This is a genomic window from Nicoliella sp. ESL1106 (genome assembly GCF_058509965.1).
Genome location: NZ_CP196341.1, coordinates 1 through 230,686, shown reverse-complemented (window position 1 = coordinate 230,686; position 230,686 = coordinate 1). Strand labels below are relative to the sequence as shown.

Sequence of the window (230,686 nt, the reverse complement as noted above, 5' to 3'; positions counted from 1 at the left end):
ATTATTTTTCCTACTTTCTATTAATTAAATATAATTAAATAGTAATAAGTGAGCCTATGTCAAGGGCTCGAACAAAACAATTTTAACTAAATTGTATCTGTGCTATCTCGTAATAGCTAATTCGTTCGTGATTGAATCTTTCAGTATATCTACTAATTGATAATTTTACATACGCGAACGAACTAAATTTTTGGTTAAATCCCCATTTTCGTTTCAGAATTCAATGAAAATTTTCAATCAATGCATTGTCATAAAGACGGCTCTTTAAAGATTACGTGGATTTAGTCCAAGTTATTGACATAGGAGTATTATTCTGTTGACAATTGAATGCTTTTTTGATATAATTTTTGTAAATAATGATAATTAAAAAGCCAATAAATGCGAGATTTAAAAGTCGGTGCTTCACGACCGTAAACTGTGAGATTTAAAAGTCGGTACTTCACGACCGTAAACTGTGAGACTTAAAAGTCGGTGCTTCGCTACCGTTATATTGGTTGATTTGAAAAACGCTTTGGTGGGGTTTACCAAGGTGTTTTTTTTATTATAAAAGGGAGAAATTGATAATGGACTTAGATTTGTATTATGTTGATGCTAAATATATAAAAAATTTACATAAAATTGATTCAAGAGTTGAATATCACCACGGTGCTCATGATAAACCATATCTTGGTGTTATTTTAAATATTAAAAAGGTTAATTATTTCGTTCCATTATCATCACCAAAGCCAAAGCACAATCGAATGCGCGAAAATATCAGTTTTATTAAATTAATGCGAAAAAATAAATTATTGGCTGTTTTAAATTTAAATAACATGGTACCAGTGCCTTTGAAATTTTGTAAGTCATTAATAATTAAAGATGTTTTAGACTTAAAATATCAAGAATTATTGAATAATGAATATTTTTCGTGTTTAACTCGTAAGAAAGACATTGTTAAGTCCGCCAAATTGTTACATCGTTTTGTTTGTGATCAACCGAACTCACATCAAGCCATGTTGAAATACTGTTGTGACTTTGATAAGTTGGAAACGTACTATCATTCTTTTGATTAATCATAATTGGTAAAGCTTGGGGCTGCTTTAACGGTTAACGCTTTCCAAGTAACATCGCAGCTCGTTTTAAAATTTCTAATTCCTCCTGAACTTGAGCTAATTCCTTTTCCATTTGAACTTATTTTTCATAGGAAATTTGCTTGCCATCAACATTAATAGTGGAACTCTGTTTCAACCAACGACTGATCGTGTTAGCTGAAACATCGTATTCTTTAGCTAATGATTTAATACTATGGCCTTGCTTTGATAGTGAAATAATTGAATCTCTGAATTCTTTTTAATATGATTTTGGCATAATAAAAAGCTCCTTTTAATAATAATTAAGCTCAAAAGGGAACACCATAAAAATGGTCTATATTATTATCATAGGATCAGTCCCCACTAAAGCTGACTTGCAAAAATAAGCCAACAACGCTTAGTCCCATCCCAAGCACAACAAGAAAAAAACCGTTAAACAAATCCAAATGGCGTTAAAAAAAATCGATATTCAATTTAAATCGAGGGTCTGTGACATAAGTCCTAACAAATAAACAGGGGGGTATATCACAGCCCCGTTTATAAAAATCTTGTTGGAAACGATAAGTATCGTAGGACTTAAGGTACTTTTAGATAGCACAGTCAAACATCTAGTCGCTTTATTAGATAGGTTAGATAAGTCCGAGTTACTCCTCGAAAAACTACAAGCATGATTTTATGATAATAAATTTTAATTATATTAAGTCACTGTTAAATCCGTAAGATTGAAATAGGAAATAATGGATTTAAATATAAATAAAATTAGTCCAGATAATTATATGAATTAGTTAATTTGGCAAATTGAAGAAATTCACCTTAATTGATTAAAATATAATCACGATCATCCTTATTAATTGATTTAACCTTCCAACCAACTTTATTTTGGATAAATTGATAAACCAAACTCAAAGCTTCAGCACTCTCAAATTGATAGCTTCCGTGAGTGGCTCCCTTGATTAAGTTCAGTGAAAAACTTTCCTCTCCTACTTTACAATCTAACTCAGCTGCAAAATTGATTGACTGAAGATATGGAACGTTTACATCGGAGTCCCCAGCAATAATGAAGTACTTAGTAGAATCATTCGCTTTTAAATAGCTAACTGGGTTTGACTGCTTAACTAACGAAGACTCACCATTTATTGGAGCTCCTAGGTAAAGACTTTCAAATGAATTTTCATCTTCAATATTCATCATTGGCGTTATCCCTAGTGATTTAAACTCACTAGATATATTACCGAAGTCAATTGGTCCGTAATAATCAATTACTGCACTAACCTTATCCGAGATGTCTAGATAACCTAGTTCTGAATCATACAGTTGATCACTACCACCTGTAGCGCCAGCTAAAGCTGCTAAATTAGCACCGGAGGAATCTCCCCATAAAATAAATCGGTTAGGGTCCAGTCCATACTTAGCAGCATCTTTTCTAACTAAACGAATGGCCGCTTTAACATCATTAATAGCTGATGGAAAAGTCGCTTCACCAGAAAGTCGATAGTTAACTGTAACAACTACAAATCCGTAATTTAAGGCACTCATTTGTGATTTTAAGTCACTTGCAGTATTATTACCGAATTTAAAACCACCACCGTGAATTGCGAATATTACTGGATATTGATTAGAAGTAGTATTTGGAAGGTAAATATTTAAAGTTTCTGATTGTGATTTATTACCATAGGAAATATTTAAAAACTTACGGTGAATGTTTTGTAAATCAAAATCACCCATTCCAAGGCCACCACCAACTCCTGCTGATTGCTTAGGCAAAAGGTCGGTAATGTAATTAGCTAAAACTGAGGTATCTCCAACATTAAATTCTTTTTTCAAAATAATTTAAACCTCCACTGAAATTAAGCATCTAAATAATGAACGACTACTAGATAACATTATTCACTAATGATAATTTACAAAGAGGCGAAAGGTGGGAATTAAAGTTAAAATTTATAAATAATGTAATGATTATTAATCTGATTTCGAAAATAAATCGTGTTCGAATTTTTATTTTTAATAACATTATTAACTAGTGAAACAATGACCATATTTATTAGAAGGTTGACAGATGGGTGTCCCATAACATAATTTTATAACTTTATGGTATTAATGAATTTAAGAGTATAACATTTACTTAATCAACATCTTACTCTTAACATACAGTTGGTAATAGATTTTATGATTTTTTTATACTATAATTATATTAGTATAAATTTTGACATAACAAATTCGGCTATCAAAATGAAAATGGATATGCCTAAGTTCAAATAATATCACTAGTAAAACAAATACTATTTGTTTAAATTAAGGGGGTCATAATATCATGAATAAAAAATTAATTGCCAAATTAGCACTACCACTTACCTTATTCTCAGCATTATATTTAGGAGAAGGCCATCACATCAATGTGGCTGCATCAAAAAAAGCTAACCTTGAATATATTTCTACTTATCCTAAATCAATCCGCGGCACTTGGTATACATATTATCCTTCCCAACCATCTTATGAAAAGATAGTTATAACTAAGGATAAAATATATGATTATTTAAATACAAAAGGCTTTTCAGAAAACAAAAAACCATATGTTACCCAGCTTCATAAATTTTATAAACACACTGATAAATCCTCATACCATCCAAACTGGGTATATTCTCATGGCTGGTACAATATGCCATCTGATAAACTAAGAAAAAGATGGCTTTATACTTACGGTTGGAATCAAAGCGCTGGAACTGGAACATTCTACAATATTTCAAAAATTCAGGGAAATTGGATTTTATCAAGGGCTGGCGGTGCTGGTTTCGCTTCGTCGCATGCATATAGATCTGAGAATCTAGCTAAAAAGTTAGCTAATAAAAAGTACTCAGGATTTATTTATGATTAACTATAAATATATTAATAAATTATTTTCCTCGTAATATTTTAATTGAAAACACAAAAAAACGCCTCCAAATTCGCAACTAAAAGTTGCTATTACAGAGACGTTTTTATTTAAATCCTATAAGAACTGAATTCCACCATCGACAATAATTGCTTGTCCGGTAATGTAATCTGCCTTATCACTGGCCAAGAATGATACCAAGTTAGATACATCAACTGGTTCTTCACCGCGACCAAGGGCAATTCCATTGATTGCATCCTTAAGGGCAGCTCCCTTTGGCCGTCCATCTAAGTCAGTCATCTTAGCATCGATTTCATCCCACATTGGCGTTAATACGATTCCTGGACAATAAGCATTAACGGTGATTTTGTCCTTAGCAAGTTCCTTAGCAGCCGCTTGGGTCAACCCCCGCACTGCAAACTTAGTTGCTGAGTAGCCACCGAGCATTGGGAAGCCTTCGTGACCTGCAATTGAGGAGGCGTTAATAATCTTACCTGGAGTCCCCTGCTTCTTGAATTGATCAGCAGCAGCTTGAATCCCAAATAATGCCCCCATTACGTTAATGTCTAACAACCGACGCATTTCTGATTCGGTAGTTTCTTCTACTGAGTCAACAGAAGCAATCCCTGCATTATTTACGTATACATTTAATTGGCCTAGTTGATCGACCGTTTCTTGCACCGCTTTTTCAACTTCTTCTTTTGATTGTACATCTGATTTAATGGCGATTGCTTGGCCACCATCAGCGTTAATTTCATCAGCAACTGCTTGCACCTTATCCAAATGCCGACCAGTCAGCGAAACGGCAAATCCGTCCTTACTTAGTTGAACGGCAATTGCCTTTCCAATTCCTTGACCCGCACCTGTTACTAAAGCAACTTGTTTATCCATGAATGTCAGTCCTCCGTTAGTTAAATTGTTAATTATTTCACAATAATTTTATAACTAGGTCAACTGATTTTCAAACATTATGGACTGATGTTAAGTAATCCTTAAAGTCCTTATTATATGATGATTTAGATTTAAATATTATCTTACAAAATTATTTAAATATATCCAAAAGATATAAAATTTGCTTTTATTTTAGTATATAATGTAAAATCATATTTGAGGTGATAATATGAAAAAATCTAATATCAAAATTTTGTTAACTTCAGCTATTTTAGCTAGCGGTACTTTATTCGGATTTACATATACAAACAATACAAGTGTTTCTGCAGCAAAGCATGTTGAACATGTGGAAAAAGACTACTCAGAACTTTTGAAACAGATGGTTGTGAATGATGCCAACCAAATTAAGTACCTGAAATTCCCTAAGCAACACCAAATGACATATGATAAAACATTGAGCAAAGAAGCCCAAACACAGGCCAATAAGATGCAAAAATATATTTTTGCCGGTAAAAACAGACATCTTGATGATAAAGCCTTAACCAAAATTTTGGGAAAAGATTTTGCTAAGAAATTCGGTAAAAGCATTTTCATTGCTAGAACTTGGAGTACTAAGCGTTTAAATGCTAATAAGACTGTTGGATATTTGCAAGACTATTTATTCTATAAAAAGAACAGCAAAAAATATAACAATTTTATTACTAAGAACTTTAAAAAAGCTGGGGTTGGATTTGCTTATGGATATAACTCTAACAACAGTAAGTATCCACATGAAAGTATTGTCTATGTAATAGCTAAATAAAACAAAACAAGTGGAGTTAGGGACCTTCCCTAACTCCACTTGTTTTGTCTCCTAATATCAAAATAAAAGTTATAATCTGATCTTAGTGTGAATAAATTGGACTGGCTCCGATACTCAATCGGAGGACAGTCCTTTTCTTTTAAACAAAAAAGTTGAATTTGATTTTTATTAGCGATATAATTAAATTGTATTTGCTTAAAAATAAAAATTAACGTTGTTGAAACTATCCAGTAACCAGATACTCTAAATTGATTATCTGGTTTTTTACATCTCATTAGCTAATTCTGGTGGAATAAAAAGCGTTCGATTCGCTTATTAGCAATTGCAACACAAATTAATAATTGAAGGGAAGTAAAGGAATGGAAAAATTATACGCAGCTAAGTTGCAGAGAAACATCTTTAAGATGAACGCTACTCTAGAGGATAAGTTAAGTTTTCTAAAGGCCCTTGCTTTAATTGATAAGAATGCTAAGAAAAATCCTGATGCAAAGGTTTTTTATTCTGACATTTCCGATGACTATACTATAAATGACAATCATTTAGATAATAATAAAATCTGGAACTATGTTTTAGAGCAGATCAGCGTTATTCCAGGACTAAGAGCTGGTAAGAGTGATGCAGTTTCGGCAACCTCAGTCTTTGCATACCACCAAAAGGTTACTACGCATAAAGACTTAAGTATCACTATCAAGTCAATGGAAGAATCCCCCAACTACGGTTATGATCAAAGAATTAATGATTATAAACGATACGACAATAATCCTGAAATCTTAAAGATAAACAATGCAATAAAGTCCATTAAAGCAATATTATATGTTAAAAAATCCAACCTCCTTTACGATAAGAAACAAATCATCAGTATGGACTTCAATAAGAACCCAGATCCAATCACCTATCAGGAAATAATCAAACGTTTAAACCAATCCTTCAGTTAATTTTAATTTGTAGTCTCGATTACACTAATCAGCTAATCGTTAAATCAACTATAAAAAAACGGCCCCTGTTTAGCAATTTTACCATTGCCAAATATGGAGCCGTTTTTATTTTAATCCTGCCAAATTTTTTTCGCGGTATCAACAACTAACTTGATCTTATTCCATTGATCCTGTTCAGTTAACCGATTCCCCTCTTCAGTTGAAGCGAATCCACATTGAGCCGATAAGCAGAGGTCATCGAATGGATAATATTGACTAGCATCATGTACCCGTTCATCAAGGGTGTCAAACGATTCTAGTTCTGGCCGTTTACTAGTAACCAGTCCTAAGACCACCCGTTGATCACGACCATTTTCAGCAATCGGTTTGAGCGGCTTGAACCCACCAGAGCGTTCATCATCATATTCCAAGAAATAACCATCAATGTGTAATTGTGCTAGATAATCAGCAACTGGATCATAAGCTCCAGCACCAGCCCAGTGTGAATCATAGTTTCCCCGACAGACGTGCATCGTTAATACTAAGTCATCAGGCTTACTATCAGCAATCGCATTGATTGCCTTGACCGCTGCTTCACAAAGCGGCTTTAATTCTGGTAAGATCGTATCCTTTGAAAAGCTAGCCCACATCCCCCAAGAAGTATCATCAATTTGAAGGTAGCGGCAGCCAAGGTCATAAAACTTTTGGACGGTTTGCTTGTATGCTTCAATCTCATCAGCTAGAAATGCATCCAAGTTACCGTCGTAATATTCATCATCGATCCCAGCTTCCTTGTTAGGGAAGAAAACCGATGGACTGGGAATCGTTTGTTTAGCGGTGATGCCATCTGGAACGATTGAGTTCAAAAATTCGAAGCCCGCAAAGAAGGGATGGTTAGGGTTGTATGTGATCTTATCGCTGATCTTAATTCCGCCCTTACGCGTTTCTTCACCATTGAACCGATAGCCATGTTCTGGAGTATAAAAATGACTTCCATTTAAGCCATCAAAGAAATCCAAATGCCACCAACTTCTTCTAAACTCACCATCGGTAACATCCTTTAGACCCGCATTAATTTCTTTTTGAACCAAATCCTTGATTTCACGGTTTTCGACCGCTGTTAATTCATCATGACTGATTTCTCGATTACTAAATTGTGCACGAGCCTTCTTTAAAGCTTCAGGTCTTAGAAAACTACCAACGATATCGTAACGATTTGGAAACTTAACTGCCTTTGTCATTATTATCCACTCCTTATTTTTAAACAAAAAAATCCTTGAAATATTAAATTAATATCCCAAGGACGATTTATCGCGGTGCCACCTTTGTTCATGCATGGCTCACACCATACACCTCTGAAGTACGCAGGCCTACAGACCAGCTATACTTGGACTAGGTTAATGGAGTCCATCCCAATTTGATTTAACATTACGCTCAACCAAATTCCGCTCTAAGACCATTTTCAAACTAAATTAGCCACTAGCTCACACCATAACGCTAGCTCTCTTAAGACCACTTTCGTTTTACTTATCTTTTCATTGCTTCGTTCATATTTAAGTTTGGCATCATCTTAACACCTTCAATAAATAGTGTCAATTAATTAGCAAAAACGATTAAGTATAAATCGCGGACAAAATAGCTATTACGATCAGCACCGATAATAGTTGAGATGATACACCAAAGAAAAATCCATCTGCAGCATTTAATTTTTAATTGATTGAACTAAAAATAAAATCTTAAATCTTTAAATTTAATGTGAAACAATAGTCTTTTTTATTTATCGGTGTTAAAATAAAGATTGTGAAAAAATTATCAATGCTTTTAAAATCAACGTTAGTCATGGAGGTCTATTATGAATAATGAGTCATCAGTTTCAAAAGATAAAAATAGTATCAAAGAATTTATTTTTAAAGTCTTAAATGGTTCCGCACAGGGGATTTTGATCGGGGTATTGCCATCAGCAATCGTTAAGTACATCTTATCTCCGTTAGTCCAAAATCACATCACCTGGGCGATCCAGTTAAATTCGCTCTTGGTCCTTTTTGGTTCATTTATTCCATTGTTGATTGGAATGTCAATTGCCAGTCAGTTTAAAATGAAACCTCTCGATATCGGAACGACCATGATTGCTACGGGGGTTGCTTCTGGTTCGATCAAATGGGCGGTGGCCAATCCAGGGTTTGTTAATCCAATCACTAATGTTAAAAATCCAATCGCAAGTACCGTATACATCGCCAGTGGGGCTGGAGATGTGATCAATGCCATCATCGTAGCTTCATTAGCTGTAATCGTAATTCAATTGGTAGCTAAATACCTGAATGGATTTGGAGCAGTAGCGATTATCTTTAATCCCCTGCTTATCGGTGGGCTGGTTGGTTTGATTGGATTAAATATCGCCCCGTTTGTTGCAACGATCACAAATGCCCTCGGTGAGATGGTCGAAACCTTCACTACCCTGCAACCATTATTGATGAGCATTTTAATCGCAATGGCTTATTCATTCATTATCATTACTCCAGTTTCAACGGTTGGGATTTCACTGGCTATCACGTTGTCTGGCCTTGGCGCTGGAGCCGCCGGTGTCGGTGTAGTTGCAACGACCGTCATCCTATTGGTAAACTCAGTGGTCGTGAACAAGAAGGGAACGTCCTTAGCGATCTTGCTTGGTGCCATGAAGGGAATGATGCCATCGATTTTCAAAAAGCCCGTCATGATTTTAGCATTTATGGTCTCTGCGGCCATTTCAGCTATCCCAGTCGCCATGTTCAACGTACAAGGGACCCCCACTTCCGCTGGATTTGGTTGGATTGGATTAGTCTCACCGATCCAGTCAATGCTCGTTAGCGCAAGCGAAAGTAAATTCGTTCATCATACCGTTGGCATCGTTCCATCGTTGATTACGTGGTTGATTGTGCCAATCATTGCTGGAATCATCGTTAACTTCCTTTTTACCAAGGTCTTGAAACTATACTCAGCTACAGATCTACAACAAGAAATTAAATAATAAAGTAATAATCCCCAGTGGGCCTTATACCTACTGGGGATTATTATTTAGATTCTATTCATTTCTTTGGTCCATTAAAGTATAATAAATTCCACGATTGTCTTGGCGACGACTTCTATAGTAAGCGAATTGATGTCCATTTTCTTTAACCATTTTATTTATATTTTGAATATTTCCGTAAACATAAGATAAAACAGTTTCAGTGGCACTACCACCCATTTTAAGCATCTCAATGTTTTTAGCGCTTAAGGGTAAATGACCATTAATTTGGCCACTTTTAATATCATCAATTAATTTAGAATATACTTTTAGTTGTTCGGTACTGGTTAAAATGCCCTTGTTCTTAATAAAGTCATATTCTTGTTGGTTTCCATCAATAATCCAGTTCGCATTAAAATCACTACTGGGAGCACTTTGAACTGCACTCTTGATGCCATTCCAAATTTCCAGTTTACTCCGATCCTTCACTGGAACCTCCGATGATGTTGCCAAGAATAAATTGACGTATTGATTTAAAAGCGGTCCCTCATTAGCAAATTCATTCTGATTTAAGATTAAATTGGGTTTATTATGAATTAAAAATCCTATAAATTCATCTTTTCCGCCATTAAAGATCTCCCTTTGTTGATAAAAATAAATATCCATTTTTAACGGAGCACCAATGTGAAAATCATTACGATCATTAATAGCGAATTGGCGTTCTCCTTTAAGCAATCGCGCTTTAAAAGACACTTTTTCGCCTGGTTTTAAAACCCCCTTACCAATGGCGATCTTACCATACGCAGCCATATCACGGTTACCAAATAAATATGATTCTTGGCCAATTGTAATCACAATGTTGCTTAATAACATATTAACATTCAAAAATTTTACACCTGATTTTGAAGTTTGCGTAAAAATATAAAATCCTTCGTATTGACCAGAAAATAAATATTGTTGACTTGAATTTTGTTGATGCAATTGTTCTAGTTGTTCAGTAGTGATGAAATCCATAATAATTCCTCCCTAACATTTGCTAATTAAAAGATTTTTTCACAAATTATAAATTATTTATTATTTATTTTATAATTACCAACGTATCATAATACTCTGGCAACCATGATTGAAAATGACGCTCAAGCTCAATAAATATGTAACTCAATTCTAAAATTTCCATGAGCCTATTTATTTATCACCACCTTATTTTAATTTTTATACTAAGCTAAATATAAATGCACTGTCAAATAATCTTATTGAAAAAATCACATTATTAAAAAAAGCTTCGCTAGTAATTAATCACCAGCGAAGCTTTTAAGTTACAAGTCAATATCTAAGTACTTAATGTCTGGGCGTTCCTTAAAACCGAAATGTTTCCAAAACGATTGGCCTGCTAAATTATCGATCACCGTAAATAGCCCTATCGTCTTGATGCCAATCGATTGGAATTGTTTGAATACCCGTGAAATCAGTTCCGAACTAATGTGTTGGCCGCGGTATTTTTCATCAACGGCAACGTGGTACAGAAATCCCTTCCGCCCATCAGTTGCCCCTAGTAAGGTTGCCACGATCTCACCATCTACTTCAGCAACAAAACACAGGTCGGGATTGCGATCAATGATTCGCTTAATGCCAGCATAGGAATTATCCAGCGATTGTAAATTCATCCCTGCGGTCCGTTCCCATAACGCATACGCTTGATCATAATCAGTGCTCTTCATTGCGCGATAAACTACCATTTTACTTGCCCTCCTTAAATGCTACTTCACGTGGACTGTGCCCACCGTTTAAAATTGTCAAGGCATCATCCAAAGCCTGGGTGACCATTTTGGCAACTGCAATGTCGGTATAAAAGCCAACGTGGGGCGTCAAGATCACATTCGGAATTTGCTTTAGGCGGTTGTAATGGGCAACTGGGGTCTCACCAGAAAAGCGTAAATTAAAAATTTTCGTTTCCGCTTCGACCACGTCCAATGCCGCCCCCGCAATTTGGTGCTGCTCTAAGGCATCGATCAAATCAGCAGTATTTACCACGGGTCCCCTCGAGTCATTGATAAAAAACGCGGTCGGCTTCATCTGCGCAAATGCTTCTTTATCAATCAGATGAACGTTATCTGGGCTTAAATAAACGTGGGACGTCACAATATCAGCATTTTGGTACACTTCTGCCTTAGTCCGATACTCTAAAATCCCCTCACGTTTTAACGCCTCGTTCTCCACTAAGTCATTGCCGATCACCTTCGCACCGAGGGCGTGAAAGATTCTTGCAACGGTGCTGCCAATCCGCCCCACACCAATGATTCCAATCACGTATTCAGAAAGTTCACGGGAACGCAATCCATCGACAACGTAATCATTGTTGGCCAAGCGCGCTTGGAATTCTGGATAGTGCCGAATTAGCTGCATCGCCTGCATTAGTACTAATTCTGCCACCGCGTGCGGTGAATAGGACGGCACGTTAGTAATCCGAATGTCGTTTTGAGCCGCTGCATTGAAATCGATCGTATCAATTCCAGCCGAGCGACAGGCTAGTTGCTTAATGCCATAGTCATGCAGCGTTTTATAAATGGAGCCGTCATCGTCTAAGCGGCTGCGTTGCTTATAGATAATGCCATCAAAGCCCTCGACATCACTTACGGTGTCTGGATGCAATTCGTATGGGACACTTTTTACAGGGATGCCATGGGCCTTGCTCCATGCATCGATAAATGGTTGTTCGTCCTTGCGAACGTGGTATGCGATCAACTTCGTCATTTAAATCAACCCCCAGATTATTTTTCATTCAAGTCCTTGAGAATCCCAAGGGCCCCGTCAACAAAGTATTCAACCCCTGTTTTGATCGTTGCGTCTAACCCCACAAATTGTGGTTCGTGCCAATCCGCCGCATTTGGTTGTCCGTTCGAACCAATGAACGCAAATACCCCCGGAATCGTTTCTTGGTAGGTGGCAAAGTCTTCGCCCGCCATTGAGAGAACTGGCTTTTCAACCTTTTCGGCTAAATTGTTAATGACGGCGTTCGTCAATTCGGGATTGTTATCGATTGGTAATGCCCGTTCGCTCCAATCAATATCAAAGTCCTGGTTGAAAGCAGCAGTAAAGCCCTTCACAATTTCAGTCATCCGTTTTTGAACTAAATCATCGTTTGACAGCTTGAAGACCCTGACAGTCCCCTCAAGAAACGCTGTGTCTGGGATCACGTTCCAGGCCTCACCGCCGCCAACGTGGGTAATGCTGACCACGACGGCATCTTGGGGGTTCACATTGCGACTGGTAATCGTCTGTAAGTTCTCGATCAACGCACCCAGCGTCACGATCGGGTCATGGCTATTTTCAGGCTTGGCACCGTGGGAACCCTGCCCCTTGATCGTAATTTTGAACTTAGAACACCCCGCCATCATCGGCCCGCTTTGTAGTGCAACCGTCCCAGTGGGTAAATTGGGGTTATTATGAAACCCAAGCACCGCTTGAATCCCACTTAATACGTGCTTTGCCACCACTTGGTTCGCACCCCCACCAGCTTCTTCGGCGGGTTGGAACAACAAATATATGTTTCCGTTGATCAAATCGCGGTGACCACTGAAAAACTTAGCGGCCCCTAATAAGCTAGTGATGTGGAGATCATGGCCACAGGCATGCATCACCCCTGGGTTCGTGGACTTGAATGCTAAATCAGTATCTTCGGTCACTGGCAACGCGTCTAAGTCGGCCCGCAGTGCGATCGAAGCGCCCGGCTGCTTTCCAGCGATCTTAGCCAACAGCCCCGTATTTAGCTTGGTCGGCACGATTTCAATCCCCCACTGCGTTAACAGCTCCTTCACTTTTTCGGTAGTATGCACTTCTTGATTCGATAATTCGGGATGGGCATGAAAGTAGTGCCTTAGTTCAACTAACTCGTTCCAATCATCATCAGTTATTAATTCCGTCATTTTAAGATTCCTCCTTGAACGCCTTGTTAATTGCTTGGTCTAAATCATTAATCAAATCATCCGCACTTTCCAACCCGATCGACAGTCTGATTAATGAATCGGTAATGTGTTGCTTCTCCTTATCGGCTTTAGGAACTTCTCGGTGGGTCGTCCGCACTGGGTTGACGATCAACGAACGATTATCACCCACGTTGGGCAGATAGGTAAAGACGTGGACGTTATTCAACAATTTAACAACGTTATCGAAATCACCGTCTAATTCAAATGCAAAGGTTGTCCCAATTCCCTTAGGATAGTACTTTTCAACGAGGTCCCGTTGATCAGTATCCAATAAGCCATTATTGAAGACCCTTTTCACATGCGGGTTCCCCTCTAAGAATTGGCCGATTTTAAGGGCGGACTGCACTTCCTTACTGATCCGCTCTGAAATTGTTTCTAGCCCCATCAATGCTAAGTATGCGGAAAATGGACTAAGTACCGCCCCCATTAATCGTAAGTATTTAATCCGCAGCCGATGAATAAATGCAGATTTACCAAACGCATGGGCAAAAGTATCCGATTCACCATTGGGTTTAACTAGCGTAATTTCTGGTTCATAGAATTGCGGGAAGCGTTGTTCGTTCCAATCAAAGTGGCCCCCATCAACCACGATTCCAGAGACCACGTTGCCATGACCGCTGATCCCCTTGGTTGATGAATAAACAACGACATCGGCACCGTGTTCAATTGGGTTAAATAGGTATGGGGTTGGGAAGGTATTATCAATAATGAGTGGAATCTGATGGGCGTGGGCTAATTTCGCGACGGCTTCCACATCGGTAACGTCAGTCGTTGGGTTCGAAACGCTTTCTGCGTAAATCGCCTTGGTATCGGGTCTGATCAATGATTCTAACTTATCCAAATCGTTAATGTCATCAACAAAATCGGTCTCGATGTTGAACTTGGGCAACAGGGTGTTCAATTCATCTAGCGTCGCACCGTAGATATCACGCGGAGCAATGATCCGCCCGCCACCTTCAGCGACGTTCAAAATCGTATAGGTGATCGCAGCCATCCCCGAAGATAGGGCGACGGCTCCCACACCACCATCCAAGTCATTGATTCGTTTTTCAAAGACATCGACAGTCGGATTGGCGACTCTGGAATACATAAATGCATTATTCAATTCACCATTCATGACCTGATCGGCTCGTTCAACGCTTCCAAAGTCAAATGCGACGTTCTGAAAGATGGGAACGTTGGCCGCATAGTTAAAGTCTTTTGGATCATAGCCACTATGAATCTTTCTCGTATCAAATTTTTCACTCATCTCTACCACTCTCCCTACTTAGTTGCGTTCAATGCAGATTCCAGATCAGCAATTAAATCATGAACATCCTCAATTCCAACTGATAATCTGACCAATTGGGGTGAAATTCCCGTCTTGGCCTGCTCTGCTGCCGATAATTCAGCATGGGTCATCTTGTATGGTAGTTCGATCAAACTTTCGACCGAACCCAAACTAACTGCAAGTGAAATGAGTTTTAGGTGTTCAACGAATGCAGCGGCATCAATTGAATCGGCCAATTCAAACGACAACACCCCACCGTAGCCATTCGTTTCCTCCTTAGCAATCTCATAGTCCTTGGTCCCCTTAATTCCAGGATAATGGATCCGAGTAACTTCATCACGTTGCGCTAAGAAATCAACGATCTTAGAAGCATTTGCTTCGTGTCGATCGATGCGTACTGCAAGCGTCTTGATTCCGCGGCTGATCAAGTTCGCCGATTCTGGTGAAAGGACTGCACCAATCCCATTTTGGTTGAAGTAAACCGCATCCGAGAGTTGCGGCGTCTTCGTTACCACCGCACCAGCCACCACGTCAGAATGGCCCCCTAGATACTTAGTGGCGGAATGAATCACGATATCTGCCCCCAAGTCGAGTGGTTGTTGTAAGTACGGGGTTAAAAAGGTGTTGTCCACAATCGTTAACAACCCATGTTGCTTGGCCAGTTTAGCAATCGCTTTCACACTAGTGACTTCTAACAATGGATTTGAAAAGGTCTCAAAATAGATCGCTTTCGTGTTATCCTTGATCGCCGCACTAACCGCATCCAAATCCTGGGTATCAACGACCGTAAATGATAGCTGCCAGCGCTTGAAGAATTGGTTGATCAACCTGAAGGTCCCACCATAAACCGCCTTGCCGACAATAATGTGGTCACCCGGTTTAAAAAGTGCGAAGACTGCATGGACTGCAGCTAACCCAGACGAAAAGGCAAAGCCGCGGTCGCCATTTTCTAATTCTGCTAATTGATCTTCCAAATAATCCCTAGTTGGATTGCCGGATCGTTCATAGTCCCACCGAAGCTTGGCATCAACCTTTGGGAAAACGAACGTTGATGAATTATAGATTGGCACGTTGACCGCTCCTGTATCATTATCATTTTGTGACTTGCCATGAACTAACTTAGTATTAAACTTGGTCATTTTGATTCCCTCTTTCTATTTTTTTCAAAAATAAAAGCCCCCTATTGACCAATTTATGATCAATAAGGGGCGATTGATTCGCGGTGCCACCCTTGCGTTTAACTCAATGGATATCCATCTGGATGATAACGGGTCGGACCGGTCAATTGGCTTGCACCAATTCACTCCATTCTTAAGCTCATCTTCACGAAATTCATCAGCATCTGGTCTCACCACCCCAGACTCTCTGTAATTGATTCCAATCGTTACTCTTCTTAATCGTCGGATTTTATTTATGTAATTCATTTAACAGCCGTCTTGCAACGGTATCAAAATAATGAACGCCAACGGCAATTACGCCGTCATCAGCAATATAGCCTGGGTTATGATTCTTCACCTGCCCATTGTTGCCCAGGTTAACGTATACGCCAGGCACATGTTCTTGATAACATGCAAAGTCATCAGATCCTAACTCCAGTTCCTTTTCATAAACCGTTGCAAACCGTTTACACTCATCAGCAACGATGGCGGTTAAATGTGGATCGTTATTTACAGATGGATCGCCGTCATACCAATCAATTGTAGCCGTTGCACCATACGCTTCCGCCGTGGTCTGCACTAAATTTAAGAAGCGCTGTTTGATCAATGCTCTGGTATGCTTACTTGCAGTTCGGACCGTGCCCTCAAAGAACACCGTTTCTGGAATCACGTTCCAAGTCGTCCCCGCAGTAATGTGTGTGATGCTGATCACACCAGCACTAATCGGTGAAACGTTACGGCTAACGATGCTTTGAATCGCATTGATTTCCGCTCCTAACACCACGACTGGATCAACTCCATTTTGGGGCGCCGATGCATGCGTGCCCTGCCCCGTCAGTGTGACCTTGAACTTATCGATTGCCCCACTGCTGATTCCCGCTCGAATCCCGATGCTGCCAACGGGATGAAATGGTGCGTTATGAAAGCCGATGATTGCATCGACTCCCGTTAGTTGACCGTCGTTAATCACCTGTAGAGCGCCTTCGTGATCTTCTTCTGATAGCTGAAATATCAACCTGACCTTACCAGGCAGCTCGTTTTCAGAACGCTTCAATAGATAAGCAGCCCCTAATAGCGCTGCAATGTGGGTATCATGGCCGCAGGCATGCATTTGCCCTGGGACTTGTGAACTGTAAGCAAGCCCCGTAGCCTCTGCGACTGGCAATGCGTCAATATCAGCTCGTAAAGCGATGGTGGGGCCATTGTTGTTACCAATATCTGCGAACACCCCCGTTTTTAAATTCGTTGGCCTGGGCTTGATCCCATATTCAGCTAAAATAGCCGTAATTTTTTTAGTGGTTCTAAATTCATGGTCAGCCAGTTCTGGATGGGCGTGAAAATCATGCCGATATTGAATTAACTTCCGCTCAAGTTCTGGATCGATCAATTGCGTCAATGAAGGCACCTCCTTAATGCAAAATAAAAAAGATCAACTAGCACGAATCTAGTTGATCTTTGGGTTTGATAAGGAAAATTGATTCAAAAATGATATCCACCCTAACTAGATTCGGTTTAACTTCACCTAGTTAGGAAATCGTAAGCGGTCCGCGCTAGATGCAAATGTCAGTAACGTTTGCATCCCAAATGGATCCAAACGCTACTAGCACATGCACATGTAGCCAGTTAGGACATAACAATTATTTAATTGAACATTATTATTTTTAATCATTATAATTTCCCCTTAATTTAATTCATTTATCATTTATTTTTAATTATTAAACCATAAAAATATTTGAATGTCAAATCAAATTGAAATTACTTTTAGAAAGATGTAATCTAATCTCATGAATGCTAAGCATTAATACTAAAAATCTAATTAATAGGAATGGATATTATGAAAATAAAATTATTATCATTTGCGGGGGCCCTTTTAGCTGTTTTGGCAGCTTTAATTATTAAAATTAATAATAATCATTCAGTTAACGCTAATCAGAATGGTGGTGGAATTTCAAAAAAGGTATCATCATTTCCAAAATCAATGCGGGGAACATGGTACGCCTATGATTCGGATGCATCCAAGAAAAGCCCGCAATTTGTTATTACTAAAATAACTAAAAATAAAATTGCTAATAAACAACCAGAATTAAAGGGCGTCTACGTCAGTTATCTACATAAATTCTATAAACATAGTGGGTCAGCTCACTCTAATTGGATCTATACGATTGGTGGCATATGGACAAAATTTGATAATCGCAGATACGATTTTATCCATACTTATGAATGGAATCAAAATAACGGCGATGGTGACTACTGGAACGTTTCAACACAAAACGGCCATCGCGTTTTAACCCTTGTAGGTGGGGCTGGTCTCCAAGTTTCTGACCATTCTTATCGGTCTAAAACTTTGGCAAAATCGTTAGCCAAGGAAAGGTATCAGGGCTTTTTATACTCGAATTAACTAAAGCCACTCTTACTCATTATTGCCATTAGAAGAGGCTTTAACTAGCCTTTAATGTGCTAAATTATCATAATATTTAGCCAATTTAGTTACTACTAAAAATGAAGCTTTGTATATCGATCTGTAATTTTTATTATCAGCAGCAGATTTAGTGTAATCATAGTTTTTAAGCTTAGATAAGTAATTTTCCGGCAGCTTAATCCCCCACTTTATTAAATCATCATCTTGAGATAAAATTTTCGAAATTTCATAATTTGTTGGTTTTGGCATCTTAAGTAATGCTAACGCTTTGTCAGTTACTTCCATTTTTACACCTCTTTGTATTTACTACAATAAATCAAATAATATCTTTACTATTAGTATTATTATATTGTAATAAGATACGCTAATCAATTTTTATATTTAAAATAGTTTAAAATAAAAATGTTGTTATATCAACGTCTGTTATGATTTTCAGAAACCCAAACATGCATAATATTTTATGATCAGGGAATTAGGATTAAACCATCAATATTTAAAACATCCCCAAAACATTGCCGATCTTAATCAATTGCTTTTTGGCAATTTAGAATTAAAATAAAGTTGATTCAAAATAATTAAGGGATGATTTACTATGGAAACTAACAATAAAATGTTTGCAAGCCCATCAACATATGTTCAGGGTAAGGATATTTTATTTAACAGTGCTGATTACATTAAAAAACTTGGTGATACCGTCTTATTACTAGCCGGTAAGCAAATCATGGACATTGTAGGAAATGACTTTTCTAAGTATCTGCAAGAAAACGACTTAGCAGTTACTGAAGTTAATTTTAACGGTGAATCTTCAATGTCAGAAGTTAACCGTGTGGCTAAGATTGGAACGGATAACCAAGTTAAAGTAATCATTGGCCTCGGTGGTGGTAAAACATTGGATGCTGCCAAGGCAATCGCTGATAAAATGAAAATTAAAGCTGCCATCTTGCCAAGTTTGGCATCAACGGACGCACCATGTTCTAGGTTATCAGTGATTTACAATGATGACGGCTCATTTTCTAACTACCTCTTCTATAATAACAATCCTGAATTAGTCCTTGTTGACACGCGGGTCATTGCCAACGCACCCGCACGATTCTTAGTAGCTGGAATTGGTGATGCCCTAGCCACCAACGTTGAAGCTCAAGCAGTTGCCCGCGGTAATGGCAACACGATGCTAGGTAACAAACAGACGTTAGTTGGCAACGCAATTGCCGAAAAATGTCAAGAAACGTTATTCAACTATGGAGTCGAGGCCGTCCGTTCGGTTGAAAACCATAATGATACCAAAGCACTAGAAAAGGTAACTGAAGCCAACATCTTAATGAGTGGGGTTGGCTTTGAAAGTGGTGGCTTAGCCGCTGCCCACGCAATCTACAATGGAACAACTGCAATCGGAGATAAGATCCATAAGATGCACGGTGAAATCGTTGCCTTTGGCTTGCTCGCCCAATTGTTTCTCGAGGGTGCCGATAGAGATCGCTATAATAAATATCTAGATTTTGAATTAGCAGTCGGTTTACCAACCACGTTTGCGGACTTAGGAATTGCTGATATTAGCGATAGTGATTTGTTAAAGATTGCCCACTCCGCCAATAGCGATAACGATACGATGAAGGAAATGCCATTCTTGGTCGAAGATGACGATATTGTCCAAGCCATGAAGGGTGCCAATGCCTATAATTTAGCATACAAATCTAATCATAAATAAGTTAGCTAATAAAAAAATGAGTTCGCTGATCAAACAGCGAACTCATTTTAATTTTAAAGTAATTCCGTCATTACTATCTTCTAAATTTTGTTTTAGCAAAAATAACCAAGCCGACAATAAGTAACACTAGCATATCGATCCAGATATGGGTCGCAACGAAATTAATGGAAGCACTCCACACCCACTTAATTAGATCCCAAAAACTACTTAAAATGAATCCAATCGCCCATTTAGCTAAATTAAAGATTAATCCCGCTAGGAAAAATATTATCGCCTTACCAGCGTAAAAAATAAAGCTAAACACTGAATGAATATGATTTTGAGCAATAAAATCCATAATCGTTTGTTTAATTGTTAATATAATTGCGCCACCGATAGTAAATACTAAAACGAAAATAGCAACAAATTCAGGAAACTTATCTGCATAAATCGAGTGACTTCTTGTTGTTACCGTCGAAGATCCGCCACGAATATTACGATTTTTTTCCTGCATTTCCAAATCCTTCTGTTTGTTTGCAAGATCAGTTACACGAAGGTAATTCTCGGAGTTCCCTTCTTTTTCAAATAACCAATCAGCTTTTTTGTTTAAATCTTTATAACTTGCCACAAAATCACCCTTAAATTAAAATTATTTTGTATCTCTTAATTATAACACCTCAAAAATCAATCATAATAATAATTTATAATTTATAATTAATAATTAAAAATAAAATGGTTTCAATAAGCCTTTATTTTCAACTAGCTTGTTCTTGAACCGCCTTAATATATTTTTTATTCCTTGGAAAGATATATTTTAATGATTTAGCATTCTTGAAGCCCATATGATTATAAAGTTTATCGCCATTCTCGCTAACCGGACGTGCTAACGCCACGATATCTGCAATAATATCATCCCAGACATACTTTGGATCAATCTCATCAACCATATATTTAACACAAAGCGTAATCAGAGAAAGGCCACTGTTCATGAGCTTTACCTGCTTACTAGCTCTCTTAACACTAGCATATTCATACATAATATCATTTGGGTTTTTGAACAACTTCTTAATATTCGGTTGATTTTTAACCTTAATATCAACTAAGTTCTGATTATGACAACAAACATTCCGAGCCTTATGGACTAATTCAATTACCGCCACCAATGTTTTATAGTCTAGGTGGTATTCTCGGGCTAATTTCAGTGCGTTTTTTCTGGCCATATTTTCAATAATGAATTCTAAATCACCAAAGGTCAGCATGCTGATGCCGAACCAAGCTGCTGGCAATCCTTCTTTATTGAGCATTGCTTGGTCTCGATATTCGGGATTGCTAGTGCGCTTCATTGCGTGGTGCAACTTCTTTTTAAACGCCATTTCTTGTTTCTTAATTGCACCCTTCCCACTATCCTTATTGAACCAGTTATTAAAATCCAAATAGCCAAATTCTTGGTACTCATTGGTGAAGAAATACGATAATTTAACTTTCAATGATAATTCAATTTTTTCAATCGCCTGCAAAAAATGCATCCGTAAATTTTTATCGAGGTAGAAACGATCAGCAATGCTTTTCAACCGCACTCCATCATACTTACCATGGTGCAAAAACGGCAGTGAAAACTCCTTAATTTTATAGTAACCAATTATCTCTAGATTCGTTGGCCGCTTTATTTCCTTAGAATTAATGATCATCCCAAGGTGTTCTAGTTGTTTCATCTGTTGTTTATAGGTCATGTTATGAGGGGTTGTCACAAAGCTCATCCTCCTAAATAAAAACCTCAGCATTAAGGGCAGATACATCTGCAATTAATACTGAGGCGACGTTTGCGTCTAGTTATATTCAGCTGCATCAAATGTAAACATTGTTATTCAAATGATTTAATCAAAATACAACTTAATTATATCGTGTTAAGTTTCAAAGTGCTATTCATAACTAGTTTAAAATGTCATTCTGAATATAAAAATATAAAGAGATCGATGTTAATTCCCATCTTCGTTAATAATTTGGTTACTCAAACAAGTCCGCTTAGTCCTTGCTAAACCGATCGCTAAGTCATTTCCATTGTAGGCGAATGCGGCCTTCAACTTATCATCACTATTCGGAATTGTCCTAACAAATAAACTCACAAAAAAGACCTGATCCACAATCATCACATCGAGGACATAATGATTATTCATAATTTCAAATGACCTTATATTTTTATTAGAATTAGGCCGCAATAAACTATCATCAAACATTTTATGAACCAATTCGTCAATAAACTCAGGATTGCTATTTAAAGAATGCTCCATTACCATTCCCCCCTGTTCAAATATTATGTAAATTTATAATTGATTTTAGCATCATTTAGGTTTATATTCATATTATAAATTATTATACTACATATTTGATTGGAGGCATGCTTATGGCTGAAGATGTATTATTTAATCCTGGTAACGCAATCGCTTCAAACGTTGATCCCAGCGAATTAATTCGGACTGCTCAATTGACTTCTGACAAACGGACTACTAACGAAAAAGTAGTCATGGTCAAGGACGAAAACGGTAAGCATTTGTTATTCGAAATTGGTGACAAGGAAAGTGACCCTGCTAAGGGAAAGAAATATAAAATTGAACAAGAGTTCTAATAAAAAAGGCTAGTAATCTTAATTACTGGCCTTTTGTGTTTCCAATGATGGTCCTAACTACTTTTTCAATCGATGGAATAATGGGGGAATCCGATTCGATGCCAGTTTGCGCAAAACGTTCAGCCCACCAATTCCGTCTAATATTTTGCACTTGACTTAATAGTTGTTTTCCAGAAGTGGTTAAACTTACTTCAAGGGCCTTTCCTGGTCGGGGTTGCTTTGTGACCCAACCATTTTGATCCAACTTTTTGATTTGCCGAGCCACCATCCCCTTATCCAATACTAATTCACGGGCAATCTGGCTTTGATTAATATGTTGATGATCATTAATCGTAAGTAAAATACATGCAGCCGTAGGGTTTAAATCCAATTTTTCAAATTGATACCCAGTATCTTTGTAGTACTGACGATGTAAAATGGAAATATCTTGTGCTAAATATCCTAAGTCTTTCATAAGAAATCGGTTCCTTCCGTAAAAAGTGGCTAATTGCGTTGACAATGCAACACCCAGCTGCCTATAATAATATCAAATTAGCGGGTGTTGATAATGCAACACCCTATTCTTTCAAGATAAAGTATACCATATGTAAATGAAATTTAAACTGGAGGAATTACTATGACAAAGGACATGACAGGCTCGACAGCATTAATTCAAAGTATGATCAATCAGGGAATTAAGTATGTTTTTGGTATTCCTGGTGCTAAAGTCGACCAATTATTTGAAGACTTGCAACATAATGATAATCCTAACGCACCCCAATTAATCGTTACTAGGCATGAACAAAATGCAGCCTTTATTGCTGCTGGAATTGGCCGCTTAACTGGCAATCCTGGCGTGGTTGCCGTTACTTCAGGCCCTGGGGTCTCGAACCTAACAACCGCTTTGATCACCGCCACTGCTGAGGGAGACCCAGTCATCGCATTGGGTGGTCAAGTTAAAAGAGATGACCTTTTGCGTGCGACCCACCAAAGTATTGACAGCGCTCCCCTATTAGAACAAGCAACCAAGAGTAGCCAGGAAGTGGCAGATCCAAACAATCTTTCGGAGGCCTTTGCGAATGCGTTCATGACGACCAAATCGCCTAAAAATGGAGCTGCTTTTCTATCACTACCCCAAGATATTCTGGGGGCAAAAGTAGACCGCCCCGTAATTCAAAAACTACCCGAAATCACCAACGGGAGTGCCGATCGGACTCGAATCAAACAAATCGCAGAAATGTTGATGACCGCTGAAAATCCAGTAATTCTTGCCGGAATGCGCGCCTCAACTGAGGAAGTAAGCGATGCCATTCACAAATTATTGAACCGCTTTTCCATCCCAGTTGTCGAAACCTTCCAGGGTTCAGGCGTCATCTCGCGTGACCTTGAAAATAACTACTTTGGTCGCGTTGGACTATTCGATAATCAAATTGGTGATACGGTTCTTAAAAAGAGCGATCTCGTCCTTGCCATTGGTTATGATCCAATTGAATATGAAGCTCGCAACTGGCATAACGAAGGGACTAGAATTATTAACGTCGATACCATCACCCCCGAAATTACGACTGATTATCAACCAGAGGTGATCGTAAATGCGGACGTTGCCCAAACGCTGTACGAACTCGCAGCGTTCATTCCAGAAGATACGATCCTGCCAAAAGACACCCAGGCCAAGTTAGCCCAACTCAAGGAACACTTCGACCAGTCTAATGAAGTTCCAGAACAAAAGGAGGGCGAAGAACTCCACCCATTGGCCATCATCAACGTCTTACAGGAATCAGTCAATGACGATACCACCATTACCGTCGATATCGGTAGCCACTACATCTGGATGGCCCGCTTTTTCCGAGTTTACAAACCCCGCCACTTGCTATTTAGCAACGGGATGCAAACGCTCGGGGTCGCTTTACCGTGGGCAATTGCCGCTGCATTAACGCGGCCTGAACAACACGTTATTTCAATCTCAGGTGACGGTGGTTTCTTATTCTCAGGACAAGAGTTTGAAACTGCGGTCCGATTGAACCTACCCATCATCCAAATCATTTGGGTCGACGGTTACTACGACATGGTCAAGTTCCAAGAAGTCGCTAAGTATGGCCGTGATGCCGGAGTCAAGTTCGGCTACGTTGATAACGTTAAATACGCCGAAAGTTTTGGTGCTAAGGGCTTTCGGGTCAAGACGGCTGAAGAATTCCGCCAGGCCCTCCATAAAGCAAAGCAACTAGCTGGCCCTTCAATCATCGAAGTTCCAGTTAACTACAAGGACAACATCAAGTTAAAGACCCAGTTGATTCCAAACGAATTGAACTAGGATAAAAAACACCGCTAATCATGTTTAAAGATTAGCGGTGTTTTTGTGTCAATTGTTCAATTTAATAAGCCAACTTATGATTTGATCTTAAAATCATCCGTGGGATTAAAATTATGAATCAAGCTGGGCCAAATCCACCGATCGGCATATTTAACGACGATCCCGTTGGTAAAGAAAAAGTAGATCGTGGCAAAATTAACCGCATAGAGTTGCCCAGTCAATAGGCTGGTGATAATGATCACAACGGCAGGTAACGACAGGTCCAAGAACTGTGCCCTGATCGCACTACCGTTAAAAAATTTAAATCGCAAAATATTACTGGTGTCATCATTCGGGTGCATAAAGATGTTGGCCCGTTGATACATCGAAATCGAGATTCCAATCATCGTCACACCGACTATTGAAATCAATGAACGAACCAAAAAGCCGTGGTTCCCAACCCCCAAAAATTCGAACATTTGAATAAAAATCTGAATTCCGTAGCTAAAAAACACCACATAGGCAAGTTCTTCTACGAACCGAACTATGTCTAGTTTCATCAATAATAACTGGTTCAATATCGCACTGAACACCCCGAAGGCAAAGATAAAAATGGTCGATGCAACGTGAAACTGGTTACCCAAATTTACCGCTGCAGCAGTAAACAGCGCCGAACCAGTATTAGATGTAATCGTCAACCCGTTGCCCAGGGCGTTGATGATCAGCCCTAAAATTAATGCCGTTATCCTAACCCGCATCGAATTAGTCGGTCTTTTTGTGTCCAATTAGCTCCTCCTCAATTTAATAACTAGTATTTGTCTCCATTATATATAATTCAAAGCTAAAACAAAAGTTAAATGGTTAATGCTTGAAAATGCTATAATCAAGGCAGATTATCTAATTAAGGAGGGATTTTCATCACAGTTGGAACGATTGCATTTTTAATTTTAGTCGGGATCATCTCGGGAATCATCAACAGTATCATTGGGATGGCGTCGTTAATTTCATACCCCGCCCTGGTTTCCGTGGGAATTCCACCAGTATTAGCGAACGCTTCTAACACCGTTGCGCTAATCTGTAGTGGGGTCAGTTCAATCTTAGCTTCATTAAAGGAGCTAAGGGGGCACTTAAAAGCGGTCCTGCCGATCACCGCTTTGACAGCAGGTGGGGGCTTGATTGGGTCACTTTTACTACTAAATAGTTCTAATGAGGCCTTTTCCAAAATCGTGCCGTTTTTGATTTTCTTTGCAGCTTGCTCGATCCTAGTACCTAAGCGCTCACATGCAAATGGACAAAAAACTGGTTCGAAAAACGTTTTATTTTGGGAGTACTTAATTTTAGGGCTTGTCGGAATCTACGTGGGCTACTTTGGTGCTGGTGCTGGCGTGATTATGATTGCCGTGTTATCTAAGATTACTGACAGCCCCTACCACGTTTATAATGCAACGCGTAACGCTGCCACTTTAGCAGCAAACCTCGTTGCTTCGATTATCTTCATTTTCGTTGCCCACGTCTATTGGAGTGCCATCATCCCGTTAGGCATCGGACTATTTATCGGTGGCTTCATTGGTCCTTCGATCGTGCGCTTCATTCCCACTAACGTTATGCGGATTGGCGTTGGCATCTTTGCATTTCTGCTATCAATCTACCTATTTATTAAGGCCTTCTTTTAATTTCAGAAAAAATCATTTTGCTTTATTTTTAAATGTTGTAAAATAATAGATATTAATTCTTTAAAGGAAGTGATTCGATTGGCGGATTCATTTTTACGAATCGTATTTAACTTTGTTAACATTCAAGGACTATTGTTACTAATCTTCCTATTTATTAACATTGGTTTTCAAGCTAAAAACAAACATGCAGAGGTTCAATCCGATGGGCTTAGTAATTTTATTTTAATTTTGGCACTTTGCGAAAGTTTAAACTTCTTGGGAAATGCTATTTTAAGGGATTTTCGCATCGGTAGTAAAGATCTAACCCTCATTATTGGGATTGCGGTCATTGCACTGTCATGGATCACGGCAATTGCGTTTACTGTTTGGAATTTCTTATACTTACGTAAATTAAGCAAAAAAGTAAGTGAATAAAAAATAGTCGATCATGGCTTGCTATCATATTTTTCAGATAAATTGAACCACAAAAAAACTCCTAAGTTGTAAATCAACTTGGGAGTTTTTTTATTACTATTATTTAGTTGCTTCAAGAGCTTCCTTTAAGGCAGTTCCTAAACGCTTCATCCCGACCTTAATGGTTTCGTCATCAACGTTTGAGAAGTTCAATCTGAAAGTCCCCATCTTTGGTTTGTTAGGGTAGAATGAATCTCCTGGCACGAACGCAACGTTATGTTCCACACAGGTGTTAAATAATTGCATGGTATCAACTTCACCAGGTAATTCAATCCAAATGAACATCCCACCTTCAGGATGACTGTGCTTAGCATCAGCTGGGAATTCTTCCTTGATGGCACTTAACATTAATTCAAAACGATGGTGGTATAAATCACTAATCTTTTTAATATGTTCATAAATGTCATTTTGTTCAAGGAATCTAGCAATAATATGTTGACTTAAGTTATCTGAGTGTAAGTCAGCACTTTGCTTCATTACGACGAAGTTTGATAATACGTCGGTGTTACAGACAATCCATCCTAAACGCATCCCTGGTGCTAAGATCTTAGAGAAAGTACTCATGTAAACAACCCGATCTTGAGTATCAAAGTGCTTTAATGGAGGTAAAGTTTCGCCTTCGTATCTAATTGCTCCGTAAGGATCATCTTCCATTACTAATAAATCGTACTTGTTAGCTAATTCCACGAATTGCTTCCGACGATCAACTGACATTGTTCGACCAGTTGGGTTTTGGAAAGTAGGAATCGTGTAAACTAACTTAGCTTCTGGATGAGCCTTCAAAGCTTCTTCGAACTTGTCCATTCTCATTCCATTTTCATCCATTTCAACCCCGACGATGTTAGCTCCGTAGCTACGGAACACATCTAAAGTACACAGATATGTAGGTTCTTCAACGATAACGGTATCACCAGGGTTAATGAACATTTTTGCTAATAAATCAATTGATTGCTCTGAACCAGTAGTGACCCCCACGTGTTCAACAGAAGTGGACACACTACGATCAGCCATTAATTTCACAATTTGTTCACGTAATACCGTTTCGCCAATGGCGTTACTATATTGTAAGGCGGTCTGACCTTCATTTTCGAAGACGGTGTCAGCCGCCTTCTGCATTTCTGCAACTGGAAATAGTTCAGGTGCTGGTAGTCCACCGGCAAATGAAATAACTGCTGGATTAGCAGCGGCTTCCAAAATTTCTCCAACCACGTCGTTGTCGGTTTTTGGTACTCGTCTTGAATATTCAAATGTCATAAAAATCAACTCCTCAAATAAATTTAAAATATGGTATAGGTGTATTATAACAACGAACTAATCAAATTGCCATAGTTTTTTAATTATTTCATGGAATTCTTTTCTTTTAAATTAATTGTGATTTGAGTAGAATGTATTTAACACATTAATTAATTTTCTGCTAAAGGAGGATAGTTATTATGAATAGTAAAGTATTTAAAACGGCACTAGCAACCATATTAGGTGGAATATCGTATAAGGTTGCTAAATCAAGCATTCAGATCATGCGTGGCAATGGTGAACTATACGCCCCTTCCAAAAACTTTTATAACCCGAACAGCCGCTTAAACGATAAAAAAATTGTATTTATCGGTTCTTCAATTACCTCTGGAGTTACTGCCAAAGGCGATTCTTTCGTTGATTATTTAGAAGTCGAACATGGGGTAATCGCTCAAAAAGAAGCGGTGAGCGGGACTACCCTTGCCGGTAATGAACCCGATTCATATATTGAAAGACTAATAAATAACGTTGCCACTAACCAAGATCTCGATGCACTGGTATGCCAGCTATCAATGAATGACCAGAAGCGCAAAAAGCCACTAGGCACAATTAGTAATTCATTTAATATTGATGATTTTGATACCTTGACCACCACTGGTTCAATCGAATACATCGTCTCATATGCTAACGAACACTGGCACTGCCCCGTTATCTTTTTTACCTGCTTGAAAAAAGAATCCCCAGAATATGAACTACTTCGCAATCAGTTATTTAGATTACAAAGAAAATGGAATTTTGAAATCATTGACCTCTGGAACAATCAATATATTCATAGACTAAATCAAAAACACCCTGAATACATGGCTGATGATAGCCATCCTACTAGGGCTGGGTATCGTTATTGTTGGACTCCGATATTTGTTCGCGAACTGGATCAAATTATTGGTTAAAAGGCTAATCACTAAAATAGTGATTAGCCTTTTAAGTTTAAAATAAATAATAAATAATAAAAAATAAATTTTTTATTATTCTTTCCATCTTTTATGCAGCTTGTTCTCACTATAATCTAATAAACTGCTTGGTTCGATGTCGTACTTACTACATAAAATTAATAATTGATCTAATACATCAGCTAACTCTTCGTGAAGATTATCATCCATTTGTGCTTTGGTCTTTGGAGCCTCACCAGGATGTTCACGACCAATTTCCATTGTCCTAATTGCCCGTGATAGTTCTCCTGATTCTTCAGTTAAAAAATTCATTCTAATCTCTGGTGATAAATCATACCATTTATGTTTTTTATAGAAATTCACTAACCATTTTGCATGTTGATCTAAATCCAATTTTAAGCCCCCCTGATAAATTTACATTTATCATATCATAAGCAGAGCGCTATTTTTAAATTGATTAACTAAATGTCCATTAAAGGGAGTTAATCGATTTCATGCAAAAACAGCTCAATTCAATTTTGGGATGAACCGAGCTGTCTTGATTGTTCTATTTGATAATAAAAAATATATTTTTTATTATTTATTTTTTATTACTTATCTTCAGTATTAAATTTTCCTGAATCAATTGCGTATTTTAGCATATCATCAATTACATCAACCATCTTTTTATCATTCAAAAACGCAATCTTTTTAATTTCGCGATAATAACTTTCACGAACTTGAATTGGTTTACTGGTTTGTTTTTGTCTTGCAAATGGACTTGTATGTTGTTCATTATCATCTAATTGTGAATTAGCCTGATTAGCTAAATTATTCAAAAAATCATTACTCATTTTCACTCGCTCCTATTCTACTTAACTCTTCATCCAAGGTCGTCTGATACATCTTAAGGGCTCGCTTATCCCAATAATCATTGTTACGAATTCCCTCGTCTCCAAACACCTTAATTCTTTCTTGTTGGTAAACGTAATTTTTGAAAACGGCATCCCCAAATGAATCCTTAGCACTATTGGATATTTCTGTATCAGTTTTAGCATTATTTTTCACAAGGTACAACACAACCCCTAAAACATTATAATCTGCCTGATAATCTTCACGTAGTTGATACATGTACTTAGCAGTTTTTAAAATCGATGTATATGCTTGGCGTTGGGTTTGAAGTACCAAGGTAATATAATCGCTAGCTAAGATTGCGTTGTTAGTAAAAGTTGAGAGGGTTGGTGGTACATCGAATAATATAAAATCATATTTAGCTCGAAATGGTTCGATCAGATTCTTTAATATCAAAGCCCGATCATGACGATTGTATTTTTCAACTTTCCCTGGCCAAGAACTTAATGCCCAGTCAGATGGAATCATGTCTAAATTATCAGTCACTTTAACGATGCTATTTGATAAGTCGAATTTCATTAGTCCATCATAAAATGAAGTCTTAGGGTGTTCCTTATTATTGAAAGTTGTATTTATAATTTCAGTTGCGTTTGCTTGTGGATCCATATCAATTAATAACACTTTTTTACCCATTTGATTTAAAAGGTAAGTATCTAAAACCGTCATAGTGGTCTTACCGACCCCACCTTTAAAATTAAAATGAAGCAATACTTTTGCCATCATCATCCCTCCAATTTAAAATTAATTATAAATTATTTATTTTAAATTGTAAATATTTTATTTTTCATAATAAGTTATTATAAACAAAAATGCTGGTGGTTATTGGATACTAAAAAATCAACTTAATTTGCGTTAAGCTGATTTTATTTATCATAGATTAAAAATTAAAATTGAATCAACCAATTGATTCATCCATTTGATAATCGATTAAAAGATTTAACTCGACAGCATATTCCATTGGCAGTTGCTTAGCAAACGGTTCAATAAAACCCATAATGATCATTTTAGTGGCTGCTTGTTCACTCAATCCTCTGCTCATCAAATAATAAAGCGACTCTGCAGAAATCTTGGACACCTTAGCCTCATGTTCAATGGTCGCATCCCCATTATTAATAATATTTTGTGGAATCGTATCGCTCTTTGATTCATCATCCATGATGATCGTATCACACTCAATATGTGACTTGGCACCATTACTATGCTCTGAGATACGTACCTTCCCGCGATAATTACAAGTTCCACCGGTCTTACAAATCGACTTTGAAACAATGTTTGAAGAAGTGAGCGGGGCGTTATGACGCATAATTGATCCGTTATCTTGATAAACGTGATGACTAGCAAAAGCAATTGACAGCATCGTTCCCGTTGCATGAGGACCATTTAAATCAATACTTGGATACTTCATCGTCACTTTAGACCCTAAGTTCCCATCGATCCATTCCATAGTTGCATTTTCAGCAGCAGCCGCCCGCTTGGTCTCTAGGCTATAGACGTTATCAGACCAATTTTGGATCGTCGTATACCTAGCAAAGCCGTCACGCTTCACAAATACTTCAACAACTGCCGCATGTAGGCTATCTTCAGAATAATTAGGCGCTGTACAGCCTTCAACGTAATTAACACTTGCCCCCTCATCGACAATAATTAATGTTCGTTCAAATTGACCAGTGTTGCCATTATTAATCCGAAAGAAACTCTGAATTGGAACTTGACAGTGGACCCCTTTGGGAACATACAAAAACACTCCTCCTGACCAAACAGCGGTGTTCAAGGCGGCGAATTTGTTGTTTTCAGGGCCAACTAGTTGACCAAAATATTCCTTGATTACTTCTGGGTATTCCTTCAAAGCAGTATCGGTATCGGTAAAAATTATCCCCATTTGAGCAAATTCTTGCTTTAAGTTCGCATAAACGGCTTCTGATTCGTATTGGGCCTCAGCACCTGCCAAATACTTGCGTTCCGCCTCAGGAACCCCAATTTTTTCGAACGTTTTCTTCATCCTTGAAGGGACATCATCCCAATCACGTGAAACGTGATCAGCAGCGCGTTGAAAATAATTAATTTGGTTTAAATCTAATTCAGATAGGTCTGGGCCAAAATTAGGCATTGGTAATTGATTGTAAATTTTAAGGGCCTTTAATCTAAGGTCTAACATCCATTCTGGTTCGTTTTTTTGAGCTGAAATTTGCCTAACGACTGCTTCGTTCAATCCCGCTCCAGTTGTATAAATTGGCTCATATTTATCTTTAAAGCCATATTGATATTCATCGTTTAATTTTCTAATTGATTCATCCATCGTCAACATCTCCATTAATCGCTTGTAAAAGGGCCTTCCACGGCAGCATGGCACATTTGATTCGCATCGGCAGTTTAACAATTGCATGCATTATCTGTGCATCTCCAAGTGATGCCTCAGTTGCTTTCGATAACGCTGCTCCCATCATTAGGCGTGAAAAACGGTCAATCAATTCATTAGCCTCTGGTAATGTTTTGCCAATCATCAGTTGTGATAACATTGCTAGCGAGGCTTTAAAAATAATACACCCGCTTGCTCGATAGTTGACTGAATCAATTACACTATTCTTTAGTTCAAGATTGAGCTGAATCCGATCACCACAAGTAGGGTTGCTAAGATTGACCATAAAGGTCGTCTTATTTAATGGGCATGGATGCAATTGATTTGCGTAGTCCATAATGACTCGTTGATAAATTTCATTGATTTGCATGGTCAACAAAGAACTCCTTAGCCTCTCGAATTGTATTTACAAGCCGATCAATTTCTCGTTGTGAATTATAGATATAAGCACTGGCTCGCACTGCACCGTTCGTCCCCAATGCATGCATTAAAGGCTCTGCACAATGATACCCAGCTCGTACTGCAATATTTGCCATGTCAAGAATCGTGGCCACATCGTGGGGGTGTACACCATCGACGTTAAAAGAAACAATCCCCGTTTTCCGCTGCTTGGGACCGTATAGACTCACGCCGCTAATTTTAGCCAACTCATCATATAATGATTGACCTAAATTTTGACAACGCACTTGAATGTTGTTCATCCCCAGATGATTTAAATAGTCAATTGCAGCTCCCAAGCCTAAAACACCAATTATATTTGGCGTCCCCGCTTCCAGGCGCCATGGAATCGGCTGGACGGTAAATTGATCACGCATCACCATCTCGACCATCTCACCGCCTAATTGAATCGGCAACATTTTTGATAGATTTTCAATCCGCCCGTATAATACGCCGATTCCCGTTGGTCCCAACATTTTATGCCCAGAAAAAGCAATCCAATCGGCATTCCATTCGTTAACATCAACTGGTATTTCGGCAATTGCTTGTGCAGCATCTACGACCATTTGAGCTCCATGGGCATGTGCAATGGCTCCAATTGCTTTAACTGGATTGAGCGTTCCTAAAACGTTGGACACTGCCCCCACCGCAACGACACTTGTCCGATCATTGATAATCCTTTGCGCCTGTTCAATATCTAATCGACCACTAGCATCTATTTCAAGATACCTTAACCGTGCCCCATTGATATTCGCTAATTGCATCCAGGGCAGTAGGTTACTATGGTGTTCACTAATCGCCACAACAATTTCGTCCCCACGTTTGATCCGTGTCTTAAAATAACCATTCACGATCAGATTGAGCCCATCGGTTGTCCCACGGGTAAATATGATTGACCTTTCATTCGGGGCGTTAATAAATTTTGCAACCTTTTTTCTCACAGCCTCGTACTTGTCAGTAGTAGCTTGGGCAGCCGTGTATCCACTTCGATGGACATTATAACTGTCGTTAATATAGGCATCTTGAATAATTTTTAATACATTAGCTGGCTTTTGAGTAGTTGCTGCGTTATCAAAGTATGCCAGTGATTGATCATTATTGGTAAAAAACGGAAAGTGATTGCGCACTGATTCATCCAACATTAAAGCGATCCTCCAGTCTATTCATTAATTTATTTCTAATTGCACGTTCAGGAAATTGATCAACCAGCGGTAACAAAAAGCCCCTGGTCAACATTCGTTTGGCTGTAATCAAATCGATGCCACGGCTGTTTAGATAGTATAATTGATCAGAATCAACCTTCCCAACACTGGCAGCGTGTCCAGCAATAACATCATAATTATCAATCAATAACACGGGATTGACTTTCCCATGACTTGTTTCATCAAGCGTTAACAGCCGACTCACTTGATTAGAATAAGCGGATGAGCCGTTTGCATGAATAATTCCGTTGGTAAAAAAATGTGTTTTGGCATTATCAGCAACAACGCCGCGTTCGTTTATTTCACCATGGGTGTGAGGACCTTCATTAACAATTGATGTAATAATCGATTGCACCTGACTGCTCTCACCGAGGTTAACAATGTTAATCTGCCCAACACTATTTTGACCATCAAGATTAAGATTGCTTTCATAACGAGTATCATGATGATTGAATAGCCCAACAAAGGTTTGCAGGGATGCATTTTGTGCAAGGTATGCATTCAAAATGCGATGATTGCGGTAACTATTAGAATTAGCAGCATCGTAATATTTAACATGTGCATTATCACCTAGTAATCCTTCAACCACTAGACAATCATCACCTATTTCAGTTCGTTTATCTTCAAACATGACGGCTAGCTTTGAATTTGCGCCTGCAATGATTAAAACGTGTTTTTCTTGGGCCGAATGATCGAGCAGTTGACTAATGTTCAACGGTTTTCGAACAACTAGGTTCGGTGGTAAGTAAATGAATACTCCCGATTGAAGATAGGCCAGGTGCCTTGCATTTAATGCATTACTACGCCATTCCACCGCCTTTTCCATCAGATTTTCTTGAATCAAATTTGGATATTGACGAGCTGCACCCAATAGATCCATCAATACCATGCCCTGCTTTCTTAAATCATTTGGAGCATGGTTAGTTAAGTCAATTGGTTTTGCTATCAATGGTGGGATTTCAAATTGATATTTAGCTTGCTGACTGTCTAATGGTAATTTATTAATCATTGCACTCACTAATTGGCGTTTTATCGTAAGCCATTTTGGTTCTTGGTTGTGTTTAGAAAAGGATTCAAGCGTCATGTTAGTCATCATTCATCCACCAGCTTAACGTCTAATCCAAGTTCATTTCGTAAGTTAGCATAACCACCATTTTCCAGTTTTTCAGCTAATTCTAACCCCCCGCTAGTAACGATCTTTCCGCCCATCATAACGTGGACCACATCGGGCTTTACATATCTTAAAATTCGATCGTAGTGGGTAATGATCAAGCAACTAAAATGACTTGATCGCATTGCATTGATTCCATTTGAGACCACCTTTAAGGCATCAATATCCAATCCCGAATCAATCTCATCTAAAATCGATATTTTGGGATCGATCATCATCATTTGCAAAATTTCGTTGCGTTTTTTTTCACCGCCAGAAAAACCTTGGTTCAAGTAACGATCAGTATATTCTTCTGGAATGGATAGTAACTTCATTTTCGCCGCTAGTTGGTTCATAAACTCAAATACGCTTAATCGCTGTGACTTGGGACGCATTGCATCTACTGCAGCACGAATAAAATCAACATTCTTAATCCCAGTAATCTCAGTCGGATATTGCATCGCTAAGAATATCCCTAACCGCGCTCTTTGATCAGTTGATAATTCATTTAGTCGAATCCCGTCTAATGTAATCGAACCGCTATTAATCGAATAACGACTGGATCCCATAATGGTTTGTGAGAGCGTTGACTTTCCCGTCCCGTTAGGCCCCATAATGACATGGATTTCCCCATCTGGAATCGTTAAATTCAATCCGTGCAATATCTCAGTACCCGTTTCGTTAATTTGAACATGTAGATCTTCTATTTTTAACACGTTATCCCTCCTATTAATGAATCAAACGATCCCACAAGACGACTTGATTTTTTGATAATGACTCTGGAACCTTGATAATTCTTTGATTCGCGCTTCCTCTAAATTGAAGCGTCAAATCTTTTTGTGATTCTAAAAACCGCCCATCAACTAAAATATCAATCAACGAAAGTAATTTTAGCTTGTCATAAGACTCCTGCATTAACTCATCCCAGGTATAGCCAGTCCAAGACCAAATATCTTTTGTATGCCCAAATTCCTTCCGAACTCGTTGGCAAAGTTTTAAACATACCTGTGTATTCAAAAAGGGTTCTCCACCCAGTAAAGTTAAGCCCTGAACATATGGCTTTTGCATGTCGTTTATGATCTGATCCTCTAGTTGTTGACTATAAGGTTGACCGTAGTGAAAATTTTGTGCTGCTACATTGTAACAACCAGGACAATGAAATAAACATCCACTAACGTATAAGCTACACCGAATGCCCTCACCATCTACAAAGTTGAACGGCTTATAATCTGCAACGTATTGCAGACTCAATTCATTAGCGCGCCATTCTTTGGGTGTCGGATTGTTTGGCCCTTTCATGTTCTGCGGCATTTTTGATTATTCCTCCTGTCATATGTTTTACACGCGCTGAGATTTCTACATGTCTCCCGTGAACCATTGGCCGCGCTTGTGGATTACCTAAATAACCACAAGTTCGCTTAACGACGTCACAATACCTGGGATCATGATTGCCACATTGCGGACAAACAAATCCCTTCGCAGTTGCATTAAAATCACCCTTAAAGCCACACTTAAAGCATTGATCAATTGAAGTATTGGTTCCTAGATAACCAACGTGATCGTATGCCCAATCCCAAACAGCCTCCAGTGCCTTAGGATTTTGCTTTAAATTTGGATATTCACAATAATGAATAAATCCCGCTGAAGCATAATGTGGATATGCTTCTTCAAAGGTTAATTTTTCAAATGGGTTCGGATTTTTGCGTACGTCATAATGAAAGCTATTTGTGTAGTATTCCTTATCAGTAATTGAATCGATTTTGCCAAATTTATCGATATCATCTTGACAAAACGTATCGGTTAAGGATTCAGCTGGCGTAGAGTACAAACTATAGTGATAGCCACTTTGCTGCGACCATTTTTGGCATAGTAGGTTCAGTTGCTTAACGATTTCTAAAGTGAATTCATGGGCAGTTTCGTTACGTTCCCAATTCGGACCAAAAAAGCTCGTTCCAACTTCATATAGGCCAATGTAACCTACTGACACAGTTGCTCGCTCATGGTTAAACAATTCATCCACACTATCATCATCACGCAACCGTTTGCCAAATGCACCGTACTTATAAAGCAGTGGGGCATTATAAGGTTTTGCCTCAGTACAGCGCTTGATACGATAGGCTAATGCTTCATGTACAATTCGCATTTTATCCCTAAAAATATTCCAAAATGCTGATTTACTTCCATTCGCATAAAGTGCGATTCGCGGCAAATTGACCGTAACTACCCCTAAATTCATCCGACCAGCATTGATTTCATGTCCATCTTCATCTACCCACTTAGGCAGAAATGATCGACATCCCATTGGCGCCTTAAAATTACCAGTAATGTCGGATAAAGTATCGTAATTCAATATATCTGGATACATCCGTTTTGTGGCACATTCCACTGCCAGTTGCTTAACATCATAATTCGGATCGATCGGATTTAGGTTTAATCCTCTTTTCAAAGTAAAGGTCAGTTTGGGGAAGATTGCAGTGCGTTGCTCGACACCAAGCCCCTTGATTCTAATTTTGAAAATATCCTTTTGAATTTCTTTTTCAAACCAATTCGTTCCTAAACCAAAACTAACCGTTGTAAAAGGAGTTTGGCCCTGAGAAGAATAGAGCGTGTTAATTTCATATTCAAGAGCTTGCATCGCATCGTAAATATCTTTTTGAGTGCGTTGACGCGCATATTCTTCCTGTCTATCTTTAACAACCCACTTTTTAGCTTCCAGAATATGTTTTTGATAGTTTAACTTTGCAAACGGAGCGAGTACTTCATCAGCTCGATCAAATGAAATTCCACCATATTGCAGTGAAGCGACGTTAGCAATAATTTGGGCAACTTGAGCGGTGGCAGTCTGAATCGACTTTGGGGAAGCAACCTTTGCGTTTCCAATCTTAAACCCATTGTTCAACATGTTCGCAAAATCAACTAAACAACAATTAGTTTCAGGGGTTGCTGGTGAATAATCTAGATCATGCCAATGAATATCACCACGTAAATGGGCCTTCGCAACTAATGGTGGTAACATTTTTAATCCAATCGCCTTGCTTGCCCGTCCCGCTTGTAGGTCACGCTGAGTATTGAATACGTTACTATCCTTATTCGCATTTTCATGAACAACTCTAGCGTTCTTATCAAACAACTGCTTGAGGTTCTGATCAATATCAGTTGCTTCCTGCCATCTTTTTTGATCTTGTTCATAATAATTTTGATACTTTTGTAATTTATCATATAATTTATTATTAGACAATAAATTGTTAAAACATTCACGAATTATGTTAGTTTTTAATTCATTATTACTTACAGCCGTTAATAATGAATTATAAAATTGGCTTTTTAGATCTTCACTAATAGCTAATTGATTAAATAAATAATCTAATTTATAACTAAAAAATGGTGTTTTTTCGCCACTTTGTTTAATGACTATCACTTGGTTGATTTTTTCAGATCGCATTTTCAATCATGACCCTTCTTGAATTTGATATTCTATATATAGTGCTACATATAAAGATAAAGCACATATATAGTGTTATCAAGTCCAAGCCCATTCAAAACCAAAAGTTAGTCTACAATCTAATGTGGCTTGGAATTGGTATAATAATATTTGGGTCACTGCAATATTTTTTGAAAATTTTTTTTAGTTGTAAGCGATATTTAAACCCCTTGCATTAATCAATCGTCTAATATTGATTATAATTTCACAAATTAACAGAATGTGTTTCATTTCTATGTAAAAAAACCAGCCACAATTAAGTGACTGGCTTTTAAGTTATTAATTAATTTGTTTATTTTTCGTACTCATCCAACTTAGGGACCTTAATATGCCGTTTGTTAGCTTCTTGCTTCAATGCATCTAAACGTGCTTGAAGATTACGCTGTAATTTAACGGATCTTTCAATTGATCTCTGAGTGTTGTGAGTCAATTCGATCAATTCTTCATCGGAGTATCCTGCTAAGTGTTGTTCAACAAATGATGTCTGTTGATAAGCATGGATAAACATACTATAACCCATTTTACCGACCCCAGCAATTCCTGAACTCGCATTCTTAATGGTTGGTTCAGTACTAAAGTGATCGATATGGTAAACCAATTGTTGACTAAAGTGTTGGTTCCAATAGTTGATCAGTGGTCCAGCAAAGAAGGCAACCACTAATGTTAAAACCCCAACGGCTCCATGGGCAACAAATGCAAGGACCATGAAGAAAACATCTTGAATATTTCTAACTAATTGATATTTAATGTGCAACCGACTAGAAAAAATCGGTGCGATCGCATCATACGGAGAAGCTCCTAAAGAGGGCGACATATATATTGATGTTCCTAATGTAAATAAAATCAATCCAGCAATAACATCAACAATAACGACATAGATTCCACCACCATGAGGAAAAATAATTCCATATAATGATGAGAACCACTGAATTTCATAACCTACTAACACCATGTTCAAAATCGTTCCAATCCCAATTTGCTTGCGATCGAATATCAGCACTAAAATAAATAGTAGTCCATTGACCATCAATTGAAATGAACCTAATTCTATGTGCAACGAGTTTGAAAAACCAATATTCATCGCAGTAAATGGATCCATCCCTAAGTTAGCTTGCTTTAAAAACGCTGCCCCCATGGAAAGAATGGCAATTCCAACAAATGACATTATCGATCTTAATGTAATATTGATAAATTTATGATTTTTTTGCGGTTGTTTATCAAAGTCGTCTTCTGATTGAGCACTGACAGCTTTAAATCCTGCCAATTAAATCAACTCCCTTAATTAATATTTGCAATTCTATTATATAACACTTTCCAGCTTTTTTTTAAAAAAGCGCTTACAAATATTTTTCAAGCTTTTGTGAACGCTTTCAAAACGCTGTTATGAATGCGTTTTCATTGTTGTTTCTATGCAATTGTAAGCGCTTTTTTTCTAAAGATTCCTTTACCTTTGTCAAAAAAGGGTATACAATTATATTCATAAATTTAAATTCGAAATGTTATTATCATAAGGGAGTTTTTCAAATGAATATTTTAATTGGGTTAGTGCCAGCTGCGCTATGGGGATTGATGCCCTTAATCGCTGGTAAAACTGGTGGTAGACCGATCAACCAGCTAGTCGGTAATACCTATGGTGCCTTGATCGTTGCGATCGTAATTGCATTGTTCAAACATCCGCAACTATCATCAAGTGCATTTATCTGGTGTTTAATTTCTGGTGCATGTTGGGCCTGTGGACAATTATCACAATACTGGTCGTTCCCAGAAATTGGGGTTTCAAGAGCAATGCCAATCTCAACTGGTGCTCAGCTAGTCGGAACATCAGTAGTGGGAGTGCTTTTCTTCGGAGAGTGGGCAACTGGAACTGATAAAATATTTGGTTTTCTTGCTTTGATTCTAATCATGATTGGAATTTTGTTCACTACCAAGACTGATAAAGAAGATGCAAGTAAGGGACTCGATCCTGCAGTCCTAAGAAGGGGAACCATGGTTTTACTATTAGGAACGATCGGATACGTTGGTTTCTCAGCTCTTCCTCAAATTCCGGTTGTAGATGGTTGGAGTGCTTTCTTCCCTCAAGCAATCGGAATGGTAATTGCATCAATTATTATTTCATTCTTTTACCGTGATAAGAACGAACCGAACCCCCTAACAGACAAGCGTTCGATTGCTAACATTGCTGTAGGAATCGACTTCGGACTCGCAACTGCCGTTTATATGTACTCAGCTAAAGTCAACGGAATTGCAACTGGGTTTACACTTTCTCAAATGAGCGTAATCGTTTCGACTTTAAGTGGAATCTTATTGCTAGGCGAAAAGAAAAGTAAAAAGGGTCTCACCTATGTTACTATCGGACTATTTATCGTTGTTGTTGGTGGTATCATTACTGGATCATTAGGTAAATAAAAGATTTGTTATCATTGAGTCATCATTGATTAAATTCAATGATGACTTTTTTAGCGCCTTTCAATCTAATAGTGTAGTATCATTAATATAGTAATAAAAAATTGGAGGGATCTACATGAAAATTGGAATTTTAGGAGTCGGTAACATGGGTAGTGCAATTTTAAAAGGATTCACAAATAAACTGGATTCAAACAATCTTTTTGCTTTAAATCCAGTTAATCCACGTGTTGAAGCACTTCAAAAAAAGCTGGGGTTTAATCTATTTAATGACCCTAGTGAATTCAAAAAACAAAGATTAGACGTTGTTATCTCTACCGTCCCAGCTGATATTAACGTAAAGGTAATTAGACAATTAAATGGGATTAGCAACCATACGATTATTATCTCTGCAGCAGGGGGAATCAGAATTACTGAAGTAAAAATGGCACTTCCTAACAATCCAATCGCTGCAATTATTCCAAACACTCCAGTCTCAGTTAATCATGGAACGATTGCAACGAGCTTTGCATACGATGTTAGTAAGGAAGATCAAAAAACCACCAATGAAGTTTTAAGTTTATTAGGGGACGTAATAGTCACCAAAGAAGCTAATTTAGGAATTATTGGAACGATCGGTGGTTGTGGACCTGCATTTGTAGATGTTTTTATGGATGCCATGGCTGATGCAGCTGTTCAAGCAGGACTAAATCGTCAAAATGCATACAGGGTAATTGCTAGTATGGTAGCTGGATCAGGTAAATTAGCATTTGATACTGGAAAAACTCCTGCAGAGTTAAAGGATAAAGTCACTTCACCTGGGGGCACCACGATTAAGGGCGTAACTGAATTAGATGCTAATGGCTTCAGAAACGCTGTCATTAAGGCAGTTCAGAGCGCTAACGAATCAATGTAATTTATAATTAATTATAAATTTTAAATTATATATTTTAAATTATTAATAAAAAGCTTCTTATAGTGGCCAATAATGGATCTAAAAACCATTATTGGCTTTTTTTAGCCATTTTTAGCGATCTTAACTGTTATCAATGTATTTTATCATTTAAACAATTAAAGTCTTTAAAACACGCTTAAAACAAATCAAAATGAATTTAATTCTAAAATGTAAATACCATTCAAATTGTCACCTTAAAGTTTACGAAATTCTTCTAATTTTTTCAGAACTGCTTGTTTTTGGGCTTCAGTTGCTGGTTTTACCTTTGGTTGATAATCTTTTCTAAGCCATTCTGGAACTGGTTTTTTAATGATCCTATTTGAACTAGCTGCAATTGGGGTAATTAGTTCATCTTTTTTTAATCCAAAGGCTTCCAAAAAGAATGTTTTCATGGATTTCATTAAGTATTTAGAACGTTCTTCCATTGTGGCAGGTAAATAACTAAAAATATGTTTTAGTTGCATTGCGAGTTTGTTTCCTAGGTTGGTATTATTTTCAAACCTTGTGATTGGACTGTTTAGTAATTTATTCTTCCTTGCAATGTTTGTTTTCGCATTTAATATAACCCCCATCATTGAGTGTGCCTGTTTTAAATCATTTTTGGTAAAATCTAATATTTGATCAATAACGATTTCCTTAACGTTTAATTTTCCACAAACTGCTTTTTTCCATTTAGCAACTGATTTGTTTGAGAATTCGTCACTTGTGTTAACTGTATTACTTTTTGATTTAATTTTTTGATTCTGTTGACTCTGATTAGGTTGCACTTTTTGCATTTGTGGAGTAGCAGAATCTGCATTTGTTTGTTGCAAATTTTGCACCTTAGTTGATTTAAATTTAGGCAAGAACAATTTGTCAGCTTTACTGAATTGCTTTTTCTTAATTAATAAGCCTAATTTTACCAACTTACTGAAGATTTGGCCCACTTTACGAATTGATAGTTTTAGCGAAGTTGCCATTTGTTCGAGCGTGTAAATGACATAGTAATCTTGTTTTTTAGAATCGAAAAACTGTTTACTGGTTCTTGATGATTTCATTCGATCGCATAGTAGTGCATATGTGATGACTTCATCGTTAGTTAAGTTTGGGTCTTTAATTAGGTTAATGTCTAACATGATAAATTGCATAGCTATTCCTCCTGGAATAGAAAAAGAGGAGCAAGTATAATTACTTGCTCCCCTTCTAAAATATGTATTTTAGGACTAATTAAATAAGCTATTAATATTGCAAAGATAATAGCAATAAGCTATAATAAAAGCATTCGTTGGAGATTTATCTCCAACCATCTAGTCTTTTTATAGTTAGTTACGGTTGTAACTACTTTTAATTTAATAGTTTTTTTAATTAGAGTGTTGGGAGAACAAGTAATTTGGGTACTTGTGATCTGTTACTAGGGTTACTGCTGTGAACAGTTGCTCTGGAAACACTCTTTTTTCTATATTCATTTTTAAATATCCAAAACTAAATTTTTAGGATATACATTGTTTTTTTATAATTTATAATTAATGGACCGTACAATTTGGTAGGTTTTTAATTACAAGAAAAGAATAACTGTAATAATAAGAATAGTCAATAGCATATTTTTATGTATGCTTGCATACATGTAGTTATTAATACATGAATACTAGTATGTACACATACATGAATACATATATCCAGGTATGCAATAATACATGGTGTTTGAAAAATCATTGATATAGGCACTTTTAGAAACTTTTTCATTGCATACATTAATACAAGTATTATATAATACTTGTATTAATTAATATAAAAATACATTTATACAATAATACGTACAAAAAAATTTTTTTAAATTTTTTTTGAGGAGCAAATTTTATGGCAAAAATAGTGACTTTTGGTAATTTTAAGGGTGGTACTGGTAAGACGACAAATAGTTGTATGATTGCATATCACTTGTCAAAAAAGGGATATAGAACGTTAGTGGTTGATTTAGATCCTCAAGCAAACGCAACTGCACTTTATTTAGCAACTAAACAGGCCCAGACTAAGGAAGTCGTTAAATTCGATACGACCTTAATGACCGCAATTAGCGATAATAATATTGAAAGTATTGTAACTAAGATTAAGGAAAACCTGTATTTACTTCCTAGCTTCGCTGATTTTACTTCATATCCATTGTATTTAGAAAAACTGTATCCAGGAGCAGATAACCAATACCTTAGAGCAATTCATTTTTCCAAATTACTAGAGCCGTTGGAATCTCAATTTGACTACATCATTATTGATACGCCACCGACCGTTAGTTTGTACACTGATTCTGCTTTAATGTCATCAAGATATGTAATTGTAGTTTTGCAAACTCAAGAACGTTCATATACTGGTGCTGAAGCATATATTGAATACCTACAAGAGTTGATCGATAATTATAAGGCTGACTATGATATTTCAGGAATATTACCTGTTTTATTAAAGAAAAAATCACAGGTTGATCAATTAATCCTCGATCAAGCTAAGAAGCAATTTGGGAATGATAATGTCTTTGAAACCATCGTTAAGAATATGGAACGACTAAAGAGATATGATATTATTGGCATTGTTGATCCAGATAATCCTAATCAAAAGCATGATATTCATGATCAAAAGGTTCATTATCTATATGACCAAATTACTGATGAATTTATTAAGCGGGTGAAATAATATGAGTGATCTATTAAAAAAGAATCTAGAAAATCAAAGTCGCAACAAAATGCCTAAAAACGTTTTTTCTAGAAACGAGTTGAGCAATGATTTTGATAATAAAATTAAAAAAATTGAGAAGTCTAGAAAACAACGTGAAAAATCTACTAGTATTCGGGTCTCAGTTGATACTGCAAACCAATTAAATTCATTAGTTAGTGTTTTGGGACTAGATAGTGTGACAGAATTATTAGGCCAGCTATCAGAATCAGCAGTCGATAACTTAACTGATGAGGAAAAAATTGAATATAAAACCATGAAGAAAATTTTAGATAAGAAGCGAAAATAAAAATCGGGATAACTTCAGATGAAGGGATTCCCTTTTTTATTATTTAAAATTTATTATTTATTATTTATTATTGTTATGAATTTATGATTTTATATTTTTTTACTTAAAAATAAGTTACAATAACATATATATGAATAAAAAAGGAGCTTAATAATGAAACGCTGGATTAAAATATTAGTCATTCCAGTTATCCTGGTTCTGATCTTAATTTTTGGAATCATTTGGCGAATAGACCAAAATAGCGAGGAAAATGATCATGTTAAGAATTACGGGATTACAACTGGATTGAATCTAGATGCCGCTCGGACTTACTATAAGCCACAAACAATAAAGAAGTTTATTGATACCTTAAGCGAGCATAATGGAAAGTACCTAATGCTGCATTTGACTGATAATGAAAACTTTGGCATTGAAAATGAATTCCTTGGACAAACCGTTAAAAATGCAAAATATGTAAATGGTGAGTACATTAGTAAGAAAACGAATCAGCCGTTTTTATCTAAACAACAATTAAAGGAATTAATTGCTTATGGAAAGGAAAAACACGTTTCGGTTTACCCAGAAATTGAAATTCCTGGACATAGTAAGGCGATGATTGACTTATTAAAGGCCAAAAAGTATCCTCACCTTAATTCAATGCTTGCGTTTTCAAATGAATTTGACTTTGGTGCTGATGGAGTTACAACATTATATAAGAAGGTAATTTCAGAATATATGTCGTTATTACCTAAGAATAGTTACTTCGGAACTGGTGGAGATGAATTTTCAATTGATGGCCATTCAGATGAGGTTTCAATTAGGCAGTTCGATAATAATATCAATCGTTATTTAAGAAGTCATGGAAAACAAATGATGGTTTGGAATGATAGTATTGTAAAATCGCAAGTTAATAAGTACGATAAGACAATCGTTGTTAACTATTGGAGTCAATCGAGTGCCGTTTCAGATCCAGCTAACCGTAAATCGCTATTAGCTTTAAATGCTACGTTACCTGAAATTAATCGGGCTGGTTTAAAAACTTTTAATGATAATCAGGCAATAACATATGTAGTTGTTGATAAGGGTAGTTTGGATAAGTCAGGACTTGATAGCTTTAAACAACGGTTATCAGGGTTTAATTCTGGAATGTGGGATGATCTAGATTCAACCCAACAAGCACCCAACAGTAATAACTTAGGTAGTTTCGTTTCAATTTGGTCAGATGTTAATAACGGCTATAATGGCGAACAGATTCAAGCTAAGACGCTCCCATGGTTAAATGCTTATTTCGACAGAATTAATAAATTTAGTTAATCGCAAGTATTTATCATTTAAGTATCTTATAATTGTTAGTTGTAATCTAACGATTTATAGGGTACTTTTTATTTTCATTTGATAAACATATTAAAAATAAATTATAAATTATTTATAATTATGGCTATTATTTCATATTTTAATTATATGTCTGTTATAATGATGGTAAATATATTAATGTGAGGGAATTAATCTAATGACACTAAAGTATAACACAGCAATTGTTCATTTTATTCAACTTAGTAATAACAAACCATTATTTCCAAAAGCCTATAAATTTTTTATTCCAGCTAAAATGAAATCATCATTATCAATTGGAAGTGTTGCACTTGTGCAAAATCATATTCAAGAAAAGAAATTTTTATCACCAGTTGTGATCACAGGAAATATTACTAAAAAGAATTCTAGAAAGGAATTTAAGTCACTATCTAAAGATACCGGCGAAATGTTTAGTTCCTATTTAGAAAAGCATATTGCAAAAACGACCGAGTATTTTGATAAATATACTAAGGAAGATAACGTTAAATAAAATTTCATAGATATTACAAATAGTTAAAAAAAGTTATGAACTTGGTTTTTGTCGTTTTAAGATGATATAATTACGTTAATACTTAATAAATAAAGGAGTTTTTATAATGAAGAAAAAACAAATTTTTGCAACAGTATTAGTTGCTGGAATTATTTCACCATTATTTGCATTTGGGAATGTTGCTAGTGCCAGTGCTAAGCCTACATTAACACCAAGCGTTTCATATAATTCAGGAAAACTTAGTTTTAAGGGGTCTGTTAAGGGTTCCGCTGCTAAGAACGTTACAAAAGTTGTTGTTAAGAAGGGTAGCTCAAAATTTGCTACTGCAAGCGTAAAGAGTAAGAAATTTAATCTTTCAAAGGCTTTTAGTGGTAAGAATAACTTTACTATCTATGGTACCAACAAGGCTGGTAAGAAGTTAACTAAGAGTTATACGATTAAAAAGTCACAATATGTAACTCCAGATCCTACTTACTACAGTATTGACCGTTCGAAGGCTGGTAAGGTTGCTGTTAGACTTTATGATCAAGGTGAAAAGAATGTTACCTTCTACACTAAGTTTAATGGTTATTCATTTAATACTAGTAATGATACTGCTGGTGGTACTATCACTTACAACTATCCATCTACTGCAGATTACACATTATCTGTTTATGCAGTTGCTAAGAATAAGATGGCAAGTAACACTGTAGACTTACCTGAAGTTCATGATGGACAAGGACAAACTAACCCAGAAATTTTCCCATTCTAAAATCCATATCAAAAAAGGATCAACCTTAATTGGCTGGTCCTTTTTTTATAACAAAAAATAAATAACAAGCAATAAATAATAAATTATTTATTGCTTGTTATTTAGATTGGTTTCACAAATAAAAACATTAAATTAAAGGCAAATCCCCGTCCCAAACCAATTTTAGGGTTTTTAAAAATTCCGTTATGGTTATGATGTTGGGCAATGCTTGCAGCTAATACCATTAAAACGTAAACGGAGACTAAAGCGATAATTCCCCAAAAGTATTCTCCCTTAGTAACAAATAGACTGATCAAGATACTAATGAAAACAATGATATCTAATATTCCAATGATTATATATAGTGCTTTTTGTTTATTTTTAAGCATATCGTTCACTTCCTAAATCGCATTGTTTTTGATTGAAAATTTAAAAACTTAGCAAATGGTTTTAATAATTGTAAAATAGCAACTTTATATTTTACAATATTTTTACAATTAATATACAATAAATCTAAATTCTTAGTTTATTATTAAGATTGTTAAAATAAATTAAAGAGGCGGGATATTAACATGAAAAAAAGAATTCTACGTTCCAGTGTATTAATTGGTTTAACACTTTTAAGTATTAGTAGCATCACAAATGCAAAGGCCGATAAGAAGAGTACTAATAAGGCTTTGCTTGAAATTGATACTGATCATAAATCAGACGCAGGAAGATATTTCATTCAAGATTATAAAACAAACACAAGTGCTAATACCACAGCACAAACCAATGCTTCAATTGACTTATTATCACAAATGAACAATCTTTGGCAACCTGGTTCTGATTGGAACAACGGAAAACGCCTTAACACGAAGATTTTAGACGAAAATATTAATTATAATTACAACATTGCTAAAACAAGAACGAAAGCTGAAGAAGATGCATCATGGTTAGATGATAAAAATGACATGGGTTATTCTGCTCAAGAAGGACTTGGGACGCTAACTGATTACTTCAGAAAAGAAGCAAATATTACTGGTGGATATACATCAGTGCCATCAGATGCAGAAACTAAGGATTACGATACTAACTGGAGTAAACAAGAAGTAACTGGTGACCCTAACTCCAGCCTAGGAAGTGTTGTTAAATTAGCTGATACTATGAAAGATGGTAACTATTCTTCAAGTAGTACATCTAAGAAATTTTATAAGTATCCACGTCCATTTAGATGGAATGATTTATCAAACATTACTAACGCCCAAGATAACGGGGTAATTATTCCAACGTTAAAACTATCAGCAAATGCTGATCCTACTAATGATTATGGATTCCCAAGTGGGCACACTAATAGTGCATACTTAACTGCATACGCACTTGCATATGCTTATCCACAAAAATTTCAATCATTGATCACTAGAGCTTCAGAAGTAGGAAACAACCGAATTGTTGCAGGACGCCACTCGCCACTAGATGTTATCGGTGGTCGAGTATTAGGGACTGCATTAGCAGCAGCTATCTTGAATGACCCTGCAAATGCCCAACTTAAAAAGGAAGCGTTTGACCAAGCTCAAAGCATCCTAAAGGAATCCAAGGCTGACAATAACAGCTATGGAATGGACAACAAGGAAGAAAATGCTCAAAAATATAACTTCCGCTTAACTTATGGTTTCTCAAAGATTGCTAACTCTAAGCACACTTACGTTGTTCCTAAGGGTGCTGAAGTACTTTTGGAAACTAGATTACCATACCTTAATGCCACTCAAAGAAGAGCAGTTCTTGCAACTACCGAACTACCTACTGGATATCCAATCTTAGATGATGGTGAAGGTTGGGGTCGTTTGAACCTCTACAACGCTGCTAATGGTTATGGCCAATTAGTTTCTGATACGACCGTTAAGATGGATGCATCTAAGGGTGGTTTCAATGCTGCTGATACTTGGAGTAACGACATTACTGGGGTTGGAAAACTAACTAAGACCGGTACTGGTGCATTGACATTAACTGGAAAGAACACATACAAGGGTGGCGTTGCTGTTAAGGATGGTTCATTAGTAGCAGCAAATAACGCAGCTCTTGGTAATGGATCTGTTAGCGTTAGTGGTGGTGATCTTAAGCTTAGTGCTAAAAAGGTTACCGTTAAGGGTACTTACAAACAAAGTAGCAAGGGCTCAACTTCAATTGCTAAGAAGGGCCGCTTAGTAGTTAAGAAGGGGGCAACACTTGGTGGAACCCTTAAACTTAACGGTGGTGAATTTAAGAACGGTGATAAGATTATGAGCTACGGCAGTCACAAGGGTAAGTTCAGTAAGGTTACTGGATTATCTCATGGTCTTCACATTGTATACAACAACCATGATATTAGCATTGCTAAAAAATAATTAAATAAAAAATCGACGATAACAGCTAAAATGAGGACCATTCATTATATGAATGGTCCTCATTTTCAATTTGAACTATTAACCTGAGATTTGATCAAAGTTAAAGATACGAAGTCCCTCTTTATATCCCATTAGATAAGGTTCACTATGTTTAACCTTAAAAATCCGATTAATTAAGTCATGATTTTTAACACTAGCCTTGAACATCATTTGGGTAATGCTAGGTTGATGGCCCTTTAAGTTGGCAACTGAATCATCGATGGCTTGTCGATATCCATTGTTAAAATCAATTTCTAAAAAGTTACTATCCAAAACGAATCATTTCTCCTTTTATCACTCTAAAATATGCTTAACTATTATAACGCTAAAGCAAATAAATTGGGCCTGATTTATGGAAGTCGTGAAACAATATTGATGCTTGTTCCACATTGCCTATTAATATAAATTAGCTTAAAATGGTAATCATAAAGCTGATGCTAATTTGGAGATGATAATATGAGAAACGGTTTAAAAGACTTAGCTGCTGACAAGCGATATGAATTTGTTGGGAAATTTACCCGCTTGGGATATGCTGAAGAATATAATGACGAAGATGGTTATTACTACCAACCTACGATTTTATTTTTAGATGTTCATGATGATATGGGCAACTTTATCACTGATCATGCTTGGGTTCATTATACGGAACCGTTTATTAAATTGGATGAATTAAAAGATGGTGATTTGGTTGGGTTTACAGCTCAGGTCCATTCTTACAAGAAGGGGGCTGGCATTAATAAGATTACTGATTATGAATTGATTGAGATTCAAGATGTTGTTAGAAAGGGTAACTTTAACGAAAAAAGAAATGCAGTGCCTAGTGAGAATAAGCCATTAGTAGGGTACGTTATGGAGCGCAACCGTGCTTTTTATGAAAAGGCCCAACGAAAAGTGGATGAAGAATATACCCAGGCTTACGATCAATGGTTACATCCAGATGATTATAGTAATGAAACGTCTTATTCTGATGATGATGATTCAGGATTAGATCCAGAACTGTTGGCTAAATTAAAGCAGTTTTCTGACGATAATTTAAAATAAATAATAAATAATAAATTATAAATTATGTTTATTGTATTGGTAAAAATAAAAAGCAGCCCGTCAATTATGGGCTGCCTTTTATTTATTACTGCTTTTTAAATATTTGGAATCCCAAGATAATGATCATTAATACAGCGATCAATACACTAAAGAGTCCGATTCCAGGCTGAGATCCAGAAATTGGTGAAATTTGATTTAAGAATCCCATCACGATTGGTGATACTGCTGTCCCAACGTTACAGCCGACTAATAGGATTGAGTTGGCTAGTGCGGTCGAATTTTTGGGAGCTACTTTATCCATCAAGTTAAAAACGTAAGTCCCAGCAAGTGGGTACGCACCACCGATAATGATTTCTCCAATCGTTAGTACGATTAAATTAGGAGCAAAATTCATGATGGACATTCCAACTGTAAACACTAACAAGCCCAGGGGTAATACAAATTTTTTAAAAATCTTGAAGAAGGTTCCAAATAAAAATCCCATCAACATGCTAGCAATCGTGAAGATCGTAATTACGAAACTCGCATCGGTAGCACTACCTAGTTTTCCATTAACAACGATCGTAGGGGTCATAACACTAACCGTTGCTAGTCCCATCGTCATGATTGCACAAAAGACTCCGGCAACGATTACAGCAAGGTTAACCTTTGAGCGTTGCTGTTGTCCATCTTTACCAACGGGTTCACCTGTTTCGATATTTGGCACAGCCTTCCAGAAGATTACCAGGATAATCAAAATAAAGAAGTATGCTAAGAATGACACTTGCCAACTGATGTTTAATAATTGGCCAACTAGTATATTGACGATACAAAGACCAATCGTTTCAAATGAGTTGCGATTACCAAGCATTTGAGCTTGTTCATTACCACTATAAAAGATATTGATGATCGTAATTGCTAACGAATTGATCATCCCAATTCCAATCCCAAAGATGATCCTAGATCCCAATATTAACCATAGGTTGGGGATGAACGCTGGGATGACACCAGAAATCCCCATCAATAAGATTCCAAGGCCAATCATTTTTTTAATCCCAAATCGTTTTGCTAGTGGTGCTGACATTAATAGCACTATGAACGCTGGAATTTGTTGAATTGTTGCAACCATGTTTACCAAGGTTGCAGGATAGTTTGAAAATGCTTTTTGCATCGCTGGAAGTGCTGGTGAAATTGCAGTTCCAGTCGTAATGACCAATGAAACCGCTAAAATTGCGAAACGGTGAAACCATGTTTTAGCGTTCCATTCTGAATTATTAGCCATTTTAATCCCTCCAATCAGATCTCTGTAATTCACAATTTTATTATATCACTTTTTAAGCAAAAGAAAACGCTTACATTGATTGACTCAGTTTTTCATTTTTTATCATGATATAATGGTTTTAAATTAATTGTCACGTGGGGGGAAGCGTATTGCGGGTAGATAAACAAGATGAAATTGCTAATTTTTGTTGTCGATTGGGGCGTACTTTGGTCGAAAGTGGTGCTGAAATTAATAGGGTCGAAACTACCGTTGAATTCATTGGCCATAAGGCTGGATTGCACGACTTAAGATGTTACGCAGAATTAGGTGTAATATTTGTTTACTATGAAAACGGTATCAAAAACCAAATTATGAAGATCAAGGGGCATGACTTTAATTTTCAAAAAGTTGATGAGATTAATAATCTATCACGTCAGTTTGTAGAGAATAAAATTACATATGATTATTTAAAAAATGATTATTACAGAATTAGAAATAAGGTAATTGACTTTACGATCACCCGTAAAATTTTAGCTGCCGGGTTAGTATCAGTGGCTCCATTACTACTATTTCATACTAATTGGGTTAACTTAGCGTTATCCTTTTTCGTTGGAATTATGGGTTATTTAACAACTAGGTTTATGTCAGGGAAATCAAAAACCCCTTACTTGGATGTGGCGTTTGGTGGTTTTGTAATTGGAATGTTGGCGATGCTCATTAGCATTTTAGTTCCTGGAACGAACGCTGATATGATTATCTTTAGTTCGTTAATGCCGATTGTGCCAGGGATTGCCCTGACAAACTCATTTAGAGAAATTATGGCTAAAAATATTTTATCTGGACTGATCCTTGGCATGGAAGCAACCATGATTGCAGTTTCGATTAGTGGTGGGGTAATTATTGGCAAGTTATTAATTAAATTTTTGATTGGTGGGATATAAAATGGTGCTGAGCGTTGAATTTCTATTTGCGTTTTTATCAACTTGGGGGTTTGGTGTAATCACTAATGTTCCCAAGCGAACCCTAATTGCTTCGGGCCTAGTCGGCGCAATGGCTTGGCTGGCGTATATTCTAGCAGATGGAATGGGTGCAAATGTAATTGTTGCCAACCTACTGCCAGGAATTGTCGTCGGTTTATTTGGGAATGTGGAATCAATGATTGTTAAAACGCCCGTTAACTTAGTCTTTGTGCCAGCTGTAATTTCATTGGTACCAGGTGCATTGTTTTACAAGAGCATGGAGCAACTGACCATAGGATTAAGCAAACTTGCAATGCAAGGACTTTTAAAAACGTTATTGATTGCAATTGCATTAGGAATTGGTTTTATTATTGGAGAAGTTTTATTTAAACTCTTAAAACCAACAATTAAGAAATTAATTATAAAAAATAAATAATTAATTTTTTGTTACATTAGTTTTTGATTAAAATTATAATTTACTTTTAATGTTAGCCGTAGTAAAATAACAGCAGGTTAAATAATTAATAACGCTAAAGATTGAACTCCTTTAATGATTAGTGAATATAACCTCTGTTGTTATTACATAATTATTTAATCTAAACGGGTACATCATCAATTTTTCCTCGAATAACACCCCCATTCCTTGCAGATGGGGGTGTTTTTAATTTTTAACTAATTTTATGCCACTGATTATAAAAATTAGTGGCATAAGCCACGATATAGAAATAATTGACCATTTTATTAGCTTATAAATTTACCTATAATATTCAGCATATCAACAAATAAGGGGATGATTATGTTGGATAAGGATCGTACGACGTTGGCAATGTTTTCATTATTGCTCGCTAATTTTATGGGTGGATTAGATGCAACGATTGTCAATACAGCAATTCCATCGATCACTAGTGATTTGAGTGGGATTCAATTAATCGGATGGATCAGTTCAGTATTTTTATTAGGCGTTGCTATAACAACCGTCCTATGGGGACGCTTAGGAGAAATCATCAATAATAAACGGGCTTTTCAAATCGCGGTATTATTGTTCATCTGCAGTTCGGGCTTAGCGGGGCTTGCTCCTAATATGCTAATATTGATCATCGCTAGAGCATTGATGGGGATCGGTACTGGTGGGATGGTTTCGATTCCATTTATTATCTATGCTGAAATATACCCTAAGCCAGTTGAGCGAGCACGGGCAGTTGGTTGGGTGACCGCATCTTATACGCTATCAACCGTTCTAGGTCCAATAATTGGGGGATTGATTGTTGACCATTTTTCGTGGCACTGGGTGTTTTTTATTAACTTACCGATTGGATTACTATCTATCTTAATGTTACAGCTCACGTATCGAGTTAATGATTTTAAACCTACGAGTAGTCGTTTTGATTATCTGGGTGCGGGACTATTGTCGATAATATTGACTTTATTGCTATTTGCCAGTAGCTCGTTATCTAGCCATTTTCAAATTACTGTGATTTTAATAGTAATTACGGTTGGGATATCAGTTATTTTTTATCACGTGGAAAAGAGCATTGATGATGCTTTAGTACCGATTCAGTTATTAAAAAATTGGCCGATCCAGTCACAAAACATCATCATGTTCTTGATCAACGGATACTTTATTGGCTTTAGCGTTTATGCTCCGATGTGGTCGCAAGGATTATTGGGCACGAATGCTACTTATGGGGGATTAACTCAAATTGCTGGTTCGATCTTATTGTTATTAGGGACTAGGCTTACGGCACACTTAATGAAACGCATTCAATATCGGATCATTGTGGGAGTAGGGATATCTAGCGTTTGTGTATCGTCATTGACAATGTTTTTAGCGACACAAAATACTCCATACTTTTGGTTATTGATTAGCGGAGCCTTCAACGGACTTGGGATGGGCCTATCGTTTACCCCTATGCAAATTTCAATTCAAGATGGAGTTGCTAAGCAGTTAGTGGGGGTGTCAACAACATTTGGATTATTAATCCGTACCCTAGGTGAAACTTTTATGGCAGCAATTTTTGGTGCGGTGTTTAGCATCAGGATTTCACAACAGACTAATTATCAATATCCATTGAAAATGGTAACAGCGTTAACTGATTTTAAAACTGCACAGTCATTGCCTTACCAACTAGTGCCGCATTTAAAGAGAATGCTTTTCAATGGGATCCACCCAGTGATGTTTATGGGGCTAGTCCTTTCATTAATTGCAATCGTTTTAAATTGCATTAGAACCTTACCGCAAAACACAAGCAAATAACTTTAGGGAGATTTTAATATGGAAATGAATATTCAAGAAATCAATGATCGTTTAAAGTTAAAACAACTAGTTGATCTATTTTCGAACTATGCAGATACTAAAGAAAATGAAAAACAGGTTCAATTGTTCACTTCTGATGGTGAAGTCAATATTATTAATAATGGCAAAGTGGTCTTTAAACTAAAGGGGCGCAAAGCAATTTATGATGCGTTCTCTAAATCCATGGAAGAGTATGAAACTGTTTTTCACATGAGTGGCCAACAAACGATTACTTTTATTGATGAAATGCATGCTGAGGGGATTGCTTATAATTACGTCTTTTTAGAAAATGCTCAATCTAAGGTACAAGAAGGCGTTCGATATGAGGATCGCTACGTCAAAGTGGATGGTAAATGGTTGATTGAAAAACGTGATTCTCATTTTATCTGGCATAAATAGAACAATATAATTTAAGCATTCAACTATTTAAAAATAGGGGATGCTTTTTATTAATTTTTTGATTAATTTAATTTAATTTAATTTTAATAATATTTTATAATTAAAATTAAAATAGGATGTTTTTTTAGTGCTTTTAAAGCCTTGAATATAACATTTTTAAATTTATTTAAATAATTTGGTTAAATTTAATGAAATCGTTTTATTATTATTTTATAATTAAATTAAAATTAAATTAAAAATGTGAGGAGAGGTGGTTAAATGGCTGAGCATTTTATTTATGACTATGTCAAGAACCATATAAGAGACTTTTTTGATTACATAAAATTTAGTGGTACTTCTGTACAAAATAGGAAAATGACAAGGATGTCAGCTTGTTATCATCTTATTGAAGGGAGGAGTGATGCTGAATGAAGGGATTAGTAACTGGTTTTACCCCATTTGATAAACATCCTAATAATCCATCTTTGGATATTTTACATTCACTCCCTGATCGACTAGATGAAGCTGAAATTGTTAAAGTAGCATTACCAACTGAGTTTCAAATCAGCAGTTTAATGATTGCTGATTCGATCGAACAACATCATCCTGATTTCGTTTTAAACATTGGTCAGGCTAACGGTCGAATTGGCATTACTCCAGAGTTAGTGGCTGTTAATGTTGATAATGCGGGTATTCCCGATAATAATGGCTACCAGCCAATTACAAGATCGATTCATCATGATGGTGAAGATGAATACTTTAGTAATATCCCAATTAAAACAATCGTTAGAAATATTCGTGATATTGGGATTGATAGTAAAATTTCTACCTCAGCTGGAAATTTCGTTTGTAACCACGTCATGTATGAGGTTCAATACTTAATGCGCAAAAGATACCCCACTATGAAGGCCGGCTTTATTCATGTTCCATCTAATTATTCCGATAATGATGATGTGCCAACCATGGCGTTGGATGATGAAGTAGATGGCATCAAGATTGCGCTACTTACAATTATTCATCACTTGGATGATAATATTGTACTAGATCATCCTTATGAATATTAAGTGATTTCAGTTTATATTAGTGATAAAGCTGATATAATTAAAGGGTAGATTAGTAACATAATTTTAAGGGATGATGAAAATGTTAAGAGCCAAAATTTCACATTTAGCAATTTTATTAGCAATCGCTGCTGGCACGACTATTTACTTTCAAGGAACTGATAACGTAAATGCTGATATGAATCAAAAGCAAGTTAATCTCATCCAAGCCCGTCGTCATCATAAATATGCACCTCAAAACAACGGTTCACATTCAGGAAGCGAGTTCGATCGCTTTAAACAAGTACGATTGGCCAAAGCAAAGGATGACTTTATACATGCTAAACATGATTTGCAAAATGCTAAAAATAAAAAACAACTAATGACAGCAAAGATTAATTACAATCATGCTAAGCAAAAATTGTTTAATGTAAATCACAAATAAACCGCATGTGATGTTTTAATTGGATTCAAACAAAAAATAAGGGGTTGATCTGAAATTAATCAGATCAACCCCTTATTTTATTTGAAATGTTTATACTTAAAGTATCGATAGCCCAATTTCATTCCAAAAATTCGCTTGGCAGTTCCGGTATGGTTGGCCAAAAAGATATATATTAATAGGAATGTGATTCCATAAATGGCTAAGTAAATGAAACTGCTTAATCGATTGACTGGCTGAAACACTTGCTGGAAGGTGAAGTAATAACCACTCATGATGATGATTAAAAATGAATTGGTGTACAAAATAGGGACTAGTGAGCCTAATTTTACGCCATATAGATGGTTTAACTTAAAGTAGCCGAGTGCAACGATTGCTAAAAAGGCAGCATCAGTTGCGATGATTGCTCCATTTGCACCAAATAATTTAAGCAGTGGGAACTGTAAGGCTAGTTTGATAAAAATTCCAACTGACATGTACATGACCGCTTTTTTACTAGCATGGAGTGCCTGCATTAGCGTTAATACGTTAACGGCAAGGCCTAAAAAGATGCTTTGAATAATATTTTGGACGAGATAATAAGTTCCAACCTGGTCGTGAGTGAATAGAACAGTATAAACGGGACCAGCAGCGAATCCGCTAATAATAACAATTGGCATTAAAAAGAATAGTAGCAATTTATAGTTCTCTAATAATAACTTATTGATTTGGGACCATTCTTTTTTGGCATGTAGTTCTGAAAACAATGGCAAACTAGTTTCAGAAACCGATGTGACCAGTGAAATAATAATCGTAGTGATTTTACTAGGGTTAGCCGATGAGACAGTATAAAGATAGTTAACGTAATCAGAAGCCATGTGATTAACGTTGATCAAGACCTGCTTGAAGAATACTTGATCGATTAGTTGGCTAATTGTAATACATGATCCGACTAACACGAATGGAATTGATGCGTACCATAATCCTAAAATAGTTGATACAACGTTGTTGAGGGTTTTTGGCTTACTATTATCCATCTGTTTTTGATAGATTGATTTTTTATGATTGCCGTACAGCAGTAAGTATAAGTAGCTGATAATGGAACCAATAAATGCACCAAAGACACTTAGGTAAACGGCAACGATATAGTTATGATGAAGCACTTTGATAACGATAAAGGTTGAAATGATAATGAATAAGACCCGTGATAATTGTTCCCAAAGCTGTGAGATTCCGTATGGTTTCATATCACTATGCCCTTGAAACCATCCCCTCATCATGCTCATTGAAGGCAGAATAACGATGGCTGGAACTAACATTCGAATTGAAATGATTGCTTGATGGATTGATTTTACAGGACTATTTTGAGCAATTAATGGTGCTAAAATGTACAAAACGAGTCCACATATAATTCCAGCGATAATCATTATTATAAATGCTAATTTAGTGACGTATGCACTATCTAGATATCGATTTCTAGAGTTTAACGATGAAACACGTCTAGCGATTACTGAGGGGAGTCCAGCAGTTCCAACCGCGATTAGTAATGCATATGGTGTATATGAAGCATTGAACACTGCTTGCGCATTTAACTGATCACTGTAGCTACCAATCATTATTAACCATGGAATTAGATAGACGATCCCTAACACCCTGGAGAAAATACTACCAAAAGACAGCCAAAATGATCCCGATAACATCTTTTTATTCAAAAAAATCCCTCGAGTTCTAAATATTTATTGTTTAGTTGAATTGATCGTTGCTAATAAGCGTTGAGCTCAATTCCAATGGATATATTACCACATGGTTATTGAACCCACAAACAACGCTTAATTATACACTATTTTTGAATTTGTTTAATAAGCTAATCTAATCCGGTTTTAAAATTTAAATTAAACTACGTTGTTTTTTGTTATGTATTAAATATGTTACTAGCGTATAATAATATTTGATACATTATGGTTTTTACATAATAAAATTATTCCAATTTTGGTTTATTTTATGTATTTTGATTCAGAATAATTAGGGAGTGATTAATTTGCCTTATAATAAATATCGTTTTAATAAAGTAAATGATAAAAAAGCATTAAAGAAAGTGAAAAGGCAATGGGTCGTAGTTTCAGTGTCAATGCTTGCCGCTTTAGGGGGAGCAACGATTGCTGAAAAAGCAGTGACGGTTAATGCCGACACCAATCCTTCTATTAATAATGATAACAGTGGCAGTAGTTCTGCTGATAAGCAATCAGGGGGTGCTTCTGCTAGCTCAACTGGAAGTAGCGTAACTAGCGATAGTACGAATAGTTCTACGGTTAGCAGTACTAGTGGGTCCAATAGTGGTTCTACCAATGGGAGTAGTTCCTCATCATCAACCACTAGTGCTAGTGGAACCAGTAATACTAGCAGTGGGAGTGGCAGTGCCTCAACGGGCAGTAATAATTCAAGCACTGGCAATTCTTCTAGCAGTTTCGTAAGCCAGGTTAACAGTGCCATTGATAGTGCTAATTCCAGTATTGCGGCTTCTTCTGCCAGCGCTGATCCTGTAGTTGCAAGTGCACAGTCTCAATTGGATACGGTCATTTCACAAGGGAGTGCCGTTAATTCACAAACTAGTGCGGTTTCTGCAATGTTTAGCTCCGTGGCTGTTGCTATGAGTTATGCCAATTCTAATAGCGCCTCGATTGATTCCTATTCTGCAATGAGTAGTAATGCAGCTGTATTGAGCTCCGCATATAGTTTAATGCAAAGCTACCAATCTAGTGCAAATACGACCAATAGTTCAGCTACTAATTACAAGTATAAAGTGCTGACTAGTTATGCCGTTAGTGCCTATGCTGGTGAATTGACGAATGTTTCGAGTGCTAACGCTTCGAACCTATCGCTAGCAACCGTGCTCTACAATAGTGCCAGTGCCGCTGTGATCGCAATCAACAGTGAATATTCGGCCACTTCGAGCAACTATGCTAACGCTACTTCCGCCGGTTTGAATGCGCAGGGGACCACCAACACGACTGTCAACGTTACCACGGCCCAAGAATTTAATGATGCAGTGATGAACCCGAACGTCTACCATATTAACGTTTTAAATGACATCGACTTACACCAGGCCCAAGGGGTGACCGATGCGGTCCAAACTCGTCAGGTGACTAAGAACGATAACACCAAGGATTTTGTGATCAACGGGTTAAAGGCCGACGGAACCTGGGCCAACATCGACTACGGTGGGGTTGACTACAGTCCAATGAACACGCGGACGATCACGTTGATGAACCAAAACATGTACGGGACCTCCCAATACGGGATCATTACCGACCATTTGGGTTCTGGAAAACCACTGACCACCGATACCTACATTAATAACGTAACCTACACGGGACCACAAATGATTCAAGCCAATAACTTGAACGCCTACATTCAAAATAACGTGACCGTTAACAGTGTGCCAAGTTTTACCGTTTCAGGGATTCCTAGCGATACGGCGACCCACTATGCCGACGTTACCAACAGTCGGAACCTTGAAGTTATTTCGATGACCGTGATGAGCGGGGCGACCTACAACGGTTATACCAATAATGGGACCGTAATTGAATTACAGGGCCAGTTCAACGTCCAAAAGGGTGCCACGGTTAATTTGAACCCGAACGGGGATGCCAGTACCTACTTTGGGCAATCCGCAGCAGCTCCTTCAATCAAGCATGGTTCACAAAGTGTCAGAGCACAAGGGCTATACGCTAAGGGGACTGCTGTGATCAACGGGACTGTCAACATCAACACCGGGAACATGCAGACTGGGAGTTCCAGTAATACCGGGAACAGTAGCTGGGGGACCAGTGCCCTCTACCTAGCCTCTGGTGCCAACATGGTTGTCGATGGTGGGTCCGTCAACGTCTCGATCAACAGTAAACCAGCCGCCTACCCAGTTGATATCGAAGGGAACCTGGATGTTAAGAACAGCGGTCAGTTCAACGTGTTAGGGAAAAACATGACCGACTACCAAAACATCGTTACCTATATTGGTGGTACCGTGACATCCGAAACGAACGGATTATTGCAATCCACGATCAACAACGTTACCGGAACCGGGAACCCATACGTTCTCCAATTGGGTTCGAACGCTACCTTGAACGTTGTAAACGGTGGGAACCTGATCCTGTCATCGGATGGGACCAGCAACCCGACGCTACTGTACACCCAAGGGACTGTTAACATTAATACCCCAGGGCAGGACGTTGTCTTTGATCTAGACACCACCCATTCGGATCCCGCCCAAAAGCAAAGTGCGGGGATTATTTCCAACGCTAACTTCAACGCCTATGCGGTTAGTGTGGATAACAACGGGAATGCGCAGGGAGCCTACTACGCAGTTAAGATTCCAGCCAGTGGGAACATCCTGTATTACAACGCCCAGGACAAGGCTTTTGAAAATCTGCCAAGTAACGGTGTCAATGGCTCGACTTCAATTACCAATTCCAAGTACCTGTCGTTTACGGCATCGCCAACCGCCAACTTCATTAGTCCACTGAACGTCCAAAAGGTGGTCAACGGGGATGGAACCGACGTTAATGAATACGAAATTTCTGGAACCCTCTCTTTGACGGGGGTCAATAACATCCCTGAATCCTTGAAGAATAAGCCAGTCTACATGAGTGTGGTCGTCAACGGGCACCAACTTCTAATTGACAACAACGGCCAGGGAGTCGTTGATGATCCTAAGACCGATGTTGATGGGGACGGTAATAAATACACTAATACGCTTCCGGTGAGCTACGTGAACGGACAGTTAGTGACCTCAATGCCATTTAGCTATCGGGTTCCCGCCAGTTGGTTGAACGACTTTAAGGCGGCAACCAGCAGCACGAATGCGATCGTTAACTCGTTGTCTGTTACTGCGCACTACTTCGTTTCAACGATCGATAGTGAACTCTATGAAGATAAGAACGGGAATACCTACACCAGTAGTAACATCATTAACCCAACAACCAGTCCGTTCAACGTTTCTAATACCCAGATCTATTCTGGCAGTATCAAGAACCACGCAATTACTGATCCACTCTACCTAATTAACCAACCAGCAATTGATCAAGCCAATGCTTCTTCATTGCAGGCTTCTTCAGCTGGCAGCAGTATGACCGCCTTTGCTAGCTCGAACGGCAGTGCGATTAGCTCGACTGCGATCAACAATTCTAGTTACGCCGTTAAGGCCGCTAGTGCCGCTAGTGCGACGAACGTTAGTTACACCAGCGTGGTCAGTCAATCAAGTGCCATGCAATCGTTGGCCTCACAGGGATATCCATCTGCAGTTGCAATGCAATCATCAATGGCTAGTGCCGTTAGTGCAATGACGATTAATAGTTCGAATGCTTCTGAGTACAACTCCCAAGCCCAAGTCGCCACTAGCTTAGCAACTTCTGCTAATAGTGACTACATTGTTCAATCGAACAACGTCAGCAGCTACGCTAGTTTGGCATCTTCATACGCCAACAACGTTACCTCAAATAACAACGCCGAAGCCAAGTTGAGCAACTTCGGCCCATCCGATAGTGATGCCTCCAGTGCCTCTTACTATGCTTCTTTAGCAAGCGCTGCAGTCTCATCCGCCAGTGCTGATTATTCTAACTTCAGCAGTGCCGTTAGTGCTGCTGCCCAACTGACCGATAGCGCCGTTAATGCTTCGAACGCGGCTGCGAAGTTTGCCAGTGTTGCCAACAGCATCTACAGCGATGGGGTTGACAATGCAAACAGCAAGGCCAGCTCCGCCGTTTCAGGGGCTCAAAGTGCCGCCGACAGCATTAGTAGTTTATCAAGTAGCGTGAGTGCTAACGTCAGCAATGCCGATTCAGTAGCCTCTAAGGCCCAATCAGAAGCCAACGCCGTTAGTGCTGCCCAACAATCTGGAAATAGTGCTTCGGCTGCCATTAGTAGTGTTGCCAGCCTTTATCCCAACGATTCGCAAATTAACAGCGATCAATCGGTTGCCAGTGCTGCTAATAGTGCATTGAACAGTGCCCAATCAGCAGGTTCAGTTGCTAATTCGGTAGCTCAGTCTGCCAAAAACGATGCTGATAATGCGGCTTCTAATTATTCAACCGCTAGTCAAGCCGCTAGTCAGGCGATTGCCAGTGCGCAGAGCGCCTCCGTGCTTGCTTCTAGTTATGAATCCGCTGGTAACTTTAATAAGGCTTCTTCCGCCGCTTCCGATGCAGCAGTGGCGAATTCCGCTGCTCAAAACGCGGTCTCCAGTGCTAATGCGGCCAGTCAGGTGGCTTCTAGCGCCTATAATTCTGCGCAAAGTGCTGAATCCAGTGTGGCTGCAGCAAGCAGTGCTGCAGCTAGTGCACTATCCAGCGTCGCCAGTGCCAACAGCAATGCGGCCGCTAGAGCAGCTTCACTTGCTAACTCGACTGCCAGTGCTGCCGATAGTAATGCCGCTAGTGCCAATAGCAAGACTAATTCGTTGACGAGCGATTCTGCTAACCCATCCAACGTTGCATCGTTAACTAGTCAGACCAACGATGCAGCATCTGGGGCTTCTGCTAGTGATAGTGCCGCTGCCAGTGCCGCTAAGGAAGCTTCCGATGCCAACGCCCAGGTCAAGTCGATGGCATCTGCTAACCCGAACAACTCAACCGTTCAAAGTGCTGCATCTGGAGTAGCGAGCGCCAACTCAGTGGCCCAATCCGCTGCTTCTGATGCCGACTCTGCCAACACGGCCGCCCAATCCGCCAGCAACGATGCAAGTAGTGCAAGTGTGACTGCCTCAGCAGCAGCTAGTGTGGCCAATTCTGCCGCTAGTGCAGCCAAGAGTGCTTCAACGGCTGCTAGTCAAGCCGCTGCTAGCGGTGATCCCGTGGCGGCTTCTAGCGCAGCTAGTGCTGCCAGTGCTGCGGCTAATAGCGCCCAATCTGCCATCAGCAATGCCTCAGTTGCCCAGTCTAATGCCGTGATTGCATCCAATACTGCTTCCGCTGCTTCTGCCAAGGCATCTTCGGCTGCCAGCAATGCTGTTTCAGCTAATAACACCGTTCAAAGTGCAGAAAGCACTGCTAATAGTGCCATCGGTGGTGCTTCCAGCTATGCCAACGAGGCCAAGGCCCAAGCATCTTCTGCTGCTAATACCACCAATAATGCGCAACAGACCGCTAGCAGTGTTGCTGTGTTGAGCAGTTCTGCTAAGTACTCTTCAGAAGCCAGTGCAGCTTCCAGTACTGCTAGTCAAACAATGAGTTCGGTCGCATCAGCAAGTAGTGCCATCAATAGTTTAATCAATTCCAATCCATCTAACGCTAGTGTCCAAAGTGCCGCCAGCGTGGTTAATAGCGCCAGTGTCATTGCCAGTTCCGCTTCGATCGATGCGTCCGTTGCATCCAGCGTTGCTAATTCGGCTTCATCCGCAGCCAGTGCTGCTGCTCAATCCGCTGCTGATGCTGCCAATTCAGCAGCTGTGCAATCTAGTGTTGCCAATGCCGCTGCTAGTGCTGCAATTAGTTATGCTGCTAATGGTGATGTGAGTGCTGCATCATCTGCTGCCACAGCTGCTAAGTCGGCTGCGAGCCTTGCTAGTTCAGCCAATGATGCGGTCCAATCCGCTAATTCGAATGCTCAAGCAGCGACTGATAGTGGAAACGCCGCAGCTGCTAAGGCTTCCAGTGCGCAATCAACGATCGCTAGTGTCGCCTCCGTTGCTTCTTCCGCCATTGCTGCTGTCAGCAATAGCGTCAACGATGGGGCTGATTACAACCATGAAGCCAGTTCCGCTAGTTCTGCTGCCTCGAGTGCTTCCGCTGCAATTAGTGGAACCTCTGCTGACGTTAATTCATCGATTGTTAGTGCTACCTCCTATGCTTCTGCAATTGCTGATGACGTAAGTAGTGCCAATAACTTTGCTTCAGGTGCCAGTTCGTTGAACAGCGATGCCCAATCAATTGCCGCTTTACATCCAAACGATTCTGCCATTGTTAGTCAAGCGCAGGTTGCTAGTTCTGCCAACTCGGTTGCTAATAGTGCTGCCAGTCAAGCAGTTAGTGCGCAATCAGCTGCTGAGACTGCAAAATCACAAGTAGTAAGCAATGCTAGTATTGTTGCCAGTGCGAGCGTTATTGCTAGCTCTGCCGCCAGCACTGCTGCTAGTGCTTCTGCAGCAGCATCTAATGCGGTGGCCAGTGGGAACAACTCGGTGGCCCATTCCTATGCCGACCAGGCATCCAGTGCTGCTGAAGTTGCTAAGTCAGCACAATCAGACGCAAACAATGCTGATCAAGCTGCGAGCCTAGCCAACAGCACCGCTGCCAGTGCTAACGCTACTGCTTCTCATGCTAGTTCGGTCGCTTCTAGTGCCAACCGTGCTGTTGCTAACGCTGATGCAGCAATTAATGGTAAGGCCGGAAGTCAATACGCTAGCGATGCTGATAATGATTACAGTGATGCCAGTAAGGCAGCTTCAGTCGCCAACGAAGCTGCAAGTGGAGCGAGCGGTGCTCAATCTGCTGCTAACGATGCGGCTAAGTATTCAACCGCCGCCAGTCAAGCTTCTGATGCGATTAACCAATCAATGGGTTCGCTCTCTTCAGCTAATAATCAAGTGGCTAGTTTGAGTTCTGAGAACACAAGTGATTCTGTCATCAACAGTGCGGTTAGTGCAGTTGCTAGTGACACATCAGTTGCTAATTCGGCCTCATCCGCTGCTAAACAGGCATCCAGTGCCGCTTCTGTTGCAAAGGATGCCGCCGATAGTGCCGCTAGTTCCGCTAATTCTGCTGCTAGCAATGCGAATACACAGGCATCGATTGCATCGCAATACGATAGCATTGCCAACAGCGCTGCCAATTCTAACGATCCATCGGGAGCTAGTTCGGCCGAATCGATTGCCTCAAAGGCTGCTGATCAAGCTTCTAGTGACAGTAGCGTTGCCCAATCTGCATCAAGTACTGCCAACCTATATGCTAAGGCCGCTTCCGTTGCTGCTTCGCAGGCTTCGTCTGCACAGGTAGTGGCTTCCAGCGCCATTGCTGATGCTAGTAAAGTCGCTTCAAAAGCGACCGAGGCCGTTTTAGCTGGTGATTATAATAGTGTTGCTAGTTCCGCCAGTTCGGTTGCCAGCAGTGCATCTGCTGCTGTAAGTTCAGATTCAGCGGTGGTTGCTCCAATCGTTTCCAGTGCGCAAAGTGCTGCTAACACTGCTACTGCTAACCAATCCGCTGCTAACACTGCAGTCAGTTCTGCCAATTCCGCCAGCACAGCAGCCAGCGTAATCGCTTCATATTATCCAGATGATTCATCGATTGCCAGTGCGGTTAAGAATGCTTCAACGGCGGCCCAAAGTGTTGCATCCGTCGCCCAACAAGTGGCTAGTGCTAGTTCAGCTGTCGCTTCTGCAAAGAGTCGGGTTGACAGCAACGCTGCTAAGATTAGTAGTGCTTCTGTCATTGCTGATTCCGCTTCAAGTGTTGCGTCAGCTGATTCTGTAGCTGCCTCCAGCGCCGTTGCCGGTGGTGATCGTGCTGCTGCAAAGTCATATGCCGAACAGGCTTCCAGTGCCGCTTCAGTTGCCAAGAGTGCTCAATCTGATGCTGATGCTGCTACTAGCGATGCTAGTCAGGCTAAACAAGATGTTGATAGCGCTGCTAATCAAGGAGCTAGTGCTACTTCTGCCGTACAATCACTTGCTAGTCAAGCTGCTAGTGCGACCAGCGTTGCTAATTCACTGGCCAGTGAACACGGAAGCAACCCAGCCCTCCCAGGAAACATTGCAGCACAAAGCGCAAAAGTGGCTGCTTCTTCCGCTGCCAGCCTAGCTGATTCGATTGCGAGTGCCAATGGAGCAAACTCCAATGCTGCAGATAAATACGCTAGCGTTGCCAGTGCCGCTAGTTCAGGAGCAAATAGTTCCACCAGTGCAGTTAGTTCTGCTACCAATGCAGTCAACAGCTATGCTTCGTCATACCCAGATAATTCCGTTGTGGCTAGCGCTGCTAATACGATTAGCTCCGCTAGTTCCGCTGCTCAGTCTGCATCTAATGATGCATCCAGTGCTAATAGTGTTGCTGTTAGCGCTAAGTCGGTTGCTTCATCAGCCGCCAACGAAGTGGAAAAGCAACGCTCAACTGCTGAACAAGACTCATATACTGCATCCAGTGCCGCAAGTGCCGCCTCATCTGCATATGTAGCGGGGAATAGTACTGCTGGGGATGCCTATGTGAAACAAGCAGTTGCTGCTGCTTCTGATGCTAGTGTCGCGGTTAGTCAAGCCAATTCTGCTAGTGATGTTGCCAGTTCCGCAGTTAACGATGCTGCCAGCGCCGCCAGAAGTGCGGTGAATGCATCCAGCGTTGCCAGTGCAGCAAATGATGCTGCTAATGCGGCTTTGAATTCTGCGCAATCAGCAGTTACTAGTAGTGGTTCAGATCTTGTTGCACCGACGATTTCAGCCGCTAGCACAGCTGATAGTTACGCTAAGGTAGCTAGTGCTGATAATTCGGGAGCCGATCAATCAACCAGCTTCGCTAGTTCTGCTAGCGGAACCGTTAATAGTCTAGCGTCCGCCCATCCAGATAACTCGGTTGTGGTGAGTGATTCTGCAACGACTAGTACTGCTGCTTCGATCGCTAGTTCTGCTAATTCAGTTGCATCTAGTGCCAATAGTGCTGCGATAAACGCCAAATCGGTTGCTGACTCAGCTTCAAGTGATGTGGTGGAACAAAGTAAAAATGCCTCTGTGGCCATTTCCAATGCAGCAATTGCCAAGAGTGCTGCTTCATCAGCATACGCTGCTGGTGATCCACAATCGGGTGATCAATTCAATAGTCAAGCTTCTGATGAATTAAACACGGCTAGTTCTGCTGCTAGTCAAGCAATTAACGATTCAAACGCAGCTAGTTCAGCCGTAACGAGCGCATCCGCTGCTGCGGATTCAGCTAGCTCAGCTTCAGTTGTGGCTAGTTTTGCCGCTGAAGCTGCTAAGGATGCCTTAAATGCTGCTCAATCTCAATATCCAGGAATGAATAGTGAAGCTTCAATGGCCGTTTCTAACGCTAAGGCTGCTTTATCTGTTGCTACTAGCACCGCTAGTGGAGCATTATCGGACGTAAGCAGTGCCGATAGTTATGCTAAAATTGCTAGTTCCGCCAGCGTTGGTGCTGGTAGCTCTAAGAGTACCGCAAGCTCTGCTAACGATGTGGTGAATAGCTATGTTTCAGCATATCCAAATAACGCAGTCGTTGTGAGTGCGGCTTCTACTACTAGTGTTGCCTCATCGATCGCAAGCTCTGCTAATTCAGTTGCGGCTAGTGCTAAGAGTGCTGCAACTAGTGCCAAGAGTACGGTCGATTCAATTGCAAGTGATGCTGCTAGTCAAAGCGCAATTGCAAGTAGTGCTGCTTCAGTTGTTAATAGTGCCTCCAGTGCTGCCGCATCTGCTTATGCGAATGGCAACCCTACCGCTGGTGATAGCTATAGTCATCAAGCGACTGCAGCTGCTAGTGAAGCCAGTGTCGCAGCTAATAATGCTTCTGCTGATTCTAGTGCTGCTAATTCGGCCGTTTCGGTCGCATCAGATGCTGCTTCCACTGCGACTTCGGCTTCGGTTGTTGCTAGTTTTGCTGCCGATGCTGCAAAGGCAGCATTGAATTCCGCAGCCGCTGCTCTTCCAGTTACGGATAGTGAAGCTTCGGTTGCTAAGTCTACTGCCGATTCTGCTTCTGTCGTTACCAGTAGCGCTAATAGCGTTGCCATTGCTAACGCTAGTGCTGCTGACAGTTATGCTAAAATTGCCAGTGATGATAATTCAGGAGCAGGTATTTCAACCAGTGTCGTTAATTCACTTAATAGCAAGGCGGTAAGTTATGCTGCTAAGGATCCAGCTAATTCAGTCGTTGCCAGTGCTGCTTCTGTGATTAGTGCTGCTAATTCAGTTGCTAGTGTTGCAGATGTATCTGCCAATAGTGCTCATCAAATGGCTGCAAGTGCAAAATCGGTTGCTGATTCTGCTGCTAGTGATGCTGCTAGCCAAAGTGCAGTTGCAAGTAGTGCCGCTTCATTAGCTAATGTGGTTTCTAGTGCTGCTACTTCCGCATACGCTGCTGGTAAGCAACAAGAAGGTGACAGTTATAGTCGTCAAGCAGCTAGTGTGGCAGCTGATGCTAGTTCAGATGCCGCTCAAGCATCCCAAGACGCCAGTGCCACCATTTCTGCAGTTGTATTAGCATCCAGTGCTGCTGGAGTTGCTAGTTCTGCATCGACAGTGGCAAGTAGTGCTGCTAATAACGCTATTGCGGCAATCAGTGATGCTGAATCAGCATTGCCAGTTACGAATAGCGAAGCTTCAGTTGCAAATTCTAATGCAACGGTTTCTTCATCGGTTGCTGGGAGTGTCGATTCTGCTACGCTTTCAGCAGCAAGTAATGCCGATAGCTATGCTAAGGTTGCGAGCGTTGCTAACTCAGGGGCTGGTAGTTCTACTAGCGTTGCTAGTGATGCTAATCGCCAGGTCGATAGCTATGCTGCTCAGTATCCAGATAATTCCGTGGTGGCAAGTGCTGTATCCACCACTAGTGTTGCCCATTCAATTGCAGACTCAGCTAATCACGTGGCTGACAGCGCTAACAGTGCTGCGGCTAATGCCAAGTCCGTTGCTGACTCGGTTGCAAGTGATGCCAATCGGCAAAGTGCGATCGCAAGTAATGCCGCTTCATTAGCAGGGGTTAATTCCACGGCTGCTGCATCTGCTTACGATGCTGGGAACTCATCAGCTGGGGATAGCTATAGTCGCCAAGCATCTTCTGCTGCCGATGATGCTAGCGTTGCCACTTCTAAGGCGGCCGATGATTCACTAGTTGCTAGCTCTGCTGTTCAAGTAGCTTCGAATGCTGCATCCAGTGCGACTTCTGCTTCCGTGGTTGCTAGCTTTGCTGCGAACGCTGCTGAGGCGGCTTTAAGTGCCGCCGCTTCAGCACTTCCTGTTACGAATAGTGAGGCTTCAATTGCTAAATCACATGCTGATTCAGCTTCTGCCACGACTACCAGCATCGCTAGCGGAGCAGTTTCTGCTGCAAGTAATGCGACTAGTTATGCTGATAATGCTAAGCGTTCGAATGCTAGTGCCGATAGTTCCACTAGTACTGCTAGTTCTGCTAATAATACAATTAATAGTTATGCTTCCCAATATCCAGATAATTCAGCAGTGGCGAGTGCGGTGCAAGTAATTAGTTCTGCTAATAGCGTGGCCAAATCTGCTAATGCAGTCGCATCGAGTGCTAATAGTGTTGCTAATAGCGCAAAATCCGTTGCCGATTCAGCTTCAAACGATGTGGTAACCCAAAGCTTAGTTGCAAGTAGTGCGGCTTCGGTTGCTCGTATTGCGTCCAGTGCTGCATCCAATGCTTACTCTAGTAATGATGCACAGGCAGGAAGTAGCTATAGTCGTCAAGCATCCGCTGCTGCCGATGATGCTAAGTCCGCAGTTGATCAAGCTGCTAAAGATTCAGCCCTTGCTAGCTCTGCGGTTACGGCAGCTGCGAGTGCTGCTGGTGATGCTAGTTCTGCATCTAGCATTGCTAGTTCAGCAGCATCGGTTGCTAAGTCAGCATTGGATTCTGCAGCCTCATCATTACCAGTGATCAGTAATGCTGCTTCGATTGCAAAGTCTAATGCCGATATCGCTTCTTCTGCAGTGGCTAGCGTTGCTAACGTCACGAATGCGAATGCCAATAGCGCTGATAGTTATGCTAAGGTCGCTAGTGGCGATAATTCTGGCGCCTCGAGCTCTACTAGTGTTGTCAGTGCAGCGAATGGAATCGTTAATAGTTACGCATCCGTATATCCTGATAATTCTGTTGTTGCTAGCGCCGCTACCACGATTAGTGCCGCTAGTTCAACGGCCGATTCTGCAAGCACAGTAGCATCAAGTGCCAATAGTGTTGCCGCTAGTGCTAAAGCTGATGCTGATTCTGCAGCTAATGATGTTTCATTGCAAAGTTCAGTGGCTAGTTCCGCTGCTTCTTTAGCAACAGTTGCATCGAGTGCGGCTTCATTTGCTTATGTTACTGGAAACTCGTCAGCTGGAGATAGCTATAGTCGGCAGGCTTCATCTGCCGCAGCAGATGCTAGTTCTGCAGTCGTTCAGGCTAACAAGGACTTTAGTGTTGCTAATTCCGCAACAATCGTGGCATCAAATGCTGCTCAATCAGCCACGAGTGCATCTGGGATCGCTAGTTCTGCTGCATCCGTTGCGAACGATGCATTAAAAGATGCGATTTCCGCATTACCAACTAATAATAGTACGGCAGCTGTTGCGCAATCGAATGCTGCTTCTAACGCTTCCGTTGTTGCTGGTCTAGTTGCGCCAATTACCTCTAATGCAAGTAATGCTGATAGTTATGCAAAAACTGCTAGCGTTGCTAGTTCCGGTGCTGATGCTTCTACCAGTGCAGTTAGTGTCGCTAATGGGAGTGTAAATAGTTATGCTTCTGAATATCCTAGTAACTCAGTGGTGGCTAGTGCGTCTTTGACGATCAGTTCTGCTAGCTTGATTGCTAAATCCGCCAGTGCAATTGCTTTTAGTGCCAATAGCGTTGCTATGGGAGCTAAGAATGCTGCTGATTCTGCTGCTAGCGATGTTAATAGTCAAAATGCGATTGCTAGTGCTGCTGCTTCTAAAGCCACTAGTGCATCCAGCGCTGCATCATCTGCCTATGCTGCGGGTGATTCACAGGCTGGTGATAGTTATAGTCGCCAGGCATCAACGGCTGCTGATGATGCCAGCGCAGCTGCGGTTCAAGCAGCGAATGATTCTAGCGTTGCTAGTTCAGCGGTCAATGCGGCATCGAATGCTGCTCAATCAGCCACAAGTGCATCAATCGTAGCCAGTTCTGCAGCTTCTGTTGCTAATGGAGCCTTGAGTTCAGCAGCAGCTTCGCTTCCTGGTAACAACAGTACTGCTTCCGCTGCTGAATCAGCAGCTGATGCAACTACAGGAGTTGCTAGTGCGACAATATCAAACGCAAGTAATGCTGATAGCTATGCGAAGGTTGCTAGCATTGCCGATAGCGGAGCTGCAAGTGCTACCAGCGTTGCAAATAATGACAATAGTCAATTAAGCAGTTATGCAACACAATTCCCAGCTAACTCAGCAGTTGCCAGTGCGTCATCAGTTGTTAGTTCAGCCACTGTGGTTGCGAACGTAGCTAATTCAGCTGCATCCAGTGCGAACGACACTGCAGCATTGGCTAAGTCAAATGCGGCTTCTGCTGCTAGTGATGCGGTTAGTCAAAGTGCAATTGCATCCAGTGCTGCTTCCATTGCTAACAGTGCATCCATAGCTGCTGCTTCAGAATATGCAAATGGTAATTCTCAATCTGGTGATAGTTATAGTCACCAAGCTGTTAGTGCTGCCAGTGTTGCTAACGCTGCCTTAGCAAGTGCAACCAGCGACTCGAACGTTGCTAGTTCAGCGGTGTCAGTTGCTTCCAGTGCTGCATTCGTTGCCACAAGTGCATCGGTCGTTGCTAGTTCAGCTGCCAACACTGCTAACTCAGCCGTTGCTAACATTTCAAATGCAACTAACTTTAATAGTGCTGCTTCCATTGCTACCAGTGGTGGAGTTGCTGCTGCTAGTGCCGCTTCCCAATTCGTTAGTTTAGCTAGTTCATCAACGAATCAAATTGCTGCGATTACTTCTCAAGCATCAACGGCTAACGGACAAGCTAGCGCAGCTGCATCTGCAGCTCCTGGAAATCCATTTGTTCAATCTGCTGCTGCGCTTGCATCGAGCGCCAATGTGATTGCTAGTTCAGCTTACGCAGGGGCTGTGAGTGCAACTACTAAGGGGCAGTCTGCTAACCAAGTTGCATCCAGTGCCGCTAGTACCGCTGCTTCAGCAAGTACTGCAGTGGTGAGTGCCGCTGTTGTAGCTAGCGTGCAAGCATCGGTTGCAAATAGCTTTGCTAACAACGGCAATTCAGCAGCCTTTAGCAGCGCTAATGCGTTGGTTAATAGTGCTAATCAAGTTGCCAGTTCAAATGCGGTAGTTGCACAAAGTGCTTCTGTTGTTGCTGCTAGTGCCAATGCGGTCGCTTCACTTGCTTACGTTAGTGCTGCTAGTTACTTTGCAGTTGCTCAATCAGCTGCACAAATGGTGATTGCTGCCAATTCTGCTGCACAATCAGCAGCCACTGTTAGTGCTGGTGCTGGCTATATCGTAAATCCTACTACGAGTAGTCAAGCTATCTTGGCATCATCATATGCTAGCCAAGCAGCTTCTAATAACACCGTTGTTAATAGTGCAACATCATTAATTATTAGCAATAATAATCAGGCTGCTTACTACTCATCCGTTGCAAGTTCAAGCACTTCGCAGGCATCACAAGCGGCTATAACTGCTTATAGTGTTGCTTCTGTTGTTGCTAATGTATATGCAAGTAATGCCAATGCCACTAATAATAGTTATGCGACCCAAGTTAGTTCTGCTACGGTTACAATTGGATCTGCATCTGCTGATGCAATTATGGCAAATAGCGTGGCAGCTAGTGCTTATGCTGCCGCAAGCGTTGCTTCAAGTGCTGCTAATAGTGCCTACGCAGTGGCCAGTGCAGCGAACGTGACTGCTAGTGCTGCATATCAATCTGCATCGGCAGCCTATGCCCGTGGCGATATAGCCGCGGGAGATAGCTACACTTCAGTTGCTGGTTCCGCTGCTAGCGTTGTTTCAGTTGCTGATGGTCAAATTACTTCTGCTAACGCTGCTGCTAGTTTGGCAACATCACAAGCTAGTTCGGCAGCTAATCGGGCCGCCAGTGATTATCAAATAATGATTTTAGCAGCTCGGATCGTCTTTTCTGCAGCCAGTGCTGCCGGAGTAGCAACGCCTGATATTGATCAAATTGGCGGAAGTGGTAATTCTGGATTGATCAATCCAGATGGAACTGCTGCTTCTGGGACCACCGTAGGGAACATTGATAATTATCAACGCGGGTTGGATGATGCTACCGATGGTTATAAGAGTGATCCAATCTACACTAACGATCCAACTTATACGGGGGCCTTTGATGGTTATTCTGACGCATACAATGGGCAGAGTGCCAAAACTGACTTTACTGGGAAGTCAGCTCTTTACCAATCTGATTATGCAAGAGCATATGATGCTGGTAGAACGGCTTACTTACGGGATGTTGCTAGTGGTAAGAAAGCTGCTGATAAGAAGGCTTATGCTGTGGAATCTTTGGATGGACAATCAGCTGGTTATAAGTATGGATATGTGACCGAATTCAACAACAAGTTGAAGAAACATCCACTATATGTATATAACAATCGGGCGCTTTATCTATATGACAGCAAGAACTTTTATGCTGCGGATCGAATCAAGAAGTATAATAAGACCATTCAAAGAAACATTAGTGAATTTAAGATTAATCGAATCGCTGTATCAAGTAGTGGTTTAGTTCGTTACTATGTTAAGAGTCATTTAACTAATAACGTTAAGCATGGTTATCTTACTGCTAAGAGTGGCTATTTAGTCAATGCTTATTATCAAACCGCTGATTATAATGCTGCTGGTGAAAAGGTGGTTAAGGTTTTGAATCCACTTGGTGCCCGTGCTCATAGTACTAAGACTTTCAATGCTGATAAGGGTAAGTATTACAAGCCTGGAGCAGAGATTAGAGTTAAGCGAGTTGTGAAATATAAAGGATTAACTAGATTCTATATTGGAAATGGTAAATATATTACTAGTAACAAGAAACTTGTTAAGTTTATTTAATTAAATAAAGTCAAAAAAACGTCACTTGATGGAGTGGCGTTTTTTTGTTCTATAAATCGATTTTTAAAATTTAATCATGTATAATTACTAATGAATGGGGGTGAAATGATGCTAAAATGGATTAAAGAGTGGCACCGATTTATGAAATCTGGCGCATATAAAAATGAAAAATACCAAAAGCGTTATCATAAATGGCAGCAGGCAAATCAAAATCGTTATGGGAAGGGTGATCAGTACTATCAATATCATGGGAAACCCACAAATGATTTTCAACGCGGTTATGATCAAGCATGGCATGATAGTATAACCATGGAATATTTAGCACCACATAAGTTGATGACTAAAATTTTTAAATTTTATCAAAACAAACGTTATAAAAGGGGAGTGGAATATAATAGTGGCTATGAATCATTCTTTAATAACGATTAAAACTAATGGAAGTGTGTTACTCAAACGGGTTACTATGATTCTTTCAACAACTGGGTTAGCTATGTTTATGTTTGTTTCACCAGCTGGTGAGGCTAAAACAACTAATGCCCCACTGGTTAGAACTTTACATAAGATCAATATCTACAGTCAAAAAAAGTTTAAAGATGCTAAATTACTGGGTTTTTATGCCAAAAACCAAAAAATTCCAATAATGAGGGTGGTTACAATTGGTGGAATGACCAGGTTTCAATTGTTGGATGGAAACTATATTACTGCAAATAAAAAATTTGTGGAATTAGTAAAATAATTTATGAGGAGCTAAAAAAATGAATATTACAGATTATTTTCGAATGAGTCCTTCGTCACAGCTGGTGTATATGATAGTCTTTGGGGTATTTTTCTGTATTTTTATGTACGGTGCGAGGCATTTGATTTATAGACATCGCAGGGTTCAAGTACAAAAAGCAATTAAAGAGGCTCCTGAGATTGCTAATAGCATGACAGCAGGACAAACCATCATAAAAAACTTAATTACAATTGATGACGAAAAAATTTCTGAATTTTTAGCACCATTTACTGCTGATAAATTCGATGTTCATATTAGTAATAAACGGATTGGAAACAATGAAAGTAACCATTTAATAACGGTTGTAAAAATTACGAAGAAGGTCCATCCAAGATAAGATTTTATTTAAATCAATTGGCGGTGTTTTTATATACAATTTTAATGCAATGTGTGATAATGAAGTTGTTTTAACTAGGTTGTGACTTGGAGGTCTTTAAATATGAATAAGAATAGATTACATAACTTAAAAAAGAGTAAGAATGGATTGGTTTTAGGAGCGGTCACCTTAGGGGTTTTAACGGTCGGATATATGGATAATCAATATTCAGTGAGTGTCCATGCTGATACTAATAGCGTTGCTAGTAGCAATGCGGGGTTAGCTTCAGTTGCTAGTTATGGACAGGCTAGTTTGGCCGTAGCAGAGGGGGCCTTATCTTCTGCTAGCTCAGTAATCTCGACTGCGCGGGATCAATTTGTTAATAACGCTAGTTTAATGAATGATTATACCGATAGGCTTAGCGATGCATTTGCAAATGCTACTACTGCTAATCAAAATAAGTATGCTAGTTTAGCTAATAGTGCAGTGGAACTTACCGATTATCGTGATTATAATAGTGAATATACTGATAGCTTTAATAGTGCTACTAGTGATTATAATGCTGCTAATTCAGCCTTAAAAACGATTGTTGATCAATTTGAACAGATTACTAGCCAATCAAATGCTGCTTCGGTTTCCACTGCCAGCGCTGCTTCAGCTACTAACTCATTAATTTCTGAGGGTTCAACTCAAGCTAGTGTAGTTACTAGTGTGGCAAACTATACTAGTAGCATTGCTAGTCGTGTTCAATCCTATGCTGATGATTATAAAAAGACTGTAAAGTCACTATCTAATAATCTAGCTGGTAAGGCTAAAACCAATAAAAAGAGTGTGACGAATGCTAAAAAGGCCGTTAAAGATGCTAAAGCCCAGGTAAAAAAGGCTAAGGGGACTAAGGCTAAAAAGACTGCCCAAAAGGCGTTGAAAAAGGCTGAAGCTGCTCTTAAAAAACTTGAAAAATAAATAATTAATAATAAAAAATGACGCTCGGTAATTGTTTCCGAACGTCATTTTTTTGCCTAAGTCAGATAGGTGGGTATTTGTTATAAAGGACGGCATTTCATCAATAATTGCATGGTATAATATGGCTATTAATTTATCCCACAGGAGGGAATCTTTAATTGAGAAAAAAAGCGCTTCACTTCAATGATCAAGATGAGTTCAACATTATCCAAACCCAAATCGCTAAACGGCTGCAGGGCCACTGTGAATCGATATCCGCACGATTTGATCCAAATCAACGAATCGGAGTGATCAACCTATCCGTTTGGAACGACATGGATAATAACTTCGGATTTCAAGAGTCGCTTTCGATGCGGCAAGCAGACGATTTGATCCTACTGACCGATAATGGCGATGCGTATTCGATCGTCAGTGATATTTATCGTGATCAACATGGTCATGACGTTGATCCAATCATTGTTAAACGAATCTATAGCAAATCGATCGCTCAGTATCAACAATCAAGTGGTACGCACCCGTACCTTAACGATGACGAAGCAATTCCAGAAATTGTATTTCCGTTTCAGAAGCTCACCGAAGTGGCTGGGGCCTTAGAGCAAATGAACACTATTTACTTTTTACTTGCCCGTAACACAAGCCAAGCATAAATAATAAAAAAAGAACGTTTTGTGGTGCCGAACGTTATTTTTTTATAACCTAGTTAATATATGGCAAAATTGTAAGAACCATCGGATATTCGTATATAAATCTAGTGTAATTGGTATTAGTAATTAAAAAACAAGCTATACTAGGACTTCCTAGTGCAACTTGTTTTTAATTTCGCGTTCAATTCCATATTCTTCGTAGTAACTACGGTTATTCTTGATTTCCCCACTTGCGTATAAATTAATTTTGTGGCGAAGCCTGTGAATTGATTTGTTTAAGTTCGCCCGCTTCTCCAGCAGTGCTTGTTCCTGTTCCCGCAGCAATTCCTCTCTTTGCTTTAGGGTGGCATCACCCTTTTTGATCATTGCCACGTATTGCTGAAGGACTTTGACTGCCACTCCTGAATGTCTAAGGCAAACAATCATTTCAAACCATTGTTGTAGATCCGAATCATAATAACGATTACCATGTTCATTTCTAGGGACGTTGGGGATTAGTCCGATGCGCTCGTAGTAGCGAATTGTTTCGACGCTAACCCCATATTTTTGGCATAGTTGTGTAATTGATAGACTCAACTGATCACTTCCTTAGTATTTATTATAGTAGCTGTAGTTAACTACATGTCAATTTTATTTATTTATTCATTTGGGGTTGTGCTGGACCTCACTATAGGTGGTTTAATAGATAACGTTAACGATTACCAAAAGGAAGGAATTTCGATATTGAAAACATTAATTTTATTATTCCACCCCGATTTAGCACAATCACGCGTAAACAAAGCGTTAATTAAGGCGATTCGGGACGTAAATGACCCTAACGTTACCATTCGAGATGAGTACGCCGTTTATCCGGATGGCAATATTGACGTTCAAAAAGAACAACAACTTGCTGAGCAACATGACCGAATTGTATTCCAATTTCCAATCTATTGGTACAGCTCACCCAGCTTAATGAAGAAGTGGGAGGACTTGGTATTACTGCACGGTTGGGCATATGGATCAGCTGGAACGGTGTTGCACGGCAAACAACTGTCGTTAGCCGTTTCTACGGGCGCTCCTGCTGAAAATTATCACATTTACGGAGCATTCGGGCATACAATTGACGAAATGCTATCGCCGTTTAAGGCCACTAGCAACTTAATTGGGACCCATTTTACGAAGCCGTTTGTGACACAGGGAGTAATGCAGAGCTTAGACGACCAGCAACTTGCTACGCGGTCGGCAGAATACGCTAAATATATTATCGAAGGAGTGGATTAAAAATGAAGTTTATTGAAATTGCAACACCTAAAGCAGAACCATCTCAGTTGGATAAACAACAAATGGACCAGGTAATTGCTGAACACTTGGCATATCTGCGCAACCAATCCCAAATTGGCAATTTAGTGTTCGCTGGATCAACCATCGATAACGTGGGCGGGCTAATTGTATATCAAGCAGCGGATGAAGCTGCTGTTACTCCGTTAGTCCAAAATGATCCACTGTTTCAAGCAAATGCGATGAATATTCAAGTTCATCCGTTTAAAACGCTATCAGATTTAGAATAAATAAAATGACGTTCGAAAGTTACTTCCGAACGTCATTTTGCTTATTATTAACTATTTTTCAGCCTTTTTGAGGGTTGCCTTAGCTTTCTTAAGGGCCGCTTTAGCATGATCATATTTCTTTTTAGCATTTTGTTTTGCCTTTTTAGACTTATGCTTACTATCCTTTACATCTTGGGATGCTTTTTTAAGTGCCTTTTGAGCAGTTTTTACCTTTTGCTTAGCAGTTGTCACTTTATTACCATTGCTACTGGTTTGACCAGTACTGGAAGTGCTAGTTGATCCCGATGATTGGTCGCTAGAGCTACTTGTGGATGCGGTATCGCTACTTGGCACTCCAAAATCCTTTGCCATTGCATCAACGGTTGCTTTGATTTTACTATCATTTGGGATGACACCAGCTAATTCAAGGCCCAAAGCAGTTTGCATTAACCCGTAATCAACATCAACGGCTTGATGGGTACGACTGTAAGAAGCTTCAATTTGAGAGATATAATCTGGGAGTGTAGTGGTACCAGGGGTAACATCATCATTTGCCAGTGTGCTGACAATTTGCACGTTGATTGGTTGTAATGAGCTGTCCTTAGGGGTGAAAGTGGTTGTATTAATTTGACCAACCCAGCCACCAGAATTAGGACCAGTTTCATTTACCTGACTTTCATCTCTTATGTAAGGGGCGGTTGTAAATATGAATTCACGTTTAGTATCGCTACCTTCATTATAAAATTGTTGGCCAGTATCAGTTAAGATGGCGCCATCAAATTGGTTAGGTTGGACGTATTGAGAAGTTTGGGAATCAAGTGGCTTCAATAAGATCCAAGCACCAGTACCGGCATGGGCAACGGTAGGGCTCAAAAAAGTATCGTTGACGGTATTGACAGCTGCAACTCCACCAGCAGTAAGGGTGGCTAATGTAGCTAGGTATATGATTGTCTTTTTCATTTAAGATCATCCTTTCGTTATTAATCTAAATTAGCATCAAAATTGATAACGCACTTTAATTAAGGTAAATAAATAATGATAAATTTTATTATTATTTACCTTATTGTACATTATACGCTAATCATTCCCAAATTGTTGCACCATAACATCTAATAGGTTGATCAACGGTTTAGTCAGCTAGCTTTCCTTTAGGTATACCAGCCTGATTATGACTTTTAAAATGCGACTATTAATTGTTTTTGAAAGTATTGGTTGATTAGCTTTCGAAAGTAGAATTTACCACTGAGGGTGGCGATTTTTAATTTTGCAATCTCAGTCATCGAGATGGATGCATTACTACTGAGCGGACTCCCATCAGCAACTACGGCAATTACTTCATCGCTGAAAATGTATTGCGAAGTTAGTGATGGATCTTCAACTGGTAGAAATGTGACTCCGTTGGTTCAAAATGATCCGTTGTTTAAGGCTGATCTAATGAATATTCAGGTGCATCCATTTAAAACAAATAAAATGACGCTAGGGCAGGGTTCCCGAGCGTCATTTTTTGGTTAATTTATTGTTTATTTACAATTGAATATAGCTTAATGGCCAATGATAGTCTTTCGACTTCCTCTGGATTTTTAATACTGAGCTTTAATGTTTTTTCGACCTTTTTTAGTCGATAGACAGCGGTATTACGGTGTAAAAATAAGTTATCAGCGGCTTTGGATAGTGATTGATTTGCGATAAAGTACTGTTCTAATAGCTCAAGCAGTTGCTCAGACTCATTGGTCGGTAAGTTAAAAATGCCACTTAGGGTTGATTTAATGAACATATTCACTTCATTTTTAGGGATTAGACTTAAGATATCATCAACGTCATCGGGGCGAAATTCAACTGGGGTATCTGAATGATGACTTTTGGCTAGCTCTAATGCTTCTTTACATTCATTCATTAATTTTTGAAAATTGAATAATTGCTTTTGATAGCTGGTAAAACCGATCCTAATTTTGAAATCACTGAAAGTATCAATAATAAAGTTCTCTAGCTTTTTTAATACTTCGGTTAAGTTACCATCTGTCTTAACTAATACAAAGATTTTAAAATCCCAGTTAATGACAACGATTGGAATTTCGATTTTTTGAAAATACCAATAAATATAGTCAACAATTTTATGCATTGCTGCTTGATGATTTCCGGTATCCACTGAATTAGCTTCATCAATTGCAAACGCTTGGTAGGAGTCATTAATATCCAAGTCTTTAAAGCTCAGGGTATTTTTAAAAACTTCTTTAGACATTTTTTTGGAAAGTAGGGTTTCGAAGAATTCACTTTTTCTTTGCCGTTCATCATTAATGTTAATGCCGACCTGCATGTTTTCCAAACTGAGGAGGTTCACCATATTATCAATTAATAGGTGCTGACCAGATCCATTAATGCTAGTTAAGTTAAAAATGACGAATCGACTCGTTAGTTTATTGACCGTTTTTAACGGGTAAATGACGTAATTATCTAAAACTCGTTTAGAGTTCTTGAGTTTTAATAACTCAATTTTTTCAGAAATGAATTGAAATAGTTGATCATTAACTAAAGCCGCTTTGTTTTTAGCTTTAAGACGACCAAAAGTGTCAATGATGAACACATCACATTTTAATAATTGGGAAATGTGGTCCAAAATCTCGTTATCACTTCGTTCTGCCAAAATATATTTTGAAATATATAGAGAGTCATTCATAATTTGAGTTAATTCATCTGTTTGTTGCTGTAAAACGGCATGGAGCAAATTTCTTACAACGACTGATAGACTAACGCTGTCTGGTAATAAAAGGATTGGAAAGTGGGCCTGATTGGCAACTTCAATCACACTCTTTGGAATTTCATTGAAGTATCTGCGATCCTTAATGCCAATCGCAGCTGCCCCTCTTTGGCGCATTGCAATAATGAGATCGTTTAATCCTTGTAGGTTATTAATGAAGTGATACCCAGTCGTTACCAATAACTGCCCCTTGACCACGTAGTCAATAATGTCAGGAGCTTCCATCATTCCCACCGTTGTTACGTTTGTAGATAGATCCGCATCCGCATTGATTAACTTAATTTTGCTAAATTGCGGACGGGCTAATAGTTCTGCTAGTTTCATATATAATCCCCACTTACATCTTTTAAAGATGAGTTTGTATAAATTTACTAAAATCATACATTTAATTAGATGAAAATACAATGATAAAAATACATAAAACTGTAATAATTAACCTCATCAAATATTAAATTGTGAGATGATGTTTATGATTAATTCAGTGAAGAATAGCTCTTTGATGATATTACTAAATCAATTTAGCGAAATTGGTAAGGTATCGACCAATGGAGTTACTAGAAAGGTATATGACAGTCATTGGGTGAATGCCCAACTACAATATGCTAAACGTGCTAAACAGTACGGACTAAAAGTGTTTATGGATCAGATGGGAAACGTATATGCTTCTAATACTGATGATTTAACCAATAAAAAAGTTATCTTAACGGGCTCACATGTTGATACGGTTGAAAATGGTGGACGTTATGACGGAATATATGGCGACCTAGCTAGTTTGGTTTCAACTGGCGAATTATTTTTGAAAAATGGCGAATCACAAGTACCGATCGTTGCGGTATCATTTTCTGAAGAAGAGGGGTCAAGATTCGAAACGACTTTCTCAGGTTCTAAATTTACGACGAATCAATTTAATGAAAATGATTTATTACTTACTGATGAACATGGAATTGATTTTGAGACCGCTAGAAGTAAAGCCGTTTCAACTCTTAATAATTCAATTGATTTAGTAGATTCTAAACTGGACATTCAAGAGTATTTAGAGCTACATGTTGAACAGGGTCCGGTATTGGAAAACCGAGCCGTTAATATTGGAGTTGTTTCCGGAATCACTGGGCAAATTAGATTATTAGTAACCGTTATCGGTAGATCAAATCATGCTGGCACTACCCCGATGGATATGAGAGACGATGCACTTAGAAGCAGCACTAAATTGATGAGTCAAATTTACGATAGTCTTTCGCAAATTGATAGTCTGAGATTTACAATTGGTAAAATCAATGCTTATCCTAACGTTACGAATGTCATCCCTGGTAAGGTGGTATTTTCAATTGATATGCGTGATTTAGACCAATCCGTTTTAAGTTCAGCATTCCAACGAGTAAGTGATATTTGTAATTCTCAAAACGTAAAGATTGATATAACAACTAACGTAACACCATCAAAGATGGATCCTAAATTGATCGACGCAATCAATAAATCCACCAGTGAATTGAACTTAAGCGACTTATCGATTCCATCAGGAGCAGGGCATGATGCGCAGGTGCTTTCATACAAAGTTCCGACAGGGATGATTTTTGTCCCTAGCGTAAACGGGGTTAGCCATTCACCAGAGGAATTTACTGAGGCGAATGATCTTGAGAATGGATTGAATGTTTTAAAACGAACACTATATAAACTAGCATACTAGGGGGCAATTATTATGACATTAAAAATTACAGATAGATTAATTATGACACCAGGACCAACCATGGTAGACCCAAGGGTTTCCCAGGCAGCATCTAATCAAATTTTAGGGCAGTTTGATCCAGAATTTACTAAAATTATGAATGAAAATATGGAACTGATCAGAAAATCTTTTCAAACTAAGAACACCTGGGCATTTCCAATTGACGGAAGTTCTAGAGCAGGGATCGAAGCGGTTATCAGTTCTTTGGTGCAAAAAGGTGATAAAGTTTTGATTCCACGGTTCGGCAGATTCGGGAACCTAGCAGTCGAACTAGCCCGTAGAGCAGGAGCTGAAATAACCGTTATTGATGCGGAATGGGGACAAGTTTTTGATCAAGACCAAATCATTGAAAAAATGAACGAAGTTAAACCGAAGGCCATCCTGGTGGTTCATGGAGAGACATCAACTGGGAGATTACAACCATTGGATCAGGTAGGGCATGCAGCTAAGCAAGCGGGGGTATTTACCATTGTTGACTGTGTTGCTAGTTACATGGGAGTCAACATTCCAGTTGATGATTGGGAGTTAGATGCCGTAATTGGTGGAGCACAAAAATCATTATCAGCACCAGCGGGAATTACACCAATTACCTTTAACGACCGCTTTGCAGAAGCCATCTTGAAACGAAAACGTGTTGAAGAGGGGGTCGCAGATGACTCCTCAGATAAATCTGAAAACTACATCTTTTCTAACTACTTAGATTTAACCCAACTAATGGACTATTGGTCACCAGCAAGGTTAAACCACCATACTGAATCTACGATCATGAACTACGCTTTACATGAAGCGCTATCGATCGCGGTAAATGAAGAAGGGATTCAGAATCGGTTTGCGAACCAGTTGAAACACCAGACGGTCTTAAAGGAAGCATTACGGAAATTAGGGTTGACCATCTTTGGTGATGAAAAACATGAAATGCCTAACATGGTGGCCGTAGAGATTCCTAGTGGTGTTGATGGTGACCAATTCAGAGCGACCCTATTAGATGATTATGGGGTGGAAATTTCATCAAGCTTTGGGCCAATGAAGGGTAAGATTTGGCGAATTGGTTTGATGGGCTACGTTGCTCAGCAACACTATGTTCTACGTTTCTTGTCGATTTTTACCCACGTTTTAAAGGAATACGGGGTAACGATTGATGAGTCAGCAATGAACGAATACCTAAAACAAGCATATAAATAATTTAATTTGAAGGTGGGCAATTATATGATTGTCCACCTTTTTATATTAGAAAACAATTATAATATTTGTCATTTTTCATCAAAATAAACGCCAGCTTTGTATTTTATAACGAATAAATATGCATTGAATTAATATATCATGTATATAACATATGAATTTGTTAAAAACTATGAAGGGTGTGCTGTTTATGAAGTACGATACATTAATTTACAACGGTAAGATTGTCACGCCAAACGAAGTGTTCAACGGACAAATTGGGATTAAAGATGGGAAAATCGTAGCGATCGGAAGCGACCTAGATGGTCAAGCGACTGAAAAAATCAATGCTAATAATAACTACGTGCTGCCAGGGATGGTTGATGGCCATGTGCACATTAATGAACCTGGACGAGGAGATTGGGAAGATTATAACACTGGTAGTAAGGCATTAGCAGCTGGTGGGACAACTAGCATGATCGTGATGCCTTTGAATGCACTGCCTGCCAGAACCACTAGTGAAGAATTTAAAACGCATCGTGAGATTGCAGCTGATAAGTCTTACATTGACTTTGCCTTGTACGGTGGATTAGTACCTGGAAATATTGATGAAATTAGTAAGATGGCAAACGATGGGGCTGCATCATTTAAGGCTTTTATGGCAACGACAGGATCTGATATTCCAGGTGAATTTCACAATGTTGATGATTACGAATTATACCGTGGAATGCAAGCAATTCAGAAAACGGGTTTGAAGTTATTATTACATGCGGAAAATCCAGTATTAACTGATCGCTTTGCTGAAGAAAAAATTAGTCAAGGTAAAACACAGATTCAAGATTACGTTGATTCTAGACCACCATTTGTAGAAGTCGAGGCCGTTAAAAGAGCGCTTTACTTCGGTAAATTGACTGGCTGTAAACTACACTTTGTGCATCTCTCAACAGGCGAATCAGTCAGAGAAGTGGTTAAGGCCCAAGAAGCTGGCCAGGATGTCACTTGTGAAACCTGTGTTCATTATTTGGTACTAACCCGTGACGACTTTGAAAAAATTGGCCCGCTTGCTAAGTGTTCGCCAGCATTGCGAAGCCAAGCGGTTCAAGATAGCTTATGGGATGAAGTCTTGAAAGGGCACGTAGATATGGTTACTTCTGATCACTCGCCTGCTCCTGAATCGATGAAGGAAAGCCCTGATAACAATATCTTTGATATTTGGGGTGGCATCAGCGGGGCGCAAAATAACGTTGATTTATTCTATGATATCGCTGTGAACAGTGGCAAGCTAAGCATCACCGAATTCTCTAAGTTGATTTCGGCTAATCCAGCTAAAATATTTGGCCTGAAAGATAAGGGTACGATTGAAATTGGCAAGGATGCCGATATCACCTTCCTTGACCCGACTCAATCATATACCTTACAAAAATCAGACCTTTACTACAAAAATAAAATTTCTGCATATGAAGGATTTAAGATCAACTGTCGAATTACTAAAACGCTTCTTAGAGGTAAGACCATCTTTGACCTAGCAAATGGTTTTGATGATCAACCAACTGGTAAATTTTTAACTAATGATAGCGTTTTAAGAAAAGCAACGGAATAAAAAGGAGGAACTGCCAATGCAAAGTGTAGCAATCGAAAAAGAACCGCAACCACAAGCTCAATCAGATATTTCCGCAGATTTATTACCGATTCAAAATAGTAAAAGAAAAATTGGACGGCTGGCTTATATGTCAATGTGGCTAGGGGATGGTTTTAACATCGGAAACATTACCCTGGGTTCATCGATAGTGGTTGCTGGAGTAGCAACGATGAACCTATTTCAAACGTTATTAGCAGCTGCAATTGCAATTGTAATTGTTTCAATTATCTTTGCTTTTAATGATCGCTTTGGGTATCAGACTGGTGCTCCCTATGTAATGCAATTAAGATTATCATTTGGTCGGAATGGTGCTAAATTTTCTAGCTTATTTAGAGGGATTCCAGCGATCGTTTGGTATGGTTTTCAAAGTTGGACAGGGGCGTTAGCGTTAAATGAAATCGCTAAGATCTTAACTGGCAACGAATTCAATAATACTGGGATCTGTTTTGTGGGATTGATGATCGTACAATTAGCGTTATCCCTTCGCGGATTCCAATCAATCAAGACGGTAACTTCCGTGATTTCAGTTATTATGATGATCTCATTGACTGGATTATTCATCGTATTGTTAGCCAACCATGGGAGTATGATTAGCCAGAACTTAGTTCATGCTAAGGGTTCTTGGGGATTAACGTTCTTTGGCTTTATCGTTGCATTCTTAGGTAACTATACAGCGATCTTTGAATCGGCTGCTGATTACTCTAGAGAGTTAAAGCCAGGGCTTAGTAATGGAAAAAGAGGGATTTTATACTTTTTGCCAATTGCATTTTCATATGGCATTACCCTATTAACTGGGGCAATGTTGGCAGCCGTTACTAAAATTTCTAGTCCCGTAAACGCGATGGCACAAATTTTTAATAACAACTTAATCACAATCTTTGTTTCGATCTTCATTGTTTTAGGAGTAATTACAACGAATGCGGTTGCTAATATTATCCCACCAACCTACGTGTTGACTTCCATCTTCAAACTACCTAAGAAATTATCGTTAGCAATCATTACCTTATTATCAGTGTTTACCTTTCCATGGTTGTTGGTTAAGGACTCATCATCAGCTGGTTTAACGATGTTTATCCATGCTTACTCGATTTTCTTAGGACCAATGACAGCGATTATTTTGATCGAATACTATATTGAAAGAAAACAAGTCGTTGATCTCAAGGAATTGTACAGTAATCAATTGAGAAAGAATAACTGGCGTGCATTTGCAGCATTATTTATTGGGGCCATCGTTGCCTTAGTTCAGTTTGATCTTTCATGGTTGATCGGGTTCTTTGTATCAGCATTGGTATACCTATTTCTTAACAGAAATCGCCAGGCAGCTGTTAATAATCAATAGTTAATGATTCAAAAATTAACAATCTGATTGCTCTTACTCATTTTATAATTTGATTAACATATTTAAATCGTAGCTTAAAAAAAACGAACTGTTTTAGACGGTTCGTTTTTTTTTAGTGAAAAGTTATACTTAATTTTAGCAATAATTAACTTTTAAAGATTACAATGTAAGTATTATTAAAATGAAATCTAATTTAGGAGTTGACCGATATGTTAAAAAAAATAAGCGTTTTATTAATATCAATCGCCGTTTTATTGGCGGTAGTGATCGAAGGCTATACCGTCTTTTTCGATAAGAAGAACCAAACAGCGGCTACTAATGGCCAGTCACAAACCGTTAGTCAGAATAACACCAGTAGCCAAAGCGCCGGCAGTGCTAGTAATTCTAGCAGCGCTAACAGTGGGAAGTTCAAAAACGGGACCTACACTGGGGCATCGACCGAAACACAATACGGTGATGTTCAAGTGCAAATTAAGGTGCAAAATGGCAAAATTAGTCAAGTAACCGTCCTAAAGCATCCTGAGGGTGGCAAGTCTAGTGAAATTAATGAACAAGCGATCCCAATCTATACTAAGGAAGCTTTACAACAACAAAGTGCTAAGATTAGTCAGGTCTCTGGGGCAACCGTCACTTACGGTGGCTTCATCGGATCCCTTCAAGACGCAATTACAAAAGCGGAGAAATAAAATATGGAAACTAAGATTAAATCAGTCGTAATTGAATCAATGACGATTCCATTTGTGATTAGCATTGCGGGCAGCGATGAAGCAGTCCTGCAAGCCCAACTTCAAAAGTTAATGCAGCCCGTGAAGTTAGAATTAGAACGGATTAATCAACGTTACTCGACTTACTTAGCAGATTCGTTAGTAAGTAACTTTAGGAATGGTCAAGATGAGCTTTTAAACCAAGATGCAGAGTTTAAGTCTGTTTATGAAGCCTGCCTAAAGGCGCAACGCGACACCAACGGCTACTTTAATCCGTTCGATGATGCTAAGCGCTTCGAACCACTCGGCTACGTTAAGGGGTGGGCGATCGAAATGATATTTCAAAAGTTGATCCGCCCCTGCTTGGATTTACCGACTGTAAGCGGAGTGTGTTTCAACGGCGGTGGGGATTTACAATTTGCCAGTAGCGGTGATTTTAAATGGAATATTGGGATTGAAGATCCTACAGATCTGACAGAGTTAGTTGCTAGTTATCAATTGGCGAATGGTGGGATGGCAACTTCCGGTTACAGTAAACGGGGCCACCATATCCGCATTAACGGAGTAGCTGATTTACTGCAGGTCACCGTATTTGCTGATTCGTTGACCCGTTCTGACGTCTGGGCGACCGCCGGTTTGGCGGCAGGCGCAGCGGCGTTTCGGGAACTAATTCGCAAGCACCGCTTGACGGGCTGTTTTTTAGATCAAGCGCATCACTTAAGTTACTTTAATGGAGGAGAAATAGTGGATGTTAAACAATAATCGATACCTGTTAGGGCTATCATGGATGGTAGCCATCGTTTTGATTCCCTTTCCGTTTGTTCAAACGCTGAGTGCGGGACTCCCGGCGTTATATAATCATGATAAAACGATGATCTTATTTGGGACGATCGCTTATTCGTGGATGCTGCTTTCGATGTATATTTCGACGCGGCCCAAGTGGTTGGACCGGTTGATCGGACTCCCCAATGCGTACATGATCCACGGAATCATTAGTTTAGCTGCGATCGTGTTGGCGTACCTGCATAAAAGCAACCTACAATCGGACGGCCTGATCAAATTAACTGGTGATTGGGCGTTATACCTATTCATCGGGTTGGCTATTTACTCAATGGTGTTCATGGCGGGCTGGTTAACCAGTCGGCTGCCGATTCTGTTATGGATCAAAAAGCACTTGGAGCACATTTTCAAACACGAAGTCTCAGTTTTAATCCACCTTTTAAACGTCGTCGCAACTGGGTTGGTATTCATCCACGTCCTTTTGATCCCCTACATTCGCCAGATTGTTCCATTTACGGTGTTATTCGTGGCGACATCATTATTTGTATTTGGCTCGTATGCAATGACGTTCGTTCATAAAAAACGGGCCACTGCTACTTTGGTTGATAATGTTGAGATTAAGCCGAACGTAAGACAGTTGACGATCCAATCTAAGCAGCATTTAAATATTTATCCAGGTGACTTTGTGTTTGCCTCATTTCCAGAAATTCGATTCATGAAGGAACCGCACCCATTTTCGATTGTCAACGCTCCAGACGATAGTAATAAGATTATTTTAGCCATTCGGGGTGACGGTGATTTTACCCAGGAATTAGCTCAGGTGCCACTGGATGCGAAAGTCGTGATCAACGGCGGTTTTGGGATGTATCAGTCGATTATTAATGAAAACCATCCCGATAACCTGTTGATCGTTGCAGGGGGAATTGGGATCGTACCGTTACTTTCAGTGGTGGATGGGAATCCAAACCTCAATACGACCGTTTTTTATAACGCTAGCCATGAAAATAACCTATTATATCCAGAGAAATTTCAGCAATGGCAAAAGCGGAATAATTTCCAATCGTTCCAACAGGTCGGGCGGTTCAACCAGACTGAAATCGCAGCGCATTTACCTAAGGATAAGCATAAAACGGTCGTTTTGATCGGGGGGCCTGATAAGATGGGCAGTTATTGGATTAAGAGTTTGCAGCAGTTAGGGATTCGCCGATCGAAAATATATTACGAAAAATTTTCATGGTAATAAAAAAACCAGCCATAATTGGCTGGTTTTATTTGTTGTCGTAGGATTTAAAGGCTTTTAATTATTTTCGCTTGATACGTATTGAACGTATTCCTTTGCCCGCTTCTCTAATTGATCATCACTCAAGTTTTGCATAACGCCCGTGGTAATGAATGGCTTAGTAAACTTAGCATCAACGAAGTTACTGGTGGCCATAAATGGTGCCAAAATTTCATCGATGGTGTGACCGAATGCCCCGTATTGATGGTATTTATCATCTGGGGAACCAGCGGAGACTGCGATCGACATCTGCTTGCCGCGTAGTGAATCTCCATCTGATCCATATGCCCAACCGTAAAGTAAGACGAGGTCTTCCCACTTCTTTAACAGACTAGGCGAGCTGTACCAATATAGTGGGAATTGAAAGATAATGCGGTCGTGTGCTTCAACTAGTTTTTGCTCATATTCAACGTCAATTTTGCCATCTGGATAAACGGCATACTCGTCTCTAACCGTTACGTTCGGCACGTCCTGGGATTTTAGCTCCTCAAGTAACCGTTTATTTACGCGTGATTCTGCAATATTGGGATGAAATAATAGGATTAATGTTTTCATTATTAATCAACCTTTCCAAAAATTTTATTAGCTACCTACTATTAAACCATTGATAGTAGGGTGTAAGGCAAGTAAAATGCATTAAAAATGTTTTTATCCCTAAATCCTGATATGCTAAGGTTAATTAATTAATAAGGGATGACATTAAAATGAAACTATTTATTGCGTGGTTAGGGTTCTTAGGAGACTGGTTGTTATTTGTGTTCCCGCTCTTTCAAGGGATCTTAGACGTCACAGAGGGTAGCGAGATGTTAACAAAGGGTAACGCCACTGGCAAAAAACGGAGTGCACGTTTCGCCAGTCTAATGTGGCTATTGCCACCCATTAAAATTATGCTGGAAAGAAAACGGTTTCGGCAAATTTCCAGGGCGGCTTTGAACCACAATGTAGACTTTGATAAGGTTTATCGGAAACTAAACCTTGCGACCGCATGGGTCTATGTTTCACTAGCTGGGGTGTTAAACGGCGTCGTTGCGACGGAAGATCTGTTAGAACAATACGGCTATGGTGATAATTGGTGGCTTTTGTTAGGCGCTAGTTTCTTGATCATTTTTAGTGGAATCCAAGTTATTAGATACTATGCTAGCCCTGATCGCAAGCAACGCTTTTTTGATGAACTCAATTAATAACGGGGGCTGTACAGATGATCAATTTTTCAAAAACGGAGGCGCTGGTATTAAGCAACGCGTGTCGCGCCTTTAAGCAGACGATGCCAGCTGATAATCAACGGGGCCGTTCCGAGTTAGATCGCATCAGTGATCGGTTACTTGCCAAACAGAATCTCAATTCACTTGGGACGGATTTTACGCTGCTCAAATTGGCGTTAAAAAATTACCGTAAAATCGTTCAATCCACCAACGAATTAACATATATCAATAACCTTATAGTTCGCTTTAAAGACCGTTGTTAAGCGGTTTGTCAGGAGCGATATGTTTGACTTTTGAATAGTGAGCTTATATCCTTTAAAAAGAAACCGAATCTTTTTAAATTTAAAGGGGCCCTAAAATATGAGACAAACTCGATTTGTAAAAGCAGGTAAAGTAGAAGTTAAAGACGTTGAAAAACCGCAAATTGAAAAGGATGACGACGTGATTTTGCACGTTGTACAAGCCTGTGTCTGTGGATCTGATCTGTGGGCATATCGGGGGCTAGATAAAAAAGAACCAAACTCATTGAATGGTGGTCATGAAGCCATTGGGGTGGTTGAATCAGTGGGGAAGGATATCACCACTGTGAAGCCCGGTGATTTTGTGATCGCACCATTTACCCATGGTTGTGGCCACTGTGCTGCCTGTCGGGCCGGCTTTGATGGCAATTGTCAAAACCACGATGATAACTTCAGTCGTGGTTACCAATCCGAATACGTTCGTTACCAACACGCTAACTGGGCGTTGGTAAAGGTCCCTGGCAAGCCAGAAGACTACAGTCAAGGAATGTTGAACTCCTTCTTAGCACTCTCCGATGTAATGGCCACTGGTTTCCACGCAGCTAAGACCGCTAACGTGCAAAAGGGTGATACCGTTGTCGTAGTCGGTGATGGGGCCGTTGGATTATGTGGTGTTATCTCAGCGCAACTATTGGGTGCTAAGCGGATCATTGCCATGAGTCGCCATGCTGATCGCCAAGCGCTGGCTAAGGAATTTGGCGCTACCGACGTAGTTGCTGAACGTGGTGATGAAGCCGTGGCTAAGGTCATGGAACTCACCCACAATGCTGGTGCTGATGCCGTGCTTGAATGTGTGGGAAGTGAATTATCCACGAATACCGCATTAAAAGTGGCTCGTCCAGGCGCTCACGTGGGCCGGGTCGGCTTACCACACGGGAACGTAGAATTCCCATTGGCATTTGGGAAGAACGTGGCCCTATCAGGTGGGGTCGCTTCCGTTACCACTTATGACAAGGGTGGCTTATTACAAGCGGTCTTGGATGGGCAGATCAACCCCGGTAAGGTCTTCACTAACAGCTATAATATTGATGACGTTGATGATGCCTATAAGGCAATGGCAGAAAGAAAGGCCATTAAATCAGTTGTGACGACTGATTAATCATCATATATATAATAAAAAGAGGATGCCAGATGGCATCCTCTTTTTAGTTAGTCGTTTAAATTTAAGATACTGTTAAAGACCGACTGTGGTAATTCGATATTGCTTTTGGCAGCTTGACGTTTATTAACGCTTTGCCTCCGCAACAGCGCTTGTTTTTTAGAAACACTGTACTTATTGCCATTCACGGCAGCATTTTTTCTTAACGGTGGAATATCAACGCGGGCAATGACGCGTCCTTCGACAACTGCCTGGGCAGGCATGGGATAGAGGCGTCTTGGAATCGTATACTTTAGTTTATGCACTAATTCCTTGGTTTGAGTGGGTGCATCACTGCGGTGCGTAATAAATGTAAGTGCATCGACCCGTGAGTAGTTAATTTGTACTTCTACTTTCACGATGTCAGCCATTTCATAACCAGCTAGCGTGGTATTGAGGGATGCATAGCCATGGGAGACGGATTTGAGCTTATTAAAGAAATCATAGGCAATCTCAGATAACGGCATTTGATAGCTCAATTCTACTAAGGAGCCTTGGTTACCCATATCAACGAAAACACCCTTATGTTGATCAGCTAGTTTCATGACGGCATTTAATTCCTGCTCGTTAGTCGTGATGACGGCCCTTACAATTGGCTCCTCAACGAATTCGACTTTTTCGAAATCTGGAAACTGGACTGGATTGTCCACGATCATTGGTGCGGCTTGGCCTTTTAAGTGAACCCGATACGTCACGTTTGGCGCAGTGGTTAAAACTGCGATCCCAAATTCATCTTGGAGGCGTTCTCTAATAATTTGGAGGTGAAAGATTCCTAAAAATCCGCCACGAAACCCAGGACCGAGCGCATCAGAAACTTCAGGTGTTAATTGTAATGAAGAATCATTGAGTGCGAGCTTGTTCAGTGCTTCGGCTAGTTCGTTATAATCACCCTGGGGGTAAATCCCGGCGTACACCATTGGTTCGGCAGGTTTATATCCAGGAAGGGGATGGTCAGTGGGCCTTTGTTTATTCGTAAGTGTATCACCAACTCTGACTAGGTGGGGATCCTTGAGGCCAGTCGCGATGTAACCGACATCACCAGCCGATAATTCACGGCTAGCGATTCTGGTGGGTGAAAAGATGCCAATTTCCTTAGCAAGCAAATTTTGATGATTAGCCATTAGGAATAGTGATTGATTAGGTTTAACGCTCCCATCGATAATTCTGATCGATGCAATCACCCCTTTAAAACTATCGTATTCAGAATCAAATACCAACGCCTTAAGCGGTTTATTAATATTCCCATTTGGGGCCGGTAAAAAATGAACAATGGCTTCTAAGACCGCATGGACTCCCTGACCGATTTTAGCGGATATTTGTAAAATTTTGTCGCTAGTGAAGTTTGCATCTAACTCCATTAATTGGTTAGTAGTCATTTCAATTTGTGCATTGGGACTATCGACCTTGTTAATGACAGGTAATATTTTAAGACCCGCTTTAACTGCGAGGTGGTAATTAGCAACCGTTTGCGCTTGAATCCCCTGGGTCGCATCCACTAGTAAGATCACACCGTCACTAGCGGAGAGGCTTTTGGCAACTTCGTAGTTAAAGTCAACGTGTCCAGGGGTATCGATGAAGTTCAGTTCATAATCCTGACCATTATCAGCATGGTATTGATTACGGACGGTTCTTGATTTGACAGTAACACCATGGGCTTGTTCGACCTGCATGTCATCTAACAATTGGTCCTTACGATTTCTAGCAGCCACCGTTTGTGTTAACTCCATGATGCGATCTGCCAGGGTCGATTTACCATGGTCTATATGGGCAATGATTGAAAAGTTTCTAATATTTGATTGTTTCATTATTATTTCTCCATTCTATTTCTTAGTTTCCAGTAATTAGAATGGCTGTATTTTGGATTGGCCATTCAATTAGAATGTCCAACCGACTAGTAAAATTTTACGCATGATTTCACCTCATTAATTATAGTAGTTTTATTCTTAAATCTTATCATAATGGAACTGGATTTACTAACGAATGAGAAGTGAAATGTTAATTTAATTAACAAAAAGGCTTTTATTTACAATTAGTTAGTGGTAAACTTATTTTTGCGAAGAAATAGATATAGTAATAAAAAGCTCCTTCATCATCATTGATGAGGGAGCTTTCTTATTATCGATCAATTGGATGTTCGTCAACCAATTGTTGCACTTGTTTTTGGGCATTACTTAAAATCGATTCATTGTGGGGGTTTTCTAAGATGCTAACGATAATTTTAGCGACCTTAGCAGCATCTGCTTCGTTAAAGTGGCGACTTGTAATGGTTGGCGTTCCGATTCGAATTCCTTCCATAGTATCTCCGGATTCTAATGGGAGAAGTTCCTTGTTGGTTGCAATTCCTGCTTTGTATAGTAATTCAGCAGCTTGATCACCAGTCATGTGGATGGCGTTTAAATCCAGTGTCATTTCATGGTTTTCTGTTCCTCCTGAAACTACTCTGATCAGTTCACTTTGGTTGAATACATCTGCCATTGCTTTGGCGTTCTTAATAATTTGTTTGGCATAGTCTTTGAATTCTGGTTGAAGTGCTTCTTGATAAGCAATTGCCTTTGCAGCAATAACATGCTCTAGTGATCCACTTTGCGAGATTGGAAAGACTGCGTTATCTAATTGATCGGCATACTTAGCCTTAGCTAAGATCATTCCTCCCCTTGGACCACGAAGCGTTTTATGGGTGGTAGAGGTAACTACATCAGCCACTTCAACTGGATTGGGGTGGACACCAGCGGCAACTAATCCGGCAATATGAGCCATATCGACCATTAGGTAGGCACCAACTTCATCAGCAATCTTTCTGAATTGAGTCCAATCAATGATGTGACTGTAAGCAGATGCTCCGGCAATGATTAATTTAGGTTTAACTTCCCGCGCGATTTGTGCGATTTGATCATAGTCAAGTAACTCAGTTTCTGGGTCAACACCGTAGAAGTATGAGTGGTATAACTGTCCTGAAAAATTATGCTTTTGACCATGCGTGAAGTGGCCTCCAGCATGTTCACTCATTGCCAAAATTTTGTCTCCTGGGTTCAAGAATGCTGCATAAACAGCTTGGTTAGCTTGGGTTCCTGAGTGTGGATTAACGTTGGCATATTCTGCATGGAAAAGTTTTTTAGCTCTTTTCCTAGCAACGTTATCAACGATGTCAATTGCTTCGTTACCAGTGTAAACCCGTTTTTGAGGGTATCCAACGGCATACTTATTAGTTAAGATTGAACCTTGCGCTGCTCTTACTGCCTTTGAAGCAATGTTTTCTGAAGCAATCAACTCAATCACGTTGTCTTGACGACGGTTTTCCATTTGAATGGCATTCCAGATTTCTGGATCTTGAGCTGAAAAATCATACATAGTTGCTGAAGCTTCTGGGTCTTTAGTTTTATAATTGAACATAATTATTCCTCCTAAATTAGACAAAAAAGACGTCCTTGTACTTTTGTACAAGGGCGTCTTTAACACTGTTCCACCTTATTTTATATCAAGCTCACACTTGATACCTCTGAGTCTTAATGCGCATTAAGATATCGATTTCTATTCAAGTTAATTCTTGACTGCCTTCACCCAATACCCAGACATTCCATTTCACCTAACTGAATGTTCGCTAAACTGAGCTACTTGAATTACTACTTTCAAGTTGCCATTAGAATAAACCAAAAAAATATGGATGTCAAACATAAATTGAAAAAATATTTGTTCAAAAATTGAATCCTATTTTTATAACAAGGACTTAATCCTTTTCTGGTAAGGATTTATGATCATATATTTTGACGATAATTAAAATTAAAAATAATGGAATTAGGGTAAGCAAAATGGAAAATTGATCAGCCAATCTGGTCATTAGACTCATGGTGATCGCGCCACCAATAAAACTTAAAATAACTATACAGGTATCTAAAAAGAGTTGCTTAGCAGCTGAATCATGGTCCAAGATGGTCAGATATAAAGTGTTAGAAACTTTACTGAGGTTTCCAGTCATCATTAGGGGGTTAAACGCTTTTCCCCGCAACAGTTTAAATTCCTGTAGATGAGCCGCCGCAGACATATCCAATAAACCAATCGTAATTAAATTAGGAACCCAGTGAGCCGTGATTCCGGTAATGAGGAGGAGGACGACCTCATACTGAATAATCAACTTTTTACGATACTTTTCATCTGGAAAGTGTCTTTGAATGAACTTGACAACGATAATGCCAAAGATAAACAAAGCAATTGCAAAGCATAATCTAAATACGGGATAAAAGTTCAACCGGCCTAAATTAATGCTTAACAAGATGATGTTTCCGGTCTGTAAACCAGCAAACACCCCTCCATGCTCAATATAAGTATATGCATCAATGCTGCCACTGATGACAGCTAATAAAGAAGCGATGATGGGAGTCTCGAAACTATTTTTGAATTTCATGATCTCTACTTTCTTTAAATATTTATAATTTCATTTTATCACATAATGGCTTGCTTTTGATGAAGAGTAATTTAATGATTTAAGGTTAGCTTTTTGGAAAAAACCAGTGATAGCAAGTGATTCCACGATTATGACAAATTTAGTGGAGCTAATCGAAAAGCTGGTTAAGAATTGATAGACTGAACATAGTAAATAATTTTGCTATTTAATTTGAAAACTTTTCTAGGGGGACATGCAAATGAAATTAGAATCACAAGACGATATCAATAAGCAGCTCGCTGCTAATAACAAGCAGCTGTTGGACGCTAAAAACTTATTACATCAAAAAATTGCTAAATTATCCCAAAAAGTTGATAACGCCAAAGTTATGAAACAGCGGCTCATTTCTGAAATCAGCAGTACCATCATTAACATCAATGGCGGAAAATTTTTTGCAATTGATAAAGATGGTAATAAATCAGATATTACGGATGCTTTGGCTGATCATGAATCAACACCTGAAAGTCCGAAGGGGATGGTGGTTAAAAATTACGCTGGCAGCGAACTCGTTAAATACTTAGTTAATCAAATACTACTGCGGGCCCGCGGAAATGAGATTCAATTATTGATTAACTATCAACACATTAAGGAATTAGACTCAAAGTATGACAAGCTCTTTAAAGATAGCGTAAAGCAGTTGTACCTAAATGTGAATAAGGATACCGAGAGCGAATATATCGATGATATTTTAGCACCCACGATATTTGATGATCCTAGTTATGAACAGCACATCAAGCCGACATTGAAATATATCTACAAAGTGATGTATAACGAGGCCACGCGCCTACATAACTATGGCAAGGACTTATTATTATCAGGGATTTATTTAGTTAAGGCAAAACACTATGCCCCAGATTACGTGGCTAAGATGTTTCGGAAACCATTTTTGCAAAAGCATCCAGAAATTAACATTGCCCAAATTACTAGTGAAGCCCAAGCCTGGTTAGCGATTAAATGATGATTGTAAAAATGAAAAGCAGTAATATTGTGGAGGTGCAATTATGATTGACAATTCGTTCAATTTAATTTTAGATGTTGATTTCAGTTTTCAAATTCCACTAGCGGATTTACCCCGGAATGATAACCAGATCGATTGCGTTTATTTTCAAAATGAGGGGCACGAACAAAGGGTGGCGATTGATCAAGCCGGCAACGGTAAGCTAACGCCATCATTGGCGAGGGCTTTGAATTTAGCTGCCTATTCCCCAATGGTGTTAACGGTAACCAATAGCGGGAAGTTGACCGTTACTAGTGGTGCTGGTCAACTAGCTAATGACGTTCAAAGGTTAGCGACTAAGTATGGGGTTTCAAATCCGCACCCCGCGCACTACTTTACAACGGCAATCGAAGTGGCGTGGTATTTTCTAGGTCGTTCTGAAATGTCATTTTCGAAGTTGACTCTGTTATTGTACCTCTCCTACGCCCACTTTTTAGTTTTGAATAACGAGCCTAACGAGCGGTTATTTAACATCGCCCTAGTTGCTACGATCAATGGTCCATGGTGTATTGATTATGAATTAAATTCTGCGATCAAGCGGCGTGGTGAAAATTCCGTAATTCATAAGATGGATTTTGAATGTACTGGCGTTCATTTTGATGGAAAGGTGCAAAGGACTTTGGATTTCATTTGGGCGACCTATGGTCAATTTAGTTATAGGCAGCTAAAAGAGCTAGCTTTACGGGATGGGGTTTGTGAATTTGCGTTCAACGATTTAAATGCAAAGGCCTCTGCCCAGGGATTTGAAATTTCTGATGTTGTATTATTGCAAAGGTATCAAAAGGCCCCTTTTTTTGATAAGGACAACATGCCCAAGGATGATTGCTTAAACGGTGATATTACTGATTTATTTTCATAGATGGAGGACAATAAATGATAGAAAAACAGGATTTTAAACGGTTAAAGTTAGAGAATGCATACCTAGTTGAACAAAATAAAAAGTTAATGGAACAAGAAAAGTTATTGAACCAATCAATGATGTCGATCGCTAAGGATGTTTTGCGGATTAAACAAATTAAGGCCCGTTGCAATGGTGAGGTTAGACGTGCGCTAGTAATTTTAAAAAATGATGCAATTGATGATAATGATATCGATGCCTTGGCCGATCATGAGTCAGAACTGTTAAACATCAAGGGGAAAAACTTTAATGGTTATGCTGGGGGTGCCCTGGTCACCTATTTGGCAAAGCAGGGCCATTGATCGATTAGGACTAATTAAATAGCAAATTAAAAATCATCCCGAGCGGATTTACGCTGGGGATGATTTTTTAGATTGATTTAATGTTTGAACTACGATTGTTTATTTTGACCGGGAAAGACCCAGTTAGCCTTACCAAATAATTTAATCATGGATGGCACGATGATTAATCTAACCAGGAAGGCATCGAAGAAGATCCCGAACGCCAAAGATAAGCCAAGCGACTTGATCGTGGTATTGCTTGAGAGTGCAAAACTACCAAAGACGGCGATCATGATCAAAGCAGCGGTGATGATTACGGGACCACTGCTCTTTAAGCCGACCATAACTGAATGGGCATTGTCCCCAGTTTTTAGATATTCTTCACGGGTTCTAGAGACCATGAACACCTCGTAATCCATTGCGAGTCCAAATAAGATCCCAATGAAAATGACAGGGAGGAAAGATAGGATCGGCGCCCCCTTACTAATGCCTAGAATCGATTTGAACATCCCTTCTTGAATCGTAAGCGTCGTCAACCCGAACGAAGCTAATAACGAAAGGCCGAAACCAAGCATTGCTACTAACGGAATTAAGAATGATTTGAACATTAACATTAGTAAGATGAAGGCCAAGACGATGACGATGCCTGCAAAAAGCGGGGTCGCAGCGTTTAATTTATCAGTGGTATCAATGTTAACCGCGTTAGTCCCAGTTAGGATTATTTTAGTACCAGCCTCTTTTTGAACGGTCTTTGAATATGCTTTGACCCGATTGGTCAGTGCTTGCGTTTGCACAGCTTCGGCCCCATGCTTTGGAATTAGGATGAACATTGCGTATTTATGGTTCTTGCTAATTTGGGCGGGGATGCGTGCGATTGCCTTCTTTTTAGCCTCAGCTTGAGCCTGTTTTTGGTATTCGGCAGCATATTGTTGAGCTAATTGTTGTTGCTTTGTTTGATCAGTTGCAAGCGTGGGGTCGCTTTGAACGGCAGCTTGCACCTTTGCTTGGACCGCCGCTGTAATTTGTTGTTTGACCTTAGCTTGATAAGCGGGCTGTTTCATCTCGCGGACGGCCTTTTGATTAACAACTGGGACGATCATTTTAGCACCGTCCATTGCTTTGACCTTATTAGTAATTTGCTGAAGCGTTTTTTCCTGTTCGGCCTTAGATTGGTCCTGGTTCAATTCGACCACCCCAATTAATGGGGCGTTGATTCCTTCACCAAATTGATCTGAGATAATGTCATATGCTTGTCTTTGCGTGTTTTGCTTAGGCAGTGAACCGTTATAAGGCATCCCCAGTCGCATGTTGCGAGCGGGGAGGGCCATTGCTACCAAGATGACAATGCTGACCAATGCCGTAACAAGCGGGAATTTAGTAATCATTTTTACAAATATCCCAGGCTGCTCGGATGGTTGTTGACGCTGCGCTGGTGCTGTTTTAATGAACTTGCTGAGCAACGAGATCAAGGCTGGCAAGAACGTAATTGCTGATAAAATAGCGAACGCCACGGCAATTGCTGAGGCCAATCCCATCTGGGTCAAAAAGTCCATTCCAATGATGCTAAGCCCGGCCACGGCAATGATAACGGTCACCCCGGCAAAGATAACGGAGCCACCGGCAGTGGCAATGGCAATCCCCAATGCTTGATCTGGGGCATGCTCCTTTAGTTCATCACGATAACGGTGGACAATAAAGAGGGCGTAATCAATTCCTACTGCTAGACTAAGCATTGTTGCAAGGGTTTGGGCAACGTTGACGATGGTAAAAAACGATGTCCCAATCGTAACAAGCAACACGCCAGAGAGCAAGCCAACAATGGCACTGATAATTGGAAACCCAGCCGTAATAAAGGAGCGAAAGAGGATCAATAAAAGGATAAACGCAATTATAATTCCAATGATTTCTGATGAACCACCAATTTCAAATGGTGTGATCTGCACAGTCCCATCGTATGCGATCTTGGTCTGGGCGTGGTTGCTTACGACTTTGAACTGCTTTTCGACGGCTTTGATCTGAGCTTGGCTAACCAATTTGGCATCTTTATCAAACGTTACCGTTACATAAGTAGTGGATTGGTCCTTACTGACCAATTTGTTAGAATATGGATTTTCGACACTCTTGATGCCCTTTTCAGCTTTTATATTCTTCATTGCAGCTTCAATTTGACGTTTGAGGGACTTTTGATTTACGCCGTGTTTTTGGTCGTTTTTAATTACGACCTTCATAGTACCGGCGTTCACATCTTGGTTGAACTCGTGTTTCAATGTGGATTGTACATTGGTGGATGGCAGTCCCTTGATCGTAAAGTTTTGATTATAATTAGAGCCGAGTTTGCTGACCCCGACGATAAATGCCACTAGCACGAATAGCCATACTAATAGTGACTTGAATTTATTATGGAATGACCATTGGCCCAATTTGTTAAGCTTTTGATTCATTTTAACTACCTCTTTCTCAGATTTAATTGATAAAATAATTATAAGATAGACAAAAGTCATGTAAAATGGACAATATAGTGATAGTGCACAAAAAATAAACACAGGAGTAAAAATGTACAAAACATGGCGGACTTTAGAAAACAACGAACCAATTTAATTATCTTTCAAGCGTTGAATAACATGCTTGAAAACGAATTATTTACTAATATTACGGTTAATCAGATTGCTAAAAATTCATTAATTCATCGCAATACTTTTTATCATCATTTTGAAGATAAATACGATTTATTGCATCAATTTATTTTATTTGCAATTGATAATGCTAGTTCTGGAATTGATCAATCTGGATTTAGTAGCCAACCGTTTCATGTGATTCATGAACTATACATTTACAATGATTCTTACCAGCGATTGTTCAACTTACAAAGTCGCGATGAAGAATTTATGCAGATCTTTTCATCAACGTTCGTTGAAATTTTTGTGCAAGGGCGTAACGACGTTGATAATATTTGGACGATGGGTAAAATTTCGGCGATTATGACTTGGAATCGCTTGAATGGAAACCGTTACAACATGTTTGCTGATTATATTTTATTAGATCAAATTTTTACGACCCACCAATTTCCAAAAATTAGTAATTAAATATTTATACTAATCATTTGAAATCATTAAAATACGATGTTAAAATAATTAGAAAGATTATTAGTATTACTCTAAAACGAGGGGAAAATAATGATGGATTTAAAACAATTTATTAGTAAAAGTGCGAACGGAATTCAGCCAGATTTAATTTCTAGCTTTAATAGCCAAGTTGCTGGAATCAAGGGTTTGATCCCACTTACATTAGGTGAACCAGATTTTAATACTCCAGAACATGTTAAAGAAGCTGCGATTCAAGCGATTGAACAAAATGAAAGTCACTACTCTAATCCGCAGGGGATTTTTGCACTTAGAGAAGCGGCAGCCAATTATGTTCATGATAAATATGGTTTGAATTACGATCCAGAGACTGAGGTACTAGCTACGTCTGGGGTGAGTGAAGCGTTGCTGTGTACCTTTTTAGCAATTATTAACGCTGGCGATGAGGTAATCTTACCAACGCCAGCATTTCCAGTTTATGAATCTGTTATCAAGCTACCAGGTGGAAAGCCAGTCTATGTTGATACCTCTAATGACGGCTTTAAACTAACGCCTGCTAAGTTGGAAAAGACCTTAAAGGAACACGGTGACAAGGTCAAAGCCCTGTTATTGAATTATCCAAGTAACCCAACGGGAGTTACTTACAGTGAAGATGAACTTAGCGCTTTAGCTGAAGTAATTAAAAAGTATGATATTTTAGTGATCAGTGATGAAATTTATAGTGAGTTAACTTACGACCACGCTCATTTTTCATTCGCTAAACTCCTTCCTGAGCAAACGATTACTTACAATGGCTTGTCTAAGTCCCATGCGATGACAGGTTGGCGAGTTGGGGTAGTGTTTGCAAAGCCCGCAATTTTATCAGAAATATTGAAGATGCACATGTTCGCTAGTTTCTGTCTTACTGCTAATGCTCAATATGCAGCCATCGAGGCATTTAATAATGGACGCGACGATGCTGAACCAATGAAAAAGGTTTATGAACAAAGACGTGATCTAGTTGTCAACGGTCTTAAAGAAGTTGGGATCAATAGTCCCACCCCAGAGGGGGCCTTTTATATCTTCGCTTCAATTCCTGATTCATACAAGACTGATAGTATGCAATTCTGTCTTGACTTAGCGAATGAAGCGCACGTAGGGGTCGTTCCTGGAGTTGGCTTTGGACCTGGTGGTGAAAATAGCTTTAGATTAAGCTATGCTGCTAGTACGGAAGAGCTAGAGGAAGCTGTAAAACGGATTCAGAATTTTGTGAAAAATCATGAATAAACATCAATAAATAGATAAGTAACCATTTGGGATATTTTGACTAAATGGTTACTTTTTTATAATATTTACAAAAAAATAGTAAAATTTAAAAACCGCGCTAAATCAATGTTGGAAGCGATTTATTTATGCAAAACCGCTATTTTTATGTGAGATGATGTAACACGAAATATATACAAATCTTAAAAAAACTGCTAAAATATAATTAATGAAAATTAAAAATGTGTAACCTATTGATGGGTACACGAAGGGGATATTGTCATGAAAAAATTAAAGGGGTTCTTCGGTGCAATGGTAATAGCGCTGTTTGCGTTATTGATTGGTACTGGCTTTTCAAGTCAGACTGCCCATGCAGAAAAGACCTATCAAATTGGGACGGATGTTACATTTCCTCCGTTTGAATTTGCTAATGATCAAAACAAGTATGTCGGAATCGACATTGATTTGATGAAGGCAATTGCTAAGGATCAGGGCTTTAAGGTAAATATTAAACCAATTGGTTTTAATGCTGCGGTTCAAGCAACCCAGTCAGGACAAATTGATGGTGTGATCGCTGGGATGAATATTACTCCAGAACGTGCACAGACCTTTGATTTTTCCAATCCTTACTACAAGTCTGGTGTTGTAATGGCTGTTAAGCAGGGGGGGAGCGTTAAAGACCTTAATCAACTCCGTGGTAAAAGAGTTGCCGTTAAGACGGGGACTTCCGGAGCTGCGTATGCTAACAGCATCAAGAATAAATATGGCTTTAAGGTGGTTACCTTTGATGATTCTAGTAACATGTACCAAGATGTGTTAACTGGAAATTCGGCTGCCTGTTTTGAAGATGAACCAGTTATGAAGTACAGTATCAAGCAAGGCACGAAACTTTCAATCGTTACTAAGCCTGCTGATAGTGGTTCATATGGTTTTGCCGTTGATAAGGGTAAGAACAAGGTATTGCTTGCTAAGTTCAACAAGGGACTTGCTAACCTCCAAAAGAACGGTGAATATAAAAAGATTGTTGATCACTACCTAGAAAGCAAGGGAACCAATGCTGGTTCTAGTGACCATACCTTCTTGGGAATCCTTAAGCAAAACAAGGGCTTCCTTTGGAACGGGTTCTTACAAACACTTTGGTTAAGTATCGTTTCGATCTTCTTTGCAACATTATTTGGAGTAATCGTGGGACTATTGGGTGTATTGCCTTACAAGTTCTTCCAAGACCTATCTAGTACCATTATCTATATTTTCCGTGGGTTACCATTACTAGTGTTGGCACTATTCATTTACACCGGGATTCCAACTTTAACTGGAACTAAGATTCCAGCGTTCATTGCCGGGGTCGTCACCTTAATGTTCAATGAAGGAGCCTATATTGCGGCCTTCGTTCGTGGGGGGATTAATTCCGTTGACAGTGGTCAAATGGAAGCAGCTCGGAGTTTAGGACTGCCATTCTCCAAGTCGATGTTTAAGGTTATTCTTCCACAGGGAATTAAGTTAATCATTCCATCATTCATTAACCAATTTATTATCACTTTGAAGGATACTTCAATCCTATCAATTATTGGAATTCTAGAATTAACCCAAACTGGTAAAATTATTATCGCAAGAAACCTTGAAGGATTTAAGGTCTGGACAATTGTTGCTTTGATTTACTTAATCGTGATCACGCTGTTGACCTGGTTATCTAAATGGGGTGAAAGGAGAACTAGATTATGATTAAAGTAGACGTTAAAAACCTAGTCAAGAACTACGGGAGCAACCACGTTTTAAAGAACGTTGACTTTCAAGTTCAAAAAAACGAAGTGGTCGTAATTATCGGACCATCCGGATCTGGGAAAAGTACGTTATTAAGAACCTTGAATAAGTTGGAAGAACCAACCTCTGGTTCCGTAATCATTGATGGGAAGGACATCGCAGACCCAAAGACCGATATGAATAAGGTTCGTGAAAACATCGGGATGGTGTTCCAACATTTCAACCTCTTTAACAATCTTTCAGTTGGTGACAACATCATGTTAGCACCAGTTGAGTTAAAGAAGGAAACTAAGGAAGAAGCTGCTGAACAAGCCAAGAAACTCTTGGAAGTTGTTAACCTTTCCCAAAAATTTGATGCAAAGGTGCAATCACTTTCTGGTGGTCAAAAACAACGGATCGCCATTGCCCGTGCTTTAGCCATGAAGCCAGACATCATGTTATTTGACGAACCCACCAGTGCCCTTGATCCAGAAATGGTTGGTGATGTTTTGCAAGTAATGAAGCGGTTGGCTAAGGATGGAATGACAATGGTGGTCGTAACCCATGAAATGGGCTTTGCCCGTGAAGTTGCGGACCGCGTGGTCTTTGTTGATGACGGTAAGATTTTGGAATCAGGAACGCCTGAAGAAATCTTTGATCATCCTAAAAATGCCAGATTACAATCATTCTTGGAAAAAGTGCTATAAAAAATAAATAATGAAATAACCATCTTGCGAATTTCGTAAGGTGGTTATTTTTTATGCTTTGATAACAATTTGGATGATGGCTAAATCAACTCTTTAGGAGGCGAATTGGTTGGTTCACTAAAAATAAAATAACTTTTTTGTTACTATAATATCCACTATTTTTTGAAACATTTATCTAAAAATGTCACTTTTGCTTGTTGTTTGATTATGCTATACTCAAATTACTTAATTAACTGCAAGGGGAGCCGTTCGGCTGAGACTAGGTTAATCAAAACCTTGACCCTAATGAACCTGATCTGGTTAGTACCAGCGTAGGAATGCAGCGGATATTTATGAAAACTATCCAATTCTTTTTGTGGTGCAAACTATCCAATTTTTTGTTGTGAATTGGGTTCTCAGTTTAATTAAGCCAAAATGCTTAAGGAGAGATGTTTTCATGAATAATGAACAGGAAAAGCAAAGTTTGGATCCCGCAAACTTAAAATGGGGGCAAACGTTTCTTGCAAGTATTCAACATATTTTTGTTTCAAATGTATGGTTAGATCCAATTTTTGTGGCTTCAACAGCTGGGTTATCACTGAGCTTATCGACTAATTTAGTTAATGCAATTTTTATTGCATCTGGGTTAGTAACGATTATTCAAGCCACTAAGTTAGTTCGCCTTCCAATTGTGCAGGGACCATCCGCAGCTTTTGATGCGTTGATGATCAATGCTGGAAAAACGGGGACGTTACCCGCAGCTGGCGGATCGATTTTACTAAGTGCGATCTTAGCCTTCTTTTTAGCGGTTACTGGTTTATTGTCCAAGTTAACTAAATGGCTTCGACCAGCGATCACTGGAACGATTATCTTTTTAGTGGGGGTCTCATTAGCTAGTTTTACACTAGCGGAATTTTTAGGTGGGGACCCGACTGCAGCATCATTTGCATCACCCAAGACCTTATTCGTAGCAATTGTAACCGCAGGAATCGTAGTCTTTTTATCGATTTTTGGAAAGGGTGCTTGGCATCGCTATTCATTTTTAATTGCATTGGTAGCTGGTGATCTGATTGCAGGATTGACTGGCATGATCAATCTATCAGCGGTTGGTTCTAAGCCGCTGTTCGGCTTACCACACATCTTGCCTTATGGGATGTTGAAGTTTAATTGGACCATCTTCTTAACGTTCTTCATTGCCTACTGTGTGGCGATTATTGAGGCATTGGGAGTATATGAAGCATCGGCTGATGTAACTAATACTAAGGTGGACCAAAAGAGAATGGAAAAGGGAATTGCTGGTGAAGCAGCGGGATCAATCTTGTCATCACTAATTGGTGGGTTCCCAACCACAGCATTTGCGCAAAACTTAGGAGTAATGAAGCTGACTGGAATTCATTCTAGAAAACCAATCCTACTAGCTGGTAGTTTGTTAGTGGTATTAGGCTTTATTCCAAAGCTAGGGGCCTTTTTATCTTTGACTCCCGCTCCAGTAATTGGTGGGATGTTCCTACCAGCAGCGGCCACGTTAATTACAACTGGTTTTAATATTTTAAAACGCGCTGAAAATAACGATACGAATAACTTAATTATTGGGTTATCGATTATGCTTGCAATCGGGATTCCAGCTTATGCTTCTGGCTATAATGGAGCATTAAAGCCATTATTAACTAATAACATTTTATTAGGAGCAATTTCTTCAGTTGTTCTTCACATTATCCTAGTGGCAATTCCTAAAGCATTTAAAAAGCAGGAGGCGGAATAGCAATGGTGCTATCAACAGTTGAAATTCAAAGAGAAGTTTTAGCGTTTATTGATCAATACGCAGTTGCGAATGCGAGCGAAAGTGCAGGGGCGTTTAATGAACTAGCGCTTAAAATATTTAACTATCAATTTGAAAATAACTTGCCGTTTAAAAAGTATGCCAAGAGTCAAAGAAAGACCCCGTTGTTAGTGCGGGATTGGACTGAAATTCCATTGATGCCAATTCAGGGTTATAAACGATTGACCTTATCTGCCACCCCGATTACGGATGATGAACCCGTGTTTATGTCGAGTGGAACGACCGATCCAACCCATCGGAGTCGTAATTATCACCCCACTTTTAAAACTTGGGATGCTTCGATGCGCTTTCCGTTCAAGAAATTTGTAATGCCTGATCATGATAAAATGCGGATCATTGGTCTATTTCCAGGTGAAGATATCAACCCTAATTCTTCACTGTCCAGATACGTTAGTAAGGCAGTCGAATTTTTTGGTGATGAGCAAAGTAAAATCTATGTGGATGAATCACAAATGGATTTTGCTGGCATTATTGCGGCCTTGCAAGCATCAATTAAGGCCAATCAACCAGTAATGTTACTGGGGGCCAGTTTTTCATATGTTCACTTATTAGACTACCTGAAGCAAAACGATTTACATTTCCAGTTACCAACCGATAGTCGGCTGTTTGATACTGGTGGTTTCAAGGGACAGTCCAGAAGTGTCGAATTTCAAACGTTGATGCAAGAAATTGAGGATACGTTTGGCATCGATCGTGATCACTATATTAACATGTACGGAATGACTGAAGTTTGTTCACAATGCTATGACCAAAACATTTATGATTTATATCATGATCAATCAATTAACTACGATAAGGCTGCGCCAGCATGGGTGCGGATCCAAATTTTAGATCCAGATCAATTAACGCCGGTTAAAAATGGTCAGGTCGGGCTAATTGCATATTACGATCTTTCGAATTGGAATTCCTGTGTGGGAATCTTAACCGAAGATATGGGTGTGCAAGATGAAGCAGGCTTTAAATTGCTAGGTCGGGTCAAGGGCGCTGAAGCTAAGGGGTGTTCGATCGCCGTCGATCAGCTACTGGCTTCTAATCAAGCTGGTGATCAAATTGACTAAGGACCCCATCCAAATCATCCCAATTGACCTGTTTAGCCTTCCTCGTGAGGTGCAACCAGTTAATTTTAATTACTATTCAATTCCGAATGGTAATACGACATATTCTTTCCGTTATCCTGAGTTGACCGCTGCTGAAATTGCGCATACTGCTCGGATAATTAAGCACCACCAACATAGTTACCTAACCAAATTAACGCTTGCTGAGATCATTAATGTAATCGATCAGGCGGTGCAAAAATGGACCCACCCAGAATACGAGCAGCGCAAATTGGCAATTAAATTGATTCCCAAAATTACGGGCTATAATTCAGAAACGGTGTTATTAGAAATTAAGCGCTTTGTTCGGTTGTTTAGGAAAAAGGAGCTTTTGAGATTCGTTGATACTGAGTTAGATCAACCAGGGATTTTAGATGAATTTCATCCCCAAAGAAGCGGTAGCAACACGAAAGCGTTTGGCCCGGACGGCATTTTTCATGTCTTTTCTGGGAACATCCCAGCGCTGCAGTTGTGGCCATTGGTCATGGGGCTCTTAGTTAAATCAGCTAATTTGGGTAAAACGTCGCTTGCCGAACCACTGTTTCCAATCCTGTTCATGCAATCGATTGCTAGTGTTGATGCGCACATGGCTGAATGCACTGCAATCTTGCCATGGCACGGGGGAAACACTCAATTAGAGCAAGCGGCCATCAATAATACGGATGCGACGATCGTTTATGGTTCTAATCAAGCCGTCAATAGTATTCGACAAATGGTGCCGACTGACAAGAAGTTTTTACACTATGGCTATAAGATTAGCTTTTCAATGGTCGGCAAAGAAGCGCTAACTCCTGAATATTACCGTGAGACTGCGCATCAGGCCGTCGAAGATGTTGCTGTTTATGACCAACAAAGTTGTCTTTCTGCCCAAACTATTTTTGTGGAAAGTGGCGGGGCAATCAGTCCGCGGTTATTCGCTAGTGTAATTGCCAACGAGTTGGCGGACTATCAACAAAAACGGCCGCGCGCCCAACTAACGAATGAAGAGGCGGCTGCGATCAATCGATTGCGCAATGAGTGTCAAATAACGCAAATTCAAAATGGATCCGTAGAGGTAATTAGTAGTGACCATAGTACCGATTGGACGGTCATATACCACGGTAAACCTGGGTTCGCTAATTCACCATTGAATCGGACGGTACACATTTTTCAGATCGATGATTTAGCAGCTGTTACTAAGTATTTAGATGGCTACCATTCATTTCTGCAAAGTTGTGGGGTGGCGGTAGCACCCACGCGCCTTTTTGAAATTGCTGATCAATTAGGCCGAATTGGGGTCGATCGAATTTCAGCACTGGGTGAAATGACTAGAGCTAAGCCTGGTTGGCATCACGATGGCGGCTTTAACCTGTTGAGCATACTGCATTTCGTGGATATCGAAAGAAGTGCAGAGGACCTAGCAGAACGATACGATCCAGATGTTGAGTAGGGGGAACTTAAATAATGTTACTGAAGAATAAGGTGGCTGTCATAACTGGAAGTAGCCGTGGAATTGGTGCGGCAATTGCCAAACAGTTTGCTGAAGAGGGCGCGATTGTCGTCATCAACTACTTGCATAATCAGCAACGGGCCGAACAGGTCGTAGCTGATATTAGAGCAAATGGTGGCAACGGCGTCGCAATTCAAGCGGACGTTCGGGATGCTAAATCGGTTGCTGCGATGTTTGCGTTAATTAAAGATCAATTTGATGAGGTTGATATCGTTGTGAATAACGCTTTGAATCACTACGTTTTTAATCCCAAGACCAGAAAGACCAGTGCGTCAATTGATTGGCAGGATTATCAATCGCAAATTGATGGGAGTCTAAAGGGGTCCTTTAATATTTGCCATTCTGCGATTCCGATGATTAGCCATAGTGGCCGCATTATCAATATGGTCAGCAATTTAATTGAATCACCATTGATTCCATATCACGACTATATTACGGCTAAAAGTGCGCTACTGGGCTTCACTAGATCCCTGGCTGCTGAAGTTGGAAACCTTGGAATTTTGGTCAATGCGATTGCGCCCGGGTTGACCTATCCAACTGATTCCAGTATTGAAACGCAAAATGATGTTCGTGAATCGATCATTAACATGACACCGACTGGCAGATTAACAGTACCAAAGGACATTGCAGGAACCGCTACTTTCTTAGCATCTAACTTGGCTAGTAACATAACTGGTCAATGCTTATACGTTGATGGTGGCTTAGTAATGCATTAAAAAGTTAAATAAAACAAGCCCGAGTAATTTTCTACTTGGGCTTGTTTTTTTATGGTCTAACTATTTCAATGTGTCCATATCGATCACAAAACGATATTTAAATTTGCTTTTTAAGATGCAATACTGATTCCACCATTCATGATTTTAACGATTTGGGATATTTTGATATAATAGATTAGGTTAAAACTAAAAATGGAGGGATCAAATGAACAGAAAAAATCTGTTTTTATTAATAATTTCAATTGTGGCCATTTCAGTTGCTGCCATCCTAGTGAAGCTGACCAGTGCACCAGCAACGGTCATTAGTATGTATCGGATGTACTTAGCGTGTCTGTTGTTATTGCCATTCGTGTGGCTTCATCGCAGTGACTTAAAAAAATTATCATTCTTACAATGGCTGTACCTAGCGATTGCGGGGAGTTTTTTGGGGATGCACTTTGGACTGTGGTTTCAGTCGTTAAAGTATACCTCAGTGACAAGTTCAACGATTATTTTATCATTACAACCAATTGTGGCCCTGGTGGGCGGCTTCATTGTTTATAAGGAACGGACGAACTTAAAGACCGTTGGAACGATCGTATTATCAATTATTGGGGTGGTGATCGTTAGTTCCACTGATTTGGGAACCAATAATTCAACCGCTTTAATTGGTGATTTAATGGCGTTCGTTAGTGTGATTGCATTAGTAACTTACTTGTTGATTGGCCAGGCAAAGGTGAAGGGGATTTCGTTTTGGGTTTATAGTTTTATCGTCTTTTTATTTGCCGGAATTGCCTTGAACGGCTTTAATTTGATTGCCAAGGTGCCACTAGTTGGGTATAGTCGATTTGACTGGTTAATGTTTTTATCACTAGCAATCTTCCCAACGGTTGCCCACGTCATCTACAATTACCTTTTGAACTACGTTAATACCACTACGATCTCAATTAGCACCCTTGGTGAGCCAGTTGGGGCGACCATCCTAGCGGTGATCCTTTTAGGCGAGCGGATAACGCTCATTCAAGTGCTTGGTGGCATCATCGTTATCATCGGGGTCTTTTTATTTCTTAAGCAACAAAATAGTCAATCTGAATTAGCAGAATAATAAAAGCAGTTGCCAACTTAACATCGGCAACTGCTTTTTAATTAGCGCTTAAAACTAGCGATTCTTCTAATTTGTTCTGGATCGGCGTGGTCAAAGAATTGACTCACGTTGGTATCTAATTGCTTAATTTGATCCATTTCATCATTACTCAATTCAAAGTCTAAGACGTTGATGTTTTCAGCCATCCGACTGGGTTTAACTGACTTAGCCAATGGGATGATGTTTCTTTGGAATAGCCATCTTAAGACGACCTGCCCGACTGATTTATCGTGGGCAGCCCCGATTGATTGCAAAACGGGGTTTTCAAAGAGGTGGTTGCGGCCTTCAGCAAATGGGGCCCACGCTTCAACTTGAATACCCTCGGATTGTAAGAATGTCACTTGATCATTATTTTGGAAGAACGGGTTAACTTCAACTTGGTTGACGGCCGGCTTCACATCATTGAATTCGATTAAATTGGTAATCTGGGCGTTATCAAAGTTCGAAACCCCGATATATCTGACCTTACCAGCCTTTTGAGCATCTTCCATTGCCCGCCAAGCAGCAAAGACATCGTTGTATGGTTGGTGGATCAATAGTAAGTCGAGGTAGTCGAGGTTTAACTTCTGCAGGGATTTATCAATCGCACCGGCCGCGCGGTCAACGGTAACGTCTGATACCCATAGTTTGGTGGTAATGAATAACTCATCGCGGGTAACCAATCCAGCATCGATAACTTCCTGGATGGCTTCTCCGACCCCAACTTCATTTTGGTAGGAAGCGGCAGTATCAATTAAGCGGTAGCCAGCCTTTACGGCATCAATCACTGCGGCCTTAGCATCTGATTGGTCTGGGACTTGGAAGACCCCGAACCCTAATTTTGGTATTTCGTTTTGAATTTGCTTTTCTGACATTTTAAAAATTCCTCCTGTTAGTTGTGAGCAACTTGGACTAATTGCATATTAAAGCGTCGAGCAACGTGTTCCCAGACATGTTTGATGTGGGGGATGGCATCTGAAGGCTCCATCCCGTCAATGACGAGTGAGAGTTTTTTACCTGCAAACGGGTTGTTAGGCCCCATTACCTGGGTCATTCGGTCGATTAAAATTTTCATGTACGCCGACATTGACGACCAATAGACGGGGGTACCAACGATGATGGCATCCGCTTTCGCCACTTTTTGGCAAATTTCCTGAAATTGATCGCCAGGTCTTTGTTCCTGACCAAGCGGATAGATCAAGTAATCCACTAGGTTGACGGTTTCATAATTACTAATGTGCAGTTGTTGTTTGACCAGCGTTTCCGTTAAACCATGGGGATCCTTACTGGCGTTAATAAATAGTTGATGCATTGCGAAAACTCCTTTCATTTAGGATAGTTGCTATTTTAAACCTTTAAGTCGACTTGAATGCAAATGATTATACTTAGAATTACTCTAAATGTTTTAAATTATTTTTTTCATACTGCAGCAGGTGGGTACCGTAGCGTTCAATTTTATTGTGTAGGTAGTCACGGGTTTGGGTCAATTCGTTAATTTGTTGGTTGATTTTGTCCTCTTGGGCTTTTAGGATGGCCTTGCGTTTTTCGATCGAGCTATCACCCTTAAGGATCAAGCTGGTGTATTGCTTTAGCGTCGGGATCGAAATGTCCGCCCTTCTTAATGCAATAATAAAGTGAATCCATTCTTCATTGAATTGTGTGAAATTACGGTAACCATTTTGATCTCGTGGTACGGGTGGCATTACCTGTTCTTTTTCCCAGAACCGAATCGTCGCCTTATCAACATGGTACTTTTTACTAACCTCGTTTATGTTCATTTATAACACCTCAATTAAGTTTTAATCTTATTTTATTCCTTAAAGTGAACTTGAATGCAAGGATTTGAAATTAAAAATTAGTGCTTGCATTCAAGCAGACTTTAAGGTTTAAAATGTCCACATACTTAATTGATGGAGGACAATGATAATGAAAACGAAAAGCAAATTTGGCATCACTTTGCCAATTATATTGATTAGCTACTTTTTAATTTTACTTGATAATTCAGTGGTGTTTACAAGTACGGTCAAAATCGCTACTGATTTAAATATGACTAAGGCCGATGTGAGCTGGATCACTAACATCTACGCATTGATGTTTGGGAGTTTGCTACTGTTGGGCGGTCGGTTAGGTGATTTGTACGGTCGGAAGTTACTCCTTATTATCGGGATTGCAATTTTTACCCTCGGGTCGTTACTAGTCGGCAGCGCCACTTCTGGACCAATGATTATTTTAATGCGTGCCTTTCAAGGAATCGGTTCTGCAATTTTAGCACCGACAACGCTTGCGTTGCTGTTGGATAGCTATCAGGGGGAGACACGCCAAAAAGCAATCTCTTATTACGGAGTGACTGCTGGAATTGGTGCTAGTATTGGAATTATTGTTGGTGGGGTAATTACGACGTATATTTCATGGCGCTGGGGCTTTTACATCAACGTGCCAATTGGAATCGCGCTCATTATTTTATCCGTTATTTTTCTACCAAGCAGCACCACTAGGAAAGCGCACTTAGATTACTTAGGCTCATTCCTATCCGTAATTGGGCTATTCTTGTTAGTTTATAGCATTAACGGGGCTAGTTATCGCCTCTTGGCATTTGTTTTTGCAATCGTAGTATTAGCAATGTTTGGCATCGTAGAAAAGCGTAGGGCCAATCCATTACTACCATTTAAACTCTTCCAAGATCCTGAAAGAAGATGGGCCTATACCGCCCGCTTTTTATTTGCAGGGATCGCCATTGCTTATTTCTTCTTGGTGCCGCAAACGCTTCAACAAGTGTACGGCTACACGCCATTAATGTCGGCACTGGCGTTTATGCCCGAAACGATTCCGCAATTTATCGCTGGGTTGTTTCAATCCAAGTTGTCAGAAAACGTTGCTAATAGCACCTTGTTATTGATTGGAGTCACGATTACCGTTTGCGGTGTCATTTTACAACTGTTAATTGGCTTACAACACGGCTACTGGTTAGGAATTGCCGTTCCAATGGTTATTTTTGGAATCGGTCAAGGACTAGCATTTGGTCCGTTAACATCTGCGGGGGTGGCCCATGCTGATTATGAAATTGCTGGTGCAGCTTCGAGTGCGGTCAATGTCTTTCACCAACTAGGTTCATCTGTGATCTTATCATTGGTGGTAGCGTTATCAACGAGTTTATCGACTCCGATTGCACAATATCACCATGAGTTTGTAATGATTAGTTTGATTGGAATTTTAACTTTAATTGCAGCTATTTTCGTTAAAAAAGTATCGCGTTAAAGTTGACTTAAAGTTCACTTTAACGCCTATAATGTGGTTAATGAGGTGATAAAGTGAAAAAGATACTAATTGTTGGTGCAACGGGTTCACTAGGTCGGACACTAACGAATCAATTAATTAATAATGATGATTATCAACTGACGCTGTTTGCGCGTTCTGCTTCAAGCTTAAAGCTAGCTGCTAGTAATGTTAGGCTAGTCGATGGCGATGTCTTGAACGCCACTGATTTAGAATCGGCATTCAAGGATCAAGATGCCGCGTTCGTGGCGCTAAGTGGTCCGATGGCAAAGCTAGCGACTGCAGTAGTGACAGCAGCTAAAAAGGCGCGGCTTGCCAAATTGGTCTTTATTAGTTCGATGGGAATCTATAACGAAATTCCGGCATCCGTTGGGGCAAATGGGAATTTAAAGCACAATCCGTTTTTGCAACAATATCGCGATGCTGCTGATATCGTTGCTGCCAGTGGCTTGAATTACACCGTCATTCGGCCGGGCTGGTTCGATAATGGTCCCGATAACTATGAAGTAACGGCTCAAGACCAACCATTTGGTGGTCACGACGTTTCTAGAAATGCAATTGCTGATTTAGTAAAGCGATTGCTTGATGATTATGAATTATACGCAAGGACTAGTATCGGCATCAATAGGCCTTAATCTAAAGGGGTTCCAGCGAATTTATTTTGCTGGAACCCCTTTATTTTGTTATTGATTGGGCGTATATTTGTAGCGGTAATAAAACAATAAAGTTAGGGAGCGATAAATTTATGCAAAAATTTTCCCAAAAAATGACGGTGCTATTTTCAGCACTCGTCTTAGGTGGTTTCAGTGTTCAACCAATTTTAACGAACGCCAAAACGGTGCATCATCATTCAGTCAAAGTAAAGCACAGTAAGAAACAGGAGCACCATGCTAATAAGAGTAAGGAAAATAAGCATAAATCTAGTCAGAATAAACAAACCAATAAAAAAAGCCAAAAGCAAGCACAAGGACAAAATAATCAAAATGTAAATACCGTTTCGGGTGCAGTGGGCTACGGATCTAAGGCTACTGGGGGTTCAAATGCAACGAGTGCCAATACATTTCACGTAAGTAATATGCAGGAACTAAGAGCAGCCTTGTCATCTAAGGTTAGTGGTCCTAGAAAAGTCTATATTGATAGCAATATTGATGGTAATAGTGGCAATACAGAAGCTAGTTATGCTCAAGGAACGGGATATGATCTGAACGCATACTTAACTGCGTATAATCCAACCACTTATGGAAAGACCAAACCATCGGGGACCCAAGAACAAGCCCGTCAAAAGGCCGAAGATAATCAGGGCAAAAACGTTAAGGTGGATGTTCCTAGCGACACTACGATTATTGGTGCGAATGGGGTCACACTTTCAAACATCAATTTCATGGTCGAAAGTAACAATGTAATCCTCCAAAATCTACACATGATTGCGCCAGTTGACTTCTTCCCTCAATGGGATCCAACTGATGGAAGCACTGGAAATTGGAATTCTCAATACGACGCCGTTTCTTTGAAGGGTGCCACCAATGTTTGGTTGACCCATGATCATTTTGAAGATGGCAGTACTTCCGATGCGAATGCCGCTACTTACTATGGGCGGCAATACCAACAACATGACGGCTTGGTTGACATTACCGATGGTTCAGATTATGTGACTGCGAACTACAATATCTTCGCTGATCACGATAAGACGATGTTGATCGGTAGTTCAGACAGCGATACCAGCGATAGTGGCAAACTCCATGTAACGATTGCTGATAATTACTTCTTGAACGATATCCAAAGAATGCCACGGGTAAGATATGGAGTAGTGGACGTTGTTAATAATTACTATCAAAATGATGGTTCCAGTGCTTATAAGTTTAGTTATGCCATTGGTTCTGGATATAAGTCCACAATTCTAGCCCGCAATAATGTGGTTGATGCTAGTGGAATTGAAAGTCATCACTTTGTTGAAAATGACGGTGGTAATAATTTAACTAGTATTGGAAACGTCTTTAATGGCCAAACGCTTGCTACGACGCAGGGGAATGATAGTGCTGTTAATGATAATGTGACTGCAATTAGTACAGATCAAGTTAAAAATAACGTTTTGAACAATAGTGGAACTAGTAAATAATAAGGATTAATATTAAATCAAAATAACGGAGCTTAGGAATTCCTAAGCCCCGTTATTTTTGATTTTATAGTCCTAAACTTATTTGTCTTTAGAATTGCTGTTTCTCTCTAATTCCCGAAGCTCTTTTTCGGCCTCAAGCATATGATCATCAAAATGACTGATTTTATATGTTAGGTGATCAATGGCTGCTTGAATGTCATCCCGTTTTTCTTCCATAATCTCTTTTTGTTGCTTTAATAGATTAAGCTGTTCTTGCTCACTATCTTGGACTTGGTCGAATAGGTAAATATAATGCTTTAAAGTATCAATTTCCATTCCAGCGGCCCGCATTGTTTTTGCAAAGTTGATGCGTCGAATTAAGTGTTCATCAAAGTTACGAACTCCTGAATGATTTCGCTCAACTGATGGAATGATATGCTCCTTTTCATAATAACGAATGGTCGATGCTGGCACCTTAGTAATTTCACTTACTTGTTTAATATTCATAATCTGCTTCCTTTCTTTATTGTCAATAATACTCTTTAAACCTAACTTTAAGTCAACTTAAAAACAATGAATACTTTAAAGTGCGTGATTGAACCAATAATAAAAATAAATAATAAAGGCTAATTATTTAACAGTGTTAGCATAAATGATTAAAATTATAATAGTAATTTTTAGTTTGATGGTTCAGCATGATTATATACTACATAAAATAATAATCACCGAATTCAAATATTTATATTAATGATTGGAGGAGGTGCTTTCTTTGAATGAGGCACATTTACCCGTTAAATTAAACTTTAAACGGATTAGTTATGAAGATTTAAGCGGTAAGTTATATTGGACCATTATGACTTCATGGTTATTAATAATGACGGTTTTTGAATACTACACCATTTTAGACGGAATCATTCCTAATTTTAAGAGCCATAAACCCATAATGGCAATGTTATTAATTCTGAATCAAATATTTGTGGCGATTTTCTTTTATTATGGTTTGTCTAATTTATTTTTACCTCTATTTTACATGCGGGTGAAAAGGTTTGCGGTCGATCGCGAAAAGTATATTCAGTCAAAACCATTTCCGAGTGGTTTTAACCCACGGGTCCAGTTATTATACACGACTTATAATGATTTTATTCCATATGCTTTGAATCAATGCCTACAACAGACCTATGAAAATGTTCAGGCGGTCATTTTGGATAATTCGACTGAGCAAAAATACATTGATGAAATCGCTCAATTCGTTAAGGTTCATCCGTATGTTAAATGGGTCCGTGATGTTCCTAATTACCATGCTAAAGCTGGTAACTTGGATAACTATCTTTGCAATGAGGGGAAGGGGACTTATGATTATTTCGTGATTTTAGACAGTGATGAATTACTGGAACCCACCTTTGTAGAAAAGGCGCTTAAGTATTTTTTGTACAATCCCAATTTGGGGGTTCTGCAGGCTAATCACATTAGTGGACGGAATGAAAATAGCTTTATGCGAATGTTTTCTAACTCTGGAAATACTTTTTGGCCCGTTCAGAATACGGTTCGAAGCCTATATTCAGGAGTGAGAACCACTAATATTCAAAGTAAACAGCGGCAACCAAAAATAGTTAAAAATGGTGATACCGTTTGTATCGAACTGGGGCATGGTGTGATGTTTAGTCGAGAATGCTTTGATGATATTGGTAAAATGCCATTCATGGTGGCAGAGGATCTATGTACGTCTTTTGAGGTGTTGCTTAAGGGATGGGACATTGAATTTGCGATTGCGCTTTATGGGAATGAAGAGTTCCCAGTAAATTCGGCCGCATTAATGGTTAGATCCAGTAAGTTTTGTTCTGCTAATTTCCAATTCATGCGGGTCTATGGGATGCGACTATGGAAGACTAAACTTTTTACAAGGCGTCAGAAATTAGATTTATTAACCTTTACTTTGTCAACGCCGATTTTCGCTTTTGAATACATTAGTTTGATTTTATGTAGTATTATCCTACCACTAGGCCATGCGCAAATGGGTTACCAATCGTTTATGGTAGTTCCAACACTAGTTTGTTATTTTAGTCAGATGTTACCCGATGCGATTTTTGAATTACAAATGGGAATGAAGTTATCCAAGGTTGTTAATTATGAATTTCAAACGGCACTACTATATGGATCAATGTATTATCTTACCGTGCGGTGCACCTATTTAGCATTGATTGGGAAACCCGCAAAGTTTAACGTAACCCCTAAGGAAAATGAACGATTTACACTTTGGGATGCATTAAAATTAAACGGTTCGGGAATGATATTTTCGATTATCACCATCTTAGCTAGCATTCTGTGTTCAAGTAGTTCGTGGGTGTTACTATCCTTTTTGCCAGGTTGTTTGGGTTTTATTATGACAATGAAGTCTAATTACCAAAATAATGATGATAAAAAGAAAATGGCACTTTTAACACGTGCTAACCATGATGCATTGACTGATGGAAGCAAGAAAGCGGTCCCTTGGACAACGTAGTTAAAGGGTTTCAATTGAGCGCTTAATGGTAATTTTGATTAATGAATATTGAATTATGATAAAATGGATTTGAGGAGATGAAGATTAATGATTGTTGTAAACGTTAGAATTACGATTGATCCCGCTAAGCGTGCTGAATACCTAGCCTTTATTAATGATTTGGTTACCAAGTCATTAAATGATGCAGGTAATTTAGCCTATGGGCATTATCAAGATCAAAATGATGAGAATCAGTATTTAATTTTGGAACACTGGCAAGATCAAGCGAGCTTGGATTCTCATTTGAAGACGCCCCATTTAATTAACTTTAAGGATCATATTGCAGAATATGTTACCAAACAACCAGAATTATTATTTTTAAATTCACAACAATAAAAATTTCAACGGTCGCCAGCTTTTTATGGCGGCCGTTTTAATTTTGATTGCGTTTAAGAACATTTGTTCGTATAATATGGATGAAAGGAGGGGAAAGCGATGGACTACAGCAAAGAACCGCATGGTGTTTTTATGGTAATTGATAATAAATCATTCTATGCGAGCGTTGAGAGTGTTAAATTGGGCTTAAATCCAATGAAATCAATATTAGTGGTGTTATCAGAAAATGATAATACCAATGGTGGATTAATTTTAGCAACGTCTCCAATGGCTAAAAAACTATATCACCTTAAAAATGTGGATCGTAAACGTGATTTACCCCATGATAGTCGAATGATTATCGTTCCCCCACGGATGAATTTATATATCGAAAAAAATCTGGCGGTGAATAATATCTTTCAGCGATTTGCAGCAGAACCAGACGTTTACCCCTATTCGATCGATGAGTCTATTATTGATATGACTAAGTCATGGCACTTATTTGGCAAGACCCATCAAGAAGTTGCTAGACGAATTCAGTTAGCGGTTAAGGCTGAATTGGGACTCTATACCACCGTTGGGATTGGTGAAAATCCAATGCAGGCTAAGTTGGCATTGGACATTTTGGCAAAGCATGATTATGAAATGATTGGTGAGTTGAGTTATGAAACATTTGGTCAAATGATTTGGCCGATTAAACAATTAAGTTCTGTGTGGAGCATTGGCAAAAGAACTGCTAAGCATTTAAATGATATTGGAATTGAGTCGATGTATGAACTAGCACACACGGATCCATATTACTTACAACAAGAATTTGGTGTGCTCGGAGGACAGCTATTTGCATTGGCTAACGGAATTGATCGAGCCCAATTAGATCAAATAGTAAAAACAAAGGCTAGTAGTGTTGGAAATTCACAAGTTTTAGCTCACGATTATCATCGCTCCGAAGACATCAAGGTTGTAATTAAGGAAATTGGGGAGCAAGTTGCATCCAGATTACGTCATCAAAAGAAACAGGCAACCAGGGTTTATCTACACGTAGGATTTAGTTATGCCGCCCAAGCAGATGGATTAGGGACTGGGTTTGCGCATTCTCAAAAAATTGATGTGACTGACAATACTAATGAATTAATTGGTTATTTATTACGAATGTTTGATAAGTATTGGAATGGTGAAAGTGTTCGGAATATTGCAATTAATTATGGTGGGTTAGTTGATGGATTTAGTGAACAAATGAACCTATTCGATTCACTAGATTCGCAGGTTAAGCACCATGACTTAGAAAGGGTAGTTGATGATATTCGGGATAAATTTGGAGTGAATTCAATTATGCATCCCTATGATTTAAAACGGGGAGCTACTCGAAAATCAAGAAGTAAACTAGTAGGTGGTCATAATGGTGGTAATGCTTTTAAGTAGGAAGGAGTATTAAATGATTAAGCATCCAGTAAGTGATGAAGTAGCGCAAAAGTTTATTGATAATGATTTTCATGATCGAGGGATGATGAAATGGCAGGGGTTTATGTTGAGTGACCATACTGCCTATATTGAAAATGAAAAGCATTCAAATGCATTGGTAACTCGTCGTCAACAATCAATTAATGTTATTCGAGACTTGATTATAAAATCGATTGATGAACACTTATTAGTAATCATTCAAGTTAACTCCATAGAGAATAGTTCCCCCTTTGAATTTCGGGGTCAAATCAAGGGAGTTCAGTCTGAACAATTGTTTATCCATACTAATAACGGAATTGAATCTTTTGCATTAGAACTAATTCGCAATATTAGGACTAGTTTAAATATGTGATACTTTTTTGAATTTGGTTTACAATTAGATAAGCGGATTAATTCAAAGAGAGGTGAATTTCGATGAGAAGGTATATACTATTGTCAATAGCACTGATTTCACCCTTTGTATCTTTATTTTTATTTTTTACTGCAAGGGTGGATTACAAGAACTATTATTATCTAAAGCATCTATACCCAGGTGATTTAGTGTCCCAAAATATTGGGACTCCATCGGAGAATGTTTTGAAAATGTGGGTGTCATTATTTTTTGCAGTTGTATTAATAATCATCTTTATCGTGTCACTTGTTAAATATTTAAAAATGAATTACGTTAAATAGCCTAATATGACAGTCTTTAATTTGAAGACTGTTTTTTTATTAAAAAAAATCATTTTTATGAGCTTTATATTTGTGTTATACGAAATAAGTGATATATTAGTATATGTAAATTAATTATAAACAAAAGCTAATAAAAAATATAATCAATTTACGAGAAAAAATTTAATAATTGCTGATTTACACTTGTGTTATGTGTGAAATATGTTATTGTATAGTCGAATCGAGGCGGATAATTATGAAAATAAATATCAAAGCATATCTAGACGATAATAAACTATCAATTTACCGGGTTGCAAAAGAGTCCGGCTATGGATACACAACACTGCATAAATCATTTAATAAGCATCAATCAAGTGCAACTTCTATAAATATTAGAGACTTGAATGCAATCGCTAGCGTTCAGCACCTAAAGATGTGGCAAGTTCTCAAAATTCTTGAGGAAAGTTATCTGAAAATGTAATCAGCAATTAAAACATTGTAAATTTAAATTAAAAATTAATTTTATATGAAATGAGGAATGTTTTTATGGCTAGATTTTCAAATGATCCATTCTCAAATGATGGATTTGACGATATTTTCAATCAATTTTTTAACAATCATAATGATGGTGATGTACAACGCCGTTACTCAGTTAATGGACAGGAATTAACTCCTGAACAATTCGCGGAATTACAAAAAAGCGGTCAACTAGGTCAACAACCACAACAAGGTGGTAAAGATTCTAAGGGAAGTATCCTTGATAAATTAGGAACTAACTTAACTCAAGAAGCTCGTGACAAGAAATTAGATCCTGTTATTGGTCGTGAAAAAGAAATTCAAGAAACTGCTGAAGTACTTTCACGTAGAATTAAAAATAACCCTGTACTAGTTGGTGATGCAGGAGTTGGTAAAACTGCGGTGGTTGAAGGATTAGCTCAATCAATTGTTAAGGGTGATGTCCCTGCTGCAATTAAAAATAAGGAAATTATTAGTATTGATATTTCTGGCCTTGAGGCGGGAACTCAATACCGTGGTAGTTTTGAACAAAACATTCAAAACCTAATCAAAGAAGTTAAGGCAAGGGGTAATGTCATCCTATTCTTTGATGAAATCCATCAAATTTTAGGAGCCGGAAATGCTGGAGATGAAAGTGGGTCGAAGGGCTTAGCTGATATTATTAAACCAGCTTTATCTCGTGGTGAAATCTTTATTATTGGGGCAACGACTCAAGATGAATATAGAAACACAATCATGAAGGATGCAGCTTTAGCACGTCGGTTTAATGAAGTACAAGTTAAGGCACCTTCAGATGAAATCACTTTCAGAATTTTGGAAGGAATTCGTCCACTATACGAAAAGCACCACAATGTTGAACTACCAGATAAGGTTTTAAAGGCTGCGATTGACTTTTCTAATCAATACATCCCACAAAGACACTTACCAGATAAGGCGATTGATTTAATTGATATGACTGCTGCTCATTTAGCTGCTCAACACCCAGTGGTTGATCAAAAGCAAATTGAAGCAGATATCAAGAAGGAAACCACCGCTAAACAAGCTGCTGCTGATAAGGAAGACTATGAAGATGCATTGAAACATCAAAATAAGATTGAATCTTTGAAGGAACAACTAGATAATAGTAGTGATGAAAAGAAGGTTACCGCTAGTGTCGATGATGTTGCTAAATCTGTTGAAAGATTAACGGGGATTCCAGTTGCTAAGATGGGTTCAAGCGACATTGAAAGATTAAAGACAATGGATTCTAGACTTCGTGGTAAGGTCATTGGCCAAGATGAAGCCGTTGAAGATGTTGCTCGTGCGATTCGGCGGAATCGGGCTGGATTTGACGAAGGCAATCGGCCAATTGGTAGTTTCTTATTCGTTGGGCCTACTGGTGTTGGTAAGACTGAATTAGCAAAGCAATTAGCTTTAGACATGTTCGGAAATAAGGGTGCAATCATTAGATTGGACATGTCTGAATACTCTGACACTACCGCTGTTTCAAAATTGATCGGTGCTAGTGCTGGGTACGTTGGTTACAATGACAATAATAATACTTTGACCGAAAAGGTACGGAGAAATCCTTATTCCATCGTATTATTAGATGAAATTGAAAAGGCTAATCCACAGGTCTTGACGCTCTTACTTCAAGTACTAGACGATGGGCGTTTGACTGATGCGCAGGGAAACACCGTTAACTTTAAGAATACCGTTATCATTGCTACTTCTAATGCTGGATTCGGAAATGAACAACTTACTGGTGATAAGCAAAAGGATGATGACATCTTAAAGAAGTTAGCACCTTACTTCAGACCAGAGTTCTTGAATAGATTTAATGCTATCGTTGAGTTCTCACACTTAACTAAGGAAGACTTGAAGAAGATCGTTAACTTAATGCTAGATGATGTTAATAAGACCTTGGCTAAGAAGGGAATGGATGTCCATGTTACCGACGATGCTAAGAATCTATTAATTGAACATGGTTATGATGAAGCAATGGGTGCGCGTCCACTTCGGCGGGTCGTTGAACAACAAATTAGGGATAACATTACTGATTTTTATCTTGATCACATTGATGTTAAACACTTACTTGCATCCGTTAAAGATGGTAAGTTAGTTATCAGTGAAAGAACTGATGCTCAACCTAAGAAATCAGCTGATAAGAATAATAAGTAATTAAAATTTAATCATTTTAAAAGGTACTGACTGTTAGTCAGTACCTTTTTTTATATACTACTGCGCATTTTTAATTAAAATGTAAAATGTTGAAACATTGAAAAGCGTATAATAAAGCGGTATACGTTTGGGAGATGAAGTAATGAAGCATATAAATGTGGGGTTGTTGTTTTTAATTGCATTTACTTTATTTATAGCAATTGATTGTCAGTGTGTTTCTGCAATGACGATCCGCAATCAAAAGCAACCCGCTGTAACAAGGACAAACAAAGTAAAGATGGTTGATAATCCTAATATCACAAGGTTAGTCCCTAGGGTCTATTCGAATGGTTATTATCCTAATTCTGGGCGAATCAACCATATGCGAGTTACTGGCGGCGTTAAAAAGGTAACGTTTTCAACTAGCTATTTTTTATCATATAATAATTCGGCCACGTGGGCTGCGCCACAAAGTGCTGCTAGGGTAGGACGGTATGTCTATGTGATGTATAACTATAATGGCAGTCCTGATGATCGACGCGATTTTATTGTAAGGTATGATACTAAAAAAATTAAGCGGCATGGAATCTCCTTATCAAATAAAGATTCGAAACTAAATGGTGTAAAAGTAGGCCCAGTATTTAGAGGTGGGCATGGCCAGTCATTAGCTTATAATCCTAAGAATAAGCAGCTATGGTTTATTAACGTTGGGCGGGGCTCTTATTATCATGCGAGTGCAGAGCGATTAAGTATCAAGACCCTACGTCCAAACTACAAAATTAATTTTAAGTTTGCATATAACAGCAGCTTTATTGATAACACACTTGCTTTTGATAAGCATGGTCGGGCTTATACCTATGTGAGAAGTGGGGGTGGCAACGTTGTGAAGGGAGCATATAAAATTTACTATGGATCAATTTCTACGCACCGCGTTCATTTTCGATTAGCTAGACGTGCGATTCGCCACGCAGCTGGTCCAATTCCACAGGGGATGGGGTATAATCCCAAAAGTAATCGCCTTTATTTTGTATCAGATGGCTGTATTTTATCGATTCCTGCCAATAAAGTTAATACCCTCAAAAGACACGATATTAAATATGTTCATGTTAAAACGAATCGAGAATTTGAGGGAATTACATTTGATCGAAAAGGGCATGGATTACTATTGGCTATGCGACCAGCTGAATTAATGAAGGTTTCAGGAAGCTTTTAATTATTCTTGAAAATATCACAAATGGTGATGATTAAGTTGGTAGCATCGACAAAAGAACTTAATTGAATAAAATCTACCCCTGGTAATCCACTTGCTGATTGGATTAGGTAAAGATTTTCAGGAATTAATTCGGTATCCTTAATTTTTTCGGCAACTTCATGGTTTCTTTGAACGTATTGACTTCTGTTTTGTCGATATAGTTCTAAGAAGAATTGATCGGTATTGAGTAACGTAAAATGAACATTATTTTTATTTTCTTCTTGTTGCTCTGCGATTAGTTTTAATTCAAAGTGGGATTTGGATAACTTACCTTCTAGCGTAATGTTAATTTCGGGATCAGATTTTGATGAGTCGATCTCAATTTCTCTTATTCGAACTAAGCTAAATTTAGTATTCATTTCTGATTGAACGATTTTAGCCATTTCAAATCCAGTGATTTTAGTCATATTGATAAACATTCCCTTTTGAATTGATAAATTGATGTCATGACGTCATAAGCATTATAATAGCTTATAACCATGGGGATTGATGCTCTTTAGAACTGATTAGGTTAATCAAAATAGATGTTAAATCAGGCAAAATGTAAATGGGAAAGGGATTTGACCAGTCCCATTTATTTTATTGTTAGTATCTAGTATGAACATGTTATCATTAAAATAATAATAGTAATAATGAAGGTGAACGATGATGATTAAAAATAAAAGGTGTCCTGAATGTGGGACAACGGTAACGGCTAATGATATGGTCTGCCCTAACTGTGGGTTTAGTTTTAAAGCGGTTAAAGCAATTGGTGCGGGGAGTAATTTTACTAATCATGAAAATAATTACAATCTAAGTGTTAAGCTACCAGAGATTATTTCTAGTAGCTTAGATGAAGATATCCAAGTTGACCAAATTTCATCATATAAGAAGGCAATGGGGTTTTCTGATCGAATTGACAATATTGTTTTCGCTCAAAATTATAATCGAAAACAATCGTTGGCTTTAATATGGGACTTATTAGTTGCTAAGTCATACATATTATCGTTCGAAAAGAATGGCATTTTATTTATAGGCATTGGGGCCTCAGGTCAATTAACCGGAAAGAATGCATATTTAGATGATGCTGAAATTAAAGAATTTGATTTTAGATACGGGTTTGGGAAAAGGGTATTAACAATTCGTTCAACTAGGGGCGTATTAAAAATGACTTGTCCCTTAACGATTAAACACAATACATTTCAAAAGAAAAATTTAGTAAATTTAGCTGAATTAACTGATCAATACAATACTTGGATTGATGAAAAATAACAGGATTATATAATTGAAAAAGCCACGATGATGAAGTGGCTTTTTTAATTTAGTTAATTTTTTGTTTTGGATTTAAAATGTGCATTGGATCTAATAGTGATTTAATCTGTTGTTGAAGGTAGTCAACGTTAGCGCCAAGTTGAATTTGAGTCCATTGATTTTTTAACAATCCCACTGAATATTCCCCAGTAATGGTACCATTTAATTCAATTGTCTTTTGGTAAAGTTTTTCAACCGCCATGATTACTTCATCAGGAATCTTAGGCGCATCTTTAGGCCAACCAATAATCGGATGGACTGTTCCATCGCCAGCATATGCCGCCGTAAAAAGATTGACAGATAATTCAGTTCTTAACTTGTTTGCATAATCCATTAGGTTAGTAAATTGGCTTAGTGGAACGGTTAAGTCAGACATAAAAAATTGACTATTTTTATCGGAATAAATTGCCGGGAACATCGCCATCGCTAGTCCAGCAATCTTTTTAGCCTCATCCGAATTAGAACTAATTTGAATTTGTTTACCATCATATTGCTCAAAAATATTTGTGAGCAATTTTTCGGCTTCTTCGTTACTGCCATCAATTTTAACGATCAACATGGTCTGACCATCCTTGGTGTATTGGGATCCGTTTAATTTATCCATTGCTGTAAGGATGTTGACATCGAAAGATTGCATTAATGAAGGATATACGCCTGATTTTCTAACTGCAGTGGCGACTGCATTTAAGGTTGATAGGTCCTTGAATACTGCTGAGCCAGCCACCGTTCTGCCCAATGGAATGGGAAATAATTTAACTGTAATCTCAGTTACAATTCCAAGGGTGCCCTCAGAGCCAACAAATAAGTGGGTTAAATCATATCCAAATGAATTTTTATAGGTTTGGGTCCCAACATGAATCTCGCGGCCATCAGCTAATACAACGGTGAGCGCTAATACTGAATCCTTAGTTGTTCCATAGCGAAGGGCACTGGCACCGCCTGCATTAGTGTTTGTATTACCACCAATCGATGAGAACGTCCTTGAACCAGGATCAGGAGCATATAACATTCCGACCTTAGAAGCTTCCTTATTTAATTCATTATTAATTACCCCTGGTTGAACAACTGCAATTTGATCATTTACATCGATTTTTATAATTTGATTCATCTTAGCAGTTGAGATCATAATTCCGTTTTCAACAGCATTGGAGCCAGAAACAACGCTAGAACCAGTGGTCTTTGGGACAACTGGGAGGTGGTACTTTCTAGCAACGCTCAATACATTTTTGACATCATCTGTACTAGATACGTTCACCAGTGCAATTAAACGGCTATTGGTGGATATCAATCCATCAGAATCACTGCTTTGTGCCTTGAGTTTATCTGCATCGGTAATTATTTCAGAATCAGCAACGCTATTTTTTAAATCGTTGATAACATCACTTTTTGAAAAAGCTTTAAAAATCCCCATAATGTTCCTCCTAAAAATTAATTATACTTTAATTTTAATGCTTTTTTGATTTTGCACAATCAATATGCTCACATTGGTAGCTATCAATTGTAAGTCGTTGTTATCTGTTATAAAATTTACCTAATATAGTTATTGGATGAAAGTCGGTGAAGCAAATGTTTAATGAAATTGGAGACGCAATTATTAAAAATCAGTTAGTAGCTGAAGCTGCTAAAATTGGAACAGGGATCGAAGTGGAACGTGATCGAATTGATGAAAATGGTCATCTAAGTCAAGCACCATACCCAAAAAACATTGGAAATGAGGCTAGTAACCCTTGGATCACCAATGATTTTTTGGAAACGATGTCTGAAGTGGTTACGCTACCTGCTAAGGATGATTTAGATACGCTCCACTATTCGTACGCAATTACACTGGTCCTTAGAAAGGCACTTGCTAAGGGAGAATTATTATGGCCACTGTCAATGCCTCCTGTATTACCCACTGTAAAGGATGAATCATTATTAGCTAAAGCGAGTCCTAAGAAGCGAAAATATATCGAGGGTTTGTACCATCGTTATGGAGTTTCTAGACAAACACCCAGCGGTGTTCACATTAACGTAAGTTTAGCTCCGCAATTGATTGATTTTTTATTACATCACTTTAGCGATAAGTTTGATAGTAAGGTCGATGTTCAAAACTATGTGTATCCAATCGTTGCACAGGGATTTATTAAATATCGGTGGTTATTGACCTACCTATTTGGGGCTAGCCCAGTTGCTCAGGCCAACTATTTTGAAAATGGTGAGGGGCCTAGTCATCCAATTAGAAGTATTCGGCAAAGTAGTTATGGCTACCCAACTTCTTTTGCGGTTGATTATTCAAGTGTTGAAAAATATGCTGAAAAAATTATGAATGCTGTTAATGATGGCAAGATCATGTCAATTGCTGAATTTTACGGTGCGGTTCGTTTCAAGGGTAGTAAGGACTTGAACGAATTAGTTGAAAAGGGAATTAAATACTTAGAATTAAGAATGTTTGATTTAGATCCCACTACTGATGTTGCGTTGAGAACTACGACGTTGAGGTTTGTTCGACTATTAATGATGTATTTTGTGATGGTCAATCCAGTGAGTGCTGATGCTAATGTTGAAGCCGAATTGAAAAAAGCCCAGTTAATGAACGAGCATGTGGCAACCGAAAATCCTGCTAATAAGTGTGAATATGAAAAAGAGGCACGTGAATTTATTGCTAATTTACGTCGATTTGTTAACTATTTGGAATTAGGCCCTGAGTATTTGGAAGTGCTTGATAGTGTGCAGGATAAAATTGATGATCCTAATCATACCCTTAATGGTTACTTAGTTACTAAAATTAAGGACGGATCCTTACTAGATTTTGGAATTCAAAAAGCAAAGCAATACCAAGAAGACGGCCTAGAAGCTGATTATTCCTTCGATGGATTCAAGGGGACTGACGGCAATGTTGATATCCATGAATTAAAACAAGGGTTATTCGATGGAAATTGGCAACCGAAATAAAAAAATCCCACTACTTGATAAAAGTAGTGGGATTTTTAAGCAATTCAGTTTTAGATACCTCTAATTAACATAATTGCTGCTAATGTGAAAATGGAAATAACGGTTGAGAAAAAGAGCGTAGAAACCATTTCTTGTTCAGCAACATGGTATTGATTAGCAAAAGTTGTAATAATTGCAGCACTTGGGATTCCAGTTGTAACTAAAATTTGAGTCATTACTGGTTGATTAGTATTTGTAAGGGTCATTAACAAGAACATGATGATTGGAACAATGATCAACTTTAGAAATACATTTTTAGCAACATTGAACGACATACTTGGCTTGAGTCGTTGTAGAATAATTCCTGATGAGAATAACGCCATACCACTCGTCGTCCCACCAAGAACGGTAAATACCCTAGCCCAGACTGGATCGATAGTAAAGCCTAGTAATACCAAGATAGAAGCAATAATGGGTGCAAAAACAACAGGTTTCTTAAATGCAGCAGCAAAGTGGCTGAGATAGTTAGTATCGCCACTTTTATCCATTGAAATTAAGATGATAGTAACAGGCATTTGAAATAGATTCAAAATAATTCCACCAAATGAGATAATGAGGGCACTTTCCTTTGGAAATACTGCTCCCAAAATGATTGGACCCACATAAACGATTGATGGACCATTAATTGCCAATGCTCTAATCCCAGCAATACTAATTGGTCTTTTAAGTAGATAGTGTGAAATGGCAAATGTGATTATATATCCACCAATCATGGCAACCATTACCCAAAAACCGACTGCAAGGTTATCAATGATTGTAGCACTTTTGATCGAGATGATGCTTCCAAATAAACTGAACGGAAGTGCATAGCCCAATATAAATGAATTGAACTTAGTGGCATCGTTTAAGTCGAATTTTTTTCGATAGGAAGCATAATACCCAACCAATAAGGTTACAATAATAGGACAAAGAGCACTAACTACTTTATTTAACATAATAATTTCCTCCTGTGTTGAACATTAGATTTTTTCAGAATATTAATTAGCTATTCTGGACATGTTCAACATAGGATGCAAGGTCAAAGTTTCCGGCAAATTCTGCAAGGTGAACTAAGTTACGTAAGAAATCATGAGTTGAAGCTTCATAGTGATACTTAACACCTAAATCATAGATGTAACCATTGATGTAATCAACTTCGGTTGGCCGTCCCTTTGAAAAGTCTTGGTACATTGATGGATAGTGAAGGGGATTTCCAACTTCACTAACGTACTTAACCGTTTCCCATTCATCTTCACGAGTCCCTAATAGTTTAATGTTTGCTCTTTCACAAACATCGTATGCTTCGTTAATTAATTGACGGGATAACTTTTCAGCAGTTGGTGATTGAATGAATTCACCCATTGGAATCTTCATCATCGTACAGAGGGTGTTAACAACTGAGTTAAAGATGATCTTTGATAATAAAGTCCCCATAAAGTTAGTGGTTAACGTTGGGTTTAAGTTCGCTTTTTGAAAATCATCCATAATTTGATGGGTAGTATCGTCAGGCTTTTCAGTTTGGTTAGCGAAGTGCATTGAACCCGCACCAGGCTTACCAATAAAGTCAACATCTCCAGGCTTGTTAAGAACGGTTCCGATTAGAGCAGTTCCACCGATCACCTTATCTTCGGCGAAGTATTTATCGAACTTTTCGATATGCCCCATTCCGTTCATTCCACTAACGACGTATTGCTTGTCTGTGAAGAAATGAGCACATCGTTCTAACATCTCAGACAAGCCCATTTGCTTAGTAAATACTATGTATGCATCAGGATTGCCCTTATATTCTTCAGGGAAGTAAATATTAACTGGGACTAAATGGCGGCCTTGACCATCTCTTGAGACATAAACGCCACCTTGTTCCTTAATTTTGTTTACTTCTGGTTCCCAATCATCGACAAAGTCAACTGGGAAACCAGCCTCCTGTAGTAAAACACCGATTCTTAATCCCATGGCTCCAGCGCCTAAAACTGTATATTTCATAAAAGTCACTCCAATCTAATTGATTTTTAATAATTTTATCACTTTCAAATTAAATTGCAACCTTTTTATTAGAATGAACTTTATATATAATAATTAAATAACGGAGGAATTGGTTATGAAATCTAATCAAATTGATTTAGTTAAGCACTTTTTTAGCAATCGGCCGACAGAGGCGATTACTGAAGATTGTCTGGGGCGTAAGTTAATTTATAACGGGCCATTTGGTATTGTTTCCGTATATATTGTTGAAGCTGAGGCGTACCTTGGTGAAAATGATTCTACTGCACACGCTTATCACGGGCGAAGGACGGCTTCTGTTGAACCGCTATATGGTGAGCCTGGAACTGTCTACATTTATTCCATTCACGGACGGTATTTATTTGATGTGGTTACCCAACAAAAGGACGTTCCACAGGGGATTTTGATTCGTGCTGGAGAACCATGTTCTGGGATCGATATTATGAATAAGAATCGAGCTAAACACGGCAAGGACTTAACCAATGGCCCAGGCAAATTGATGGAAGCATTTGGAATTCAAGATATGAAAATGAACCAGTTATTTGTAAATGATTGTCCCATCAAAATCGATCTAAATGATCGAAAAATGCCACAAAAGATAGGAACGGGTGCTAGAATTGGAGTTAACCAAAACGGTCCTTCTGCTAAGTTGCCGCTTAGGTTTTATGTCGCTGGTAATTCTTATGTTTCTGGAATTTTAAAGCGGGATGTTTTACCTAATAACGGTTGGCAAAAAAATAAATAAATTAAGGAGAATTGATTAATGCGATTATTACACACTGCAGATTGGCATATCGGAAGGCGCTTGCATGGATTTGATCTAGAAGCAGAACAGCGCAATGCATTTGCTCAAATTGAACAAATTGCAAGGGATGAGAAAGTTGACGGCATTATAATTGCTGGCGACTTATACGATCGTAGTTTACCATCAGAACAATCAGTTCAATTGTTGAACCAAACGTTGAAAAAATTGAACCTAACCGATCAGCTCCCGATTTACGCAATTTCAGGAAATCATGATAGTGCAACACGTTTATCGACGGGTAGTGAATGGTTCAGAGATACTAATCTGTATATCAATACTAAGGTGGCTCAGGCTTTTTCACCAATTGAGTTTTCGGACGTGCAGTTATTTTTATTACCCTTTTTTGAACCGTTTGAAGTCCGTCAATATTTTAATGATGATTCAATTCAACATATTGATCAAGCTTTCGCTGCAATTATTGATGAGATGAAAAAAAGTTTTGCGCCTAATAAAAAACACGTCTTAGTTTCCCACTTCTTTGCTGCTGGTAGTGCGACCACTGATTCTGAGACTCGGTTAACCGTGGGGGGCTTAGCAGCAGTTCCGACTGCAATGCTTACCGATTTTGACTATGTAGCATTAGGCCATCTTCATGGGAAGGATGCAATTCATGAAGCACGGATTCAATATAGCGGGTCTCCTGTTAAATTTTCGCTGTCTGAAGCTAATCAACAAAAGGGAATATTTATCGTTGATACAAATGATGTAACCAACCGTCAGTTCTTTCCAATTTCACCATTGCATGATGTTAAACAGTTAACTGAATCTTTTGAAACATTAATGGATCCTAATTACTATCAAGATATAAATCGGGATGATTACATTGGGATTAGCATTACTAATCAAAATCAAATTGCAAATATGATGGCGCAGTTACGGAAAATTTACCCCAAAATTATTGAACTAAAACGTCAAAATGGTTATGAGATGGCCTTTAAATATAGCGGTGAAAGTGCTAAACAGATTAGATCCGCCGATCCGTTAGAATTGATGAAGCGATTCTATCGTAAAATAGCTAAGCAGGAATTAACTGAGGATCAGTTGAAGTGGGCCCAAGCGGCCCTTAAGGATGTTCAAAATGGGGGTAAGGATAAATGAAACCATTAACTTTAAGATTAAAAAATTTTGGACCATATGAAGATGAATTGATTGATTTTACCCAACTGAATAAATCATTACTTTTTTTAATCTCGGGACCAACTGGTAGCGGAAAAACGACCATTTTTGATGCAATTACATTTGCACTCTATGGTGCTGGTGCTAGTGATGATCGCTCTGTTGAGCAAATGCGTTCTGATTTTGCTAATCCTAATTTAGAGACTTCTGTTGATTTTAAATTTGAGCATCAAGGAACGGTGTATTTAGTTCATCGCGAACCAAAACAGTTACGAAATAAGAAACGTGGAGACGGACAAAAAGAATACGGAGCGCTGGGGCGCTTAAAAATTTTTGAAAATGGCATTGAAAAAGCCGAGATTACTAAGCTACAACAAATTAACCTCAAATTAAACGACGTATTACAGATTAATCGCCAACAATTCATTCAAATTATTCTATTACCACAAGGAGATTTTAAAAATTTCTTAGATGCTGATAGTGCTGATAAAGAAACCGTCTTACGGCGGATTTTTAAGACGCAATTATATCAAAAATGGGGGGATAATTTAAAAGAACGATTAAAGGTTGAAGCTAATCAGAATAAAGAATGGGAATTAGCGATTGAAAAGGATCTTAGTAGTATTGATTGGCAAACTGCTGATAGTGAATTTCAGGAACTAAGTTTTGGACAAAAAATTGAAATTTTGAAGCAGCAAAGGACATCTGAATTGGGGAAACTTAATGATGATGAAGTTAAAATGCACAATGCGCAGTCGGATTATGATGATTTAAATCAGAAAATAAACGCTGCCCAAAAAATTAATGAACAGATTGAAGAATTAAATGATTATGAACAACAAAGAGTATCCCTGTATGCTAAAAAAGCAGCTTTTATGCAAATAGAACAGCAAATTAGTGAATTGGAATGGGCTAAGAATCAACAACCTACCAATCAAAGAATCAACGAAATGAAAGATCAGATTGATAATTTAAACCTGAAATTGGCTAGCGTAGATCAAGAACTAACAACGAAAAAGCAAGCACGAGTAACCCTTGATTCTGAAAGTCAAGAATTAGCTAATGATTTGCAAGCTCAAAAAAGACGAACTGATCAGCTTTCCATTTATAAACAACAAAGGCCACTTTTTGAAAAGCACCAATTGAAACAAAACGAGCTAAAATCAGCTTTGGCAGAAGCAATAAAAATCCAATCAAAGATTGATGAATTATCCGATCAGCAAAAAGATTTAACTCAAAAAAGGCAAGCTAATGCTGACAAAACAAGTAAATTAACTACATTAAGGGAAGATCAACTCCGAATTGAAAATCGAATTAACCAATTAAAGCCGCTTGTTCCAAGAGTTGAGCAGTTAAATGCCCAAATTAACGATTTAAATCGTTTACAAAATGAACTCGACCATAATCAATCTCAAATTAAAGTTGCGCATACCAATGTTCAAAATTTAAAAGCCCATTACGAAGCATTGAATAATGATTTTATAACTAATCAAATCTTAGTTCTTTCTAGCAAACTAAAGGATGGGGTTCCCTGTCCAGTTTGTGGTAGTATTCAACATCCTCGTCCCGCTGAAGATGTTGAAAATAAAAATATTACTGAAGAGTTAGTGAATATTGCTAATGATGAGTACCATCAAGCTGAGCAGAAATTGACCGAACTTAAATCTAAGGTAAGCGAGCAAAGTGGTCAGGTTGCTAAGCAAAATGATGCTATTGAAAAGATTAAAAATGGAATAATTAGTGAAACTAGTCGGCTGACTACAATCCAGAATACTATCACTGGAACCGAGTTAGATACTGTAATCAATGAACAATTAAGGACAGCCCAGCAATCCCTTAATACCAATTTTGAACAGATACAGGAATTAGATCAATTAACTAAATTGGATTCTAAAATGCAAATAGAGCTTTTACAATTAAATGATGAGTATGATGAATTTGTGCAATCTAAAAATCAAAGTGATATGGAAATTCAAACTATTCGAACGCAATTAATTGATATTAATAGTAGTATGCCTAATGAAATTAAGGATTTAGATTCATTGGATGCTAAAGTAAGTGAATTAAAAATTGCCATTGATGATTATCAAAACAAAGTTAATCAGCTTAATCAAAGAAAAACTGATAATCGTGAATCAATCGTTTCATTAGAAACACAATTAAAAAAACTGCAAGATGATGTTGATGGTTTAAAAAAGGATTACCAAAGTAAAAAAGCGTATTTGGATTCGCAAATTTTAAAATATTTTAAGGATAATGATTATGACAAATTCATTCATTTGTTAAGCCAGTTAGATGAATTAAGTATGTTACAATCAAGGGTTACCAAATATCACCGTGACGTTGATTTGGTCGAAAATAACATCGTTACTTATCGAAAGCTAGTGGGGAATCAAAAAACCGTTGATTTGATTCAAGCGAATGCAAAGTTGACCCATTTAAATCAGATTGTAGTTGATTTAAAGAATCAATATCAGCAAAAACGGGATGCCTTTAACTTAAATGACACGCTTTTAAATCAAGTTATTAATAGCTATAACCAAATTGGTAGCCAAGCACAAAAACTAAATGAGTTGACCCTTCTTTCCGAAACTGTCAATGGGAAGGGGGATGCTAAGTTAAGCTTAGAACGATATGTATTAAGAGCTCAACTAGTAGAAATTTTATTAGTAGCGAACCAATATCTGGATGAACTAAGCTCGAATCGCTATCGATTAAATTTGCATGAAGGAATCGGTGCTAGTCAAAAAGATACGGGCCTTGAGATTGATGTGTTTGATGATAATGTTGGTCAATCACGTGGGGTTAGTACGTTATCCGGGGGCGAAAGTTTTATTGCGTCTTTGAGTCTGGCATTAGCATTAGGAGAAGTCATTCAAAATGAGTCTGGTGGAATTAGTATTGACACCTTATTTATTGACGAAGGATTTGGTTCTTTGGATCGCGAAACATTGCAGACAGCAATGGAAGCACTTGCAAATATTGAATCTTCAGACAGAACGATTGGGATTATTAGCCACGTTGCCACTCTTCAAGAACAAATTCCGATTCAACTAAGGGTAACACCGCTAGGGCAGGGACGTAGTAAAACTAACGTTGTTATCCCGTAAGGAGATGAATACTATTAAATTACTACTTTTCTTTAGGCAACAATTGCATGGCTATACGTTAGATGACCGAACATTATGGTTATTGACGGGGACGATCTTAATTGCTTCGATTGTTACGATCATCATTATTTTATTAAGGAATCGAAAATAGGCATTAATTTGTAACTACATTGAAACACTATTATTTAATGATTAGGATTAAAATATACTGGGGTGATTATATTAATGAAAACTAAATTGATGTTAACTGTACTTGGAATGTCCATTTTATTAGCAGGATGTTCGAGTGAGAGTAGTGACGGTCAATTTTCTGGCCACTCAAAGGGGATTACAGTTGCAGTTAATCGTTCTAAAAAAGAGGCTAAAAGTCAGTCTGAAAGAAATAATAATATGCTTAGGACTGCTGATTATCAAAAAATTGATTCCGCAACGATTCAAAATGCGTTGAATAAAGATCAAATTGCTAGTGCCAAGGCGCAGATTGCCAATAAAAAATTGATTATCAATGGAGCGGTTAAAACCATTGGTAAGGTTAAGGATAACCAAAAATCAATGGTCATTACTTCTAAAGATCAAACATACCTAGTATATGGAAAACCAGTTGTTTTCAATAAGATTAAGCTAGGTGATCATGTTAAAATTTATGGGAATGGATTGGCTTTAATGAATAGTAAAGCTAGTGAGTTTGGGATTAGCTCTGAAAATATTAATAGTAAGACCCTACTTTTTGATGCTAATCAAATTAATAAATAAGTGATTTTATCTCCACTATTCTATGTATAAAATCCTTAATCCATACTTTGACTTTATGGATTAAGGATTTTTTGGTGAATATTTAATAATATTTTAAATGACTTTGTTCGCATTAACTTTTTTCAACATCAGTGGACCACTGAGAGGTTATTTTTCCTCGTAATTTTTAAATGATAGATACAATTGCATAATTGGGAACTTGATAATCGGAATCCCAACGGTAATTAAAATTATAAACATGCCCTCTAGTAATAATGGCTTATTAGTAAGAAATTTAACATGCACACTCCACAGGGCGATAAAGGCAATCGTTAGGATTAATGTTCCTAATAATTGGGCTTTCCAGAAGATCCAATTAAATTTTTGTATTTGATCAAAGCTATACCAACCGATGATGAGATGAGAAAAACCAGCAGTTAACCAGATTGCTGAAGCAACAACGCACAGATTGATTATAAACATCCTCATAATCATTCCCCCTTAAATTTACAATTTTTTTACATTTCATTGATTTAATTATAGTATGGATAATTGTATAATTAAATGATTGAGTTAAAAATAATGAAAGGAACCAATAACTTGCGATTAAAAAGTGGTTATCCATACATAATAATACTAATAATTGCATTAGTGATTTTGTACCCGCAAGTGCATTCACATGCTTTTATTTATGGAGTAGATTCTGCGTTTCATATGAATCGATTCTATGATACAGCAATGCAAATAAAAACGGGTCAATATAGTTATTTTCAATCTTTTTTTGGCTTTCAACAATCTGGTCGTGTTGTCAATGCTCTTTATGGTCCCTTATTTGCTTATTTTAATGGATTGCTATTGTTATTAGCAAAGACTTGGTATCGTTACCAAATTTTAAGTTCCTTCCTAGTTTTATTTATTAGCGGTAGTTTGATGTATCGTTTAGCAGTTAAAAATAATATTAAGAACTATGTTGGGATTTTTATTGCGGTAATTTATATGATGTCTGATCCAGTAATGGCGTGGATCGTTGGACAACAATTTACTGGATGGGGAGCAGCTATTTTGCCGCTATCTTTATTAATGGGCACTGAAATGGTTCGTAAAAGGCGAATATCAGTTATTAGATTAGCAATTGCAATGGCACTTTTATTACAGATCCATGTTATGACATCACTGATGGCAGCGTTAGCCTTGATTCCATTTTTCTTTGCAGCTTTGTATTTATCAACACAGCGCCTAAAGTTGATTTATCAGTTATTGTTATCCATTGGTTTAACACTAATATTAACTGCAAATGTTTGGGGTGGAATGTTAGAATTATCAACCTCTAATAATTTGTTACCAGTTGCACCTGGGATTAATGTAAGTGTTACTGCACCACGGATAGCTGGTCAATCACAGGCAGTATTGGCAAGTGCTGCTAGTACAGGGGTTGGTTCTGGTTTAAATACGCTTGGTGTTAGTGCAGCGTTTTTATTTATTTTAATATCGATTGGTTTATACTTAGTGTTTAATTTTAAGCGGGTGCAGGGTTTAGTATGGTTAGTTACGGGAAATGGAATTTTATTTTTGTGGATCGCTTCAGATTACTTTCCGTGGCACCATTTAGCGGATTGGATTCCTTCCGTTGACTATATCCAATTTCCATCACGATTTTTGGTAGTTGCAACGGTCTTATTATTACTAGCGTTTGGGATGTGCTTATCTAATCTGAATCATTCTATTATCGTTAATTGTGGTAAAGTTATTTTTGCAGTTTTTATTCTTATAACTTTCAATCGAAATGTGAACCATGAAATTCAAAACGGAGTGAATACCTATCGGTCCAAGCAAGTGGTATTGCCAGATCGTAATTTAACGGTTAGCCCCGATAAGCCTGCTAAACTTAGAGCCATGTTTAATGATGATAATTTATCTGATGCCATTAACGCTTTTAATAAACCCACTCCTGATTACCTACCGTTTTTTGTTAAGATTAGTCCAGATCAGTATTGGGTGTACCATCCATATCACCTTTATAAGTCACAAATTTTGACTAATCTATCCGTTCAAGATAAAAAAACTAAACAGAAGATGGCACCCATTAAAAAAACTGTAAACAATAATGCGCTAGATATTTCTTGGACCAATCCACTGGATCATAAGTGGTGGGTTTCCATTCCAGTTATCAAGTATGCTAATACGATAGTAGAAATGAATGGCAAGAAGGTAAGCGTTGATACATCAACGATCGGTAAAATATTTATTGATTCTAAGCCTGGGCTCAATCATGCTAAAATTTATTATCAACCAACCCGATGGTTCAACATGGCAGTGTTGATGATGGCATTCAGTTGGGTGGTTCTGATTGGCTACCTAATTTGGAATTGGATCAAAAATTATTTAAAAAAATTGAAAATAATTGAAAATTAGATTGATTCTAATCAAAAAGTTTTGTAATATATGAAATAAATGAGCCATATTCATTTGAAATGTTACTGACATAGAAAGGTTGGTATTTAATTATGAAGTTAAAGGATTTTAAATCACACATTATTAAAATGATTGGAACCCCTCTCAAATTTAAACGGACAAAGAATAATTTTTTAATTATTTCTACTAATTCTGGAATTATTAACGACAATTCACATACTTTACTTACGATTAACATGAATAAAAAAAATAAATTTACAATTATTGAAAAATTGAGTAACGACATTAGCGAATACATGGCAATTGTTCAATTAGTCGTCATGTTTGCTGATACAGAACCAAGTGATCGAGAAGATGTTACTAAAAATATGAAACTAGTTAATTAGTTCCTAGTGGTTAAATTAAAAGCCAGCCTAACTTAAGGCTGGCTTTTTTAGTTTAAAATAACTGTGATATACTAACTTTCGTTACTTAATTTTAGAAAGCGGGCCTTAATAATGAAAAAAGTCGAATACTGGCGAAGAAATTTAAACGTGTTGTGGTTCGGTAATTTTATTGCTGGTATCGGGTTTAGTTCTATCAGTCCCTTTATTGCACTGTTTATTGGTCAATTGGGGCATTATGGTAATGAACAAGTATCTTTGCTAAGTGGATTGGCTTTTGCAGCCCCATTTATTGTAAAAATGTTTGTGTCTCCGCTGTGGGGAATATTAGCTGATCGGTATGGCAGAAAGCCAATGTTGTTAAGGGCATCATTAGGGATGGCCATTGTGATCGGTTCGATGAGTTTGGTCACTAATGCGTATGAGCTAATTGGTTTAAGGTTGTTACAGGGGGTTTTTGCAGGATTTATTAGTAATGCAATTGCATTAGTTGCCGCAGAAACACCATCTGAGCATATTGGTCAAGCTTCTGGTAAGATATCGACTGGAAATGTATCTGGAACTTTAATTGGACCATTGATTGGTGGTTTGATAGCAACTAGTTTTGGCTATCGATTTACGTTTTTAATTACGGGTCTTGCAATGCTATTAGCATTCTTACTTAGTTTATTTTTGGTGCATGAACATTTTAAACCGATTGCTAAGGGTGCCAATGAGAAAAGTCCTCATTTCTTACAGGGCATTTCAACAGCTAAGGTAATCATTGCGATGTTTTTAACGACCTTATTTGTTCAGGCCACTAATAACTCTATTTCCCCAATTTTAAGCTTGTACGTTAAACAACTACTACCTACTTCCACATCAATAGCCTTATTTGCAGGGGCTATTCAATCAATTAACGGAATTACGATGATCTTAACTGCCCCATTCTTTGGTAGGCTCGGCGATAAAATTGGTGCTAATAAAGTATTGATGTTTGGATTATTCTTTGCCACGGGGGTGTTCTTAGCTACTTCGTTAACCCAAAACATTTGGGAACTAGGCATCTGTCGTCTTTTAGTGGGGGTATCAGATGCCGCATTACTGCCAATGGTTCAAGCAATGTTAGCAAAAAGCAGTCCAAAGGATAGGATCAGTCAGGTATTTAGTTGGAACCAGAGTTTTCAAGCCGCTGGTAACGTGTCTGGACCGATGATTGGTTCTTCAGTAGTATTATTTGGTGGCTATCGAGGTGTTTTTATCGCAACAGCAATCATAGCTAGTGTTAATTTATTAATAGTTCGTAAACTTAGTAATGGTTAAATGGTTATTCAAATTTAATGATAAGTTTTTTACCTTTAATTTACTAAAAATTTACAGTAATTATTGTATAATAATAAATGATTTAATTTAATCCCCTGGGGCGTAGACTTTTTGGTTTACGGCCCCTTTTTGATTGCTAAAGAATTGACATTTAATATAACGAGACTAGAATATTAGCTAATAATTATGCAATATTATGTTTTTTAATCATTATGGATGGAAGGGGTGATGATTGCGTGGAACAAAGAGAGCAACTAGATATTCTTAAACACTTAGTTAACACTAATACCGTTGCTGATAATGAGGCGATGATTGCTAAATATATTAAGGGCATTTTTGATAAGCATGGAATTAAGAACCAATTAGTCGATCAATTTTCTGGGAGAGCGAATTTGTTAGCTGAAATTGGGAATGGCCATGGCCCCAAATTGGCTTTTGCAGGGCATGAAGATACCGTTCATCAGGGGAACGATAGCGATTGGCAAACGCCACCATTTGACGCAACGGTTAAGGATGGGGTTATATATGGCCGTGGAGTGACTGATATGAAGGGTGGTTTGGCTGCTCAAGTAATTGCAATGGTCATAATTGCAGATTCTAATGTTGAGCTAAATGGGACTTTAAGATTTATGGCAACGATTTCAGAAGAATTGACGCAAGGCGGTGCGCATTTATTAAGTGAAAAGGGGTATGTTGACGATTTAAATGCAATGATAATTGGGGAGCCGACTGGTGTACCAATTAAAGATCTTCACAGCTATTTTAATAGTGGTGGTAATAATACGAACTCTGAAAATCTAAATTTGTTAAGCGGCTCTTCGCATTTTGAACAACACTTTATCGTCGATGCGCATAAGGGAGCATTAATTTATAAAATTGAGAGCTTTGGTAAGGCTGCCCATAGTTCTACTCCTAAGTTAGGAGTTAGTGCAATTGATAATTTATTTGAATATCGTGTTGCTGAACACAAACTATTTGATAGTTTGAAATCGTCAGACGATGATTTAGGATCAACTATATATACTCCAGATATTTTTGTTGGTGGCAAGCAAGTAAATAGTATTCCTGACTATGCTTATCAAGAGGTAATGGTTCGGACGATTCCGCAATTATCTAATGATCAGATTATTAGTAAACTAAGAACGTTAGTTAATTTATTTAACCAACAGTTAAATTTCAAATTAAAATTAACGGTTGAATTTAGTGGCGATCCTGTCAAAAGCAATTCCAATGCTGAGATCATAAAAATTGCAAAGCAATTTGCGAATAATGATTTAGCGGAGCAGTTATCATTACCCTTAATGCAAATTTCAATGGGGACCGATGGCTCTCAATACAAGAAGCGCAACCCACATTTGGACCTAATTGTTTTAGGGCCCGGTAATAACACTGCGCACCAAGCAAATGAATGGATGGATCTAGATTCATATTATCGATTCATTAAATTATATTATGATATTGCTGTAGCATACTTAAAGTAGTTTATGATTGGAAGAAAGTAAATAAGATATGAATGAGATGGAAGCTAAACATCACGCTAACTTAATACTTAAGCGATTGCAACCTTGGTTCAAAGGTCTTTTTAATACTAGATATCGTTTAATTTTGGTAAATGATCAATATGATCGTTGCTATAATTTTTATATGGAAATTAGCCGAAATCAAACGCTTACTAGGGTGGTTCCACTTCATGAAATTGATGATTACGACATGAATGCGTTGTTTTTAATTTTAAGATTTTTAAATCAAGAGTGTCACCTGTCGATTGAGTTTCGTAATTTCACAGCTCAAGAGGTAATCATTTTGAAACACTACTTCCACTAGGATATTATTAAACTGATTTGATATAATGGAAATAACTATTTAATGGGGGTGATCTTAATGATTACATTAGCTGGTACAGTTGGTTCTGGTAAAACATCATTAGCGCAGAAGCTAGCAGAACATTTAGATACGGATGCTTTTTTGGAACCCGTTGAAAGTAATCCAATTTTACCAAAGTTTTATGCAAATCCAAAAAAGTATGGTTTTCTTTTACAAATTTATTTTTTGAATAAACGATTGGAAATGATTAAAAAGGCGCAGACTCATCATAACAATGTTTTAGATCGTTCAATTTATGAAGACTCCGTTTTTACAGATGTTAACTATAAATTGGGTAATATTAACTTAACTGAAAAGAACGTTTATGATAGCCTTTTGAACAATATGATGCAAGAAATACCAAATTCCAACCGTAAGAAAAAACCAGACTTATTGGTTTTCATTGATATTGATATTAATCACCAATTAGAGCATATTAAACGGCGGGGCCGTGAGTTTGAACAGGTTAATAATAATCAACATTTATTGGATTACTATCAAAAATTACAGTTAGCATATCAACGTTGGTATGATAGTTATCGTGAAAGTCCTAAAATGAAGATTAATGGTAATCGTTATGATTATGTTAATAATACTGATGATTTAACTGAAGTACTTAGACAGATCGAATATCACGTTGTTAAATAATTAGTTTTGACTAATTTTATGCATTATAGTAGTATTGATTACGTTATAATAATTTAAAGTATAAATATTAATGGGGTGCCGATTGTTGGCTGAGATTATACCCATGAACCTGATCCAGGTAATGCTGGCGATAGGGATTAATCATAATTCAACCATAATAATCTCTATCTATTTAGATAGGGATTTTTTATTTTGGGACACTATTATTTATTTATACACAGGAGGATGAAGAATGGGTCAACAAAATCGAATTCAAAAGGTAACGATTTTGGCAATTATGATTGCATTGGATTTTGTGCTATCACCGATTTTCAGAATTGAAGGGATGGCACCAATGTCTAGTGTCTTAAACGTTACTGCTGCAGTAATGATGGGGCCAGTTTATGCAACGGTTATGGCAGTCGTGTGTGCATTGATGAGAATGTTATTTTTAGGAATCCCACCATTAGCATTTACTGGGGCTGTCTTTGGAGCATTCTTAGCTGGAATATTGTACTTATATAAGCGTAATACCTGGATGGCAATTATTGGGGAAGTAATTGGCACTGGGTTAATTGGCTCGCTAGCATCATATCCAGTAATGGTTTGGTATACTGGTACACATAGTCAATTGTTTTGGTTTGTATTTACACCTCGCTTTTTTGGTGGGGCAATTTCAGGATCAATCATTGCATACTTGATTCTCCTTAAGTTAGTAAAAACAAATCAATTTAAAAGGATTCAACGGTTATTCTTCAAAAATTAATTGCATTAAAAATTAAAAGCGTAGCTATGTCATTCATAGCTACGCTTTTTTGATGCTATTTAATTTGGTGTCTACCATTAATTGCCAATTGGAATATTGACGTTGGTAGGGTTATTACCATTTTGAAATTCATCATTGTTAATTGAATATAGCACCTTGTTATTACTTGCATTTCCGTTGATAACAACCTTGGAGTTTGATGTAGCTCCGTCAATTGTATCTAATTTAATCGTGTTATTATTGCCCCCCATAATTAACTCACGGGTGGCCTCAGATTCTTGTTCTGAAGTGAGGTGATTTCCTTGAAGGACATTATTATTTCCTGAGATGTAAACATCCCCGATTTTTTTATCAAAGCCCTTTGGATTGTCCTTATCACCACGAATATAAATCGAGTTATTAGATAGGGTGTTATAGTTCCCAGTAATATAGATTGCCCGACTATAGTATGATTGAATGTTATTGTTTGAAATCATAACATGATCACCGTTATTAACTTCAACATTGGTGAATCCATCTGGATAAATGTTGTTATTGGAGATATTTGCAGCATATGGATTGTCTAATTTAACAGAAATACCACCAGGTTGAGCACCGATAAAGTTATTAACAATTTTAGCTTGCTGTGACGCTCCTAGCAATTGGACACCATTGGTCAACTCTGAAATCCAGTTATCTCTGATATCTGGAGTATCGGCACCACTTAAGGTAATTCCGTAGGTAGCGTTTTTCATTGCTATATCATGAATTTTTAACCCATCAGAATCTTGTGGACCGCTTATTAGCGTTTGAATGCTGTTAGGATTATTACTACCGATCATATTGAGATGGTCAATTTCGATTCCGCTTATTCGAGGTGACTTGTTAGCAACCCCAATTTGAATCCCCGTCGTGTTACCATCAGCGATGATTAATCGACTACCACCCCCTGTAACCAACGTACCGTTTTGAGAATCAACATTAGAACGTAATCCCGCATTGATTCCTTTGATGCGAACATGGTTACTATCAATAACTACTGGTGTTTTAAGATAAAAGTCACCATTTGGAATTAAAATGGTTCCACCAGAAGATGGCATCTGGGAAATAATCTTGTTAATGATTGCTCCAGAATCAGTATTGGTATCGCCGCTTTTAACGCCGTAATCAGTTAATTTGTAGTAAACATCAGATAGGGCATCTTTACCATTTTGACCAGTATCACCCTTTGGGCCTTGAGCACCAGTGTCACCCTTTGCTCCATTTGCTCCAGTATCTCCCTTTACTCCTGGAGTACTCGTCCCAGCAGCACCGGTGTCCCCCTTAGGACCTTGTAGACCAGTTGCACCGATGTCCCCCTTAGGGCCTTGTAGTCCAGCAGTACCAGTGTCACCCTTAGGCCCCTGTAGTCCAGTAGCCCCAGTATCACCCTTAGGCCCCTGTTGACCAGTCGCACCAGTGTTACCCTTAGCGCCTTGTTTACCTGTATCTCCCTTAGGTCCCTTCAAAAGTTTGATATTGGGGTGGTTAGGTCGGGCTTTTTTTACCTTCTTTTGCTTATGATTTTTTTTAACAGCTTTTTTAGCTGATTTTTTAGGTTCTTTCTTACTGTTTTTATGGGTTGCAGCATTAACGGAATCACCGTTACTATTTAAAGTGCCTCCAAACATTAAGAATGCAGTGGTTGTTGCTAACAATGTAATTATTTTTTTGACATTATTATTCAATCCCTGTGTTCCTCCATTTTTCATAATTAGTATGTATTGATCAATACAATACTAATTATACTATTATTATAATTTAAAAGATATAATTATTTTTAATATTATTTAAACAATTGCTAACACTGTAGTACAAATTTGGATCAATTTATTAAATAAACAATACTTAATTTAAACTATTATATTAATAATAATTAGCCGTTCTTTTACCAAAAATTTACATAATTGGTTCTAAAATTAATTTTTGCGCATTTATTTTTACAAAAAAAACACATTTGTTTTACAACTTATCTAAATTAGAATGTTATTCTTGAAATCGTTAAGAAAAGTTAATGAATTTAACAATTCCATAAGGATAGGTGAGAATATTGTCAATTCAACTAAAGCATCTTGAAAAGAAATACGAAGGATCAGATACACCAGTTTTAGAAAATGTTTCTGCGCACATCGAAGATAATGAATTTTTTGCAATCGTTGGACCATCAGGTTGTGGGAAAAGTACATTACTTAGAATGATTGCGGGAATTATTCCCATCACTTCAGGAAGCCTGTATTTAAACGGTGAAGTCGCAAACGACTTAGAACCAAAGGATCGGAAATTATCAATGGTATTTCAAAGCTATGCTTTATACCCATTTTTATCTGTTTTTGATAACGTTGCGTTTGGCTTGAAGGCACGTAAGCAACCAAAAGAAGAAATTAAAAAACGTGTTGAAAAAGCATTATCATTAGTCAACCTTAATGACTACAAGGATCGTAAGCCAAAGGATCTATCAGGTGGTCAAAGACAACGGGTAGCATTAGCACGTGCAATTGCCAATGAATCTAAAATTTGTTTGATGGATGAACCACTATCAAACCTTGATGCCCAATTAAGAGCTAAGATGAGAATTGAATTGAAAGAACTACAACGGAAATTAGGTTTAACTGTGATTTACGTTACCCATGATCAAGTGGAAGCAATGACGATGGCTGATCATGTAATGGTTCTTAACAACCACCATGTTCAACAAATCGATACACCACTAGGTGTGTACCAACAACCAGCAAATGAATTCGTTGCTTCATTCTTTGGAACGCCACAAATTAACTTAATTAGTGCTACTTATGAAAAGGGTTCCCTTAAGATGGATGAAGACTTCATTTTGGATACTGATGATTCATTAATCGAAGGCCACAAGTACAAGGTTGGAATCAGACCTAACCAAGTTAATATCAAAATTGATGTTAACAATGGAAACGCACAAGTAGTCAATGTATCACAACTTGGTGATCGGACCATGGTCGAAGCATTATTGGGGAACCAACAAGAAATTAGAATCGTTTTAAACGGTCAAGTTGATATTCGCCCACAACAATTTATTCAAATCGAAGGTGCAAATGGATACTTCGTTTTCGATGCTGATGATCGCAGCTTAGTGAGCGTTAAGAAGGGAGTTTTATTAAATGCTTAAGTCGTTTGAAGGAAATAATTTTAATAATGATGATGAAGTTAATAATTCTAAGACTTCCGAAACTTCAACTACTAAAAAAGCATTAAAAAAGCACAGTGATGCTTTATATGCCATCTTATTCTTGGGGCCTTCGATCTTATTGCTAGGGGTATTTGTTTTTTATCCAATGCTCAAGACCTTATATATGAGTTTGTTCTTGACTAATAACTTTGGGCAAACGACTATCTTTGTGGGGTTGAATAATTACATCTCACTACTGAAATCAGCATCATTCATTTCTAGTTTGTTATCAACCTTTGTTTACGTGATTGCTGTCATGATTTTGACCATTGTTTTTGGTTTAGCATTAGCAGTTTTTGCAAATCAAAAGCTTCGTGGGATTCAGTTCTTTAGAACGATTTTCTCATCAACGATGGGGGTTTCAGTTTCCGTTGCAGCGATCTTCTTCCTATTTGTTTTCAACCCCACAAGTGGATTGCTAAATCAATTTGCAGGGTTGGTACATTTACCACAACTAAATTGGATGACAGATCCTAACCTAGCAATGATTACCGTTATTGTTTCTACCGTTTGGATGAACCTTGGATTTACGTTCTTAGTTTTATTTGGAGCTTTACAAGCGGTTCCTCAATCACTTTACGATGCTGCAGATATCGAAGGGGCGTCTAAGCCATACCAATTATTTAAAATTACCATTCCAATGATTTCACCATCACTCTTTTTCGTCGGGATCGTTACGTTGATCGGGGCTTTCAAGAGTTTTGGGTTGATTGATTTAATGACGGCCGGGGGACCTAATAACGCCACTAACCTTTTGGTTTATAGAATCTATCAAGATGCATTCTTAAATGGTAACTATAGCCAAGCAAGTACTGAATCAATCGTATTGACCATTATCATTGCGGTTATGACCATTATTCAATTTAAAGTCTTAGAAAAGCGGGTGAACTACTAATGGATGTTGCAAATAATAGTCAAACAGACAGTAAACGCAAATTTAAGATTAGTAATGTTTTTCAATATTTACTTTTGATTATTTTAGCTTTGATCGTGATTGGGCCATTTCTATTAGGCCTTTGGACTAGTTTTCTACCTACTGATAGTATTACAAAGGGGTCATTAGCTGGTAAATTAACTTTTGATAACTACGCTACTGCGATTAATACAACTCCAGTGCTTAGATACCTATTAAATAGTTTTGTTGTTTCAGTAATTAGAACAATTGGCGAAGTCTTCTTCTGTTCACTAGCTGCATACGCATTTGTGTTTCTTAAATTCAAAGGTCGGAACTTCCTTTTCTTTGTTTTCTTAGCAACCATGATGCTACCGTTTGAAGCTGAAGTAATTCCCAATTTCATGACTGTTAAGTCAATGAACCTATTGAACACTTACTCAGTAATGATCATTCCATTTTTGACATCAGCATTTGGGACCTTTATGTTAAGACAAGCATTCCTCCAAATGCCTAAGGATTTAAAGGAAGAATCAGATATTGAAGGCTTATCACACCTTCAATACTACTGGCACGTTGTATTACCATACTCTAAGATTTCATTATTAACCCTGGCAGCTTATAGCTTCTTATCGAGTTGGAATGAATATCTATGGCCAATGTTAACCACTTTTAGTGATAAATACAGAACCGTTCAAGCTGGTTTGAGACAAATGCAATCCACTGAAACATTTAATAACTGGGGAATGATCATGGCTAGTGCCGTTATCGTAGTTATTCCTACACTTATTATCCTATTTGCTGGTCAACATTTCTTTAAGTCTGGCTTAAACGATGGATCTGTAAAATAAGGAGGATTAACATGAAAAAGCGGTTATGGATCATAGGAGTTATTGGAGTTATTTTACTATCCATCTTCGGAGTAATGGCTAGTTCCAATTCAAGTGCAGATGAGTCTGCTCAATCTGGAAATAGAACCAAGATTATTTTCTGGCACGAAATGACTGGAGCTGGTGCAGCTCAAATTCAACAATTTGCCGATAATTTTAACAAAAAGCAAACCAAGTATGAAGTTATCCCTGAGTATGAAGGAAGTTATAACCAAGCGATTCAAAAGGTATTACAAACTCACGGTACGAATGCTTCACCTGCAATCTTCCAATCAATGGACGTTTCAACTGGTCAAATGAGAAATGCAAACATCACGACGCCAGTTCAAAAGTTTATTGATCAAGATAAGTATGATATGAGCAAGATTATGCCCGCTGCACGTGCTTTTTACAGTAAGGGTGGCGAACAATTATCAATGCCATTCAATACTTCACAACCAACGTTATTCTATAATAAGGCAGTTTTTCGTAAGTATGGGGTAAAAGACTTACCAGTTGATCCTTCTTACGATGATATTGAAAAAGCGGCTAAAGAACTTACTGAAAAATCTAAGGGGGCCGTTAAAGGGGCAACCGTAGATGCTTATGGTTGGTACTTTGAAGAATTCATGGCTAATAGTGGTCAATCCCTTGCCAATGAAGAAGATGGTCATACTGGTTTCCCAACCAAGGTAAACTTTACGAACCAAGCGACCGTTAATGCAATGAACTGGCTTCAAAGTATGAATAAAAACGGTTCATTCATTAGCTTTGGCTCAGGAAGTACCTCAGCTTCAAACGAAATTGCTTCATTCCTTTCAGGAAAGCTTGGCATTATGCTACAATCTTCTGCATCAATGGGTCAATTACAATCTGCTTCCAAACCTGGTGATTTAGGTGTAACATACTACCCAAGACCAAATGGCCAAAAGGCGAATGGGGTTGCAATTGGTGGTGCTTCGATTTGGATTTCAAATGATAAGGATTCTACTACCCAACAGGGAGCATGGGAATTCATTAAATATCTAATGGAACCTGAAAATCAAGCTGACTGGCAAAAAGCAACTGGTTACATTGCCCTTAACAAGGATTCACAAAATGAACCAGTGTTGAAGGAACTTTATAAGCAACGTCCTGAATCACAAGTTCCAAGCAACCAACTTGCCAGAACTAAGCCTAACGCTACTAACTCAGGAATTTTAATGGAAGGGTTAGTTCAAATGCGGACCATTACGCAAAACGCAATGCAACAAATTTATGCTGGCCGAAATGTTAATGATGCATTGAAAGATGCTGAAAACCAATTTAATTCATATTTAGCACAGCATAATAAGGCTAACGGCTACACTAATAAATAGTAAAGAGGGAATTTAGATGAAAACAATGGTTTTTGCCCATCGTGGAATTCCAGTTCAAGAACCTGAAAACTCATTAAGTGGCTTTAAGTACTGTTTAGAAAACGGTGCGGCTGGTTTAGAGTTTGATATCCATTTAACTAAGGATAATGTTCCGGTCATCATGCATGATGAAAAAATTGATCGAACAACTGACGGTAGTGGATTGATCAATTCATATACCTATGAAGAATTAAGTCAATTTAAGCTTGCAAATGGTGAAAAGGTGCCAACCCTAGATGAATTTATTGAATTAGTTGAAAATAAGGATATCTGGTTGAATCTAGAGTTTAAAACCAATAAGATTCATTACCTGGGGATTGAAAAGATTGTTTTACAAAAGATGAATGCAGCGAAACTTAAGCACCACGTCATCTATTCGTCCTTTAATATTGATAGTCTTCGTATTGCTAGAATGTTAGACGAAGACCAAGACTATAACTTTTTATTTGAAAAGAAGTTGAGTGATCCGCAACTTACCATGAAAAAGGAACATTTGAATGGTTTGCACCCCGGTTATTACATTCCAGGGCTTGAGAAACATGAAAGAATTTGGACGATTGATGATGCCGCTGAACAAGCTAAATTGTTTAAAGCAGGAGTGGCTGGTATCTTTACTAATGATTTTATTAGTGCTGAAGCATTAAAAAAGCAGCTCTTAACTGATTCAGTTCAATAATAGTTTGATTAATAACGATTCCTATTAATTTGGGATCGTTATTTTTTATGATAAAATAATTGCCAATAAATAGATTCCTGATATTACTTGGAGTAGTATAGGAAATACATCGTTCAATAATCTATTAGGTAGGCGTTTATTTTGAAAAAAAAGCAAAAACTATTAATTACATTCGGATTAGTGTTAATTACTGTCATTGCAATAACTAAAACCATCTCAATTAAAAGCAAGGGCCAAATTCCAGGAACTTATGTCAACGAACCATTTGAAATTAATGCCAACTCTGTTCAATTAAATGCTCCATATATCAGTCAAAAGGCGATTAAGGCATGGAATGGATGTGAGGCAGCTAGTTTGTTAGCTGGATTGCAATCCAAGGGCGTCCTTTTAAAAACAGATTTACGAACTTTTTTGAAGCAAATGCCAAGAAGTAAGGACAATAATCCTTATAATGGATATGCAGGATCACCATATATCAAGCTGCAATCCAGCATTTTTCAATCAATCTTTCCCAAAGCACTTGCTAAGTGGGGGAATCGGTACCATTCCGTAAAAGATATTAGTGGTGCTTCTATAAATGAACTTAAGCATCAGGTCAAAATTGGCAATCCAGTCGTAACCTACATTGTTAGTTACTATTTGAAACCTAAGTTTCAGAAGTACTTTTGGGGAACTGGAATTACAAACAGTCACGTAGTATTGTTGGATGGATATGAAAAAGGGTACTATCATGTATCTGATCCAAATCGTGGCAAATATTGGGTTAAGGCTAATTTATTTGAACGCTCATATCAATATAAAAAATATGCTGTTGCAATTCAGTAAGGAATGACTGGGAAAGGTCATTCTTTTTATTTCATTTTTATTAGGCAAACCTAAAAAAATATTATGATATACCTTATATTGTGCCTCGTTTTATGTTATATTATTAGCGGTACCAGATTGTTTCTATCGATAGTTTGCTGATTTGTTAGTTAGCCATCTTGAATGGCTATGGATAGAGAGGATGATTAGAATGACAAAATCAATCTTAGCTGCTTTTGAAGATTGTGTTGATGTTAGTGCGGACGTACGTTCCGGTTTATCTAAAAACGTTTATTCATCAAAGTATTTGGGAATGTTCATGACAATGATCAATGATTTTGATAGTGGATATCGAGTGGTTGGCACTCAGTATTTTTTAGAAGATGTTGCAGCAAGGTACGCGCACAGTGATATCAACAATGAATCTGGAATTCGAAAAGGCTTGCTTGATTTGTTCGATCAATATTTTACTGACCGTCGAATAATCATTTTCGACTTGAATGAACCATTTTTCCAAATGGTTGACCGTTACTATTCTGATAACTTAGGCGGCCATTTTAAGCCTGCTAAGTATCGAAATTACGTTAATGGTTGTTTGCTAACCGATGCAATTAATTCTAATCAAGATCTTGAGTCAGTCATAAATAATTCCATTTTTCATGGAAATGCTAGCTGTCAGGATATTGAGGATCAATTAATTACTAATTAATCGGGGGCTTAAAATAAAAAGCGGGGATAAAACTGATCTATTCATCAGTTTTACCCCTGTTTTTATTATTAATTTAGAATCTTAAGATTATATTTTACGAACTAAAATATAAAATTAGTTTATAAATGAGACGATTGTTCGTATTTATAGTTGTTTAAAACATTTAATTAGCATATAATGTTAATAATTTAATGATAGGGGTGTTTTAATTATGAATCAATATCCACAAGCTTTAACTATTGCTGGTTCAGACAGTGATGGAAGTGCCGGAATGCAAGCAGATTTACACACTTTTCAAGCTTTAAAGGTACATGGAACGTCTGTGATTACAGCATGTGTTGCAGGAAACTCTTATGGAATTCATGATAGTGTTACAATGCCAACTTCATTTATTGCGAATGAATTTAAAGATTTGGCTGATGATTACCAAATTCGAGCATCAAAAACAGGGATGCTGAGTGATAGTGAATTAATCAACACGGTGGTTGAAAATTATACTAAGTATGATTTTGGACCACTGGTTGTTGATCCAGTAATCATTACTAAGCATGGCGCAATGCTTTTAGAACAAGAAGCATTCGATACTTTAAAAGAAAAACTGATTCCATTGGCAACAATAATCACTCCTAACTTTTATGAAGCCCAAAAGTTAGCTGAAATGGAAATTAACAGTAAGGACGACATGCTAACTGCTGCTAAAAAGCTTCGTGAAATGGGTGCTAAGAACGTAATGGTAAAGGGACGTCATGATAGTGACGATCAAGATGAAGTTACTGACTTAGTATTATTAGAAGATGGTAGCCATTTCTGGCTTACAGGGAAGTACTTTTCTACTGATCGTAAGAATGGAACTGGTGATACCCTTTCTGCTGGAATTACTGCAGAATTGGCTAAGGGGACTGCGATCGAAGATGCGATTCGCATTGCTAAAGCATATGTTGATCGTGCGATTCAAAATGAAATTTTAGTAGGTCATAAATATGGTCCAATTAACCATTGGGCAACTGATGATATTAAATAAAAAAAGATGATGACCATTATGGTCATCATCTTTTTTATTTAGCAATGGTGGAACTAGGCCGATTACCAAAATCTAGCGAATCGCCAATCCCCATTCCAATTATTGAAACGTTTGTAAGATCTTTTTGAGCATTAACGTTTCCTCTAATTTTTCTTAAATTATCGGAAAGCTTATTTCCATCGTCACACTGGAAACTATGATTAATGTTTTTATAGAAAATACGGTTAAATCTAAGGTAAAACATAGCATTTGCCCTAGCATCATTTGTTGATTTAGCAGCATCACGATCAGAATACACACTAAGTTGACTCCCTAGATCACTTAAAGAGCTAGGTCTACCATCTTTAATTAGTTCATTTATTAAGCTAGTCTTAGTAGATTGATTCAATAGTTTCATGTATTGGTTAACTTGGTAGTTAAAATACTTTTTGTTTTTAACTCCAGCATTATTAGTAACTTTGGCGGTTGCATCAGCACGTCCGTTGATCGTTGGTGATACGAAAAAACTAAATGCGCCAGTCAATAATACGGATGTCAATATAGTTTTGACAAATATTTTTTTCATTTTTAAAACCCCTTTAATTATTTTAGCTTCCGATATTAACATTTAAATTTTAAAAACTAATTATGAAGAAAACAACAATCGAAACGATGACAATAGCAATTGATTTTAAGTTAAAGGTTGCATTATGAACATTTTCCTTAGAAATGTAAGCATTTTGGTAATGATTAACTTTTTTATTATTTTCCTGAATAGCAGTATTTAAGTCACTAGTTTGATCTTCCACTTTTTGCTTTTTATTAATCCATTTACGAAGGGTCGCATCTTTCGAATTTTTCTTATTAAATACTTGCTTGTAGTGATAATTAACAATGATTTTATCGTGTTTTGCAGCAGTTAAAGCCTTAGAGAGATCCTTTTGCTTCTTGAGTAATGGTGGCAATATTTTATTAACAGTTGAATTATTATCCTGATAATTTTGTGAAAGTGCCTGTGAAACAGCATCATAACCGATCCTCGTTGCAAATAATACAATAATAATTAAAACCAATTTAATTAGCATCTTGAATGAAAAGATTGATCGAATGCTTTCATTTTTCATAATTATACCCTCTTGTAATCATTAATTTCAATTCTCAATTATACGCTGAAGTTGAATTAGTTTTAACCAATATGCTCAAAACTAAAGGCTTGCTTAAGCGATTGTTTAGAGTAAAATATAATAAAAGTTATTTACTCTTATTGAGAAACGGAATTTTTCAAATGTTAAGGGTTTATATCATTTACGTTAAGAAAAAGTTAATTACCAGACTTACTTACTTGTTATTAGTATAATAAAGATATTAATTATTAAGGAAAGGGTTTAAAGTTATGAAAAATAAGACCAAAAAGATAATTGGTTCATTGCTTTTCTCAGGGATGCTAAGTTTTATGACGCTATCTGCTCCCTTAAAAACTAACGCAGATAATACTACTTCGGGAAGTAGCGCTGCCTCAAGTGTTATTTCTAGTTCAAGTAGCTCCAGTAGTAGTGGATCAAGTAGTGCAGCTAGCAGTGCCAGTTTTAGTTCAGCTAGTTCTACTTCATCTAGTTCGCAGGCTAGCAGCACTAGTTCTTCATCTAGTAGTACCTCTTCAAGCAGTAACAGTAATAAAGTAACTTACACGGTTAAGACAGTTAATAACTATGTAATGAGAGTTATTAATAATGATTCTGTTAAAATTTGGGACACACCATACACATCTTCAAGTAAGGTAAGCAATCGAACTACTAATTTGAAGGGTAAATTGATTAAAATCATTCAAACAGCCAGTGGTTCTGATGGAAGTCTCTATTACCATATTACTTATCAAGGTCAAGATTTGGGTTGGATTTACAAGAGTTACTTAAGCTACACTGATGATTATGAAATGCCATATGTATATACTAGTCAGCTTTACCCCATTTATGCACCAAGTGGATGTGAAGCGGCAGCTTTGAAGATGGCATTAAGTACCAAGGGTGAAGCACTTAACATCCCACTAGATAAATTCATTAACTTAATTCCAAGAAGTTCTGACCCTAACAAAGGTTATAAAAACGATCCATTTACTAAGGGTGCTGGAGCAACTATTTACCCTAATGCATTAGCTAATTTTGCTAAAAGATATGCTAGTGGATCAAAAGACATCACGAATACCAGCTTAAGCAATATTATTTCCAATGTTAAGCGGGGCAATCCGGTCGTGTTCGAAGGTTCTTGGAGAATGATCGTTAATTCTAAGTCCGATCACGTATTAGTGATTCTGGGTTACAAACCAGGTAAATTCTTAATCGCAGATCCTTACATGAGAAAGAATTCACCAAACAAGGTATTTTGGACTTCAACTAGTGATTTTCTAAAAATTTGGCATACTTCTAAACGTGGTAGTCGTGCAATGACTGTTATTTAATAATATGTCTTAGTTTATTTTTAGATTTTGTAATAAAATATTTTAAAATTAATAATAAAGAGACCAATAAATCGGTCTCTTTTTCATTTATATGCTAAAATGATATTATTAATATTATTGAAAGAGGGTTGTAGAGTGGATAACGATTATAATCAGAAATTATATCGAATCACTCGGGCGTTAAATCATCCTGTTCGAATTCAAATTTTATATTATCTATCTGAACACGGAAAAAGTAACGTTACGAATTTAGTTAATCAAGTGAATATTTCGCAACCAGCTGTTTCTAGACACTTGAGAATTTTATTTGATTCACAGTTGATTACCAGTAAGCAAAACGGTAAGGAAAAGGTTTATCAATTAACTGATAATCATGTCAAAGAACTGCTCCAAGTTCTTCATAATCATATTGAAGAACAAATTGATTAATCTTTTGCTTGAAAAATATATCAAAGTATGGTTATATATAACTATGATGATTTATTAAATAAAAAAACTAATTACCAGGGCAATGGTAATTAGTATTATTATCTTGATTATAGTTCTGAAAACCAATTAACTTGCTTTTGGGGGCAGTAATTAAGTTATTTATACAGATGATTAGTTATTACGACAAACCAAGACGGTATTATTATACCATAATTTTATAATATTTACCTAAAAGTCCGCAATTTTGCGGACTTTTTTGTTTTTTCTGATTTTATTATTAAACCATGATATTATTTAAGTAATAAGAATTGGAGGAATTATAAATGAAAATTGATTTTGATCTAAATCGCATAAAAGCACTACTCAATGAGAGTAAAGAATTACATAGTCAAGTTCGGATTTCTGATGATTTGATCGATCCTTTTGATCCTGAGATGCCTCATTTTAGAGTTGATGTTGATGGATGCTCTATTTTTATTGGTAGTGATGAGGAAGATGAAAGTGTATTTACTTTTAAGGAGTTTGAATACCTTAAATCAATTAATTTTAACTTATTATCCAAAAATACTGAAAAACTTAATTTTGCTAAAAATATCCTTAGTAGTGAATTTGGAATTGAAATCGGTGAATTAAATGATGCTACTAAGTATGTAGATCAATTTAGCGAATCTGATGTTGTTAGTGGAATCTTACAAATGGTTGATGGCTTTGACTGGGTTCATCACTATGTAATGGCAAACGAAAAATTAATGTAGGAGCATTTAGATGGCTAGATCAAGAAGGGAACGTAAAAAAGGCAATCAACGATTCTCAGTTTCAATTAATGTTAATCTACCAACCGTATCATTAGTACTATTGATATTTTCGATAGTTGGTTTTTATATTGCTAATGATAGCTTGTTGATTATTTTAATTAGTTGGGGGATGTTGATCAGTGCCTTGATTTATTTAAATACATTTTGGCTAGGTGCAAAGGAGATTTTTGCTCAGCAGGTCGTTGATTTGAAAGTTAAACCTGATAGTTTAATTTTAATTCTTAATGGTAATTCTGAGCTCTTAATTGATCAAACCATCCAAAAATTAAAACAAAGTAGTATGGTTTCACTAGTTAACGAAAACTTTACGGAGCTACCATATGATAATGAATCATATGACTTTGTAATTGTAAATAATACATTTCAAGATATTAGACCGCACGTGAAAAAAATGAAGGCCCTTCAAGAAGCAGCACGAGTGATAAAAAAAGGGGGACGAATATTGATTATTGAGCGGGGATTGAATTCAAATCAATATCGTAGTTTTTTAAAACAGGCTGGTTTTAGTCGGATTTTAATTAAGAATGTTGGGCCCCTAGGTTGGTGGTCAGGACCTTGGTGTCCGACTAACGCCATTAAAGCTCAAAAATGGTAAAAAAAGGATGCAGATTAATCTGCATCCTTATTTTTTATCCTGGTCATTGTTATTTTGATTAGTGTTTTGATTTAATAGATCATTTTGACGCTTTTCTTCATTGAGCAATTCGATTCGTTCATTGTGAATGATGTCCAATTCATTCCTGATTTCGCCTAAAATTTCTAATTGCAGTTTTTCAATCTCAAAATTATGTGGCATTTGATTTTGATTTAATTGATCAAGTTTAGCATGCAGGATTCTTAGTTCATTTTCTGACTTGATATTAACGTGGTAATCGTTATCTGCGCCTAAATGGTCACGGTGACTAGAACGATTTTGGCTCATCATGATGATTGGTGCCTGAATAGCAGAAATACAACTTAGTGCTAAGTTAAGTAAGATGAATGGATATGGATCAAAGTGAGCCCCAAATAGGTGGAACACATTGATGAACATCCAACTTAGTAAAAAGATGATAAAAGTTAGGATAAAGCTCCAGCTTCCCCCGAACTTAGCAACTTGGTCAGCAACTTTTTGCCCAAATGTTTCTGAAGAATTAAGGGCTTTATTAATATCTCTAATTTGATAATCGTTATCACGAATTGTTTTAGTTAATTTACGATCGATTTTTTCATTTCGGTGTTCATCATCGCGAATTAACTGATTCACCATTTCAACTTGGTACTTCAATAAGTGCTGATTACAAATAAAGTCACCATCGCCAGCTTTAGTGTAATCATGCTTAATATGACCAAGAATGGTTGAGTCGAGATCTTTTAGCAAACGCCCCTCATTTGATAGATATTCCTTGTTATCTACTAAACATTTTTTGACATTATTTTTCATTTTTTTCTCACCTAATATTATTGAATTATCACCATTGTAACACACATTAAATCTTTTTATGATTTCATTTTAAATGATTTAAATAAAAATTGTTGTTGACATTTGAAATATTTTAAATATAATTAGAAATATAAATTAAAGACCGATTAAAAGACAATGCGTGGAAGAGTAGCGGTTGGAATCAATTAAGTGAACCCTGTTAAGTGCGAAAGGGGATTGACGAATATCGTAAAAGTAATCCACAAGTCATAACCATGAATTAATTAGTGGTTATTGGGAGTGCGCCCATTACAGCAATGAAGTCTTGCTCTTTTTTTTGAGCAGTACTTTTGGAGCCTACTACCGTGAGGTAGTGGGGAAAATAGGTGGTACCACGTCTCGAGCGTCCTTAGTAAATATTTACTAAGGGCGTTTTTTTGTTGGTCATTGCATTTTATTCGAGGAGGAAATTAATATGAAAACAGATAAATTAAATGCAAAGCAATACATTATTTTAGCATCATTACTTTTTGGGTTATTCTTTGGGGCTGGGAACTTAATTTTCCCAATCTTCTTAGGACAGGCGAGTAGTACCAGTTGGCTCCCTGCAGCATTTGGCTTTTTAATTTCAGCAATTGTTTTACCGTTATTATCAATTTTAGCAATTAGTTATACTGAAAGTAGTAGTTTATATGACTTAGGGAAACCTGTTGGTCATTGGTTCGCGCTGATCTTTCTAGCAATCGTTCACTTGTCACTAGGGGTTTTGATTGCATCACCAAGAACAGCAACGGTTACTTTCTCAATGGGGGTTCAACCATTTTTGCCAAAGGCTGATTCGCACATTGCTTTGTTCATCTTTTCAATTTTCTTCTTTGGTTTAGCATATGCATTGGCTTATAACCAAACGAAAATTACCGAATACGTTGGAAAAATTTTGAACCCAATTTTCGTTATTATTTTAGCAGGGGTTTTCATCCTTGCATTCTTCATCAAGGGTGATTTAAGTCACATTAATTTATTACCAACCACTAACAACTCCGGAGCTAGCATGATCAATGGCTTCTTACAAGGTTATAATACAATGGATGCCGTTGCTGGACTTGGGTTCGGGGTTACAATTATTGCCGCTCTTAAGCAATTTGGCTTGACCGATAAATTACAACGGTCTAAAGCAGTTGCTAAGGTTGGAGCCTTAACAATGGGCTTTGAAGGGCTTATCTATATTTTCTTAATTGCATTAGGAGCATCAAGCTTATCATACTTAAAGCCAGCAGCAGATGGTGGAACTGCGTTTACCCAAATCATGACCCACTATACTGGACTAGCTGGAGCTGGAATTTTAGCAGCCCTTACATTCTTAGCATGTATTACCACTGAAATTGGTTTGATTACATCCCTGGCTCAAGACTGGGGAGATCGTTTTCCAAAGCTCGGCTACCGTTTCTTCTTAACGATTGCAGCGCTTGGATCGTTCATCATTGCTAACTTTGGACTTGAACAAATTATTTTATACTCATCACCACTACTTAACTTTATCTACCCAATTGCAATCGCAATTATTATTTTAGGGTTACTTAACAAGTGGATTGGTAAGAACAAGATTATTTACAGAACGACGATCATCCTTACATTGATTCCTGCCATTTTAGATTTTATTCATAACTTACCACCATTTTTTGCTAAATTACCATTATTACAAGCAATTAATGGTTGGGCATTGAACACCATCCCACTATATAATGAAGGACTTGACTTTATTCCATTTATTGCGGTTGGCTTAATTTTAAGTATCATCTATGTTCAAATTACAAGCATTAAAGCTACGGAACAATCATAGTTATGTTAATATATAGGCAAATATAGGAATTGGAGTTGAGAATATGAGTTTAGATTTATCAGATAAGGATACGCTTACTTTTGGAGATGTTAACGCCCCCCACGAGGTAACGGTGATTACTAACATGGCATGTCCATTCTGTAGAAAGTGGTATGAAAACAATTTTGATAAATTACAATCTGAAGTTCAATCTGGCAAGCTTCTCGCCCACTTTAAATTTCTAGACAAGGATAAGCTAGATTTACAAGATGGTAATTTAGCACATGAATATATTGATTATTCAAATCCTGATCAAGCAATTGAATTTGTTAAAAAGGCTTTTGACATTCAACCAGAATGGCATCGGTTGCCAAAGGATGATGCGCAAGCATTCCTAACTGATCACTTTGCGATTCAAAAAGTAAATGATGCTGAATTCTTAGCAGCTGTTAAATCAAATATTGAATCAACTGATGTTCCAAGTGTTCCAACCATTATCTATGATGGTGATAAGCACTCTGATAGTAATTTTAATTTGCCTGATTAATATTAGTATATGGAAAGAATCCCGATTTATTTTATTCGGGATTCTTTTATTTTGTGGAGCGATTATTCTTCAATAGCCACCACAACATGATAGTAACGCTACCCATGATAATGGCAGCAATCCAATACGTAAAGTGCATGCCGAAAACGAACCAGTCATCATGACCAAATGGGTATGTTGTGATTTGGTGGTTTGCCTTGAGGCTCATTCCAGAATAGAGCATTGAAGTAGCTAGTGATAGTCCGACCGCAAATCCGATGTTTCGACTGAGGGCTAAAATCGAACCAGCGATTCCCTGTTGATCCTTACTGGCGTGTTCCATCACCATTGGATTGTTTTGGAACAACCCGTTGGCGGTTGCGAATACGATGAATCCAAACAATAGAAACGCTAGTGACCAGGCTGGCTGAATAATTGCGAAAATTATTTCTGCGCCTACGAAAATGATGGATGCTCTAAATGACATGTGCACGGCACCATAGCGATCGCATAGAACGCCCCCTAAATAAGCGGTAAAGACATTGACAATGGGGAGAATACTCATAATTAAACCCATTTTAGATGGTGAGAACTTAAGGGTGTTTTGGATGTAAAAGGGTAATAAGACGTTATTAAAGTAGATGATAATGTACATGAACATTAATGAAATAATACTAATCGTAAATCCTGGATTTTTAAATAGTTCAAGGGCCAGAATTGGTTCGGCAACGTGATTTTCGACCCAGATAAAAATGGCGATTAAGATGGCGGTGGTGATAAAGCCTGCGATGATAATGGGTTGGTTAAAACCGCTTTCTTGGCCAATGAATACAGCTAAGAAGAAAATCATAATTAATGTGGCTAAAATCGTGAAGCCTAGCCAATCAATATTGATTTGAGAGGCATGTTTGGTTTGCTTAGGGTATACGAAGTGCCCGAACCCAAATGCAATGATTCCAATTGGGACGTTGAATAAAAAGATCCAATTCCAATTGGCAATTGAGAGGATCAACCCAGCAACTGCGGGGCCTGCAATGTAGCCCAGTTGACCAATCGTGGTATTGATGCCCAGCGCACGCCCACGGATCTCAAAGGGAACTGAACTAGTAATGATACCGAGATTAGTGGCCATCGTCATTGATGCCCCCAGCCCCTGGAGTCCACGGGCAATTAATAAGACGACTAAGTTGGTGCTTAATCCACATAGTAATGAGCTCGCGGTAAATAAGAGGGTCCCTAGTTGAAAGATTTTAACCTTACTAGTTTGATCACCTAACTTACCAAAAAGAATCAACGACATACAGATTAAAATGAGGTAGGCAGAAGAAATCCATTCAGCTTGATTCATTGGAATGGCAAGATCTTTTGATATTTGTGGAAGGGCAGTATTGACGATACTCATATCGACAGTTCCTAAGAATGATACGATTGCAACTGCTAAAATAGTAAATAACGATTTACGGTTCATATAAAAATCCTTTCATTATGTAAAATTAAACCACTTTATATCATATCTAAAATTAGTTAAATTGAAAACTAATTTTTATTTTGGTTTAAAATATTATATTATAGACTTAAATGTCAGGAGTGATAGCTGTGATTCAATGGTACGTGAAGCCATTCAGTGAATTAACGTTAGCAGAAAACCAATCAATTCAAAATTTTATTGCTGTCAATGGTAATAATCTTGTTGATCGTAAAGCATACCATGTGTGGGCATGTGTTAATGGCCAAATGATTTCATATGTTCGGATCTATGATCTAGAGGGTGATTTAACATTCGATCGTTTACGGTTTAACAATTTAGTTGACCCTGAACGATTAGTTTATCGAGTCCTGGAAGTTGGGAGTCGGTTTTTTGATTGTCAATTTGCCAAAGTGGCAAAACCCTTTGATGAAAATCTGCTTAGTGTTTATGATCGAATTGGTTTTAAGGAACAAGATAATGGTTGGTTGAAGATGAGTTATTATCATTAATTTGATTGAAATTGATTTCGATTATTTTCTTCTATAATATAAATAAGCAAATCTTTTGAATTTGGGTTTTTGATGTGTTACTTTTTAGTAGTAAATTAAAGGAGGGATGAAATTGGTTGACGCAAAACAGGCGATTTTAAATCGTCGTGCGGTGAGGGCATTTAAGTCAACGCCACTTAGTGATGAACAATTGACGGAGATTGTTAAAGTGGCGCAAAAAGCACCTTCTTGGATTGATTCTCAACCTGGTCGGGTAGTGATTGCGACTGGTGATAAATTAGAAGCAATGCGTAAACGGCATCAGGAATTGAATGCTGATCCGAACGTTCACACTAACTCCGATGTTCCATTTATCCCGATTGCTGAGTGGGATGAAGAATCCCAATTCAATATGACCACTCGGGGAGCGACTGGACCTAAGATCTTTGGTCCAGATAAGTGGAATCAAATGAAGAGTAGCCAATCTGCATTGCTATTCAATGCCCAAGCTGTTGCCTATTTAACGTTGCCTAAACATTACACACCATGGTCATTATATGACTTAGGTGCGTTTGGTGAAGCGATAATGGTTGCTGCTCAAGCACTTGGGATTGATTCCATCCCTGCCTTTGAATTTATTAAATATCCAGACCTTTTACGCGAAGCATTATCGGTTTCAGATGAGCGTGATTTTATTATTGGGATTGGCCTTGGCTATGCCGATGATAATGCCCCCATCAATCGGATCAATGCTCCGCGGATGGATTTAGATCACGTACTAAAAATTATTAAATAATATTTAGGAGGATTTAGTTATGAGTAAAGTTGCTGCAATTGTTACAAGTATGTATGAAGATGTTGAATTAACATCCCCTAAGAAAGCCTTAGAAGATGCTGGTAACCAAGTTGATATTGTTGAAAATGAAGCAAATGGAACCATTGAAGGTAAGCATGGCGACAAGCAAAACGTTGATAAATCAATTGACGATGCCAAAGTCGAAGATTACGATGCATTACTAGTTCCTGGTGGTTTCTCACCTGATCAACTTCGTGCAGATGACCGTTACGTTAATTTTGCTAAAAAGTTCTTATTGAGTGGCAAGCCAGTATTTGCGATTTGCCATGGTCCACAATTATTCATTCAAACGGGCTTAGTAAGTGAATTAACATTGACTGCATATGTAACTGTTATGCCTGATTTATACTATGCAGGTGGTAACGTTAAGGATGAACCCGTAGTGGTTGATGAAAAGCATAACTTAATTACTAGTCGGACTCCAGATGATTTAGATTACTTCAATAAAGCAATTGTGGATGCCTTAAAGTAATTGATAATTTAAAATCAAAATGACTGATCAGGATAAGTCCTGGTCAGTCATTTTTTAATTGATATAATTAATTGTTTGTTTTAACATCTGATTTTTCAAAAACGCGGTCAAATTGCATCGTAATCAATTTAACTAAGACGCCATCTAATAGGAGGCTTGAAATTGTAGAAACGATAAAAATGGCAATGACCATTGCTGGTTTGTAGCTACTGTATCCTGAAGTGAATAGCATGTATATAAATGCGATAAAGTTTGCGCCAAATGCACCTAATAAGCAACTAGTCCAAGAAAATCGTTGGTAGTTATGTGGGAAGAAACCAAATTCATTCCCAAGTCCTTGAATCAATCCGAAGAAGATCGTGAGCGCTCCCCATTGCCCCCCAAGAAACATTTCAAATGTAGCAGCAATGGTTTCCCCGATGATACCAGCTCCCATGACAGGTACGAAATACATACTTAGTGGGGCAGCAATGAACCAAAGCCCTGTGAAAATACTGTCAACAAAGGGGCTTAATCCAACTGGCGTCAATGCCACTTTGGCGAAGTTATAGAGGGAGTTAACACCGTAGGCATAGATAGTCCCACAGATAATCCCGACGAGTGTTACGATAATAATTTGTTGTAAATTCCAGTGTGGAGTTCTTAATTTCATAGTAAGTTACCTCGACATTGGTTTTCTAATACGTTTTTGTTCCAATCAGCCCAAGTGGTTTGCTTGAATGAAGCATCAAAGAAGTACCATTCGAACATACAGCTTCTTAAGAAGCTTTCCTTGATTTCAGCTAACTTTTCTGGGGAGCATTTTTCAGCTTCACGGTCCATGACTGCTAAGAAACCATCTGATACTTGTTGATAATCATCACCTTCAAGACAGTCTAGCCAACCATGGAAGGGGTTGTCCTTAGTCACTTTGTTCGTACTAGCAAGGTACTTGATCAATTCTACATATACCCAGACCCCAGCTTCAAATGGTGCCAAAATTTCAATGGCATTTCTAGTTTTGATTGGGTCTAAAAGGTGGTGGGTGTATAGGTATGTGACTGGTTCCATCTTAGCAGTTTTGATGGTGTCCCAATCTTCATCGGTCATCCCTTCGAAAACGTCTTCATCGATTCCCAAGTGATCACTCAATAACTTGGCAAAATCTTTTTGATCGGTGAATTGATCGCTATAGATAATTAAGTATGCTTGGACGATCGTTTCAGTGTTACCATACTGAAGATCTTGAGAAACATAGTAATCCAATGCCTTTGGATCTAGATTGTTATCCAATACTCCTTGGATAAAATCACACTTTTTGATTGATTCTAGAAATGGTTGTGCTTCTTTGATTAATTCTTGTGAAAATGACATTTTATCAAACTCCCTACATTAATTGATTGTGTTTAACTGACGTTTGAAAATACTATTTTTATTAAATCAAAAAGGACCACTCCTATTCTTTTAATAGTTTGCGGTCCCTAGTCTTTTTAGTAGTAATAAAAATAGTATCTAACACGATCAATCGTGTAGACAATGACTAAGCGGTCTCCCTTCGTCAGTACTAACTGCATCAGGTTCCATGAGTACTTCTCAGCCGAATTTAATCAGCGCCCCAGACCACATATTTAATTTACGAGTTAATGATATTATTAAATGATACGAATGTCAAGATACTTTTTATTTTATAAGTGAACGGAATCAGTTTCATCCAAGTATTCTTCAACCATATCGTCGATGATTTTGAAAATGATTTCCTTATCTTGAACACTAACTGGAACGATGCGGATATTTTGCACATCATCCTTAGTAATTGATTCCAGGTTAATTGGTTGGTTTTCACTTTCTAAAACGACTTTATATAGTGCTGCTTGATCTTGTGATTTAAATTTTAATGATAAATTGATTTGTTTAAATAGTTTAATTAAATAGTCTGCCGTAGCATAGTGATCATTGATGATATCAACGTAGTTAGTATTCAAAACACCGTGATGATCTGTTTGAAAGTAATTAGCGTAAGCTAAGGCTTCCTTGATATATTCACTTGGTAGCGTGTTATTAGTCAAGTTTGTCTTTAATTGTGTATATTGACTCATAATATTACCTCCCTTTTATTCTATGTATGCTATATGCTAAATTATTTATCCAGTATAGCTCATTCAATTTTAAAATTCAAACATTAAGACGGTTTAAGTTTAAAATTGGTTCGGTCTAATTTGAAATGTGGTTGCATGAAATTGTTTATCGCTGTACTTTTAAACGGTGACTGGATTATACTTTAAACATATGAAAGGATGATTGAAATGACTAAAAAAATATTGATTACACCAGCAATTAATCGTTTTGTGGGTCAAGAAATTAAGGATAAGGGTTTCGAACCAGTCGTTGTTGATGGTCAAGATGCTCAGTTGATTTTAGATAAAGCTAGCGATGTTGATGGAATTATTTTAATGGCAGATCCGTTTCCGAATTCGATGTTCGCTAAAATGCCGAATTTAAAAGTTTTAGCTCGACAAGGCGTGGGGTATGATAATGTTGATGCTAAGTTTGCTGCTGAAAACGGGGTTTGGGTTTCAAATACCCCTGGTGGAAATGCAGTGGAAGTGGCTGAAAATGCGATTGCCGATATGCTAATTTTATCTAAGCATTTATTTACGATCTCCACTAAAATGCGTGAGGGTGATAGCTCTTATGGCGAAAAGCAGATGGCAACACAAATTAGTGGTAAAACCCTTGGGATCGTTGGTTACGGTCATATCGGTCAACAAGTTGCTAAGATGGCAGCTGGATTTGGGATGGACGTATTAATTTATAATCGGACGCCACGGGAAACTAAGTACGGTAAAATGGTTGCTTGGGATGAATTGTTCAAGCAGTCTGACTTTGTGTCACTTCACTTACCAGCAGTTCAGGGAACGATCGGGAGTGTTGCAAAGAAAGAATTTGACATGATGAAAGATTCAGCATACCTAGTTAACCTAGGGCGGGGGCCTTTGACTAACGAGAATGATATGGTCGATGCGCTTAAAAACCATCACATTGCTGGCGCTGCATTGGATGTTTTTGATAAGGAACCATTGCCAATGGATAGTCCCATCCGTCAATTAGACAATGTTTTTATTACACCACATTGTAGTGGGAACTCCGTTGAAGCTTGGAATGAAATGGCCCATGCAGCCTTGAACAATATTTTGAACGTATTTGCCGGTAAGCAACCAAATACACCAGTGAATGAAGTTAAAGATTAAATATATACAACAAAAGAGCTCTATGACGAATGATTATCGTCATAGAGCTCTTTTAAATTGCTATTAATTGTTCAAGAAAATAGCAAGAATTATAGTTCAACGTTAAATTCATCAAAGAATTCGGGTAATGTCTTAAGATTATCGCCATTGTAACGTTTGAATAATTCCTTTGGTGTATAGTGAACATCCGCAGGTTTATCGTCAAGGTACTTAGGACTAACGGATTCATCTAATTTACCATTAACGATGCTTAATTGAAGATCTTCAACTGGAAGGCCTCTTTGATTGCCAATTTCGACATCAACTAAAAATGGCTTGCCAGCCTTAACTGTGGCAGCTGCTTTTTCAAAAGCTGGTTTTAATTCAGAGACCTTAGTAACGGTTACTGCATCAATCCCAAATCCTGCTGCGACCTTTGCGAAGTCAATTGGTTCCAGATCCAATCCAAAGATTTGCATTGGGGCATCTTCTTGTTCCCCTTCAATAAAGCTGAGGTCATTGTTGGAGGTAACCACATTGATTACTGGAACCTTGTATTTTACAATGGTGGCAAGGTCTTGAAGCACCATTGCTAGGGCTCCATCACCAGCAATATTCCAAGATTGTCTATCTGGATATTCACGTTTAGCAGCGATTGCACCAGGGAGCCCACTTCCCATCGTTGCAAAGAGGGCAGAAATCACCCACTTGTTTTGCTTAGTAAGGTCGAGGTATCTAAAGGTATTGATAATGTTATCCCCAACATCAATTGAGAAGGAAGCATTATCATCTGCCACTTCATTGATCGCCTTATACATCTGGCCTGGTAATAATGGCGATGCATCTGAATTTTTCATGATTTCTAGATATTCTTTCCAATTCTGCATGTCAGCGACAGCAGCCTTAAAGTAGTTCGTGTTAGCGACCTTAGTGCTTCTTTCAATTGCTTTTTCAATAAATTGGGTTGCATCTGACCAGATACCAAGGTCTAAGGTATGATGACGCCCTAACATACTACGATCGTTGTCAACTTGTACATAGGTAAATGGATGGCTAGCGTAGTAGGTGTTGGCAAATGGGAAGTCACCACCAATTGCGATCACAAGGTCTGCAACTGACATAATTTCATCTGCAGCCTTGGAGGCAGCACGGTTAGCAGTTCCTAATAGGCCTTCGTAGTCTCTAGGAACCAATCCACTTGCTAATCCATCGATGATAATTGGAATTTGTAATTTTTTGGAAAGCTCAACTAACTTTTCGCCGCCATCCTTGATTCCACGACCAGCGTGGAAGACAGGACGTTTAGCTGATTTAACTAACGTCAAGAATTTGTCGACTTCTGAATCGGTTGCTTCAGGTTCTGGAGCAACCTTTTCATCACTTAAACTCGCTGAGGAGTACTTCTTTTCTGGAATCTGTTCATAACCAAAGTTATTAGGAATAACAACCACGGCCACACCATTGTTTTTATAAGCGGATTTGATTGCTTCATCGACCACGTGGGGGAGACTTTCGGGCGTCATCACAATTCGGTCATAGCATGCCACATCCCTAAAAACAGGGGTTTCAGGCATTTCTTGGAAGTAGTCATAGTTCATATTCGTATTAGGAACTTGTCCGACTAGCGCTAAAACGGGAGCATGATCAGCCTTCGCATCGTAAAGTCCGTTCAACAGGTTAACTGCACCAGGACCAGCTGAGCCAAATGCGACCCCAATCTTACCAGTCAATTTAGCATGGGCTGCGGCAGTAAGTGCTGCTACCTGCTCGTGGCGAACTTGAATGAAGTTAATATTTTTTTGTTCAATTTGTAATCCATCTAGTAATGAATTAATTGAACCACCAGGGTATCCATAAACGTCCTTTACGCCCCATGATTCGAGGACCTTTAAAAGGGCCACACTGGCCTTGATCGTTTTTTTATTTTCCATTAGATAATCCTCCTGATCCGAAATATAGTACAAAATTTTGATATACGTTCATTTTACCACTTTTCAATTTTTTATCATGTTATAACACCTTTTGATTTGTTATAGTATAATAACTAACGGGGTGATTTATGATGAAGTATAAAGCAGTAGTTTTTGATGTAGATGGGACTTTAATTGATAGTTTTCCACGCTATGCAGCAATTATGAAACTGATTACGCCTAAGTATGGAATTAAAGATATATCCGATGCTGAACTGCATGCGACGTTCCCATTAACTGCGGTCCAGACAATCGATTATCTGGGGATTCCCAGTCGATTTAGTAACCAAATGGCAATTGACTATACGATCGCAGCAGCTCAATTGAACCAAAAACCTGTTTTATATCCAGGGTTTGATGAATTTTTCCAACGGCTACAAGATAGTTATCCCGATGTGGCATTGGGAATCGTCACTTCTGGAAGTAATGAAGATATGCAAAGTTTAAAGGATCATTTTGCTTTTATGAAACAGGTATGGGTAATTGTGACATCCGATCGGTTACCTTATCATAAGCCTGCTCCAGAACCATTGTTATTTGCAATCGATCAAATGGGGGTTAGTCGCAACGAAACGTTGTATATTGGTGATTCTTTTACTGACGAGGGATGTGCTAAGAACGCACGGGTTGATTTTGGCTTAGCTGGTTGGGGAGATATTGATCAAGAGCTAAGAAATGGTTATGCAAAGTACGATTTTAAAACTCCTCAAGAAATTTTGAAATATTTTTCCTGAAATGGTTGTAATTAAGACTCACTTCTGATAATATTATTAAGTATTCTTTTGAGTCGGTAGCTCAAGCAGAGCACTCGGTCCTTTTCCGAGAAGATGTTAGTTCAATCCTGGCCCGACTCATAATAAAAGCTGAGACAATTTGTCTCAGCTTTTTTCGTATTTAATTATTATTGTGATACTGTTCCAATAATCTTTTGACCTGGGTCTGGACTAATTTAGCGTCATTGCCAGAAACTTTATGTAATGTGATTTCATGGTTAGCGACCAGGTCTTGAATCTCATCATCATTGAGGGGCTTTTCATCATCACCGAGGGTAATCGAGTATAGTTGATTGCTTTTGGCACTGTCGTTAATTTTATCACGGAGCTGATCAATGATACTGAGTAAGAAATCATCATTATCAAATTGGTTAGCGATCAATTTAAGTCGTTCGCTACTGGTCGGTCCATTACTGTAACGATTATTTAGATCATCATATACATTTTGATCAACTTGATTGGATGCCCATTCCAATTGATTAATAAAATTAAGCGCGTTATCAATATATTTAGAAGCGGTAATTGAATCCATTGCTGTAAAGTCAGCATTAACTTGAAAATTGGGTCTTGGCTCATTCATTGTAAGGACTCCCTTATTGCAATTTAATTTAATTATATCAAGAAATAGCTGGTTTATGATAAAATTACTATGGAATAATTTAGAGAAGAGGATATTAAAATGGTTAATCCATATTTTCATAAGGTACAATACTATGAAACTGATAAAATGAAAATTACTAGTCATACGAATTACATTCGGTTCATGGAAGAAGCGCGTAGTGATTTTTTGGAACAAATTGGGTGGGCCTATGATCAATTTGAAGCTAATCAAATTATATCGCCAGTGTCTAAGGTCGTTGCGGATTATAAAAAGACGACTACCTTTCCTGATGTAATTAAGATTGAGACCCGTGTTGCCAAGGTCAGTAAGCATCGGTTGATATTAAGTTATCTAATGACGGTCAAGGACCAGCTAGTTTGCCGGGCTAGTAGCGAGCACTGCTTTTTAGACATAGATGGTAAGATTATCAACATTCAAAAGCAATTACCCGACTTTTATACTAGGTTAACAGAATTGGTTAATGATAACTAGAAAGTGGTGAGTTAGATTAAAATTATTGATAAGATTGCAGATGCTTTTTCTAGTTACTCTAACGTTATTAAACGGATTTATGTAGTATTAATTTTAGTTTTTGTGGTTTATTCGATCCATTCCATTTTTGAACAAATTTCTTGGCATAAGTTAGTGCATGCTAGTCATTTACTTTCAATCGGCAGTTTAGCTGCATTGATAATCTTAGGAGCTCTTTCGATCGTTCCAATGATGATTTATGATTTTACTTATACTCGCAAGGTCAAAATGGATATTTCAATGCCAGAATTGATCACAAGTAGTTATGTAATCAATACGTTCACAAACATCGGGGGATCTGGTGGATTGGTCGGGGCGAGCCTTAGGATCTTTTTATTCGGCAGCGTTCAGGAAAATAATAAAGAGACTGCTAAGATCGTTACTCAAATCGCCTTGTTCACGATGACGGGCTTAGTCGTTAATGATATTCTTGCAATACTGCTTAACATTGATCGCTTTGGAATGGAACCACTTTGGATTAAGGCAGTGTGCCTATTGTTCCCGCTTTATTTATTAGTTCCGTTCATTGCCAAAAACGATACATTGAATCGTCGTGATCTATTCCACCTCTTGATTGGCTCAACTTTGGAGTGGGTGTGTTGTTTAGCATTCTTTTTGAGTATCGGTTACTTCATGCACATTCATTTTGATGTACGAGCAGCTTACTTAGGGCTAGTCTTTGCTGGAATTGTGGGAGCGATGTCATTAATTCCTGGTGGAATCGGTTCATTTGAAGTCGCATTAACATTTGGTTTACAAAGAGCGGGGATTTCAACTGATATTATTGTAATTTGGGCCTTGATCTATCGGATCTGTTATTACTTCATCCCGTTTTTAATTGGAATGGTCATGTTGATATTTAAATACTTGAGTAGAAATCGCAACAAACTGATCAATTAGGGTGTCATTTTGATTTGATATTTTAGTTTGATTAAAAAGCAGCTTTAATTTATAATTAAGGCGTTAAAATTAAAAATAAACTGTCACTAGGGGAGCTATTTGGCTGAGAATTAATTTGACCCTTTGAACTTGAATCTGGTTAGCACCAGCGCAAGGAAGTGGCCCTTTGAAATTAGCTAATGGTTTGCGAATTTAGGGGGGATGCTTCTGTTTGAAGTATCTCCTTTTTATTATAGTGACAAATAGGGAGCTATTTTAATGGTAAATGATATTAAGACGTTGATTAACGATGTTGATCAAAATAAAGATCAGTTATTAGCAATATTAAGTAAGCTAGTGGCATTTCCCACTCCCGCTCCACCGGGCAGAAACTCAGATGATGCTCAGGCATTTGTTAGGGACTTTCTTGAACAAAATGGGTTTAATGTTGATCAATGGGATCTTTATCCCCATGATTCAATTGTTGTTGGGACGAAACCAGGATCTGATCAATACCAAAGTTTGATTTTAAATGGGCATATGGATGTAGCCTCGATTCAATCGGATGAAAAATGGCATTCAGATCCGTTCAAGATGGTCATTAAGGATGATATAGTCATCGGTCGCGGGGTAGCAGATATGAAGGGTGCCCTTGCTGCAATGCTGATGGCAATTCAATTGTTGAATAAGTCTGGATTAGAGCTACCTGGTGAATTAAAATTCGAATCAGTTATTGGTGAAGAAAGTGGTGAAGCCGGAACTTGGGATGCAATCAAACATGGTCATAAAGCTGATTTTGCGATCGTCGGTGATATTAGTGATTTTCATATTCAAGGCCAAGGCGGAGTAATTACTGGTTGGATTACGATCAAAAGTGATCAAACGTTTCATGATGCTACTAGACGCCAGATGATGAATGCTGGTGGAAAGCTACGGGCTGCTAGCGCAATTGAAAAGATGGCAAAGGTAATTTCTGGTCTCAACGAGTTAGAAAGAGATTGGGCGGTCAATAAAAGTTATCCTGGAGTAGAACCTGGTTCTGATACGATTAATCCTGCTGTAATTGAAGGGGGTCGCAATGCCGCTTTTATTGCAGATGAATGTAGACTGTGGGTAACGGTTCATTTTTATCCAAATGAGGACTATCGAGATGTAATAAGAGAAGTTGAAGATCACATTGATCAAGTTGCCAAGGCAGACCTTTGGATGAAGGATCACATGCCCATTTATAAGTGGGGTGGCAAGTCAATGGTCGAAGAGCGTGGGGAAGTCTTTCCAGCCCTTGATCTTGATGCGAAATCAAAACCAGTTGAATTACTAAGAGATGCTCACTATCAAGTAACGAACGAACGACCAATAGTCGACGTTTCGCCAAGTGTTACTGATGGGGGATGGTTCGGTCATGCTAATATTCCAGCTGCTATTTATGGACCAGGCACGATTGATGAAGCTCATTCTGTAGATGAATCACTAGAAATTGATGATTTAGTTCAATATACCAAAGTTTTACTTCAATTTATTTATGAATGGTTAAATACCAAAAAGGAGTCCAATTAATGAAATTTAGTGAACGGTTAGTAACAGAATTAAAACCTGTTTGGGAAGCCAATCATAACCATCCATTCGTAAAAGAACTAGCGGATGGAACATTACCAGTTGATAAGTTTAAATTTTATATGATTCAAGATTACATTTATTTAATTGATTATGCGAAGCTGTTTGCCCTAGGAGCGCTCAAAGCTTCTGATTTAAAAGTAGAGGGAAAGTTTGCTGAGTTGCTCAGTTCTACTTTGAACACCGAAATGGGTTTGCATCGTAAATACGCTAGTGAATTTGGCATCAGCGAAGCAGAGTTAGAAAATGCTCAACCGACTCCTGTAACTTTAAGTTATACAAATTATATGCTATCAGTTGGCCAAAGTGGGGGCTTAGATAAGGTCTTAGTTGCATTGTTACCATGTATGTGGAGTTATAATTTAATTGGCAAGCAGCTATTGAATACACCAGCAGCCAGCCATCCACTGTATTCGAATTGGGTATCAATGTATAGCGATGATGAGTACACGAACTTAACTAATTGGACGATTTCCTTATTAGATGAATTGGCATCTGGTAAGTCTAAGTCTGAATTATCAGAACTGAGCCAAATTTTTCTAAATACGACTCGTTATGAATATTTATTTTGGGACATGGCTTATTATCAACGCAATTGGCCAATGGCTTAATAAAAAAACGACTTTGATTAACTGCAAAGTCGTTTTTTTATTAGTGTTTATCTTTTCGCTCTTGATTATCATTTAGATGGGTTTCTAACCAGTCAATGACTTCATGGTTATTTTTATGAATTAAATCTTGGACTTCACCCCGATTTAAATGTTTGTGTTCCCTTATAAAATGATCGGTCTTATCAATTAATTCATTACTTTCGACTGGATGTGCAAATACATAATCGAACCAAGCCCAAAGGCTAAGGTATGCGATGATTGAAAATACGGCAACCAATGCATGGTTATTATTAATAACCGTTTCTAATGTATAGATTGTACCAATTACCAATAGGATCATTTTAACGTTACGTGTTTTTAAAACTACTGTAATATAACGATGCGCAAATCGGTATGTAAGTAACCAAGTTAAAATCCAAATGATATTGATCACTAATAAATCAATTACTGCCCATAACCCAGGTAGTGATGCGGACTTGCTATTAACTAATCCTGCAATTTTACTAATCAACATTGGCATTAGAATCATGATCTCGACTAGTAAACAAACAACAGTAATTATCTCTGCGCGCCCCTTGGGAATAAAACGTTTTTTATCTTTCATAATATAAGATACCCCTTTGATGTTATCATTTTTATTAAGAATAGCACAAATAATAAAATTGTCCACTTACCATTATTTTTATTATTTATAATTACTAATAAATAACTAATTATAAAATCATAAGATTAATTTCTGGTATAATTGTTACTTATAAATGGGGTGATTGAATTGAATCAAAATTATAATTCTTTTAAATTAAGAATGTTTGCATTGATCTTAGGACTTTTTGTTGATGCCTATGGGAATAGTCTGACGATTATGACTAATAATGGGAATGGAATCTGGACGGCGGTAGCAGTTGATTTTAATCAGTTGTTTGGGCTGTCAGTTGCATGGACGTTATTTATATTTGGAATCATTAATATTGTTTTGAATCAATTTTTAGTTAGGCGTATTGACTGGTGGCGAATCATTAGTGGCCTTATCTACATGGCCTTTTTCAGTTATTTTATTGATATTTTTAATAAATTTAACCTTGCCATGGGAATAACCAATTTGAATAAGTGGCTAAGCCTGTTAGTTTCAATTCTAGGAATTATTTTAATCGGGGCAGCGATTTCTGTATATCAACGTGCTAACATTCTCATGCATCCTAATGATGATACTACTAATATCTTACGATTTAAGTATTTTCACGGAAGTGCAATTAAAGCTCAGTTTGCAGATATGGGGTTTATTGCAATTATTATTTTCATATGTTCAGTTATTTTAAGAAGCATTGATTCAATCGGTATCATTACAATTATTGGATTCTTTCTTCTTGGCCCGATTATTCAATTTTCTGATAAATTGATTTTACCTAGGTTAAAACATAATTTTAGTAAAAATGATCAAATATAAAAGGAATGGATTTATCCATTCCTTTTATTATTTATTGAACCAATGTTGATAAGCAATTGCATTAATGAGAAGGTACAGTTCCATCCAGCTTAATTTATTTGCGTATTCTGGAAGTTCTTTATGCTCGATTAATTTTTTAACCGGTTCATCAATATTGTTAATATCATCAATAACTGCATTAGGAGTAAGTTGGTTATTGAAGTATTGCTGAATTGTTACATATTCTTTTAAGTTCGCTTTATTATCCTTGGGAGTGAGATGGAGTAGATCGGCACTTTGTAAATTTAAATCATCATCAAAGTTATTTAAAGCTGCTTGGTATTCCGAAATAAATTTATTATTTAAAACATTAAGATAATTTTCAATCCTTGATTGATCATCTTCACTAAAGGCATCCCGATTATCTTCTTTTGACCATAGTTCTAGAAAATGAGTGTATAGCAGAACGTCCTCATAATAATAATTTTTTGTTTCATTGTTTTTTTGAGCACTTTCGCTGAGTGATCTAATTTTATTTAAAGCGGTTTGATTTGAATTCAAATTAAAAATCCTTTCGTATTGTATTTAAGTTATGTAGACATATCATAGTTCAACTTGTTTTTATATTATCATATTTTATAAAAATGATTACTATATTTAGCCTTATTCTCAAAAATAAAAAAATAAAATTAGATAAATTACGAATATATATATTAACGGAGGTGTTAAACAATATGTTTAATAAAAATATAAATGAAAAAAAGAAATTACGAAAGGTAAAGAAGCGCTGGGTGGTATTTACTGTAGCATTAGCTTTTGCAACTACTTGTGGATATTCGATCAATTCAAACCAAACTGCTAATGCTGATTCTGCAAACACCCAAATTGATAATTCGATTGGAAACGCTAAAGATTTTGTGAATGCAATGAACAACGGTTCTCTAAAACAGATTAAGTTGTCAAACGATATCGATCTTAGCGAACTTAACTTAAATCAGCTTGTAAAAGACGGCTATGATGTATCTACTAAGACTAATCGAATTAGAATTCCAGGGCGTGAATTATTAATCGATTTAAATGGGCATCAGCTCAATTTTGGGATGCTTCAATTTAGAGTGAACCTAGAATCTGAAAATACCAATATTTCATTTTTTAATGGTAATTTGTTAGGAACGAATAAAAATGGATTGTTTAGCTTTGATATTATTATGGGGAATGAATTGCAAGTTCATTTAAATAATACTCAACTTTCTGGGACGCGGTTAGTTGAAAATGAAAATAATGAAGCTACATCCGAATCAACAGTTGCTGAATCATCAGCGTCTGCACCAAGCTCATCAAGCAGTGCGGCTGAATCGTCAGTATCAGAACCAATTGCATCGAGTAGTGCAGCTGAATCATCAGTGGCAGAACCAATTGCATCGAGTAGTGCAGCTGAATCATCAGTGGCAGAACCAATTGCATCGAGTAGTGCAGCTGAATCATCAGTGGCAGAACCAATTGCATCGAGTAGTGCAGTTGAGTCCTCAGTAGCAGAACCAATTGCATCGAGTAGTGCAGCTGAATCCTCAGTAGCAGAACCAATTGCATCGAGTAGTGCAGCTGAATCCTCAGTAGCAGAACCAATTGCATCGAGTAGTGCAGCTGAATCCTCAGTAGCAGAACCAATTGCATCGAGTAGTGCAGCTGAATCCTCAGTAGCAGAACCAATTGCATCGAGTAGTGCAGCTGAATCCTCAGTAGCAGAACCAATTGCATCGAGTAGTGTGGCAAAATCATCATTGATAACTAGCTCACATAGTAGTGCATCGAAATCTTTGACCCCAAATTATTTTTTAAATAATATTCAAAGCGACAGTAACACTGGATATAAAAATAGTTATGGAATAATCAATTCATCCGCAAACAAAAATGATCAATCAAATGCTTCAAAATACAATGAAGATCACTTCCAAAAAGATAATAACTTAGGAAGTGTTAATAATGCGGTTAATAATTCACAATCGATTGATAATGATTCAAAAAAGAAAACAGACATAAATAGTCAAAACACTAATCTAAAAAAATCAGAAATTAATAATGTTAAGAAAAATAAAAAAAGTAAGGACATTAAGTATTTTAAAATTAAACACTTAAAGACAGTCAAACTTTATAGTAATGCTAGTGGAAAGACGATTAATTTAAAAAATAGTAAGAAATTGAAAGCGAATAAAAAATATAAAATTTTGAAGCAACTAAAGAATCGAAATGGAAAGGTAGTTTATAAAACATCCTTAGGGTATTTGGTAACTAGTGCAAATAATTTAAGGCTAACTAGATAGGGATAAACTCCAGATAAATAGATTATCTGGATACATATAAGTAATTTGTTTATTTTTACTTTAACTATAATATATAAAACAAAAAAAGGTTGACTAATTAATGAGAATTAGGTATCATATTAATTGTTGTTTTGATATTTATATCAAACAGATTTCGGAGGGGTAGCGAAGTCTGGCTAAACGCGGCGGACTGTAAATCCGCTCCTTCGGGTTCGGTGGTTCGAATCCACTCCCCTCCATAGTTATAGGGATATAGTTCAAAGGAAGAATACCGGTCTCCAAAACCGTTGATGTGGGTTCAATTCCTACTATCCCTGTAATGATGAAGTCTTGGCGGTATTGGTGAAGTGGTTAACACATCGGTTTGTGGATCCGACACGCGTGGGTTCGATTCCCACATACCGCCCTCGAGTTGTTAGCTTAATTGTAAAGCCCTGGACTCTTTATTCAGGAGATGGTGGTTCATATCCATCACAACTCATATTATTGGGCTATAGCCAAGTGGTAAGGCAACGGGTTTTGATCCCGTGATGCGCTGGTTCGAACCCAGCTAGCCCAATCTTAAAAAAGCGACTAACGTAAACGTTAGTCGCTTTTTTCTTGTATAATTTTAGTAGGAGGTAAATTATGAACCCAAAAATAAAGAGAATCATCTTAGATACACTAATATATATTTTCATTTTCGGCATTTTTATTGTTGGACCACTGTTAATTTTACACATGATTTTCCCGAAGGAAACCTCTCCAGATATCTGGTTAACCTTTATCGGGAGTTACCTTGGCTCGATTGTTGCCGTTATCGGTACGGTAATCATTACGCGGATGCAGATCAAAACTGAACGGCTAGATAGCCTAAATAATTCATTATTCATTGAGCATTACCAGATGTTAAATTCATTGTTGAATGACCTTTATCACATTAAGAATGTTTCACTCGATTATGGAAGAAGGGTGAAGGTCATTAACCGCTATTTTGAACAAAACCATAATTTAGTTGAAATTGAGAAATATACCCAGAATTTTATCGATAGCTTCGATTCTAATCAATTTACTAGTTTTTATAGTTTTGCCAGGAATCGATTAATGTCATTAGATATTGATAGTAAAGCAATTGATAGGGTGGACAAAATTGATTCTGCGTTATTCAAAAGTAACCGCGACCTGGTGGTTGCCTACCGTAAAATTAGTAAATTATTCAACGATGCGAAGGATAATCAGCAACTGAGTAATGATCTGATCGCTCAATTTAGCGGTGGTTTGAACGATGAAATCACTGCTCTCCGTGAAATTAAGCAGCTCTTGAATCAACTGGACAAGACGATTCAAGATATTCTAAGGAGTAATCACGACTCGATTATTTCAAAATAATGGGTGGAGCAGGGGAATTAATAGCATCCCTAAACATCCTGTTTCTTTTCTTTCATTTTAATATATACTAAAATAAGACTATTAAATAGATTGGGAGGCTTTAGTATGTGGGGAGTAATAATTACAATTGTCGCAATCATTTGCGCCACTTTAATTATCATTGATAAACATCACAGTAGGGATAAGCACGATGATTTACAGCAAAAAGTGGCAAAATTAGAACAAGAAGTAAACGATCTTAAAAATCAAAAATAATCAAAAAATCCTAAACCATAGAATTATGGTTTAGGATTTTTTTAGTTAGAACTGGCGTTACTAGTACTATCTTCATTTTTAAAATCATTATAGGCAGCCAACAGGTTCCCATTTGCAATCTTGTCCCGTAGTTCTTGATTATTTGCATTGAACCATTCTGACTGTGCAGCTTGAATATATTGTTGCGGAATTTGATTATTGGTAGCAATCTGATTAAACAACGCTTGATCATTAGCAGCTTTTTGAAGTTCGCTTAACGGAGTGGTTTGAATAATCTTGATCACCTGAGGTTTGACCTCCGTTGGGACTTTTTGTTCCGCAATTTGTTCTCCTTGCTTTTTGATCACCTTATCCAATGTGGTATCGGTCTTTCGTTGTGTATTGCTGAGTTCATTAATTTGATGGCCAACGTTAAAGATGCCAATGACTATCAACACGGCAATAATTGCAGTGATCCATCTTCCATAGTGATGTTTTCGTTTCTTAGCATTTCGCGGATTACGTTGACGGGTATGGACTTCATCATTACCATCTGAATTGTCGGCTGAAATCGAATGCCGATAATTTCGGTGCAATTGTTCACGGGTTTCTGGTTCATGATTTTGATTCATAGTAGATACTCCCATTGATAAAATTTGCTTACTATAATATCACGATAAATGAATGGTTTGTCGCAAAATTAAGAAATTTTAAATGATATTTTAGAATCTATTTCTGTGGTAACCAAGAACCATTGAATAAACCTTGTCTTAATTCAGCTGCTGAAATGTTGCCATCGCTTTGCTTAAACCCATCATAACTAAAATGTCCAGCTAGCGCATCTTTTTGGAAACGCTGGGCCTGCTTTAATCCGTATTCGAGGAGTGAATTATCCTTAATCTCATTCATTAATCGGCCACTGAGCGTCAAGGTTGGATCTTCGATTTTTGCAGTTACGGCATCGAGAACCTCTAAGTATTCAGGACCAAGGACTAGCTGGTTAGTAAACTTACGCAAACGACTAATCAGTTGACGCGCATCATCAACATATTCACAAACTTGATCTGGCTTTTCCATTGACACTCGTTCATTCATCTGGTCAGCATGGTCAAGTTGCTTGATAATATCACCATTCAACGTTTCACCATCGGTCATCAAGAAGTAGGCAACCAGAAGTCGAATAAACCGCAACGTGGTATCTTTGATTGCAACATCCACGGTGGGGTCAAGATCGAACATTCTTAACTCTAAGTACTTCACACCGTTTGTTTTTAAATCGGGAAGCTGTTTACCACCACGAAAACGCACGGAACCGTGAAATTCGGATACCCCAGCAATTTTTCCGGACCGAAATGCTTCCATAATGCGATCGACGTAGTTATCAACACTTGAATAGTCAACATCGAATGAATCAATAAATCCAAAGTGACTCTGTCGAATGCTCCGAATCGGATGACTTGGACCACTATTTTGATCAAAGTAGTTCGCTTGAGCAACAGGGCTGGCACCAAACAAATAGGTCAGTAGCCAGCGGTATTTAATAAACCCCTGTGCAATTCGCGGATAAACATGATTACGGACTGTTACAATATTGGCATCCCCGTCATCAACGATACTATTCATCACCTCATCACTAATGCTTAAGTTAATATGCACTCCACAAGGTGCACCACGAGTAATTCCATACCGTTCACAAATGCTTTCAAAGTAGGCTTGCTTTTCTGGTGGTTCAATCGCTAGTAGTGATTTATCCTTTTGCTTTGGTAAAATAGCGGGCATTGAAAGCGGCCATAGTAGTTCACCCGTGGGGAGAACTTTTCTTAATACGTTCGTCAATGCTCCGTCAAATTGTAAGGTGTCATTAAGGTTGGCGGGGGGCGTCACAATTTCAGTCATCGATTCAAGGTAATCCTTGGTAATCCAGGGATTTTTAAACGGACTCCCCGCACCACTCGGGTGGGTGGTCAGCTTCATATTGCCACTCTCATCACAACGCATTCTCTCAATTTCGATTCCAGTTGAAATATTTAATAGCGTGTGAACAAGGCGCTGCTTAACAATTTGATTCCCGATTTTATTCAACAAGTTAATCACTTCCCTTTTTAATTTAAATCTTTTTAAATAATGCTTCTAATTTAAATTATAACTACAATACCACCATTTGCCTCACAAATAAATTTTTTTATCCATTTATATTTGAAAAATAATACTATACAGCATATACTATATATCATATAATATTAGAGGGGGATAACATGGCGATTAAAATTAGTACTGATTTGCTCGATGGTTGTGTGTTGGGCCTCCTTAACAAGGAGGATTTATATGGCTATGAGCTTACGAAACGGGTTCAAAAGTCAATAACGGTTTCCAACTCGACGATGTATCCAGTAATGAGGCGTTTAAATAAAGATGGATTGGTAACAACTTATGATCAGCCTTATAAGGGACGGAATCGTCGCTATTATAAAATCACCGATTTAGGGATTGAACATTTAAAAATGATTCGATCTGAATGGATTGATTTTAAAACGGGAATTAATGAATTAATAGGAAGTGATGAAATTGAATAGATATATTGAAGAGTTAAGAAAACTCTTGGGTCGGTTAGATGAGTCTGATTTGGTCGATAGTATTGATTACTACCAAAACTATTTAGCAGATGGGGGCTTCGATAATTACGAAGATTGCGTTAAGGAACTAGGCAGTCCCAAAGCGTTGGCAAATAAAATCTTAGCAGATGACTATGTCAATACCGATTCTGATAGTCGGATGGCAACCAGGAGGGAAACAAAGGGTAGTTCAACACCATCGATTTGGTTAATAATAATTGCGATCGTGGGCTCGCCAGTCTGGGTGCCATTAGCACTGGGGGCATCGCTTACAATCCTGGGCCTATTATTAGCAGCATTCGTCTTACTATTTGGGCTAGCTGTAATCATCTTTGCTGGAATCGTTACGTTCTTTGCGGTACTTTTCTGGGCACTTACCCATCTGTTGACCTTCTTTACAGTTAGCATCTTGTTGATTGGTGGGGGATTAATTGTTTTAGGAATCTCACTAATTTTAATTCCGTTTGCATTAATGTCTTACAAAGCGTTGGTCGGGGGAATCAAAAGTTTCAGCACTTGGCTTGCTCATAAGACGATTAAAAGAAACGATGCAGAAAAGCAGAAGAGGGGTTAATGATGAAAAAATTTACGATTACAGGATTAATATTGCTACTTTTTGGCATCGTGATTTCAGTATTTGGGCTTTCACGAGTTGGGTTCAACTGGCACAATTTACATAATGAATTCTTTTCAGTCAGTGAAAAATCATACGGTAAAGCATCTACCAAGAAATTAGCCGCCTTTGATCGCATTCGGGTTACTGAAAAGGCACACGTCACTATCAAGCAGGGGGATAGCTATCAAGTCAGTGGCGCGGATGCCAACGGGTATCACACTAACTATGCGGTCCAAAACGGCGAGTTAGTAATTAGCGGTAGTAATAAGGAAAAGGGCGGTTTTAACATTATGGGTTGGACCACGCCCCAGTATAACGCCAAAATTACGATTACCATCCCTAAGGATAAGGCATTAAGCAGTTACCAGCAGGCAAATGCAAATTCTGATCTAGTGATGGATAATATTAAGATCACAAATAAGTTATCATTGACTGACATTAGTGATGTCACCTTGAATAAAGTTAGCGCCGAGGGAATTAACATTGATTCTGCAGATGGCGATATTAACGTTAAGAACAGTCATTTTAGTGGCAACAGTAGCATTGAAACTACTGATGGTGACATTAAGCTGACTTCCAACCAGTTCAACACCCTAAAGGTTAGTTCAACGGATGGGGATATCAAGTTGAACAATAACACTACTAAAAACGGGATTAGTGAAGTCGGCAGCACTGATGGTGATGTTACTTTGGGTCAAAATAAGTGGAACGACTTAAAGGTTAGCAGCGCTGATGGTGATGTTACATTCGACCACCAGGACGTTCAAAGCTCCCTAAGCATTAAAACAGAGGATGGCGATATTGATGGGGTGGTTGATCGTACAGACAATGCTAAAATTAGTGCTCACGCAAGCGATGGTGACATCTCAATTGATAAGGGTTTGAAAGATACATTTGCTAATAAACCTTATCGGATTGATTCAGTTGATGGAGATATCAAAATTAAATCTAATAATTAATCAAAAAGGGTGCATTATTGGCGGTTTTTAACTATAATATAAGATATTAAGCCAATGGGAGGATTTATAACATGAACTTAGATGATGAAAATATCGATATTGAATTTAACGCCGCTACTAAATCAGATTTGCCATACATTGTGGATGTATATAATGAATCAATTCCAGGCAGAATGGCAACCGCAGATCTCGAACCAATTTCAGTGGCTGATCGTGTTGATTGGTTCAGACAGCATGATTCCAAACACCGTCCGTTATTAATAATTAATTACGACGATGACAGAGCTGGCTGGCTCAGCCTAAGCAGTTTCTACGGTCGGCCTGCCTATGAGGAAACAGTCGAAATCAGCATTTACATTGATAATCAATTTCAACACAAGGGCATCGGAAACGCGGCTGTGAACCACGCTGAAAAAATCGCTGCCCGCCTGGGTGTGAAAAATATCGTCGCATTTATCTTTGCTCATAATGATCCAAGCCTCCATTTATTTCACAAAAATGGTTATAAAGACTGGGGCCACATGCCTAACGTTGCTGTAATGGATGGTAAGCAACGGAGCCTAAATATTTTAGGCAAGCGGATCGTTGATTAGTATGAATAGTCAAACCCAAGCATTCCTAATCTTACTTTCATTAGCCATTTTAACGTGGTTGCTGATTTTCATTAACCATGATCCAGACAGCCGACGAGATCATCGGTTAATGGCAATTGCGATGACGGTGGCAGTTGTTATCTTTGGAATTGTTATATTAATATAAAAAGCAGGGCCAGGGGCTCTGCTTTTTAATATGTTAAAGGGAACGATAGTAACAAGTTCACTAAATCCTATTAATCATTAATATGTTTAGCAACAAATTCATCAATCGGTAATCTAAAGTCCAAGTAGTATTTTTCTAATTTTTCTCGCGACCAATCCCACCAGGCGATTTTTGCTAAGTCAGTCTTGATTTCATCAGGGAATCGATCCTTAATTTTCTTACCAGGAACCCCACCAACAATTGTGTATGGTTCAACATCATGGGTCACGACTGCACCAGAACCGATTACAGCACCATCACCAACGGTTAATCCGCTTTGAATCAATACACCGTGCCCGATCCAAACATCATTACCAATCTTAGTTCGGATTGCCTTACGCTTAGTTAGGTATTCTTGATCCTTAGGCTCAAAGCCATAGGCACCACCGTTATAAGAAAAGATGTGCTGAGCGGCACGATCATAAGGATGATTAGTAGGGCCGATTCTTACCATTGCGGCAATACTATTAAACTTACCTAGATCCGTGTTTTGCATAAAACAATATTGACCAGTGTAATCATAGTCACCAAATGTACAGTTATCAATTAAGTTACTTTCACCAATTTCGATCCATTGACCGAAATTGGTATCTTTAATTTTACTATTTTTGCCAATTGTTGGATTATCCTTAGATAGTTTAGGAAAATTAATATGCATTTATTAGCACCTTCTTGTTTATAAATTATGTTAATTATAAGACGATTATACTAGAAATGATATCATTAACATACTTATTTTTAAAATGGAGAAATGTGAATTATAGATTTAACCATTAATCAGATAATCATTATGAATATGATATTGACAAGTCCCTTTTAGATATAACTTCAGATAATAAATGTTATGTAAAGTAAATGCAAATATCATTAATTCTCAATTCCCTAACTTGCTTTTAACAAAAAAATTCCAACTAATTCAGTTGGAATTTTTTTCATTATTTATAATTTAAATAAAAATCATCAGCAGACATGTAATGGATTTTTGTCATAAAGATATACTTACTCAGGTAACCAATAACAATTGGTACGATCAAGAATGTAATAATAATGATCATAATTTCAGCACCGCCTTTAAGGGCGTTAATTGGGCCTACCAATCCAGCTGAACCAAATCCAGCACTTAAGGGCGTTCCCTTAATTTCAAAAAATGCACTAATTCCACCAGCGATTCCAGCATTAATGGCCAATGGCAATAATACTTTGGGCTTTTTTAAAACATTAGCCATTTGAATCTTAGGAGTTCCGATAAAGTGTGCAATACTGGTACCAAATGAATTAACTTTACTACCATAAATCGCTAATGCAATTGCGGCAGCAGTGATTCCAATATTTGCAGATCCTGACGCAATACCATTTAGTGATATTGCGGTAGCAACTCCTACTGAAGAAATGGGACTTAAGATTAGGATTGCAAAGATAATTCCAATTACAGTTCCCATTATAATTGGCTGCAGTTCAGTTGCAGATAATGCTAGATCACCAATTAATTTTGTAATCATTCGCACTGGTTTGAGGGTCAATAGACCAATACCACCAGCAATAATAATTAATAAAGTTGGTAATAATAAGACGTTATAACTTCCGAGCCATGGACTAATTAACTTAATTATAATCACCCCAATTGCAATGGTGATCATAATGTTGATTACATCACCAGTTCCCTTTACAGAGAAGCCCCCTGCTGGACTAATCATCCAGTTACCAGCTCCCATCGCTCCAACTAATGCTAACGATGCACTTTCTAGTGTCTTCATTTTAAAATACATTGCGACACATAATCCAGAAATAGCTGGTAGCAGGACCATTGCAAATGAAACTAATGAATTGATAATTGATAAACTCGGAAAAAAGCGTTGAGCGTAATTAAGAATTTCATTTAACAGCGCTGCAGGCATTAGGGTAACCACTACTGCGATGCTGACACCGTTTAGGACGTTTAAAATCCCCTCTTTAATTGCGTTTGCGTTTTTAATCATATATTAACTCCTTATTTTATATATTTTAATATCATACCATATTAAACATCTAATTAAAATCTAATACTAATTTAATTAATTTATCTTAGTGATTATTTTAAAGCCCTTTGAATCAACTGTGTTAAAATTAGGCTAATATTAATTAAGGAAGGTGAACTATGTGGATAAGCAAAAGTATGTTGAAGCACTAAAGCACGAATCACCTGATGTAGTATTGGGTAGCCTCATGGATGAACTTGGTTATCCTGATATTAACGGAATTGCGGATGCATGTGATGTTGCTCAATCAACTAGCAATCAAGATGATTTAGACCAAATCGAAACGAATCAACCGATGTTTTATAATTACAAATCACATCGGCTAGTAAATAAAGCTGATGTGTTAAATATTCTTAATCAGCTGAAAAAATAAAATAAGCACCTGATCAAAAGCAAATTGATCAGATGCTTATTTTATTTGTAAATTATTATTCAGTTTAATTGAACAACTTCGTATGATTATATAGCTATAAAGGCGAAGTCAATCACTGAGCGCGTCTCAGTAACAGACAATAAATCATCCAAATTGGCTTGTATATCACGGTTACTATATAATAGTGATATAGAAAACCATTCAAAATAATAGTAGATTACTTATTCTACACTTAGTGAATTGATTCACAATTTAAAATTAAGTTATTACATGATTGTTGATTTAAATTGCTCATGTGCTAAAATGAATTGACTAATTTAAAGGGATGGTGTGAAGTGATTATCGTATTATTAATAACGATTTTGATGCTCTGGTTAGTATGGAAGTTTTTCAGTAGTTGGCTTTGGTGGATCCTATTATTTGCAGCTATCATCTGGATGTTGAAAGTGTTTTTCTGGGGAGCAATCATCTTAGTGGTATTAGGAGTTATTGGTGCATTCTCAAATAACAATCAATAATAAAAAAACGGTAGTTCCATAGTGAAATGGAGCTACCGTTTTTATTATTGGATAATTTATTCTAATAATATAGTTCTGGCATCCGTTGTGCAGCAGATGGTAATTTTTGGCGCACCTTCTTAATCACATCTAAATCAATATCAGCATACAAGATGGTTTCGTTAGTTCCTGCTTGGGCAGCGACGATTCCCATTGGATCGACTACTTGACTCAACCCAACTCGGTTGTCACTATCGGGTTTATCGCATCCCACAATGAAGGTCGTGTTTTCAATTGCACGAGCTTTCAATAAGGAACTCCAGTGATATTCTTTTAGTGGCCCGCTAACCCAAGCTGTTGGAATGATAATAATATCAGCGCCATGAATTGCTTCATAACGCGCTACTTCTGGGAACCGAAGCTCATAACAAACAAATAAGCCAATTTTACCGAATGGCGTATCAATCGGTTCAAATAATTTATTACCAGGCTTAATCTGATCAGACTCCTTAGTCCCAAATGCATCGTAGAGATGCGTTTTATGATAGGTGCTAACAATGTTACCCTTATCATTGATGACAACGATCGTGTTATAGACCCGTTTATCATTATTATCATCATTAGTTTCACGCATCCCGAATATGATCCAGACATGCTTTGTCATCGCTGTTTGTCTTGCATTGGTTACAAATGGGCCATCCAGGGCTTCAGAATGTTGATTAATTTCATCCAATCCAGCCGTTGGTGATATGGTGCTCATGAACATTTCTGGAAAGACAACTAATTCAGCGCCGTGTTCCGCAGCTTGATTAACAAAGTCATTAAATTTAACTTGATTAACATTTTGGTCAATATCGGAATATGCTTGGGCTAATGCAATTTTATAAGTCAAATGATCACCTACTTAATATTATTTTAATTGAATTCTAATCTAACCATTAAAGAATGTCAATCTTAACTCCATTATGTGTTTGTGAATAGACACTAAATAGTAGATATGGTATATTAGTTTTGTAATTAAATAATCTAACTGTCCACTGGGGTGCCGTATGGCTGAGATAATACCCATTGAACCTGATTCTAGATAATACTAGCGTAGGAACGTGGCTGAAGTCGAAATAAAAACGATTAATAGGCGCTTTCTGAATTGCTCAGGAAGCTTTTTTTATTTCCCAGGATGGTTATTAATTAGGAGGATTCAACATGTTTTCAGATCAATTGAAACAACAAGCACAACCAATTCTAAAGGGAATTTTCGAACATCCCTTCATCAAGGGGATTGCTAATGGTGAGGTCCCTGCCAAGGCATTGAAATTCTATGTTCAACAAGATTATCAATACCTTAGTGAATTCATTAAAATTTATGGTAATGCGATTGCTAAATGTAATGACCGTGAATTAATGAATTTCTTTAATGGTCAAATTAGTTTTATCTTAAATAGTGAAATTCATCCCCATCATATTTTCTGTGACATTGCGGGGGTCACATATGAAAGTCAACAACACGCTACCCCATCGCCTAAGGCATATTTATATGAATCACATATGCATCGGGCAGGAGAAACGGGTTCGTTACTGAATATTTTAGCCGCTTTTCAACCATGTCCTTGGACCTATTCAGAAATCGCTGATCACTTGGTTAGTGAAGGGTATGCTACTAAGGATAATCCCTATTATGATTGGATTATGTTCTATGCTAGTAAGGAAAATGATAAGACCATGAGTGATACTGTGTTTGAATTTGTTGATCGATTTGCTGAACATGCTTCTAATGAAGAACTAGCAGAAGCAAGTCAATACTTCTTAAAGAGTTGTGAACTAGAATGGCAGTTCTGGGAACAGGCGTTTTATCAACAAGACTGGCAATTTAAGGAATCTCTAGAAGCTGCTAAGGAGGAATATAAGTAATGAAAGAATTTCCTGAAACTTTAACGATTGCTGGAACTGATTCTGGTGGCGGTGCTGGGATGATGGCTGATATTAAAACCATGCAGGAATGTCATGTGTTTAGCACTAGCGTGGTGGTCGGAGTAACCGCTCAAAATACATTGGATGTTCAAAAGGTATATCCCCTTCCCCTCGAAATGGTGGATGCTCAGTTTGCTTCAATCGCTGATGATTTTGTGATTAAGGCGGCTAAGACAGGGGCGCTATTTGATTCTGAACACGTTGCATGCGTTGCTAAAAATATTAAGAAATACTCGTTCGGCAGCTTAGTGGTGGACCCAGTTATGGTTGCTAAAGGTGGTGCGAAACTACTGAGCGATGATGCGATCGATACTGTGATTTCAGATCTCATCCCGTTAGCTGACATTATTACACCTAATATGCCTGAAGCTGAAACGATCGTTAAACATAAGATCGAAGGTAAAGAGGCAATTAAAGATGCTGCTCGAGAAATTCAAAGATTGGGCGCTAGGAATGTCGTTATTAAGGGTGGCCATAGCGATGGTCCCGAGAACGCTGATTATGTACTATTGGCCGATGGCACCGATTTTTGGATGACTGGTAAACATGTTGACTCTAAGCGCAAGCACGGTACTGGTGATACCCTTTCATCAGTAATGGTGGCAGAACTTGCCAAGGGTTGTCATGTTGAAAAAGCAATTAAGTGTGCTAAAGCCTACATGAATGAGATCTTGCAACATGAAATTCATGTTGGGCAAGGACACGGACCACTAAATCATTGGGGAGCTGAAGGAACAGATGTTAAAATTTAATACGGATATGTTGAAGGTCTACTTTATTGGTGGTACCCAAAACATTGATGGAGATAAGGATAAATTTATTGAGCAATTAACGCTGGCTTGTCAAAATGGAATTACTATGTTCCAATACCGTGAAAAAGACCATGGATCCTTGAGCGGTGATGATCGCTTAGCATTAGGAAAACAAGTTCGTCAGATTACTAGCAAGTACTCGATTCCATTAATTGTGGATGATGATTTTGAGTTAGCGCGCCAAATTAATGCTGATGGAATTCACGTTGGCCAAAGTGACACACCAATTCAAGACGTCGTAGCTGAAGCAAATGGGATGATTGTTGGTCTATCAGTTCATAATATTGATGAATTAGTTGCTAGCGGTGACTTAACGGGCGTTGATTACTTAGGTGTCGGCCCAGTCTTTTCAACTCACAGTAAGGATAATGCTAAGGAACCGATTGGTTTAGATGGCCTATTTCAGATGAACCAAGCGACATTGAAGCCCATTGTTGCCATTGGTGGAATCCATGAAAATAATGTAGCATCAGTTCTAAAGCATTCTGTTAGTGGTGTTGCCGTTATTTCTGATATTATGCAAAGTAAAGAAGTTGCCCATACGATTCAGGTATTGAAAGGAGAAGCATAATGTTAACGATTGAATCAATTCATAAGCTCAATCCAGTGATTTTAAACGTTGCCAACATGGTGACCCCCCAACACGTAGCGGATGCAATCAATTTTTACGGAGGCTCACCCATCATGTTCACGGATGAACGCGAGGCAGCTGCCCTAACTAACATTGCATCAGCAGCTGTTTTCAACATGGGATCCACTAATGAAGATACGTTGAAAAATGTAATCGCAAGTGGGAAGGTCGCAAATAAACGTGGGATTCCCGTCGTGATCGATCCAGTTGCCATTGGTGCAACTGAACTACGCCAGGATAATTTTTTCCGTGCTGCTAAGGAAGTCAAGTTCAATGTGATCCGTGGTAATGCTGGTGAAATCGCCTATCTTGCAAACGTTAACTGGACTGCAAATGGAATCGATGCTGGAAATGGAGATGCAGATGTTGCGTCAATTGCCCAAAAAGTGGCTCAAAAATACGATTGTTGGGTCGTCTTATCTGGAGAAAGAGATATCGTTACAGATGGCAATACAACCTACTCAGTCGATAACGGCCATCCATATTTTCAAACAAACGTTGGTTCTGGTGACATGCTAGATGGGATCTTAGCTACCGCAATTGCAGTTGAAAATGATCTTAAATCGTTAGTTCGAGCAACTGCTACCTTTAGTATCGCTGGTGAAATTGCGGGGGAAAAATACCCTAACCAACCAGCATCATTTTTCGTTGAATTATATAACCAACTAGCAACGATCAATGATAATGAAATCGATACGCGAATGAAAATCCATCAATTATAATTTACAATTTTTGATTACGACACACAAAAGCGCCCTACCATCAGGTAAGACGCTTTTTATTTTAATATGCTTGAATAAACAATTGGATTGCAAGGCCGAATGCTAAGATGGCCACGATCCATTTGATTACCTTTTCAGGGATGATCCGTACGATCTTAGGGCCAATGTAACTGCCGATTAACGATCCAGATCCCAGTGGTAACACTAAAATCCAGTAAACATGGGATTGAAATGCATAAATAATCATGGCAACCAAATTACCGAAGAATGATGAAACGTTTCTAATCGCGTTGTAAACAGCGTATTTCTCATTAGTGATTTTTGATAAGATTGCATTAACGATAATTCCAGAAGCGGCCCCAAAGTAACCAACATAGGCTCCCGTTAAAAAGATGGCAACTGAGTATAGGATCTGTCCTAATTTACCAACTTCACGTTTCTGAAGCTCTGCTCCCTTTTTCTTTGGCCATATCATCGTAAGTGCAGCAAATAAGATGAAGAATGGTACTAACTTGGTAAAAGAAGCACTTGAAAAATGAAGTAATAGGAACGTTCCCATGATACTACCACCAAAAATAAAGATGGAGGTGGTAATTAACTGCTTTACGTGTCCCTTCAATTCCGGCATTGATGACAATCCAGAACCGATCCCGTTAAAAATAACTGATGAACTATTGGTGACATTCGCATAGACTGGTGGTAATCCAGCAACGTATAATAACGCTGGATAAGACACTAGTGAAGCCATGCCGACCGTACTACTTACGATTCCCGCAAGAAAGCCGAACGGAAAAAGTAGTAGGAGTTGACTAATACTAAAATGCATTTTTTCACTACCTTTTTATGTAATATTATTCAATTATAGTCCCAAAAGGGTCCCATTTTCCAGTTAAAAATGGGACCCTTTTATTTTATTTGTTCAAATTAACCTCATTGACCAATAATGCACCGTCATATTCATACTCGCGAAGATTTTCTGAGAAAATTTCTAACGATTGTTCGCCATACTGATCGAACAAACTAGCAATGTGCGGAGAAATAAATACATTTTCCATTTGCCAAAGCGGGCTGTTATCTGTTAATGGCTCTTGATCCACTACGTCTAAGGATGCTGCACTTACAATTTGTTGATTCAATGCATCGATCAAATCATTTGTAACGACGCTGCCACCGCGTCCCACATTGATGAATATGGGATGATTAGTTAAACGGTTGAAAAAGGCTTGGTCAAAGAATTTATCGGTGGCTGGAATCAAGGGTAGTGAATTAATAATAATATCCGCATTCACTACGTCCGCATTAAAGTCCGTCATGGTGAATGTTTCATCAAAGAACTTAGCTTGATGTCCATTGCGATTGATTCCAATAGTTTTAACGTTAAACACATGTAAAATTTCTGCTAACCGCATCCCAATTGCACCAGTCCCATAAATTACCACACTGCGATCTTCTAGGATCTTGAATGGATGCGTCGGCTTTTCCCATCGGTTCATTTTGGTGATCCGCTCTAAGTTCCGATATTGATTAAAAATCATCCCCATGATCGTTTCAGCAATCGGTTCAGAATGAATTCCCTTGACCGTAGCTAATCTAATCCCCCGTTCCCTCATTTTTGCAAGTGGGAAATAATCTACCCCGACTGAAAGGGCTTGTATCCATTTTAATTGACTTTTTGGATTATTAATAATTGTTGGAACCAATTTATGATCGTAACCAATGATGACGTCAATTGAATTTAAATCCATTTCAGATAATTGTTGGTCAGCAAAAAAGAGGTTTTCTTTCATCAAACCAGGATGTTTAACCATTTTTTGTTTCATTTGTTCGATATCAAAGTTTTCATTAGGTGCACCAACTAAAATATTCAAGATGAACACTCCTTTATTATTAGTAAACTAAATAATTATACACTGATTTATTTATGAAATCTAAAATTTTGCTTGACGAATTAAAAAGATTATGTTTTAATTATAAACATCGAAAAGAAATTTAATCAAATTCTAACTTTTTCTAATCGATACATAATATATATTTCATAGTAAAGGAGTTGATTCAATATGATGAATTCGACAGAAAAAGATTCACCACAGATGAATGCTGCTAACATGTCAAATGTTAAAGCAAAGTCTAGTTTCAAAGAAAGTGCTTATCTAGTTTTTAATGGGGTGTCCAATGCAATTTTAGTTACCTTAGGTGTTGGATTATTGCTTGGTGCCATTTCGAACTTTGTTCATTGGCAAGCACTTGCGCAAATCGGATTGATTTGTCAATACTTATTAGCACCAGCAATTGGTGCGGCGGTGGCCTCACAATTAAAGACGAACACGTTAGTTCTTTTTAGTTCTATGGTTGCTGCTACTGTTGGTGCGAACAATGTCTTCTTTACTAGCGGACCGATGAATGCGACGACCGCAACGGGACATTTATTAGCTCAACCAGCTGGATCTGCCATCTTCATGATTGGTCAACCAGTTAGTGCCTTGGGTGGAGCAGTTGTTGCAACACTTGTTGGTAAATACTTAACCGGGAAAACCCCATTGGATATGTTCTTAGTTCCATTCGCAGCTACCTTAGTAGGAACGGTTTCAGCATTAGGAATGGCTTCTGTTACTACTCCCGCCCTGGTTTGGCTTTCCGGAGTAATTGCTAAAACAATGACGATCAACCCACTATTGGGTTCAGTAGTGATCTCAATTGTTTGGTCAGTCTTCGTGATGACTCCTGCATCTTCTGCAGCCCTTGCCATCGCAGTTATGCTTGATCCCCTTTCTTCAGGGGCTGCGTTATTAGGAACGACTGCCCAATTCGTCAGTTACACTGTAATGTCATTTAGAGAAAACAAGCCTGGTGCAAACATCGCCCAAGGCTTGATCACTCCAAAGGTTCAATTTGGTAACGTCACTGAGAACCCTTACATTGCAATTCCAGGAATGGTTTCAGCAGCAGTTGTTGCTCCAATTGGAACGCTTTTCTTCCACTTCTCAGTTTCATTTAAGTTAGCTGGGCTTGGTTTGAACTCACTGATTGCCCCAATTACGCTAGCATCCCAAAACATGGGGACGTTCGTTATGTACTTGGTTCTCGGTGTTGTTGTTCCCGCAGTTATCGCTTACGTTCTTGGTAAATTCCTCCGAGCTTCTAAGAAGATCAAGAAGGATGATATGCACATCGACCTAGTTTAAATCGATCAAATTCTTAACCACAATTCTTTTAATAAAAACACCGCTAAACTGAAGGCTAGGTTTAGCGGTGTTTTTATGTTTGGAAAATGATTAAAGCATAAAAAATCGGGACATAATTACTCTGCTTACCAGTAGATAATTATATCCCGATTTCAGATTAAAGTGCCTGTGGTGCTGGGATTGATAGTTCCGTAGCAATTTGTTGAATTTGTGCTGACGTTACATCATCGATCGATACCCCATGTTTTTGATTATGCGCATAGTTTTTATATTCACGATCACCAGGAATCTTAATTTCAGTTTCTGGGAGGTGATCTAAGTTTCTAATGCGGTTAAACATATCGGTCGCCTTAGCTCTTAGATCAGCTAAGTTGCCAAAAAACGAGGGATCAATTGTAATTAAACATTGGCTAAAATCATGTTTTCCAACATTAGTATCAGCAGAAATTGACCCTTGTGCTAAGATTCCAGTTAAAATTTCAACAACTAGTGAGTTTCCGAATCCCTTATAGTTAGAATTGTGTTCGTTTGCACCACCAAGCGTTAAAACACCGCCCCCCTTTTGAGTTGGCGTTAATGCTGCAGTGGCTAAAATATCTTCCGCTTGTTTTGCATCTGAGACGACGTTGCGTTGCTTGTCAACCGCCCACTCACCAGGAAGGGGTTGTTTTTTCTTGTCTAAAACTTGAATCTTTCCACCAGAAACGACCGAAGTTGCTCCATCAAATACAAATGGATGTGGTTCAGCTGGGAAAGTAAATGCGAATGCATTCGAACCTAGAAAAGATTCTAATGCATTTGTTGGCACGACCAATGGCCTTGTATTCGTGAACGCAATGCCGATTAATCCTTCTGCCACTGCCTTTCTTGCCCAATAGCCAGCAGTTCCAAAGTGGTTGGAATTGCTGATGACGGCCATCGAAATTACCGTTTCCTTTGCTTTTTGAATTAGTTTATTCATTGCAACATTACATGCAATTTGGCCCATATTTTGATTTGCGTCCACTAACATACTGGTCGGAGCCTCTTTAAGAATCTTAACCTGATTTTGCGGTTGAATTGTCCCATCATCCACCATTTTTAAATACCATGCTAACCGCTGGATTCCATGGGATGAGATTCCCCTTAAATCAGCATCCACAAGTGTATCTGCCAATAGTTTACTGTCTGCTTCTGAAAACCCCTTCTTATTAAAAACTTGTTCTAAATATCTTAATTCATCAGTTGCTTTAATTTTCATATTAAAATCCTCCTAGGTATGTAGTTACTTGGTGCCAACTTATTTTTAAATTAACGCCCCCCTTCAATTTTGATATAATTAATACTAATGTTAACTGAATTTAGAAACGAGGTGCATTCGAATGCAACAATTTCCAGAAGCCCTAACGATTGCTGGGATCGATAGTGACGGTGGTGGTGGCATGCCGATCGATCTTAAGACGATGATGGCAATGAAGGTATATGGTCTTTCAGTAGTGACCACCACTGTCGCAGCTAATTCATACGGGATTTTAGATAGTCATATGCTACCGATTTCATTCATTCAAAATGAATTTAAAGCCTTAAGTGCTGACTACGATATTAAGTCTTGTAAAACTGGATTATTAGAAAATGCTGAATTAATTAAATTAGTGGTTAATAATTATCATCAGCATGACTTCGGTCCTCTGGTTGTAGATCCAGTCATATTAGCCAAAACCGGTGAGGTGTTATTAGATCAAATTGCGATTGACACCTTAAAGGAGGCATTAATCCCGATCGCCACCATTATTACTCCTAACTACTATGAAGCAGAGGTGTTGACTGGTTCTAAAATTCAAAAAAAATCAGATATGGTTAAGGTCGCCAATCAACTATTGGAGCTAGGGTGTGAAAATGTAATGATCAAGGGGCGTCATGATCGTAATGGTCAACAACAAGAAATCGTGAGTGATCTTTTATTATTAGCATCTGGCAAACAAGTATGGCTAAATGGCCCCTACTTTAAAACGAATCGTAAAAATGGGACTGGGGATGCGCTTTCTGCTGCCATTGCTGCTGGATTAGCAAGGGGACACTCAATTGAAAAATCAGTTCGTGATGCTAAAAGCTACGTTGATTTAGCAATCAAAAACGAAATTATTGTTGGTCATGAATTCGGTCCAATCAACAATTGGGCTGGAAAAGAAAATGATAAACCTTATTAATAGATTTATCATTTTAGTCGTTATGAAATTAGTGTTCATCAACAAACTTTTGAACGCGATTCACAACTTCAGTTAGGTCTTCAGTACTAGCGGCATAGCTAAATCTGACATAGCCATCGCCACCAGGGCCAAAGATTGCACCTGGCATGATTCCAACCAATGCCTCTTTTGCAAGTTGATAACCGAATTTATAGCTGTCTTGTTCAAATTGTTCTGGAATTTTGGCAAAAATATAAAATCCCCCACTCGGTTCAGGGCTGGTAAATCCAGCACGCGTTAAACCATCACGAAGTAACTTTCGCCGCTTTAAATAGGTCTTTTTCATTTCGATCCCGTCATTTTGCCCATTTTTAAATGCTTCACTAGCAGCGTATTGGGCATTATCGGTTGCATTAGTATTAATCAAGGTATGAACGGCGTTGATTTTACTAATAATATTTGCAGGCCCGCAAACGATTCCGATTCGCCAGCCAGTCATTGCGAATGTTTTGGAGGCTCCGTTCATAACGATCGTTTGGTCAGGGAGTAGCTTTCCAAAAGAAGTATGCGGTTCATCATACGTTAGCTCACTATAGATTTCATCACTAATCAAAAAGACCTCGTGTTGCTTAATAACATTAGCTAATGCAACTAATTGATCTTTGGTATATGTATTACCAACTGGATTATTAGGGTAATTAATAATAATTGCCTTTGCATTGGGATGTTCTTGAAAAGCATTTTTGAGTTTTTCTGGTGATAAAATAAAGTCATTATCAGAGGTATCAATGAATACAGGAGTGGCCTTATTAAACTTTACGTTAGCAGCATATAATGGATAGGTAGGGGTCGGAATTAACACCTCGTCTCCTGGATTTAAAATGGTCGTAAAAACATCGTGAATCCCTTCTGCTAAGCCAACAGTGGTGGTGATTTGAGTATCTGGATCATAATTTAGACCATACTTATCTTTTAAAAATTTAACTGCGTTCTGGCGCAGCGGTTTGATCCCCCTGGGATCAGTATAGTGACTTTCATCATCCTCAATTGCTTTAATAGCAGCATCCTTGATGTGTCGAGGAGTGGCAAAATCAGGTTCTCCATATGTCAATGAAATTAAACCAGGGATGTCGGCAATTTTTAAATTAAATTCGACAATCTCGTTTGACTTCATTTGTTTTACCGTATTGTTAATTTTACTTGATAGGTCCATTTTCAACGCCTCACTATCTAAATGATTTAATTTACAGATAAACAAAAGCCCCCATTTCTACACTGTCTAGAAACGGAGGCTCCGTGGTACCATTCTAATTTAGACTCGTTATATTATGAGTCAACTTATTAACGTTTTTGAAAGATTCAAAAACGTGTGCACCGTTAATGGGGTGCCAAGGCATTATTATCTAATATCGATAATACCAAATCACAGGTCATTTTCATTAACCAACAGCTAATCCATTTACATCGACCATGGACTTTCTTAGTAGTGTCACTTAATTACTCTCCTGCTCAAATTGTTTATGCAAATATTTTATTTTTCTAATTATATTATAATCATTTTCAAATTATTTTCAAGTGATGTTAATTTAGATTAACTTATTGAAAAATAAAAAGCGGATTAATTTCTTGATCGTGAAATTAATCCGCTTTTTATTTTTATTTATTGGCTTAAAATTGATTATTCCTTAACGTTAACGGTAACATCGCTAAATCCATTGTCGAACTTAGCAGTCCAATCACCAGCAGTTAAGCGTGGTGGTAATAAGAAAGTACCTGATGATACACGTTGACCAGCTTTAAATGATTGGCCTTGTTCGTGTAATTTCTTCACAAGCCATTGAAGTGAATTTAATGGGTTGCCTAATACTTCAGATGAAACCCCATCGACTTCTTCTTTACCATCATGATAAAGTTTGGTATGGACGTTTTCTAAGTCCTTCAAACTGAATTCGCTGGTATCTCGTTCTTCACCGTAGACTACGTATCCACCAACAGCGGCATCTGCCATGACTAAGTATTTAGATAATGATGGGAACCAGTCAGAGAAGCGGCAATCAGGAACTTCAACTCCTGAAGCAACGGTCGTCTTACGAGCTAAATCTTCAAGTGAATCGTTAACTGATAGGTCTTCTTTGGCCTTGAAAACTAATTCAACTTCAGCAAGTGGATCCATTAAATCACTACTTAATGATAATGTTGCTGGTGACTTAACGAAATGTTCTTGAACTTGAGCTCCATATAGTGGTTCGGTAGAATCGAACATGTCTTGGGTTTGCTTGCTAGTTAGACTAACTTTGTAACCACCTAATGGTTGTGACTTAAGTTCCATTAATCGACGTTGTACTCGATATGATGCATCTTCATCACTAAGTAAGTTTGCCCATTCATCCATCTTAAGAGCTTCGCGGTTAGTATAAGCATTGAAAAGTGCTTGTGCTAATTTTTCTTCAGCGTCATTTAATTCTACTACAGTTAAGTTTTCTTGGTTAGTGTTAGTGTTTGTCATAATAAATCGCTCCTTAATTTTTAGAACGAATCAATTGAAATGATTCGTACTATCATCCTAATGTAATTTTTAATCTGAATCTCGCTGTCATCTGAGTTGTTGCTAATGTCTGATTTCATACGAACCACTTCTTTCTTATTATTATTTCAGAAAAGCAAAAAGCGCCCTTAGCCTCCCAAATGAATTGGGATCCTAAGGGCGCTCACGCGCGTTACCACCTTAATTCGCCAAGCAAGAATCGCTTGACCTCGACGTACGGTTAATTTAAAAATCAACGATACGCTGGCATGATAACGGGTGCTTCCGGTAGGACTTACTTTAAGTTCAGTCTACTAACTAAAGAATGATAACTACTCATAATCTCAATGCATTGTCACATCAACCCAATGCTTTCTGAAAGATTGATTAATTCGTTTTTTCTTATAATCGCTATTTGTTTATCTGATTGTCTACAAGTATATACCCTAAAATTATAAAGTCAACACTTTTTGACATTTTATTTTAATTTATTTTCATTTTATTCTAACTTTGCTTTTCTAGCTTGGAGTGATGCTTGCCATATAGGACATATACGACCATCCCAATTGCGAACCAAACGACGAATCTGACCCATGTTTCCCAGTTCAATCCTAAGATCAACAGGATACAAAATGCAATTGAAATCAATGGAACGAAAGGAACCCCTGGAACCTTGAAGCCTCTGTGAATTTCTGGGTGTTTTTTGCGCATCCAAATAATTCCAGCTGATACAAGGATAAATGCGACTAATGTTCCGATATTAACCATTTCTGAGAGGACATTTAAGTTAACGGCTCCAGCAACTAGTGCAGTGATAATTCCAAAGAACCACGTTCCCTTTACTGGCACTTGTTTCTTCTTATTAACTTCACCAAAGAATTTAGGGAATAAGCCGTCCCGCCCCATTGAGTAACTAATTCTAGTTTGGCCGTATAGTGAAACCAGTGTAACGGTCGTCATTCCGAGGATGGCCCCGACACTTACGATTACTGATAGCCATGTTTGACCAGTCGATCTTAATACGGCAATTACTGGATCGTTCAAGTAGTTAGCAAATGCAGTGTATTTAACTACCCCAGTCATGATTAATGTCATTAGGATATATAAAACAGTTGAAATGATCAACGATAGCATAATTCCTCTTGGAAGGGTCTTGCTTGGATTAACGGTTTCTTCAGCACTAGACGAAACGGCATCAAAACCGATAAATGAGAAGAATACGATCGAAGCCCCTGGAATAATTCCTGAAGCAACACCATGGTTGAATGAATACCATCCATAAGGAGCAAATGGTTTCCAATTGTAACTCTTGATCGCCCAGAAGGTCGAAACAATAAATAATACAATCACCCCAATTTTTACGAACACCATGATGTCATTAATTCGCTTGGTTTGGTTAATCCCCTGTGAGATGATGAACGTAAGAACAATGATCAAAAGAAAAGCAGGGACATTGAAGTATGAAGTTACTCCAGGAGTCGTACCAGCAGCGCTTGCTAACGATGGTGGAATATTAATCCCAAAACTATGTAGTAAGCTCGTTAAATACCCTGACCAACCTACAGCAACGGCGGAAGCACCTAATGCATATTCCAAAATTAGATCCCATCCAATAATGAATGCAATGATCTCACCAAATGCTAGGTAAGAATACGTATAAGCTGATCCAGAAATTGGTGCGAACGATGCGAATTCACCGTAACATAGTCCAGCAAACCCACAACAAATCGCAGCAATAATGAACGATACGATAATCGAAGGACCAGCAGTTAGGGAGGCCTTCCCTGTCAATACAAAAATCCCTGTCCCAATAATTTCACCAATTCCTAATAAAGTTAAGTCCATGGTCTTAAGGCTTCGCTTTAATGGGGATGCATTGGCAGTTATTTTTGTTAAATCTTTTTTCCTAAAGATATCCATTAATATCACCCCATGAAATATAAAAGTTGAATTAAAATTAAATTATAAATATCTAATTTTTACTAATATTATTCTAATTTTATTCATATGTCAAGGATTAATGTAATAAAAAATAACATAACTCGCTATTACATGTATATATATTAATTATTAACTATCATCATCATAAAAGATCTGTAAAGAAAATGATTTATAATGTAACCCACTTTTAATATAAATATATATATATTAAAATATGTTATGAATAAGTTAGTGATATAATTATCCATAAAGAGAGATGATGATATATGAATAAATCCGGATTCAAATCATTGATGATGGTTTTTATCGTGTGCCTAATCGGGGGCTTGGGATTAGGGATGAGTTTTACAAGTGCCAGCGCTTCCAGTACTAGGTGGCACGGCCTTGATTATGATGATGCAAGGAACCCCACTAATGTTAAGCAGATCAAAATCATGATTAATAATGTAGCTAAACACAAGGGCAATTACCTTAAATTGCATCTGACTGACGATACGGATTTTGCAATTGAAAATGATACAATTGGTCAAACAGTTAAAAAATACCCTAAAATGAAGGATGGGCTTTACTATAATTCTGATACCAAAAAACTATTTATGAGCAAAGCACAATTTAAAGAGTTGGTTAAATATGGGTTAAAAAAACATATTACTGTGATTCCTGAAATTGATGTTCCTTCGCATACGGTTGGGTTACATAATGTTTTAAAGGTAACTAATCCGAAGTTGGATAAAGAAGTATATGATACTGCGTATGAACAACTTAGTTATGGTAAAACGGCAACTAAAGACCTTGTGAAAGCTATTTTTCAGGAATATTTACCGTTGATTCCAGCAGGTAGCCCGATTGGCACTGGTGGTGATGAACTATCCGTAGCGAGTGCAAAGCATAAGCAAGCATTGCTCAAGTTCGATAATGAACTAGATGAAAGCCTCAAAGGTTATCAAATGTGGATGTATAATGATAGTGCTCAAAAATTAACGTTCAAAAAGCTAAACTTAGATATTGTAATTGAATACTGGAGTCAAACTGGTGACCAAGATGTTAAGTCATATACGAAGGATAACTTGGCCAACAATGCTTCTGCTTCCCAATTACTTAGTAATGGGTATAAATTAGTCAACATTAATTCATACTTTCTATATTTACTACCTGAAAAGAGTTTTGTTACCAAGGAAAATTACAAGTACTACTTAAAGGATCTAGACACCTATTTTGGTGAAAATATTTTTAACGAAAAAAATTTTTATACAAAGGTAAAAGCTTCCAAGAATATCATTGGATCTGCCTCTAGCATCTGGTATGATGACAAGCCAGAAATGACCCCAGCTAAGACAGTTAAAGAATTAATGCCATGGGTCAACGCATTTTTAGATTGGGTCCACAAGGGTAAGCTTACTAAATAAAAAAACTAGTTGATCTGACCCCTATAGGTTGGACTAATACTTTTTGCTAGGATATCAATCCCAAATATTGATTTGGTGATTGGTATCCTAGTTTTTCTTTTAATCTATTGTTATTGTAATCCTTAATCCATGTTTTCATCGCATTGATTAAGGATTTTTTGGTATCATAATGCGTATTCATCATTTCAATTTTCATGATATGGAAAAATGATTCCATTTGAGCATTATCTAAACATGTCCCCTTACGGGACATGGACTGAATAGCTTCATATTTGTTTAGTGTTTGAACCCAACTATGACTCTGGTATTGAATTCCTTGATCACTATGCACAATTGAATGCTTAACAGTGTTCTGGATTCTTTTTAGTGCCTGGTTCAACGGCTTTAATGTTAGTTCAACTGTTGGATGGCTGCTAATTCCATATGAAATGATTTTATCAGAATATAAATCCATCACTGGAGAAAGATAAACCCGATGGTTTATATCTTCATTTCCATATCTAAATTCACTTACATCTGTTGTTATCTTCTCTCCAAAACTATTAGATGAAAAATCACCATTTAAAACATTATCAGCAACATGGCCTACTTGGCCATGGTAAGAGTTATATTTACGTTTTCTTTTTCCAAATAGTTGGCACTGTAAACTGTATTTTTGCATAATTCTCTGGACTCTTTTGTGATTAACATGGTATCCATTATTGTTAAATAATGCTGTTATTCTTCTATAACCATAAGCAGGATGATCCTTAACAGCCTTTTTCACCTCAGTATCAAACTCATCATTTATTTTCGAAAGCGAAGCTTTTCTATGATGATAATAACTACTTTTAGGGAATGAAATTGATGATAATATTCTAGAAATTGCAACATCACTAAATTTTTTCACTAATAAATCAATACTTTCGTATTGATTATTAGTGCTTAGTAATTTTTCATAGGATAGTTTAATCGATAAAGCTAAATTTTGCTTTTTTAACAGTTTAATTTGCTTTACAGCGCTATTTGTGAGAACATTCTTTTGATGGGACTTACGTTTATTCATTAAATATAGGCTTCCATTCTCTAATCTCCGTTGCCATGTAAAGATGCTCGACGGAGATGCAATATTAAAATGAAGTGCTGTTTCTGGATACGACTTGTGGTAGAGGTGCATCCATTTCAGCACTTTTAATTTATACATATAAGAATATTCTTGATTATAATGTTTTGCAATAAGCGCTTTTTTACCAAATTTTTTATACGTCTTTACCCACGAGTAGATTGTTGCAACACCCTTAATGCCATATTTATGGTTCAACGTAGTTGATCCAACTCCAGAAAGGTATTCTAAAACAACTTTCAATCTAAATTCATAACTATATTTTGCCAAAATAAAGACCCCCGTATGCTGAACATTTTCTGTCCAACATACGGGGGTCTCTTCAAGTCCAGCTGGACTAGTTTTTTTATTCCATATTTTCAAATATTTATTTTAATAATTTATGGTGCCATTTTTGACCATCATAGCTATTATGATACCAATTTTGACCATTAAATTCATAACTATAATATCTAGTTTTACTAAAATCACCATTTTTAGCGGACAATCCAATATTCCAAGATTGGTAGTTAGTATTGTATATGGTATCACCAGCCCTTAACACCACTTTCTGAAGACCGCTTGTGGTTGGCTTTTCTAACGATGTGATCCCATTATTACTAGTGGTGTTGTAAGGTAAAATATTTGAATTACTTGCATAATAAATATGTTTACCAATTTTTACTTGAACTGTTTTATCTTTATATGCACGGACTTTAAATACCTTAGTAATATCCTTTCCCTTATAATTAATAAAATTATTTTTTAAGACCCGCTTAATTTGGGTAGTAAGTTTTTTATCTTTCGAACTGTCGGTATCAGTATCATTATCTTGATTCATTAATTTTTCATAGCGTTTTAACCCAGAATATGATTGAGAAAAAATGCTGTTATTCCCAAGACCATCTGTTAAATTAGCTAATGAAAGATATCCTGATTGCCATTTATCATTCGTAAATGAATTACTGGTTAATGTTTTAACGTTAATTTTACTAATCTGATCGTTGTTACTAGTTAATTCAAAGTGGACAATATCATTATAATTAATCGTCCAATATGGCTTTGTGACCGAAAAAGTGCTTTTTCCATAAATTAGATCATTTTTGCTTTTCGTAATTGCAAAATACGAATTGCTAGGTGGACTATAGGAACGCATCCCCTTGGCATAGATGATTGTATTTGCTGGAATGATTTTTGTTTTAGTGACGATCTTTTGCCCTGAAGAATCACTTGGGTAATGAACTAGTTTTGCTTGAACTGGTTGGGTCAATTTAATTTCACGACAGTAGTCCCAATAAAATTTAATCGATGCTGGAACCTGGTCATTAGATACGATGATTCCATCTTCATTTTTTACTTCGGCATGAACTGCATTTGTTACCAGTAGAAATAATGTTGCAGATAACAACATAGTGGTCGTGATTTTTTTAATCATGAATTCCCCATCCCCTTCAATACATTATCTAATTTAGTCTTTTTACGCTTAAATTATCTAATAATTAAAAAATAACCTCTGGATGAAGAACCATCATTCAGGGGTTATTTAAACTTTCATTTTTAATGATTATTTTTTAGCAACCACAATGGCTATGCTTTCGTGGGGGAATTTACTATTATTTGGATTGTATCCATAAACGAACCCAACTCCGAGACGCTTAAAGCCCTTAGTCTTAATGAATTTATTATAATTCTTACCAACTTTACCACTACTACCAGCGTTGAATAATGGTTGTTCTACCCAACTTGCTGTCTGAGCAGCATTTAAACGTTTATTGTTCCAAGCTCTAGAAGTAAAAATAGATTTATTGTGGTTTTTAGCATAGTACTTACCTGCAATTTTATTGAATGCTTTATCATTAAATGCTCTATGTTTACCACCAAAGATATACTTCATTGCTTTGCTGGCATATGTCTGTGCTTCCTTGTTTAATTTCTTATCAAATTTCATTTGTTTGGCACCACGAATATTAATATATTTTGCTTCGTTAGCATCATCTAAAATCATTTCCTTAACAAGGGGGACGTAATCTTTTTGAACGTGCTCTACGTGTTTAGCAGCAGAGACGTTCGTAGGATTTGAATATGTAAGTCCGAAGACAGTCCCACTAGCCAGAATTGTGGAAATCAATAAAGTTTTTATTTTTTTCATAATATTCACCTCATGAATATTTTAATTTAATAAATATATTTAATCAATTATTGTGATTAAATGATAATAATCATTTAAATCGTTTCATAATTATTATCTTAAAAATTGATTAATTAAAATATAACTACAATCTTACCCGTTGTATGCCCTGCTTCACTTTCTTCGAACGCCTGCTTAACATTCACCAAGCTAAAATCATATTGCTTTGAAATGGTCACCTTGACTTTATTATCAGCAATTTGTTCTGCAATTGCAGCTAATTGATTCGGCTTAACTTCAGTCTGAATGAAATCACCATTAATGGATAGTTGCTTACAAATATCCTGGTCAGGCATCCCACTAGTTGAAACGATTGCTCCACCGACTTTAATCAGCGAATAACTAGCCGCCAGCGTCTTGCCACCAATCAAATCTAAAATTTTATCAAACTTATCAACGTCTTTAAATGCATCGGAATTGTGATAATCAATTACCTTATCAACTCCTAACCCCTGCAAAAAATCATTATGATCAGGACTAGCGGTCACTGAGACATTGGCTCCAGCATTTTTAGCAAATTGAATTGCAAACATCCCCACTGCTCCTGCGCCACCTTGGATCAATAACCGTTCACCTGCTTGAAGGTGCAATTTATCGAATAATGATTGATAGGCAGTTAAACCAGCCACTGGAATCGTCGCCCCATCTTCAAATGATACTGAACTCGGCAGAATCGCGGTTAAACTATCTAAAGTAACAGTTTCTTCTTGAAGCGTTCCCTTATAGGTATTAACAAATGATACGACCCGATCACCTGGTTTGAATTTGGTAACAGATGATCCAACGGATTCAACCACCCCAGTGACATCGATCCCAGGCGTTGCTGGAAATTGCATGGACATCATCTGTTGCATATAGCCCATCATTAACTTCCAGTCCATTGGATTAATGCTGACCGCCTTAGTTTTAACGATGATTTCATGTTCAACAGGGTTTTTAGTAACTTTGTCTGCTAACTTTAGAACTGAATTATTACCATATTCATTGTATTCAATTGCTTTCATCTTAATTCCACCCTTATGATAATTTACTACTATGCTTAAATGCTAGTATTATCAAAAACTAAAGTCAATTGAATGTATTTTAATAGTGAATCCTAAATTAATAAATAAAAAACGTTGACTTAAACCCAACTTTAAGCTGTAAGCTAATAACATCAAATCAAGAAAGTAGATGAATATTTTGGCAAAAGATGTAATGATTGTAACGGGTGCTGGTCAATTAAGTATGGCGATTGCTAGACGGATGGGTGCCGATAAAAAGATTATCCTAGGGGATAAGAACCCTAATAATGCTAACCGAATTGCTGAAACGATGACGAATGCGGGCTTTGATGTCGAGGCCGTAGAAATGGATCTATCGTCACGGGCATCAATTCAGGAAATGATCCAGACTGCTCAACAATATGGTGAAATTAAACAACTCGTTAACGGGGCGGGACTATCACCTAGCCAAGCATCGATCGAAGCGATTTTAAAGGTCGATCTATACGGAACGGCAGTTTTATTAGAAGAAGTCGGTAAGGTTATTGCCAAGGGCGGAACTGGGGTCACCATTTCCAGTCAATCTGGATTTAGAATGCCCGCCCTTACTGCTGAAGAAGATCAACAACTTGCTTGTACCCCAACTGAACAACTATTGGATTTAGCCTTACTACAACCCGATAATATTGAAAATACCCTTAAGGCTTATCAACTGGCCAAGCGTTGTAACGAAAAACGAGTGATGGCAGAAGCCGTTAAATGGGGCAAGCGTGGTGCGCGGATTAACGACATTGCTCCTGGAATCATTGTTACCCCCCTTGCAATTGACGAATTTAACGGGATTCGCGGTGATTTTTATAAAAAGATGTTCGCTAAGTCCCCTGCTGGACGGCCAGGTACGGCTGATGAAATCGCTAACGTTGCTGAGCTATTAATGAGCGACCGCGGGGCCTTCATCACTGGTGCGACCTTCCTAGCTGATGGTGGTGCGACTGCAGATTTTTACTACGGTGATAAAGATTAAAAACTAATTTTAAGGGAGAATTTAAATATGAAACAAACACGTTTTGTGAAAGCTGGGAAAGTCGAAGTGAAAGACGTTGCCAAACCAGAAATTGAAAAAGACGATGATGTTATTTTACATGTTGTGCAAGCTTGTGTCTGCGGATCAGATCTTTGGACATACCGTGGATTAGATAAGAAAGCACCTAATTCATTGAACAACGGCCATGAAGCAATCGGAATTGTTGAATCAGTTGGAAAAGCCATCACCACGGTTAAGCCTGGTGACTTTGTGATTGCACCGTTCACCCATGGGTGTGGCCATTGTGCAGCTTGTCGGGCTGGCTTTGATGGGAATTGTCAAAGCCATTCTGATAATTTTAGTAACGGGTATCAATCAGAATATGTGCGCTTCCAACATGCAAATTGGGCTTTAGTGAAGGTTCCTGGCAATCCAGAAGATTATAGCCAAGGAATGCTCAATTCATTCTTAGCCCTATCCGATGTAATGGCCACTGGATTTCATGCTGCTAAGACAGCAAACGTCCAAAATGGTGATACAGTTGTGGTTGTTGGGGACGGCGCAGTTGGGCTTTGTGGAATCATTGCTGCTCAATTACTCGGTGCTAAGCGGATCGTTGCCATGAGTCGTCACGCTGATCGTCAAGCATTAGCCAAAGAATTTGGGGCGACCGATATTATTGAAGAACGTGGGGATGAAGCAGTCGAAAAAGTCATGGAAATTACCCACAACGCTGGTGCCGATGCCGTACTCGAATGTGTCGGAAGTGAATTATCGACTAATACCGCTTTGAAGGTTGCGCGTCCTGGTGCCCACGTTGGTCGTGTCGGCGTTCCCCATGGTAACATTGACTACCCAGTTGCATTCTGGAATAATGTTGTCATCGCTGGTGGAATTGCATCCGTAACGACTTATGATAAAAACATCCTATTAAAAGCAGTATTAGATGGTCAGATCAATCCTGGAAAAGTATTTACAGCGACTTACAACATTGATGATGTTGATGATGCTTATAAAGCAATGGCTGAAAGAAAAACAATTAAGTCAGTTGTTACTACTAAATAATTTAATAAAAAATACCCAATAATTGTTATTAATTTTTAACAACCATTGGGTATTTTATTTAGATTGAAGCAACTACTTAGGATCGATTTCGACTGTTGCAGAAACAGGGCCTGCCTCAACCATTGGTGGATAGTAAGGACTGCTGCCATACTTATCCTGATAGGCTTGGTTGATCTTTGCATCTAATTGTGAATTACCAGCAGCTGATTTGAAGGTTACTTCAAATTCTTGTCCCGCCAATTTGATCTTTCCGGCCCCCTGCTTAATTGCTGATTGGTACCAACTCGAATGTTGACCGTTATAACCACGCACGTAAAGATTACCATCAGCAACGACCGACCAAATGAACGTCGGTGTCCCGTAAGTCTTGCCATCGTCGTAAAATGGTGAGATGTGCATATCATCTGCAGTAGCAAAAGCTTCTAACTGTGAAGCATTCCATTTTGTCATAATATTGCCCCCTTCTGTGATTAAGACTATTAAACCACCTAGAGTTAACTATAAGTCAAGCACCACGCACCTAGACGTTGAATACCATGACCAAGATCAATAAGATAATGAAACCAAAAAACGCTACCACGAAGAATGTCCAAATAATAATTGGTAACCCGAAAATAATCGTTAATGTCCAAACGAAAATGTTCTCTATATAACTTGGCTGATCTTCTGGGAGTTCTTCATCAACAGTGTTTTCGAGTTCACTGACCGTACATGGTGCATTCGTTCCAGATGCCCATATTGCTCTGGCAGGACAGTTCGGACATGCTGAAAAAGTGCTCGGATACACAAAATTACATCGGGAGCACTTTACATTTGGTGCTTGGTTAAAATGTGGTGAAGCCTTCCGCTCATCAGCATGGGTCGGATGATAATCGATCGAACCACACTCTGGACAGGTTATTTGGGTGTCCTGGTAAATGCGTTTGCATCGATAGCATTTTACCTCCACCCCACCTGGTTCGTCATCAGCAACTGATGTGGCGTTAGCATTGGAAGCATCACAATAAGGACACGCTTTAAGCAAATCATTATAAATATAACCACATTTTTGGCATTTTAACTTTTTTGCCGATGCTAAATTAACGTCAGCGTAGTTAATTTTATTGAATTCTGGATGGTCGTATGGGGTTGTTTCACCTAACGTTGCATCGCAATTGAATCTAGGACAAGCATTTAATATTGGGTAATCAAGATCATCAATGCAATAAATGTAGTCACATAAATTACACCTTAAATAAATTCCTTCCCAGGTGCTAAAAAATTTTTTATTTTTATTACTATCTATTTTGTAGCAATATGGGCATTCATTTTTTGAATCAACTCTAATAAACCCACATTTAATACATTTAATGTTCATATTTTAAAATCCTTATTTATGACGATGTTTAATTCATAATTATAGGTTATAAATTAGTTATAAACAATTTTTCTTTTTTTATTTAGTTAAAGTAAGTATTTGCTTGTGACTATGCGCAGTCCTCTATCATGTTAGCCCCCATTAATTACTTATTTTTTACATTTTTATGCTAACTTTTTTACAATTTCAGAGATATGATAAAGATGCATCAAAAAATTAAATAGAAAAAAGGCGATTATTTTGAAGCATTTTAGTAAATTGATTCCCATCAGTGTAATTGGTATTTCGTTATTGACAGTAAGTAGTTCGACTCTCAACGTTAGTGCAAAAGCAAGTTCTAACAAGAATGAAGTTACGATCTACCTAGCTCGCCATGGTGAAACTACGGGAAACGTAATGGAGCTTGCAGAGGGTTGGGATGATTATCCATTAACCCCTAAGGGCGCAAAAGTGGCTGAAGAAGTTGGTGCTGGATTACGCGGGATCAAGTTTACTGATGCAGCGTGCGGAAAATTAATTCGACACTTAGATACGGTTAAAGACATGTTGGTTTACTCTGGTAATGGTAAAGTTACCGTTAACGAAACGCCCCTATTTAGAGAAGCTGGTAACGGTGAATACGAACTAGACAATTATGACCAAGAAGATGCTGTTTTAAATAAGTACTACAACGCCACTAGTCGTGCAGAGCTACAAAAGAAATTTGGAACTGATTTTGTAGTTAAGATGCATGATGCATTGTACGAAATTGACAAAGATAGTACCAAACTCCCTAAATCTGATCGAGCAGAAAGTGGTACTACAATCGTTAAACGTGAAGCCAAAGGCATTAAAGAAGTAGCTGAACGGACTGCTAAGGAAAAGGGGAAAAACGCCCTTGTCGTTAGTTCCGGAGATATCATTACTGCATACTTATCAAAATATGATCACAATATGAGTGCTGCTGATAAGAAATTAATTACCGATGAAGCAATGCCTAACTCAGGAATCACAAAGGTTTATTACAATGTTAAGACCAATAAAGTTAGATTTGGTAAAGTCGGCGATACCAGCTACGTCAATAAGGGCATTAAATACTTAAAGGATCACAAAGTTAAGGATCAAAAAACAATTGATGTAAAATATCAAGATTAATCATTAAATATTAAAACGACCTAATCATCTTTATTATTAGGTCGTTTTTTTTATGGCAAAAAACAATAATCACCCTTGTAATAAAATACATCTGATGTATTATATAAGTGATATGATGTATTTAAGGAGGGAAAGTTAACATGCAATCTAAAAATATAAGTCTTGGCACGGAAACGATCCAAAAAATCATTATGTATATTAAGGAACACCACTTAACTACTGGTGATAAGTTACCCAAAGAAGCTGAATTAATGAATGAACTAGCGGTCGGTCGCTCCACTATTAGAGAAGCAATGCAAATCCTCGCCCATTCAGGCGTGGTTAGCATTAAACAAGGATCAGGAACATACGTTCAACAATTGGAGCTGATCGACGAACAAAATCCCCTGCTATGGCGAACTGAGAAAATGCTTGAAAAAGAGGCCATTGTTGAATTGGTTGATAATGATATTACCCCTGAAGAATGGATCACCCTCAAAGCATATCTTACTAGAAGGAATCAATTATTATCACAAGGCAAATTCAATGAATACCTTGAACAAGATATCCTATTCCATGAACAAATCGTCAAAATGTCACAAAATGCGTATTTAATTAAGTGGTTCAAGGAACTAAAGCCACTATGGAAAAGTCATCTAAGTCAATCAATTGCTAAGAATCCACACTATAAAGGGAAAATTAAGCATCATAATCAGTTGTTCGATGCATTGATGGATCGAAATGCAGAAGCTGCCATCAAGTTAATTCAGGAAGTAGGCAAATAAAATGTTATCAATCCCAACAATTATTTTCTTAATTATCGGTGGACTGGCGGCTGGGGTTTTAAATGGGATTGTCGGGATGGCGGTCTTAACAATCTATCCCATCCTGTTGTCAATTGGCGTTTCTCCCATCATGGCAAACGTAACGGCCACCATTAGTATTATATTCAGTGGTTGTACCTCGGTCCTATCATCTGCTAAGGAAATCAAAAGTTATCGTAAACAAGCTGGGGTCATCACATTACTTTCAGTATTTGGTTGCATAATTGGCACGTTCATCCTAATCAACAGCAGCAATGCTCAATTTAAACGGATCGTCCCGTTTATCATTATGTTTGCCGGAATCATGATGTTGATCCCCAAAAAAGACCAGCCCCATGACAACCGCTTCATACGAAGCATTCAGTACCTGTTTCTCCCCATCATCGGTCTTTATAACGGCTACTTTGGTGCGGGTTCAGGAATTTTAGAAACCGCAGTGTTGTCCAGAATTATTCATGCCCCGTATTATGTCTACAATGCGATTAGAAACGTTTTGTCACTAGCTAGTAACATTATCAGCGCCATTATCTTCATTTTGATTTTACCAGTGGACTGGATCGTTATCATTCCACTAGCGATTGGACTAGTGGTCGGCGGCTATTTAGGACCGATCATTGTTAAATTCATCCCTACTAAAGTGATGGAAATTTGCGTGGGGATTTTTGCAATCGGATTATCAACCTATCTATTTATTACTACCTATTAGAAAAGTGAGGTTACCAATATGAGAATCAATATCTTACAACACACTCCAAACGAAGGACCAGGATCAATTTTAGACTGGGCGCAAGCACACGACCATGAAGTCTATACCTATCATCCATACCAATTCGGCTACTTACCTACTGCAGATGAAACCGATATGTTAGTTATTTTAGGAGGACCGATGAGTCCCAACGATAACTTCCCCTGGATCCAACAGGAACGCGATTTAATCAATACCCTTTTAAAGCGGAATACGCCAATGCTTGGGGTCTGTTATGGCGCGCAACAAATCACCAAGGCCATGGGATACCCAGTTGGTAAATCGCCAGTCAAGGAAGTTGGTTGGGCAGCTGTTAAACTAGAAAGTAATGCCATTTCTGGATTACCAAAACAAGTCACTGCCCTTCACTGGCATGAAGAAATGTTCAAAATTCCAGCAGGGGCAGAACGTTTATTTTCCACCCCTGGCTTAAAGAACCAAGGGTTCGTGATGAACCATCGAATTGCGGGCCTCCAATTTCATTTGGAACCCAAGGCTAATAACGTTCGTGAGATGGTAGTGAATGATTTTCCATATATTAAGGACTCGATATTAGGCCAAAGCGCTCAAGAAATATTGAACACCCCAGTTCCAATTGAAAATAAGGCCGTCATGTTTAGAATACTAGATTACATTAATGAACAATAATCAATGAAAAAAGGCAGTAGCATTCACGAATGTGATTACTACTGCCCTTTCATTTGATATTTAGTTCATTGTTAATCCACCATCAACAGTGTAATTTTGACCTGTAATCCCATCACTTTCGTCTGATCCCAAGAACACCACCATCTTAGCAACCTGTTTCGGAGTAGTTACTGATTTAAGTGGCGTTTGATTGGCAATTAAGTCAAACACCTCGGGAGTAGTAACAGCACTGGCATTAGTGGTTCTAAGTAATCCCCCTGATACCATATTGAAACTAATCCCATCACTCCCTAGTTCGGCTGCTAAGTTTCTAGTAAACCCAATCAATGCTGCTTTTGCGGTAGTGTATTCATGGTAAGGAACAACCGGATTTTGAAACAGGTTCGTCCCGATATTAATGACCTTCCCATAATGATTTTTAATCATATTAGGAAGCACACTTTGGGTAACGTTAAAAGCACCCTTCAAGGTCCCGTCAATTTGTTTTTGGTAGTCATCCCATGATAAATCTTGAAATGCCTTTTGCTTAACGGGGTCAAATTTAAACCCGACTAAAGCATTGTTAACAACGACGTCTAGACTTCCAAAATGATCAATTGCCTGCTTAACTAGTGCATCGATTTGGCTTCTGTCCCTAACGTCGGCCTGGATTGCAATTGCATGGTCTGATCCAATTTCTTCAACTACTTGGTCAGCAGCGTCTTGATGATGGTAATAATTTACCACGACGTTAAAGCCCCGTTCACCAAATTGTTTCGCAGTTTCAGCGCCTAATCCTGAACTTGCTCCTGTAATTAAAACTGTTCTTGCCATTTGAAAAATCTCCTTAAAAGACTAATCGAATGAAGCAATAGCTTGATTTTATACACCTTTAATAATCCCTCCGCTAGCATTACCTAGATCAGGTTCATGGGTATCATCTCAGCCATTCCAGCACCCCATTAATCGGTATATTATTTGAATCCACTTATATATTAAGCGATAAAAATGAATTAATCAACTCAATATAAAAACACAATCCAATAACGAATTGTGCTTCATCTTAATTATTTAATAACTCGGTAGACAGCCTCCATTGGTTGGCGTTTCTTAGGCGTAATCGCTTGGTCACGATAACCAAAACTTACCATTACAGAAACGCTCCACTTTTTAGGATCGAATGCTCCATAATCAGACAGAATCCGATCAATGTTGACACGGTTAAAGCCCTCGATTGGACAACTATCAATGTCTAATGCTGCAGCGGCATCCATCATGTTCGCCAATGGAATGTAGGTTTGCTTTGAAGCCCAATCAAATAATTCACGCTCAGTATTTAACTTAAAATCATTTTCCTGAAAATTAATGATTTTTTTAGAGAACGGTGAATCAATATCAAACGGGTGGCCTTGAACATCTTCGCTCATATGCTTAATATGAGGGGAATGAATATTCATATCCTTACGAGCTAAAATTACAACAAATTTGTCAGCGCCGTCAAGGCTCTTTTGCGCTCCCCAGGCATCGTTATACATTGCCTGCTTCAATTCTTTGTTTTCGATCAACAAAAATTGCCAAGGTTCAAGTCCCATTGAACTAGGTGATAATCTAGCGACCTCCATAATGGTATGCCAATCCCTATCGGAAATATGTTTGTTCGGATCATACTTTTTAGTCGCATACCTACGATGGGCTAAGTTAATTAAAGCTTCGTTTTTATCCATAATTGTCATCCTTTTTAATTGATATAATAATAAATTATCATTGATAACAATGTGCCGCAATTAATTCGCCCTCGCTCAGCTAATTATCGATCAGATTTTAATGGATTAGGCCTTTAAATCAAGGCATCATCATGATTAAGCGATAATTTGAAAATAATTATAAATAAATTAGATAAAACCCTTTACATTCTAATTTAATTGCGTTATATTATTATCAACAACAAAGCAAAGGGGATGTTTCCAATGCAAACTGAAGGTTTTACCGCAGATTAAATTGTAAGGGATGTGTTTCCACCAATGAGATTATAAGTGAGTTACCCAGCTAATGAAAGAGAGGTACCTACCATTCACTTAAAACATCGATTTACCGCAGATTCTAAATAAGAAAGAAGTGTTTCCACCATTTTGCTAAATAAGATTCAAACTCATAATAATAATGCCTGATAGATCATCTAAAATGGTCTATCAGGTATTTTGATTCCCGCCCTTTTCCCTATCGACGGATGATTAAAAAATAATTAAAAAAGATTAGAAAAAATCGTTCAAAAGGGTTTACTTTATCATTTAAAAGGTATATTATAATGACAATAAATCAAAGGGGATGATTCCAGTATCATGAAGAACGATTTACCCCAGATTTTATTCAAGGGAGATGTAATCACCAACTTAGTACAAAGTTCGTTTTACCCAGCTAATGAACAGGAAGGTGTTACCATTCACTTAGAAAATCGATTTACCGCAAATTCTAAATAAGAAAGAAGTGTTTCCACCATTTCGTTATTAAAGATTCAAATCCATAATAATAATGCCTGACAGATCATGAATAATGGTTTGTCAGGTATTTTGATTTTAAGCTATTTTATTGCCAAGCTAAATTGAAATATTTAGAACGCATATTTTTACAACTGCACATAAATCATTCATAATATACATATCAATCGAATGAGTCAGGAGATTTTGCCAATGGATAAGCATAAGATCAATAAGTATATCGGAAACGATAAACCATTAGAAATTTATTCAAAATCACGTGATAATTATAAGTATGAAAACTTTGCGCTTGGTTATATCGTAAGGGACTTGGGGATGTACTTAATTTTACAAACGATCGATGACTATGGATTTCTTGATTCATATACAATCATCTTAAAGGATGATATTTCAAAAATTTCATTTGGAACTACCTATTCAAAACTGTTTGACCGTTACGTTGCTTTTACGAAGGAAAATCAACTTTACGATCCGTTTAATCTCCAGCAACAATTTAAAAAATTTAAAACTGATGATTTTTTTAAAATTATTGATTATTGTTTTAAACATCAAATAACACTTTCGGTTTATAGTACCGAGCACGATTATGTGCAACAGGGTCGTATCATGACGATTGAAAATGACTCAATAACTTTGAACGAAGTTGAATTTAGTGAATTAAATGGATTTAACGATGTTGATGAAAATGAACCCATTAATTTAGTTGATATTACTGCGATCGATATTTTAAGTAAGGAAAGTTTCTTATTCGATCGATTGAGCTAAAAACAATTAATAAAACAGGCCAGCTGCTAATTCAATTGCAACTACCCTGTTTTTATTTTACTTTAATTCACTATTGGTAATTTGAGTCACTTTATCATTACTAAACACCAAACTGATGGATTTACCATTTTCACCTGTAAGATAGACAACGGTTTTTAACGGTGTTCCGCCACTGGCACTTTCTGATTCCGCAGAAGGCTGCCCTAACTTTTCAATTACACTATTATAGCTATTGCCGATTTTAATTGAATTGATCTTATTATTGTTCAATACGCTTAATTTATTAATATCGGAATTGGAGAACCCTTTAGAAACCACACGATCATTTTCAAACGTAACCGTAACATCTTTTGCCTTAAATTGATTACTCAACTTACTAAAGAGATAACTTTTTACTTCTTTCCCACTACTAACCTTGGTAGTAGTAACTGATGATGGCTTACCAAGCAACTTTCTGACGTATGCAGATGTTGAACCACTGTTATCAACAAAGCTACCAACTTTAATGGACTGAAAATTGTGATAATTTAGACTAGCTTTATGAGAAACTGTAGAAGGATTTGCTCCCCTACTGCCCTTTTTATCTGTATTAGAATTGCTACAACCAATTAATATAAACGTTAGCAATAAACCAGCCGCAATTGAAAATAATTTTTTCATATCTGTAGCTCCTTAAAGTTATTTACATCTTAATTATACATTAGGTACAAACTCTGAAAAAGGATAAAACAATGCTAAAAATTTAAATAATTTTTTTATCATCATTAGCTAACTTATTCATCAACTCATCAAGGCTTTTAATAGAATTAAACTCATATTGCGTCAGTGGTTCATTCTGATCTTCTTCGCTAAATTGAGAATCAGCATCTAAGGTTGGCTTAAAAGGTAACGAACGTTCCCTTAAAGATTGTTTTAAAAACATATTGATGGCTGTACTCATATTAAATCCCATTTCATTAAACATTTTGGCAGCATCATTTTTTAAATCGGCATCAACTCGAACTATAATTTGTGATTGCTTCATTTAATATCATCATTCCTTTTTAATAACTATTAATTATACTATACATTGAGTATAAAAACAATTATAGTAAATCGAATAATTCTTAATAATTATTTTTAATTTAATTAATGATATTATGCTTAAAAATAAATATTATAAATTATATTTATTTTAACTACCCTATCTGTGATATAATGGAAATTGAAATTTTTTGGAGGTTAAAAATCATGAATAAAGCTAATATTTCATTAGTTAAAATAGTATTAAGTAATTCAATTGCAATTCAAGCACCCATTTCTGCAATGGCTGCATCAATCAACGGTAATTGGCACGGGAATGATTATGACGTAACGATTTTCGGTGATAAACAAAAACATATGCGCGTTAATAACACTTACGTTAACTTAAAAAGAGTTGACGAAAATAAATGGCAAACTCAATCAAACGGTGCATTCAAAAACTTTAATCTAATCTATAAACATGGGAATTTATACGTTGGTGGCGACTTGCATTACTACTACAAGTTACATAGATAATTAAATTAAAAATTTTTTATATATTATTTTTCTAGGTGGAAAGCTTTAGATGTTGAATTTAAGGCTTACCACCTATTTTTTGATATTAATTGGTAATAAAAATTTAAAATTAAATGTATTTAACCAAATTAATAAAAAATGTTACAATTAAATAAATACATATATGGAGGATTAAGGTTATGGCAACATATTTAATCATCGGTGGGATTGGATTAGTCATTTTATTCATTGCTTACTGTATATTAATAATTAAATCATCGAATAAAAGGGTTAAATCCGAAATTGATTCCGCCCCACAAATTGCTGAGGAAATGAACCCCGGTCAAAAAATAGTTAAAGAGCTTTCCACTACTGGTAGCGAGGCAATTTCAAAATTTCTAGAATCATTTCCAACTGATCAATTCTCAACCCATGTTCAAACTCGACACATTCGTAGAAATGATAGGGATTATTACACTACCCTTGTTACTATCGTTAAATTTCCAGATCATCAAAAAAGAAGATAAAAAAGATTGCTAAAAGCCCATAGGACTTTGGTATGAAGAGACCCCCGTATGTTGGACAGAAAATGTTCAGCATACGGGGGTCTTTATTTTGGCAAAATATAGTTATGAATTTAGATTGAAAGTTGTTTTAGAATACCTTTCTGGAGTTGGATCAACTACGTTGAACCATAAATATGGCATTAAGGGTGTTGCAACAATCTACTCGTGGGTAAAGACGTATAAAAAATTTGGTAAAAAAGCGCTTATTGCAAAACATTATAATCAAGAATATTCTTATATGTATAAATTAAAAGTGCTGAAATGGATGCACCTCTACCACAAGTCGTATCCAGAAACAGCACTTCATTTTAATATTGCATCTCCGTCGAGCATCTTTACATGGCAACGGAGATTAGAGAATGGAAGCCTATATTTAATGAATAAACGTAAGTCCCATCAAAAGAATGTTCTCACAAATAGCGCTGTAAAGCAAATTAAACTGTTAAAAAAGCAAAATTTAGCTTTATCGATTAAACTATCCTATGAAAAATTACTAAGCACTAATAATCAATACGAAAGTATTGATTTATTAGTGAAAAAATTTAGTGATGTTGCAATTTCTAGAATATTATCATCAATTTCATTCCCTAAAAGTAGTTATTATCATCATAGAAAAGCTTCGCTTTCGAAAATAAATGATGAGTTTGATACTGAGGTGAAAAAGGCTGTTAAGGATCATCCTGCTTATGGTTATAGAAGAATAACAGCATTATTTAACAATAATGGATACCATGTTAATCACAAAAGAGTCCAGAGAATTATGCAAAAATACAGTTTACAGTGCCAACTATTTGGAAAAAGAAAACGTAAATATAACTCTTACCATGGCCAAGTAGGCCATGTTGCTGATAATGTTTTAAATGGTGATTTTTCATCTAATAGTTTTGGAGAGAAGATAACAACAGATGTAAGTGAATTTAGATATGGAAATGAAGATATAAACCATCGGGTTTATCTTTCTCCAGTGATGGATTTATATTCTGATAAAATCATTTCATATGGAATTAGCAGCCATCCAACAGTTGAACTAACATTAAAGCCGTTGAACCAGGCACTAAAAAGAATCCAGAACACTGTTAAGCATTCAATTGTGCATAGTGATCAAGGAATTCAATACCAGAGTCATAGCTGGGTTCAAACACTAAACAAATATGAAGCTATTCAGTCCATGTCCCGTAAGGGGACATGTTTAGATAATGCTCAAATGGAATCATTTTTCCATATCATGAAAATTGAAATGATGAATACGCATTATGATACCAAAAAATCCTTAATCAATGCGATGAAAACATGGATTAAGGATTACAATAACAATAGATTAAAAGAAAAACTAGGATACCAATCACCAAATCAATATCTGGGATTGATATCCTAGCAAAAAGTATTAGTCCAACCTATAGGGGTCAGATCAGTAATCTTTTTTTATTTACTAACCCTAGTGATTGTGAGTAAGAGGCTTTAATTTCCACTATATTCAACAAACCATAAGGATAACTCTCGTACTTGCGAGTAAATGCTTTCATGTAATCATGTAATCAGTGGGTTCGCTCTCTCGCTTACGAGTAAAAGTGTCAATAAAATCATCTTCAATACTCTTTTTAAGGATCACTCTCGCGCTTGCGAGTAAAAGTCGATCACACTGCCATCCGCCTCAAGTAATCTAGGATCACTCGCGCGCTTGCGAGTAAAAGAAACGCTAAAAAGTGGAAGTATGTCCACGTTGAGGATCACTCTCGCGCTTGCGAGTAAAAGCTTTAGATAGCCTTATAAAGCAAATTAAGACGAGGATCACTCGCGCGCTTGCGAGTAAAAGCTTAGCATACTTAGCTATATAGCTTCTTTTCATGGGATCACTCTCGCGCTTGCGAGTAAAAGTCTAGTTCTACTACTTCATCAAAGTTCTTCATGGGATCACTCTCGCGCTTGCGAGTAAAAGGAAATAGATTTAAATAAGCAAGAAAGCCAATTAGGATCACTCTCGCGCTTGCGAGTAAAAGCACCATTGACGTTTGGCATAATTGCGTGTAGGAGGATCACTCTCGCGCTTGCGAGTAAAAGATAAAGATAGCCCCCCAGTAGTTATGCACAGTAGGATCACTCTCGCGCTTGCGAGTAAAAGTGCCGTTCACAAAATTGCGGATTTTGTGGAACAGGATCACTCTCGCGCTTGCGAGTAAAAGAATGGCAGACTGATACCCGCTAACGTGCTAAGAGGATCACTCTCGCGCTTGCGAGTAAAAGCGCTGCAACGTTACTACGTCGGCGATAACGATAGGATCACTCTCGCGCTTGCGAGTAAAAGTGATGTTTCAGATTATCAACCATCATCGCTGGAGGATCACTCTCGCGCTTGCGAGTAAAAGTGGCAGAAGAAAAAGTAACCACGCAAACAAGCAGGATCACTCTCGCGCTTGCGAGTAAAAGTCGCCGATGTTGATACTACTTAATGGGTTGCCAGGATCACTCTCGCGCTTGCGAGTAAAAGGATGCGGGTGTTGCATAATCCGAATTAATTTGAGGATCACTCTCGCGCTTGCGAGTAAAAGAAAAATAGTGGAAAATAACGAAACGGTGGATAAGGATCACTCTCGCGCTTGCGAGTAAAAGGCTTTCTTGAACGTAGCAAGCAAGCTAGTTTTGGGATCACTCTCGCGCTTGCGAGTAAAAGCCAGTTTTAGAATTCAAATAGTCTACGACACCAGGATCACTCTCGCGCTTGCGAGTAAAAGCGAGACATTATTCTTATTGGAAATTTAGGGATAGGATCACTCTCGCGCTTGCGAGTAAAAGAACTGCTGTGCATTGGATGCGTTCGTAGAAGCAGGATCACTCTCGCGCTTGCGAGTAAAAGGGTAATTTTTTGGTCTGCATTGTCTACCCTTAAGGATCACTCTCGCGCTTGCGAGTAAAAGGGAATATAAACGCTCTCACGACCTGCACTCTTGGGATCACTCTCGCGCTTGCGAGTAAAAGAGTTTCCATATCATTAGCATAGTAGCAAGCATAGGATCACTCTCGCGCTTGCGAGTAAAAGCATTCAACAGCAAAAAGGCCAATTCAGTGCCGAGGATCACTCTCGCGCTTGCGAGTAAAAGTTATAAAGTTGTAGTGACGATGTCGCAGCATCAGGATCACTCTCGCGCTTGCGAGTAAAAGCTAGCTTACCAGAAGGCGATCTAACAGCTAGTAGGATCACTCTCGCGCTTGCGAGTAAAAGGCTATGTTTGACCGTGATGACATCGTCCATCAAGGATCACTCTCGCGCTTGCGAGTAAAAGCGTATTTGTATGGCGGTCTTGGTGCCCGCTTGAGGATCACTCTCGCGCTTGCGAGTAAAAGTTGACGGGTAGTCTGACAGCATCGTTGCGTCTAGGATCACTCTCGCGCTTGCGAGTAAAAGCGCAGATGTCAACGTGTCCGATTAAGCTGTCCAGGATCACTCTCGCGCTTGCGAGTAAAAGGTGTGATGATGTATGTTAGAACCATCATTTATAGGATCACTCTCGCGCTTGCGAGTAAAAGGCAACTATACGAAGACACGATCGGGGATGATTAGGATCACTCTCGCGCTTGCGAGTAAAAGTTATCCCTCCTTATTTAAAAAAAGCTATTAACCAGGATCACTCTCGCGCTTGCGAGTAAAAGGGGTCTTAACTTTTCCTGCTTGAACGTTCTTAAGGATCACTCTCGCGCTTGCGAGTAAAAGCATACGCCCGCTTACTTTGGAATACATCGGCAAGGATCACTCTCGCGCTTGCGAGTAAAAGGCAATGTTGCTAGTTATACGATGACACGCAGTAGGATCACTCTCGCGCTTGCGAGTAAAAGTTTAAGTGAAACGGCAACGGATGCATATGCTAAGGATCACTCTCGCGCTTGCGAGTAAAAGTATATCATGAATAAAAAAGAAATTTTAAACGAAGGATCACTCTCGCGCTTGCGAGTAAAAGCCCCAAACACCATCGGGAAGATAACGCATGACAGGATCACTCTCGCGCTTGCGAGTAAAAGTATACTACGTTACAGTAGATGCAAACAACTATGGGATCACTCTCGCGCTTGCGAGTAAAAGTTCTGTAATCGATTGAAACATTGCCAGAACTTAGGATCACTCTCGCGCTTGCGAGTAAAAGACATGGAAATGAACGAAGACGAAAAGGCTGACAGGATCACTCTCGCGCTTGCGAGTAAAAGTCATTATTCAAAATCAAGACAAATTATTAAACAGGATCACTCTCGCGCTTGCGAGTAAAAGTACAAGATAACAGTTACATAGCAACCCTATTAGAGGATCACTCTCGCGCTTGCGAGTAAAAGAGTTGATACATGGTTTAGGGCGCATCCCTTTTAGGATCACTCTCGCGCTTGCGAGTAAAAGTTACCTTTTTCCCCTGCATACTTGGCAACGGGGGGATCACTCTCGCGCTTGCGAGTAAAAGAAAGGAACATAATATAAAAATGCTCCTATCTTAGGATCACTCTCGCGCTTGCGAGTAAAAGGGGGTTGGCACTGACTTACCGTCAACCGTTGCAGGATCACTCTCGCGCTTGCGAGTAAAAGAAGGAACGGTCGTACACCTGCACCACGGATGTAGGATCACTCTCGCGCTTGCGAGTAAAAGTTTAGCATATATTACTATATTCATATTATTTAAGGATCACTCTCGCGCTTGCGAGTAAAAGTGTGTAATCCATTACGCAATTCCTCCAATTTTAGGATCACTCTCGCGCTTGCGAGTAAAAGACAAGACTGGATTAATTCGTAACAAAGATTACGGGATCACTCTCGCGCTTGCGAGTAAAAGCGTTTTAAAACGGGTTTGCGTGAAACGGGCAAAGGATCACTCTCGCGCTTGCGAGTAAAAGATGCATAATTGTAGTCGCTAGGTGCTTTTGAATAGGATCACTCTCGCGCTTGCGAGTAAAAGAATTCAATCCAGACCAATCATTAGCAGATAGGAGGATCACTCTCGCGCTTGCGAGTAAAAGGCATTAACGTCAGTAATTGCCTTTTGGAACATGGGATCACTCTCGCGCTTGCGAGTAAAAGATATGAACTACGATCAGTTCCGCTATACTTTTAGGATCACTCTCGCGCTTGCGAGTAAAAGACAGTGGATAAGCGTTGTAGCTGTCATTACTAAGGATCACTCTCGCGCTTGCGAGTAAAAGTTATCGATTTCTGTAATAAAATCATGCAGAATAGGATCACTCTCGCGCTTGCGAGTAAAAGAGCTTCGGAGGTTCATGGGCTTTTATCATTATAGGATCACTCTCGCGCTTGCGAGTAAAAGGAACCAGCCATCCAAGAATATCTAGAGGAGTTGGGATCACTCTCGCGCTTGCGAGTAAAAGGTATTGCTTGTCATTGATCGTGATTTTTTCGGGGGATCACTCTCGCGCTTGCGAGTAAAAGGATAAATCTTTTATCGAAGACACTAAAAACGGAGGATCACTCTCGCGCTTGCGAGTAAAAGCAGTTGCAGCACCCATGATCGTGCTTGCATGCAGGATCACTCTCGCGCTTGCGAGTAAAAGTGAACTGCGTCATCATCGTTAACATCAATGTCAGGATCACTCTCGCGCTTGCGAGTAAAAGGGACAATTCATTAATCAAGGGTTAACGATCGGGGGATCACTCTCGCGCTTGCGAGTAAAAGCTTTTATTCCCTGCATACGCATCAATATTGGAAGGATCACTCTCGCGCTTGCGAGTAAAAGTTGAAAGCCAAGCTATCGACAATGCCGAAAGTAGGATCACTCTCGCGCTTGCGAGTAAAAGTTTAGCATGGCGGCATAATTTGGCGTGCTTGAAGGATCACTCTCGCGCTTGCGAGTAAAAGTTTATGAAATGGCTTTCTGTTCTGTTCTATTTAGGATCACTCTCGCGCTTGCGAGTAAAAGACAGTATCAAGTGAGTGAATTTGACGGCGAACAGGATCACTCTCGCGCTTGCGAGTAAAAGTTGAAGTGATCATTGCTTGCAAGGTATGCTCCAGGATCACTCTCGCGCTTGCGAGTAAAAGAAAAACAGAAAATAATTAATCAAGTTCAATCAAGGATCACTCTCGCGCTTGCGAGTAAAAGTACTAAAGCCAGCCACTTGTGCCACGATTTGTGCAGGATCACTCTCGCGCTTGCGAGTAAAAGAAAGTGAGGCGATTAGATGAGTTTGATTGATGAGGATCACTCTCGCGCTTGCGAGTAAAAGGGTTCCAAAACTGTCAGTGAAAACAATTCTGTAGGATCACTCTCGCGCTTGCGAGTAAAAGCCATTCGTTGACGCTAACTCTGAAATGAAGCAAGGATCACTCTCGCGCTTGCGAGTAAAAGGTTGTAACTTGCTAATTCGTTTAAATCTTTAAAGGATCACTCTCGCGCTTGCGAGTAAAAGTAAGCTCCGTGAAATGAAACAATTAGTTGATGAGGATCACTCTCGCGCTTGCGAGTAAAAGTTTTCCCAAACGTTCCGAATCTTTTTGAAAACAGGATCACTCTCGCGCTTGCGAGTAAAAGTTCTCTTGTTCACCAATCTCTTTTTTAGCATTAGGATCACTCTCGCGCTTGCGAGTAAAAGAGTGACTTACGAACATTAGACAAGTTCTTAGCAGGATCAATCTCGCGCTTGCGAGTAAAAGTCACTTACTTGTACGTTAGGAGTCTTAAGAACAGGATCACTCTCGCGCTTGCGAGTAAAAGATGACACCAGTCAACAAACGTCACTTAACTCAAGGATCACTCTCGCGCTTGCGAGTAAAAGGATTGCTGCTTTCACTTAATCCGCAAGCCGTCAGGATCACTCTCGCGCTTGCGAGTAAAAGCAGTATCAATCAGTGGGTCATTGAAACCTTTCAGGATCACTCTCGCGCTTGCGAGTAAAAGCATTTTTATACGAAACGTCCCCCATTGCAGAAAGGATCACTCTCGCGCTTGCGAGTAAAAGGATGGAGAGCGCATTAGACAAGATTGAATTTCAGGATCACTCTCGCGCTTGCGAGTAAAAGAATGGAAATTGACGCTTTGAATAATCAAGGGAAGGATCACTCTCGCGCTTGCGAGTAAAAGATCTTCTGATTATTTCATAGTCAGATTTGCGCAGGATCACTCTCGCGCTTGCGAGTAAAAGCCTTATTGATGACTTCATCAAGCGGTTTTTTGGGGATCACTCTCGCGCTTGCGAGTAAAAGCAGTTGGTTCAGCAGTTGACTGGACGAAAGGTAGGATCACTCTCGCGCTTGCGAGTAAAAGTAAATCACACATGGTTGACTTCTTTAATAAGTAGGATCACTCTCGCGCTTGCGAGTAAAAGGTGCACGTATACAAGTAAACCAGTATGCAGATAGGATCACTCTCGCGCTTGCGAGTAAAAGGAGCTAACGGAACGGGTTATCAACAGTTAGATAGGATCACTCTCGCGCTTGCGAGTAAAAGGCCGACAAGAAGTTAGATAGCGAAATGAGTCGAGGATCACTCTCGCGCTTGCGAGTAAAAGTAGCTCTTTTGCTACAACATCACAACTATCTGAGGATCACTCTCGCGCTTGCGAGTAAAAGGTAGCGAAGTTGGGCAAAACACTAATAACTGAAGGATCACTCTCGCGCTTGCGAGTAAAAGTCGTTGGTCTTCTGATTCCCAACGTACGACATGGGATCACTCTCGCGCTTGCGAGTAAAAGTTAGCCCAAAGAGCAAGCTGACCGTTGATTGCAGGATCACTCTCGCGCTTGCGAGTAAAAGGATGACACGCAGCATTGACGGCAAAACAGCTAAGGATCACTCTCGCGCTTGCGAGTAAAAGTCTCAATCGATCTTGCAAGATTTTCAAATTGGAGGATCACTCTCGCGCTTGCGAGTAAAAGGAAACAACTGATAATGACATCTTCCAGATTGAAGGATCACTCTCGCGCTTGCGAGTAAAAGAGCCAAAGTGGAAACCAGATAACCGTATTATCAGGATCACTCTCGCGCTTGCGAGTAAAAGACCTCATTCAAGGCTTGACCGATTGTCAACATAGGATCACTCTCGCGCTTGCGAGTAAAAGCTTTTCTAAATCCATTATTCTTCACCACCGTTGGGATCACTCTCGCGCTTGCGAGTAAAAGAGGATTCATGAATGCTGAAATTTGCGTTAGATAGGATCACTCTCGCGCTTGCGAGTAAAAGTTAATTGAATCCACATTAAACGAATTCAATGCAGGATCACTCTCGCGCTTGCGAGTAAAAGTACTGTCACTGGCAATCGGATCATTGAGTTTGAGGATCACTCTCGCGCTTGCGAGTAAAAGGATTAAAAAGGAAGATCCAACGCTTTTGAAATGGGATCACTCTCGCGCTTGCGAGTAAAAGAATTGGTGGCAGGCTTTTTTATTTTGCCCTAAAGGATCACTCTCGCGCTTGCGAGTAAAAGACCAATGTTCGATGGTCGATCAAGTGGATGACAGGATCACTCTCGCGCTTGCGAGTAAAAGACCACACCGATGATTGAGGTTAAATCAATGCTAGGATCACTCTCGCGCTTGCGAGTAAAAGCTATATAGGTGGAAAAAAAGACCTTTTTGAACAGGATCACTCTCGCGCTTGCGAGTAAAAGAAATTGGTGAATTTAAAATCACTCGGGTTCACAGGATCACTCTCGCGCTTGCGAGTAAAAGTAGCAAGTTTAGCCTTCAGCACATCATGGTCGAGGATCACTCTCGCGCACG

General features: G+C 38.0%; 217 protein-coding genes, 5 tRNA genes, 1 pseudogene, 1 CRISPR repeat array, 6 riboswitches and 2 other annotated features. Of the genes and pseudogenes, 138 read left to right on the top strand and 85 right to left on the bottom strand.

Annotation, left to right across the window (positions count from 1 at the left end; genetic code table 11):
• The first annotated feature begins 563 nt into the window (after positions 1-563).
• The gene (locus tag ACSVI6_RS07900) at positions 564-1,052 is read left to right on the top strand and encodes a type III toxin-antitoxin system ToxN/AbiQ family toxin (RefSeq protein ID WP_491721053.1); all 489 of its coding nucleotides are present in this window, start codon (positions 564-566) and stop codon (positions 1,050-1,052) included.
• Positions 1,053-1,170: 118 nt separating this feature from the next.
• On the opposite strand, the pseudogene ACSVI6_RS07895 reads toward ACSVI6_RS07900, so the two are convergent.
• Positions 1,171-1,317 (bottom strand): annotated as a pseudogene (locus tag ACSVI6_RS07895) (helix-turn-helix domain-containing protein); the annotation flags it as partial.
• Between the two features lie 566 nt (positions 1,318-1,883).
• Entirely contained in the window at positions 1,884-2,894 is a 1,011-nt protein-coding gene (locus tag ACSVI6_RS07890) for an alpha/beta hydrolase fold domain-containing protein (protein WP_491721052.1), read from the bottom strand.
• A 487-nt stretch (positions 2,895-3,381) separates the two neighbouring features.
• On the opposite strand from ACSVI6_RS07890, the gene ACSVI6_RS07885 reads away from it, so the two are divergent.
• Positions 3,382-3,942, top strand: a complete 561-nt coding sequence (locus ACSVI6_RS07885) for a hypothetical protein (protein ID WP_491721051.1) — start codon at positions 3,382-3,384, stop codon at positions 3,940-3,942.
• 114 nt (positions 3,943-4,056) lie between these two features.
• Here ACSVI6_RS07885 and ACSVI6_RS07880 read toward each other — a convergent pair whose 3' ends face one another.
• Entirely contained in the window at positions 4,057-4,830 is a 774-nt protein-coding gene (locus ACSVI6_RS07880; RefSeq protein WP_491717589.1) for an acetoin reductase, read from the bottom strand.
• Between the two features lie 229 nt (positions 4,831-5,059).
• Here ACSVI6_RS07880 and ACSVI6_RS07875 point away from each other — a divergent pair, with 229 nt between their 5' ends.
• Together ACSVI6_RS07875 and ACSVI6_RS07870 are read left to right on the top strand one after the other, a co-directional pair.
• A complete protein-coding gene (locus ACSVI6_RS07875; RefSeq protein WP_491717588.1) occupies positions 5,060-5,632 on the top strand; it encodes a CAP domain-containing protein in 573 nt (190 codons plus the stop codon).
• Positions 5,633-5,973: 341 nt separating this feature from the next.
• Positions 5,974-6,567: a hypothetical protein gene (locus ACSVI6_RS07870; protein WP_491717587.1), complete on the top strand. Its 594-nt coding sequence runs from the start codon at positions 5,974-5,976 to the stop codon at positions 6,565-6,567.
• A gap of 110 nt (positions 6,568-6,677) precedes the next feature.
• Here the strand turns inward: ACSVI6_RS07870 and ACSVI6_RS07865 are convergent, their stop codons facing one another.
• Entirely contained in the window at positions 6,678-7,787 is a 1,110-nt protein-coding gene (locus tag ACSVI6_RS07865; protein WP_491720259.1) for a 5-methyltetrahydropteroyltriglutamate--homocysteine S-methyltransferase, read from the bottom strand.
• A 55-nt stretch (positions 7,788-7,842) separates the two neighbouring features.
• Positions 7,843-8,094 (bottom strand) — a binding site (T-box leader).
• 304 nt (positions 8,095-8,398) lie between these two features.
• Between ACSVI6_RS07865 and ACSVI6_RS07860 the strand changes: the two genes are divergently transcribed.
• Positions 8,399-9,550: a PTS sugar transporter subunit IIC gene (locus tag ACSVI6_RS07860; RefSeq protein WP_491721050.1), complete on the top strand. Its 1,152-nt coding sequence runs from the start codon at positions 8,399-8,401 to the stop codon at positions 9,548-9,550.
• A gap of 54 nt (positions 9,551-9,604) precedes the next feature.
• Here ACSVI6_RS07860 and ACSVI6_RS07855 read toward each other — a convergent pair whose 3' ends face one another.
• From ACSVI6_RS07855 to ACSVI6_RS07825, 7 genes are all read right to left on the bottom strand, one after another.
• Entirely contained in the window at positions 9,605-10,543 is a 939-nt protein-coding gene (locus ACSVI6_RS07855; RefSeq protein ID WP_491721049.1) for a hypothetical protein, read from the bottom strand.
• 302 nt (positions 10,544-10,845) lie between these two features.
• On the bottom strand, positions 10,846-11,265 hold the full coding sequence (locus tag ACSVI6_RS07850) for a GNAT family N-acetyltransferase (RefSeq protein WP_491720262.1): 420 nt from the start codon (positions 11,263-11,265) through the stop codon (positions 10,846-10,848).
• 1 nt (position 11,266) lies between these two features.
• On the bottom strand, positions 11,267-12,280 hold the full coding sequence (locus ACSVI6_RS07845; protein WP_491721048.1) for an NAD(P)-dependent oxidoreductase: 1,014 nt from the start codon (positions 12,278-12,280) through the stop codon (positions 11,267-11,269).
• Between the two features lie 17 nt (positions 12,281-12,297).
• Positions 12,298-13,452, bottom strand: a complete 1,155-nt coding sequence (locus tag ACSVI6_RS07840; protein ID WP_491721047.1) for a M20 metallopeptidase family protein — start codon at positions 13,450-13,452, stop codon at positions 12,298-12,300.
• 1 nt (position 13,453) lies between these two features.
• The gene (locus ACSVI6_RS07835) at positions 13,454-14,761 is read right to left on the bottom strand and encodes an O-acetylhomoserine aminocarboxypropyltransferase/cysteine synthase family protein (RefSeq protein ID WP_491721046.1); all 1,308 of its coding nucleotides are present in this window, start codon (positions 14,759-14,761) and stop codon (positions 13,454-13,456) included.
• 14 nt (positions 14,762-14,775) lie between these two features.
• Complete coding sequence (locus ACSVI6_RS07830; RefSeq protein WP_491721045.1) at positions 14,776-15,921, bottom strand: trans-sulfuration enzyme family protein; 1,146 nt, start codon at positions 15,919-15,921, stop codon at positions 14,776-14,778.
• 268 nt (positions 15,922-16,189) lie between these two features.
• Positions 16,190-17,335, bottom strand: a complete 1,146-nt coding sequence (locus ACSVI6_RS07825) for an amidohydrolase (protein ID WP_491721044.1) — start codon at positions 17,333-17,335, stop codon at positions 16,190-16,192.
• A 438-nt stretch (positions 17,336-17,773) separates the two neighbouring features.
• On the opposite strand from ACSVI6_RS07825, the gene ACSVI6_RS07820 reads away from it, so the two are divergent.
• A complete protein-coding gene (locus ACSVI6_RS07820) occupies positions 17,774-18,337 on the top strand; it encodes a hypothetical protein (protein ID WP_491721043.1) in 564 nt (187 codons plus the stop codon).
• A gap of 51 nt (positions 18,338-18,388) precedes the next feature.
• Here the strand turns inward: ACSVI6_RS07820 and ACSVI6_RS07815 are convergent, their stop codons facing one another.
• Positions 18,389-18,643, bottom strand: a complete 255-nt coding sequence (locus ACSVI6_RS07815; RefSeq protein ID WP_491720269.1) for a hypothetical protein — start codon at positions 18,641-18,643, stop codon at positions 18,389-18,391.
• A gap of 307 nt (positions 18,644-18,950) precedes the next feature.
• On the opposite strand from ACSVI6_RS07815, the gene ACSVI6_RS07810 reads away from it, so the two are divergent.
• Positions 18,951-20,063 carry a glycerol dehydrogenase gene (locus ACSVI6_RS07810; RefSeq protein ID WP_491717576.1) on the top strand — a complete coding sequence of 371 codons (1,113 nt, stop codon included), beginning with the start codon at positions 18,951-18,953 and terminating at the stop codon, positions 20,061-20,063.
• A gap of 73 nt (positions 20,064-20,136) precedes the next feature.
• Here the strand turns inward: ACSVI6_RS07810 and ACSVI6_RS07805 are convergent, their stop codons facing one another.
• From ACSVI6_RS07805 to ACSVI6_RS07795, 3 genes are all read right to left on the bottom strand, one after another.
• Positions 20,137-20,670, bottom strand: a complete 534-nt coding sequence (locus ACSVI6_RS07805) for a hypothetical protein (protein ID WP_491720271.1) — start codon at positions 20,668-20,670, stop codon at positions 20,137-20,139.
• 127 nt (positions 20,671-20,797) lie between these two features.
• A complete protein-coding gene (locus tag ACSVI6_RS07800) occupies positions 20,798-21,790 on the bottom strand; it encodes an Abi family protein (RefSeq protein ID WP_491721042.1) in 993 nt (330 codons plus the stop codon).
• A gap of 228 nt (positions 21,791-22,018) precedes the next feature.
• The gene (locus ACSVI6_RS07795; protein WP_491717573.1) at positions 22,019-22,330 is read right to left on the bottom strand and encodes a hypothetical protein; all 312 of its coding nucleotides are present in this window, start codon (positions 22,328-22,330) and stop codon (positions 22,019-22,021) included.
• A gap of 113 nt (positions 22,331-22,443) precedes the next feature.
• Between ACSVI6_RS07795 and ACSVI6_RS07790 the strand changes: the two genes are divergently transcribed.
• A complete protein-coding gene (locus ACSVI6_RS07790) occupies positions 22,444-22,665 on the top strand; it encodes a hypothetical protein (RefSeq protein ID WP_491717572.1) in 222 nt (73 codons plus the stop codon).
• A 22-nt stretch (positions 22,666-22,687) separates the two neighbouring features.
• Here the strand turns inward: ACSVI6_RS07790 and ACSVI6_RS07785 are convergent, their stop codons facing one another.
• On the bottom strand, positions 22,688-23,119 hold the full coding sequence (locus ACSVI6_RS07785) for a MarR family winged helix-turn-helix transcriptional regulator (protein WP_491720273.1): 432 nt from the start codon (positions 23,117-23,119) through the stop codon (positions 22,688-22,690).
• Between the two features lie 162 nt (positions 23,120-23,281).
• On the opposite strand from ACSVI6_RS07785, the gene alsS reads away from it, so the two are divergent.
• Positions 23,282-24,955 carry an acetolactate synthase AlsS gene (gene alsS, locus ACSVI6_RS07780; protein ID WP_491721041.1) on the top strand — a complete coding sequence of 558 codons (1,674 nt, stop codon included), beginning with the start codon at positions 23,282-23,284 and terminating at the stop codon, positions 24,953-24,955.
• A 74-nt stretch (positions 24,956-25,029) separates the two neighbouring features.
• On the opposite strand, the gene ACSVI6_RS07775 is transcribed toward alsS, so the two are convergent.
• On the bottom strand, positions 25,030-25,719 hold the full coding sequence (locus ACSVI6_RS07775) for a DUF6198 family protein (protein ID WP_491717569.1): 690 nt from the start codon (positions 25,717-25,719) through the stop codon (positions 25,030-25,032).
• A 126-nt stretch (positions 25,720-25,845) separates the two neighbouring features.
• On the opposite strand from ACSVI6_RS07775, the gene ACSVI6_RS07770 reads away from it, so the two are divergent.
• A complete protein-coding gene (locus tag ACSVI6_RS07770; RefSeq protein WP_491717677.1) occupies positions 25,846-26,607 on the top strand; it encodes a sulfite exporter TauE/SafE family protein in 762 nt (253 codons plus the stop codon).
• A 78-nt stretch (positions 26,608-26,685) separates the two neighbouring features.
• On the top strand, positions 26,686-27,021 hold the full coding sequence (locus ACSVI6_RS07765) for a hypothetical protein (protein WP_491720276.1): 336 nt from the start codon (positions 26,686-26,688) through the stop codon (positions 27,019-27,021).
• Between the two features lie 99 nt (positions 27,022-27,120).
• Here ACSVI6_RS07765 and ACSVI6_RS07760 read toward each other — a convergent pair whose 3' ends face one another.
• A complete protein-coding gene (locus tag ACSVI6_RS07760; protein ID WP_491717567.1) occupies positions 27,121-28,314 on the bottom strand; it encodes an aminotransferase-like domain-containing protein in 1,194 nt (397 codons plus the stop codon).
• A 179-nt stretch (positions 28,315-28,493) separates the two neighbouring features.
• Between ACSVI6_RS07760 and ACSVI6_RS07755 the strand changes: the two genes are divergently transcribed.
• The gene (locus ACSVI6_RS07755) at positions 28,494-29,243 is read left to right on the top strand and encodes an SGNH/GDSL hydrolase family protein (RefSeq protein ID WP_491721040.1); all 750 of its coding nucleotides are present in this window, start codon (positions 28,494-28,496) and stop codon (positions 29,241-29,243) included.
• Between the two features lie 75 nt (positions 29,244-29,318).
• Here ACSVI6_RS07755 and ACSVI6_RS07750 read toward each other — a convergent pair whose 3' ends face one another.
• The 11 genes from ACSVI6_RS07750 to ACSVI6_RS07700 form a co-directional block, all read right to left on the bottom strand.
• Positions 29,319-29,636 carry a MazG nucleotide pyrophosphohydrolase domain-containing protein gene (locus ACSVI6_RS07750; RefSeq protein ID WP_491720278.1) on the bottom strand — a complete coding sequence of 106 codons (318 nt, stop codon included), beginning with the start codon at positions 29,634-29,636 and terminating at the stop codon, positions 29,319-29,321.
• Positions 29,637-29,833: 197 nt separating this feature from the next.
• Positions 29,834-30,076: a hypothetical protein gene (locus ACSVI6_RS07745; RefSeq protein ID WP_491720279.1), complete on the bottom strand. Its 243-nt coding sequence runs from the start codon at positions 30,074-30,076 to the stop codon at positions 29,834-29,836.
• Positions 30,069-30,854, bottom strand: a complete 786-nt coding sequence (locus tag ACSVI6_RS07740) for a ParA family protein (protein WP_491717563.1) — start codon at positions 30,852-30,854, stop codon at positions 30,069-30,071. Before ACSVI6_RS07740 ends, ACSVI6_RS07745 begins: the two co-directional genes overlap by 8 nt.
• A 175-nt stretch (positions 30,855-31,029) precedes the next feature.
• Entirely contained in the window at positions 31,030-32,430 is a 1,401-nt protein-coding gene (gene sufB, locus ACSVI6_RS07735; RefSeq protein ID WP_491721039.1) for a Fe-S cluster assembly protein SufB, read from the bottom strand.
• Complete coding sequence (gene sufU, locus ACSVI6_RS07730; RefSeq protein WP_491721038.1) at positions 32,423-32,860, bottom strand: Fe-S cluster assembly sulfur transfer protein SufU; 438 nt, start codon at positions 32,858-32,860, stop codon at positions 32,423-32,425. The genes sufB and sufU overlap by 8 nt, the downstream gene beginning before the upstream one ends.
• On the bottom strand, positions 32,847-34,070 hold the full coding sequence (locus tag ACSVI6_RS07725) for an aminotransferase class V-fold PLP-dependent enzyme (RefSeq protein ID WP_491720282.1): 1,224 nt from the start codon (positions 34,068-34,070) through the stop codon (positions 32,847-32,849). Before ACSVI6_RS07725 ends, sufU begins: the two co-directional genes overlap by 14 nt.
• A complete protein-coding gene (locus ACSVI6_RS07720) occupies positions 34,060-35,223 on the bottom strand; it encodes a SufD family Fe-S cluster assembly protein (RefSeq protein ID WP_491717559.1) in 1,164 nt (387 codons plus the stop codon). The genes ACSVI6_RS07725 and ACSVI6_RS07720 overlap by 11 nt, the downstream gene beginning before the upstream one ends.
• Positions 35,223-35,996, bottom strand: coding sequence for a Fe-S cluster assembly ATPase SufC (gene sufC / locus ACSVI6_RS07715; RefSeq protein ID WP_491721037.1), 774 nt, complete (start codon positions 35,994-35,996; stop codon positions 35,223-35,225). The genes ACSVI6_RS07720 and sufC overlap by 1 nt, the downstream gene beginning before the upstream one ends.
• Before the next feature lie 13 nt (positions 35,997-36,009).
• Entirely contained in the window at positions 36,010-36,591 is a 582-nt protein-coding gene (gene nrdG, locus ACSVI6_RS07710; RefSeq protein WP_491721036.1) for an anaerobic ribonucleoside-triphosphate reductase activating protein, read from the bottom strand.
• Positions 36,536-38,722, bottom strand: a complete 2,187-nt coding sequence (nrdD, locus tag ACSVI6_RS07705; RefSeq protein WP_491721157.1) for an anaerobic ribonucleoside-triphosphate reductase — start codon at positions 38,720-38,722, stop codon at positions 36,536-36,538. Before nrdD ends, nrdG begins: the two co-directional genes overlap by 56 nt.
• Positions 38,723-39,053: 331 nt before the next feature.
• Positions 39,054-40,025, bottom strand: a complete 972-nt coding sequence (locus ACSVI6_RS07700; protein WP_491717556.1) for a YczE/YyaS/YitT family protein — start codon at positions 40,023-40,025, stop codon at positions 39,054-39,056.
• 260 nt (positions 40,026-40,285) lie between these two features.
• On the opposite strand from ACSVI6_RS07700, the gene ACSVI6_RS07695 reads away from it, so the two are divergent.
• Both ACSVI6_RS07695 and proC read left to right on the top strand, forming a co-directional pair.
• Positions 40,286-41,167: a GRP family sugar transporter gene (locus ACSVI6_RS07695; RefSeq protein WP_491721035.1), complete on the top strand. Its 882-nt coding sequence runs from the start codon at positions 40,286-40,288 to the stop codon at positions 41,165-41,167.
• Between the two features lie 115 nt (positions 41,168-41,282).
• Positions 41,283-42,059 (top strand): pyrroline-5-carboxylate reductase, encoded by a 777-nt coding sequence (gene proC / locus ACSVI6_RS07690; protein WP_491721034.1) that lies wholly within the window; start codon positions 41,283-41,285, stop codon positions 42,057-42,059.
• A 233-nt stretch (positions 42,060-42,292) separates the two neighbouring features.
• Here proC and ACSVI6_RS07685 read toward each other — a convergent pair whose 3' ends face one another.
• A complete protein-coding gene (locus ACSVI6_RS07685; protein WP_491721033.1) occupies positions 42,293-43,225 on the bottom strand; it encodes a replication initiator protein A in 933 nt (310 codons plus the stop codon).
• A 709-nt stretch (positions 43,226-43,934) separates the two neighbouring features.
• Between ACSVI6_RS07685 and ACSVI6_RS07680 the strand changes: the two genes are divergently transcribed.
• The 5 genes from ACSVI6_RS07680 to ACSVI6_RS07660 all read left to right on the top strand — a co-directional run bounded on the left by ACSVI6_RS07680 (position 43,935) and on the right by ACSVI6_RS07660 (position 47,657).
• Positions 43,935-44,756, top strand: coding sequence for a ParA family protein (locus ACSVI6_RS07680; protein WP_491717552.1), 822 nt, complete (start codon positions 43,935-43,937; stop codon positions 44,754-44,756).
• Between the two features lies 1 nt (position 44,757).
• Positions 44,758-45,084 (top strand): DUF5388 domain-containing protein, encoded by a 327-nt coding sequence (locus ACSVI6_RS07675; protein WP_491717551.1) that lies wholly within the window; start codon positions 44,758-44,760, stop codon positions 45,082-45,084.
• Positions 45,085-45,237: 153 nt separating this feature from the next.
• On the top strand, positions 45,238-46,377 hold the full coding sequence (locus ACSVI6_RS07670; RefSeq protein ID WP_491720286.1) for a family 20 glycosylhydrolase: 1,140 nt from the start codon (positions 45,238-45,240) through the stop codon (positions 46,375-46,377).
• Positions 46,378-46,573: 196 nt separating this feature from the next.
• Positions 46,574-46,906 carry a hypothetical protein gene (locus ACSVI6_RS07665; RefSeq protein WP_491717549.1) on the top strand — a complete coding sequence of 111 codons (333 nt, stop codon included), beginning with the start codon at positions 46,574-46,576 and terminating at the stop codon, positions 46,904-46,906.
• Between the two features lie 106 nt (positions 46,907-47,012).
• Positions 47,013-47,657 (top strand): hypothetical protein, encoded by a 645-nt coding sequence (locus ACSVI6_RS07660; RefSeq protein WP_491717548.1) that lies wholly within the window; start codon positions 47,013-47,015, stop codon positions 47,655-47,657.
• 101 nt (positions 47,658-47,758) lie between these two features.
• Here the strand turns inward: ACSVI6_RS07660 and ACSVI6_RS07655 are convergent, their stop codons facing one another.
• A complete protein-coding gene (locus ACSVI6_RS07655) occupies positions 47,759-48,025 on the bottom strand; it encodes a hypothetical protein (protein ID WP_491717547.1) in 267 nt (88 codons plus the stop codon).
• A gap of 183 nt (positions 48,026-48,208) precedes the next feature.
• Between ACSVI6_RS07655 and ACSVI6_RS07650 the strand changes: the two genes are divergently transcribed.
• Positions 48,209-49,999: an acid phosphatase gene (locus tag ACSVI6_RS07650; protein ID WP_491720287.1), complete on the top strand. Its 1,791-nt coding sequence runs from the start codon at positions 48,209-48,211 to the stop codon at positions 49,997-49,999.
• 78 nt (positions 50,000-50,077) lie between these two features.
• On the opposite strand, the gene ACSVI6_RS07645 is transcribed toward ACSVI6_RS07650, so the two are convergent.
• Positions 50,078-50,311 (bottom strand): hypothetical protein, encoded by a 234-nt coding sequence (locus ACSVI6_RS07645; RefSeq protein WP_491717545.1) that lies wholly within the window; start codon positions 50,309-50,311, stop codon positions 50,078-50,080.
• Between the two features lie 183 nt (positions 50,312-50,494).
• On the opposite strand from ACSVI6_RS07645, the gene ACSVI6_RS07640 reads away from it, so the two are divergent.
• Positions 50,495-51,079, top strand: a complete 585-nt coding sequence (locus ACSVI6_RS07640) for a hypothetical protein (protein ID WP_491720288.1) — start codon at positions 50,495-50,497, stop codon at positions 51,077-51,079.
• A gap of 85 nt (positions 51,080-51,164) precedes the next feature.
• On the opposite strand, the gene ACSVI6_RS07635 is transcribed toward ACSVI6_RS07640, so the two are convergent.
• Positions 51,165-52,340: an MFS transporter gene (locus ACSVI6_RS07635; RefSeq protein WP_491720289.1), complete on the bottom strand. Its 1,176-nt coding sequence runs from the start codon at positions 52,338-52,340 to the stop codon at positions 51,165-51,167.
• Positions 52,341-52,489: 149 nt separating this feature from the next.
• Between ACSVI6_RS07635 and ACSVI6_RS07630 the strand changes: the two genes are divergently transcribed.
• The 6 genes from ACSVI6_RS07630 (at position 52,490) to ACSVI6_RS07605 (ending at position 57,434) form a co-directional block, all read left to right on the top strand.
• Positions 52,490-53,260 carry a threonine/serine exporter family protein gene (locus ACSVI6_RS07630; protein ID WP_491717542.1) on the top strand — a complete coding sequence of 257 codons (771 nt, stop codon included), beginning with the start codon at positions 52,490-52,492 and terminating at the stop codon, positions 53,258-53,260.
• Positions 53,250-53,714: a threonine/serine exporter family protein gene (locus ACSVI6_RS07625; RefSeq protein WP_491717675.1), complete on the top strand. Its 465-nt coding sequence runs from the start codon at positions 53,250-53,252 to the stop codon at positions 53,712-53,714. Before ACSVI6_RS07630 ends, ACSVI6_RS07625 begins: the two co-directional genes overlap by 11 nt.
• A 360-nt stretch (positions 53,715-54,074) precedes the next feature.
• On the top strand, positions 54,075-55,532 hold the full coding sequence (locus tag ACSVI6_RS07620; RefSeq protein WP_491721032.1) for an MFS transporter: 1,458 nt from the start codon (positions 54,075-54,077) through the stop codon (positions 55,530-55,532).
• A gap of 18 nt (positions 55,533-55,550) precedes the next feature.
• Positions 55,551-55,970 (top strand): nuclear transport factor 2 family protein, encoded by a 420-nt coding sequence (locus ACSVI6_RS07615; protein WP_491717540.1) that lies wholly within the window; start codon positions 55,551-55,553, stop codon positions 55,968-55,970.
• 407 nt (positions 55,971-56,377) lie between these two features.
• On the top strand, positions 56,378-57,013 hold the full coding sequence (locus ACSVI6_RS07610) for a pyroglutamyl-peptidase I (RefSeq protein WP_491717539.1): 636 nt from the start codon (positions 56,378-56,380) through the stop codon (positions 57,011-57,013).
• A gap of 79 nt (positions 57,014-57,092) precedes the next feature.
• The gene (locus tag ACSVI6_RS07605) at positions 57,093-57,434 is read left to right on the top strand and encodes a hypothetical protein (protein WP_491721031.1); all 342 of its coding nucleotides are present in this window, start codon (positions 57,093-57,095) and stop codon (positions 57,432-57,434) included.
• A 77-nt stretch (positions 57,435-57,511) separates the two neighbouring features.
• Here the strand turns inward: ACSVI6_RS07605 and ACSVI6_RS07600 are convergent, their stop codons facing one another.
• Positions 57,512-59,122 carry an oligosaccharide flippase family protein gene (locus ACSVI6_RS07600; RefSeq protein WP_491717537.1) on the bottom strand — a complete coding sequence of 537 codons (1,611 nt, stop codon included), beginning with the start codon at positions 59,120-59,122 and terminating at the stop codon, positions 57,512-57,514.
• Between the two features lie 326 nt (positions 59,123-59,448).
• Between ACSVI6_RS07600 and ACSVI6_RS07595 the strand changes: the two genes are divergently transcribed.
• The 6 genes from ACSVI6_RS07595 to ACSVI6_RS07570 all read left to right on the top strand — a co-directional run bounded on the left by ACSVI6_RS07595 (position 59,449) and on the right by ACSVI6_RS07570 (position 77,854).
• Positions 59,449-75,153: a DUF5776 domain-containing protein gene (locus ACSVI6_RS07595; protein WP_491721030.1), complete on the top strand. Its 15,705-nt coding sequence runs from the start codon at positions 59,449-59,451 to the stop codon at positions 75,151-75,153.
• Positions 75,154-75,261: 108 nt separating this feature from the next.
• Positions 75,262-75,582, top strand: a complete 321-nt coding sequence (locus ACSVI6_RS07590; RefSeq protein ID WP_491717535.1) for a hypothetical protein — start codon at positions 75,262-75,264, stop codon at positions 75,580-75,582.
• 34 nt (positions 75,583-75,616) lie between these two features.
• Entirely contained in the window at positions 75,617-75,889 is a 273-nt protein-coding gene (locus tag ACSVI6_RS07585; RefSeq protein ID WP_491721029.1) for a DUF5776 domain-containing protein, read from the top strand.
• 19 nt (positions 75,890-75,908) lie between these two features.
• Positions 75,909-76,265 (top strand): hypothetical protein, encoded by a 357-nt coding sequence (locus ACSVI6_RS07580; protein ID WP_491721028.1) that lies wholly within the window; start codon positions 75,909-75,911, stop codon positions 76,263-76,265.
• Between the two features lie 102 nt (positions 76,266-76,367).
• Positions 76,368-77,207: a hypothetical protein gene (locus ACSVI6_RS07575; protein WP_491721027.1), complete on the top strand. Its 840-nt coding sequence runs from the start codon at positions 76,368-76,370 to the stop codon at positions 77,205-77,207.
• Positions 77,208-77,365: 158 nt separating this feature from the next.
• Positions 77,366-77,854 carry a hypothetical protein gene (locus ACSVI6_RS07570; protein ID WP_491721026.1) on the top strand — a complete coding sequence of 163 codons (489 nt, stop codon included), beginning with the start codon at positions 77,366-77,368 and terminating at the stop codon, positions 77,852-77,854.
• A gap of 150 nt (positions 77,855-78,004) precedes the next feature.
• Here the strand turns inward: ACSVI6_RS07570 and ACSVI6_RS07565 are convergent, their stop codons facing one another.
• A complete protein-coding gene (locus ACSVI6_RS07565; RefSeq protein ID WP_491720301.1) occupies positions 78,005-78,427 on the bottom strand; it encodes a MerR family transcriptional regulator in 423 nt (140 codons plus the stop codon).
• A gap of 147 nt (positions 78,428-78,574) precedes the next feature.
• On the opposite strand from ACSVI6_RS07565, the gene ACSVI6_RS07560 reads away from it, so the two are divergent.
• Together ACSVI6_RS07560 and ACSVI6_RS07555 are read left to right on the top strand one after the other, a co-directional pair.
• Positions 78,575-79,111, top strand: coding sequence for an NAD(P)H-dependent oxidoreductase (locus ACSVI6_RS07560; protein ID WP_491721025.1), 537 nt, complete (start codon positions 78,575-78,577; stop codon positions 79,109-79,111).
• Between the two features lie 2 nt (positions 79,112-79,113).
• Positions 79,114-79,398, top strand: a complete 285-nt coding sequence (locus tag ACSVI6_RS07555; RefSeq protein ID WP_491721024.1) for a YciI family protein — start codon at positions 79,114-79,116, stop codon at positions 79,396-79,398.
• Positions 79,399-79,449: 51 nt separating this feature from the next.
• On the opposite strand, the gene ACSVI6_RS07550 is transcribed toward ACSVI6_RS07555, so the two are convergent.
• Both ACSVI6_RS07550 and ACSVI6_RS07545 read right to left on the bottom strand, forming a co-directional pair.
• Positions 79,450-80,337 carry a hypothetical protein gene (locus ACSVI6_RS07550; protein ID WP_491721023.1) on the bottom strand — a complete coding sequence of 296 codons (888 nt, stop codon included), beginning with the start codon at positions 80,335-80,337 and terminating at the stop codon, positions 79,450-79,452.
• A gap of 215 nt (positions 80,338-80,552) precedes the next feature.
• Positions 80,553-80,726 carry a hypothetical protein gene (locus ACSVI6_RS07545; RefSeq protein WP_491721156.1) on the bottom strand — a complete coding sequence of 58 codons (174 nt, stop codon included), beginning with the start codon at positions 80,724-80,726 and terminating at the stop codon, positions 80,553-80,555.
• Between ACSVI6_RS07545 and ACSVI6_RS07540 the strand changes: the two genes are divergently transcribed.
• A complete protein-coding gene (locus ACSVI6_RS07540; RefSeq protein WP_491721022.1) occupies positions 80,662-80,889 on the top strand; it encodes a hypothetical protein in 228 nt (75 codons plus the stop codon). The two genes, ACSVI6_RS07545 and ACSVI6_RS07540, sit on opposite strands and share 65 nt — an antisense overlap.
• Position 80,890: 1 nt before the next feature.
• Here the strand turns inward: ACSVI6_RS07540 and ACSVI6_RS07535 are convergent, their stop codons facing one another.
• Positions 80,891-82,456: a PucR family transcriptional regulator gene (locus tag ACSVI6_RS07535; RefSeq protein WP_491721021.1), complete on the bottom strand. Its 1,566-nt coding sequence runs from the start codon at positions 82,454-82,456 to the stop codon at positions 80,891-80,893.
• A 145-nt stretch (positions 82,457-82,601) separates the two neighbouring features.
• Here ACSVI6_RS07535 and ACSVI6_RS07530 point away from each other — a divergent pair, with 145 nt between their 5' ends.
• The 7 genes from ACSVI6_RS07530 (at position 82,602) to ACSVI6_RS07500 (ending at position 90,715) form a co-directional block, all read left to right on the top strand.
• Positions 82,602-83,816, top strand: coding sequence for a M20 family metallo-hydrolase (locus ACSVI6_RS07530; RefSeq protein WP_491721020.1), 1,215 nt, complete (start codon positions 82,602-82,604; stop codon positions 83,814-83,816).
• 12 nt (positions 83,817-83,828) lie between these two features.
• Positions 83,829-85,037, top strand: coding sequence for a pyridoxal-phosphate-dependent aminotransferase family protein (locus tag ACSVI6_RS07525; protein ID WP_491720306.1), 1,209 nt, complete (start codon positions 83,829-83,831; stop codon positions 85,035-85,037).
• A gap of 187 nt (positions 85,038-85,224) precedes the next feature.
• Positions 85,225-86,613, top strand: coding sequence for an allantoinase AllB (gene allB, locus ACSVI6_RS07520; RefSeq protein WP_491717523.1), 1,389 nt, complete (start codon positions 85,225-85,227; stop codon positions 86,611-86,613).
• A gap of 16 nt (positions 86,614-86,629) precedes the next feature.
• Positions 86,630-87,991, top strand: coding sequence for an NCS1 family transporter (locus ACSVI6_RS07515; protein ID WP_491717522.1), 1,362 nt, complete (start codon positions 86,630-86,632; stop codon positions 87,989-87,991).
• A gap of 209 nt (positions 87,992-88,200) precedes the next feature.
• Complete coding sequence (locus ACSVI6_RS07510) at positions 88,201-88,677, top strand: FMN-binding protein (protein WP_491721019.1); 477 nt, start codon at positions 88,201-88,203, stop codon at positions 88,675-88,677.
• A 3-nt stretch (positions 88,678-88,680) separates the two neighbouring features.
• Positions 88,681-89,457, top strand: coding sequence for an FAD:protein FMN transferase (locus tag ACSVI6_RS07505; RefSeq protein WP_491721018.1), 777 nt, complete (start codon positions 88,681-88,683; stop codon positions 89,455-89,457).
• Entirely contained in the window at positions 89,444-90,715 is a 1,272-nt protein-coding gene (locus ACSVI6_RS07500) for a ferric reductase-like transmembrane domain-containing protein (protein ID WP_491721017.1), read from the top strand. The genes ACSVI6_RS07505 and ACSVI6_RS07500 overlap by 14 nt, the downstream gene beginning before the upstream one ends.
• 57 nt (positions 90,716-90,772) lie before the next feature.
• Here the strand turns inward: ACSVI6_RS07500 and ACSVI6_RS07495 are convergent, their stop codons facing one another.
• A complete protein-coding gene (locus ACSVI6_RS07495; RefSeq protein WP_491721016.1) occupies positions 90,773-91,309 on the bottom strand; it encodes an NAD(P)H-dependent oxidoreductase in 537 nt (178 codons plus the stop codon).
• 149 nt (positions 91,310-91,458) lie between these two features.
• Here ACSVI6_RS07495 and ACSVI6_RS07490 point away from each other — a divergent pair, with 149 nt between their 5' ends.
• The 3 genes from ACSVI6_RS07490 to ACSVI6_RS07480 all read left to right on the top strand — a co-directional run bounded on the left by ACSVI6_RS07490 (position 91,459) and on the right by ACSVI6_RS07480 (position 93,354).
• The gene (locus ACSVI6_RS07490) at positions 91,459-91,935 is read left to right on the top strand and encodes a hypothetical protein (protein WP_491717517.1); all 477 of its coding nucleotides are present in this window, start codon (positions 91,459-91,461) and stop codon (positions 91,933-91,935) included.
• A 17-nt stretch (positions 91,936-91,952) separates the two neighbouring features.
• Positions 91,953-92,219 carry a hypothetical protein gene (locus ACSVI6_RS07485; protein WP_491717516.1) on the top strand — a complete coding sequence of 89 codons (267 nt, stop codon included), beginning with the start codon at positions 91,953-91,955 and terminating at the stop codon, positions 92,217-92,219.
• 97 nt (positions 92,220-92,316) lie between these two features.
• Positions 92,317-93,354, top strand: a complete 1,038-nt coding sequence (locus tag ACSVI6_RS07480) for a zinc-binding dehydrogenase (protein ID WP_491717515.1) — start codon at positions 92,317-92,319, stop codon at positions 93,352-93,354.
• A gap of 50 nt (positions 93,355-93,404) precedes the next feature.
• Here ACSVI6_RS07480 and lepA read toward each other — a convergent pair whose 3' ends face one another.
• The 3 genes from lepA to ACSVI6_RS07465 form a co-directional block, all read right to left on the bottom strand.
• On the bottom strand, positions 93,405-95,198 hold the full coding sequence (gene lepA / locus ACSVI6_RS07475; protein ID WP_491717514.1) for a translation elongation factor 4: 1,794 nt from the start codon (positions 95,196-95,198) through the stop codon (positions 93,405-93,407).
• A 310-nt stretch (positions 95,199-95,508) separates the two neighbouring features.
• The gene (glyA, locus tag ACSVI6_RS07470) at positions 95,509-96,783 is read right to left on the bottom strand and encodes a serine hydroxymethyltransferase (protein ID WP_491717513.1); all 1,275 of its coding nucleotides are present in this window, start codon (positions 96,781-96,783) and stop codon (positions 95,509-95,511) included.
• Between the two features lie 334 nt (positions 96,784-97,117).
• Positions 97,118-97,792: a YoaK family protein gene (locus ACSVI6_RS07465; RefSeq protein WP_491717512.1), complete on the bottom strand. Its 675-nt coding sequence runs from the start codon at positions 97,790-97,792 to the stop codon at positions 97,118-97,120.
• 238 nt (positions 97,793-98,030) lie between these two features.
• On the opposite strand from ACSVI6_RS07465, the gene ACSVI6_RS07460 reads away from it, so the two are divergent.
• Genes ACSVI6_RS07460 through ACSVI6_RS07450 form a run of 3 tightly spaced genes read left to right on the top strand, consistent with a single transcriptional unit; the run spans position 98,031 to position 100,028 of the window.
• Positions 98,031-98,789 carry a hypothetical protein gene (locus tag ACSVI6_RS07460; RefSeq protein ID WP_491721015.1) on the top strand — a complete coding sequence of 253 codons (759 nt, stop codon included), beginning with the start codon at positions 98,031-98,033 and terminating at the stop codon, positions 98,787-98,789.
• 43 nt (positions 98,790-98,832) lie between these two features.
• Entirely contained in the window at positions 98,833-99,687 is an 855-nt protein-coding gene (locus ACSVI6_RS07455; protein ID WP_491721014.1) for a hypothetical protein, read from the top strand.
• A gap of 14 nt (positions 99,688-99,701) precedes the next feature.
• Complete coding sequence (locus ACSVI6_RS07450) at positions 99,702-100,028, top strand: hypothetical protein (RefSeq protein ID WP_491721013.1); 327 nt, start codon at positions 99,702-99,704, stop codon at positions 100,026-100,028.
• A gap of 89 nt (positions 100,029-100,117) precedes the next feature.
• On the opposite strand, the gene ACSVI6_RS07445 is transcribed toward ACSVI6_RS07450, so the two are convergent.
• Positions 100,118-102,448 carry an MMPL family transporter gene (locus tag ACSVI6_RS07445; protein ID WP_491721012.1) on the bottom strand — a complete coding sequence of 777 codons (2,331 nt, stop codon included), beginning with the start codon at positions 102,446-102,448 and terminating at the stop codon, positions 100,118-100,120.
• A gap of 123 nt (positions 102,449-102,571) precedes the next feature.
• Between ACSVI6_RS07445 and ACSVI6_RS07440 the strand changes: the two genes are divergently transcribed.
• From ACSVI6_RS07440 to ACSVI6_RS07400, 9 genes are all read left to right on the top strand, one after another.
• Positions 102,572-103,090 (top strand): TetR/AcrR family transcriptional regulator, encoded by a 519-nt coding sequence (locus tag ACSVI6_RS07440; protein WP_491717507.1) that lies wholly within the window; start codon positions 102,572-102,574, stop codon positions 103,088-103,090.
• A gap of 90 nt (positions 103,091-103,180) precedes the next feature.
• On the top strand, positions 103,181-104,353 hold the full coding sequence (locus ACSVI6_RS07435; protein ID WP_491720319.1) for an aminotransferase class I/II-fold pyridoxal phosphate-dependent enzyme: 1,173 nt from the start codon (positions 103,181-103,183) through the stop codon (positions 104,351-104,353).
• Positions 104,354-104,611: 258 nt separating this feature from the next.
• Positions 104,612-106,051, top strand: a complete 1,440-nt coding sequence (locus ACSVI6_RS07430; RefSeq protein WP_491720320.1) for an amino acid ABC transporter substrate-binding protein/permease — start codon at positions 104,612-104,614, stop codon at positions 106,049-106,051.
• Positions 106,048-106,776, top strand: a complete 729-nt coding sequence (locus ACSVI6_RS07425; RefSeq protein WP_491717504.1) for an amino acid ABC transporter ATP-binding protein — start codon at positions 106,048-106,050, stop codon at positions 106,774-106,776. Before ACSVI6_RS07430 ends, ACSVI6_RS07425 begins: the two co-directional genes overlap by 4 nt.
• A gap of 228 nt (positions 106,777-107,004) precedes the next feature.
• Positions 107,005-107,111, top strand: a riboswitch (TPP riboswitch).
• 101 nt (positions 107,112-107,212) lie between these two features.
• Positions 107,213-108,517: a uracil-xanthine permease family protein gene (locus tag ACSVI6_RS07420; protein WP_491717503.1), complete on the top strand. Its 1,305-nt coding sequence runs from the start codon at positions 107,213-107,215 to the stop codon at positions 108,515-108,517.
• A 2-nt stretch (positions 108,518-108,519) separates the two neighbouring features.
• The gene (locus ACSVI6_RS07415) at positions 108,520-109,653 is read left to right on the top strand and encodes a LuxE/PaaK family acyltransferase (protein ID WP_491721011.1); all 1,134 of its coding nucleotides are present in this window, start codon (positions 108,520-108,522) and stop codon (positions 109,651-109,653) included.
• Positions 109,646-111,118 carry an acyl-CoA reductase gene (locus tag ACSVI6_RS07410; RefSeq protein ID WP_491721010.1) on the top strand — a complete coding sequence of 491 codons (1,473 nt, stop codon included), beginning with the start codon at positions 109,646-109,648 and terminating at the stop codon, positions 111,116-111,118. The genes ACSVI6_RS07415 and ACSVI6_RS07410 overlap by 8 nt, the downstream gene beginning before the upstream one ends.
• 14 nt (positions 111,119-111,132) lie before the next feature.
• A complete protein-coding gene (locus ACSVI6_RS07405) occupies positions 111,133-111,894 on the top strand; it encodes an SDR family oxidoreductase (RefSeq protein ID WP_491717500.1) in 762 nt (253 codons plus the stop codon).
• A 205-nt stretch (positions 111,895-112,099) separates the two neighbouring features.
• Entirely contained in the window at positions 112,100-112,978 is an 879-nt protein-coding gene (locus ACSVI6_RS07400; RefSeq protein WP_491717499.1) for a DMT family transporter, read from the top strand.
• A 41-nt stretch (positions 112,979-113,019) separates the two neighbouring features.
• On the opposite strand, the gene ACSVI6_RS07395 is transcribed toward ACSVI6_RS07400, so the two are convergent.
• The 3 genes from ACSVI6_RS07395 to ACSVI6_RS07385 all read right to left on the bottom strand — a co-directional run bounded on the left by ACSVI6_RS07395 (position 113,020) and on the right by ACSVI6_RS07385 (position 114,774).
• A complete protein-coding gene (locus tag ACSVI6_RS07395; protein ID WP_491721009.1) occupies positions 113,020-113,871 on the bottom strand; it encodes an aldo/keto reductase in 852 nt (283 codons plus the stop codon).
• A 17-nt stretch (positions 113,872-113,888) separates the two neighbouring features.
• Positions 113,889-114,308 carry a flavodoxin family protein gene (locus ACSVI6_RS07390; protein WP_491717497.1) on the bottom strand — a complete coding sequence of 140 codons (420 nt, stop codon included), beginning with the start codon at positions 114,306-114,308 and terminating at the stop codon, positions 113,889-113,891.
• Positions 114,309-114,387: 79 nt separating this feature from the next.
• The gene (locus tag ACSVI6_RS07385) at positions 114,388-114,774 is read right to left on the bottom strand and encodes a MerR family transcriptional regulator (RefSeq protein WP_491717496.1); all 387 of its coding nucleotides are present in this window, start codon (positions 114,772-114,774) and stop codon (positions 114,388-114,390) included.
• A 148-nt stretch (positions 114,775-114,922) separates the two neighbouring features.
• Between ACSVI6_RS07385 and ACSVI6_RS07380 the strand changes: the two genes are divergently transcribed.
• The 3 genes from ACSVI6_RS07380 to ACSVI6_RS07370 all read left to right on the top strand — a co-directional run bounded on the left by ACSVI6_RS07380 (position 114,923) and on the right by ACSVI6_RS07370 (position 118,385).
• A complete protein-coding gene (locus ACSVI6_RS07380) occupies positions 114,923-116,251 on the top strand; it encodes an MFS transporter (protein WP_491721008.1) in 1,329 nt (442 codons plus the stop codon).
• A 53-nt stretch (positions 116,252-116,304) separates the two neighbouring features.
• Positions 116,305-116,904 (top strand): NAD(P)H-binding protein, encoded by a 600-nt coding sequence (locus tag ACSVI6_RS07375; protein ID WP_491721007.1) that lies wholly within the window; start codon positions 116,305-116,307, stop codon positions 116,902-116,904.
• Positions 116,905-117,014: 110 nt separating this feature from the next.
• Complete coding sequence (locus ACSVI6_RS07370; protein WP_491721006.1) at positions 117,015-118,385, top strand: pectate lyase family protein; 1,371 nt, start codon at positions 117,015-117,017, stop codon at positions 118,383-118,385.
• A gap of 78 nt (positions 118,386-118,463) precedes the next feature.
• Here ACSVI6_RS07370 and ACSVI6_RS07365 read toward each other — a convergent pair whose 3' ends face one another.
• Positions 118,464-118,871, bottom strand: coding sequence for a MerR family transcriptional regulator (locus tag ACSVI6_RS07365; protein ID WP_491717492.1), 408 nt, complete (start codon positions 118,869-118,871; stop codon positions 118,464-118,466).
• Between the two features lie 262 nt (positions 118,872-119,133).
• Here ACSVI6_RS07365 and ACSVI6_RS07360 point away from each other — a divergent pair, with 262 nt between their 5' ends.
• The 7 genes from ACSVI6_RS07360 to ACSVI6_RS07330 all read left to right on the top strand — a co-directional run bounded on the left by ACSVI6_RS07360 (position 119,134) and on the right by ACSVI6_RS07330 (position 127,195).
• Positions 119,134-120,864 (top strand): glycosyltransferase family 2 protein, encoded by a 1,731-nt coding sequence (locus ACSVI6_RS07360; RefSeq protein WP_491720331.1) that lies wholly within the window; start codon positions 119,134-119,136, stop codon positions 120,862-120,864.
• Positions 120,865-120,951: 87 nt separating this feature from the next.
• Positions 120,952-121,239: a putative quinol monooxygenase gene (locus tag ACSVI6_RS07355; RefSeq protein ID WP_491717490.1), complete on the top strand. Its 288-nt coding sequence runs from the start codon at positions 120,952-120,954 to the stop codon at positions 121,237-121,239.
• 99 nt (positions 121,240-121,338) lie between these two features.
• Entirely contained in the window at positions 121,339-122,637 is a 1,299-nt protein-coding gene (locus ACSVI6_RS07350) for a Y-family DNA polymerase (RefSeq protein ID WP_491717489.1), read from the top strand.
• Positions 122,638-122,650: 13 nt separating this feature from the next.
• Positions 122,651-123,028, top strand: coding sequence for a hypothetical protein (locus ACSVI6_RS07345; RefSeq protein ID WP_491717488.1), 378 nt, complete (start codon positions 122,651-122,653; stop codon positions 123,026-123,028).
• A gap of 555 nt (positions 123,029-123,583) precedes the next feature.
• A complete protein-coding gene (locus ACSVI6_RS07340) occupies positions 123,584-123,808 on the top strand; it encodes a transcriptional regulator (protein WP_491717487.1) in 225 nt (74 codons plus the stop codon).
• Between the two features lie 65 nt (positions 123,809-123,873).
• Positions 123,874-126,003, top strand: coding sequence for an AAA family ATPase (locus ACSVI6_RS07335; RefSeq protein ID WP_491721005.1), 2,130 nt, complete (start codon positions 123,874-123,876; stop codon positions 126,001-126,003).
• Positions 126,004-126,145: 142 nt separating this feature from the next.
• The gene (locus ACSVI6_RS07330; RefSeq protein ID WP_491721004.1) at positions 126,146-127,195 is read left to right on the top strand and encodes a hypothetical protein; all 1,050 of its coding nucleotides are present in this window, start codon (positions 126,146-126,148) and stop codon (positions 127,193-127,195) included.
• On the opposite strand, the gene ACSVI6_RS07325 is transcribed toward ACSVI6_RS07330, so the two are convergent.
• Complete coding sequence (locus tag ACSVI6_RS07325) at positions 127,192-127,641, bottom strand: hypothetical protein (RefSeq protein ID WP_491721003.1); 450 nt, start codon at positions 127,639-127,641, stop codon at positions 127,192-127,194. The two genes, ACSVI6_RS07330 and ACSVI6_RS07325, sit on opposite strands and share 4 nt — an antisense overlap.
• A gap of 241 nt (positions 127,642-127,882) precedes the next feature.
• Between ACSVI6_RS07325 and ACSVI6_RS07320 the strand changes: the two genes are divergently transcribed.
• The gene (locus ACSVI6_RS07320; RefSeq protein ID WP_491721002.1) at positions 127,883-128,485 is read left to right on the top strand and encodes a zinc-ribbon domain-containing protein; all 603 of its coding nucleotides are present in this window, start codon (positions 127,883-127,885) and stop codon (positions 128,483-128,485) included.
• Between the two features lie 49 nt (positions 128,486-128,534).
• Here the strand turns inward: ACSVI6_RS07320 and ACSVI6_RS07315 are convergent, their stop codons facing one another.
• Positions 128,535-129,935, bottom strand: a complete 1,401-nt coding sequence (locus ACSVI6_RS07315; RefSeq protein WP_491721001.1) for an FAD-binding oxidoreductase — start codon at positions 129,933-129,935, stop codon at positions 128,535-128,537.
• Between the two features lie 155 nt (positions 129,936-130,090).
• On the opposite strand from ACSVI6_RS07315, the gene ACSVI6_RS07310 reads away from it, so the two are divergent.
• Complete coding sequence (locus ACSVI6_RS07310; protein ID WP_491721155.1) at positions 130,091-131,455, top strand: glutamate--cysteine ligase; 1,365 nt, start codon at positions 130,091-130,093, stop codon at positions 131,453-131,455.
• Positions 131,456-131,505: 50 nt separating this feature from the next.
• On the opposite strand, the gene ACSVI6_RS07305 is transcribed toward ACSVI6_RS07310, so the two are convergent.
• A complete protein-coding gene (locus ACSVI6_RS07305; protein ID WP_491717481.1) occupies positions 131,506-132,429 on the bottom strand; it encodes an AEC family transporter in 924 nt (307 codons plus the stop codon).
• A 46-nt stretch (positions 132,430-132,475) separates the two neighbouring features.
• Entirely contained in the window at positions 132,476-133,456 is a 981-nt protein-coding gene (locus ACSVI6_RS07300; protein ID WP_491717480.1) for a ketopantoate reductase family protein, read from the bottom strand.
• A 115-nt stretch (positions 133,457-133,571) separates the two neighbouring features.
• On the opposite strand from ACSVI6_RS07300, the gene ACSVI6_RS07295 reads away from it, so the two are divergent.
• The 5 genes from ACSVI6_RS07295 to ACSVI6_RS07275 all read left to right on the top strand — a co-directional run bounded on the left by ACSVI6_RS07295 (position 133,572) and on the right by ACSVI6_RS07275 (position 139,258).
• Positions 133,572-134,219 carry a DNA-3-methyladenine glycosylase gene (locus tag ACSVI6_RS07295; RefSeq protein ID WP_491721000.1) on the top strand — a complete coding sequence of 216 codons (648 nt, stop codon included), beginning with the start codon at positions 133,572-133,574 and terminating at the stop codon, positions 134,217-134,219.
• An 18-nt stretch (positions 134,220-134,237) separates the two neighbouring features.
• The gene (locus ACSVI6_RS07290) at positions 134,238-135,377 is read left to right on the top strand and encodes an exonuclease SbcCD subunit D (RefSeq protein ID WP_491720999.1); all 1,140 of its coding nucleotides are present in this window, start codon (positions 134,238-134,240) and stop codon (positions 135,375-135,377) included.
• Complete coding sequence (locus tag ACSVI6_RS07285) at positions 135,374-138,505, top strand: AAA family ATPase (protein ID WP_491720998.1); 3,132 nt, start codon at positions 135,374-135,376, stop codon at positions 138,503-138,505. Before ACSVI6_RS07290 ends, ACSVI6_RS07285 begins: the two co-directional genes overlap by 4 nt.
• 4 nt (positions 138,506-138,509) lie before the next feature.
• Complete coding sequence (locus ACSVI6_RS07280; RefSeq protein ID WP_491717476.1) at positions 138,510-138,656, top strand: hypothetical protein; 147 nt, start codon at positions 138,510-138,512, stop codon at positions 138,654-138,656.
• 74 nt (positions 138,657-138,730) lie between these two features.
• The gene (locus ACSVI6_RS07275) at positions 138,731-139,258 is read left to right on the top strand and encodes a hypothetical protein (protein ID WP_491720343.1); all 528 of its coding nucleotides are present in this window, start codon (positions 138,731-138,733) and stop codon (positions 139,256-139,258) included.
• A gap of 147 nt (positions 139,259-139,405) precedes the next feature.
• Here ACSVI6_RS07275 and ACSVI6_RS07270 read toward each other — a convergent pair whose 3' ends face one another.
• Positions 139,406-139,726: a hypothetical protein gene (locus tag ACSVI6_RS07270; protein WP_491717474.1), complete on the bottom strand. Its 321-nt coding sequence runs from the start codon at positions 139,724-139,726 to the stop codon at positions 139,406-139,408.
• Positions 139,727-139,975: 249 nt separating this feature from the next.
• On the opposite strand from ACSVI6_RS07270, the gene ACSVI6_RS07265 reads away from it, so the two are divergent.
• The 6 genes from ACSVI6_RS07265 (at position 139,976) to thiW (ending at position 146,590) form a co-directional block, all read left to right on the top strand.
• Positions 139,976-141,649 carry a hypothetical protein gene (locus ACSVI6_RS07265; protein ID WP_491720997.1) on the top strand — a complete coding sequence of 558 codons (1,674 nt, stop codon included), beginning with the start codon at positions 139,976-139,978 and terminating at the stop codon, positions 141,647-141,649.
• 92 nt (positions 141,650-141,741) lie between these two features.
• Positions 141,742-142,035 (top strand): hypothetical protein, encoded by a 294-nt coding sequence (locus ACSVI6_RS07260; RefSeq protein WP_491717472.1) that lies wholly within the window; start codon positions 141,742-141,744, stop codon positions 142,033-142,035.
• 111 nt (positions 142,036-142,146) lie between these two features.
• Positions 142,147-143,334, top strand: a complete 1,188-nt coding sequence (locus tag ACSVI6_RS07255) for an MFS transporter (protein WP_491717471.1) — start codon at positions 142,147-142,149, stop codon at positions 143,332-143,334.
• Positions 143,335-143,570: 236 nt separating this feature from the next.
• Entirely contained in the window at positions 143,571-144,815 is a 1,245-nt protein-coding gene (locus tag ACSVI6_RS07250) for a M20/M25/M40 family metallo-hydrolase (protein WP_491720996.1), read from the top strand.
• Between the two features lie 400 nt (positions 144,816-145,215).
• A complete protein-coding gene (locus ACSVI6_RS07245; RefSeq protein ID WP_491720995.1) occupies positions 145,216-145,845 on the top strand; it encodes a deoxynucleoside kinase in 630 nt (209 codons plus the stop codon).
• A gap of 61 nt (positions 145,846-145,906) precedes the next feature.
• Positions 145,907-145,999: riboswitch (TPP riboswitch) on the top strand.
• A gap of 78 nt (positions 146,000-146,077) precedes the next feature.
• Entirely contained in the window at positions 146,078-146,590 is a 513-nt protein-coding gene (thiW, locus tag ACSVI6_RS07240) for an energy coupling factor transporter S component ThiW (protein WP_491717467.1), read from the top strand.
• A 77-nt stretch (positions 146,591-146,667) separates the two neighbouring features.
• On the opposite strand, the gene ACSVI6_RS07235 is transcribed toward thiW, so the two are convergent.
• Complete coding sequence (locus ACSVI6_RS07235) at positions 146,668-148,296, bottom strand: NosD domain-containing protein (protein WP_491720994.1); 1,629 nt, start codon at positions 148,294-148,296, stop codon at positions 146,668-146,670.
• Positions 148,297-148,658: 362 nt separating this feature from the next.
• Here ACSVI6_RS07235 and ACSVI6_RS07230 point away from each other — a divergent pair, with 362 nt between their 5' ends.
• The 8 genes from ACSVI6_RS07230 (at position 148,659) to thiD (ACSVI6_RS07195) (ending at position 156,172) form a co-directional block, all read left to right on the top strand.
• The gene (locus ACSVI6_RS07230; protein ID WP_491717465.1) at positions 148,659-149,744 is read left to right on the top strand and encodes an ABC transporter ATP-binding protein; all 1,086 of its coding nucleotides are present in this window, start codon (positions 148,659-148,661) and stop codon (positions 149,742-149,744) included.
• Positions 149,737-150,699 (top strand): carbohydrate ABC transporter permease, encoded by a 963-nt coding sequence (locus ACSVI6_RS07225; protein WP_491717464.1) that lies wholly within the window; start codon positions 149,737-149,739, stop codon positions 150,697-150,699. Before ACSVI6_RS07230 ends, ACSVI6_RS07225 begins: the two co-directional genes overlap by 8 nt.
• The gene (locus tag ACSVI6_RS07220) at positions 150,699-151,547 is read left to right on the top strand and encodes a carbohydrate ABC transporter permease (RefSeq protein WP_491717463.1); all 849 of its coding nucleotides are present in this window, start codon (positions 150,699-150,701) and stop codon (positions 151,545-151,547) included. The genes ACSVI6_RS07225 and ACSVI6_RS07220 overlap by 1 nt, the downstream gene beginning before the upstream one ends.
• A gap of 11 nt (positions 151,548-151,558) precedes the next feature.
• A complete protein-coding gene (locus tag ACSVI6_RS07215) occupies positions 151,559-152,923 on the top strand; it encodes an ABC transporter substrate-binding protein (protein WP_491720993.1) in 1,365 nt (454 codons plus the stop codon).
• A 16-nt stretch (positions 152,924-152,939) separates the two neighbouring features.
• The gene (locus ACSVI6_RS07210) at positions 152,940-153,638 is read left to right on the top strand and encodes a glycerophosphodiester phosphodiesterase family protein (protein ID WP_491717461.1); all 699 of its coding nucleotides are present in this window, start codon (positions 152,940-152,942) and stop codon (positions 153,636-153,638) included.
• A 141-nt stretch (positions 153,639-153,779) separates the two neighbouring features.
• Positions 153,780-154,463 (top strand): C39 family peptidase, encoded by a 684-nt coding sequence (locus ACSVI6_RS07205; RefSeq protein WP_491717460.1) that lies wholly within the window; start codon positions 153,780-153,782, stop codon positions 154,461-154,463.
• 190 nt (positions 154,464-154,653) lie between these two features.
• Positions 154,654-155,151 carry a hypothetical protein gene (locus ACSVI6_RS07200; protein ID WP_491717459.1) on the top strand — a complete coding sequence of 166 codons (498 nt, stop codon included), beginning with the start codon at positions 154,654-154,656 and terminating at the stop codon, positions 155,149-155,151.
• Between the two features lie 208 nt (positions 155,152-155,359).
• Complete coding sequence (thiD, locus tag ACSVI6_RS07195) at positions 155,360-156,172, top strand: bifunctional hydroxymethylpyrimidine kinase/phosphomethylpyrimidine kinase (protein ID WP_491717671.1); 813 nt, start codon at positions 155,360-155,362, stop codon at positions 156,170-156,172.
• Positions 156,173-156,206: 34 nt separating this feature from the next.
• Here thiD (ACSVI6_RS07195) and ACSVI6_RS07190 read toward each other — a convergent pair whose 3' ends face one another.
• Both ACSVI6_RS07190 and ACSVI6_RS07185 read right to left on the bottom strand, forming a co-directional pair.
• Positions 156,207-156,737 carry a hypothetical protein gene (locus ACSVI6_RS07190; RefSeq protein ID WP_491717458.1) on the bottom strand — a complete coding sequence of 177 codons (531 nt, stop codon included), beginning with the start codon at positions 156,735-156,737 and terminating at the stop codon, positions 156,207-156,209.
• A 49-nt stretch (positions 156,738-156,786) separates the two neighbouring features.
• Positions 156,787-157,275 carry a hypothetical protein gene (locus ACSVI6_RS07185; RefSeq protein WP_491720992.1) on the bottom strand — a complete coding sequence of 163 codons (489 nt, stop codon included), beginning with the start codon at positions 157,273-157,275 and terminating at the stop codon, positions 156,787-156,789.
• A 269-nt stretch (positions 157,276-157,544) separates the two neighbouring features.
• Here ACSVI6_RS07185 and ACSVI6_RS07180 point away from each other — a divergent pair, with 269 nt between their 5' ends.
• From ACSVI6_RS07180 to ACSVI6_RS07165, 4 genes are all read left to right on the top strand, one after another.
• A complete protein-coding gene (locus ACSVI6_RS07180; RefSeq protein ID WP_491720991.1) occupies positions 157,545-158,606 on the top strand; it encodes a C39 family peptidase in 1,062 nt (353 codons plus the stop codon).
• Positions 158,607-158,741: 135 nt separating this feature from the next.
• Positions 158,742-159,035: an ArsR/SmtB family transcription factor gene (locus tag ACSVI6_RS07175; protein ID WP_491717455.1), complete on the top strand. Its 294-nt coding sequence runs from the start codon at positions 158,742-158,744 to the stop codon at positions 159,033-159,035.
• Positions 159,036-159,358: 323 nt separating this feature from the next.
• A complete protein-coding gene (locus ACSVI6_RS07170) occupies positions 159,359-159,790 on the top strand; it encodes a hypothetical protein (protein WP_491720990.1) in 432 nt (143 codons plus the stop codon).
• A 10-nt stretch (positions 159,791-159,800) separates the two neighbouring features.
• Positions 159,801-160,445 carry a class I SAM-dependent methyltransferase gene (locus tag ACSVI6_RS07165; RefSeq protein WP_491720989.1) on the top strand — a complete coding sequence of 215 codons (645 nt, stop codon included), beginning with the start codon at positions 159,801-159,803 and terminating at the stop codon, positions 160,443-160,445.
• Positions 160,446-160,472: 27 nt separating this feature from the next.
• Here the strand turns inward: ACSVI6_RS07165 and ACSVI6_RS07160 are convergent, their stop codons facing one another.
• Positions 160,473-161,273, bottom strand: coding sequence for a DUF1003 domain-containing protein (locus tag ACSVI6_RS07160; protein ID WP_491720988.1), 801 nt, complete (start codon positions 161,271-161,273; stop codon positions 160,473-160,475).
• A 454-nt stretch (positions 161,274-161,727) separates the two neighbouring features.
• On the opposite strand from ACSVI6_RS07160, the gene brnQ reads away from it, so the two are divergent.
• Entirely contained in the window at positions 161,728-163,092 is a 1,365-nt protein-coding gene (gene brnQ / locus ACSVI6_RS07155) for a branched-chain amino acid transport system II carrier protein (RefSeq protein ID WP_491717451.1), read from the top strand.
• Positions 163,093-163,135: 43 nt separating this feature from the next.
• The gene (locus ACSVI6_RS07150) at positions 163,136-163,618 is read left to right on the top strand and encodes a thioredoxin domain-containing protein (protein WP_491717450.1); all 483 of its coding nucleotides are present in this window, start codon (positions 163,136-163,138) and stop codon (positions 163,616-163,618) included.
• 46 nt (positions 163,619-163,664) lie between these two features.
• Here ACSVI6_RS07150 and ACSVI6_RS07145 read toward each other — a convergent pair whose 3' ends face one another.
• Entirely contained in the window at positions 163,665-165,065 is a 1,401-nt protein-coding gene (locus tag ACSVI6_RS07145; protein ID WP_491717449.1) for an MFS transporter, read from the bottom strand.
• A 128-nt stretch (positions 165,066-165,193) separates the two neighbouring features.
• Here ACSVI6_RS07145 and ACSVI6_RS07140 point away from each other — a divergent pair, with 128 nt between their 5' ends.
• From ACSVI6_RS07140 to ACSVI6_RS07130, 3 genes are all read left to right on the top strand, one after another.
• Positions 165,194-165,574: a hypothetical protein gene (locus tag ACSVI6_RS07140; RefSeq protein WP_491717448.1), complete on the top strand. Its 381-nt coding sequence runs from the start codon at positions 165,194-165,196 to the stop codon at positions 165,572-165,574.
• A 112-nt stretch (positions 165,575-165,686) separates the two neighbouring features.
• The gene (locus ACSVI6_RS07135; RefSeq protein ID WP_491720987.1) at positions 165,687-166,349 is read left to right on the top strand and encodes a nitroreductase; all 663 of its coding nucleotides are present in this window, start codon (positions 165,687-165,689) and stop codon (positions 166,347-166,349) included.
• Positions 166,350-166,368: 19 nt separating this feature from the next.
• A complete protein-coding gene (locus ACSVI6_RS07130) occupies positions 166,369-166,881 on the top strand; it encodes a type 1 glutamine amidotransferase domain-containing protein (RefSeq protein WP_491720358.1) in 513 nt (170 codons plus the stop codon).
• 67 nt (positions 166,882-166,948) lie between these two features.
• On the opposite strand, the gene ACSVI6_RS07125 is transcribed toward ACSVI6_RS07130, so the two are convergent.
• The 3 genes from ACSVI6_RS07125 to ACSVI6_RS07115 form a co-directional block, all read right to left on the bottom strand.
• Positions 166,949-167,533 carry an ECF transporter S component gene (locus ACSVI6_RS07125; protein ID WP_491717445.1) on the bottom strand — a complete coding sequence of 195 codons (585 nt, stop codon included), beginning with the start codon at positions 167,531-167,533 and terminating at the stop codon, positions 166,949-166,951.
• Complete coding sequence (locus tag ACSVI6_RS07120; protein WP_491717444.1) at positions 167,530-168,234, bottom strand: TenA family protein; 705 nt, start codon at positions 168,232-168,234, stop codon at positions 167,530-167,532. Before ACSVI6_RS07120 ends, ACSVI6_RS07125 begins: the two co-directional genes overlap by 4 nt.
• 159 nt (positions 168,235-168,393) lie before the next feature.
• Positions 168,394-168,488, bottom strand: a riboswitch (TPP riboswitch).
• 57 nt (positions 168,489-168,545) lie between these two features.
• Complete coding sequence (locus tag ACSVI6_RS07115; RefSeq protein ID WP_491720986.1) at positions 168,546-168,956, bottom strand: hypothetical protein; 411 nt, start codon at positions 168,954-168,956, stop codon at positions 168,546-168,548.
• Between the two features lie 207 nt (positions 168,957-169,163).
• On the opposite strand from ACSVI6_RS07115, the gene ACSVI6_RS07110 reads away from it, so the two are divergent.
• Positions 169,164-170,108, top strand: a complete 945-nt coding sequence (locus ACSVI6_RS07110; RefSeq protein ID WP_491717442.1) for a phosphoglycerate dehydrogenase — start codon at positions 169,164-169,166, stop codon at positions 170,106-170,108.
• An 89-nt stretch (positions 170,109-170,197) separates the two neighbouring features.
• Here the strand turns inward: ACSVI6_RS07110 and spxB are convergent, their stop codons facing one another.
• The gene (gene spxB, locus ACSVI6_RS07105; RefSeq protein ID WP_491720985.1) at positions 170,198-172,018 is read right to left on the bottom strand and encodes a pyruvate oxidase; all 1,821 of its coding nucleotides are present in this window, start codon (positions 172,016-172,018) and stop codon (positions 170,198-170,200) included.
• A 131-nt stretch (positions 172,019-172,149) separates the two neighbouring features.
• On the opposite strand from spxB, the gene ACSVI6_RS07100 reads away from it, so the two are divergent.
• Positions 172,150-172,791 carry an HAD family hydrolase gene (locus tag ACSVI6_RS07100; RefSeq protein ID WP_491717440.1) on the top strand — a complete coding sequence of 214 codons (642 nt, stop codon included), beginning with the start codon at positions 172,150-172,152 and terminating at the stop codon, positions 172,789-172,791.
• A gap of 160 nt (positions 172,792-172,951) precedes the next feature.
• On the opposite strand, the gene ACSVI6_RS07095 is transcribed toward ACSVI6_RS07100, so the two are convergent.
• Positions 172,952-173,410, bottom strand: a complete 459-nt coding sequence (locus ACSVI6_RS07095; RefSeq protein WP_491720362.1) for a hypothetical protein — start codon at positions 173,408-173,410, stop codon at positions 172,952-172,954.
• A 99-nt stretch (positions 173,411-173,509) separates the two neighbouring features.
• Here ACSVI6_RS07095 and ACSVI6_RS07090 point away from each other — a divergent pair, with 99 nt between their 5' ends.
• The 4 genes from ACSVI6_RS07090 (at position 173,510) to tenA (ACSVI6_RS07075) (ending at position 177,066) form a co-directional block, all read left to right on the top strand.
• Positions 173,510-173,923 carry an acyl-CoA thioesterase gene (locus ACSVI6_RS07090; protein ID WP_491717438.1) on the top strand — a complete coding sequence of 138 codons (414 nt, stop codon included), beginning with the start codon at positions 173,510-173,512 and terminating at the stop codon, positions 173,921-173,923.
• 15 nt (positions 173,924-173,938) lie between these two features.
• Complete coding sequence (locus tag ACSVI6_RS07085; protein WP_491721154.1) at positions 173,939-174,862, top strand: lysylphosphatidylglycerol synthase domain-containing protein; 924 nt, start codon at positions 173,939-173,941, stop codon at positions 174,860-174,862.
• Positions 174,863-174,940: 78 nt separating this feature from the next.
• A riboswitch (TPP riboswitch) is annotated at positions 174,941-175,036 on the top strand.
• A gap of 84 nt (positions 175,037-175,120) precedes the next feature.
• A complete protein-coding gene (locus ACSVI6_RS07080; protein WP_491720984.1) occupies positions 175,121-176,398 on the top strand; it encodes an acetylornithine deacetylase in 1,278 nt (425 codons plus the stop codon).
• A complete protein-coding gene (tenA, locus tag ACSVI6_RS07075; RefSeq protein WP_491720983.1) occupies positions 176,398-177,066 on the top strand; it encodes a thiaminase II in 669 nt (222 codons plus the stop codon). The genes ACSVI6_RS07080 and tenA (ACSVI6_RS07075) overlap by 1 nt, the downstream gene beginning before the upstream one ends.
• Positions 177,067-177,106: 40 nt before the next feature.
• Here tenA (ACSVI6_RS07075) and ACSVI6_RS07070 read toward each other — a convergent pair whose 3' ends face one another.
• Positions 177,107-177,670, bottom strand: coding sequence for a hypothetical protein (locus ACSVI6_RS07070; RefSeq protein WP_491717435.1), 564 nt, complete (start codon positions 177,668-177,670; stop codon positions 177,107-177,109).
• A 168-nt stretch (positions 177,671-177,838) separates the two neighbouring features.
• Between ACSVI6_RS07070 and ACSVI6_RS07065 the strand changes: the two genes are divergently transcribed.
• On the top strand, positions 177,839-178,510 hold the full coding sequence (locus ACSVI6_RS07065; protein WP_491720366.1) for a DUF6198 family protein: 672 nt from the start codon (positions 177,839-177,841) through the stop codon (positions 178,508-178,510).
• A 27-nt stretch (positions 178,511-178,537) separates the two neighbouring features.
• Here the strand turns inward: ACSVI6_RS07065 and ACSVI6_RS07060 are convergent, their stop codons facing one another.
• On the bottom strand, positions 178,538-179,050 hold the full coding sequence (locus tag ACSVI6_RS07060) for a hypothetical protein (RefSeq protein WP_491720982.1): 513 nt from the start codon (positions 179,048-179,050) through the stop codon (positions 178,538-178,540).
• 173 nt (positions 179,051-179,223) lie between these two features.
• On the opposite strand from ACSVI6_RS07060, the gene ACSVI6_RS07055 reads away from it, so the two are divergent.
• The 8 genes from ACSVI6_RS07055 to ACSVI6_RS07020 all read left to right on the top strand — a co-directional run bounded on the left by ACSVI6_RS07055 (position 179,224) and on the right by ACSVI6_RS07020 (position 182,433).
• Positions 179,224-180,810: a hypothetical protein gene (locus tag ACSVI6_RS07055; protein WP_491720981.1), complete on the top strand. Its 1,587-nt coding sequence runs from the start codon at positions 179,224-179,226 to the stop codon at positions 180,808-180,810.
• Between the two features lie 156 nt (positions 180,811-180,966).
• A tRNA-Tyr gene (locus tag ACSVI6_RS07050) sits at positions 180,967-181,049 on the top strand.
• 7 nt (positions 181,050-181,056) lie between these two features.
• Positions 181,057-181,127, top strand: a tRNA-Trp gene (locus ACSVI6_RS07045).
• A 16-nt stretch (positions 181,128-181,143) separates the two neighbouring features.
• Positions 181,144-181,216 (top strand) — tRNA-His (locus tag ACSVI6_RS07040).
• Positions 181,217-181,219: 3 nt separating this feature from the next.
• Positions 181,220-181,291: transfer RNA gene (locus tag ACSVI6_RS07035), tRNA-Lys, on the top strand.
• A gap of 6 nt (positions 181,292-181,297) precedes the next feature.
• Positions 181,298-181,369, top strand: a tRNA-Gln gene (locus ACSVI6_RS07030).
• 68 nt (positions 181,370-181,437) lie between these two features.
• The gene (locus ACSVI6_RS07025) at positions 181,438-182,178 is read left to right on the top strand and encodes a hypothetical protein (RefSeq protein ID WP_491720980.1); all 741 of its coding nucleotides are present in this window, start codon (positions 181,438-181,440) and stop codon (positions 182,176-182,178) included.
• Between the two features lie 105 nt (positions 182,179-182,283).
• Positions 182,284-182,433, top strand: coding sequence for a hypothetical protein (locus ACSVI6_RS07020; protein WP_491720370.1), 150 nt, complete (start codon positions 182,284-182,286; stop codon positions 182,431-182,433).
• 41 nt (positions 182,434-182,474) lie between these two features.
• Here the strand turns inward: ACSVI6_RS07020 and ACSVI6_RS07015 are convergent, their stop codons facing one another.
• Together ACSVI6_RS07015 and ACSVI6_RS07010 are read right to left on the bottom strand one after the other, a co-directional pair.
• On the bottom strand, positions 182,475-183,044 hold the full coding sequence (locus ACSVI6_RS07015; protein ID WP_491717429.1) for a hypothetical protein: 570 nt from the start codon (positions 183,042-183,044) through the stop codon (positions 182,475-182,477).
• A 97-nt stretch (positions 183,045-183,141) separates the two neighbouring features.
• Positions 183,142-184,494 carry a glutamate--cysteine ligase gene (locus ACSVI6_RS07010; protein WP_491720979.1) on the bottom strand — a complete coding sequence of 451 codons (1,353 nt, stop codon included), beginning with the start codon at positions 184,492-184,494 and terminating at the stop codon, positions 183,142-183,144.
• 173 nt (positions 184,495-184,667) lie between these two features.
• Here ACSVI6_RS07010 and ACSVI6_RS07005 point away from each other — a divergent pair, with 173 nt between their 5' ends.
• From ACSVI6_RS07005 to ACSVI6_RS06985, 5 genes are all read left to right on the top strand, one after another.
• Positions 184,668-184,985, top strand: coding sequence for a PadR family transcriptional regulator (locus tag ACSVI6_RS07005; RefSeq protein ID WP_491720978.1), 318 nt, complete (start codon positions 184,668-184,670; stop codon positions 184,983-184,985).
• Positions 184,978-185,598: a DUF1700 domain-containing protein gene (locus ACSVI6_RS07000; RefSeq protein ID WP_491720977.1), complete on the top strand. Its 621-nt coding sequence runs from the start codon at positions 184,978-184,980 to the stop codon at positions 185,596-185,598. Before ACSVI6_RS07005 ends, ACSVI6_RS07000 begins: the two co-directional genes overlap by 8 nt.
• 2 nt (positions 185,599-185,600) lie before the next feature.
• Complete coding sequence (locus tag ACSVI6_RS06995) at positions 185,601-186,599, top strand: DUF4097 family beta strand repeat-containing protein (protein ID WP_491720976.1); 999 nt, start codon at positions 185,601-185,603, stop codon at positions 186,597-186,599.
• 71 nt (positions 186,600-186,670) lie between these two features.
• Complete coding sequence (locus ACSVI6_RS06990) at positions 186,671-187,192, top strand: GNAT family N-acetyltransferase (protein ID WP_491720975.1); 522 nt, start codon at positions 186,671-186,673, stop codon at positions 187,190-187,192.
• Between the two features lies 1 nt (position 187,193).
• Complete coding sequence (locus tag ACSVI6_RS06985; protein ID WP_491719405.1) at positions 187,194-187,358, top strand: hypothetical protein; 165 nt, start codon at positions 187,194-187,196, stop codon at positions 187,356-187,358.
• 70 nt (positions 187,359-187,428) lie between these two features.
• Here ACSVI6_RS06985 and ACSVI6_RS06980 read toward each other — a convergent pair whose 3' ends face one another.
• Positions 187,429-188,055, bottom strand: a complete 627-nt coding sequence (locus ACSVI6_RS06980) for an LbetaH domain-containing protein (RefSeq protein ID WP_491720974.1) — start codon at positions 188,053-188,055, stop codon at positions 187,429-187,431.
• Positions 188,056-188,332: 277 nt separating this feature from the next.
• Complete coding sequence (locus ACSVI6_RS06975) at positions 188,333-189,373, bottom strand: PTS sugar transporter subunit IIC (protein WP_491720973.1); 1,041 nt, start codon at positions 189,371-189,373, stop codon at positions 188,333-188,335.
• Between the two features lie 160 nt (positions 189,374-189,533).
• Between ACSVI6_RS06975 and ACSVI6_RS06970 the strand changes: the two genes are divergently transcribed.
• Both ACSVI6_RS06970 and ACSVI6_RS06965 read left to right on the top strand, forming a co-directional pair.
• On the top strand, positions 189,534-189,785 hold the full coding sequence (locus ACSVI6_RS06970) for a hypothetical protein (RefSeq protein WP_491717420.1): 252 nt from the start codon (positions 189,534-189,536) through the stop codon (positions 189,783-189,785).
• Positions 189,786-190,120: 335 nt separating this feature from the next.
• Positions 190,121-190,303, top strand: a complete 183-nt coding sequence (locus tag ACSVI6_RS06965) for a hypothetical protein (protein ID WP_491717419.1) — start codon at positions 190,121-190,123, stop codon at positions 190,301-190,303.
• 61 nt (positions 190,304-190,364) lie between these two features.
• Here the strand turns inward: ACSVI6_RS06965 and ACSVI6_RS06960 are convergent, their stop codons facing one another.
• Positions 190,365-191,174: a carbon-nitrogen hydrolase family protein gene (locus ACSVI6_RS06960; RefSeq protein ID WP_491720972.1), complete on the bottom strand. Its 810-nt coding sequence runs from the start codon at positions 191,172-191,174 to the stop codon at positions 190,365-190,367.
• 136 nt (positions 191,175-191,310) lie between these two features.
• Positions 191,311-191,402: riboswitch (TPP riboswitch) on the top strand.
• A gap of 83 nt (positions 191,403-191,485) precedes the next feature.
• Here ACSVI6_RS06960 and tenA (ACSVI6_RS06955) point away from each other — a divergent pair.
• From tenA (ACSVI6_RS06955) to thiM, 4 genes are read left to right on the top strand one after another with little or no spacing between them, the layout of a single operon-like run.
• Positions 191,486-192,190 carry a thiaminase II gene (gene tenA / locus ACSVI6_RS06955; protein ID WP_491720971.1) on the top strand — a complete coding sequence of 235 codons (705 nt, stop codon included), beginning with the start codon at positions 191,486-191,488 and terminating at the stop codon, positions 192,188-192,190.
• Entirely contained in the window at positions 192,190-193,002 is an 813-nt protein-coding gene (gene thiD, locus ACSVI6_RS06950; RefSeq protein ID WP_491720970.1) for a bifunctional hydroxymethylpyrimidine kinase/phosphomethylpyrimidine kinase, read from the top strand. Before tenA (ACSVI6_RS06955) ends, thiD (ACSVI6_RS06950) begins: the two co-directional genes overlap by 1 nt.
• Positions 192,989-193,633 (top strand): thiamine phosphate synthase, encoded by a 645-nt coding sequence (thiE, locus tag ACSVI6_RS06945; RefSeq protein WP_491720969.1) that lies wholly within the window; start codon positions 192,989-192,991, stop codon positions 193,631-193,633. Before thiD (ACSVI6_RS06950) ends, thiE begins: the two co-directional genes overlap by 14 nt.
• The gene (gene thiM / locus ACSVI6_RS06940; protein WP_491717414.1) at positions 193,633-194,415 is read left to right on the top strand and encodes a hydroxyethylthiazole kinase; all 783 of its coding nucleotides are present in this window, start codon (positions 193,633-193,635) and stop codon (positions 194,413-194,415) included. The genes thiE and thiM overlap by 1 nt, the downstream gene beginning before the upstream one ends.
• A gap of 61 nt (positions 194,416-194,476) precedes the next feature.
• On the opposite strand, the gene ACSVI6_RS06935 is transcribed toward thiM, so the two are convergent.
• Together ACSVI6_RS06935 and ACSVI6_RS06930 are read right to left on the bottom strand one after the other, a co-directional pair.
• A complete protein-coding gene (locus tag ACSVI6_RS06935) occupies positions 194,477-195,241 on the bottom strand; it encodes a sulfite exporter TauE/SafE family protein (protein ID WP_491720968.1) in 765 nt (254 codons plus the stop codon).
• Between the two features lie 85 nt (positions 195,242-195,326).
• On the bottom strand, positions 195,327-196,283 hold the full coding sequence (locus ACSVI6_RS06930; RefSeq protein WP_491720967.1) for an NAD(P)-dependent oxidoreductase: 957 nt from the start codon (positions 196,281-196,283) through the stop codon (positions 195,327-195,329).
• A 222-nt stretch (positions 196,284-196,505) separates the two neighbouring features.
• On the opposite strand from ACSVI6_RS06930, the gene ACSVI6_RS06925 reads away from it, so the two are divergent.
• On the top strand, positions 196,506-197,597 hold the full coding sequence (locus tag ACSVI6_RS06925) for a PTS sugar transporter subunit IIC (protein ID WP_491721153.1): 1,092 nt from the start codon (positions 196,506-196,508) through the stop codon (positions 197,595-197,597).
• Positions 197,598-197,754: 157 nt separating this feature from the next.
• Here ACSVI6_RS06925 and ACSVI6_RS06920 read toward each other — a convergent pair whose 3' ends face one another.
• The gene (locus ACSVI6_RS06920) at positions 197,755-198,837 is read right to left on the bottom strand and encodes an Ldh family oxidoreductase (RefSeq protein ID WP_491720966.1); all 1,083 of its coding nucleotides are present in this window, start codon (positions 198,835-198,837) and stop codon (positions 197,755-197,757) included.
• Positions 198,838-198,958: 121 nt separating this feature from the next.
• Between ACSVI6_RS06920 and thiD (ACSVI6_RS06915) the strand changes: the two genes are divergently transcribed.
• Positions 198,959-199,783, top strand: coding sequence for a bifunctional hydroxymethylpyrimidine kinase/phosphomethylpyrimidine kinase (gene thiD, locus ACSVI6_RS06915; RefSeq protein WP_491720965.1), 825 nt, complete (start codon positions 198,959-198,961; stop codon positions 199,781-199,783).
• A gap of 28 nt (positions 199,784-199,811) precedes the next feature.
• On the opposite strand, the gene ACSVI6_RS06910 is transcribed toward thiD (ACSVI6_RS06915), so the two are convergent.
• The 3 genes from ACSVI6_RS06910 to ACSVI6_RS06900 form a co-directional block, all read right to left on the bottom strand.
• The gene (locus tag ACSVI6_RS06910; protein WP_491720443.1) at positions 199,812-200,975 is read right to left on the bottom strand and encodes an aminotransferase class I/II-fold pyridoxal phosphate-dependent enzyme; all 1,164 of its coding nucleotides are present in this window, start codon (positions 200,973-200,975) and stop codon (positions 199,812-199,814) included.
• A gap of 65 nt (positions 200,976-201,040) precedes the next feature.
• Positions 201,041-201,284 (bottom strand) — a binding site (T-box leader).
• A gap of 156 nt (positions 201,285-201,440) precedes the next feature.
• Positions 201,441-202,268, bottom strand: coding sequence for a 2-keto-4-pentenoate hydratase (locus ACSVI6_RS06905; RefSeq protein WP_491717409.1), 828 nt, complete (start codon positions 202,266-202,268; stop codon positions 201,441-201,443).
• Positions 202,269-202,790: 522 nt separating this feature from the next.
• On the bottom strand, positions 202,791-204,206 hold the full coding sequence (locus tag ACSVI6_RS06900; RefSeq protein ID WP_491717408.1) for an amino acid permease: 1,416 nt from the start codon (positions 204,204-204,206) through the stop codon (positions 202,791-202,793).
• Positions 204,207-204,565: 359 nt separating this feature from the next.
• On the opposite strand from ACSVI6_RS06900, the gene ACSVI6_RS06895 reads away from it, so the two are divergent.
• On the top strand, positions 204,566-205,633 hold the full coding sequence (locus tag ACSVI6_RS06895; protein WP_491720964.1) for a family 20 glycosylhydrolase: 1,068 nt from the start codon (positions 204,566-204,568) through the stop codon (positions 205,631-205,633).
• Between the two features lie 46 nt (positions 205,634-205,679).
• Here the strand turns inward: ACSVI6_RS06895 and ACSVI6_RS06890 are convergent, their stop codons facing one another.
• From ACSVI6_RS06890 to ACSVI6_RS06875, 4 genes are all read right to left on the bottom strand, one after another.
• The gene (locus tag ACSVI6_RS06890; RefSeq protein WP_491716077.1) at positions 205,680-207,005 is read right to left on the bottom strand and encodes an IS3 family transposase; all 1,326 of its coding nucleotides are present in this window, start codon (positions 207,003-207,005) and stop codon (positions 205,680-205,682) included.
• A 97-nt stretch (positions 207,006-207,102) separates the two neighbouring features.
• Entirely contained in the window at positions 207,103-208,149 is a 1,047-nt protein-coding gene (locus ACSVI6_RS06885) for a hypothetical protein (protein WP_491720963.1), read from the bottom strand.
• Between the two features lie 129 nt (positions 208,150-208,278).
• Positions 208,279-208,863, bottom strand: coding sequence for a hypothetical protein (locus ACSVI6_RS06880; protein ID WP_491717405.1), 585 nt, complete (start codon positions 208,861-208,863; stop codon positions 208,279-208,281).
• 113 nt (positions 208,864-208,976) lie between these two features.
• A complete protein-coding gene (locus ACSVI6_RS06875) occupies positions 208,977-209,906 on the bottom strand; it encodes an NADP-dependent oxidoreductase (protein WP_491720962.1) in 930 nt (309 codons plus the stop codon).
• A 178-nt stretch (positions 209,907-210,084) separates the two neighbouring features.
• Between ACSVI6_RS06875 and ACSVI6_RS06870 the strand changes: the two genes are divergently transcribed.
• Positions 210,085-210,909: an SDR family oxidoreductase gene (locus tag ACSVI6_RS06870; RefSeq protein WP_491717403.1), complete on the top strand. Its 825-nt coding sequence runs from the start codon at positions 210,085-210,087 to the stop codon at positions 210,907-210,909.
• Positions 210,910-210,936: 27 nt separating this feature from the next.
• Positions 210,937-211,974 carry a zinc-binding dehydrogenase gene (locus tag ACSVI6_RS06865; protein ID WP_491720961.1) on the top strand — a complete coding sequence of 346 codons (1,038 nt, stop codon included), beginning with the start codon at positions 210,937-210,939 and terminating at the stop codon, positions 211,972-211,974.
• 72 nt (positions 211,975-212,046) lie between these two features.
• Here the strand turns inward: ACSVI6_RS06865 and ACSVI6_RS06860 are convergent, their stop codons facing one another.
• Positions 212,047-212,424 (bottom strand): DUF2255 family protein, encoded by a 378-nt coding sequence (locus ACSVI6_RS06860; protein WP_491720142.1) that lies wholly within the window; start codon positions 212,422-212,424, stop codon positions 212,047-212,049.
• A 70-nt stretch (positions 212,425-212,494) separates the two neighbouring features.
• A complete protein-coding gene (locus ACSVI6_RS06855; protein WP_491720960.1) occupies positions 212,495-212,998 on the bottom strand; it encodes a hypothetical protein in 504 nt (167 codons plus the stop codon).
• 573 nt (positions 212,999-213,571) lie between these two features.
• Here ACSVI6_RS06855 and ACSVI6_RS06850 point away from each other — a divergent pair.
• The 4 genes from ACSVI6_RS06850 to ACSVI6_RS06835 all read left to right on the top strand — a co-directional run bounded on the left by ACSVI6_RS06850 (position 213,572) and on the right by ACSVI6_RS06835 (position 216,661).
• The gene (locus ACSVI6_RS06850) at positions 213,572-214,465 is read left to right on the top strand and encodes a histidine phosphatase family protein (protein ID WP_491720959.1); all 894 of its coding nucleotides are present in this window, start codon (positions 213,572-213,574) and stop codon (positions 214,463-214,465) included.
• Positions 214,466-214,605: 140 nt separating this feature from the next.
• Complete coding sequence (locus ACSVI6_RS06845) at positions 214,606-215,229, top strand: FadR/GntR family transcriptional regulator (protein ID WP_491720958.1); 624 nt, start codon at positions 214,606-214,608, stop codon at positions 215,227-215,229.
• Between the two features lies 1 nt (position 215,230).
• The gene (locus ACSVI6_RS06840) at positions 215,231-215,974 is read left to right on the top strand and encodes a sulfite exporter TauE/SafE family protein (protein WP_491720146.1); all 744 of its coding nucleotides are present in this window, start codon (positions 215,231-215,233) and stop codon (positions 215,972-215,974) included.
• 18 nt (positions 215,975-215,992) lie between these two features.
• Positions 215,993-216,661 (top strand): type 1 glutamine amidotransferase, encoded by a 669-nt coding sequence (locus ACSVI6_RS06835; RefSeq protein ID WP_491720957.1) that lies wholly within the window; start codon positions 215,993-215,995, stop codon positions 216,659-216,661.
• Positions 216,662-216,721: 60 nt separating this feature from the next.
• Here the strand turns inward: ACSVI6_RS06835 and ACSVI6_RS06830 are convergent, their stop codons facing one another.
• Both ACSVI6_RS06830 and ACSVI6_RS06825 read right to left on the bottom strand, forming a co-directional pair.
• On the bottom strand, positions 216,722-217,474 hold the full coding sequence (locus tag ACSVI6_RS06830) for a 3-oxoacyl-ACP reductase (RefSeq protein WP_491720956.1): 753 nt from the start codon (positions 217,472-217,474) through the stop codon (positions 216,722-216,724).
• Positions 217,475-217,522: 48 nt separating this feature from the next.
• Positions 217,523-217,612: riboswitch (TPP riboswitch) on the bottom strand.
• 95 nt (positions 217,613-217,707) lie between these two features.
• Complete coding sequence (locus ACSVI6_RS06825; RefSeq protein ID WP_491720955.1) at positions 217,708-218,364, bottom strand: NAD(P)H-dependent oxidoreductase; 657 nt, start codon at positions 218,362-218,364, stop codon at positions 217,708-217,710.
• A gap of 615 nt (positions 218,365-218,979) precedes the next feature.
• Between ACSVI6_RS06825 and ACSVI6_RS06820 the strand changes: the two genes are divergently transcribed.
• Complete coding sequence (locus tag ACSVI6_RS06820) at positions 218,980-219,117, top strand: hypothetical protein (RefSeq protein ID WP_491720149.1); 138 nt, start codon at positions 218,980-218,982, stop codon at positions 219,115-219,117.
• Between the two features lie 210 nt (positions 219,118-219,327).
• Positions 219,328-219,900, top strand: a complete 573-nt coding sequence (locus ACSVI6_RS06815) for a hypothetical protein (protein ID WP_491719407.1) — start codon at positions 219,328-219,330, stop codon at positions 219,898-219,900.
• Positions 219,901-219,957: 57 nt separating this feature from the next.
• Here ACSVI6_RS06815 and ACSVI6_RS06810 read toward each other — a convergent pair whose 3' ends face one another.
• The gene (locus tag ACSVI6_RS06810) at positions 219,958-220,560 is read right to left on the bottom strand and encodes a DUF3862 domain-containing protein (protein WP_491720954.1); all 603 of its coding nucleotides are present in this window, start codon (positions 220,558-220,560) and stop codon (positions 219,958-219,960) included.
• 82 nt (positions 220,561-220,642) lie between these two features.
• Entirely contained in the window at positions 220,643-220,924 is a 282-nt protein-coding gene (locus ACSVI6_RS06805) for a type II toxin-antitoxin system RelB/DinJ family antitoxin (protein ID WP_491717390.1), read from the bottom strand.
• 206 nt (positions 220,925-221,130) lie between these two features.
• Between ACSVI6_RS06805 and ACSVI6_RS06800 the strand changes: the two genes are divergently transcribed.
• The 3 genes from ACSVI6_RS06800 to ACSVI6_RS06790 all read left to right on the top strand — a co-directional run bounded on the left by ACSVI6_RS06800 (position 221,131) and on the right by ACSVI6_RS06790 (position 223,359).
• Positions 221,131-221,439, top strand: a complete 309-nt coding sequence (locus ACSVI6_RS06800) for a hypothetical protein (protein WP_491717389.1) — start codon at positions 221,131-221,133, stop codon at positions 221,437-221,439.
• Between the two features lie 179 nt (positions 221,440-221,618).
• On the top strand, positions 221,619-221,945 hold the full coding sequence (locus tag ACSVI6_RS06795) for a hypothetical protein (protein ID WP_491720152.1): 327 nt from the start codon (positions 221,619-221,621) through the stop codon (positions 221,943-221,945).
• A gap of 88 nt (positions 221,946-222,033) precedes the next feature.
• Positions 222,034-223,359, top strand: a complete 1,326-nt coding sequence (locus ACSVI6_RS06790; protein WP_491716077.1) for an IS3 family transposase — start codon at positions 222,034-222,036, stop codon at positions 223,357-223,359.
• A 112-nt stretch (positions 223,360-223,471) separates the two neighbouring features.
• Positions 223,472-230,635: direct repeats of the CRISPR family, unit length 29 nt; unit sequence AGGATCACTCTCGCGCTTGCGAGTAAAAG.
• Between the last annotated feature and the right edge of the window lie 51 nt (positions 230,636-230,686).

What these genes read in the sequence shown, in the direction of transcription:
- ACSVI6_RS06830 (WP_491720956.1), bottom strand. Translation starts at nt 217,474, where the DNA reads ATGGCAAGAACAGTTTTAATTACAGGAGCAAGTTCAGGATTAGGCGCT.
- ACSVI6_RS07225 (WP_491717464.1), top strand. Translation starts at nt 149,737, where the DNA reads ATGCTTAAGTCGTTTGAAGGAAATAATTTTAATAATGATGATGAAGTT.
- ACSVI6_RS07495 (WP_491721016.1), bottom strand. Translation starts at nt 91,309, where the DNA reads ATGAAAACATTAATCCTATTATTTCATCCCAATATTGCAGAATCACGC.
- ACSVI6_RS06985 (WP_491719405.1), top strand. Translation starts at nt 187,194, where the DNA reads ATGAATAGTCAAACCCAAGCATTCCTAATCTTACTTTCATTAGCCATT.
- ACSVI6_RS07390 (WP_491717497.1), bottom strand. Translation starts at nt 114,308, where the DNA reads ATGCATCAACTATTTATTAACGCCAGTAAGGATCCCCATGGTTTAACG.
- ACSVI6_RS06845 (WP_491720958.1), top strand. Translation starts at nt 214,606, where the DNA reads ATGCAATCTAAAAATATAAGTCTTGGCACGGAAACGATCCAAAAAATC.
- ACSVI6_RS07460 (WP_491721015.1), top strand. Translation starts at nt 98,031, where the DNA reads ATGAAATTAGAATCACAAGACGATATCAATAAGCAGCTCGCTGCTAAT.
- ACSVI6_RS07255 (WP_491717471.1), top strand. Translation starts at nt 142,147, where the DNA reads ATGAAAAAAGTCGAATACTGGCGAAGAAATTTAAACGTGTTGTGGTTC.
- ACSVI6_RS07695 (WP_491721035.1), top strand. Translation starts at nt 40,286, where the DNA reads ATGAATATTTTAATTGGGTTAGTGCCAGCTGCGCTATGGGGATTGATG.
- ACSVI6_RS06925 (WP_491721153.1), top strand. Translation starts at nt 196,506, where the DNA reads ATGAATGCTGCTAACATGTCAAATGTTAAAGCAAAGTCTAGTTTCAAA.
- ACSVI6_RS07290 (WP_491720999.1), top strand. Translation starts at nt 134,238, where the DNA reads ATGCGATTATTACACACTGCAGATTGGCATATCGGAAGGCGCTTGCAT.
- ACSVI6_RS06835 (WP_491720957.1), top strand. Translation starts at nt 215,993, where the DNA reads ATGAGAATCAATATCTTACAACACACTCCAAACGAAGGACCAGGATCA.
- ACSVI6_RS06795 (WP_491720152.1), top strand. Translation starts at nt 221,619, where the DNA reads ATGGCAACATATTTAATCATCGGTGGGATTGGATTAGTCATTTTATTC.
- ACSVI6_RS06800 (WP_491717389.1), top strand. Translation starts at nt 221,131, where the DNA reads ATGAATAAAGCTAATATTTCATTAGTTAAAATAGTATTAAGTAATTCA.
- ACSVI6_RS07855 (WP_491721049.1), bottom strand. Translation starts at nt 10,543, where the DNA reads ATGGATTTCATCACTACTGAACAACTAGAACAATTGCATCAACAAAAT.
- ACSVI6_RS07485 (WP_491717516.1), top strand. Translation starts at nt 91,953, where the DNA reads ATGATCAATTTTTCAAAAACGGAGGCGCTGGTATTAAGCAACGCGTGT.
- ACSVI6_RS07875 (WP_491717588.1), top strand. Translation starts at nt 5,060, where the DNA reads ATGAAAAAATCTAATATCAAAATTTTGTTAACTTCAGCTATTTTAGCT.
- sufU (WP_491721038.1), bottom strand. Translation starts at nt 32,860, where the DNA reads ATGCAAATCAATGAAATTTATCAACGAGTCATTATGGACTACGCAAAT.
- ACSVI6_RS07160 (WP_491720988.1), bottom strand. Translation starts at nt 161,273, where the DNA reads ATGAAAAATAATGTCAAAAAATGTTTAGTAGATAACAAGGAATATCTA.
- ACSVI6_RS07725 (WP_491720282.1), bottom strand. Translation starts at nt 34,070, where the DNA reads ATGTTGGATGAATCAGTGCGCAATCACTTTCCGTTTTTTACCAATAAT.
- ACSVI6_RS07540 (WP_491721022.1), top strand. Translation starts at nt 80,662, where the DNA reads ATGGATGCATTACTACTGAGCGGACTCCCATCAGCAACTACGGCAATT.
- ACSVI6_RS07745 (WP_491720279.1), bottom strand. Translation starts at nt 30,076, where the DNA reads ATGAGTAATGATTTTTTGAATAATTTAGCTAATCAGGCTAATTCACAA.
- ACSVI6_RS06975 (WP_491720973.1), bottom strand. Translation starts at nt 189,373, where the DNA reads ATGATTAAAAACGCAAACGCAATTAAAGAGGGGATTTTAAACGTCCTA.
- ACSVI6_RS06815 (WP_491719407.1), top strand. Translation starts at nt 219,328, where the DNA reads ATGGATAAGCATAAGATCAATAAGTATATCGGAAACGATAAACCATTA.
- ACSVI6_RS07420 (WP_491717503.1), top strand. Translation starts at nt 107,213, where the DNA reads ATGAATAATGAACAGGAAAAGCAAAGTTTGGATCCCGCAAACTTAAAA.
- ACSVI6_RS07590 (WP_491717535.1), top strand. Translation starts at nt 75,262, where the DNA reads ATGCTAAAATGGATTAAAGAGTGGCACCGATTTATGAAATCTGGCGCA.
- ACSVI6_RS07305 (WP_491717481.1), bottom strand. Translation starts at nt 132,429, where the DNA reads ATGTTAAATAAAGTAGTTAGTGCTCTTTGTCCTATTATTGTAACCTTA.
- ACSVI6_RS07465 (WP_491717512.1), bottom strand. Translation starts at nt 97,792, where the DNA reads ATGAAATTCAAAAATAGTTTCGAGACTCCCATCATCGCTTCTTTATTA.
- ACSVI6_RS07425 (WP_491717504.1), top strand. Translation starts at nt 106,048, where the DNA reads ATGATTAAAGTAGACGTTAAAAACCTAGTCAAGAACTACGGGAGCAAC.
- ACSVI6_RS06840 (WP_491720146.1), top strand. Translation starts at nt 215,231, where the DNA reads ATGTTATCAATCCCAACAATTATTTTCTTAATTATCGGTGGACTGGCG.
- ACSVI6_RS07405 (WP_491717500.1), top strand. Translation starts at nt 111,133, where the DNA reads ATGTTACTGAAGAATAAGGTGGCTGTCATAACTGGAAGTAGCCGTGGA.
- ACSVI6_RS07440 (WP_491717507.1), top strand. Translation starts at nt 102,572, where the DNA reads ATGGCGGACTTTAGAAAACAACGAACCAATTTAATTATCTTTCAAGCG.
- ACSVI6_RS07840 (WP_491721047.1), bottom strand. Translation starts at nt 13,452, where the DNA reads ATGACGGAATTAATAACTGATGATGATTGGAACGAGTTAGTTGAACTA.
- ACSVI6_RS07490 (WP_491717517.1), top strand. Translation starts at nt 91,459, where the DNA reads ATGAAACTATTTATTGCGTGGTTAGGGTTCTTAGGAGACTGGTTGTTA.
- ACSVI6_RS07555 (WP_491721024.1), top strand. Translation starts at nt 79,114, where the DNA reads ATGAAGTTTATTGAAATTGCAACACCTAAAGCAGAACCATCTCAGTTG.
- thiD (WP_491720965.1), top strand. Translation starts at nt 198,959, where the DNA reads ATGCAACAATTTCCAGAAGCCCTAACGATTGCTGGGATCGATAGTGAC.
- ACSVI6_RS07115 (WP_491720986.1), bottom strand. Translation starts at nt 168,956, where the DNA reads ATGAGTCAATATACACAATTAAAGACAAACTTGACTAATAACACGCTA.
- ACSVI6_RS06820 (WP_491720149.1), top strand. Translation starts at nt 218,980, where the DNA reads ATGAAGAACGATTTACCCCAGATTTTATTCAAGGGAGATGTAATCACC.
- ACSVI6_RS07210 (WP_491717461.1), top strand. Translation starts at nt 152,940, where the DNA reads ATGAAAACAATGGTTTTTGCCCATCGTGGAATTCCAGTTCAAGAACCT.
- allB (WP_491717523.1), top strand. Translation starts at nt 85,225, where the DNA reads ATGAAGTACGATACATTAATTTACAACGGTAAGATTGTCACGCCAAAC.
- ACSVI6_RS07515 (WP_491717522.1), top strand. Translation starts at nt 86,630, where the DNA reads ATGCAAAGTGTAGCAATCGAAAAAGAACCGCAACCACAAGCTCAATCA.
- ACSVI6_RS07510 (WP_491721019.1), top strand. Translation starts at nt 88,201, where the DNA reads ATGTTAAAAAAAATAAGCGTTTTATTAATATCAATCGCCGTTTTATTG.
- ACSVI6_RS07535 (WP_491721021.1), bottom strand. Translation starts at nt 82,456, where the DNA reads ATGAAACTAGCAGAACTATTAGCCCGTCCGCAATTTAGCAAAATTAAG.
- ACSVI6_RS07385 (WP_491717496.1), bottom strand. Translation starts at nt 114,774, where the DNA reads ATGAACATAAACGAGGTTAGTAAAAAGTACCATGTTGATAAGGCGACG.
- ACSVI6_RS07785 (WP_491720273.1), bottom strand. Translation starts at nt 23,119, where the DNA reads ATGAAAGACTTAGGATATTTAGCACAAGATATTTCCATTTTACATCGT.
- ACSVI6_RS07760 (WP_491717567.1), bottom strand. Translation starts at nt 28,314, where the DNA reads ATGACATTTGAATATTCAAGACGAGTACCAAAAACCGACAACGACGTG.
- ACSVI6_RS07340 (WP_491717487.1), top strand. Translation starts at nt 123,584, where the DNA reads ATGAAAATAAATATCAAAGCATATCTAGACGATAATAAACTATCAATT.
- ACSVI6_RS07865 (WP_491720259.1), bottom strand. Translation starts at nt 7,787, where the DNA reads ATGACAAAGGCAGTTAAGTTTCCAAATCGTTACGATATCGTTGGTAGT.
- ACSVI6_RS07845 (WP_491721048.1), bottom strand. Translation starts at nt 12,280, where the DNA reads ATGACGAAGTTGATCGCATACCACGTTCGCAAGGACGAACAACCATTT.
- ACSVI6_RS07665 (WP_491717549.1), top strand. Translation starts at nt 46,574, where the DNA reads ATGACACTAAAGTATAACACAGCAATTGTTCATTTTATTCAACTTAGT.
- ACSVI6_RS07550 (WP_491721023.1), bottom strand. Translation starts at nt 80,337, where the DNA reads ATGAAAAAGACAATCATATACCTAGCTACATTAGCCACCCTTACTGCT.
- nrdD (WP_491721157.1), bottom strand. Translation starts at nt 38,722, where the DNA reads ATGCGATCTGAAAAAATCAACCAAGTGATAGTCATTAAACAAAGTGGC.
- ACSVI6_RS07635 (WP_491720289.1), bottom strand. Translation starts at nt 52,340, where the DNA reads ATGGCTAATAATTCAGAATGGAACGCTAAAACATGGTTTCACCGTTTC.
- ACSVI6_RS07355 (WP_491717490.1), top strand. Translation starts at nt 120,952, where the DNA reads ATGATTGTTGTAAACGTTAGAATTACGATTGATCCCGCTAAGCGTGCT.
- spxB (WP_491720985.1), bottom strand. Translation starts at nt 172,018, where the DNA reads ATGGAAAATAAAAAAACGATCAAGGCCAGTGTGGCCCTTTTAAAGGTC.
- ACSVI6_RS07070 (WP_491717435.1), bottom strand. Translation starts at nt 177,670, where the DNA reads ATGAAAGATAAAAAACGTTTTATTCCCAAGGGGCGCGCAGAGATAATT.
- ACSVI6_RS07200 (WP_491717459.1), top strand. Translation starts at nt 154,654, where the DNA reads ATGACAAAATCAATCTTAGCTGCTTTTGAAGATTGTGTTGATGTTAGT.
- ACSVI6_RS07850 (WP_491720262.1), bottom strand. Translation starts at nt 11,265, where the DNA reads ATGGTAGTTTATCGCGCAATGAAGAGCACTGATTATGATCAAGCGTAT.
- ACSVI6_RS07145 (WP_491717449.1), bottom strand. Translation starts at nt 165,065, where the DNA reads ATGAACCGTAAATCGTTATTTACTATTTTAGCAGTTGCAATCGTATCA.
- ACSVI6_RS07320 (WP_491721002.1), top strand. Translation starts at nt 127,883, where the DNA reads ATGATTAAAAATAAAAGGTGTCCTGAATGTGGGACAACGGTAACGGCT.
- ACSVI6_RS06905 (WP_491717409.1), bottom strand. Translation starts at nt 202,268, where the DNA reads ATGACAAACACTAACACTAACCAAGAAAACTTAACTGTAGTAGAATTA.
- ACSVI6_RS07680 (WP_491717552.1), top strand. Translation starts at nt 43,935, where the DNA reads ATGGCAAAAATAGTGACTTTTGGTAATTTTAAGGGTGGTACTGGTAAG.
- ACSVI6_RS07260 (WP_491717472.1), top strand. Translation starts at nt 141,742, where the DNA reads ATGAAGTTAAAGGATTTTAAATCACACATTATTAAAATGATTGGAACC.
- ACSVI6_RS07170 (WP_491720990.1), top strand. Translation starts at nt 159,359, where the DNA reads ATGAAAATTGATTTTGATCTAAATCGCATAAAAGCACTACTCAATGAG.
- ACSVI6_RS07795 (WP_491717573.1), bottom strand. Translation starts at nt 22,330, where the DNA reads ATGGAGCATTCTTTAAATAGCAATCCTGAGTTTATTGACGAATTGGTT.
- ACSVI6_RS07860 (WP_491721050.1), top strand. Translation starts at nt 8,399, where the DNA reads ATGAATAATGAGTCATCAGTTTCAAAAGATAAAAATAGTATCAAAGAA.
- thiD (WP_491720970.1), top strand. Translation starts at nt 192,190, where the DNA reads ATGAAAGAATTTCCTGAAACTTTAACGATTGCTGGAACTGATTCTGGT.
- ACSVI6_RS06895 (WP_491720964.1), top strand. Translation starts at nt 204,566, where the DNA reads ATGAGTTTTACAAGTGCCAGCGCTTCCAGTACTAGGTGGCACGGCCTT.
- ACSVI6_RS07080 (WP_491720984.1), top strand. Translation starts at nt 175,121, where the DNA reads ATGGTAAATGATATTAAGACGTTGATTAACGATGTTGATCAAAATAAA.
- ACSVI6_RS07015 (WP_491717429.1), bottom strand. Translation starts at nt 183,044, where the DNA reads ATGAATCAAAATCATGAACCAGAAACCCGTGAACAATTGCACCGAAAT.
- ACSVI6_RS06990 (WP_491720975.1), top strand. Translation starts at nt 186,671, where the DNA reads ATGAACTTAGATGATGAAAATATCGATATTGAATTTAACGCCGCTACT.
- ACSVI6_RS07675 (WP_491717551.1), top strand. Translation starts at nt 44,758, where the DNA reads ATGAGTGATCTATTAAAAAAGAATCTAGAAAATCAAAGTCGCAACAAA.
- ACSVI6_RS07585 (WP_491721029.1), top strand. Translation starts at nt 75,617, where the DNA reads ATGATTCTTTCAACAACTGGGTTAGCTATGTTTATGTTTGTTTCACCA.
- ACSVI6_RS07220 (WP_491717463.1), top strand. Translation starts at nt 150,699, where the DNA reads ATGGATGTTGCAAATAATAGTCAAACAGACAGTAAACGCAAATTTAAG.
- ACSVI6_RS07330 (WP_491721004.1), top strand. Translation starts at nt 126,146, where the DNA reads ATGAAGCATATAAATGTGGGGTTGTTGTTTTTAATTGCATTTACTTTA.
- ACSVI6_RS07365 (WP_491717492.1), bottom strand. Translation starts at nt 118,871, where the DNA reads ATGAATATTAAACAAGTAAGTGAAATTACTAAGGTGCCAGCATCGACC.
- ACSVI6_RS07090 (WP_491717438.1), top strand. Translation starts at nt 173,510, where the DNA reads ATGGTTAATCCATATTTTCATAAGGTACAATACTATGAAACTGATAAA.
- ACSVI6_RS06805 (WP_491717390.1), bottom strand. Translation starts at nt 220,924, where the DNA reads ATGAAGCAATCACAAATTATAGTTCGAGTTGATGCCGATTTAAAAAAT.
- ACSVI6_RS07755 (WP_491721040.1), top strand. Translation starts at nt 28,494, where the DNA reads ATGAATAGTAAAGTATTTAAAACGGCACTAGCAACCATATTAGGTGGA.
- ACSVI6_RS07610 (WP_491717539.1), top strand. Translation starts at nt 56,378, where the DNA reads ATGAAGGGATTAGTAACTGGTTTTACCCCATTTGATAAACATCCTAAT.
- ACSVI6_RS07790 (WP_491717572.1), top strand. Translation starts at nt 22,444, where the DNA reads ATGGCTGAAGATGTATTATTTAATCCTGGTAACGCAATCGCTTCAAAC.
- ACSVI6_RS06910 (WP_491720443.1), bottom strand. Translation starts at nt 200,975, where the DNA reads ATGGACCTATCAAGTAAAATTAACAATACGGTAAAACAAATGAAGTCA.
- sufB (WP_491721039.1), bottom strand. Translation starts at nt 32,430, where the DNA reads ATGGATGAATCAATTAGAAAATTAAACGATGAATATCAATATGGCTTT.
- ACSVI6_RS07120 (WP_491717444.1), bottom strand. Translation starts at nt 168,234, where the DNA reads ATGTCATTTTCACAAGAATTAATCAAAGAAGCACAACCATTTCTAGAA.
- ACSVI6_RS07530 (WP_491721020.1), top strand. Translation starts at nt 82,602, where the DNA reads ATGATTAATTCAGTGAAGAATAGCTCTTTGATGATATTACTAAATCAA.
- ACSVI6_RS07605 (WP_491721031.1), top strand. Translation starts at nt 57,093, where the DNA reads ATGTTAAGAGCCAAAATTTCACATTTAGCAATTTTATTAGCAATCGCT.
- ACSVI6_RS07020 (WP_491720370.1), top strand. Translation starts at nt 182,284, where the DNA reads ATGTGGGGAGTAATAATTACAATTGTCGCAATCATTTGCGCCACTTTA.
- ACSVI6_RS07720 (WP_491717559.1), bottom strand. Translation starts at nt 35,223, where the DNA reads ATGACTAACATGACGCTTGAATCCTTTTCTAAACACAACCAAGAACCA.
- ACSVI6_RS07740 (WP_491717563.1), bottom strand. Translation starts at nt 30,854, where the DNA reads ATGGCAAAAGTATTGCTTCATTTTAATTTTAAAGGTGGGGTCGGTAAG.
- ACSVI6_RS07640 (WP_491720288.1), top strand. Translation starts at nt 50,495, where the DNA reads ATGAGAAACGGTTTAAAAGACTTAGCTGCTGACAAGCGATATGAATTT.
- ACSVI6_RS06885 (WP_491720963.1), bottom strand. Translation starts at nt 208,149, where the DNA reads ATGATTAAAAAAATCACGACCACTATGTTGTTATCTGCAACATTATTT.
- ACSVI6_RS07525 (WP_491720306.1), top strand. Translation starts at nt 83,829, where the DNA reads ATGACATTAAAAATTACAGATAGATTAATTATGACACCAGGACCAACC.
- ACSVI6_RS07655 (WP_491717547.1), bottom strand. Translation starts at nt 48,025, where the DNA reads ATGCTTAAAAATAAACAAAAAGCACTATATATAATCATTGGAATATTA.
- ACSVI6_RS07350 (WP_491717489.1), top strand. Translation starts at nt 121,339, where the DNA reads ATGGACTACAGCAAAGAACCGCATGGTGTTTTTATGGTAATTGATAAT.
- ACSVI6_RS07215 (WP_491720993.1), top strand. Translation starts at nt 151,559, where the DNA reads ATGAAAAAGCGGTTATGGATCATAGGAGTTATTGGAGTTATTTTACTA.
- ACSVI6_RS07185 (WP_491720992.1), bottom strand. Translation starts at nt 157,275, where the DNA reads ATGAAAAATGAAAGCATTCGATCAATCTTTTCATTCAAGATGCTAATT.
- ACSVI6_RS07885 (WP_491721051.1), top strand. Translation starts at nt 3,382, where the DNA reads ATGAATAAAAAATTAATTGCCAAATTAGCACTACCACTTACCTTATTC.
- ACSVI6_RS06900 (WP_491717408.1), bottom strand. Translation starts at nt 204,206, where the DNA reads ATGGATATCTTTAGGAAAAAAGATTTAACAAAAATAACTGCCAATGCA.
- brnQ (WP_491717451.1), top strand. Translation starts at nt 161,728, where the DNA reads ATGAAAACAGATAAATTAAATGCAAAGCAATACATTATTTTAGCATCA.
- ACSVI6_RS07295 (WP_491721000.1), top strand. Translation starts at nt 133,572, where the DNA reads ATGAAATCTAATCAAATTGATTTAGTTAAGCACTTTTTTAGCAATCGG.
- nrdG (WP_491721036.1), bottom strand. Translation starts at nt 36,591, where the DNA reads ATGCCGCAGAACATGAAAGGGCCAAACAATCCGACACCCAAAGAATGG.
- ACSVI6_RS07880 (WP_491717589.1), bottom strand. Translation starts at nt 4,830, where the DNA reads ATGGATAAACAAGTTGCTTTAGTAACAGGTGCGGGTCAAGGAATTGGA.
- ACSVI6_RS06920 (WP_491720966.1), bottom strand. Translation starts at nt 198,837, where the DNA reads ATGAAAATTAAAGCAACTGATGAATTAAGATATTTAGAACAAGTTTTT.
- ACSVI6_RS07055 (WP_491720981.1), top strand. Translation starts at nt 179,224, where the DNA reads ATGTTTAATAAAAATATAAATGAAAAAAAGAAATTACGAAAGGTAAAG.
- ACSVI6_RS07900 (WP_491721053.1), top strand. Translation starts at nt 564, where the DNA reads ATGGACTTAGATTTGTATTATGTTGATGCTAAATATATAAAAAATTTA.
- thiE (WP_491720969.1), top strand. Translation starts at nt 192,989, where the DNA reads ATGTTAAAATTTAATACGGATATGTTGAAGGTCTACTTTATTGGTGGT.
- ACSVI6_RS06865 (WP_491720961.1), top strand. Translation starts at nt 210,937, where the DNA reads ATGAAACAAACACGTTTTGTGAAAGCTGGGAAAGTCGAAGTGAAAGAC.
- ACSVI6_RS07480 (WP_491717515.1), top strand. Translation starts at nt 92,317, where the DNA reads ATGAGACAAACTCGATTTGTAAAAGCAGGTAAAGTAGAAGTTAAAGAC.
- ACSVI6_RS07300 (WP_491717480.1), bottom strand. Translation starts at nt 133,456, where the DNA reads ATGAAATATACAGTTTTAGGCGCTGGAGCCATGGGATTAAGAATCGGT.
- ACSVI6_RS07395 (WP_491721009.1), bottom strand. Translation starts at nt 113,871, where the DNA reads ATGTCAGAAAAGCAAATTCAAAACGAAATACCAAAATTAGGGTTCGGG.
- ACSVI6_RS07435 (WP_491720319.1), top strand. Translation starts at nt 103,181, where the DNA reads ATGATGGATTTAAAACAATTTATTAGTAAAAGTGCGAACGGAATTCAG.
- ACSVI6_RS07835 (WP_491721046.1), bottom strand. Translation starts at nt 14,761, where the DNA reads ATGAGTGAAAAATTTGATACGAGAAAGATTCATAGTGGCTATGATCCA.
- ACSVI6_RS07095 (WP_491720362.1), bottom strand. Translation starts at nt 173,410, where the DNA reads ATGAATGAGCCAAGACCCAATTTTCAAGTTAATGCTGACTTTACAGCA.
- ACSVI6_RS07310 (WP_491721155.1), top strand. Translation starts at nt 130,091, where the DNA reads ATGTTTAATGAAATTGGAGACGCAATTATTAAAAATCAGTTAGTAGCT.
- proC (WP_491721034.1), top strand. Translation starts at nt 41,283, where the DNA reads ATGAAAATTGGAATTTTAGGAGTCGGTAACATGGGTAGTGCAATTTTA.
- ACSVI6_RS07445 (WP_491721012.1), bottom strand. Translation starts at nt 102,448, where the DNA reads ATGAATCAAAAGCTTAACAAATTGGGCCAATGGTCATTCCATAATAAA.
- ACSVI6_RS07190 (WP_491717458.1), bottom strand. Translation starts at nt 156,737, where the DNA reads ATGAAAAAAATATTTGTCAAAACTATATTGACATCCGTATTATTGACT.
- glyA (WP_491717513.1), bottom strand. Translation starts at nt 96,783, where the DNA reads ATGTTCAATTATAAAACTAAAGACCCAGAAGCTTCAGCAACTATGTAT.
- ACSVI6_RS07180 (WP_491720991.1), top strand. Translation starts at nt 157,545, where the DNA reads ATGAAAAATAAGACCAAAAAGATAATTGGTTCATTGCTTTTCTCAGGG.
- ACSVI6_RS07100 (WP_491717440.1), top strand. Translation starts at nt 172,150, where the DNA reads ATGAAGTATAAAGCAGTAGTTTTTGATGTAGATGGGACTTTAATTGAT.
- tenA (WP_491720971.1), top strand. Translation starts at nt 191,486, where the DNA reads ATGTTTTCAGATCAATTGAAACAACAAGCACAACCAATTCTAAAGGGA.
- ACSVI6_RS07270 (WP_491717474.1), bottom strand. Translation starts at nt 139,726, where the DNA reads ATGAGGATGTTTATAATCAATCTGTGCGTTGTTGCTTCAGCAATCTGG.
- ACSVI6_RS06810 (WP_491720954.1), bottom strand. Translation starts at nt 220,560, where the DNA reads ATGAAAAAATTATTTTCAATTGCGGCTGGTTTATTGCTAACGTTTATA.
- ACSVI6_RS07370 (WP_491721006.1), top strand. Translation starts at nt 117,015, where the DNA reads ATGCAAAAATTTTCCCAAAAAATGACGGTGCTATTTTCAGCACTCGTC.
- lepA (WP_491717514.1), bottom strand. Translation starts at nt 95,198, where the DNA reads ATGAAACAATCAAATATTAGAAACTTTTCAATCATTGCCCATATAGAC.
- ACSVI6_RS07025 (WP_491720980.1), top strand. Translation starts at nt 181,438, where the DNA reads ATGAACCCAAAAATAAAGAGAATCATCTTAGATACACTAATATATATT.
- ACSVI6_RS07455 (WP_491721014.1), top strand. Translation starts at nt 98,833, where the DNA reads ATGATTGACAATTCGTTCAATTTAATTTTAGATGTTGATTTCAGTTTT.
- ACSVI6_RS07620 (WP_491721032.1), top strand. Translation starts at nt 54,075, where the DNA reads ATGTTGGATAAGGATCGTACGACGTTGGCAATGTTTTCATTATTGCTC.
- ACSVI6_RS07830 (WP_491721045.1), bottom strand. Translation starts at nt 15,921, where the DNA reads ATGACCAAGTTTAATACTAAGTTAGTTCATGGCAAGTCACAAAATGAT.
- ACSVI6_RS07650 (WP_491720287.1), top strand. Translation starts at nt 48,209, where the DNA reads ATGAAAAAAAGAATTCTACGTTCCAGTGTATTAATTGGTTTAACACTT.
- ACSVI6_RS07415 (WP_491721011.1), top strand. Translation starts at nt 108,520, where the DNA reads ATGGTGCTATCAACAGTTGAAATTCAAAGAGAAGTTTTAGCGTTTATT.
- ACSVI6_RS07500 (WP_491721017.1), top strand. Translation starts at nt 89,444, where the DNA reads ATGTTAAACAATAATCGATACCTGTTAGGGCTATCATGGATGGTAGCC.
- ACSVI6_RS07165 (WP_491720989.1), top strand. Translation starts at nt 159,801, where the DNA reads ATGGCTAGATCAAGAAGGGAACGTAAAAAAGGCAATCAACGATTCTCA.
- ACSVI6_RS07125 (WP_491717445.1), bottom strand. Translation starts at nt 167,533, where the DNA reads ATGAAATTAAGAACTCCACACTGGAATTTACAACAAATTATTATCGTA.
- thiM (WP_491717414.1), top strand. Translation starts at nt 193,633, where the DNA reads ATGTTAACGATTGAATCAATTCATAAGCTCAATCCAGTGATTTTAAAC.
- ACSVI6_RS07265 (WP_491720997.1), top strand. Translation starts at nt 139,976, where the DNA reads ATGCAAATAAAAACGGGTCAATATAGTTATTTTCAATCTTTTTTTGGC.
- ACSVI6_RS07815 (WP_491720269.1), bottom strand. Translation starts at nt 18,643, where the DNA reads ATGGAAGTAACTGACAAAGCGTTAGCATTACTTAAGATGCCAAAACCA.
- ACSVI6_RS07380 (WP_491721008.1), top strand. Translation starts at nt 114,923, where the DNA reads ATGAAAACGAAAAGCAAATTTGGCATCACTTTGCCAATTATATTGATT.
- ACSVI6_RS06880 (WP_491717405.1), bottom strand. Translation starts at nt 208,863, where the DNA reads ATGAAAAAAATAAAAACTTTATTGATTTCCACAATTCTGGCTAGTGGG.
- ACSVI6_RS07130 (WP_491720358.1), top strand. Translation starts at nt 166,369, where the DNA reads ATGAGTAAAGTTGCTGCAATTGTTACAAGTATGTATGAAGATGTTGAA.
- ACSVI6_RS07150 (WP_491717450.1), top strand. Translation starts at nt 163,136, where the DNA reads ATGAGTTTAGATTTATCAGATAAGGATACGCTTACTTTTGGAGATGTT.
- ACSVI6_RS07280 (WP_491717476.1), top strand. Translation starts at nt 138,510, where the DNA reads ATGAATACTATTAAATTACTACTTTTCTTTAGGCAACAATTGCATGGC.
- ACSVI6_RS07430 (WP_491720320.1), top strand. Translation starts at nt 104,612, where the DNA reads ATGAAAAAATTAAAGGGGTTCTTCGGTGCAATGGTAATAGCGCTGTTT.
- ACSVI6_RS06980 (WP_491720974.1), bottom strand. Translation starts at nt 188,055, where the DNA reads ATGCATATTAATTTTCCTAAACTATCTAAGGATAATCCAACAATTGGC.
- tenA (WP_491720983.1), top strand. Translation starts at nt 176,398, where the DNA reads ATGAAATTTAGTGAACGGTTAGTAACAGAATTAAAACCTGTTTGGGAA.
- alsS (WP_491721041.1), top strand. Translation starts at nt 23,282, where the DNA reads ATGACAAAGGACATGACAGGCTCGACAGCATTAATTCAAAGTATGATC.
- ACSVI6_RS07335 (WP_491721005.1), top strand. Translation starts at nt 123,874, where the DNA reads ATGGCTAGATTTTCAAATGATCCATTCTCAAATGATGGATTTGACGAT.
- ACSVI6_RS07580 (WP_491721028.1), top strand. Translation starts at nt 75,909, where the DNA reads ATGAATATTACAGATTATTTTCGAATGAGTCCTTCGTCACAGCTGGTG.
- ACSVI6_RS07685 (WP_491721033.1), bottom strand. Translation starts at nt 43,225, where the DNA reads ATGCAATTTATCATGTTAGACATTAACCTAATTAAAGACCCAAACTTA.
- ACSVI6_RS07810 (WP_491717576.1), top strand. Translation starts at nt 18,951, where the DNA reads ATGGAAACTAACAATAAAATGTTTGCAAGCCCATCAACATATGTTCAG.
- ACSVI6_RS07275 (WP_491720343.1), top strand. Translation starts at nt 138,731, where the DNA reads ATGAAAACTAAATTGATGTTAACTGTACTTGGAATGTCCATTTTATTA.
- ACSVI6_RS06860 (WP_491720142.1), bottom strand. Translation starts at nt 212,424, where the DNA reads ATGACAAAATGGAATGCTTCACAGTTAGAAGCTTTTGCTACTGCAGAT.
- ACSVI6_RS07325 (WP_491721003.1), bottom strand. Translation starts at nt 127,641, where the DNA reads ATGACTAAAATCACTGGATTTGAAATGGCTAAAATCGTTCAATCAGAA.
- ACSVI6_RS07110 (WP_491717442.1), top strand. Translation starts at nt 169,164, where the DNA reads ATGACTAAAAAAATATTGATTACACCAGCAATTAATCGTTTTGTGGGT.
- ACSVI6_RS07505 (WP_491721018.1), top strand. Translation starts at nt 88,681, where the DNA reads ATGGAAACTAAGATTAAATCAGTCGTAATTGAATCAATGACGATTCCA.
- ACSVI6_RS06875 (WP_491720962.1), bottom strand. Translation starts at nt 209,906, where the DNA reads ATGAAAGCAATTGAATACAATGAATATGGTAATAATTCAGTTCTAAAG.
- ACSVI6_RS07575 (WP_491721027.1), top strand. Translation starts at nt 76,368, where the DNA reads ATGAATAAGAATAGATTACATAACTTAAAAAAGAGTAAGAATGGATTG.
- ACSVI6_RS07285 (WP_491720998.1), top strand. Translation starts at nt 135,374, where the DNA reads ATGAAACCATTAACTTTAAGATTAAAAAATTTTGGACCATATGAAGAT.
- ACSVI6_RS07345 (WP_491717488.1), top strand. Translation starts at nt 122,651, where the DNA reads ATGATTAAGCATCCAGTAAGTGATGAAGTAGCGCAAAAGTTTATTGAT.
- ACSVI6_RS07660 (WP_491717548.1), top strand. Translation starts at nt 47,013, where the DNA reads ATGAAGAAAAAACAAATTTTTGCAACAGTATTAGTTGCTGGAATTATT.
- ACSVI6_RS07245 (WP_491720995.1), top strand. Translation starts at nt 145,216, where the DNA reads ATGATTACATTAGCTGGTACAGTTGGTTCTGGTAAAACATCATTAGCG.
- ACSVI6_RS06995 (WP_491720976.1), top strand. Translation starts at nt 185,601, where the DNA reads ATGAAAAAATTTACGATTACAGGATTAATATTGCTACTTTTTGGCATC.
- ACSVI6_RS07615 (WP_491717540.1), top strand. Translation starts at nt 55,551, where the DNA reads ATGGAAATGAATATTCAAGAAATCAATGATCGTTTAAAGTTAAAACAA.
- ACSVI6_RS06935 (WP_491720968.1), bottom strand. Translation starts at nt 195,241, where the DNA reads ATGCATTTTAGTATTAGTCAACTCCTACTACTTTTTCCGTTCGGCTTT.
- ACSVI6_RS07450 (WP_491721013.1), top strand. Translation starts at nt 99,702, where the DNA reads ATGATAGAAAAACAGGATTTTAAACGGTTAAAGTTAGAGAATGCATAC.
- thiW (WP_491717467.1), top strand. Translation starts at nt 146,078, where the DNA reads ATGGGTCAACAAAATCGAATTCAAAAGGTAACGATTTTGGCAATTATG.
- ACSVI6_RS06825 (WP_491720955.1), bottom strand. Translation starts at nt 218,364, where the DNA reads ATGGATAAAAACGAAGCTTTAATTAACTTAGCCCATCGTAGGTATGCG.
- ACSVI6_RS07670 (WP_491720286.1), top strand. Translation starts at nt 45,238, where the DNA reads ATGAAACGCTGGATTAAAATATTAGTCATTCCAGTTATCCTGGTTCTG.
- ACSVI6_RS07400 (WP_491717499.1), top strand. Translation starts at nt 112,100, where the DNA reads ATGAACAGAAAAAATCTGTTTTTATTAATAATTTCAATTGTGGCCATT.
- ACSVI6_RS07005 (WP_491720978.1), top strand. Translation starts at nt 184,668, where the DNA reads ATGGCGATTAAAATTAGTACTGATTTGCTCGATGGTTGTGTGTTGGGC.
- ACSVI6_RS07315 (WP_491721001.1), bottom strand. Translation starts at nt 129,935, where the DNA reads ATGGGGATTTTTAAAGCTTTTTCAAAAAGTGATGTTATCAACGATTTA.
- ACSVI6_RS07820 (WP_491721043.1), top strand. Translation starts at nt 17,774, where the DNA reads ATGAAAATAAAATTATTATCATTTGCGGGGGCCCTTTTAGCTGTTTTG.